Origin of the sequence: Lactiplantibacillus xiangfangensis (assembly GCF_001438845.1) — a bacterium.
GTDB classification, from domain to species: domain Bacteria; phylum Bacillota; class Bacilli; order Lactobacillales; family Lactobacillaceae; genus Lactiplantibacillus; species Lactiplantibacillus xiangfangensis.
In genome coordinates, this window is record NZ_JQCL01000080.1 from 162073 (window position 1) to 392758 (window position 230686).

Annotated in this window: 212 protein-coding genes, 1 other RNA gene, 2 pseudogenes and 1 riboswitch; of the genes and pseudogenes, 72 read left to right on the forward strand and 143 right to left on the reverse strand. The window is 45.3% G+C overall.

Features of this window, described 5'->3' with window-relative positions; genetic code table 11:
• Positions 1-2946, forward strand: a 2946-nt coding sequence (locus IV64_RS09940; RefSeq protein WP_237757327.1) for a bacterial Ig-like domain-containing protein, incomplete at its 5' end; no start/stop codon positions are given.
• A 245-nt stretch (positions 2947-3191) separates the two neighbouring features.
• Complete coding sequence (locus IV64_RS09945) at positions 3192-3461, forward strand: type II toxin-antitoxin system Phd/YefM family antitoxin (protein WP_057707091.1); 270 nt, start codon at positions 3192-3194, stop codon at positions 3459-3461.
• A 54-nt stretch (positions 3462-3515) separates the two neighbouring features.
• Here IV64_RS09945 and IV64_RS09950 read toward each other — a convergent pair whose 3' ends face one another.
• Both IV64_RS09950 and recU read right to left on the reverse strand, forming a co-directional pair.
• A complete protein-coding gene (locus IV64_RS09950; protein ID WP_057707092.1) occupies positions 3516-5819 on the reverse strand; it encodes a PBP1A family penicillin-binding protein in 2304 nt (767 codons plus the stop codon).
• A gap of 11 nt (positions 5820-5830) precedes the next feature.
• A complete protein-coding gene (gene recU, locus IV64_RS09955) occupies positions 5831-6454 on the reverse strand; it encodes a Holliday junction resolvase RecU (protein ID WP_057707093.1) in 624 nt (207 codons plus the stop codon).
• Between the two features lie 267 nt (positions 6455-6721).
• Here recU and IV64_RS09960 point away from each other — a divergent pair, with 267 nt between their 5' ends.
• From IV64_RS09960 to IV64_RS09985, 7 genes are all read left to right on the forward strand, one after another.
• On the forward strand, positions 6722-7291 hold the full coding sequence (locus IV64_RS09960; RefSeq protein ID WP_057707094.1) for an SLOG family protein: 570 nt from the start codon (positions 6722-6724) through the stop codon (positions 7289-7291).
• A 74-nt stretch (positions 7292-7365) separates the two neighbouring features.
• Entirely contained in the window at positions 7366-7707 is a 342-nt protein-coding gene (gene gpsB, locus IV64_RS09965) for a cell division regulator GpsB (protein ID WP_057707095.1), read from the forward strand.
• Between the two features lie 16 nt (positions 7708-7723).
• An RNA gene (gene rnpB / locus IV64_RS14175) (RNase P RNA component class B) lies at positions 7724-8100 on the forward strand.
• A 175-nt stretch (positions 8101-8275) separates the two neighbouring features.
• Positions 8276-9424, forward strand: a complete 1149-nt coding sequence (locus IV64_RS09970; RefSeq protein ID WP_057707096.1) for a THUMP domain-containing class I SAM-dependent RNA methyltransferase — start codon at positions 8276-8278, stop codon at positions 9422-9424.
• Between the two features lie 408 nt (positions 9425-9832).
• Positions 9833-10678: an aldo/keto reductase family protein gene (locus IV64_RS09975; protein WP_057707097.1), complete on the forward strand. Its 846-nt coding sequence runs from the start codon at positions 9833-9835 to the stop codon at positions 10676-10678.
• Between the two features lie 177 nt (positions 10679-10855).
• Positions 10856-11608 (forward strand): hypothetical protein, encoded by a 753-nt coding sequence (locus tag IV64_RS09980; RefSeq protein ID WP_057707098.1) that lies wholly within the window; start codon positions 10856-10858, stop codon positions 11606-11608.
• Positions 11608-12285, forward strand: a complete 678-nt coding sequence (locus IV64_RS09985; protein ID WP_237757328.1) for an ATP-binding cassette domain-containing protein — start codon at positions 11608-11610, stop codon at positions 12283-12285. Before IV64_RS09980 ends, IV64_RS09985 begins: the two co-directional genes overlap by 1 nt.
• A 61-nt stretch (positions 12286-12346) precedes the next feature.
• Here the strand turns inward: IV64_RS09985 and IV64_RS09990 are convergent, their stop codons facing one another.
• The 4 genes from IV64_RS09990 to IV64_RS10005 form a co-directional block, all read right to left on the reverse strand.
• On the reverse strand, positions 12347-13183 hold the full coding sequence (locus tag IV64_RS09990) for a MerR family transcriptional regulator (protein ID WP_057707100.1): 837 nt from the start codon (positions 13181-13183) through the stop codon (positions 12347-12349).
• 193 nt (positions 13184-13376) lie between these two features.
• A complete protein-coding gene (locus tag IV64_RS09995; RefSeq protein ID WP_057707101.1) occupies positions 13377-14543 on the reverse strand; it encodes an MFS transporter in 1167 nt (388 codons plus the stop codon).
• Between the two features lie 75 nt (positions 14544-14618).
• Positions 14619-16046, reverse strand: a complete 1428-nt coding sequence (locus IV64_RS10000; RefSeq protein ID WP_057707102.1) for a carboxylesterase family protein — start codon at positions 16044-16046, stop codon at positions 14619-14621.
• A gap of 150 nt (positions 16047-16196) precedes the next feature.
• A complete protein-coding gene (locus IV64_RS10005) occupies positions 16197-16751 on the reverse strand; it encodes a TetR/AcrR family transcriptional regulator (protein WP_057707103.1) in 555 nt (184 codons plus the stop codon).
• A 93-nt stretch (positions 16752-16844) separates the two neighbouring features.
• Here IV64_RS10005 and IV64_RS10010 point away from each other — a divergent pair, with 93 nt between their 5' ends.
• Positions 16845-18539 (forward strand): MFS transporter, encoded by a 1695-nt coding sequence (locus IV64_RS10010; RefSeq protein ID WP_057707104.1) that lies wholly within the window; start codon positions 16845-16847, stop codon positions 18537-18539.
• Positions 18540-18682: 143 nt separating this feature from the next.
• Here IV64_RS10010 and IV64_RS10015 read toward each other — a convergent pair whose 3' ends face one another.
• The gene (locus IV64_RS10015) at positions 18683-19759 is read right to left on the reverse strand and encodes an acyltransferase (protein WP_057707105.1); all 1077 of its coding nucleotides are present in this window, start codon (positions 19757-19759) and stop codon (positions 18683-18685) included.
• Positions 19760-19774: 15 nt separating this feature from the next.
• Entirely contained in the window at positions 19775-20527 is a 753-nt protein-coding gene (locus IV64_RS10020) for an alpha/beta fold hydrolase (RefSeq protein WP_057707106.1), read from the reverse strand.
• Positions 20528-20800: 273 nt separating this feature from the next.
• On the opposite strand from IV64_RS10020, the gene IV64_RS10025 reads away from it, so the two are divergent.
• Positions 20801-22117, forward strand: coding sequence for a GH25 family lysozyme (locus tag IV64_RS10025; protein ID WP_057707107.1), 1317 nt, complete (start codon positions 20801-20803; stop codon positions 22115-22117).
• Positions 22118-22666: 549 nt separating this feature from the next.
• A complete protein-coding gene (locus tag IV64_RS10030; protein WP_057707108.1) occupies positions 22667-27643 on the forward strand; it encodes a bacterial Ig-like domain-containing protein in 4977 nt (1658 codons plus the stop codon).
• Between the two features lie 231 nt (positions 27644-27874).
• Here the strand turns inward: IV64_RS10030 and IV64_RS10035 are convergent, their stop codons facing one another.
• Positions 27875-28963 (reverse strand): hypothetical protein, encoded by a 1089-nt coding sequence (locus IV64_RS10035; RefSeq protein WP_057707109.1) that lies wholly within the window; start codon positions 28961-28963, stop codon positions 27875-27877.
• Positions 28964-29453: 490 nt separating this feature from the next.
• Here IV64_RS10035 and IV64_RS10040 point away from each other — a divergent pair, with 490 nt between their 5' ends.
• On the forward strand, positions 29454-31094 hold the full coding sequence (locus tag IV64_RS10040) for a GH25 family lysozyme (protein WP_057707110.1): 1641 nt from the start codon (positions 29454-29456) through the stop codon (positions 31092-31094).
• Positions 31095-31272: 178 nt separating this feature from the next.
• A complete protein-coding gene (locus tag IV64_RS10045; protein ID WP_057707111.1) occupies positions 31273-32379 on the forward strand; it encodes an NAD(P)/FAD-dependent oxidoreductase in 1107 nt (368 codons plus the stop codon).
• Here the strand turns inward: IV64_RS10045 and IV64_RS10050 are convergent.
• Complete coding sequence (locus IV64_RS10050; RefSeq protein WP_057707112.1) at positions 32376-32762, reverse strand: ribonuclease HI family protein; 387 nt, start codon at positions 32760-32762, stop codon at positions 32376-32378. The two genes, IV64_RS10045 and IV64_RS10050, sit on opposite strands and share 4 nt — an antisense overlap.
• Before the next feature lie 35 nt (positions 32763-32797).
• Here IV64_RS10050 and IV64_RS10055 point away from each other — a divergent pair, with 35 nt between their 5' ends.
• The 8 genes from IV64_RS10055 (at position 32798) to IV64_RS10090 (ending at position 42061) form a co-directional block, all read left to right on the forward strand.
• Positions 32798-33187 carry an EbsA family protein gene (locus tag IV64_RS10055; protein WP_057707113.1) on the forward strand — a complete coding sequence of 130 codons (390 nt, stop codon included), beginning with the start codon at positions 32798-32800 and terminating at the stop codon, positions 33185-33187.
• Between the two features lie 94 nt (positions 33188-33281).
• Positions 33282-34937 (forward strand): formate--tetrahydrofolate ligase, encoded by a 1656-nt coding sequence (locus IV64_RS10060; protein WP_057707114.1) that lies wholly within the window; start codon positions 33282-33284, stop codon positions 34935-34937.
• Positions 34938-35546: 609 nt separating this feature from the next.
• Positions 35547-35996 carry a signal peptidase II gene (gene lspA, locus IV64_RS10065; protein ID WP_057707115.1) on the forward strand — a complete coding sequence of 150 codons (450 nt, stop codon included), beginning with the start codon at positions 35547-35549 and terminating at the stop codon, positions 35994-35996.
• A complete protein-coding gene (locus IV64_RS10070; RefSeq protein ID WP_083491638.1) occupies positions 35977-36933 on the forward strand; it encodes an RluA family pseudouridine synthase in 957 nt (318 codons plus the stop codon). Before lspA ends, IV64_RS10070 begins: the two co-directional genes overlap by 20 nt.
• Positions 36934-37091: 158 nt before the next feature.
• Positions 37092-37616 carry a bifunctional pyr operon transcriptional regulator/uracil phosphoribosyltransferase PyrR gene (gene pyrR, locus IV64_RS10075; protein ID WP_057707116.1) on the forward strand — a complete coding sequence of 175 codons (525 nt, stop codon included), beginning with the start codon at positions 37092-37094 and terminating at the stop codon, positions 37614-37616.
• Between the two features lie 36 nt (positions 37617-37652).
• Positions 37653-38735 carry a carbamoyl phosphate synthase small subunit gene (locus IV64_RS10080; protein ID WP_057707117.1) on the forward strand — a complete coding sequence of 361 codons (1083 nt, stop codon included), beginning with the start codon at positions 37653-37655 and terminating at the stop codon, positions 38733-38735.
• The gene (locus tag IV64_RS10085; protein ID WP_057707118.1) at positions 38732-41293 is read left to right on the forward strand and encodes an ATP-binding protein; all 2562 of its coding nucleotides are present in this window, start codon (positions 38732-38734) and stop codon (positions 41291-41293) included. Before IV64_RS10080 ends, IV64_RS10085 begins: the two co-directional genes overlap by 4 nt.
• Before the next feature lie 174 nt (positions 41294-41467).
• Positions 41468-42061, forward strand: a complete 594-nt coding sequence (locus IV64_RS10090) for a histidine phosphatase family protein (RefSeq protein WP_057707119.1) — start codon at positions 41468-41470, stop codon at positions 42059-42061.
• 88 nt (positions 42062-42149) lie between these two features.
• On the opposite strand, the gene IV64_RS10095 is transcribed toward IV64_RS10090, so the two are convergent.
• Both IV64_RS10095 and IV64_RS10100 read right to left on the reverse strand, forming a co-directional pair.
• Positions 42150-42542: an iron chaperone gene (locus tag IV64_RS10095; RefSeq protein WP_057707120.1), complete on the reverse strand. Its 393-nt coding sequence runs from the start codon at positions 42540-42542 to the stop codon at positions 42150-42152.
• A gap of 221 nt (positions 42543-42763) precedes the next feature.
• Complete coding sequence (locus IV64_RS10100; protein WP_057707121.1) at positions 42764-43030, reverse strand: hypothetical protein; 267 nt, start codon at positions 43028-43030, stop codon at positions 42764-42766.
• A gap of 210 nt (positions 43031-43240) precedes the next feature.
• On the opposite strand from IV64_RS10100, the gene IV64_RS10105 reads away from it, so the two are divergent.
• On the forward strand, positions 43241-43825 hold the full coding sequence (locus tag IV64_RS10105; protein ID WP_057707122.1) for a TetR/AcrR family transcriptional regulator: 585 nt from the start codon (positions 43241-43243) through the stop codon (positions 43823-43825).
• 42 nt (positions 43826-43867) lie between these two features.
• Here the strand turns inward: IV64_RS10105 and IV64_RS10110 are convergent, their stop codons facing one another.
• From IV64_RS10110 to IV64_RS10120, 3 genes are read right to left on the reverse strand one after another with little or no spacing between them, the layout of a single operon-like run.
• A complete protein-coding gene (locus tag IV64_RS10110) occupies positions 43868-44521 on the reverse strand; it encodes a chloramphenicol acetyltransferase (protein ID WP_057707123.1) in 654 nt (217 codons plus the stop codon).
• A 2-nt stretch (positions 44522-44523) separates the two neighbouring features.
• Positions 44524-44895, reverse strand: coding sequence for a GIY-YIG nuclease family protein (locus IV64_RS10115; RefSeq protein ID WP_057707124.1), 372 nt, complete (start codon positions 44893-44895; stop codon positions 44524-44526).
• 2 nt (positions 44896-44897) lie between these two features.
• Positions 44898-45623 (reverse strand): DUF2087 domain-containing protein, encoded by a 726-nt coding sequence (locus tag IV64_RS10120; RefSeq protein WP_057707125.1) that lies wholly within the window; start codon positions 45621-45623, stop codon positions 44898-44900.
• 329 nt (positions 45624-45952) lie between these two features.
• Here IV64_RS10120 and IV64_RS10125 point away from each other — a divergent pair, with 329 nt between their 5' ends.
• The 6 genes from IV64_RS10125 (at position 45953) to IV64_RS10150 (ending at position 50578) form a co-directional block, all read left to right on the forward strand.
• Positions 45953-46459 carry an NUDIX domain-containing protein gene (locus tag IV64_RS10125; protein WP_057707126.1) on the forward strand — a complete coding sequence of 169 codons (507 nt, stop codon included), beginning with the start codon at positions 45953-45955 and terminating at the stop codon, positions 46457-46459.
• Positions 46460-46626: 167 nt separating this feature from the next.
• A complete protein-coding gene (locus IV64_RS10130) occupies positions 46627-47007 on the forward strand; it encodes a GntR family transcriptional regulator (protein ID WP_057707127.1) in 381 nt (126 codons plus the stop codon).
• A complete protein-coding gene (locus tag IV64_RS10135) occupies positions 46997-47890 on the forward strand; it encodes an ATP-binding cassette domain-containing protein (protein ID WP_057707128.1) in 894 nt (297 codons plus the stop codon). The genes IV64_RS10130 and IV64_RS10135 overlap by 11 nt, the downstream gene beginning before the upstream one ends.
• On the forward strand, positions 47891-48961 hold the full coding sequence (locus IV64_RS10140; protein ID WP_057707129.1) for a hypothetical protein: 1071 nt from the start codon (positions 47891-47893) through the stop codon (positions 48959-48961).
• Positions 48951-50027, forward strand: a complete 1077-nt coding sequence (locus IV64_RS10145; RefSeq protein WP_057707130.1) for a hypothetical protein — start codon at positions 48951-48953, stop codon at positions 50025-50027. The genes IV64_RS10140 and IV64_RS10145 overlap by 11 nt, the downstream gene beginning before the upstream one ends.
• Positions 50028-50239: 212 nt before the next feature.
• Positions 50240-50578, forward strand: coding sequence for a hypothetical protein (locus IV64_RS10150; RefSeq protein ID WP_057707131.1), 339 nt, complete (start codon positions 50240-50242; stop codon positions 50576-50578).
• Positions 50579-51170: 592 nt separating this feature from the next.
• Here the strand turns inward: IV64_RS10150 and IV64_RS10155 are convergent.
• Complete coding sequence (locus IV64_RS10155; RefSeq protein ID WP_057707335.1) at positions 51171-52877, reverse strand: NFACT RNA binding domain-containing protein; 1707 nt, start codon at positions 52875-52877, stop codon at positions 51171-51173.
• Between the two features lie 257 nt (positions 52878-53134).
• On the opposite strand from IV64_RS10155, the gene IV64_RS10160 reads away from it, so the two are divergent.
• From IV64_RS10160 to IV64_RS10205, 10 genes are all read left to right on the forward strand, one after another.
• Entirely contained in the window at positions 53135-53557 is a 423-nt protein-coding gene (locus IV64_RS10160; RefSeq protein WP_057707132.1) for a MarR family winged helix-turn-helix transcriptional regulator, read from the forward strand.
• A 93-nt stretch (positions 53558-53650) separates the two neighbouring features.
• On the forward strand, positions 53651-54520 hold the full coding sequence (locus IV64_RS10165) for a DegV family protein (protein ID WP_057707133.1): 870 nt from the start codon (positions 53651-53653) through the stop codon (positions 54518-54520).
• Positions 54520-54954: a GNAT family N-acetyltransferase gene (locus IV64_RS10170; protein WP_057707134.1), complete on the forward strand. Its 435-nt coding sequence runs from the start codon at positions 54520-54522 to the stop codon at positions 54952-54954. The genes IV64_RS10165 and IV64_RS10170 overlap by 1 nt, the downstream gene beginning before the upstream one ends.
• A gap of 153 nt (positions 54955-55107) precedes the next feature.
• A complete protein-coding gene (locus IV64_RS10175; RefSeq protein ID WP_057707135.1) occupies positions 55108-55845 on the forward strand; it encodes a DUF975 family protein in 738 nt (245 codons plus the stop codon).
• A 135-nt stretch (positions 55846-55980) separates the two neighbouring features.
• Positions 55981-56679: a hypothetical protein gene (locus tag IV64_RS10180; RefSeq protein WP_057707136.1), complete on the forward strand. Its 699-nt coding sequence runs from the start codon at positions 55981-55983 to the stop codon at positions 56677-56679.
• 75 nt (positions 56680-56754) lie between these two features.
• On the forward strand, positions 56755-57042 hold the full coding sequence (locus IV64_RS10185) for an RNA-binding protein (RefSeq protein WP_057707137.1): 288 nt from the start codon (positions 56755-56757) through the stop codon (positions 57040-57042).
• A gap of 74 nt (positions 57043-57116) precedes the next feature.
• The gene (locus tag IV64_RS10190) at positions 57117-57902 is read left to right on the forward strand and encodes a DUF4931 domain-containing protein (protein WP_057707138.1); all 786 of its coding nucleotides are present in this window, start codon (positions 57117-57119) and stop codon (positions 57900-57902) included.
• A gap of 91 nt (positions 57903-57993) precedes the next feature.
• Positions 57994-58326: a hypothetical protein gene (locus IV64_RS10195; protein ID WP_057707139.1), complete on the forward strand. Its 333-nt coding sequence runs from the start codon at positions 57994-57996 to the stop codon at positions 58324-58326.
• A gap of 25 nt (positions 58327-58351) precedes the next feature.
• Positions 58352-58660, forward strand: coding sequence for a DUF960 family protein (locus IV64_RS10200; RefSeq protein ID WP_057707140.1), 309 nt, complete (start codon positions 58352-58354; stop codon positions 58658-58660).
• Positions 58661-58939: 279 nt separating this feature from the next.
• Entirely contained in the window at positions 58940-59677 is a 738-nt protein-coding gene (locus tag IV64_RS10205) for a DUF1003 domain-containing protein (RefSeq protein ID WP_057707141.1), read from the forward strand.
• A gap of 1 nt (position 59678) precedes the next feature.
• On the opposite strand, the gene IV64_RS10210 is transcribed toward IV64_RS10205, so the two are convergent.
• Positions 59679-60536, reverse strand: coding sequence for a DUF368 domain-containing protein (locus IV64_RS10210; protein WP_057707142.1), 858 nt, complete (start codon positions 60534-60536; stop codon positions 59679-59681).
• 222 nt (positions 60537-60758) lie between these two features.
• Here IV64_RS10210 and IV64_RS10215 point away from each other — a divergent pair, with 222 nt between their 5' ends.
• Together IV64_RS10215 and IV64_RS10220 are read left to right on the forward strand one after the other, a co-directional pair.
• A complete protein-coding gene (locus tag IV64_RS10215) occupies positions 60759-62117 on the forward strand; it encodes an amino acid permease (protein WP_057707143.1) in 1359 nt (452 codons plus the stop codon).
• A gap of 163 nt (positions 62118-62280) precedes the next feature.
• Entirely contained in the window at positions 62281-63759 is a 1479-nt protein-coding gene (locus IV64_RS10220; protein ID WP_057707144.1) for a multicopper oxidase family protein, read from the forward strand.
• An 82-nt stretch (positions 63760-63841) separates the two neighbouring features.
• On the opposite strand, the gene IV64_RS10225 is transcribed toward IV64_RS10220, so the two are convergent.
• Positions 63842-64189, reverse strand: a complete 348-nt coding sequence (locus IV64_RS10225; RefSeq protein WP_057707145.1) for a hypothetical protein — start codon at positions 64187-64189, stop codon at positions 63842-63844.
• A 285-nt stretch (positions 64190-64474) separates the two neighbouring features.
• Between IV64_RS10225 and IV64_RS10230 the strand changes: the two genes are divergently transcribed.
• Both IV64_RS10230 and IV64_RS10235 read left to right on the forward strand, forming a co-directional pair.
• Positions 64475-65113, forward strand: a complete 639-nt coding sequence (locus IV64_RS10230; protein WP_057707146.1) for an AAA family ATPase — start codon at positions 64475-64477, stop codon at positions 65111-65113.
• Positions 65114-65187: 74 nt separating this feature from the next.
• On the forward strand, positions 65188-65742 hold the full coding sequence (locus IV64_RS10235) for a hypothetical protein (protein WP_057707147.1): 555 nt from the start codon (positions 65188-65190) through the stop codon (positions 65740-65742).
• A gap of 92 nt (positions 65743-65834) precedes the next feature.
• Here IV64_RS10235 and IV64_RS10240 read toward each other — a convergent pair whose 3' ends face one another.
• The 3 genes from IV64_RS10240 to IV64_RS10250 all read right to left on the reverse strand — a co-directional run bounded on the left by IV64_RS10240 (position 65835) and on the right by IV64_RS10250 (position 69163).
• Positions 65835-67427 carry an L-lactate permease gene (locus IV64_RS10240; protein WP_057707148.1) on the reverse strand — a complete coding sequence of 531 codons (1593 nt, stop codon included), beginning with the start codon at positions 67425-67427 and terminating at the stop codon, positions 65835-65837.
• 28 nt (positions 67428-67455) lie between these two features.
• Positions 67456-68802: a hypothetical protein gene (locus IV64_RS10245; RefSeq protein WP_057707149.1), complete on the reverse strand. Its 1347-nt coding sequence runs from the start codon at positions 68800-68802 to the stop codon at positions 67456-67458.
• 166 nt (positions 68803-68968) lie between these two features.
• Positions 68969-69163, reverse strand: a complete 195-nt coding sequence (locus tag IV64_RS10250) for a hypothetical protein (RefSeq protein ID WP_057707150.1) — start codon at positions 69161-69163, stop codon at positions 68969-68971.
• A 491-nt stretch (positions 69164-69654) separates the two neighbouring features.
• Here IV64_RS10250 and IV64_RS10255 point away from each other — a divergent pair, with 491 nt between their 5' ends.
• Entirely contained in the window at positions 69655-70176 is a 522-nt protein-coding gene (locus IV64_RS10255) for a GNAT family N-acetyltransferase (protein ID WP_057707151.1), read from the forward strand.
• Between the two features lie 61 nt (positions 70177-70237).
• Here the strand turns inward: IV64_RS10255 and IV64_RS10260 are convergent, their stop codons facing one another.
• Positions 70238-70687, reverse strand: coding sequence for a hypothetical protein (locus IV64_RS10260; protein ID WP_057707152.1), 450 nt, complete (start codon positions 70685-70687; stop codon positions 70238-70240).
• Positions 70688-70902: 215 nt separating this feature from the next.
• Between IV64_RS10260 and IV64_RS10265 the strand changes: the two genes are divergently transcribed.
• The 5 genes from IV64_RS10265 to IV64_RS10285 all read left to right on the forward strand — a co-directional run bounded on the left by IV64_RS10265 (position 70903) and on the right by IV64_RS10285 (position 75512).
• Positions 70903-72201: a glycosyltransferase family 2 protein gene (locus IV64_RS10265; protein WP_057707153.1), complete on the forward strand. Its 1299-nt coding sequence runs from the start codon at positions 70903-70905 to the stop codon at positions 72199-72201.
• A 13-nt stretch (positions 72202-72214) separates the two neighbouring features.
• Entirely contained in the window at positions 72215-73765 is a 1551-nt protein-coding gene (locus tag IV64_RS10270; RefSeq protein WP_057707154.1) for a glycosyltransferase family 39 protein, read from the forward strand.
• Positions 73766-74143: 378 nt separating this feature from the next.
• Positions 74144-74488: a hypothetical protein gene (locus IV64_RS10275; RefSeq protein ID WP_057707155.1), complete on the forward strand. Its 345-nt coding sequence runs from the start codon at positions 74144-74146 to the stop codon at positions 74486-74488.
• A 38-nt stretch (positions 74489-74526) separates the two neighbouring features.
• Positions 74527-75084 (forward strand): helix-turn-helix domain-containing protein, encoded by a 558-nt coding sequence (locus IV64_RS10280; RefSeq protein ID WP_057707156.1) that lies wholly within the window; start codon positions 74527-74529, stop codon positions 75082-75084.
• Positions 75084-75512 carry a protein-export chaperone SecB gene (locus IV64_RS10285; protein WP_057707157.1) on the forward strand — a complete coding sequence of 143 codons (429 nt, stop codon included), beginning with the start codon at positions 75084-75086 and terminating at the stop codon, positions 75510-75512. Before IV64_RS10280 ends, IV64_RS10285 begins: the two co-directional genes overlap by 1 nt.
• Positions 75513-75679: 167 nt before the next feature.
• Here the strand turns inward: IV64_RS10285 and IV64_RS10290 are convergent, their stop codons facing one another.
• The 7 genes from IV64_RS10290 to IV64_RS10320 all read right to left on the reverse strand — a co-directional run bounded on the left by IV64_RS10290 (position 75680) and on the right by IV64_RS10320 (position 80641).
• Entirely contained in the window at positions 75680-76234 is a 555-nt protein-coding gene (locus IV64_RS10290; protein WP_057707158.1) for an SAV1803-related protein, read from the reverse strand.
• Positions 76224-76745, reverse strand: coding sequence for an isochorismatase family protein (locus IV64_RS10295; RefSeq protein ID WP_057707159.1), 522 nt, complete (start codon positions 76743-76745; stop codon positions 76224-76226). Before IV64_RS10295 ends, IV64_RS10290 begins: the two co-directional genes overlap by 11 nt.
• A gap of 278 nt (positions 76746-77023) precedes the next feature.
• A complete protein-coding gene (locus tag IV64_RS14690) occupies positions 77024-77266 on the reverse strand; it encodes a hypothetical protein (RefSeq protein WP_057707160.1) in 243 nt (80 codons plus the stop codon).
• 14 nt (positions 77267-77280) lie between these two features.
• A complete protein-coding gene (locus tag IV64_RS10305) occupies positions 77281-77931 on the reverse strand; it encodes an alcohol dehydrogenase catalytic domain-containing protein (RefSeq protein WP_057707161.1) in 651 nt (216 codons plus the stop codon).
• A gap of 155 nt (positions 77932-78086) precedes the next feature.
• On the reverse strand, positions 78087-78905 hold the full coding sequence (locus IV64_RS10310) for a helix-turn-helix domain-containing protein (RefSeq protein WP_057707162.1): 819 nt from the start codon (positions 78903-78905) through the stop codon (positions 78087-78089).
• A 152-nt stretch (positions 78906-79057) separates the two neighbouring features.
• Entirely contained in the window at positions 79058-80098 is a 1041-nt protein-coding gene (locus IV64_RS10315) for a zinc-binding dehydrogenase (protein ID WP_057707163.1), read from the reverse strand.
• 183 nt (positions 80099-80281) lie between these two features.
• Entirely contained in the window at positions 80282-80641 is a 360-nt protein-coding gene (locus tag IV64_RS10320) for an iron chaperone (protein ID WP_057707164.1), read from the reverse strand.
• Between the two features lie 291 nt (positions 80642-80932).
• Between IV64_RS10320 and IV64_RS10325 the strand changes: the two genes are divergently transcribed.
• The 6 genes and pseudogenes from IV64_RS10325 (at position 80933) to IV64_RS10350 (ending at position 85740) form a co-directional block, all read left to right on the forward strand.
• Positions 80933-81559: a flavodoxin gene (locus IV64_RS10325; protein ID WP_057707165.1), complete on the forward strand. Its 627-nt coding sequence runs from the start codon at positions 80933-80935 to the stop codon at positions 81557-81559.
• 24 nt (positions 81560-81583) lie between these two features.
• Complete coding sequence (locus tag IV64_RS10330) at positions 81584-82150, forward strand: DapH/DapD/GlmU-related protein (protein ID WP_237757330.1); 567 nt, start codon at positions 81584-81586, stop codon at positions 82148-82150.
• Positions 82151-82333: 183 nt separating this feature from the next.
• Positions 82334-83045: pseudogene (locus IV64_RS10335) on the forward strand (NAD(P)H-binding protein).
• Between the two features lie 153 nt (positions 83046-83198).
• A pseudogene (locus IV64_RS10340) lies at positions 83199-83465 on the forward strand (aldo/keto reductase); the annotation flags it as partial.
• 1004 nt (positions 83466-84469) lie between these two features.
• On the forward strand, positions 84470-85327 hold the full coding sequence (locus tag IV64_RS10345; RefSeq protein WP_057707167.1) for a phage integrase N-terminal SAM-like domain-containing protein: 858 nt from the start codon (positions 84470-84472) through the stop codon (positions 85325-85327).
• 212 nt (positions 85328-85539) lie between these two features.
• A complete protein-coding gene (locus IV64_RS10350) occupies positions 85540-85740 on the forward strand; it encodes a YozE family protein (RefSeq protein WP_057707168.1) in 201 nt (66 codons plus the stop codon).
• A gap of 59 nt (positions 85741-85799) precedes the next feature.
• Here the strand turns inward: IV64_RS10350 and msrA (IV64_RS10355) are convergent, their stop codons facing one another.
• The 6 genes from msrA (IV64_RS10355) to parE all read right to left on the reverse strand — a co-directional run bounded on the left by msrA (IV64_RS10355) (position 85800) and on the right by parE (position 93491).
• The gene (gene msrA / locus IV64_RS10355) at positions 85800-86318 is read right to left on the reverse strand and encodes a peptide-methionine (S)-S-oxide reductase MsrA (protein ID WP_057707169.1); all 519 of its coding nucleotides are present in this window, start codon (positions 86316-86318) and stop codon (positions 85800-85802) included.
• Positions 86319-86765, reverse strand: coding sequence for a peptide-methionine (R)-S-oxide reductase MsrB (gene msrB / locus IV64_RS10360; RefSeq protein ID WP_057707170.1), 447 nt, complete (start codon positions 86763-86765; stop codon positions 86319-86321).
• 131 nt (positions 86766-86896) lie between these two features.
• Positions 86897-87826 carry a manganese-dependent inorganic pyrophosphatase gene (locus IV64_RS10365; RefSeq protein ID WP_057707171.1) on the reverse strand — a complete coding sequence of 310 codons (930 nt, stop codon included), beginning with the start codon at positions 87824-87826 and terminating at the stop codon, positions 86897-86899.
• A 22-nt stretch (positions 87827-87848) separates the two neighbouring features.
• Complete coding sequence (locus IV64_RS10370; RefSeq protein WP_057707172.1) at positions 87849-88808, reverse strand: LysR family transcriptional regulator; 960 nt, start codon at positions 88806-88808, stop codon at positions 87849-87851.
• A gap of 212 nt (positions 88809-89020) precedes the next feature.
• Positions 89021-91471 carry a DNA topoisomerase IV subunit A gene (gene parC / locus IV64_RS10375; protein ID WP_083491640.1) on the reverse strand — a complete coding sequence of 817 codons (2451 nt, stop codon included), beginning with the start codon at positions 91469-91471 and terminating at the stop codon, positions 89021-89023.
• Between the two features lie 13 nt (positions 91472-91484).
• On the reverse strand, positions 91485-93491 hold the full coding sequence (gene parE / locus IV64_RS10380; RefSeq protein ID WP_057707173.1) for a DNA topoisomerase IV subunit B: 2007 nt from the start codon (positions 93489-93491) through the stop codon (positions 91485-91487).
• A 371-nt stretch (positions 93492-93862) separates the two neighbouring features.
• Here parE and plsY point away from each other — a divergent pair, with 371 nt between their 5' ends.
• Positions 93863-94483 (forward strand): glycerol-3-phosphate 1-O-acyltransferase PlsY, encoded by a 621-nt coding sequence (gene plsY, locus IV64_RS10385; protein WP_083491653.1) that lies wholly within the window; start codon positions 93863-93865, stop codon positions 94481-94483.
• Positions 94484-94669: 186 nt separating this feature from the next.
• On the opposite strand, the gene IV64_RS10390 is transcribed toward plsY, so the two are convergent.
• The 11 genes from IV64_RS10390 to IV64_RS10440 all read right to left on the reverse strand — a co-directional run bounded on the left by IV64_RS10390 (position 94670) and on the right by IV64_RS10440 (position 107390).
• Positions 94670-95548 carry an aldose 1-epimerase family protein gene (locus tag IV64_RS10390; protein WP_057707174.1) on the reverse strand — a complete coding sequence of 293 codons (879 nt, stop codon included), beginning with the start codon at positions 95546-95548 and terminating at the stop codon, positions 94670-94672.
• A 26-nt stretch (positions 95549-95574) separates the two neighbouring features.
• The gene (hslU, locus tag IV64_RS10395) at positions 95575-96993 is read right to left on the reverse strand and encodes an ATP-dependent protease ATPase subunit HslU (RefSeq protein ID WP_057707175.1); all 1419 of its coding nucleotides are present in this window, start codon (positions 96991-96993) and stop codon (positions 95575-95577) included.
• A 16-nt stretch (positions 96994-97009) separates the two neighbouring features.
• A complete protein-coding gene (hslV, locus tag IV64_RS10400; protein WP_057707176.1) occupies positions 97010-97552 on the reverse strand; it encodes an HslVU peptidase proteolytic subunit in 543 nt (180 codons plus the stop codon).
• Positions 97553-97569: 17 nt separating this feature from the next.
• Positions 97570-98481 carry a tyrosine recombinase XerC gene (xerC, locus tag IV64_RS10405; RefSeq protein WP_057707177.1) on the reverse strand — a complete coding sequence of 304 codons (912 nt, stop codon included), beginning with the start codon at positions 98479-98481 and terminating at the stop codon, positions 97570-97572.
• Between the two features lie 68 nt (positions 98482-98549).
• Positions 98550-99887 (reverse strand): methylenetetrahydrofolate--tRNA-(uracil(54)-C(5))-methyltransferase (FADH(2)-oxidizing) TrmFO, encoded by a 1338-nt coding sequence (gene trmFO / locus IV64_RS10410; RefSeq protein ID WP_057707178.1) that lies wholly within the window; start codon positions 99885-99887, stop codon positions 98550-98552.
• Between the two features lie 344 nt (positions 99888-100231).
• A complete protein-coding gene (gene topA, locus IV64_RS10415) occupies positions 100232-102388 on the reverse strand; it encodes a type I DNA topoisomerase (protein ID WP_057707179.1) in 2157 nt (718 codons plus the stop codon).
• An 88-nt stretch (positions 102389-102476) separates the two neighbouring features.
• The gene (gene dprA / locus IV64_RS10420) at positions 102477-103343 is read right to left on the reverse strand and encodes a DNA-processing protein DprA (protein ID WP_057707180.1); all 867 of its coding nucleotides are present in this window, start codon (positions 103341-103343) and stop codon (positions 102477-102479) included.
• A gap of 32 nt (positions 103344-103375) precedes the next feature.
• Complete coding sequence (locus IV64_RS10425) at positions 103376-104143, reverse strand: ribonuclease HII (protein WP_057707181.1); 768 nt, start codon at positions 104141-104143, stop codon at positions 103376-103378.
• On the reverse strand, positions 104136-104990 hold the full coding sequence (gene ylqF, locus IV64_RS10430) for a ribosome biogenesis GTPase YlqF (protein ID WP_057707182.1): 855 nt from the start codon (positions 104988-104990) through the stop codon (positions 104136-104138). The genes IV64_RS10425 and ylqF overlap by 8 nt, the downstream gene beginning before the upstream one ends.
• A 292-nt stretch (positions 104991-105282) precedes the next feature.
• Entirely contained in the window at positions 105283-105963 is a 681-nt protein-coding gene (locus tag IV64_RS10435) for a DUF4811 domain-containing protein (protein ID WP_057707183.1), read from the reverse strand.
• The gene (locus tag IV64_RS10440; protein WP_464426541.1) at positions 105963-107390 is read right to left on the reverse strand and encodes a DHA2 family efflux MFS transporter permease subunit; all 1428 of its coding nucleotides are present in this window, start codon (positions 107388-107390) and stop codon (positions 105963-105965) included. Before IV64_RS10440 ends, IV64_RS10435 begins: the two co-directional genes overlap by 1 nt.
• A gap of 88 nt (positions 107391-107478) precedes the next feature.
• On the opposite strand from IV64_RS10440, the gene IV64_RS10445 reads away from it, so the two are divergent.
• On the forward strand, positions 107479-108069 hold the full coding sequence (locus IV64_RS10445; protein WP_057707184.1) for a TetR/AcrR family transcriptional regulator: 591 nt from the start codon (positions 107479-107481) through the stop codon (positions 108067-108069).
• A gap of 211 nt (positions 108070-108280) precedes the next feature.
• Here the strand turns inward: IV64_RS10445 and IV64_RS10450 are convergent, their stop codons facing one another.
• The 35 genes from IV64_RS10450 to dnaE form a co-directional block, all read right to left on the reverse strand.
• Entirely contained in the window at positions 108281-109624 is a 1344-nt protein-coding gene (locus IV64_RS10450) for an MFS transporter (RefSeq protein ID WP_057707185.1), read from the reverse strand.
• 140 nt (positions 109625-109764) lie between these two features.
• On the reverse strand, positions 109765-110049 hold the full coding sequence (locus tag IV64_RS10455; RefSeq protein ID WP_057707186.1) for an ArsR/SmtB family transcription factor: 285 nt from the start codon (positions 110047-110049) through the stop codon (positions 109765-109767).
• A 58-nt stretch (positions 110050-110107) separates the two neighbouring features.
• Positions 110108-110782: a type 1 glutamine amidotransferase domain-containing protein gene (locus IV64_RS10460; protein ID WP_057707187.1), complete on the reverse strand. Its 675-nt coding sequence runs from the start codon at positions 110780-110782 to the stop codon at positions 110108-110110.
• Between the two features lie 282 nt (positions 110783-111064).
• Positions 111065-112570 carry a S41 family peptidase gene (locus tag IV64_RS10465; protein WP_057707188.1) on the reverse strand — a complete coding sequence of 502 codons (1506 nt, stop codon included), beginning with the start codon at positions 112568-112570 and terminating at the stop codon, positions 111065-111067.
• Positions 112571-112600: 30 nt separating this feature from the next.
• Entirely contained in the window at positions 112601-112822 is a 222-nt protein-coding gene (locus IV64_RS10470; RefSeq protein WP_057707189.1) for a YozE family protein, read from the reverse strand.
• 197 nt (positions 112823-113019) lie between these two features.
• On the reverse strand, positions 113020-114168 hold the full coding sequence (locus tag IV64_RS10475; protein ID WP_083491641.1) for an RNA-guided endonuclease InsQ/TnpB family protein: 1149 nt from the start codon (positions 114166-114168) through the stop codon (positions 113020-113022).
• 310 nt (positions 114169-114478) lie between these two features.
• Entirely contained in the window at positions 114479-115129 is a 651-nt protein-coding gene (locus IV64_RS10480) for a YpmS family protein (RefSeq protein WP_057707191.1), read from the reverse strand.
• Positions 115130-115141: 12 nt separating this feature from the next.
• Positions 115142-116083 carry an SGNH/GDSL hydrolase family protein gene (locus IV64_RS10485; protein ID WP_057707192.1) on the reverse strand — a complete coding sequence of 314 codons (942 nt, stop codon included), beginning with the start codon at positions 116081-116083 and terminating at the stop codon, positions 115142-115144.
• A gap of 352 nt (positions 116084-116435) precedes the next feature.
• The gene (locus tag IV64_RS10490) at positions 116436-117287 is read right to left on the reverse strand and encodes a DegV family protein (protein ID WP_057707193.1); all 852 of its coding nucleotides are present in this window, start codon (positions 117285-117287) and stop codon (positions 116436-116438) included.
• 105 nt (positions 117288-117392) lie between these two features.
• Positions 117393-117881: a dihydrofolate reductase gene (locus tag IV64_RS10495; protein ID WP_057707194.1), complete on the reverse strand. Its 489-nt coding sequence runs from the start codon at positions 117879-117881 to the stop codon at positions 117393-117395.
• A gap of 83 nt (positions 117882-117964) precedes the next feature.
• Positions 117965-118915, reverse strand: a complete 951-nt coding sequence (locus IV64_RS10500) for a thymidylate synthase (protein ID WP_057707195.1) — start codon at positions 118913-118915, stop codon at positions 117965-117967.
• Positions 118916-118929: 14 nt separating this feature from the next.
• The gene (locus tag IV64_RS10505) at positions 118930-120831 is read right to left on the reverse strand and encodes an ABC-F family ATP-binding cassette domain-containing protein (RefSeq protein WP_057707196.1); all 1902 of its coding nucleotides are present in this window, start codon (positions 120829-120831) and stop codon (positions 118930-118932) included.
• Between the two features lie 181 nt (positions 120832-121012).
• Entirely contained in the window at positions 121013-121480 is a 468-nt protein-coding gene (locus IV64_RS10510) for a hypothetical protein (RefSeq protein ID WP_057707197.1), read from the reverse strand.
• A 56-nt stretch (positions 121481-121536) separates the two neighbouring features.
• On the reverse strand, positions 121537-122760 hold the full coding sequence (locus tag IV64_RS10515; protein ID WP_057707198.1) for a CCA tRNA nucleotidyltransferase: 1224 nt from the start codon (positions 122758-122760) through the stop codon (positions 121537-121539).
• Complete coding sequence (gene dapB / locus IV64_RS10520; RefSeq protein WP_057707199.1) at positions 122757-123542, reverse strand: 4-hydroxy-tetrahydrodipicolinate reductase; 786 nt, start codon at positions 123540-123542, stop codon at positions 122757-122759. Before dapB ends, IV64_RS10515 begins: the two co-directional genes overlap by 4 nt.
• A 302-nt stretch (positions 123543-123844) precedes the next feature.
• A complete protein-coding gene (locus IV64_RS10525; protein ID WP_057707200.1) occupies positions 123845-124651 on the reverse strand; it encodes a Cof-type HAD-IIB family hydrolase in 807 nt (268 codons plus the stop codon).
• A gap of 58 nt (positions 124652-124709) precedes the next feature.
• Positions 124710-125978, reverse strand: a complete 1269-nt coding sequence (locus tag IV64_RS10530) for a tetratricopeptide repeat protein (protein WP_057707201.1) — start codon at positions 125976-125978, stop codon at positions 124710-124712.
• A gap of 181 nt (positions 125979-126159) precedes the next feature.
• Positions 126160-126435, reverse strand: coding sequence for an HU family DNA-binding protein (locus IV64_RS10535; protein WP_003640587.1), 276 nt, complete (start codon positions 126433-126435; stop codon positions 126160-126162).
• A 254-nt stretch (positions 126436-126689) separates the two neighbouring features.
• Complete coding sequence (der, locus tag IV64_RS10540; RefSeq protein WP_057707202.1) at positions 126690-128000, reverse strand: ribosome biogenesis GTPase Der; 1311 nt, start codon at positions 127998-128000, stop codon at positions 126690-126692.
• 89 nt (positions 128001-128089) lie between these two features.
• On the reverse strand, positions 128090-129385 hold the full coding sequence (gene rpsA, locus IV64_RS10545; protein ID WP_057707203.1) for a 30S ribosomal protein S1: 1296 nt from the start codon (positions 129383-129385) through the stop codon (positions 128090-128092).
• An 89-nt stretch (positions 129386-129474) separates the two neighbouring features.
• Positions 129475-130158: a (d)CMP kinase gene (cmk, locus tag IV64_RS10550; RefSeq protein ID WP_057707204.1), complete on the reverse strand. Its 684-nt coding sequence runs from the start codon at positions 130156-130158 to the stop codon at positions 129475-129477.
• A gap of 33 nt (positions 130159-130191) precedes the next feature.
• The gene (locus tag IV64_RS10555; protein ID WP_057707205.1) at positions 130192-130806 is read right to left on the reverse strand and encodes a LysM peptidoglycan-binding domain-containing protein; all 615 of its coding nucleotides are present in this window, start codon (positions 130804-130806) and stop codon (positions 130192-130194) included.
• A 61-nt stretch (positions 130807-130867) separates the two neighbouring features.
• The gene (locus IV64_RS10560; RefSeq protein ID WP_057707206.1) at positions 130868-132307 is read right to left on the reverse strand and encodes a RecQ family ATP-dependent DNA helicase; all 1440 of its coding nucleotides are present in this window, start codon (positions 132305-132307) and stop codon (positions 130868-130870) included.
• Positions 132294-133334 carry a YpbB family protein gene (locus IV64_RS10565; RefSeq protein WP_057707207.1) on the reverse strand — a complete coding sequence of 347 codons (1041 nt, stop codon included), beginning with the start codon at positions 133332-133334 and terminating at the stop codon, positions 132294-132296. The genes IV64_RS10560 and IV64_RS10565 overlap by 14 nt, the downstream gene beginning before the upstream one ends.
• A 126-nt stretch (positions 133335-133460) precedes the next feature.
• Positions 133461-134045, reverse strand: coding sequence for an ECF transporter S component (locus tag IV64_RS10570; RefSeq protein WP_057707208.1), 585 nt, complete (start codon positions 134043-134045; stop codon positions 133461-133463).
• A gap of 121 nt (positions 134046-134166) precedes the next feature.
• Positions 134167-134289: riboswitch (FMN riboswitch) on the reverse strand.
• Positions 134290-134344: 55 nt separating this feature from the next.
• Positions 134345-135061: a pseudouridine synthase gene (locus IV64_RS10575; RefSeq protein WP_057707209.1), complete on the reverse strand. Its 717-nt coding sequence runs from the start codon at positions 135059-135061 to the stop codon at positions 134345-134347.
• The gene (scpB, locus tag IV64_RS10580) at positions 135061-135669 is read right to left on the reverse strand and encodes an SMC-Scp complex subunit ScpB (RefSeq protein ID WP_057707210.1); all 609 of its coding nucleotides are present in this window, start codon (positions 135667-135669) and stop codon (positions 135061-135063) included. The genes IV64_RS10575 and scpB overlap by 1 nt, the downstream gene beginning before the upstream one ends.
• Entirely contained in the window at positions 135656-136423 is a 768-nt protein-coding gene (locus IV64_RS10585; protein ID WP_057707211.1) for a segregation and condensation protein A, read from the reverse strand. The genes scpB and IV64_RS10585 overlap by 14 nt, the downstream gene beginning before the upstream one ends.
• Entirely contained in the window at positions 136389-136772 is a 384-nt protein-coding gene (locus tag IV64_RS10590; protein WP_057707212.1) for a hypothetical protein, read from the reverse strand. The genes IV64_RS10585 and IV64_RS10590 overlap by 35 nt, the downstream gene beginning before the upstream one ends.
• A gap of 14 nt (positions 136773-136786) precedes the next feature.
• The gene (xerD, locus tag IV64_RS10595) at positions 136787-137677 is read right to left on the reverse strand and encodes a site-specific tyrosine recombinase XerD (RefSeq protein WP_057707340.1); all 891 of its coding nucleotides are present in this window, start codon (positions 137675-137677) and stop codon (positions 136787-136789) included.
• Positions 137678-137684: 7 nt separating this feature from the next.
• Positions 137685-138572 carry a CvfB family protein gene (locus tag IV64_RS10600; RefSeq protein WP_057707213.1) on the reverse strand — a complete coding sequence of 296 codons (888 nt, stop codon included), beginning with the start codon at positions 138570-138572 and terminating at the stop codon, positions 137685-137687.
• Between the two features lie 18 nt (positions 138573-138590).
• Entirely contained in the window at positions 138591-139049 is a 459-nt protein-coding gene (locus IV64_RS10605; RefSeq protein ID WP_057707214.1) for a DUF441 domain-containing protein, read from the reverse strand.
• 168 nt (positions 139050-139217) lie between these two features.
• On the reverse strand, positions 139218-140978 hold the full coding sequence (pyk, locus tag IV64_RS10610; protein ID WP_057707215.1) for a pyruvate kinase: 1761 nt from the start codon (positions 140976-140978) through the stop codon (positions 139218-139220).
• An 88-nt stretch (positions 140979-141066) separates the two neighbouring features.
• On the reverse strand, positions 141067-142029 hold the full coding sequence (gene pfkA / locus IV64_RS10615) for a 6-phosphofructokinase (protein ID WP_057707216.1): 963 nt from the start codon (positions 142027-142029) through the stop codon (positions 141067-141069).
• 113 nt (positions 142030-142142) lie between these two features.
• Positions 142143-145493 (reverse strand): DNA polymerase III subunit alpha, encoded by a 3351-nt coding sequence (gene dnaE / locus IV64_RS10620; protein ID WP_057707217.1) that lies wholly within the window; start codon positions 145491-145493, stop codon positions 142143-142145.
• A 133-nt stretch (positions 145494-145626) separates the two neighbouring features.
• Between dnaE and IV64_RS10625 the strand changes: the two genes are divergently transcribed.
• Complete coding sequence (locus IV64_RS10625; RefSeq protein ID WP_057707218.1) at positions 145627-145827, forward strand: YjzD family protein; 201 nt, start codon at positions 145627-145629, stop codon at positions 145825-145827.
• A 107-nt stretch (positions 145828-145934) separates the two neighbouring features.
• Here IV64_RS10625 and clpB read toward each other — a convergent pair whose 3' ends face one another.
• From clpB to IV64_RS10645, 4 genes are all read right to left on the reverse strand, one after another.
• Entirely contained in the window at positions 145935-148541 is a 2607-nt protein-coding gene (clpB, locus tag IV64_RS10630; RefSeq protein ID WP_057707219.1) for an ATP-dependent chaperone ClpB, read from the reverse strand.
• Positions 148542-148656: 115 nt separating this feature from the next.
• Positions 148657-149895 (reverse strand): peptidase T, encoded by a 1239-nt coding sequence (gene pepT / locus IV64_RS10635; protein WP_057707220.1) that lies wholly within the window; start codon positions 149893-149895, stop codon positions 148657-148659.
• Positions 149896-149934: 39 nt separating this feature from the next.
• Entirely contained in the window at positions 149935-150960 is a 1026-nt protein-coding gene (locus IV64_RS10640) for a Nif3-like dinuclear metal center hexameric protein (RefSeq protein WP_057707221.1), read from the reverse strand.
• The gene (locus IV64_RS10645; protein WP_057707222.1) at positions 150947-151654 is read right to left on the reverse strand and encodes a tRNA (adenine(22)-N(1))-methyltransferase; all 708 of its coding nucleotides are present in this window, start codon (positions 151652-151654) and stop codon (positions 150947-150949) included. Before IV64_RS10645 ends, IV64_RS10640 begins: the two co-directional genes overlap by 14 nt.
• Before the next feature lie 289 nt (positions 151655-151943).
• Here IV64_RS10645 and IV64_RS10650 point away from each other — a divergent pair, with 289 nt between their 5' ends.
• The 3 genes from IV64_RS10650 to IV64_RS10660 all read left to right on the forward strand — a co-directional run bounded on the left by IV64_RS10650 (position 151944) and on the right by IV64_RS10660 (position 155502).
• Complete coding sequence (locus IV64_RS10650; protein ID WP_057707223.1) at positions 151944-152804, forward strand: helix-turn-helix domain-containing protein; 861 nt, start codon at positions 151944-151946, stop codon at positions 152802-152804.
• A 243-nt stretch (positions 152805-153047) separates the two neighbouring features.
• Complete coding sequence (locus tag IV64_RS10655) at positions 153048-153719, forward strand: TetR/AcrR family transcriptional regulator (protein ID WP_057707224.1); 672 nt, start codon at positions 153048-153050, stop codon at positions 153717-153719.
• Between the two features lie 100 nt (positions 153720-153819).
• The gene (locus IV64_RS10660; protein WP_057707225.1) at positions 153820-155502 is read left to right on the forward strand and encodes a YhgE/Pip domain-containing protein; all 1683 of its coding nucleotides are present in this window, start codon (positions 153820-153822) and stop codon (positions 155500-155502) included.
• Between the two features lie 116 nt (positions 155503-155618).
• On the opposite strand, the gene IV64_RS10665 is transcribed toward IV64_RS10660, so the two are convergent.
• Both IV64_RS10665 and IV64_RS10670 read right to left on the reverse strand, forming a co-directional pair.
• Complete coding sequence (locus IV64_RS10665; protein WP_057707226.1) at positions 155619-156269, reverse strand: TetR/AcrR family transcriptional regulator; 651 nt, start codon at positions 156267-156269, stop codon at positions 155619-155621.
• Complete coding sequence (locus IV64_RS10670; RefSeq protein ID WP_057707227.1) at positions 156269-157786, reverse strand: YhgE/Pip family protein; 1518 nt, start codon at positions 157784-157786, stop codon at positions 156269-156271. Before IV64_RS10670 ends, IV64_RS10665 begins: the two co-directional genes overlap by 1 nt.
• Before the next feature lie 338 nt (positions 157787-158124).
• Here IV64_RS10670 and IV64_RS10675 point away from each other — a divergent pair, with 338 nt between their 5' ends.
• Positions 158125-158751, forward strand: a complete 627-nt coding sequence (locus tag IV64_RS10675) for an RpiB/LacA/LacB family sugar-phosphate isomerase (protein WP_057707228.1) — start codon at positions 158125-158127, stop codon at positions 158749-158751.
• Positions 158752-158764: 13 nt separating this feature from the next.
• Here the strand turns inward: IV64_RS10675 and IV64_RS10680 are convergent, their stop codons facing one another.
• The 16 genes from IV64_RS10680 to rpsU form a co-directional block, all read right to left on the reverse strand.
• The gene (locus tag IV64_RS10680; protein WP_057707229.1) at positions 158765-159928 is read right to left on the reverse strand and encodes an MFS transporter; all 1164 of its coding nucleotides are present in this window, start codon (positions 159926-159928) and stop codon (positions 158765-158767) included.
• Between the two features lie 613 nt (positions 159929-160541).
• The gene (locus IV64_RS10685) at positions 160542-161048 is read right to left on the reverse strand and encodes a hypothetical protein (protein WP_057707230.1); all 507 of its coding nucleotides are present in this window, start codon (positions 161046-161048) and stop codon (positions 160542-160544) included.
• A 30-nt stretch (positions 161049-161078) separates the two neighbouring features.
• Positions 161079-163010: an AAA family ATPase gene (locus tag IV64_RS10690; RefSeq protein ID WP_057707231.1), complete on the reverse strand. Its 1932-nt coding sequence runs from the start codon at positions 163008-163010 to the stop codon at positions 161079-161081.
• Positions 163011-163307: 297 nt separating this feature from the next.
• Entirely contained in the window at positions 163308-163877 is a 570-nt protein-coding gene (locus IV64_RS10695) for a tyrosine-type recombinase/integrase (protein ID WP_057707232.1), read from the reverse strand.
• 142 nt (positions 163878-164019) lie between these two features.
• Complete coding sequence (locus tag IV64_RS10700; protein ID WP_057707233.1) at positions 164020-164415, reverse strand: MarR family winged helix-turn-helix transcriptional regulator; 396 nt, start codon at positions 164413-164415, stop codon at positions 164020-164022.
• 551 nt (positions 164416-164966) lie between these two features.
• Positions 164967-166073: an RNA polymerase sigma factor RpoD gene (gene rpoD, locus IV64_RS10705; protein WP_057707234.1), complete on the reverse strand. Its 1107-nt coding sequence runs from the start codon at positions 166071-166073 to the stop codon at positions 164967-164969.
• Positions 166074-166084: 11 nt separating this feature from the next.
• Positions 166085-167953, reverse strand: coding sequence for a DNA primase (gene dnaG / locus IV64_RS10710; RefSeq protein WP_057707341.1), 1869 nt, complete (start codon positions 167951-167953; stop codon positions 166085-166087).
• Positions 167954-168211: 258 nt separating this feature from the next.
• Positions 168212-170296: a glycine--tRNA ligase subunit beta gene (gene glyS, locus IV64_RS10715; RefSeq protein ID WP_057707235.1), complete on the reverse strand. Its 2085-nt coding sequence runs from the start codon at positions 170294-170296 to the stop codon at positions 168212-168214.
• On the reverse strand, positions 170296-171195 hold the full coding sequence (gene glyQ / locus IV64_RS10720; protein ID WP_057707236.1) for a glycine--tRNA ligase subunit alpha: 900 nt from the start codon (positions 171193-171195) through the stop codon (positions 170296-170298). The genes glyS and glyQ overlap by 1 nt, the downstream gene beginning before the upstream one ends.
• A 285-nt stretch (positions 171196-171480) precedes the next feature.
• Complete coding sequence (gene recO / locus IV64_RS10725) at positions 171481-172251, reverse strand: DNA repair protein RecO (protein WP_157061147.1); 771 nt, start codon at positions 172249-172251, stop codon at positions 171481-171483.
• Positions 172252-172281: 30 nt separating this feature from the next.
• A complete protein-coding gene (era, locus tag IV64_RS10730; protein ID WP_057707238.1) occupies positions 172282-173190 on the reverse strand; it encodes a GTPase Era in 909 nt (302 codons plus the stop codon).
• 13 nt (positions 173191-173203) lie between these two features.
• Positions 173204-173617 (reverse strand): diacylglycerol kinase family protein, encoded by a 414-nt coding sequence (locus tag IV64_RS10735; protein ID WP_057707239.1) that lies wholly within the window; start codon positions 173615-173617, stop codon positions 173204-173206.
• A complete protein-coding gene (ybeY, locus tag IV64_RS10740; RefSeq protein ID WP_057707240.1) occupies positions 173601-174080 on the reverse strand; it encodes an rRNA maturation RNase YbeY in 480 nt (159 codons plus the stop codon). Before ybeY ends, IV64_RS10735 begins: the two co-directional genes overlap by 17 nt.
• Positions 174081-174091: 11 nt before the next feature.
• Positions 174092-175063 carry a PhoH family protein gene (locus IV64_RS10745; protein ID WP_057707241.1) on the reverse strand — a complete coding sequence of 324 codons (972 nt, stop codon included), beginning with the start codon at positions 175061-175063 and terminating at the stop codon, positions 174092-174094.
• A 197-nt stretch (positions 175064-175260) separates the two neighbouring features.
• Complete coding sequence (locus tag IV64_RS10750) at positions 175261-175704, reverse strand: GatB/YqeY domain-containing protein (protein WP_057707242.1); 444 nt, start codon at positions 175702-175704, stop codon at positions 175261-175263.
• Positions 175705-175751: 47 nt separating this feature from the next.
• Positions 175752-175940, reverse strand: a complete 189-nt coding sequence (gene rpsU, locus IV64_RS10755; RefSeq protein WP_003638914.1) for a 30S ribosomal protein S21 — start codon at positions 175938-175940, stop codon at positions 175752-175754.
• Between the two features lie 230 nt (positions 175941-176170).
• Here rpsU and IV64_RS10760 point away from each other — a divergent pair, with 230 nt between their 5' ends.
• Positions 176171-176986: a pyruvate, water dikinase regulatory protein gene (locus IV64_RS10760; RefSeq protein WP_057707243.1), complete on the forward strand. Its 816-nt coding sequence runs from the start codon at positions 176171-176173 to the stop codon at positions 176984-176986.
• A gap of 147 nt (positions 176987-177133) precedes the next feature.
• Here the strand turns inward: IV64_RS10760 and IV64_RS10765 are convergent, their stop codons facing one another.
• From IV64_RS10765 to hisS, 10 genes are all read right to left on the reverse strand, one after another.
• Entirely contained in the window at positions 177134-177733 is a 600-nt protein-coding gene (locus tag IV64_RS10765; RefSeq protein WP_057707244.1) for an NAD(P)H-binding protein, read from the reverse strand.
• A gap of 66 nt (positions 177734-177799) precedes the next feature.
• Positions 177800-178162, reverse strand: a complete 363-nt coding sequence (locus IV64_RS10770) for a nuclear transport factor 2 family protein (RefSeq protein ID WP_057707245.1) — start codon at positions 178160-178162, stop codon at positions 177800-177802.
• Positions 178163-178230: 68 nt separating this feature from the next.
• Entirely contained in the window at positions 178231-179568 is a 1338-nt protein-coding gene (locus IV64_RS10775) for an MFS transporter (protein ID WP_057707246.1), read from the reverse strand.
• Positions 179569-180133: 565 nt separating this feature from the next.
• Positions 180134-181030: a deoxyribonuclease IV gene (locus tag IV64_RS10780; RefSeq protein WP_057707247.1), complete on the reverse strand. Its 897-nt coding sequence runs from the start codon at positions 181028-181030 to the stop codon at positions 180134-180136.
• 145 nt (positions 181031-181175) lie between these two features.
• Positions 181176-181994, reverse strand: a complete 819-nt coding sequence (locus IV64_RS10785) for an ABC transporter permease (RefSeq protein ID WP_057707248.1) — start codon at positions 181992-181994, stop codon at positions 181176-181178.
• A gap of 40 nt (positions 181995-182034) precedes the next feature.
• Positions 182035-183180 (reverse strand): CDP-glycerol glycerophosphotransferase family protein, encoded by a 1146-nt coding sequence (locus tag IV64_RS10790; protein ID WP_057707249.1) that lies wholly within the window; start codon positions 183178-183180, stop codon positions 182035-182037.
• Between the two features lie 196 nt (positions 183181-183376).
• Positions 183377-184252: a YitT family protein gene (locus tag IV64_RS10795; RefSeq protein ID WP_057707250.1), complete on the reverse strand. Its 876-nt coding sequence runs from the start codon at positions 184250-184252 to the stop codon at positions 183377-183379.
• Between the two features lie 118 nt (positions 184253-184370).
• On the reverse strand, positions 184371-184901 hold the full coding sequence (msrA, locus tag IV64_RS10800; protein WP_057707251.1) for a peptide-methionine (S)-S-oxide reductase MsrA: 531 nt from the start codon (positions 184899-184901) through the stop codon (positions 184371-184373).
• A 92-nt stretch (positions 184902-184993) separates the two neighbouring features.
• Complete coding sequence (aspS, locus tag IV64_RS10805; RefSeq protein ID WP_057707252.1) at positions 184994-186787, reverse strand: aspartate--tRNA ligase; 1794 nt, start codon at positions 186785-186787, stop codon at positions 184994-184996.
• 13 nt (positions 186788-186800) lie between these two features.
• A complete protein-coding gene (hisS, locus tag IV64_RS10810) occupies positions 186801-188084 on the reverse strand; it encodes a histidine--tRNA ligase (protein WP_057707253.1) in 1284 nt (427 codons plus the stop codon).
• A 388-nt stretch (positions 188085-188472) separates the two neighbouring features.
• On the opposite strand from hisS, the gene IV64_RS10815 reads away from it, so the two are divergent.
• Both IV64_RS10815 and IV64_RS10820 read left to right on the forward strand, forming a co-directional pair.
• Positions 188473-189321 (forward strand): N-acetylmuramoyl-L-alanine amidase family protein, encoded by an 849-nt coding sequence (locus IV64_RS10815; RefSeq protein WP_057707254.1) that lies wholly within the window; start codon positions 188473-188475, stop codon positions 189319-189321.
• Positions 189322-189976: 655 nt separating this feature from the next.
• Positions 189977-190819 carry a fructosamine kinase family protein gene (locus IV64_RS10820; RefSeq protein WP_057707255.1) on the forward strand — a complete coding sequence of 281 codons (843 nt, stop codon included), beginning with the start codon at positions 189977-189979 and terminating at the stop codon, positions 190817-190819.
• An 8-nt stretch (positions 190820-190827) separates the two neighbouring features.
• Here IV64_RS10820 and IV64_RS10825 read toward each other — a convergent pair whose 3' ends face one another.
• The 7 genes from IV64_RS10825 to IV64_RS10855 form a co-directional block, all read right to left on the reverse strand.
• Positions 190828-191451, reverse strand: coding sequence for an HAD family hydrolase (locus IV64_RS10825; RefSeq protein WP_057707256.1), 624 nt, complete (start codon positions 191449-191451; stop codon positions 190828-190830).
• 72 nt (positions 191452-191523) lie between these two features.
• Positions 191524-191970 carry a D-aminoacyl-tRNA deacylase gene (gene dtd / locus IV64_RS10830; protein WP_057707257.1) on the reverse strand — a complete coding sequence of 149 codons (447 nt, stop codon included), beginning with the start codon at positions 191968-191970 and terminating at the stop codon, positions 191524-191526.
• Positions 191971-191981: 11 nt separating this feature from the next.
• A complete protein-coding gene (locus IV64_RS10835) occupies positions 191982-194246 on the reverse strand; it encodes a RelA/SpoT family protein (RefSeq protein WP_057707258.1) in 2265 nt (754 codons plus the stop codon).
• 87 nt (positions 194247-194333) lie between these two features.
• Entirely contained in the window at positions 194334-194663 is a 330-nt protein-coding gene (locus IV64_RS10840) for a hypothetical protein (protein ID WP_057707259.1), read from the reverse strand.
• Positions 194664-194733: 70 nt separating this feature from the next.
• The gene (locus tag IV64_RS10845; protein ID WP_057707260.1) at positions 194734-195486 is read right to left on the reverse strand and encodes a 16S rRNA (uracil(1498)-N(3))-methyltransferase; all 753 of its coding nucleotides are present in this window, start codon (positions 195484-195486) and stop codon (positions 194734-194736) included.
• Positions 195487-195498: 12 nt separating this feature from the next.
• Entirely contained in the window at positions 195499-196449 is a 951-nt protein-coding gene (gene prmA, locus IV64_RS10850; protein WP_057707261.1) for a 50S ribosomal protein L11 methyltransferase, read from the reverse strand.
• Between the two features lie 205 nt (positions 196450-196654).
• Positions 196655-196939 carry a hypothetical protein gene (locus tag IV64_RS10855; protein ID WP_057707262.1) on the reverse strand — a complete coding sequence of 95 codons (285 nt, stop codon included), beginning with the start codon at positions 196937-196939 and terminating at the stop codon, positions 196655-196657.
• Positions 196940-197189: 250 nt separating this feature from the next.
• On the opposite strand from IV64_RS10855, the gene IV64_RS10860 reads away from it, so the two are divergent.
• The 7 genes from IV64_RS10860 (at position 197190) to IV64_RS10890 (ending at position 202914) form a co-directional block, all read left to right on the forward strand.
• Complete coding sequence (locus IV64_RS10860) at positions 197190-197480, forward strand: hypothetical protein (protein ID WP_057707263.1); 291 nt, start codon at positions 197190-197192, stop codon at positions 197478-197480.
• 141 nt (positions 197481-197621) lie between these two features.
• Positions 197622-197819, forward strand: coding sequence for a hypothetical protein (locus IV64_RS10865; protein WP_057707264.1), 198 nt, complete (start codon positions 197622-197624; stop codon positions 197817-197819).
• 255 nt (positions 197820-198074) lie between these two features.
• Complete coding sequence (locus tag IV64_RS10870; RefSeq protein WP_057707265.1) at positions 198075-199091, forward strand: glycosyltransferase family 2 protein; 1017 nt, start codon at positions 198075-198077, stop codon at positions 199089-199091.
• Between the two features lie 48 nt (positions 199092-199139).
• A complete protein-coding gene (locus IV64_RS10875) occupies positions 199140-201476 on the forward strand; it encodes an HAD-IC family P-type ATPase (protein WP_237757337.1) in 2337 nt (778 codons plus the stop codon).
• 94 nt (positions 201477-201570) lie between these two features.
• Positions 201571-202032, forward strand: coding sequence for a hypothetical protein (locus IV64_RS10880; protein ID WP_057707267.1), 462 nt, complete (start codon positions 201571-201573; stop codon positions 202030-202032).
• Between the two features lie 307 nt (positions 202033-202339).
• A complete protein-coding gene (locus IV64_RS10885) occupies positions 202340-202546 on the forward strand; it encodes a hypothetical protein (protein WP_057707268.1) in 207 nt (68 codons plus the stop codon).
• 131 nt (positions 202547-202677) lie between these two features.
• Positions 202678-202914 carry a hypothetical protein gene (locus IV64_RS10890; RefSeq protein WP_057707269.1) on the forward strand — a complete coding sequence of 79 codons (237 nt, stop codon included), beginning with the start codon at positions 202678-202680 and terminating at the stop codon, positions 202912-202914.
• A gap of 179 nt (positions 202915-203093) precedes the next feature.
• Here the strand turns inward: IV64_RS10890 and lepA are convergent, their stop codons facing one another.
• The 23 genes from lepA to IV64_RS11005 form a co-directional block, all read right to left on the reverse strand.
• Positions 203094-204929, reverse strand: a complete 1836-nt coding sequence (lepA, locus tag IV64_RS10895) for a translation elongation factor 4 (protein ID WP_057707270.1) — start codon at positions 204927-204929, stop codon at positions 203094-203096.
• Between the two features lie 123 nt (positions 204930-205052).
• Positions 205053-206339, reverse strand: coding sequence for a D-alanyl-lipoteichoic acid biosynthesis protein DltD (dltD, locus tag IV64_RS10900; protein WP_057707271.1), 1287 nt, complete (start codon positions 206337-206339; stop codon positions 205053-205055).
• Complete coding sequence (dltC, locus tag IV64_RS10905; RefSeq protein WP_057707272.1) at positions 206336-206572, reverse strand: D-alanine--poly(phosphoribitol) ligase subunit DltC; 237 nt, start codon at positions 206570-206572, stop codon at positions 206336-206338. The genes dltD and dltC overlap by 4 nt, the downstream gene beginning before the upstream one ends.
• Positions 206573-206597: 25 nt before the next feature.
• A complete protein-coding gene (gene dltB, locus IV64_RS10910; protein WP_057707273.1) occupies positions 206598-207812 on the reverse strand; it encodes a D-alanyl-lipoteichoic acid biosynthesis protein DltB in 1215 nt (404 codons plus the stop codon).
• Positions 207809-209335 carry a D-alanine--poly(phosphoribitol) ligase subunit DltA gene (gene dltA, locus IV64_RS10915; protein ID WP_057707274.1) on the reverse strand — a complete coding sequence of 509 codons (1527 nt, stop codon included), beginning with the start codon at positions 209333-209335 and terminating at the stop codon, positions 207809-207811. Before dltA ends, dltB begins: the two co-directional genes overlap by 4 nt.
• A gap of 40 nt (positions 209336-209375) precedes the next feature.
• Positions 209376-209525 (reverse strand): teichoic acid D-Ala incorporation-associated protein DltX, encoded by a 150-nt coding sequence (locus tag IV64_RS10920; protein WP_003640708.1) that lies wholly within the window; start codon positions 209523-209525, stop codon positions 209376-209378.
• 36 nt (positions 209526-209561) lie between these two features.
• On the reverse strand, positions 209562-210734 hold the full coding sequence (locus tag IV64_RS10925) for a serine hydrolase domain-containing protein (protein WP_057707275.1): 1173 nt from the start codon (positions 210732-210734) through the stop codon (positions 209562-209564).
• Positions 210735-211181: 447 nt separating this feature from the next.
• The gene (dnaJ, locus tag IV64_RS10930; protein ID WP_057707276.1) at positions 211182-212327 is read right to left on the reverse strand and encodes a molecular chaperone DnaJ; all 1146 of its coding nucleotides are present in this window, start codon (positions 212325-212327) and stop codon (positions 211182-211184) included.
• A gap of 101 nt (positions 212328-212428) precedes the next feature.
• The gene (gene dnaK, locus IV64_RS10935) at positions 212429-214297 is read right to left on the reverse strand and encodes a molecular chaperone DnaK (RefSeq protein WP_057707277.1); all 1869 of its coding nucleotides are present in this window, start codon (positions 214295-214297) and stop codon (positions 212429-212431) included.
• A 43-nt stretch (positions 214298-214340) separates the two neighbouring features.
• Positions 214341-214949 carry a nucleotide exchange factor GrpE gene (grpE, locus tag IV64_RS10940; RefSeq protein ID WP_083491647.1) on the reverse strand — a complete coding sequence of 203 codons (609 nt, stop codon included), beginning with the start codon at positions 214947-214949 and terminating at the stop codon, positions 214341-214343.
• A gap of 11 nt (positions 214950-214960) precedes the next feature.
• The gene (gene hrcA, locus IV64_RS10945; RefSeq protein WP_057707279.1) at positions 214961-216004 is read right to left on the reverse strand and encodes a heat-inducible transcriptional repressor HrcA; all 1044 of its coding nucleotides are present in this window, start codon (positions 216002-216004) and stop codon (positions 214961-214963) included.
• A 400-nt stretch (positions 216005-216404) separates the two neighbouring features.
• Entirely contained in the window at positions 216405-217118 is a 714-nt protein-coding gene (gene budA / locus IV64_RS10950) for an acetolactate decarboxylase (RefSeq protein ID WP_057707280.1), read from the reverse strand.
• Positions 217118-218125 carry a riboflavin biosynthesis protein RibF gene (gene ribF, locus IV64_RS10955; RefSeq protein ID WP_057707281.1) on the reverse strand — a complete coding sequence of 336 codons (1008 nt, stop codon included), beginning with the start codon at positions 218123-218125 and terminating at the stop codon, positions 217118-217120. Before ribF ends, budA begins: the two co-directional genes overlap by 1 nt.
• Positions 218126-218139: 14 nt before the next feature.
• Positions 218140-219063 carry a tRNA pseudouridine(55) synthase TruB gene (gene truB, locus IV64_RS10960; protein ID WP_057707282.1) on the reverse strand — a complete coding sequence of 308 codons (924 nt, stop codon included), beginning with the start codon at positions 219061-219063 and terminating at the stop codon, positions 218140-218142.
• A gap of 98 nt (positions 219064-219161) precedes the next feature.
• The gene (locus IV64_RS10965; protein WP_057707283.1) at positions 219162-219593 is read right to left on the reverse strand and encodes an Rrf2 family transcriptional regulator; all 432 of its coding nucleotides are present in this window, start codon (positions 219591-219593) and stop codon (positions 219162-219164) included.
• An 81-nt stretch (positions 219594-219674) separates the two neighbouring features.
• A complete protein-coding gene (locus tag IV64_RS10970) occupies positions 219675-220535 on the reverse strand; it encodes an NAD(P)H-binding protein (RefSeq protein WP_057707284.1) in 861 nt (286 codons plus the stop codon).
• 162 nt (positions 220536-220697) lie between these two features.
• Positions 220698-221051 (reverse strand): 30S ribosome-binding factor RbfA, encoded by a 354-nt coding sequence (rbfA, locus tag IV64_RS10975; protein WP_057707285.1) that lies wholly within the window; start codon positions 221049-221051, stop codon positions 220698-220700.
• Between the two features lie 25 nt (positions 221052-221076).
• Positions 221077-223713 carry a translation initiation factor IF-2 gene (infB, locus tag IV64_RS10980; protein WP_057707286.1) on the reverse strand — a complete coding sequence of 879 codons (2637 nt, stop codon included), beginning with the start codon at positions 223711-223713 and terminating at the stop codon, positions 221077-221079.
• Positions 223714-223727: 14 nt separating this feature from the next.
• A complete protein-coding gene (locus tag IV64_RS10985) occupies positions 223728-224033 on the reverse strand; it encodes a L7Ae/L30e/S12e/Gadd45 family ribosomal protein (protein WP_057707287.1) in 306 nt (101 codons plus the stop codon).
• A complete protein-coding gene (gene rnpM, locus IV64_RS10990; RefSeq protein ID WP_057707288.1) occupies positions 224023-224322 on the reverse strand; it encodes an RNase P modulator RnpM in 300 nt (99 codons plus the stop codon). The genes IV64_RS10985 and rnpM overlap by 11 nt, the downstream gene beginning before the upstream one ends.
• A gap of 31 nt (positions 224323-224353) precedes the next feature.
• Positions 224354-225562, reverse strand: coding sequence for a transcription termination factor NusA (nusA, locus tag IV64_RS10995; protein ID WP_057707289.1), 1209 nt, complete (start codon positions 225560-225562; stop codon positions 224354-224356).
• Between the two features lie 20 nt (positions 225563-225582).
• Positions 225583-226059, reverse strand: coding sequence for a ribosome maturation factor RimP (gene rimP / locus IV64_RS11000; protein WP_057707290.1), 477 nt, complete (start codon positions 226057-226059; stop codon positions 225583-225585).
• Positions 226060-226319: 260 nt separating this feature from the next.
• Positions 226320-230639 carry a PolC-type DNA polymerase III gene (locus IV64_RS11005; protein ID WP_057707291.1) on the reverse strand — a complete coding sequence of 1440 codons (4320 nt, stop codon included), beginning with the start codon at positions 230637-230639 and terminating at the stop codon, positions 226320-226322.
• Positions 230640-230686: the final 47 nt, after the last annotated feature.

Consider the following 230686-nt stretch of genomic DNA (forward strand, 5'->3'; position numbering starts at 1 on the left):
ACAAAGCTCACCACATTGGACACGAGTGGTTGGGGTCTTGGCAATTTGCAAAATGCCTACGCGATGTTTAATGGGGATCAAGCATTGGTCATGTTAGATACCAGTCATTGGAATCTGAGTAACGTGACGCAATCTCATTTTATGTTTGCTAATGATGTTAGTTTGACTAACCTAGATACATCGCAGTGGGGGCTCGGAAAAGATACCAACACGCAGGAAATGTTTGCCGGTGATGTGGCACTAACAACGTTGGGGCAAACTAATTGGGATTTGAATCAAGTTACGGATGCTAGTGACATGTTTAATAATGACCCTCTTTTGGCCAGCTTGAATACGAAGGATTGGGCGATTAATGGTCCCATCAACGTGACTAAGATGTTTACCTGTGATACAAGTTTAAAGACCCTTGATTTATCAAACTGGGATTTGAGTTCGGCGACGGCAATTACAGATATGTTACTTGGTACACCAACTTTACAAGAACTGAAATTAGGTTCCAAAGTGGCATTTTTAACGAGTGACCAAAGTGCGGTAATTGGCGATGCGCCGTTAAATGATACTTACACTGGTAAGTGGATCAATACGACGGGACAAACGTTCACGGCAGCCGAATTGATGCAACTATACAACGATACGTCTACGGCGGTAGCGGATACTTACGTTTGGCAAAAGGATCAGACAAACGTTACTGTGCGTGATTCCGTGGTTGACCAGAGTGGCCAAAACACTTGGAGCGCTGCGGATAATTTTGACAGCGCAACGGATGCTAACGGACTTTCTGTGACAGTTACTGATAGTACCGTTACTGGGCAAGTCGATACCACGATTCCGGGGACCTATCAGGTGACTTACAGCATTTTAAATGCGGCTGGAAACGTCGTTAAGGCTATTGCAACCGTCAAAGTGGTTGCTAGTCAGGTTTCAGTGGCTGCCCATGATACGACGGTGATGCAGGGTCAAGCTTGGCAAGTTGCGGATACTTTTGATTCAGCCACTGATTTTGAGGGCCAGCCGGTTGATTTTAGTCAGGTAGTGGTAACCGGTGCGGACCAAGTTGAAACTAAGACACCGGGAACGTATGATGTGACCTATCGTTATACTGATAGCCGAGGCAATGTCGCAACTAAGATTATTATGGTCACGGTAACGCCTAGTCAGGTGGCCGTAACGGCTAAAAACATGACGGTAATGCAGGGTCAAACGTGGCAGGCTGCGGATGCTTTCGTTAACGCCAGTGATGCCACTGGTCAATCGGTCGCGTTAAGTGCTGTAAAAGTCACTGGAGCGGTTGACACGCAGACGCCGGGACAATATCAGGTCATCTATCGTTACACGGACGCTTATGGGAACCAAGCTAGTCAAGTTGCAACGATTACGGTTGAAAAGTCGGCCGTCGCAATTGCGGCAAACGACGTCACGGTGATGCAAGGTCAACCATGGACGTCCGCTGAATCCTTTGTGAGTGCGACAGATGCTAATGGTGATCCGGTTGACCTTTCAGCGGTGACGGTCACGGGTGCGGATGCCGTTGATACTAAGACGGCTGGTCGCTATCCGGTGACTTACAGTTATATGGATAAGTATGGTAATCAAGCTAGCAAAGTTGTCACGGTGGTCGTTAAAAAGTCGGCCGTTGCAATTGAAGCTAACGGGATGACAATTATGCAAAACCAGTCATGGACACCCGCTGACGCATTTGTTAGTGCGAACGATGCCAATGGTCAGCCCGTTGCGTTTAGCCAGGTCACGGTAGTCGGTGCGAACCGAGTAGCAATCCAGACACCGGGAAGTTATGAACTGACTTATCGTTACACAGATGCTTACGGCAATACTGCCAGCAAGAACGTTGTGCTCACGGTTAAAGCCAGTCAAGTGGCTGTGGTTGCAAACGATACTAGCCTCATGCAAGGTCAGTCCTGGGCAGCGGCCGATAGCTTTGTGAGCGCGACGGATGCGCAGGGGCAGTTAGTTCAGTTGAACAAGGTCGTTGTCAGTGGTGAAAAGCAAGTCACTACGACCGTTCCTGGTGTTTACCGGGTCACTTATCGCAACACGGATATTTACGGTAACGTGGCTACTAAGACGATTACAGTTACGATTAAAGCTAGTCAGGTTGCAATCGATGCGAAGAACGTGACGTTGACACAAGGCCAAGCTTGGACGCCTGCTGATAGTTTTGTGAGTGCTCATACTGCTGACGGTCAGACGTTAGACTTTAAACAAGTTAGTGTTCTGGGTGCCGACCAAGTCAATGTCAAGGTGCCCGGGACTTACGCGGTTACTTATCGAGCGACTGACAGCTATGGTAATTCGGTGCAAAAGACCATTCTTGTTACCGTCAAAGCCAGTCAATTAGGACTAACTGTTAAAAATATGACGGTCAAGCAAGGTACGGCTTGGACGGCTGCTGACGCGTTGGTCAGTGCAACCGATGCAGCTGGTCAGGCAGTTGGGTTAACACAGCTCAAAGTGATAGGAACGGTTGACACATCTAAAGTAGGCAGCTACCCCGTACGTTATCAGAATACGGATATTTACAGTAATCAGATTGAGCGGACCGCGATGATCACGGTGACGCCGACTAGCCTTAACCATAGTGCAAGTAAACCGAATAAGTCCCAACCAATTGTTGAACCAGGTCAAGCGGCGGTGGTGAAATCCGCCAAAACACCGACTAGATCAAACCGGTCAATCAGTACTCGGACCAATGCTAAGCAGAATTCAGTTGAGACGGATCAAGCGGCCGTCATTGCTAAAGTGGAAACGACTAAGCAGCCTACGAGTAAACTGGGAGAAACTCATTCAAAAGCACACGCTAAGGCGGCTAAAGCAACTAGTCTGCCACAGACTGGTGAAAGTTCAGCAAATGGTGCGGCTGCTTTAGGGGCGCTAGCAATCAGTTTTACCGGGTTGCTAAGTTTCTTCAACAAGAAACGGCGGAATTAAAAAGTAAGACTACGTTTAGCTAAGACTTAAAAAAGGTAGTTCCGAGAAATCATTTGAGTTCTCGGAACTACCTTTTTTATGCCCGTCAGCCTAACCTTGAGGGCTTTTAGAAAAATACCAAATCGAGCCGAGATTTTAGTGGAACGACTGAGTGACTGGGGAGACATTCCACTTGACTAATGTACGTAATAAAGCACAATTTGAGTATATCAAGTACGAATTTAAGTACATTGGAGGCGCAGATTATGGAAGCAACGACTTTTAGTGATTTTCGGAAAGAACTCAAGAGCTACATGGATAAGGCCACTGATGACTTTGAGCCGGTGACGATTACTCGCAAAAATCGCCGAAATGCGGTTTTAATTTCGGAAGCGGAATATAACAATCTGGTAGAAAACCAATATATTCTCAGTAACCCAGCAAACTTAGCATGGTTGCAGCAGTCATTGGATCAGGCTAAGCATGGGAAAATGGAACAGCATGAATTGGTGGAGCCAGTCGATGGCAATGAATAATGTGGTAATAAAAAAATGGCGGCTTGCAATTTGCAAGTCGTCATTTTGGGCTCATTAGTTATTTTCTTGGTGATCATTGTTGGTGTCAGTAGCGGGTTTCTCAGCTGAACTAGATTCCGAAGAGGCTTCTGAGCTAGAAGATTCTTCGTGGCTGCTTTCCGCACTACTGCTTTCTTCAGAAGACGATTCTTTTGAAGATTCCTCAGAGGATGATTCCTTTGAAGATTCAGAGGATGATTCTTCGTGACTACTGCTACTTTCTTTTTCAGCCGAACTAGAAACGGCTGATGAGCTAACGTTGTTCTTGCTGGACGTTCCTGAAGCGGCCTCCGAGTTCGAGAAGAGGTGACCGACAACGTAAAGTTCTTCGATGCCGTTCTTCTTAACCGTCCCAACGGAACTAGGTTTGCTCCAGTCAGAGTTAGGTGAGTGTTCCTGCAAGTAAGTCATCATTTCACGGTAAATATCTTGTGAAATTTTCGACGTCGTGTTGTCAATATAGTTGACCTTTGAGAAGTCACCAGGAGTATCATAACCCGTCCAAACACTGACGGAATAGTTCTTAGTGTAACCAGCCATCCAAGAATCGGGTTCAGCGTCTGACGGCACCTTATCCTTATACTTATCTTCATAATTACTTGTCCCGGTCTTACCAGCTTGATAAACGCCGCCGATCTTAGCCGTGGTCCCAGTCCCAGTGGCGCTGTTAATCACGCCCTTGAGCATGTCAGTAATAATATAAGCGGTCGATTGTTTCATGACCCGGATCCCAGTACTATCGAAATTGGTCGTCTTGTTATCTGGTGTAACGATCTTGTTAATGTAGTACGGCTTATGGTAAGTCCCGCCGTTAGCAAAAGCGGCGTACGCGCCGGCAACTTGCAGGGATGAAACCTCAGCCCCAATCGCGTTAGAGTAAACGACGTGGTCCAAGCCCATCCCTAAACTGTTGGCGAATTCCTTAGCACGTGTCACACCGACGGCTTCGAGGGTCCGAACGGCTGGAATATTCCGTGATTGGACGAGGGCTTGACGCATGGTCATGTTGCCCAAGTGCCGGTTATCAAAGTCATTGACCGTAATGTCAGTACCGGGGTACTTGTATTTCGTATCAGCGACGGTCTTGTACGTTGGCCAGCTATCATATTCGATTGCAGGACCGTAATCCAAGATTGGTTTCATCGTTGAAGCGTTCGAGCGGTCTTTTTGGACGGCGCGGTTCAACCCGTAGGTCACGTCCGTATGTTTCCGACCACCAATCATTGCGGAAATTTTCCCGGTATACGAATCAACCACGGAAACCCCTAATTGGAAACGGTTGTTGGGGTAGTTGACGTATTTAGAAGTGTTCGCAATGTCAAACAAACGCTGTTGGGCGTTCATGTTCAAGTTGGTGTAGACCTTAAGGTTATCGGTTGCAGGATCGTAACCTTTTTTGACTAGGTCCTTTTTAACTTCCGTGATATAGGCATCGGCGACCTTGCTCTTATATTCCTGAGCGGCCAGTGACTTTTGCCCCGCGGATGAAAGGCCAGACTTAATGTTAACGTTCATTGCAGCCGTTTCTTGTTCCTTAGTAATGGCTTTGTTGTCGTACATTGCTTGTAGGACCAAGTCACGCCGACTTTTAGCGTAAGCGGGGTAGGCGGTTGGATCGTAGTAAGTTGGGGATTGTGGCATCCCAGCAAGCAGGGCTAATTGACTCAAGTTGAGGTCTTTTAGTGACTTGTTGTAGTAATACTGTGCCGCAGTTCCCATCCCGTAGACGCCGTTACCCATGTAGACCTTGTTGACGTAAAATTCCAAAATCTGGGATTTGCTGAAATGTTTTTCAACGTTTAAGGCTAACCAAGCTTCCTGCGCTTTGACCCTTAGATTTCGGTCGGAAGTTTTGGTTGAAAAGACTGACAATTTAACGAGTTGCATCGTCAGCGTACTCCCACCTTGCATACCGAGGGAACTCCCTTTTAGGTTTCCGAGGGCGGCCCCTAAGATCCGGGTGTAATCGACCCCCTTATGCTTATAGAAACGCCGGTCTTCAATGGAAACGACCGCGCTCTTGAGCGTATCGGGGATTTGATTAGATTTAACGTATTTGCGACTGTTAGCGCCCAGGTCAACGATTAACTTACCGTTTGAATCGTAAAGGCGGGTCGAAGGTTCCCCCTGCATTTTAGCTTCGGAAATTGACGGTGAGGTTTGAGCGTAATAAAAGAACAACCCGACCCCTGATAAGATGCCAATCACAAACAGTGCTAATAACGTCAAAATTATCCGCCGAAACCAATGCTTCTTCGGTGGTTGGGTTTGGTTCTTATTGCGAGCCACCCGTGAGTTTTGTTCATTGTTACCTGCCATGATGTTCTCCTTTAATGACTTGATGAGTCTTCATCAATGATGTTATCAATCGCATCCAAGTAAGGAATGAGGGGATTGATATGGTACTTCAGCTCCGCGGCCTGCTGCTCAATGTCCGTGAGTGGAATTGATTTGCGACCCCCGTCTTGCTGGTGATCCCAATAAGTAAACAGGTCAGTTGCTTTCAATAGAAATAGGCGATCCAAACTAGCAAAACGGATGATAACAAAACAAATTCCGCCCTGGTGTAAACACTGGCGCATGTGTTCAATTTGGTGCTCATGAAAGTTTTTGAGTGGAAAGGCCGTTTTGCTTTTCGTCTCCTTAGCTTCAAAATCTAAGTACTTACCGCGGTAAACCCCGTTGTAGTCGGTCGTGGAAGCGTGTTTGAAGTACGCTTCTTTAATAACGGCGGCGCTACGGTTGGGGTAGTCAACTTTGACGATTTGAATCGGGGTTGGCTTCTTATGAATAACTGCGATTTCATGTTCTAGATAGTAAGTATTGCTATCATTGATTTCTTCTTCTAAACTCATTCCCCGGTCGCCAAAGTTTGTATTGGCAAACTTGGAAGGTTTTGATTTTGAATGGCTAGGTTGGCGATAGACTTTACCGTTTGGATAGCGAATCGTCACATTAATCAACCTCCTAATAATGTAATATTTTACCATTATTAGGCTTAATGTGAAACCAATCAAACGTAGCGCGGCGTTTAAGGGCCGGGCAACGCGCACAAAAAGTGACGAATTAAGGTTTCTGGGGATGCGATCACGGAATTTGTAAGGCGAACTCACAGTTGATTAGAGGGAAAGGCGGGGGGCAATCGCTAAACTGGTCGGCGCGTTCTTTGTGCGGTAAAATTGATATCATAAGATATGGTAAAGATGGAAAGGGGTCTGGTTATGAGTCGGTTATGGCTGAGCGGGTATCGCAGATACGAATTAAATGTGTTTGGTGATCAAGATGATAAACTCAAAGTGATTAAATATGCATTGACGAATTACCTAACGACCCAGATTGAAGATGGCGTGGACTGGCTAATTACGGGCGGTCAGCTGGGAATTGAACAGTGGAGCGCCGAAGTTGGACTAGAATTAAAAAAAACGTATCCCGAGTTAAAAGTAGCCATGATGTTACCGTATGGTGAATTTGGGGGGCGGTGGAATGAAAATAACCAGGCGAAGTTGCAAGCTTTATTGTCGCGGGTTGATTTTCACGCGCCAGTTAGTAAGCAAACTTATGAAAACCCCCAACAATTAAAAAATTACCAAGATTTCATGGTTACCCATACCGATGCGGCCGCATTGGTGTATGATCCTGATAACCCCGGAAAACCATCGTACGATTATGATTTGATTCGGTCATACGGAGAGGCGCATCCGTATCCAATTACACTAATTGATTTCGACTGGTTACAGGAAAGTGCCAATGAATATGCAGAAAAGCAGAATAATGGTTTTAATTTTGAATAAAGTCTGCTACAATGTTTTAAGTAATGCGGATGCTTAGTAGGCATTGCGCGAATAACAATGAGGTGTTTTTAAATATGGCTAAACGTAATTTTACTCCCAAAGACATCCTTCAAAAAGAATTCAAACCAAAAATGCGGGGTTATGATCCTGCTGACGTGGATGGGTTCTTAGATAATGTCATTAAGGACTATGAGTCATTTACTAAAGATAACCAACAACTTTCAGATGAAAACGAACGGTTACGTGCCAAGGTCGACGAGTTGACGAAACAAGTTGCCGTTGGTGCGTCCACACCATCTTCACAACCGGCAAGTACGGTAACGAATATGGATATTCTGAAACGTTTATCTAACTTGGAACGCCATGTTTTCGGTGCACAATTAGATAATAATCAAAATGAATCACACCGTCTTTAAGGCGTGATTCAGTGTAAATCCTGGGTAATCGCGGCCGGCTTATGTCGGCTGAGGAAGGTCCATGCCCGCACAAGCTGCGATGCTTGTAGTGTCCGTGCTCGGCTATAAACCGGGGGATTGATGCTCGTCATCAATTACGGCGACAAAAACGGCTAAGGCGTAAGCTATGCCCGAGTATGTCTGAAAAGTGCCACAGTGACGATAACTAGTTGGAAACGACTAGTTTGGAACGCGGTAAACCCCACGAGCGGGAAACCCAAACTACGGTAGGGGAGCCTCACACACTGGAATTGAACAAAGTGTGAGGGGAGATTAATAATCTTGAGATAGATGATTACCGCCATACTGACTGTCGTCTGTGCTTCAGTATGGTACAAAACGTGGCCTACAGGGATTTACATGTTGACAGAGGGCTAGGACAAAAGTTCGCTTTTGTCCTAGTTTTTTTGTATGGTCATTTAACAAACGACCCGTAGCGCTATCGCTTAGCGAAATATGCTAAACTAGGTAGGGTAGTTTTTAACAGAATTAGCTAAATAGAAATTATGAGGAATGCAGGAGGATTTTTATGCAAGAATTTAAATTAATCGCGACCGCTGCGAGTGGGATTGAAGCTTTGGTAGGTCGGGAATTACGCGACTTAGGATATCATACGCAGGTTGAAAACAGCCGGGTGCGCTTTGATGGGACCATCAAGGATATTTTACGGACCAACTTATGGTTACGGACCGCTGATCGGATCAAGATTATTGTGGGTGAATTTGACGCCTACACGTTTGATGAATTATTTGAAAAAACGCTCGCTTTACCTTGGGACCAGTTGCTACCAATGGACGCAGAATTCCCAGTTGAAGGCAAGTCGCGTAATTCTAAGTTACACAGTGTGCCAGATGTACAGTCAATCGTAAAAAAAGCAATCGTTAACCAACTCGCATCGACGTATCACCGGAACGGCCATTTACCAGAAACTGGTGCGTTGTTCCCACTAGAAGTGGCTATCAATAAGGACCACGTCTTATTGACATTAGACACTACTGGTTCCAGTTTATTCAAACGGGGCTACCGGGTTGAAAAGGGTGGCGCACCGTTGAAGGAAAACATGGCCGCGGCCTTAGTCATGTTAGCTAAGTGGTATCCAGACAACCCGTTCATTGACCCCGTATGTGGATCAGGAACGATTCCGATTGAAGCGGCGTTATTAGCGCGCAACATTGCCCCTGGGTTTAACCGGGCCTTTGCCTGTGAAAAGTGGGACTGGGTTCCTGCCGGTTTAAGTCAGGAATTACGGGATGAAGCGGATAGCCAAGCCGACTATGATACCGAATTGGATATTAGTGGTTACGATATTGATGGGAAAATGATCGATATCGCAAAACTAAACGCCAGTGAAGCCGGCTTGTTACACGATATCAACTTCAAGCAGTTAGCGGTAAAAGACTTTACGACTGATAAAATCAACGGGGTCATCATTGCCAATCCACCTTACGGGGAACGGTTGAGCGACCGGGACAGTGTCCGGATCTTATACCGTCAAATGGGTCAGGTCTACGCTAAGTTGCCAAGTTGGAGTAAGTATATTTTGACGAGTGACTTGGAATTTGAAGATTACTATGGTCAAAAAGCGACTAAACGTCGTAAGTTATATAATGGGGCACTGCGGACCGATTACTTCCAGTACTGGGGTAAACGGATTCGGCCAGCGCGAACTGAAAACTAGATATGATCAAAGCGGCTTGCGATTGCAGGTCGCTTTTTTGACTCGAAATTAAGTCCGGTCGTCGCTGATAACATGCGGTCGTGGGACCGGGTTAAGCCTGTGGAGCGGTCTTAACCCTCGCCCGGGACACTCACAAGGTACGCAAGTGTCCCGGACCGTCCGTGGTGTAAAAGCGGCAAAAAAACGCCGCTTCAACGCCACCTTCACGGCAGATGTTATCAGTACCAACCTCCGAGTATCCGATAGAAATAACAAGTAGTACAACCATTTTTAGTGGAGCTGTGTAGGCAAAGCTTAGTGGTGATCTAAAAGATCTGATGGAAATTTAAAACTTCCGAACAAAATGATTGCCTTCTAGTAGGGCGAAGGGCCTAAAGTAATGTCATAAACAATTCGGGAGGCAATTTGATGACAACTATTACGGATACTTTTAAGTTAAACAACGATGTATTGATGCCTAAAGTTGGTTTTGGGACTTGGCAGACGCGTCCCGGTAAGGAAACTTACGACGCCGTTAGCAACGCCTTAAAAGCTGGTTATCGCTTTATTGATACGGCCAAGGCTTATCAGAATGAAAAGAGTGTTGGGGAAGCGTTACGCGACGCCAACGTTAACCGCGAAGACGTTTTTGTCCAAACTAAGTTACCTGGTGAAACGAAGACCTATGACCAAACGATGGCCGATTTTGAGAGTAGTTTAAGCGCGTTAGACTTGGACTACGTCGACTCATACATCATTCACGCCCCGTGGCCATGGAACCAGATGGGTGCGAACTATGATACTCAAAACCGCGATGTTTGGCGGGCAATGCAGGATGTTTATAATAGTGGTCGGGCAAAGGCCATTGGGGTCTCGAACTTCAATTCCCACGACCTCGAAAATTTGTTGACGTGGGATGGCTTAACCGTCAAACCAGCCGTTGATCAAATTCAATATTACGTGGGCCATACACAATCTTCAATCGTTAAGACGGCGGAAGCTGCGGGCATTGTCGTCCAAGCGTATTCACCACTAGCGACGGGTGGTCTGTTATCCGACCCAACGTTGGAACGGTTAGCGGACAAGTACCAAGTTAGTTTGCCACAGTTAGCCTTACGCTTCATTATTCAAAATGGGGTCGCACCGCTACCAAAGGCCCGGGCAATGGCGCACGTGGAAGCTAATACGGAGTTGGATTTTGAAATTAGTAGTGAAGATATGACGTACATGAATCAATTGAGTGACGACCACGGTTGGCATCCAGTTGGTGACTAAAATTGAATTATTTCTTGAAACCGGGTTGCTAAGGCGCCCGGTTTTTTGCTTTCGTTAATGTGGCTAGTTAGTAAAATGTTGGGTGATTCATGGAACGTTGACTTTTGGACGGGTGCGTCATTACAATTAAAAAAACATTAAACTATAATGAAACTAGTTCTCATTAGGAGGCGCCAGATGCGTAAATATATCGTTCAAGTGTGCCTATATACCCGTTATTTTTGGCAGGTGGCACTCGATAACCTAGGGATGTTGTTATACACCGTCGTGTTACCACTCGTCTTTTTAGTATTGAATTTAAAGTCGGCCTTTTTTAAACCACTATCGATGCAGCAATTTATTGGCACGGTCATGCCCTTTATCGCTTGGATTATCTTTTCAAATGTTTTGATGGTGATTGCAGACGTGGCGATGCTTCGTGAGCAGGGCTATTTAAAACAATACGTCTCGTTAGTTGTGAATCCGAGTGTCTTTCTGGTCAGCAAGATGCTCGTTAGCGGAGGCTTACTGGTGGTCATTTTAGGGCTGGTCGGCGCGGTTAGTGGAATCGTCTTTCACTTGCCGATCTTCGGGATTGTTTGGCGGTTGTGGGCTGTCCTATTATTAGTGGCGTTACCAGTACTTGGTTACTGCCTGCCCATTTTGAGTTTACCCATTCGTTACAAGTCATTAAACGCGGTGGTCAACACGCTCATGATTGTTGTGATGATTGGTTCCGCAGCTATTGAAAATAGTACGCACTTGGCCGTCACGACGGTTTGGTTGAACATGCTGAGTCCCATCTACTTAGTCATGAATACGTTTAACCTGCTGACAACGGCGCAGTGGGGTGCCTTTTGGCCGGCTTACGTTGCCACGTTAGTTGTGATGGGACTAATTGGGACCTATAGCTATCGGCACTTGCGTTTGTTGCCAACGGAGGGGTTATAATGCAAATTAGACAGTTGAAGTATACTTTTCCTAAAGCGCAGCAGCCCTTTTTTGACGGTTTAAACTTTGATTTAGTAGCCCACCAGGTGAACTTTCTAATTGGTCAAAACGGTGCCGGTAAAACGACACTAGCAGACATCTTATTGGGATTGCGTCCGGCGCAAGGTGAGATTACACCCCAAGGGTCTTCAATTTACTTAAATCAAAAATTACCGATGCTTGCGGCGACTCGCGTTTGTGACGTTGCACAGTTGGTATTGGGCGTTGCTACGGGGCAATTACGGCTATCATTGACCGATTTAGCGGAGCGGGCGGATGCGCCAACGGTGGCGTTTTTAACCCCGTTGTGGCACCGCCATTACGGTGACTTGTCGGGTGGCGAACGGAAATTAGTACAATTATTATTATTTTTGCAAGTTGACCGGGACTTAGTTGTTTTGGACGAACCGACGGCATTTGTGGACCGGCAACACGTCGCCACCTTATTTACCGTCATACGCGAACATCCACAACGGACTTACTTGCTGATTACCCATGACGTGCGCGATGTCACGGCGTTCAAACAGTGTCAGGTATTGTGGTTAGCGGACCGCCAGATTAAAGCGACGTGGACGGCAGAACAGTTTGCGGACCACGCCAACGATTCAGAATTTTTACAAGCGTTTAAAACGATTTAATAATTTCATGACTAAAAATGCCACCAAGTTGCGGTGGCATTTTTGATTGACTTGATAACATTTAATTTGGTGATATCAACGTATTATCGACCGAATTGAGAATTGTAAAATCAAGCCAAATATATTTAGAAAAGCCATTTTCCATAAGGGGTTCACCAGAATTGATTTGCCACAAATAGTCCTCGGTTTTTAAGTGCTGTTGGTGACAGAACGTCTGTAGCAGCTCTAAACCGTGATGGATGCCGGTAGTCGTGTTATCGACCAAAACACAGGCATAGTTAGCAGCATCTTTTTTTAGAACCGGGATCATTCGCTTATGTTTAACACTACCCACTTCTTTGATGATCCTAAAAGAAGCGCCATCATAGTCATGTGGGCGATCAATTGATAAGTTGGTTAAACAGCCAGCTTTGGTCGTATCCATAATTGATAATGTATCTAATTGTTTATAAAATTCAGCAAAAAGTTGTGCAACTTCTGCTTCGGTACAATTAACAGCTTGGCGTGAACACCAAAAAGTAATCGGGGGGCGTTGCCTAACGACTGGCTTATAAAGTACTTCGTTATCGAGGCTAGCTTGCTTTTCAAGCTTTTTTTCAAGCACTTGTTGAATGCGAACGAATTCGGTAATCTTTTTAGTGACTTTGTTTTGAGCATTGAGCAAATATGAAGTTTGAATTGTTTGTGACTGGCTTTTAATCGCTTTAATTTCAGATAACGATAGGTTTAAGCTACGGAGACCAAGTATAAATAGTAGGTCGTATAGTTGACTATAATCGTAGTAACGATAGCCAGTGCTAGCCGTATACTTGGGCTTAAAAATGTTTTTTTGATCATAAAAAATTAATGCTCGTCGAGTTGTATTTGCGAGTTCTGCCATTTCACTTATCTTAAGCATCTAAGTCCCCCTGGTTAACTATAAATATACTTTTACCATAGCATAGTTATTAATTTGAACAAACGGAAAACTCATTGTGAAACTAGTTGAATGAGACTCGGTGCTTTAGCAAACAAAAAATCCGTTGCTATAGATTGAGGTCAAGATAGCAGCGGACTTTTAATGTTTCAAGGACACCAATAATAACATCGCTTTAATTGTACTGTACTGCAGCATTGAGTTTACGGCGATTACATAAATAGAGAATCGTGGTTAAAGGCACGATAATTAACATTACTGGGTAAAAGAATTTGAGTGGAAAAATAGTGGGTAAGATTCCGCCAATGATGGGGCCAAGTGACATGCCAATATCGCTTCCCAGATAATAAGTGGCGTTAGCGAGCCCCTGTTCTTCTAGGGGCGCTAATAAGAGGGAAGTCGATTGGGAAACAGAAACCATCACCCCAAAACCGACGGCCATTAATCCAGCTGCCAGGATCATCTCAAAGTTGTTTTGCATGATTGTTAGTAGGAGGATGTAACCAATCGTCGCAAGTATGCAGATAGAAAACCAAATGCCAAATGAAATCGTATCAAAATAATTTTTTAACAAAATCCGAATCACGATCAAAACCAGTGAGTAACATAAAAAGAATAAGCTGACGGTAATATTCAAATGACGTTCTTGAACGTACATCACAATATCAGCTTGGGTCACGAAGTAGGGAATGGACAATAATGAAAAGATGACGGCTACTGGTAAGGCATCGCGTTGAATAATCTTAAAGTGTTGGCCGTCTAATTTAACTGAAGGTCGTGCCCGGTTATGGATTAACTGGATGACAAGGACCATGGCCACGGCGCTCAGGGCCGCCAGCATGATAATGAATTTATATCCTAGAAGTTGATAGATACTGATAGCTAGGGCGGGGGCAATTGCCATGGCCAGCGCGTTTAATAGGCCGTAATACCCCATTGCTGCACCAAGCCGCTGTCGTGGGACTAAGAAGGCCATCCAGGTTGCGAGACAAACGGTACATAGGACGAATCCCAAACCATTGATGATTCTGAAAGTTAATAGCCAAGGGGCGTTGAAAGCAAAGAGGTAGCCCAAATCACTAACTGCACATAGACTACCGCCAATCAGTGATAAGCGATACTTAGAAATTCGGTCGGTTAGATTACCAGCAAATGGTCTTAATAACATTGAAGTAATACTCATAACGCCCACAATGATGCCGGCAAAAGTACTATTGATTCCTAAATTACGGGCGTAGCCATTCATTAATGGGTTGACCGCTTGAATACTAAATTGGTAAAAAAAGGTTGCTAACATAACGCAAACAATATCTTTTGAAAAAAATGAAGACTGCTTTGTCAAAATTTAATCCGCTCCTTTGAACACAATTTAGCCAAATAAAAAAGGTGTTTATAACCACCTTTTTTAAAATCCGAATTATGGACGAGCAATGCCTTTAAATAGCTGTAAAACCGTTTTGGCATGTTCATTTCCGTTGTAAGGTCGCTGACCAATATCCTTGATCATTAATTGGTCCGTCTTCGTTGGTGACCATAACTTTTCATACTGATTAGTCGCAAAGTTAAGTAACGTTTGACTAATAAAGTTATCACGAGCGAGTTGCTCTTGACTAGCGTCAGGTGCAGCTTGGCCGACAATCCCGTACATATCAGTGCCATGGTAGGCAGGCGAGCCTTCAGCTGGACCAACACTTAGTTGATAAACGCGTCCGCCAGCTTGGGCATGATCGTGCGCTTCCCGAATAGCCGGTAAGGTGAAATTATAATCGGTAAAGAAACGGGTTCTGACATCGAGCGGTGACGCTTTGCCAGCACCACAATGTAAAGCGATGGCTTCGGCCTGTTTGCGTGGAATATGGCAATCATAAACCATTTCATCGATGACGGCCTCGATCGTTTTGGGATCAACATTATCTGGAATATTAGCTGCATACCAGCTTGCTTCGGCCGTTGTTGAAGTGATGATTAAATCAACATCTTTATGTTCGCCGCTTTTAATCACATCAGCAGGGTTAGCTTTCAAGACGCCATTTGGTAAAAATTCATCTTCAACAATACCGATTGAAATGGTATTTAGATTACCACGTTTCAAAACGTCAGTTGGTAAAACTTGATTGACCGCAGCCATCAGTGATTTGGCGTCAACCGTCAATAACTCTTCTGGTGACGTCAGTTCTAGTGTTTTTAAAACTTTAGCTGCTAATTCTTCAGCCCACCATGCTGGGATGTAACGGGCGGCGTAGCCAGAAAATGCGGCTAATCTGTTATATAAGCCGTCAGCTTCAGGTACGGCTAAAAGCGTTAACAGTGAAAATGATCCGGCACTATGGCCTGTAAGTGTCACTTGGTCGGCGTCACCGCCAAATGACCCAATGTATTGGTGAATCCACTTTAAAGCTAGGACCATATCTTGTAATCCTAAGTTACTGGCATCTTTAAATTGCCCACCGTATTGGGACAATTCCAGCCAACCAAGCGGTCCTAGGCGGTAGTTAATGGAAACCCCAATCACCTTGCCGCTAGCAACTAAGCCGGATAAATCTGACGTGTCTTGGGAATTGGCGCCATAAGTCCAACCACCACCATGGATATAAACAACCACGGGTAGTTTTCCTTGAACATGCTCTGGCGCCCAGATATTAAGGTTTAAGCAATCTTCGCTTTCACCTTTATCAGAATTTAAAAAGGCTGGATCTGTTAATTGAACGGATGCTGGTCCGCTTTGACGATAGTCATGGTTAGATTCAAACGGGACGAGTTGTGCTTTTTGGAACCGGCGAGCAGTACCGTAAGGGATTCCGAGCCATTCTTGAACGTCGTTAAATTTTTTATTAGGATGTGACATTTTAAATTCCTTCTTCCGTATTTTTTGAGGTTACTTAATTCAATGTGCTTACATTCTAAACTGTGACCTAACGTTACAGTCAAGCATAATGTCATACTAAAAATGCCACCAATTTACGGTGGCATTTTTTAGTGATTAAGCTGTTCTGAATTAGGACTGATGGTTGTATCGGTAGCGTGCTAAGTGGCTGATTTGTTGGCCTAAGTATGCGGGTGGCTCGACCATGCCGCGCTGTAGCCAACTGACCGCTACATTAACGACGGCGCCGGAGAAAAATTCGACGTAGTAAGGTTCACTAAAGAGCGCCATGCTACCCGAATAATGAATGCGGTCATGTTTGATAAACAGGATAAAAACAGTCTGAAACGTTTGAACCAAAACGTCGTACTTATCATTTTCGATCAACAGACGGTTGGTCGCCGCTTCCTGTTTAGTTAGTTCAAAGTAGTGGGTCATTAAATCAGTCAGACTGATTTTAGACTGGTTAGGTAGGTGGCGTAGGTAGTGTAACATGTAGTCTTCTTGAAAGGCGCCAATAATTTGGTCAAAGTTTGCGTAATTGCGGTAAAAATAAGTTCGTGAAACGTGTGCGCGCTGACATAATTCGGTAATGGAGATACTGGCCAGTGGTTTTTGGGTCATCAGTTGCAATAATGCTTGGTAGATGGCAACTAAGTTTTGGTGTTTGCGCTCTTGAGGACTCATCCGGTCACAACCTTTCCTTTTCTGTAACCTAAGTATTTATTTGCTTGGTGGATGCCCCCTATACTGGGTCACACAGATAGGGGGAGTTTAAAAATGGAAAAATCAACTAAGATCGTCATGACAATGGCGTTGGGGACGTTCCTATGTATGCTGGATACGACGGTGATGAACATTGCGTTGCCCGCGATGCAAACCGGATTAGCAACTAGTTTGGAACAGTTATCCTGGGCGTTAAATATTTATACCATATTATTTGCAAGTTTGACCATTCCTTTAGGCCGGTTAGCGGATATTTATGGGCGTACGCGACTGTATTTACTTGGCTTGGGGTTGTTTCTAGTGGGTTCCTTATTTTCAGGATTAGCCACTGAAGTGAGCTGGCTAATCGTTGGACGGGGTATTCAAAGCTTAGGCGCTGCCATTGTTTTTCCGGCCAGCATGACCATTGGCATTCAAAGCGTGACGACGGCTAAACGAACGGGTGCTATCGCCATCTTAGGAACGACTCAGGGGCTGGCCGCTGCACTTGGCCCCACGATTGGGGGTGCCGTCACCCAGTTTTTTGGCTGGCGGGGCATCTTCTTGATCAACGTCCCCTTGATTTTACTAGTGTTAGGGCTATCTTGGCGATTATTAGATCGTAAGGCCAGTCGTGCGGGAACCGAAAAGTTGGATTGGGCGGGTAGCTTGCTATCGATGCTGGCCCTATTCAGCTTAACGTTGCTGTTGGTCAAAGGGAGCGACTGGGGATGGACGAGCCCCATTATTATTGGATTAGGTGCAGTCAGTCTGCTGGCGCTAGGAAGCTTCATTTGGACCGAAGCCCACGTGACGCAACCCATGATGCCCCTGGCACTGTTCCACGACCGCCAATTTACGGGTGCAGCGCTAGTGACGGTGATTTCCGGGGTATTCATGGTAGCCTTACTGGTTCTAATGCCCAGCTTTTTTACTAAGGTTCAAGGAAAAACGGAACTTATGGCAGCCCTAATGATCTCACCCGCCTCGATGATGATTTTTCTTTTTTCGCCCCTTAGCGGTTTTATCCTAGCTAAGGTTGGGCCCCGGTTAGTCGTTTGCAGTGGAATCTTAGCTATTATTGCGGGTTACGTTGGGCTAAGCTGGTTAAATCCTAACCACTACTGGCAAATCTTAATTGTCCTGATGCTAGTTGGTGCGGGTTACGGCATCATTATTGGTCCCATCACCGTCTTGGCAGCGGGGGATTTTACGGGAAAACTCCTGACAGCGTCACAAAGTGTGATCGGTGTTTTTCGCCAAATTGGAACGTCACTGGCGGTTGCGATTTTTGTGTCCGCGTTGTCAGCGAACTTAGTCACGGCTAAGCAGCACGTTTTGCGGACTGCACAGTCAGATGTCGCGGCGCTTTCAGTCTCAGATAAAGCGAAACAAGATACGCTAGCGGCAATCAAAACGCATCTAAAGACTGAGAACGTCCAGACAACGTCGCAGCGGTTCATCACACCCGCTAAGACCCAACAATTGATTCGGCAAAACTATTTGGCTATATTGAAGCAGCACCGGCTACAACAAGCTCCGCGAGCGGTTCGCAAAACGGTTTATGAGCAAGTTCACCGCCAAGTTACGCGGATGGTGGCAGCTGACAACCAGCAAATTGCTGGGGTGGTCGCCAAAGTCAAAGTGACAACGAAGGACGCCTTGACCCAAGCGTTCATGCGTCCTTACCGGGTCGCAATGCCCGTTACTTTGACCATGCTATTAGGATTGGGTTGTTTTAAACGGCGGCGAGACTATCAACGGGACTAACGTGAGTTGCTAGTAGTTTAAACTGGTTTGGTTCGGTCAGGGGCAATTGTCCCTTGGTTGGGCGGATGACTTGTCAAATTATAACTGGTTACAAAACAGGCGCACCCGTGATTTGCCAGGGATGCGCCTGTTCATTTTGTTGATCAAAATAACTGGACTAAGCGGTGTAACCCGTAAGCACTGGCAAAGGAACAGCCCCAGGTCACGAGGTAGCAACTGACAATCACCGGCAGGGGTGCCACGGATAACCAGCGGCCACCGAGTGCCCAGATGAGTTGCAGCCAAAAAATGTTGGCGAGATAGGCCCGGTAAGCGTAAATCGCTAACCAGTGAATGACGGGAACGCTACGGGCGTGCCGGTGGATTTGATTGTTCGCCAAGCTAACAACCAAACCGATGGTGACAAGGTCGTAGCCAATCATGGCAGGCTGAATGTATGAGGTAATGTTCAAGTGGATCGGCAGTCCCGCGTAAATCAGCATTGCAGTGGTCAAGCCAAATAGGACGCACCAGCTTAGCCGAAGCAACCATCGATGGCAAGCTAATTTATGCGCTAAGGGTTTAGAAAAACGGGCCACTAAGGTGCCTAAAATTGCGTAGCCCATGAAGCTCAGGTTGAACCGGTCGAATAAATACCAGGACCGTTGATGCGGACCGTGCCAAACCGTTACGTCGTAGAACGTGACCCAGAGTGCGCAGCCAATCAGCGTCATCAACAGGATCAGTTTGACCCGGTCGGGGTTGGTGGCGATACGTGCTAACCACCAAAAGAGCGGCATTAGCAAGATGAACTGTAACATCATCGTGTTGTACCACAGGTGTGGCGCGGCGTTACCGTTGACGAATTGCCAGGCAAACGTTTTGACACTATGAAAGGGAGTGCCTTGCTGTAGCTGGGGCATTCCTAGCAGGTAAATTGTCGTCCAAAAAAGAGACGGTATGAACAGGGCCGACCATTGCCGTTTTAAATAGTGGGGATAGGCGCTTAGCTGGCTAGGATAAGTTGTCCGGGTCGTTGTAAAGAGAATGCCAAAGATAAACGCGGGGGCGGTAAATTTAACCGCATTATAGCTGAGGCCGATGATCCACTGATCAGTTGTGCTAAATGGCTGTTTTAAAGCCAAAGTTAGGACTGACTGGAGAATGACGGCCGTACAAGCCGCAACCTTTAAGTAGTCCCCAATATCGGCGGATTCAGTTTTAGTGGTGCTGGTTGCCAAAGTTTACACCGGTTTCTAATTAAGATAATAGTCAAAAAAGTTTGCAATTTTAGTCATTAGGGGAATTTTGACGAGGTGTTTGGCCTGGTATCCCGTAATAAAAGCAACTTGGTTGGCGTAGGGCTCGTGGTGGACGCGGTCAAAGAAGTCGCGGGATTGTGCATAAGGGATCCGTTCGTCGTCGGTGCCGTGCCAAAATAAGACGGGGCGATGCGCAATCGTTTCTGGGTGTAAGTTTAAATCGAAATTATCGATCCAGCTGGTCAGGGCCACCATGTCCGTTGGTAAATAGACGTGGGACTTAGCAGCGTAGTCACGCACAAGTTGCGCGTAAGCGTTTAGGTTGGGTGTCCCCATGATAATGGTGGCGGCCTTGATTTCGGGATGGCAGGTCAGGAGCGCACCGGTCGTCATACCACCCATGGAGTAGCCGCCGACGCCAATTTGGTCGTTTAAAATCAGGCCACGTTTGCGGTACGTCTGGATGATGAGGTCAAATTCGGCTAAGTTACCTTGAATACTGTTCCAGAAAGTGAAGGATGGCAGGCTACTGACTGGTTCCATGCGGTCCCCATGATTCATGGCATCGGGTAACACGACGCGAAGGTGCCGGTTAGCCAATTTACGGGCTTGCGTTAAGACCAAGTCTTTTTGCGACCGCCAGCCGTGGTAAAAAACGACTAGTGGTAAAGGTTGGGTCAGAAGCTGGTCATCAACGACTTCAATGATTGGAATGTCTTGTAAGGATTGTTTTTTTACACTAATCATAATATGGGCTCACTTTATTACTTATTTAATAAATACTGTGACAGATTTTGGACTAAAAAACAAATCGTTAGCCTGATTAGACGGGCATAGGGATGCCTTGGCTTTTAGTGAACCAGATGAGATTTAAGACTTTCTTTACAATTTAAAGGCGTCAATGTAAAGAGATTGTAAAGCGAATGACATCAGTTTGAGAACCTTTTAAACGTTTTTACCGTTAAAATTAATAATAGATATTATTTTACATATAAATTGTTTTATGGGAAGGCGAATGGGTTGAAATTATTTAAAAAGTGGCGACTTGCGTTACTCACAATTGGGAGTTGCGTAGGGTTAATGGTAGCAGTGCAGGCGCAAGCTGCGGTTCCAGATATTTCTGAATGGCAGGGACAGTTGAGCAGTACCCAAGTCCAGAGTTTAAAGAATCAGGCTAACTTTGTGATTAACCGGGTTCAGTATGGTAGTGGTTATGAAGATATTCATCACGTTAATAATGAAAATTTATACGTCCGGTACGGGGTACCGTTCGGGTCGTATGACTTTGCAACCTTTACTTCAGCAAGCGGTGCGGTCCAAGAAGCGAAAGACTTTTATAACCGTGCCAACAAGAACACGCGTTTTTACGTGTTGGATTTTGAAACGACTTCGATGAGCAGTTCGGCAACCAACGCCGCGGTCAAAGCGTGGTATGACGAAATGCGCAAGTTGACTAATAAGCACTTGATCTTCTACTCTTATCAGTCATTTGCGACGAGTTATGCTAATACGGCACGCCAGAGTTTTGACGCGCAGTGGATCGCCAACTACTCGTCACGGCCAACGATTCCGTTCTCACTATGGCAGTATTCAAGTAGTTATTACCTCTCATCATTAAACCAATACGTTGATAACAACCTCTTTGATCAGGCAACGGTTACGACTTACCATCCGTTGAGCTGGTGGTTGAATGAGAACACTACGAAGTACGCTTATAGTAGTTATGGTGCTGGTCAACACGTTTACTTGCATAAGGGTGCGACGAACTACTACGGTGGTGCTGGCATTCCAAGCAACGTTAAGCAGAAGTATTACAAGATTGGCGCGGTGCAAAAGGTCACGACGAGTTCTTCGAAACAAATCGTTTACTTGAAGGGCTTGGATAAGTGGGTACTGGCACAGGATGTAACTGGTTACTGGGTTGGTCAACATGGGAGTTACACGTTACGCAAGAAAAGTAAACTTTACAGTGACATTAATTTGAAGCACGCAACCGGTACGGTGATGCCAAAGGGTGCGACGTACGCCGGGACATTGGTCAAAGACGGAAATTATTACCGGATTCGATTAAACGGTGGTTACATTACGGGTAAGATTTCTAAGACGAACCATGCTTATTACGAATCGGTGCCATCAAGTAAAAAGATCATCCCTAAGAAGAACGTCTACACTTACCGTAAACATTCCTTCAAGAAGGCGGATCGGGTTGCTCGTCATAAGAAGGGGAAGGCCATTAAGACCGTTGCCGTTTACAAGCGGTCAACGGGGTCACGTTATTACATGACGAATAAAGGGAACTTCTTTACGGCGAATAAGGCTTACGTGAAAACAAAATAGAACTTTTTTATAGCGCTGGTTAGCCTCACGATTTGCAATTGTTAATCGTGAGGCTAACCAGTTTTTTTACTTATGAATTACAGTGAGAAGTCGGATTAATGAACGGTATAGTTGTTTTGAGCAACTATACCGTTTAAATGCTGAAGAATCGAAAGCGTTTTGTTCGGTAAGTAACGTTTCATACAATGTTTTATCGAATCCTTGATGGACGGGTGGTTTGTATTAGTTGATTTATCTAAACTGCTTTAGTTACGGGAAAATAGGCGGCTTTACTACGGTAAATATGATTATTTTTATTATCGATATATAACTAATTAGGATTGAATTGGACTAGTTTATTGTGGTAAGTTATAAATAGAAAAGGGGCTCATCTATTGACAAACGTAATTAAATTTATCAATAGATGAGTAACAATGTGGCTATATGGGGTTAACTGCACTTTTGACTGTCGGCGGAGTAATGAATTGCATGGAAATTAATTTATTTAGATGCAATTATTTATGTTTATTCAGTGGGTAGGCTATGTTTAGAAAATGGGGGAGTAAGTTTATGAGACAAGTTCAAAATGAGAAACACTATTATAAAATGTATAAAAAAGGGCGTTTTTGGATTTTTGCAGGAATTGCGGTTGCAACTATTAATATGGGGGCTTTAACGAGTCAGGCAGATGCCGTAACTGCTGTTAAAGAAACGTCGTCGACCAGTACTAACAGTGAAAGTGAAATTAGTCAGTCACAGGTCGTCCTAAGACAACCCGACTCAAGTGTCGTAAACAGCGGCTCGGATTCCAGTACTAGTGCGACTAACACTGATACGGCAGTCACTCAAGCTAAGTCGAGCACAGCAACGGGTGAACAAGACCAAAATGAAACCGTTGTCAAAAGTGGCGGCAGCGCAAATCAAACCGTTAGTTCATCGCGTCATTCGCAAGCTGAATCGTCTTCGGATAGTCAAGCGAGTTCTGAACAGTCAAAGACTAATGAAATCGTTAACGGGACCAAAGAAACTGTTGCAAGTAGTGACGAGCAATCTGTTACTGAAACGCCGATAACACCAGCCACTACGCCTGATATTACAGATGAAGCACCAAAAAATACACCAAAATCTAGTCCAGCAACTTTAGTTGAGAGCGAAGCTGCCTCTAAAGAAAGTATTATCTCAGTTAATACAATTGGAACTGTTGATTCAGTGTCTGATCCTGATATTGAGGCACAACTGACGAAGCATCAGAGCGTCACTAAACTAAATCTATTGACGAGTAACGTATTCGGAGCGGCTGCTGTTCAGGAAAATAAGTTATCGCGAGCTAGTCTAATGAAGGCAGCGGATGTGACGGTATTGGCATCAGGTACCTGGGGGACGAGTCCGTGGAAAGTGACCAGTGATGGTTTGTTGACGATTGGTTCCGGCACTTTTGGTACTGATTCTATGGCACCGTGGGAAGGCAATAATTATTTGCCAGATATGACAAGAGTTCGCGCTGTGATTAGTAAGGTCGTCATCGATAAGAACGTCGTTGCAGGACACTATCTGAGCTATCTTTTCTTTAAGAAGAATACAGATCCTGGCTACGTTCCCTTAACCGAAATTGATGGGCTAGAAAATATAGATGTTTCGCACGCAACGGAAATGTATGGTGTGTTTTCAGGTGACCAGGTTTCGGACCTTTCAGGGATTAAGGATTGGGATACTAGCAACGTCACTGAAATGTCAGCAATGTTTTCGTCTAATCCAATAACTGATAGTAGCAAGTTACCAGTAGGCAATTGGAACGTTGGCAAAGTTCAATCATTTAATAGTATGTTTAGCAATATGCCGATAAAGTCTTTAGATTTGAGTCATTGGAATGTTGGGGCTGATGGTCAAAAAATAACGTTTGGTGGGATGTTTTTAGTTGATCCACAGCTGAAGTCTTTGAATATTTCCGGCTGGAATATGAGCAATGCAACTCAATTTGCAAATCTATTCTCAAATAATACGGCGCTATCGTCACTAACGGTGAGTGAGCAGACCCGTTTCGGAACGGATTCTGATTTACCAAGCGTGCCAACTGCTGAGAAAACTTGGCAAAGTACGACTGGCGGCGATAAGTATACCAGTGCTGAATTGATGTCCTTATACAGTAACACCAGTAGCAATATTCCGACTGGAACGATAACTTATGTGTGGGAACCAGCTTCAAAGTCCAATTTCGAAGTGGGTCCAATTACGGTAATTGCCGGACCGAAAAGTACTTGGTCTGCTAAGGACAATGTTACTAGTTTAGTAGATGGTGAAGGTAAAAAAGTAGATTTATCATCAGCCAATATCAATAATCTGGTTAAAGTTGTGAGCGTTAATGGAAATCAGTACAATGACACAGTCAATGTCAGGACAACGGGCCAAAACGATCAGGTTGTTAATGCGGTGGTTTTGGCCTACACGGATAGCTACGGTGCGGTACGTCAGGAGACAACGACAGTCACTGTGGTGAAGTCGCAAGCGAGATTAGTTGGTCAAAACGTCTCAGTTAACATGGGGCCGAAACCAAATTGGCAAGTTAGTGATGCGGTCGATCGGACGGCCTCACTAAATGCAGTGGGTGACACGCTGCCCGATGCGGAGGTTGCAACTGTGACGGCTACCGGGCTTGATTTAACCAAAGCGGGTGCCCAAAAGGTGACGCTAACTTACGTTGATCAATATGGTAATACCGTTTCTACAACCGTAACTGTGACGATGGTTGCTAGCCAGGCAGATTTTAAATCACGCGATGTCACAATTGTTGCTGGTGATCTGGCGAAGTGGTCATGGCAAGACAGTGTTGCCAGTGCCACTGATTTTGCTGGTGTGCCGGTTGCGACAGATGCGCTAGCTAAATTATCAATTGTGGCGGATAAACAGCCAGATTTGCAAACGCCTGGTGATTATCCGATTACCTTGACCTACACGGATAGTGATGGCAACGTGGTGACACATATTGTACAAGTCAAAGTAGTTGAAAATAAGGCGACAATTCAGACGCAGCCTATCCAAATAATTGCTGGTCCAAGTGCGCAAGTTGATTTGAAAGCGGCGCTTACAAAATTAACTGCGGTGGATGGTACTGATGTTGCCTTCGAAAATGCTAAGTTGACCACAAACACTGATCAATTAGATTTAAATACAGTTGGCAAGCAAACGGCGATGGTCACCTATCAGGATGAGGCAGGCTATGTGCACACAGCTGAGATTGAAATTACGCTTGTTCCGTCTAAAGCGGCCTTAACAAGTAAAAATTCGACAATTTTCATTGGTCCTAAAACACCAGCGTGGACTGCTGCAATGAATTTAACGAGTGCTAAAGATAGTGACGGTCATGATTTGGCTATTGATGCGGTAACAGTTGATGGAAACGTCGATATCAAGACGGCTGGTGATTACTCAGTTAATTACAGTTACACAGACAGTGCTGGTAACGTTAAAGAGGTGACCGCGGTAGTAACAGTAAAGGCTAGCGCAGCCGGTGTAGTGGCAAAAAATACCGACTTAATTGCAGGCCCGAATACAAAATGGGCAGCAACGGATAATTTTGTTAGTGCGACAGACGCCAGGGGTGAAAAAGTTGAGTTTAATGACGTCAAAGTCACTGGTGAAGTCGATGCAAGTAAGACCGGCGATTATTCAATCACTTATAGTTATACGGATAGTGCTGGTAATGTTAAGCAGGCGACTGCGGTAGTAACAGTAAAGGCTAGCGTAGCCGGTGTAGTGGCAAAAAATACCGACTTAATTGTGGGACCAAACACGAAATGGACAGCGACGGATAATTTTGTCAGCGCGACAGATGCCAAGGGTGAAAAAGTTGAGTTTAATGACGTCAAAGTCACTGGTGAAGTCGATGCAAGTAAGGCCGGCGATTATCCAATCACTTATAGCTATATAGATAGTGCTGGTAATACCGTGAGTCAAACCGTGACGATTGCGATTAAGGCAACCCAAGCTACGATCAAGGCGACCGATGCGACCGTGATTGCAGGTCCAGGGGCTGTGTGGACCCCGGAAACTAATTTTGTCAGTGCGCAGGACGCCACCGGTCAAAAATTAACGTTTGATCAAGTCAAAGTTGCTGGCGCTGTCGATTTGCATACCCCAGGCCATTACGCAGTCACTTATCAATACACTGATGTGGCGGGTAATTTGATTACAGCGCCAATTATGGTTAAAGTCGTCGCTACTCAAGCGACGTTGAAGGTCAAGGATACTGCGGTGATTGCGGGCAAAGGGACGTGGACACCAGCTGACAACTTTGTTAGTGCGACGGATGCTGCCGGAGAATCGTTAACGGTTGATCAAATCAAAGTTGACGGTCAGGTTGATCTACAAACACCAGGAACTTATCAAGTGACCTATCGTTACCTTGATAGTGCGCGCAATCAACAGACTCAGACAGTCACTATTGACGTTGCCAAGACGCGGTCTGGTTTGGTCGTCAAAGATAGTCAGTTAGTCGCTGGCCCCAAAACAGATTGGCAACCGGCAGATAACTTTGTAAGTGCAACGGATGCAATCGGTAAACCGCTTAATGTCACCGATTTAAAAGTAACCGGGAGTGTTGATCCAACTAAGCCCGGTGATTATAAAGTGACGTATACGTACACGGATGCCTATGGGAATGAAGTAGCCAAAACGATTACTGTCAGTGTGATTGCGAGCCAACTTAGTTTGGACGCGAAAAATGCGCCAATTATTGCTGGGCCTGAGTCGACTTGGAACGCCAAAGACAACTTTGTGAATGCGACGGATGCGGCTGGTAAGACTATCAGCTTAGCTGACGTAACAGTAACGGGTACGGTTAATCCCAACCAAGCCGGTGATTACAAGGTCACATACACGTATACGGATGCGTTTGGCAACGAAGTTACACAAACAATTACCGTTAAAGTCGTTACGAGCCAAGTCGCTTTAAAAGTTAAGGACAGTCAGCTTAAAGTTGGTGCCAAGTGGCAGGCATCGGATAATTTAGTTCTGGCAACGAATGCCACGGGACAAGCACTGACTGTTGATGATCTGATCGTCACGGGAATGGTTGAAACGGCCCAAGCTGGGGCTTACAAAGTGACGTATCAGTACACCGATGCTGCTGGCAATGTGGCGACCGCGACGGCTATGATCACGGTCACGGCAGATGCTGAGCAGCCAGGCAGTGGTGATCAAGTTAACGCTGGCGACGAAAACAACGGGAATAATAATGGTGACAGTGGTTTAATCAATGAAAATAACGGAAATAATAATGGTGACGGTGATTTGATCAACGAAGGCAATGGTAATGGTCATCAGATTGATGGCGGATACCCGCTTAACTTGAGCAATAGTGGTCGTCAAACTAGTGTGGCTGGTGACCGGATTGTCAGCAGTCAACCGAGTTTGAAGCAGCCAACGACAACGCGTAAGTCAACCAGATCATTGCCACAAGCCAATGAAAAGCAGACCGCATCGTGGGTAGCTTTGGCGGGTGTTGGGTTAATGGCGATGCTTGCTACGGTTGGTTATCGCCGGAAACATTAGTTGGCAGTTAACTGAATGATAAAAAATTAGCTCTGATGCATGGAGTTAGCAGTTTCTTTTCTTTCTGGCTCAGCGCCGTAAGAGTAGCAGGGCTCGTTATGCATAAGCTTAAAAAGGTAGTTCTGAGCAATCATGTGATTGCTCAGAACTACCTTTTTTGATGCGATCCGGGAATTTTGTTCCGGACTCTTACCCAGTGTTTTAATACCGTCGTTATGGTTGAAAGCTTACTTAGCCGAAATAATAGTAAGACCCGACGATGGCAATCCAGAGCGTCACCCAGGCAATACCGGCGCAAAGGTTGAGATAATACAAGTGATAATGAAACTGCTTGAACCGCTCGTTGTCATGTACCGTGAATGGTAATGCGTCAGTTTTTAACTGTTGTAAGTAGTGGTAACGTTTAGTTGGCCAAAGTGCGCCGATTGTTTCGAGAATAATTAACGTGATTAAAGCAAAGACAGCTGCCGGAAAAACGGCGGATGAATCGGTCGCAAAGCTTGGTGCAATGATATTTGTGTACAGTGTCCAGATGGCCATCAGAGTAAAAATGTAGGCGACCGACCGGGCAATTGTAACCGACAAAAGTGATTTTTTTAATTTGGGCTGTTGTTTCAGCAATTCCCGGTTGGCACGGTAATTTAACGTCCAAAATTTAGCCGATTGTCCGGGCTTAGCGGTCACATAACGGGTTTGGTAAAGGTACGGGAATTGAATTAAGAAAGTTATCAATGCCGTAATTGGAATCGCCGCAATCGCTATAATAACAAGGTATTCAATTACCAGAATTGGCGCGGTACTGGTACTGATTGCGCGACTGACCCACGCAATGAGAATGAATAAATCTAAGAAGATAATACTCCCGATACTTTGGCGCCGGTAACGTTTAAATTCTTTGGCAGTGCTCAGCTGGAACTCGGGATGACTGTCGGTGTGCCGGGCCCAATAATGATAACTTTGCGAAGGCCACATCAACGCAGGAATGAGTAACAGTAACCCACCACTGATTAGCAGAATCGTACTAGTAATGGCTGTTCCAGTTGGAAAAATCAGTAATGTTAACTTGGTTTCCAATTGAACAGTGCTGATCAAAATCAAGACAAGCCCAACGATCCAAGCAAGCTGGGTGAAACCAAACAGGGCCCGTAATTTTGGTGACTGCTGAGTCAGCTGCTGACGCGCACGGTGTTGCAACTGTAGCTGATCTTTAATTCCCAGAGATTTAACGGGTTGGAGATAGGGATGCTGCAAGTTACGGTAACCTAGCCAAAGTGCAAGTGCTAATAATAAGACTAGGAGAATGAGAACAGTAATTAACATAAACAGTAAGTCCTTTAAAAAATTATAGTCGAGCTTAGTTTTAAGTGTAAAACTAAATTATGTGCAAAATGTGACGATAGTTGCAATATTATCATTTTGGTGGCTTGCTGTTAAGGCGTAGATAACTAATGAATTGGGATGTAATAAGCATTTTAATTAATTCGATGGCAAGTCATTATGACTGTAAACTTAGGTGGTAAGGCAAAAAAGCGGACGAGTTACGGGCCTTAATTACTTTTTGTAATCTTTTTGTAACTGCTAATATTAGTTAATTTATGTTAAATTATTAGTAAGAAATATTCAAAGGGTTGTCATAAATTTAGCAGCAGTTGCTAGTTTTTTTAAAGTTTACATAGATAAGACAATTACGGGTGGTAGCAAAACGCTGTCAGCCGTTAGTTTTACGGGGAAATTTTGAAGCTACCGGTGTTGGGCTCGTTGGATTTTTTAAGGTTAAATAATATTCTTAATTTTGAAAGGTGAATTGAATGTGGGATTAAAAAAAGGATGGGGATTAGCGCTAGCAACTTTGGGCTTTGGTTTGACGATGGGTGTGACCACGCAAGCACAAGCCGCAAAGCCAATACCAGATATTTCTGAATGGCAAGGCCGATTGACAGGGACACAGGTTCACAGTATGAAATCGCAAGTGAACTTTGTTATCAACCGGGTTCAGTACGGCTACAACTATGAAGATAATCATCATAGAAATAATGAAAGTTTATACGTGAAATACGGGGTGCCATTTGGTTCGTATGATTTTGCAACGTTTAAGAGTGCGGCGGGCGCAAGGGCCGAAGCACAACGTTTCTATCAACGTTCAAATAAGAAAACCCGTTTCTACATTTTAGACTTTGAAACGACTTCAATGGGGAGTTCAGCGGCGAACGCGGCGGTTAAAGCTTGGTACCAAGAAATGCGGAAACTGACGAAGAAACACTTGATTTTCTATTCTTATCAGTCGTTTGCAACTACCTATGCTAACTCGTCACGGCAGGCGTTCGATGCGCAGTGGATCGCCAACTATTCTCAACGGCCAACGGTGCCATTTTCATTGTGGCAATACACGAGTACTTATTACTTGTCGTCCTTGAATCAACGGGTCGATAACAGCTTGTATGATAAGGCGACCGTTAGCCAGTACCATTCATTAAATTGGTGGTTAAACAAGAAAAAGAAGAAGACGACTACTAAGACGACAGCGGTTAAGGCAGCAACACCTGCCAAGGCAGCGGCTAAGCCAGTAGTTAAACCAGCAGTTCAAGCTAAGCCAGCGCCAGCCAAGGTCAAGTATTCTTATAGCAAGTATAAAGTTGGTCAACGGGCTTACCTTCGTCCGGCCGCGACCCACTACTACGGTGGCGAAGCCATTCCTGCTGACAAGCGAAAGCAACCGTATACGATCAAAGCGGTGAAGGCCGTTACGACGTCCCGTTCAAAACAAATCGTTTACGTGGCTGGATTGAACAAATGGGTCTTAGCCCAAGACGTCACTGGCTTTTGGCGGAGTAAGAGTACCGGTAAGTTTAGAGTCAAGGTCACTATGAACGTCTATCGTGATGCGAAGATGACCCAAAAGACCGGTGCCAAAGTGCTTAAAGGTAAGAAAGTCACGGGTCACGTTGTCCGCGCTGGTAATTATTATCGGATCAAGATGGATAAGGGCGGTTACATTTCAGCCAAAGCGCGGAACACGAGTTTCAAAAAGGTGAAGTACGCTTTCAGCAGTTACAAGGCCGGACAAAATGCTTACATTGCATCGAAAGCCAAGACTTATTACGGTGGGGCTGTGATTCCGGCGTCAGCCAAGCTGAAACCTTATAAGATTACCAAGACCAAGACTAAGGTGACGAGTCGTTCACGTAAAATTGTCTACGTTCGTCATTTGAAACACTGGGTCCGGACACAGGACATGATTGGTTATTGGAAGAAGGGTTCCAAAGGCACGTTTAAGGTTCGAAGCAAGGCTAACGTTTACAAGAAGTCGACTTTGAAGCATAAAGTGCGTCACCTGACTAAGAATAGCCGAATCAGTGGTAAGGTCATCAAGAAGGGCCATTTATACCGGGTTAAACTCAGCAGTGGTGGTTACGTGACCGCTAAAGTTAGTGTCATTAGTAAAGTAAAATAAACGCTGTTTAATCGTTATAACTAAAGCATCCCGCTTAGAAATCTTTGGATTTTTAAGTGGGATGCTTTAGTTTGGTCTCAACCGATCGTTAGTTTTTCAAGGGACGCATCGGTTATGTGACGAAACGGTTGGCCGGATATGCTAAAATAGAGGCAGAATGGTTGTGGAGGTCACGATTATGCAAAAACAAGTAACGATTATTGGAAGTGGGATTGTGGGAGCCGTCACTGCTTACTACTTGAGTGCGGACCCGACGTTAAGTGTCACCCTTTATGATGAAGGAATTGGCCAGGCAACGAAAAACGCCGCGGGGATTATTTTCCCGTGGCTGTCAAAGCGTCGTAACAAACGTTGGTACCAGCTTGCTAAAGCGGGTGCCGCGCTATATCCAGAAATTGTTGCGGATACCCAAATGGGCTATTCCGTTTACCAGCAAGCTGGTACGGTTGTCACACGGGAAAATCCGGATGATTTGCAGGCCTTGTACGACCTCGCACTTGAACGCCGTAAGACTGCGCCACAGATGGGCAACGTTGAAAAGCTGAGTGCCGCGGAAGTGCAGGATAAGATTCCGTTACTGACGGCGCCACAACCCGGTGTGTTCGTCAGCGGTGGTGCGCGGGTCGACGGTGATAAGTTTGCCCATAACCTGCTCAAATACGCTGAAAAACGCAACTTGGTGCGGCACAAGGGCAAGGTTCGGTTAGGCGATCAGGGCCAGTTATTGACGGTCAATGGTCAGCAAGCTTACGATACTTTGATTTTGGCCGTTGGTGCGTGGTTAAAGCCGCTATTACTACCAATGAAAATTGTCGCGGACGTTCGACCTCAAAAAGGACAGCTGATTGAAATGCAGCTGCCTGAAACGTGGGGGGATGACGTGCCGGTCCTCATGCCTGAAGGTGAACGTGACTTTATTCCGTTCACGCGCAATAAGCTCGTGGTAGGGGCGACCCATGAAAATGATCAGGGTTACGACTTACAAGCTTCCGACCTCGTAGAAAATGACTTATTTGCAAGCGGCTATAAACTTGACAGTCGGTTACGTAAGGACCAGATCACGCAGGTCAAAGTGGGGACCCGTGCGTATACGAGGGACTTCGCACCGTTCTTTGGCCCGTTGCCAGATAATCCCCACATTTTAGTTGCTAGTGGACTGGGGTCTTCTGGACTGACGACCGGTCCGATGATTGGTAAATTGTTGGCTGATTACGTTCGCACAGGCAAGCATGATTGGGATAACTACCAGCTACCAGTTGAAAACTACCTCACACCCGCAGATTAGTTTTTGAGGTGTAACCCTTGCTGGGCTAACTGGTGGGCACCGTGGTTCTCACTTTCAGCGATCCACTGAGTGACGACCACTTGGCACTGGTCCTGTAGGTGTAGTAAGGTAGCTAGTTCGACTGCAAAGTGTTTGCTATAGGCTTTATCAACACTTTCGGCAACCACTTGGCTGTCGGTGTAAAAGAAGACGACTTGGTCAGGACCATAAGAATCTAATAATATTTTAAAGCCAGCAATCGCGGCTAAAAATTCCGCGGTATGATTATCACTGTCTGGCAAAACCTGCTTGTACTGGTGTTGCTGACCTTGATCAATTAATAGAATGCCCGCGGCACTCTGGTTAGTTTGCGGCGTCGTGGCTGCATCTGTATATAATTGCAATGATTATCGCTCCATCTTGAAAGGAATTTATTAACGTGAATAATGCGAAACATACTTTTAAGTATCAACCAAATTGGGCGTCAAGTCTAATTGTTTGGTCTTGGACATTACTAATTGGCATGGCCGGCCTAATTTATTGGCTCGAAGTCATGAAGTTTAAATGGTCCTTTGTTGTGATTGGGCTCATCTTTATTGCGGTGGTGGCTGTTCAGTTGAGCTTACGCCGGGTCTCCATTGACCGTAATTTATTGATTTTTAGTACCGTTTTTAATCGCTCCTGGCTAGTGATTCCCCGTGATCAGCTGGAATTAATTGCGCCAGTTCGTGGGGGCATCAAGGTTCAGATCGATGGCAACGCGTATCAATTTTTAATGCGGAAAAAGGCCCGGACGGCGTTGATTGAACTCGCCCAAGAAGCTAAATAGCCGAACTAACTAAGGCTAATATTTATTAATTGTTCCTATTTTTAGATTATTCGGTATAATGAGAGTCAGATTATGATTAAAAGGGGCGGAATTGATGAAAGACATTGAAATCGCACAACAAGTGACACCCGAACCAATTACTGAGATTGCAGCGAAGGCCGGTTTAACGGCTGACCAAATTGACCAGTACGGGAGTGCCAAAGCTAAATTAAAACTACCGTTACCAGTGAAGGATACGAAACGTAAGTTGATCTTGGTTACGTCAATCAACCCAACGCCCGCTGGTGAGGGTAAGTCGACCGTCACGATTGGCTTAGGGGACGCGCTGACTAAGATTGGCAAGTCAACTATTATTGCCTTACGAGAACCATCCTTAGGCCCTGTCATGGGGATGAAGGGTGGCGCCACTGGTGGTGGCTACTCGCAAGTGATTCCAATGGAAGATATTAACTTGCACTTTACGGGTGACATGCACGCCTTAACCGCAGCTAATAATACGTTGGCGGCGTTGATTGATAACCACATCCAGCAAGGCAACGAACTGAATATTGATGAACGGCGTATTCAATGGAAACGTGCGCTTGATATTAATGACCGTGCATTACGGCACACCATCATCGGGTTAGGCGGCCCTACGTCAGGGGTGCCGCGTGAAGATGGTTTTGATATCACGGTGGCCAGTGAACTGATGGCCATTTTGTGCTTATCCGAAAATATTGCCGATTTAAAGCGCCGGATTAATCGCATCGTGATTGGTTATACGCGTGATCGCAAACCGGTCACCGTAGCAGACTTAAAAGTTGGTGGCGCCATTGCGTTACTATTAAAAGATGCGTTACGGCCAAACTTAGTTCAAACGTTGGCCCACACGCCGGCGTTCGTTCACGGTGGCCCGTTTGCCAACATTGCTCACGGGTGTAACAGTGTTTTAGCAACCCAAGCTGGGCTAAACTTAGCCGACTACACGGTGACTGAAGCTGGTTTCGGTGCCGATTTAGGCGGACAAAAGTTCATGGATATTAACGTTCCAGCTGTGGGTCAGGCACCGAACGCCGTTGTGATCGTCGCAACGATTCGGGCTTTGAAGATGCACGGTGGCGTTGCCTTAAAGGAATTAGGTACTGAAAACGTGCCAGCACTAAAGAATGGTTTGGCTAACTTAGGTCACCACGTCGCAGCTATGCAACGGTATGGCGTGCCCGTCGTGGTTGCCATCAACCAATTTACGGCCGATACCGAAAATGAAATTCAAACGGTCAAGGATTACTGCGCTAACCTCGGTGTTGAAGCCGTCTTAGCCGATGTCTGGGGTCAAGGTGGTGCCGGTGCAACTGACCTTGCACAAACTGTTGTTAAGCTTTGTGATCAGCCGAGTGAATTCAAGTCAATTTACAACGCTGACGATGATTTGGAAACGAAGATCCAAGCCATTGTAACGAAGACTTATGGTGGCGCCAAGGTTGAATACTCAGGCAAGGCTAAGCGTCAGTTAAAGGCGTTTGCGCAACGGGGCTGGGACAAGTTACCAGTCTGCATGGCAAAGACCCAATATTCGCTGAGTGACAATCCAAAGTTATTGGGCGCCCCTAAGGACTTTACGATTAATGTGCGTGAATTCGTGCCGAAGTTAGGTGCTGGATTCGTTGTTGCTTTGACAGGAAATGTCTTGACGATGCCAGGTCTACCTAAACATCCAGCTGCCTTAGACATGGATATTTCAGACGACGGTAAAATTTCTGGCTTATTCTAAAACTAATGAAGTCTATCAAAAAAGGTCGGTCTGCGTACCGGCTTTTTTGGTTGCTTATAAATTAGCCGCTTCGGTGGGTAGAACCGGTGTGCTATGGGGATGGTCCCAGCCAAAGTACTGTCTGTGACCTCAATTCAAAGCCGATAGCTCACGTCTTTAAATTGCCCCGCAATATTAACCGACCGAGAAACGCCGGCTAATATTGCCGACACAGCACACCAATTCTACCCACCTTCGCTAAATAGTGCTTTTTATTGTGATAAGTCTAATTTTATTGGATCATCGGAGGCCGTCACTGATAGCATCGATCGTGATGGTGGCGTTGAGGTGGTGGTTTTCCACCTTTACACCACGGACGGTCCGGGACACTTGCGGGCTTTGCAAGGGTTCCGGGCGAGGGGCAAGACCGTTTATCAGGCTTGACCCGGTCCCACGACCGCATGTTATCAGTGACGACCGGATTTAATCATAAGCCAATCGATTTGATTTTGCTTTTCAATCGACACTTACTTTTAAAAGAAAGATAGCGTTTCGTAGGAGTTCTGCCACGCATGGGTACTTTCTTTTGGTATAATTGAACAAAGTTTAGCGGAATGTGAGGATCAGCGTATGTGGATTTATTGGGTATTAATGTTTGTACTGGTCATCGTTGACCAGGTAATTAAGTCAGCCATCGTGGGCCATATTGCACTAGGCGCAAGTATTAGTATTGTGCCGGGCTTACTGTCTTTGACGAACTTACATAATAGCGGTGCCGCTTGGAGTATCTTACAGGGAAAGATGAGTTTCTTTTACCTGATTTCAGTCGTCGCACTAGGTGTGATGGTGTATTTGCTATGGCGGCTTCGGCAGCGTCGTTTGTATGAATTCGGGATTGTCCTCATGATTGCCGGGACTTTAGGCAACTTCATTGACCGGATTCGTATCGGTTACGTGGTGGACATGTTCCAATTAGACTTTATCAATTTTCCAATCTTTAACTTTGCGGACCTATGCTTAACGGTAGGCGTTGTTTTGATTTTGATTGGTGTTTTGCGGGATGATAGTTTTGACAAATAAGGTACGGGATGCGGCTGATTTAACGACCGCACAACAACAGTTTACGATTACAGATCAGAGCGGGCGCCTGGATAAAGTTTTAGCGGGACTACAGACGATTTGGACGCGGTCGCAAGTGGATAAATTAATTAAGACGGACCAAGTGACGGTTAATGGTCAGCTGCAGGCTAGTAAGTATAAGGTCAAAGCGGGTGATCAGATTACGGTGGCCGAACAAGTGGTTCAGTCAACGGAAATTGAACCCGAAGATATTCCACTTGACGTGGTGTACGAGGACGATGACGTGCTCGTCGTCAATAAGCCTCAGGGAATGGTTGTCCATCCCGCACCCGGGCATCCGGACCACACGCTAGTCAACGCGTTACTTTTCCATAGTCCGTTATCGACCATCAACGGCGAGTTTCGGCCGGGAATCGTTCACCGGATCGATAAGGATACATCTGGGTTACTGATGGTCGCAAAAAATGATCACGCGCACCGCTCACTAGCGGCACAATTAAAGGCCAAGACGAATCTCCGGGAGTACGTTGCCCTCGTCCACGGTGTGATCAAGGAAGATACGGGAACGGTCAACGCACCACTAGGTCGCTCACCAAAGGATCGCAAGAAGCAGGCCATTGTCGCTACCGGTCGTCCGGCGGTAACACATTTCAAGGTCTTAAAGCGGTATCAGCACTACACGTTGATCAGTTGTCGCTTGGAAACGGGCCGTACCCACCAAATTCGGGTACATTTGCAGTCAATTGGGCACCCGTTAGTGGGCGATCCGCTGTACGGGCCTAAAAAGACGATCAAGGGTAAGGGGCAGTTTTTACACGCCCGCTTGTTAGGGTTCAAGCATCCGGTCACCGGGGAGCAGCTTACCTTTGAAGCACCGTTGCCACCGATTTTTAAAGCAACGCTTGACCGGCTTGACAAAACCGACTTGAATCATTAATCTAACAGTAATGAGAGTCCTTTAATCCGGCCCTGCGAGACTGAAAGGCAAAACTGTTAACAATAACTTTTCGTCGACGGTCGGGACATTGTGTCCGGCCGTCTTTCTTTGTAATGTTGGTGACTCGAATGTAGGCCATAAATACTTGGGAGGCAATTATGCAAAAAGAAGTTGTTGATTCCATGGCGATGAAGCGTGCGCTCACACGGATTACGTATGAAATCATTGAGCAAAATAAAGGGATTCGTGACATCGTCCTAGTTGGTATTAAAACTCGCGGCGTCTATGTCGCACAACGCATTGCGGCTCGGTTGCAGCAATTAGAAGGTGCAACGATTCCGGTTGGTGAATTGGATATTACGGCGTTTCGGGATGACCATCCACAAGATATCGCGAGCGCGCCAAGCGATTATCAGTTGACGTTTAGCGTTGCGGATAAACGGGTCATCTTAGTGGATGATGTTTTATTTACTGGCCGAACGATTCGGGCCGCACTAGACGCACTGATGGGTGGCGGTCGGCCGCAGAGTATCGCACTCGCAGTCTTGGTCGATCGGGGCCACCGCGAATTGCCGATTCGGGCGGATTTCATTGGAAAAAACATTCCAACGGCCCGACAAGAACGAATCAAGGTATCCGTGACTGAAGTCGATGGTCACGACGGTGTTGAAATTATCAACTAAGTTTTAATTAAGTCAAACAAATGAGAAGGGATCGCAATGGCAGACCGCTATTTGATTCTTGAAGACGGCAGTGCCTACCTCGGTGAAGGCTTTGGCTCACCAGCGGTTTCAACTGGTGAAATCGTATTTAATACGAGTATGACGGGCTATCAAGAAATTATTACCAATCAAATTTATCATAACCAAATTATTGCTTTCACCCAACCTACCATCGGCAGTTACGGTATCAATCATGACAGCTACGAATCGATTTTGCCGACTGTCAAAGGGGTCGTTGTTCGTGATGTGGCTAGTATTTCAACTAACCGGCAACGGCGCTGGTCGTTGGACCAATACTTGAAACAGCAAAATATTCCGGGTATCAGTCATATTGACACCCGCCACTTGGCGAAACAGCTACGTGCCAGTGGGCCAATGAAGGCCAGTATTGTTGATGTGGCGGACGCGCACGCTTTTGACCAATTAGGGGCGACCGTTCTAACAAACCAACAAGTTGCTGCGGTTGCAACACCAAAACCATTTCCTAACCCGGGAACGGGCTTGAACGTCGTGGTCGTTGACTTTGGGCTTAAGCACGGTATTTTACGGGAACTCAGTAAACGGGCCTGCAACGTTACCGTGTTGCCCTATACCGCAACAACGGAAGAAATTATTAATTTAGATCCGGACGGGGTCATTTTGTCGACTGGTCCGGGGAAACCCCAAGATTTACCGGACAGTGTTTTAACGATGATTCAAAACATCCAAAACCGGATTCCGTTATTTGCGATTGGTTTAGGTCACGAACTCTTTGCGATGGCGAACGGGGCTTCGATTATGAAGTTGTCACCAGAACATCACGGGGCCAATCATCCCATTCGTGAAGTGATTACGAACCAAATCATTTACGCGTCACAGGGACAAGGATTTGCGGTTGATCCCGCAACGATTGATCGCAACAAGCTCATCACGACGTTTGTCGATTTGATTGATGGGACGATTCAGGGCTTACGTTTTCGTGACTTTCCGGCGTTCTCCGTTCAATTTTTCCCGGACGGGGCACCGGGTCCGACCGAAGTCCGCGATATCTTTGATGAATTTGTTGAATCAATGCAGCAAGCAAGGGGGCCAATTTGGTGAATAATCAAGCGTTACAAAAGGTCCTCATCATCGGTGCTGGCCATAACGACATTGGGCGCGAAGGGCAACACGATGCGGCTGTGACCCAAATGGGATCGGCGATTCGTAAACTAGGGATTGCCGTAGTTTTAGTTGATAACAACGCTTACTCGGTTGCGGCTGAAAATAATTTTGCGGATAAGGTCTACATTGAACCTTTGACGGTCGCTGCGTTGTCACGGGTGATTGAAACTGAACAACCGGACGCCCTAATTCCATCATTAGGTGGGATTCAATCGGTCAATCTGATTCAAGGACTAATTCGCAACAACGTGCTAAAAAATAATCAGGTACGGCTTTTGCAGTGGGACCAAGATACGGTCGACATGATTGTCAACCCGGCACTCATGAGTAACCGACTCAAAGCAATCGGTGAACCCGTGATTGCCTCGCAAGTTGTGGCTAGTGAACCGGAAGCCTTTGCGGTCGTCCGCAAAGTTGGTTTTCCAGTCATTGTGAAGTCGGTGGCGCCCCGAATTGAGGCCAGTCGCCAACTGTGTGAAGACGAAGACGATTTAGAGCGAGCGCTCAAGATGGGGTTCAAGGTCTCCGCTACGAAGCAGTGTATTGTGGAACAAAGTATTGTTGGTTATAAGGAACTGGAATTTGTGGCCGTTCGGGATCAGAAAGATACGGCCCTACTAATCAGCGGGATGGAAAATTTTGATCCGGTCGGGATTCATTCGGCGGATTCAATCGTGTTTGCGCCGACGCAAACCATCACGGATCAGGAGTATCAGCAATTCCGGACCGCAACGTTAAAAATTATGCGAAATCTACGCATTGTCGGTAGTTGCCACGTGCAATTTGCATTGGACCCGACGACGCAAAATTACTACGTTATTAAAGTGACGCCGTACTTTGACCGTACGATGGCCTTAACCGCCCGTGCCACGGGTTACCCACTGGCCCGGGTTGTTGCGAACCTAATCGTTGGCATTAGTTTAGCGGAAGTTAAGTTGCCAAGTAATTACCGTAAGCAGACGGCTTTAATTGAACCCGTGCTCGACCACATTGTCTGCCGGATCCCGGTTTGGCCGTTTAACGTCTTGAAAAAGGTCAGCCATCAACTCGACACGGTGACGGAATCAACTGGTTCCGTCATTGGGATTGGACGGTCGACGGAGGAAGCCTTGCTAAAAGGGCTCCGTTCGACAGATGAATCGCGTTACCACGTGATTGCAAATCAGCCACAAAATTACTCAGAAGGTGAGTTGATTCAACGGTTGATTCATCCCCAAGCTGGGCGCATGTTAATTTTGCTGGAAGCATTGAACCGGGGTTACCAGATTGATGAACTGTCAGAATTAACAAAGATTGACGCGTTTTATTTCTACAAATTGCGGCACATTATCGAAATCGAGCAAGCGTTGCGTGACCGACCATTTGACGTGCACGCGTTAGGCCGGGCCAAGTACTTTGGGTTTACCGACGAAGACGCAGCAGATGCTTGGCATAGTGACGTCGCCAAGGTTCGGCAGTTTGCCTTAGAAAATGAGATTCACGCGACCTTTAAAGAAGTCGAACCCACGGCTGGTGAGTTTACTGAGCAGACGAACACCTACTATTCAACTTATGAATTTGATAACGAAAGCCAGCAACAATCGGGGCGGCGCGTTGTCGTTATTGGGACGGGTGCAAACCGGATTGGGACCAACCATGGGAACGATTATTTAGTGTCGCAACTGCTGTTTTATTTAAAAAAGGCGGATTACGAACCGATTTTAATTAATGCAAATCCGAACAGTGTGTCGATGACCCCGCAACTGGCGTCTAAACGGTACATTGAACCGAAGCAGCATTCAGATATTTTGAATATTTTAGCAATTGAAAAACCACTATTGATTTTTACCACGTACCACGATTACCGGTTGGGGCAAGAATTGCAGAAGGCCGGTCACCAAGTGATTCAAATCAATAACGATTTGCCACGCGAGCAGATTAAGACCAATGATTCGCCAGCGGTAGAAGTGATTACGGATGGTGTTGACGTGAGCGTCTTTGGCATCAGTGAAATTATTGCGGGTAACAATTTACGGTCAAACGTCCGCGGGTCGATTGCGGTCTTTCCAGTTCGGGATAAGGCTGAAAACCAAGCTATCAAAGCGCTCAACGAGGAAGTTAAGAAGCGTGTCTTGGCATTCGGTATTCCCGGGCTATACACGGTTCGCTTGGCTATCGCTGATGGACAGCTCCAATTAGCAACGGTCGAGCCGATGAGTATTGCAACCATGGCGTTGATCAGTAAGGCAAGTGGTTCGAGCGTGACCCGCTTGCTACTGCACGTTAAATTGGGCGAAGCGCTCAGCAAAGTGATGTACGATTACCCGGACGTAAATCAACCGGGGCCCGTCTACGTTCAAGCGAATACGTTCCCGTATAATCAACTTCAGATTTATGACGAAGATGAAGTGACGGGAGAACCTGGGCACGCGACTGGGACCGTGATTGCACATGGTCAAACGTTAAAAGACGCGCTAGTCGCACTGAACGCGGGTAACGAGGATACTGATTTTTAAATTTTAGGTGTGGGACAAAAGCTCTTTTGGCTAAAATGATAGAAATAACCATTCAGAAAACGATAGTTCTGAATGGTTATTTTAGTCTTGAGGCAAAAGCTTAACTTTTCAATGACAGCGATTACAGCTGTGCTATGATTAATAGTGAAGTTTAATATAAAGGTTGGGATTCTTTTGACAAAAACATTGTATTTAATGCGTCACGGTCAGACACTGTTTAACCGATTACATCGGATTCAAGGGGCGAGTGATTCTCCGTTGACTGAACAGGGGATTGCGGACGCAAAGCGGGTTGGCGACTATTTTAAGCGCCACGCCATCAAGTTCGACCATGCGTATTGCTCCACACAAGAACGGGCTAGCGATACGCTAGAACTTGTGACGGACCAGCCGTACGAACGGTTAAAAGGAATCAAAGAATGGGAGTTTGGGGTTTTTGAAGGTGAAAGTGAAGTTTTAAATCCAAAGCCTGATCCCGAACGCCAAAGTCATGGCGATTTCTTTTTGCAGTACGGTGGCGAAAATGATTTTCAAGTACAGGACCGCGTCGTTAAAACGCTGACGGCAATTATGGAACGACCGGATAATCAGCAAGTGCTCGCTGTTAGTCACGGGGGCGCTAGTTTTATGTTTTTGCGGCGCTGGCTATCAATGGATGAGATTAAACGTCGCCAGATTCGTTTTGAAAATTGTGCGGTGTTCAAGTTTAGCTATGATGACGGTAAATTCATGTTTGAATCCGTCCATAATCTAGATGACCCCGAGTAACTAAGCTAAATTAAAATTATGTAAACTAGAATGTAAAAAGTCAAGATTCTCGCAGACAATTAGTTTGTGAGCAGTCCTGACTTTTTGGTTACCGCCAAAATGAAGTGGTTTCCATTTTAGTGGTGATATTAAATTGGATGGCTGTTTTGAGCAAGTCGTAATTAACTGGTTCATCGAATTTGATCTGCCAGAGCATTTTAGTCGTCTTGTCCCCGGCAGCGGTAATGCGTTCATTAAATTGGTCAAGGGTGTATTTTTCGAGCGCCACGTTGAAATGGTCCTTGGCGATGCTAAACCCGATAATAAACGTTTCGTGAGCTGTAAACATTGGCTGGTTCCAAGCGAGTCTGGGAGCGAGTTCCGGGAATGTTTGGCTAACCCAATTAAGGACGGCAGTGAGCGTCTCTTGATGGGGAGTATCAGTTATTTTGGTTAAGTAAGGCTTAAAGGCAGCGAGCTGAGGATCTAACGTAATTGCCATGGTAAACTCCTTTGGTTAATTAGTAGTTTGTTTGGTTTTAGTTTAGAGATTTCTATAGTTTGGCGCAAGAAAAACCCCCTGATACCCACACAGATCAGGAGGAAAAGAACTTACTGGCGATACGTGAGGTGCCACTCTTAGATTCAGTCCTACAAAAAACCGTCTGCCAGGGGAAGTGCTGGTAGGCGGTTTAATTGATTGGCGGAAAATGCTTGGGTAATTTAAGCGGCTGGGTGTGTTAATTTACGGTAACCAAAGTAGAACTGAACAATGGCTAAAATAATGTTGACCCAGTTTAAGACTTGGAACCAAGTGCTTAATCCAGCAACGGGGGTGGCACCGTAAAATGCCCAGAATCCCCAGATAACGGCAACAACGTTAATCCAGGCAAACGTCTTTTGCAAGGATTGATTGTCTAATGCGAACCACATCCAAATGACGTTAACGACAAACCATACAGCTAAAATCCAAAAACTCCAAGTAAACATATTGATTACCTCTAATCAACTTATATTTTGAAAGGGCTATGTTTTCCTTTCAACGCTTATAGAATAAGGCTTTTAGACACAATTGAACACCGTCAAAATGTTGGTGTGTGTACGTTTTCGGACATTTGAGCGGGTGAGTGTTCGAAAACCAACGCTTTTTTGAAAATTGCGTGGTAAGATGGAATTATATTGACGAGGGAGTTTAGCGGGATGGCAAAAGATGTTCGCAAAATTAAAACTGAACGTGATCTACAAAATGCGTTTTTATCACTATTAACAACGAAGGGGTTTCGACAGCTAACCGTCGCGGATATTTGTCAGGCTTCGTTGACGAGTCGTTCGACTTTTTACGCGCATTACCTAGATAAGTACGATTTGTTGGAGCAGATGGTCGCACATTACACTGCAATGTTTGCGCAACGCGTCAGTGTGCGTTTTCAGCAAATTATTGCGGGGCAAATTGACGACTTATTGCACAGCTTATTAGCGGACATGGCGGAAAATCGACAGACGCTTCAGGTTTTGTTCACCGTGCACGAGCCAGATGCAGATCTCAAGGCGAATTTTTACCAGTTACTTTATCGGCAATGGGAAACTTTTATCAAGAGTCAACCAGTGACACATCCGGTACCGGTGGATTTGATTGCCAGTATGGGAAGTAACGTTCAAATGACTCTGATTGAATGGATCATTGAGCACGGAGAAAATAGCTTAGATGGTGTGGCGGAAGCGGTCAATACCATCCGTAAAGCAATCTTAATTCAGATTAAGGCGCCGGATGACCAGCTTAGCTAAACTAAAAAATGCGTTGAATCTTTTTTTGATTCAACGCATTTTTTAGTTTAAATAAGTTTGTGGTGCGTTCAGTAGTGTTTGCAGTTCGTTAAAAAAGGTACTGACATGGTAACCATCCGCGGTAGCGTGATTGATGGTCAAGCTCAGCGGCATGGTTGTGTGTTCATGTTCACTTTTGAATTGTCCCGCCTGAAAGATGGGGAAAAAGGTGGTTAGGGGTTTAAATGGCAATGGCGTATAACTTGAAAAGTTAACCCACGGCAAGCTTCCGATGTTAACCAGATTAGCTGATTGGGGTGCTTTTGGCATGGGCCCCGGTTGTTGACCGTACTGTTGAAGGTCAGCTAGATAGTGCTGATAAAAGACCGTAAAGTCTTCATCATAAGCGGTCCACAAATTAGAAATTGAGTGGTCAGCGTGGATGACCGTATACGATGGGTGTAAAACGTCAAATGTCACCAGTTGTTCGTCGATATAACCGATACGCATTTCAGGATGGTTAGTCAGTAACCGGCTGATCAGGTAAAGGTAGACCGCGTTGAATTTGACGTGATTAGTGCGGGTCCAGGCTAAGGTAGCGGTGATACCTAAATCGACGGTCAGTGAAAAGCCGGTGGGATTCATCTTGGTAAAGTAATAAAAGTATTGTTGGCGGGGCCAATTTTGTTGGTCAATCACCGTGTAATGGTTATTCATGTTCAGTTTTCCTCCCAATCCTTGGGACGCTGGTTATAGCCGTTGTCGTCAAAAGGGTGTAATTTGTGTAGCCACTTGTCTTTAAGATTCTTTAACGTAGCGCGCATATTAGTCACGTCGGCAGTTTCGGCTTTCCAAAGAACGCTGTAAGTGAAATTATCAGCGCCTTGTTCGTTCCAGTCTGCCTGTAGTGGCGTGTTGCGATAGAAGTTCTTGTTCAGGTTTAGTTGGTAAAACTGCCAACGGTTATGCAGGTTAGGGACAACGTCGATAAAGCGTTTGTGTGTGAGGTTGTTTTCAATTTGAATCACCCCATAAAAGGTCGGTGCCATTTTATAGGCTTTCTGTAATTGTTTTTTGCGTTCTGTTTCCATGATTATTCCTTTCCAGTTGTGCGCCAGTATTCATGACCGTCTGCGGTTCGCGTTAAGAAGCCATAATCGACAAGGTAGCGGCGGACGGTGACAAAGTCAAAATAAATTGGTTTAAGTAATTGGTTAATCGCAGATTCTGAAAAATGTTGATTAGTTGGGACTTCTTCGATGATTCGAGTCAGGACCGTTAAGATGACCTTCTGCTTTTTAGGCCAACGCTTAAGTCGTAACGGCTGGTGTTCAAAGTCAAAGTAGTGTTGCAGGGTCGAGGCAGCTTCATCTTCGGTAATCATAAAGCGGTCGTCAACGGGTCCCGTTTGTGTAGGAACGTCAATTAAGGGACTTTCCTGATTGGCAGCTTGATCAAAGACGGCGTCATAAATGGCAAGGTAGAGTCGGGCCTGCTTAGCTTTTTCACGGAAGGTAAACTTCTGGTGACGAATCGTAGCGGCGGCCACCTGTAGTTGTTTAGCTAAATCTTGATCCTTAATCCCCGTTGAAAATGCAGTCAGTAAGTCCTGCTGTTTAGTAGTGAGTGTATTGTAACGACTATCTGTGTGAATCAGTTGGGCTAAGTTGCCACCGTGAACAAGTGTTAAATGATCAACAAGTTCTTTTTCAGGCGTCCCGGTTGCCCAGTGAGCCTGGCAGTAATTACATTGTAAGCCATCCAAAGTAGGGTGCCAGCCCTGTCTTAGGTCGGCTAAGGTTAAGTTGTTGAGTTCCATTAGATGACCTCCAGTAGATAATAGTATAATTCTGTTTACTGTATTTGTAAACAGAATTGTTTAAATAAAGTTTACTATTTTAATAAACGCATGGGTGACACTAGTGTTTATTGATTGTGTAAACATATGTTTAGCGATTAGAAAGGCTGCGAATCATTGATCAATACGGTTTAATTAAAGGAATCTTGGCCTTATACTATGTACCGGTACTCTAACTTAGAATACGGGAATAAGGCTAAATGCGTTTTTTGAAACTTTTGAAGTTACAGAATTTTTGAAGGATGATTTTCAAAATATGCAGGTTAAATCAAATTTTTGGAGGCGGCAAAATGGAAGCAGTGTCCTATCATCGTGCGTTTGGTGTGTATGGCATTATTGGTAGTTTGCAGCAAGGATTGGTAGTTACAAAAAAATTTGGCGGCCCCTATACGAATCGCTATGATTTACCAGGGGGGAGCTTAGAAGACGGTGAGCCGTTAACGGTAGCGATTGGCAGAGAAATTCAAGAAGAGACCGGGCTACAAGCAGTCCAGATAATTCAATTGGGCGCGACGAGTTTTCGTTACCCGTGGGATTTTGAGCAGTGGCATTTTAATCAACATATTACGATTTTTTATCGAGTGAGCCAAACAATGGGAACGTTGGCGCCAGCCGTTCCAAATTTTGACGGTCAGGATTCACATGGGGCTGTTCAGCTACCCTTAGCACAGCTTACCTTGGCAAATGCGTCGCCCTTAGTTTTAAAAGCAAAACAGTATTTATTGAATGGTGAACACTTCGATCCGACCGATACCACTTACGCAACTTGGGACGTGTTGACACGTCCAGTCTATTGAAACGATTTATAACGAAATAAATTCAAATTACCGAAAAAAGGATCAACGGTGGCCCAGTGAAGTTGGGTTGCTAGTTGATTTTTTATTTTGGTTGCAATTATTTAAAATTGATGATAGTGTACTAGTTGAAATAGAACACTTAATACACACTGAAATGAGGTGTCAAAATGGCTTTTGCGACGTCCGGAGCGCCTTACTATGAACAATTATTGATGCAGATTAAGCAGCAGATCGTTCAGGGGACTTTGCAACCAGGGGACAAATTACCATCAATTCGGTCGATGGCGACAACCATGCACCTGAATCCGAATACGGTCAGTAAAACGTATCAATTGTTGGAGAGTCAACACGCAGTTTATACCATTAAAGGACGGGGGACCTTTGTGAATACACCGACGAAAACAACGCTTAACCCAATTGCGGTAGCGGAAGTTCAAACTAAATTTGAGACCATCTTAACGGAAGCACAATTTTTAGGTATTACGGAACAACAAATCCAAGACTGGGTTGTGAAGGCCTATCAGGGGGGCAAATCAGATGAGCATTAAAGTTAGTGGATTAAGTAAAACGATTAATCAGCAGCCCATCCTGACTGACATTAGTTTTGACTGGCCTGCAACCCGCATCATTGGGTTAGTTGGGCGCAACGGCGCGGGAAAAACAACGTTGTTTCGTACCATGGCAGATCATTATCGCCCTGATGCTGGGATGATGACGATCGACGGACAAGATGTCAATCAACATCCGGCTGCTCGTCAAAAGCTATTTTATATTGATACGCAAAATAATTTCTTTGGCAATCAGACGCTTGGTCAAATTGCGACGCAGTACGCTATTGGTTATGCAAACTTTGACACGAGCCGGTTTGATCATCTTTTGAAGACTGAACGGTTAACCTTGAAAAGTCATTACCGACAATTATCTAAGGGGCAGCGAATGCTGAGCCAAATTTTGTTAGCTTTAGCGAGTGATGCTCCCTACGTTATTTTGGATGAACCTTTTGACGGTTTGGACATTCTCGTGCGTGAGCGGATCGTCGCCCTGATCGTAAGCGCCGCCGCTGACCGGCAGATTAGTTTTTTGATTTCATCGCACAACCTAGACGAACTGGACGGCTTATGCGAGCAGGCCTTGTTTTTAAAGAATCAACACTTGGTTGCCAACTACGACTTAGAAACATTAAGGCAGCGCGCCCGAAAGTTGCAATTGGTCTTTAAAACTAAGACGGTCCCAGCGGTGATCAAAGACCATGGTCAACTGATTAACGTTTATGGTCGGGTATTAGAAGTTTACTTTGATGACTATACGGATGCGCTGGATGCTGAGCTAAGAGCTGCTGACCCAGTTATGATGACGGACTGTCCGTTGACAATTACCGATGTTTTCCGGGTGAAACTGGGTGATTCCCGGAACCTTTTAGGTGGTGAGTAAATGACTTATAGACAAGTACACCGCTTGTGGTGGTCACAAAGTTGGCGGTGGGTCATCGGGTTAATGGCGGTGCTTATCGTGATTGGCATGGGCGCCGCAGTTAAAACGACTCAGGGTCATCAACAGGGCCTGCAACAAACGTCCCGGATGAAAGTTGATCAAGCTTCCGATTACCGTAAACATCCTGAGAACTATCAACTTCATGGTCATCAGGTCACCTTAGCTGAATATAATACTGAACAGTATCAGTTTTTTAGTAAGGATCAATTCAAAGTCCATGATTATGAAGTTCGAATCGGTGTAACTGGAAATAATTGGTATTACCTGATTATGATGATTGCGGGGTTAGTGTTCGCCTTTTGGGGACGACGGACACACTACGCTGAGTTCATGTTGGGGCTAGGTGCGACCCGTAATCAGTTGTTTCTCGTTCAGTTAGGGCAGACCTTGGCGTTGATCCTCACGGTTGCGGTGGCACAGTTAAGCTACTGGGGATGGATTATTGCCGTGATACCAGCAAAATATCAAGCTTACCGTAATCTGGCCGTCCTCTTTGGGAGCAACGTTGCCATTGTGACGATTAGCTTTGGGGTATTGGTGCTCGGTTGGTTCGTTGGCTTGCTGAATAATCGGTTTTGGTTAGCAGCCATTTTGAGTGGGCTAGCGTGGCGATTTTTGGAGGGCGTCGGCAGTGAATCCGGCTACGCTATGTTGCTTTTTGGAAATGATGTGCTTCCCGTAGGCTTCTGGTTTTATGCGCATTACTACGTGGCAAGTAGTTTGGTGTTAGGACTTGCGGTACTAGTTTGTGGTGCAATTTGGCAATTACAACGGACTTGGAGTGCTGAGTCGACACCGTTTAGTGGTGAAACGTTGTTTAGAAAGGTTGGCTTGATTGGTGTCATCACAGTTGCTGGTGGGGCCATACTAGGAGATATCTTTTTACAACCGTTTATACCAGGGGTGTTACCATGGTTTGAGATTCTAGGGATGGCGATTTTACTGGTGGTCCTATTATTGGGCTTAACTGTTCAGAAGCAGCGATTAAAGGGGGTGCAACATGGCGCATAAAACGTTACGCCGGTTAGTTTGGCGTCAGCACTGGTCAATATTATTACTGATTTTGATTGGACTAGTGGGTAGTGCTGCGGTTCAGAGTCTGTACGGCGGTCAAGCTTGGCACACGCAAAGCAATCCCCGGCTGATTGACAGTCAGGTGCAGTATCGTCGTAAACATCATGATTATGTTGACCCAGTTGGTAAGCGCTATTCGTCAAAACAAGCCTTCTTAAAAGATTATCAGGAACGACAATTACAAGTTTATCGTCAGCAGCCCACTAAAAAGACCAAAACGATTCGTGGTAACTTTGGCACACAGATTAATCAATATTACTTTGTGATCGGAATTTTGGCCGGAACCGTGATGATTTGGTATGCACGCCGACGCTACTTGAATGAATTTTTACAAACGTTAGGGTATCGTCGTTCTGAAATTTATCGGCAACAATGGCTACAATATGGGCTTACGGTGGTTAGTGGTGTTGTTATGGGGAGTTTAGTCAACCTCGCTATTTTGCGGTCACAGATTCCCGCCGCTTACTTTACTTATTTTAAGTGGCAAGCTTGGTTGCAGGACTTAATGGGGGATGCCGTGGTTGCACTCTGTGTCTTTGCAATCGCTAGTTTGGCAACCGTGGTCATTAATAATGTGATTGTGGCAGGGGCGTTGACGCTTTCCCTATATTTATATTGGTGGATGCCGCAGAGTGTTTGGGAAAACGCAACGACAGCGATTGCCGCTAATTATTTGTCACGGCACTGGGGGTTGGGCTGTGTTCTAGCAGTCCTGATCATCGGAATCACTTGGGGGCTTGCGCAGTGGCTAGTTTCAGGTTATTCCGCGGAGCAGCGGTCCCAGTTTGTCGTTCATCGCAGTTTGCGGTTAATCTTGCTACTGATTATGAGTGTTCCTTTAGGGGTTATCTTAAGTCGGATTTTTCGGGGCTTTATTCTGAGCAATACCAGTTGGCCTAGTCTGATATTGGGCTGGATTTTAGGCCTAGTCGTCTTAAGTGTTTGGATTTATCGTCCGAAGTGGAGTCGACGGTTATGGGAACTGATGGGCCAGCTAAGATAGCCTTTGTATTGAATAATTGAACTGAACCTTCTCAGCCAACGGACTTAGTTGCTTGGGAAGGCTTTTTAGTAATGCACGTTAAAATGTGCGACTACGGCAAAATGGTTCGACTGTCATTTCGGTCCGGGTGTACAATCAAGATAGTTAGAATAAACTTAATCAACACGGCTAACGTTATCATGTGGCATTGAGTCGTGCAATGGGGTGATAAAATGGCAGAATCAGAACTGAACAACTTGATTATTGCGGCTTTCGAACAAGTAACGGCGCCTAAGTATCATGATGTTAGGATCCAGTTAGCGAAGGCTTCCCAGGAGCTGACTAATGGCACGGATGAAATCAAGGTTATGGTTGGGGTACGCCGGGAACTCTTGCAAGCCGATTTGTCGTTGACGATCAAAAACCGGATTACCGGGTTGCCAGTGGCTTATCAGAAGCTGTTTAACTATGTTGCACCACGGTTGAAAAAAGTGGATGCCCAGGTCATTGACCGATATACGCACTACGGTTTTATTCCAATGAAACTGGGGAGTACCGTTAAGTATTCGTAAAGTAAGTTGAAATGACACTTAATTGATGTTTAGGATTAAATATCAAAAAGGACAAGTTTGTTTTGATGATTGTTAAAAATTCTATCAACTAATCGATTCGTAGCAATGAATCAGTTAATTCAGATTTGAATTACTCTGGCGTATCCTGTTGTTGATAGTTTCTGGTTTTAAGACGGTTGCACTGCTTTCAGCGGTAGCTGCCGTCTTTTATATTAGTGAGAACTTATGATGAAAAATGATGATTGGGTCCATACTTTTTATTTTCTGAAATATATTTGACTTATTTTGATTTCGTGATGAAACGCAAAAATATTGCAATATTATATGCTAATTTTTAGCATAATGTCTGAACATGAGTGAATTACACCATAATTATATGTTTGAAAATAGCATACGTTTAAGAGTTTTTTCGGCCTGGAAAGGCAGTGAGATAATGGACACTGCCTATTTGTACCATGGAACAGCTCTTGATAAGGCAGAATTAATTTTTCGCTCAATGTCTTTTCAAAAAACAAAAAGCGTCGGTTCAGCAATCACGTCCTCATTAGGGATGATGATTGTTGAACCGACGCTTTTGAAATTTACGTCAGCTTTACTTCTTTGGTGTTAATTGTTCGACGATATCTGCGTTAGGTGAGACGTACAGGGTCTTTTGACCTTCGTAGATCACAAAGCCTGGTTTAGCCCCGTTTGGCTTACGAATCCGACGAACCTGCACGTAATCCACAGGCACGGTCGCTGAATCGCGCGCCTTGGAGAAATACGCGGCCAGGTTAGCAGCCTCATTCAAGGTTTGTTCACTAGGATCATCAGAGTGGATGATGACGTGGGACCCCGGAATCTTCTGCGTATGCAACCAGTAATCGGTCTTGTGCGCCGTTTTTAACGTTAACTGATCATTTTGACGGTTGTTTTTACCGACTGAAATTTCAGTTCCATCGCTAGCAACAAATTCTTGCGGCTGACTTGGTTTGCGGGAACTACGCTGTTTCTTCTTAGTCTTGCGTTGTTTGAGGTAGCCTTGCTGGGTCAACTCTTCACGAATTTCAGCAATGTCTGCGGGGGTGGCTAGTTCGATCTGCGTTTGGATGTTATCTAAGTAGTCGATTTCCGCTTGGGTCAACTTAATCTGTTCACCCACGTAAATAACCGCGTTTTTTTGCTTCTGATAACGTGAGAAGTATTTTTGCGCGTTACGTGAAGGTGAAAGTTGATTGGACAACTGAATCTTTAACGGTTGGTTATCGTGATAATAGTCAGGCAGAGAAATCTCGGTCATCCCACGTTTGACTTCGTGTAAATAAGTCGTCAAGATTTCACCTTTAAGCCGTAACTCGTCGGCTTGTTTGGTGTTTGCCAAAGTTTGTTGCAACTTCTTCATCTTATTGCGGTTTTTCTTGAGGTCGTTACGAACAACTCGAATCAAGTTGCCCGCCTGTTGTTGGACCCGTTCACGTTGCGCGGCGTCAGCGTAATAGAAGTCAAGTAGGTGGCTCAGTGAATCAAATTCGCGGTGTTGGTCGCCAAAGTGGTCGAACCGCCCAGCGGCAAACATCGTTTTACGATTTGACAAAGTCAGCAAGGTCGCTTGGGGATGATCAAACTGGTCTAAGAAAGCCTGGTAGTGTTGGCCCAAATCACCCGGCTGGTGTAGGTCAGCAGCCAATTGTTGTGCACTGTCACGGCCTAAGCCTTGGTAGTGCTGTTGTAACTGTTTAGCCAGGACGTCTTCATTTGGATACTGTTTGACGAGGTCCAAGTAGTCGGTATTCGGTTTAAACGGATCAAGCTTATCCTGCTTCGGGGGTTCGATATACGTTGCACCTGGCAATAGCAGCCGGTAACGGTTTTGGTCAGCACCGACGTGTTTAACGACGTCGAGAATCCGACTCGTTTTTTGATCAATTAAAATGACGTTACTGTGACGCGCCATAATCTCAATAATTAAGGATAGCTGTTCGGCGTCGCCCAATTCATTCCGGGTCGTAATCGTCAGTTGAACGACCCGGTCGTTAGCTGGTTGTTGAATATCGGTGATGATGGCGCCTTGTAAATACTTCCGCATCATCATAGCGAAGTTCGTTGGTACTGCCGGATTAATATAGGGAATTTCGGTCACTTGAATCCGAGGGTACGTTGGATCCGCGGATAGGAGTAGTGGCCAGTTCTTTCGGTTCGCCCGGACAGTTAAAATCAACTCGTTTTGGTACGGCTGGTTGATTTTAGCAATCCGACCGTTTAATAAGTTTTGGCGTAATTCGGTGACCATGGCGTGGGTAAATAATCCATCAAAAGACATGTGATCACTCGCTTTCATCTAAAGTTTCGTTCATAACTGCGTTAATCGCAGTCAACCGCCTAGTATTATACCGTTTTCGGCGGGGTTAAAACAAGTTCCCTGTCCGCTAGTTGGCGGGAATTAGCAAGGTCACTTTAAAATCAATGCTATATGCAAAAACTAGTTTAACAATATTTTTGCATAAAACTGGTCGCACCGGTTTAGTAGATATTGTATAATACATAGGAATTAGTTTTTTAGGAGGATGGATAATCATTATGAAATCAAGTTTAGCCGCACTAGCTGCAACTGCGAAGCAGCAAACCACGATGTTAAAACAAATCACCAAAGCGCAGGGCGTGACGGTCGCAGAATGGCAGCTCTTGTTACAACTGCAGGCTGGGTATAATACGCAGGAAAAGTTAGCGACCGTGATGCAATTAGACACATCGACGTTAAGTCGTCAGCTCGCCAGTTTAGTGAAGAAAGAACGGCTAAGTAAGGAAGCCGTTGGTCGCGATCGGCGCCAATTGATCTATTCGGTTACGCCAGCGGGAACCACTGCGGTCGAGGCTATTAACGCTGCCTATGAAGAATATGAAGCCGCCGTCTTTGATAAGTGGCCTCAAGATGAACAAAACTTATTACGAATCTTATTGAATCGATTAAATAAATCCGTTGACCGCACCTTAGAAGCCTAAACTAATGACCGAAGAGTTTGGAAGGTAGTGTCTCAATTAATTTTATGCTATGATGATGAATATTACTTTAAAGATGAGAAGTAGGTGTATGTCATGAAGATTGCTGTTGTTACTGACAGCACCAGCTATTTGACACCGCAAGAGGTCGCCGATAACGATATTCACGTTGTGCCGATCCCGGTGATTATAGATGGGAAAGTGTATCAAGAAGGCGTCGATATTACGACGGCGGATTTTTATGCCAATATGAAATCATTTAAATCATTTCCAAGTACGTCCCAGCCACCCGTGGGAGAAATGATTGAATTTTATAACCGGCTCGGAGACGAAGGTTACGATGCTGTGATCAGTATTCATCTGGCTAGCACCATTTCCGGTTTTTATAATAGTTTGATGAATATGCGGGAGATGGTCGACCACATTAAATTAGTGCCGTATGATTCACAGATTACGGTGCGCTTAATGGGATACTTAGCCTTAGAGGCCGCTCGGATGGCAAAGGCTGGCAACAGTGTCGAGGAAATCTTGGCACGGCTGGATGATTTACGGGCGTCCATGGGCGAATACTTTATCGTGGATGACTTGCAAAACTTAGTCCGGGGTGGTCGGTTATCAAACGCCTCCGCATTTATCGGGAGCGTCTTACGAATCAAACCGTTACTAACTTTTGATGAAAAACACGAAATCGTTGCCTTCGAAAAAGTGCGTTCTACTAAAAAAGCCTTGGCGCGCGTGGAGCACCTGTTTGCGGAAGCCCAGGCTAAGGTGGATTACCCGTTGCGTGCGATTATCGTGCAAGGGAATAACCTCGAAGCAGCGCAAGCTTGGAAGGCCAAGTTGCAAAAACAATACCCTGACATGCCAATTGATTTGACCTACTTTGGGCCGGTTATTGGCGCCCATCTAGGTGATAAGTCATTAGCCTTAGCTTGGCTGAAAGACATTGACAAGGCGTATAAATAATGAAAATTATTTTTTCTAACGAATCACCTAACCGGGCGGCGGCCTACGCACTGCGGCAAGCCGTTTTTGTTGAGGAACGCGGGATTCCCGCTGACGTCGAATTTGACGACAAGGATACCGATGAACGCCTCTACGCCGTTTTATATTTACAGCCGGACTTACCAGTAGTCACGTTGCGATTGGAACCACAAGCAAAACACGTGATGCGCTTTGGCCGGGTCTGTACCCGTAAAGCGTATCGGGGTCAGGGACTCGGAAAAGTGTTACTGACGGCTGCTGAACGGTGGGCGGTCGAACACGGTGCTACTCAAGGGAAAATTGATGGTGAATTGAGTGCCCAGCCCTTTTATGAACGTTGCGGTTACCACGTCACGGCGGGACCGTTTGAAGAAGACGGTGCGACGGTCGTGGTCATGAATAAATCATTAGTATAATTTTGACGTTAAGAGCTATTATTAAAAGCGGTCGTTTTCCAGTAGACAATCTGGAAAATGACCGCTTTGTTGATGAGTAAGGATTGACTAACGTCTCTGATTCAGGGAAAATAAAGGGTGAACGTTTAAATAATAATAGTTGAGGAGCTTTTAATGAAAACAAGAGCCGAGTTAAAGAGCGAAGTCAAGCAATTATTCAAGGGCCGGTGGAAAGACGCAATTTTACTTTGCATCGTGGTCAGTTTGTTATCGATTTTTACAATATTAACGAATTATTCAGGTCAAGCACAAAAGTGGCAAGGTAAGAATACGATGGCCGATGGGGCAGTCAACCAAGCGTTACATTTGACGGCTTTTGATATTGGCATGTTAATCACGGTATTACTAGTTATCGTTTTAGTGCAAGCAATCTTTGCACTGATCGTCAATATTTTCAAAGTCGGAACTAGCTATTCGATGCTCGATTGGGTGCGCAACCCCGAACGTGAGATTCACCCCGTTAGTGATTCGACAATTGGGTTTACTAAGAAGTACGCTTGGCCAATTATTGGGCTGGCCATTCTTCGGGGAATCTTTGTTTTTCTATGGTCATTGTTACTGATTGTCCCTGGAATCGTTAAGGCTTACGCCTATTCACAGAGTTACTACGTGTACAAGGATATGCTTGCGGCAACGCCGGAAGGTCAACCGAAACCCCGTTTTCGGGATGCCATTACGCGGAGCCGGCAGTTGATGGTCGGTCACAAGTGGCAATTATTCGTTTTACAGTTGAGCTTTATTGGTTGGGCAATTCTGAGTGGAATCACCATGGGAATTGGCCAGTTATGGTTAGTCCCTTACACGTACGGAACGTTTGCTAATTATTATGACAATCTGACTCAAAACGCTTAATAGACCCCGGACCCGCAGGCATTTGCCCAGCGGGTCTTTTACCGCAAATTATTGACTGATTCTCCCGGATGGACCGGGACAAGCGTGGTAAAATATGGTAAACTGGCGAAAGCAAGAAAGGAAGTGCGATAGTTAATGCCTGAACAAGAACCGACGCGGATGTCACGTTTAAAAGCGCGGCAGGATGCGACTAACAATAAGCGGGGACGGGGATCTGGTCCAAAAGACCCGAAGAAACCGCAAATGCCTAAGTCGCCGAAAAAGAAACGTCACGTTTCGTTATGGTTATTGGCTTTAATCGTGGTTGCTCTAGGTGGGTCGATTATTTACTTCGTCAAGGCGTCAACCAGCCAAGACCTCGTAGAAACGACGTCGTCATCTAGCAACAGCAAAGCGCGTAAAAGTTCATCAGCTAAGTCTTTAAGCTCGTCCAAGAAGAAAAAGGCCAAACATTCGTCTAGTGAGACAACGACGGACAGTGATGGTGATACGACGGACACAAGTAGTACGGATACGGCAACGTCATCTGATGGGACGACAACGGCTCAGCGTCCGGCAACGAATCATCCAGCCACTAGTACGCCAGCCCCAAGTCATTCAACGACGACAGCTCACGCCGCTGCTAGCAGCAGTCATCACACTGAAGCTGCTAGTTCTTCTAGCGCAAGCAGTCACAGTTCGAGTGCGGCTAGTTCTTCGAGTGCGGCCAATAACAGCAGTGCCCAGAAGTTTAGTAATTTGAAGGATGCCCAGAATTACGGTCAATCCAACAAAGGAAACTATAAAGTAACGACTGATAAAAACGGGTCGTATACAACGACGATGGGTGATTAAGGACTGAAAATTTTTAGACCGTTAGTGCTGATTTTCGGTATAATGATGTTAAACCAGTGAATCGGAGTGATGGAAGTGGATCGCAATGTGGAAGTTAAATATCCCGCAATCTTTCGAGATGAGGGGACGTATTGGGATGTTCGTTTTCCGGATGTTCCAGCGGCCCAAACTTTTGGCGCCAGTGTCCAAGTTGCCGCGGACAATGCTGCTAATGCGTTAGCCATTGCTCTTTTTGAACAATCACGGCCGGCAGCGTCTAATCCACAATATTGGCGGCTGGCCTCGACAGAGTTTGTCGTTTGGATCACGATGGCCAATGTTCAATTTGGTCCGGGTGAAGACACACCGGAACCAATGAATTAGCCCGTTTTACGCAGAGTTTGGGGTGTTTCCCCAAACTCTATTTTTATGTTCAAATTGAAAGGAATTGATTAGATATGCAAGCACATCCCCTAATTTTTGATACTAACATTGCTAAAGATAAACCGGAAAATATTCGTCATACGAGTAATGCTTGTCCATTTTGTGATCCAAGCACGTTGACCGATATTTTTGCACAAGAGGACGACCGAATTTGGTTAGGCAATAAGTTTCCAACGCTTCAGGCGACGTGGCAGACGATCGTGATTGAAACGGCGGACCATAACGGGGACATTGCGACGTATCCCGTGGATCAAAACCGAAAGATTTTTGCATTTGCCTTACAGCACTGGCAGGAAGCCCTGACTAGTGGCCGTTACGAATCCGTCTTACTGTATAAAAACTTTGGCCCCCATTCAGGTGGGAGTTTACGGCACCCACACATGCAAATTGTTGGGTTAGACGACGTTGATGGTTACGGCAATATCGTGCCAGCCAACTTATCTGGTTACCCGGTAATTAGTAACGGGGACTTACGGGTAACGGTTTCAGACCAACCCGTCATGGGCTTTGTCGAATTTAACGTGGCAACGACGTGGGAAGACTCGGCAAGAATGGCCGATGCCGTGCAAACGGTGGTTCGGTACTGCTTGGATGACTTTTTCAAGGGGCGCTGCGATAGCTATAATTTGTTCTTTTACCCAGTCGGTGACCGGGTCGTCTGCAAGGTGATCCCACTATTTAACGTTTCACCTTACTACATCGGCTACCGCCTGTCACAGGCAGATACACCTGAGCGGATGCGTGAGATTGCAGCGGAGGTTCGTCAAAAATTCATGACGGAACAGCCGGATTTGAAGTAGCTAAAGCTGATTTAAACGGGCATTATGTTATCATATTAAGTAAGAGATAGTTATACTTAATAATTAAAAGTAATGAGTGGAGGAATGTAGCGTGCAGAATTTAATTCCAGGCGATATGTTAGAAGTTAATCAAAAACTAAAGTGGGAATTAGATACCGGGATGACGGCGGATGAGAGCAGCGTCATTAACGATGCGGTACTTGCTGGAACTCAGTATTTTGTTGACGAAGCCCTTGAAGGCAGTTATTGGACGGTCAAATGGGATGCCAAACATCAAAATATTGATGTTTATGGCACCACGGGCGACGTTGTTGGTCAAATTAAACCAACTTTAGAAACGCTTGAAGCGGATTTTCGAAAAGACTCACAGGGCTTGTTTATTCGCATTGAAAAAGAAGTTGCCGTCGTGGTCCGTGATAACTAAGTGATTTAACAATGAGGTGATTGCGATGTTTGACGCCGCAGCAGAACGTTATGCGACCTTGGGGCTAGCTTCCAAGCTCCCTGGGACCGTCATCGATGAAATTTGGCACATTATTGACGCTGATTTACAAGGGATGGTTGACTTACCGCAAGTATTACAGTTTGCATTGGTTAGTCGCTCCGGGCACGTCACGGCCGTTTTTGATGATCGTCACGATTCGATTTTTGAATTTGATTTACCAGAAACCTACCACCGAAGTTTTCCGGAGACCATTGCCGTGTTAGATGATGGTCAGTACCAAACGATGATGTTAATGGATGAATTGTCCGTATAACGAGTAAGAGTGTCTTAAAAGGCGGTAAGCTTGTGAGCATTAACGTGGAACCAGTGAGTATTCCTGGGTTTGGAATAGTCGCTGGTTCCGGGTTAAGCGGAGCAAATTGCCTTTTAGGACACGTTTCGACCATAATAGTAGAAAAGAGCCGTTCAGAAAATTTCTGAACGGCTCTTTGAGTGTTTTTTTATGCCAGATGATTTTAGCAGCTATGCGATGGCTTTCTAGGCCCGTAATTGCCGACTCGTTGTATACTTACGGCAAAGGAGTGTGAAAGCAATGTCTAAAACAGCCATCTGCATCGTCGACCAACAACGTTATGACCTCGTCGATGGAATGCAACTATCCGAATTAGAACCACAATTGCAAGCAGCCATTACGGCCGATTATCCGCGTGCCCACGCGCACAGTTTTATTTGTAGTGAACACTTGGTCCATTACCGTTTAGCTAAAATGGATAAGATGATTACGAATGATTACCTAGAAAACGATAAGGTGAATCAGCACTTGTCCAAAATTTTAGCTAAGAACAGTTACCAAGTCGTCGACGTTCACGATGAATTAGAAAATTCACTGACGCTTGGTCAACGAGTGGCGGATGGGGTCGCCCGTTTTGGTGGGAGCTGGGCTTTCATCGGGTCATTTATCGCGGTGATGATCGTTTGGATGCTGATCAACGTGGTACCCATCTTTGGGCATCATTTTGACCCGTACCCCTTCATCTTATTAAACCTCTTTTTGAGTATGGTTGCGGCGATTCAAGCTCCGCTGATCATGATGAGCCAAAATCGGGCTGCTGAATACGACCGCTTGGAAGCGCGCAATGATTTCCGGGTCAACGCGAAGTCCGAAGAAGAGATTCGGGTCTTACACTCGAAGGTCGACCATTTGATTCAACAAGACGAACCCAACATGCTGGAAATTCAAAAAATGCAGACCCAGATGCTGGGTGAAATTCAAGCACAAGTTAACGAATTGCGCCGGTTACAGCCTAAACGACGGCGTAATCAAATGTAGGTTATTTGTACTTGGATTCTAGCGTACTCATCCAGTAGCCTAATGCCGTCCCTAAAATAAGGGCAAGGGCACTGAACAGGTAAGTACTAAGGGTCGCGTTGGCGTAAGAGATACTTTCCGCCGCGTAGGGATTTGGGATTAAGATCAGCAGGGTACTGGCGGTCACGATACCTAAGATGAAGTGGTAGACCCGGGAATGAAACCGAATCAACAGGTGATCCATCAGCTTAGAGAAAAGGACCATTGCCAGAACGCCACCGAGTGCAATCGGTAAGTAGACGCCAAGAATATCCAGTTTCTTAAAACCAGTGAGCATCGGGGTAAATAAGCCTAAAATTAACAGTAAGTTTGAGGGACTTAGTCCGGGAACAAGGATGCCTAACGCGATCAAAGCGCCAGCAACGATGAATCCGCCAAAGTTGGCTGGAAGGGTCCCGAAAAGTTCACTCATGAAGTAGAGTAGTCCGCTGCTGATGAGGAAGGTCCCACCAAACCACAAGTAGTCGACAGAGTCGCGGGGACCGTGGCTACCCGCCGTCTTCATTAGCGCGGGTAAGGTCCCAACGATGGCACCAGCAAAGCCCCATAACACGATGACTTGGGCGTGCGCGAGCAGGTACTCGAGTGGCGCTGATAGCAACGCAATTCCGACGATTCCACCTAAGCCGACCGGGACAAAGTACCAGAAGTCCCGCTTGAAGTTTTGGCGGAAATGGGCCATGAATCCGAGTAACCGTTCGTAAATTCCTAAAATGGCGGCCAGGACACCGCCAGAGACACCTGGTAAAATAAATCCGAGGGCGATGATGACACCCTTGAAAAAGCGGTGCCAGAAAGTATCGTTTGATTGACGTTGCATTATTTAAAGCTCCTTTTAATTGGAAAAGCAAGTTTTATTAAAGTATCTTACGATACCAAATCCACTAAGAAAACGCAATCAATACTCCTGATTGCGTTTTCTTATACGGGTTGACGCTTGCTCATAAAACTGATTTAGCCTAAAATGTACTAATATGAAAAAACATGAAAATTTATGAACATGATTAGGTGTAAGTTCATAACTAAGGAAAGTTGAGGCTATATGGAAAATCAGCAGCTCGCTCGCAAGTTGAAACGACGCCACGTGCAGATGATTGCTTTAGGTGGTGCAATTGGTACGGGCTTATTTCTCGGTTCAGGTGCGGCCATTAGACAGGCCGGGCCATCAATTTTATTGGCGTACGCAATCGGTGGATTCTTTTGCTACCTCATGATGCGCGCCTTGGGGGAATTACTCCTCTCCAATACAAAACTGCATTCTTTCTTGGAATTTATCAATTTATATTTAGGTAAGAAGTTTGAATTTGCCATTGGTTGGACTTACTGGTTATGCTGGATCAGTCTAGCCATGGCCGATTTAACGGCTAGTGGGATCTATATTCGCTACTGGTTCCCTTGGATTCCACAGTGGGTAACGCCGTTAGTCATCATCTTGATTCTACTAGTCTTTAATCTGCTATCCGTGAGTGCCTTTGGGGAACTAGAATACTGGTTCTCCATGATTAAAGTCGTGGCGATCATTGCTTTGATCGTTACCGGGGCGATTCTGATTGGATCATCCGCACACGTCGGGGGTCAAACTGTGTCGGTGACGAACTTGGTTTCACACGGCGGGTTCTTCCCTAAGGGGTTAAGCGGTTTTCTAACGTCGTTTTCACTAGTGATTTTCGCCTTTACCGGAATTGAAATGGTTGGGATTACCGCTGGGGAAGCTGAGAACCCGGAGAAGGAATTACCACGGGCCATCAATAGTTTGCCCATTCGGATTTCATTTTTCTACGTGGGAGCCTTGTTCGTCATCATGTCAATCTATCCGTGGGACCAAATTACGACGAGCCAATCGCCGTTTGTGCAAGTCTTCAGCGACATTGGCATCAAAGCGGCGGCCAGCATCATTAACTTTGTCGTTTTGACGGCAGCCTTATCCGCATGTAACAGCGCCATTTTCAGTACGAGTCGGACGCTATTTACGTTAGCGCACGGCCACAACGCACCAAAGTGGATGGGAAAGGTCAATCGCTATAACGTTCCTGCCCGTGCACTTGGTTTTTCATCGTTGATCTTACTAGTGATCGTTGTCTTAAATTACGTGATTCCTAGTACGGTTTTTACGCTGATCTCAAACGTTGCGACGACCAACTTCATCATTGTCTGGTGCTCGTTACTAGTTTGTCACTACGTTTATAAGAAGACCCAGGACAGTAGTAAGAATCCGTTCAAATTACCGTTGTTCCCGTTATCTAACGTGGTAACGCTGGTCTTTTTCTTAGCCGTAACGGTGGTCTTATGTTTTGACACCGTTAACCGGTGGGCCGTGATTGGATCCGTCTTATGGTTCGTCGTGTTACTCGTTATCGAGTCCGGGATGCGCCGTCACCAACAAATTTCTAAAGATAATTAATTAAGAAAAGCGGCTGTGACTTTTGTCATGGGCGTTTTTTTGTGGCCGGATGTTGCATTTTTACCAAGCGCATCTTTTTGATAAAAATGGCTTATGCTTGTAATTTATAAATCTATCGTTTACAATTGTAATCAAAATAATGAGATGACGGGGGACCGGGTGAATGCAAGCAAAAACGTGGGGTTGGTTAGGGGTGCTAGGCATTGGGTTATTAGGATTAGGCTACGTTTACGGACAGCGTTCGTGGTCGCCGATGGGTGGGATGATGGGCGGTCGCCATGGTGGTAACGGCATGATGATGTCTAAGACGGTTTCCGACGTTGCCACGTCGCAAACAACAACTGCGGCGCACCCGTTAGCTTTACCAAAACGGCTAAAGCCAACGCAGGCAACTAAAACGAAAGTCAGTTACACGTTGACTGCACAGACGAGTCAAATGGCGTTTAAACCGGGAACTAAGACTAAAACACTGGGGTACAACGGTAACTATTTAGGCCCCGTGTTACAAGTTCGCCGGGGCCAAACGCTCCAAATTAAAACACGCAACCAGTTAACGCGTCCAACGACGTTTCACTGGCACGGCGCGATCGTCCCCGGTAAAGATGATGGTGGGCCGCACCAAGTGGTTGCTCCGGGACAGAGTAAGACCGTTGCTTTTAAGATTCAACAGCCCGCGGCGACATTATGGTATCATCCACACGCAATGGGCAGTACGGCTAAACAAGTGTACCAGGGGCTAGCTGGTTTGATCTACGTCCGCGATAAGCAAAGTGACCAGCTACACTTACCGGACAAGTACGGCGTCAACGACTTTCCGGTTGTGATTCAAGACCGGAGCTTTACTAAAAATAATCAGTTTGATTACGACGCAGCTTACAACAGTGACGGGACAAAGGGGAATACGTTACTAATCAATGGCACCTTTAACCCGTATATCAGGGTCACGACTAAATTGGTTCGATTGCGATTCGTCAATGGGTCGAATGCCCGTAATTATCAATTAAAGCTGTCCAATGGCCAAGCAATGCAGCAAATCGCCACGGACGGTGGCCTATTAAGCAAGCCGGTTGCGGTCAAGACGCTCAAACTATCGCCTGGTGAACGTGGTGAGGTCATCATTGATGCGGCAAAGTTTAAAGCGGGACAACCGGTGACGGTCAAAAATGGCCAGCAAGTCGTCTTAACGCTACGATCAGCCCAAAAGAAAGTTAGTGACGGCCAGTTACCGGCGAACCTCCTCTCAGTCCCAACTGTCAATACAACCAATGCGCAACATCAAACGTTAGCATTTAACGGTATGGGGACCATGGTCAGTATCAATCATCAGCAGTATTCGAAAGATCGCATTGATTTAACCGCGCAGCAAGATCGGCCACAAGTCTGGACCTTGAAAAATACTGGCACGATGATGGGCGGGATGATTCACCCGTTTCATTTGCACGGTGTTCAATTTAGAATTTTGAGTATTAACGGGCAGGCCCCGCCAGCTAATTTACAAGGGTTGAAGGATACCGTTGCGTTAGATCCGGATAGTACGGTTAAGATTGCATTTAACTTTAAAGACCGGGGAATCTATATGTATCACTGTCATAACTTGGAACATGAAGAAAATGGGATGATGGGGCAAATCAAGGTCAGTTAATTAGTGTCAATCAATGCAAAAAACAACCATCAGGTCAGATTTGACTTGATGGTTGTTTTGTCTTCCAGATCTAAAGTGCCAATTATTTCGTTTGTGGCGTTGATTTAAGCTGTTTTTCTACGGCCTGAGTGTTTTTCATTAGGACCGCTTCATCACTGAGTGCCATAATTCGGTGGTGGGTGAGTAGGTCGTTAGTGAGTGCCTGGTAGACGAGCGGCGCGACGACCCAGCAAGTTTGCGTGTCGTATTCGGGCGCCGTGAGTAAGTCGTAACCGACGCTGTCATCGACGTAAACTTGAAAGCCAATACCAAGGCGAGCTTGAAGCCGTTTAGCATAGCGATGGTAAAGGGCCTGGTTAGCGGCGGGATCACTAGTTGGGCCAACGATACGATCGCCCAACTGGAGACTAGGAACTAAACGAACTTGCACGGCAAAACGCCTCCTTTACGTTGAATTACTTAATCTTATTTTAAGCCACTCGCAGTAATTTTGCAGGAAAAATAGTTAAAATTAAAATGAACTGATTAGCGAATAGCCGTTAATTGGTTGGCTTTTCAGGATTTCTATCAATAATGATAGGTGGTGTGGGTACTTGATATTTAATGTTAAGCATGATCAACAGCAATCCAAGTACGATCCGTTTGCAATCTAAGCACGCGTATTATACGCGCAAAAATGATATAATCACTTTATATAATACGGGGAGCGATGTAGATGCCTTGGAATTCGAAGAAGGGCATGCAGTCCGAGCAATCATTGGGAGAATGGTTTACACCAAGCCTGCCAGCAGTAAATAATTACGTTGATCGTGGAACTTTAGACAAAAAAATCTTTCGTGAATTTGCGCAAAAAGGTCGGCAAGTTTTGGTGTACGGTCCAACTAGTGCAGGCAAGACAAGCATGGTGCTAGATAATTTAGCTCGTTTAAACCACCAGTATCAGACCAATTATGTTCGTGTAACGATGACCAATTCAACAACTACTGAATCCTTTATTGCCGACGTAGCCAATCAGTTAAACTTAGAACGTGATGTGCAAGTGACTGAGCCCGCTGAAAATGGTGAAAGTATCAAGGGAGAATTCGGTCTTCGAAGATTGCTGAAAATTTCTGGTGAGTTACAAGATAAAGTTTCAAAACAAGTCACTACTGAACATTATAGTGGGACTGATGATTTTTCGATATTGGAAGACGTATTGTTTAGAACTAATACTGTGCTGATTGTGGATGATATGGAAAATCTTACAGATAATGCGCAATCATTACGGATACGATTGGCAGAAATTGCAAAAAATATGTCGGATGATGCTGTCAATTACTCAACTTCATATGCAAAATTGTTTTTGTCGGTATAGCAGAAACAGCGGAGCAACTGTGGAATGACGTTCAATCGTTAAAAAGTAGACTAGCGACTATCAAGGTTCCTTATTTGAATCAAGATGAGAGTAGTGCCATTCTTGAAAACGGTTGGCATCACTCTTCGCTTATTAGTTCACGTGAACAAGTTGAACGAGCTACTTATATATCGAGTGGTATTGGTAAAGTGGTTCATGAAATTGGTCAGAAAACGGGATATGCGGCTATTGATGACGAGACACTAAAAATTCAAGATAAACATATTAATACTGCGATTAGTGACATTTTAGATGTCAATGAGTTGGATTACGAATCTATTTTAGAGAATGCAAAGAATCGTAACAAAACAAAAACACGTGTAAGAAATTATGTTTTATATGTAATGGCAAATAGTGGTGAAATGAGCATGACTAGTCAGGAAGTCCTTCAAGCAGTTAACAAACTACGTCAAGATACTAATTTAAAGATTAGTTCGATTAGTCCAGCCTTGTCAAAGCTAAAATCAATGGATGTACTTGCACAAGAGACCAGAAATAAATGGCACTACTCTGATCCAATGTTTAAGGCCTATGTCCGAGAACATCGAGCAGAGTTGCTTGATACGGTGAATTGGAGTAATGAACAATAGGACCGTACTATTTGTAGACTAAAAAATATCCGTTGATGATAATCAGGACAAATCTTGATTACTGTCAACGGATATTTTAGTATACATTTGAGTTATAACAACTGACTTAAAACTAATCCCGCGATCCCAACTAGGGCTGCGTAGGCAAGTCCGGGTAAGATCGTCTTACGGAGGATTGTGCCTTCTTCACCGCTTAAGCCGACGACGGAACTGACGGCCACGATGTTGTGAACACAGATCATGTTACCGGCCGCTGCCCCGATGAGTTGTGCGGCTAAGACTAGGTTAGGGTTCAAGTGGGCATTCGTTGCGATATCCCCTTGAATCTGAGCGAAAGTTAAGGTCGAGACGGTCGTACTACCAGTGACAAATGCCCCCAGCTGGCCTAAGAACGGTGCCATGAAGATCCAGATCCCCGCGAGGTAAGTGGCAACGAACTTTGCAATGTACATCGGCATGCTTGGCAGGTCGGCTTGATTCAAGCCGGAGTTGGTAAAGACTTGGACCATGACTAGGGTGACGGCTAAGGCTAACGCGGTGCCACCCATTGAACTGACGACCTTTTTAGCTGTCGGAAACAGTGGCTTGAATGATTGGGCCTGAACGAGTAGCCCGATAATTGCCGCTAAGACGAGGACCGTTCCGGGAGAATAGAGAAACTCCCAATCCGAGTTGATACTGGTGAAGCCAAGAATGTGGCGCCATGAGAAGTTGGCGTAGGCCGTCATTAACTTTTGGAGGCCACTGAAAACACGACTTGCGAGTAGTAGTACTACGACTAGTAAGTAAGGAAACCAAGCTTTAAGCAGTGACATCTTTTTAGGGGTGCCAGTCGCGGTCGGCTGATAGTTAGCAACTTGCCACGGCTGGGTTTGAACCCGTTTTGGAAGCAACCACCGCTGCCGGATACTGAGAATGGCAATGACTAAGGTTCCGAGTGGTGCAATGATGGACACAAATTCGTAACCGATTAACCAGGCACTAAGTAGCGCAATACTACTGTAAATCAGGCCAATCACGAGCGCCCAAGGCAGGACTTCCACCCACTGTTTGAAGCGGTTCTTTTTGGGGCCAAACCACAAGATCAAAATTAGAATCAAGATAGCTGGCATGAGGGCACCGACAAATAGATCGAGTTGCGTGACGTGTAGCCCAATCAGATTCAACGTACTCGTTTTTTCAGTCACGTTACTGAGTCCAACGGTCAGTGGCGTTCCAACGGCCCCAAACGCCGCGGGAGTCGAATCCGCAACGAGCGCCAAGATAACGGCCGCTAATGGTGAAAAGCCCAAAGCAATGAGCAACGGTGCGGTGACCATGGCGGGGGTACCGAAACCAGAGACCCCTTCGATTAAACCGCCAAATAGGAAAGCGACTAGAATAGTTTGGAGCCGCATATCAGCTGATAGAGCTTGAAACCCCTGATTGATCCGGTCAATGGCCCCCGTTGCGCGTAGGCAATTGAGCATTAATAAAGCCCCAAATAGAATCCATAAGATGGGCAGCGACTTATGCAGGGCTTGTAACACTGACGCGCTCAGTACGGCTGGCGACATGTGCCAAAAGAAGTAGCCAGTAATAATGACGACAACGGCACTGATACTCATGCCCTTTGTTGCGGGTAAGTTAAACCCGCCGAGCAAGATCAATGGTAATAGGATGGCTGCAGCAGCAACGATAATCATGAACGATGCACTCCTTTCGAACGGCTCGTTAAGCGGCGAGGTCCTTAGACGCTTGTTGGTGTTGACCATACAAGTTGATGAGGGTAATGACCAGAGAAATTCCGACTAGTGGCCACGCCATTCCCATCTGATAGCTTGATTTAAGGGCCGGGTTACTAGGATTGAAAAAGGCCATTAGTTTAAGGTGGTTAACCGCACTAACGGTGACCAATAATCCAAAGAAGCAGAGTTGGCAAAGTAACCCGCCGTAAGTTGAGAACCGGTACTTATGAATGATGGCTAAGTCGGGGTCGCTTTTTTCGGCGGCGTATACACTGTCGTTAATGGCCGGGTTCTCAAAACCGATGGCCATGGCAATTAGTAGTAGGCCCACAGCGTATAAAGCGGGAATCGTCGTCAAAGCCAGTAAGTGACCTAGGATCAAGCCGCCGTTGGCAAGTTGTGTCGCACGTTGCTTATTGGGAGCGATGGCCAGGTAAAGTGGTCGCCCACCTTCAAAGCCAAGCAGGTATAGGGCAAAGACTAAGTACATGCCCTTAGTGCCAAACATAAAGTAACCGAAGAAACTATTAAATAATAAAACGAAACTGAGTAAGAAGCCCCGGTTAAGGATGCGGACCTTGTTTGCTGGCATGAATTTCCAGTCCGCTGCCAGTTCGATGTTTAGTAAGATAATGGCAATCACAATGATACCTAGAACGTATGGTAAGGCAATGGTCAGACTAATCTTTCGTAACAGCGTCAGTAAGGCAATGGCTGCAAAGAAGGCGATAAAAATGACCACCCGCCATATCTTAACTGGGTGGGCCTGTCCCGCGGCATGTTCATCGTAAAACGCCAAGGAGAACTGGTTCAATAGGTGACCAGCGGGGATGGCAATCACGAAGAGTATGGCCAGGAGTACGAAGGCCAAGCGGTACTGAAGGTCGAGCCAAAAATCGAGGCCAAATAAAAGACCCAAGCCAAGAAAAATCAGCCAGTACATCTGTTTGAGCTTGAAATCGGTACTTTGACTCAAATGGAGCTTAATGGTTAGGTAGTAGGGCCAGATATTGGCGGAAGTGTAGCCTAGACACAGAGCGCCGATAATCACCGCAATCAGGTTACTGGTGATGCTGAAGAGCAAGCTACCGAATATGCCAAGCCATAAACAGATCAGCAGGTAGTTGCTCGCTTTTAAACCTAGATGCTTGGTTCCAAACACGCTGGCAGCGCGCGCGACGTAAAAGACAATAATCGCAACTAAATAATTCACGCTGTGCGTCTGCTGGTATTTAAATAAAATTAATACGTATGGTAGGATGATCCCAATATTTGCTAAAAAGTTGAGGGTCGCAACCGAAAAATCCAAACCAAAGTTCCGTAATCTACTCAATAATCTCACACACCATTCCACAAATTTACACACTATCAGTATAGCAATTTGTAAGGGCAAATGCTGACAAAGTGAGCCTTCTCCGTCTAAGAATCGGTTGTGAACTACGACAAAAAACAGCTAACACGTTTTGATGGCTTCGGCGTGCTAGCTGTAAGTGATTAGGTTAGTGGGTTGTTTCTGAATTATCAGACCAACCGTGAGTCACAAAATCAGTATAAATGGGCTGGAAGTAATCCTGTTTTAGTTGCTGGATCAACGCTTCACGTTCATCAGTGGGGAGCAACAGTAAGTTACGTTGTTGCTTTTGCCAAACGAAAGCTTCGGCGCCAAATGAACGAACCTTGTACCAGTTTGCCATGACGCGGGAAGGGACGTGCTCAAAATCAGTGTCGCCGGTCGCTTTGACGTAAGCGGCATTATCCCAGTCGGTCGTTACTACTTGTTGATAGTCGATGATAGAATCCTCCGGTGGTTAAGTTAAGATAATTTATTGTAGCATCATTGGGCGAGTAATTGCTAATGATTATGGGATGAAGGATGTCGTAGTGTTAAAAATAGTGTGAAAGTAACTGGTATCGTGAATGGAAAGTGGTAAGCTTAAAAAATGGAAAATACAGGGGATGGACTAGTCGGTGGATGTCAGATGGTGGTAGTTGTAATTTCTTACTTTAACTAATAAATTTCAACATCAAAACCTAGCCCACCAGCTTATCCCATGCGCCTACATAAAACAAAACCTTTTACGGAGAAATCGTGCATTTTAACTCCTACTTATTTATAATAAAAGTTATGTTCTAACTAGAAAGAACGATTTTTAACAAACACAGCATTAACGTAAGGGGCTTGAGAATGGAAACAACAACACGTCAATTAACTACTGATGATGTACAAACATTACAACAAATCAGCATTGAAACTTATACGGATACTTTTGAAGCTCAAAATACGGCCGCTAATATGCGCGCGTTTCTCGAATCGGCTTATAATCTACCAAAATTAACAGCGGAACTTGCCAATCCGAACTCACGGTTTTACTTTGTCGAACACGATCACCAACCCATGGGGTACCTTAAACTTAACGTTGAAGATGCTCAGTCGGAGAAAATGGGGCACGACACCTTAGAAATTGAACGGATCTATATTCGACCAGCTTTCAAGCACCAAGGTTTGGGAAGTGCCTTTATTAAACAGGCGATTGACTTAGCCAAGCAAGCTCATAAAACTAAAATTTGGTTGGGTGTTTGGGAACATAACGAACCCGCTAAGGCATTTTATGCCAAGTGGGGCTTTAAGCAATTTAGTTCACACACCTTTGTCATGGGTGACGACCCCCAGACGGATTTACTGATGATCAAATCGCTGGACGACTAGCTAACTTAAAAAGCCGTAACTCGATAAAATTCCAGTCAATTTTATTGAGTTACGGCTTTTTTTAGTGGCGTCTCGGTTTCGTAGTGTGGTGATTCAATACGACTTGATCGATGATGTAGGCCAATAGTTGAAGGCCACAAAAAAGGGTCCAAAGCTGCCAACTCCAACTGATCCAAGGCGCAAAGCTGAATAAGGACAACAAAACGAACCAGTTCATGCCAAATAACCACCAGAGCCAAGTTGTTTTTGGTGAAAAAATCCATTGATGCGTTGCAGGAATAAATAGATTACCGGGTAAGGCCCGAAATACCAAAATGAGCGCGGGCATAACGGCGCTTTCAACCATGGCGATTTTGAGATTACTGTTTGAATGGATATTCAACATATCAGGGGTCCAACCAAAGTGGACGGGTACCGTGGTCACTAATAAGCCTTGCAAAAGAAATACGATTAATGGTTGTAAAACTAGAAGTCCTAATAATAGCAGGGTGATTTTTTTAATGTTCCCCATCTTCTTCCCACATCAATTTATCCTTATTTTAACCGTTGGTATCCAAATCAAACCATCATGTTTGTGTAAAATTGGCGTAAATATTAGTAAAAGCTAGCGATTTGATAAGTTCACTATGCTTTCACCGCAAGGATAATGGGAATTGAATTGTGCACACTGTATAATTGTTCATTATCAGAAGCGAAACTGATGGTACTTTACTTGGGGGCTTGTCCATGAATATTTTCGTAAAGGTAGCAGTTGGAATTTCTGGGGTCTTTTATCTGTATTTTTTGATGAACATTATTTTGGTCAATCACTATCGGGAACCGACGGAAAAGTATACTAAGGGGCAGCAACCTTACAAGCTATTCTTGGTGATCCCAGTTTTAAATGAAGAACACGTTATTACACGTACTATCGACCGATTATCGGCCGAGCTGTCCCAGTTACCAAAATCTATTCAGGCACAGATTGTTGCGGTTGATGATAATTCTGGTGATCACAGCTTACTCGCGTTAACCAGTTCGAAGTCACCGTATTTGCAAGTCTTACACCGGGCCGGCAATGATGAATTAGGTAAGGGGGCCGTTTTAAACACCGCCGTCGACTATATTTATCATACGTTGGCCGTAAACTTTGACCCAACAAAAACGATTATTGGGGTCTTTGACGCCGACGCTTTTATGACTCAACCAGATTTGGCACACGCCGTTGCACGCTTCGAACACGATTCAGAGTTAACAATGCTGCAGACGGGCGTTGGCATTTATAACCGGGGAACCTGGCTAACCCAAATGCAAAATTTTGAGTTTATGGGTGTCAATAACGCGACGCAACAACTTCGGAATCGTCTGGGACAAGGAATTGCTTCTGGTAATGGCCAGTTTGTCCGCCTTGACCTTGCCCGCAAAAATCCGTGGGGCAACAGTTTACTGGAAGACTTGGAGTTTACGATTCGGACCTGGCTCATTGGGGGCAAAACCGGGTTTGACCACACCTTAGTCGTTCAACAGGAGGGCGTGGAGAAAGTCTTGCCGTTCTTTCAACAACGAGTTCGCTGGTGCCAAGGATCACTCCAATGTATGCACTACTTGCCAGCGCTTTGGCGATCACGCCACGCGAATCGATTTCAAAAGGTGGATACGGCGGTGTGGATCATGATGCCTTTTACTGGTTGTATCACACCCGTAGCGGGCATTGTCGCGTTAATTGTCCTAATGAACCGGACTTTAGCTGATTTGCAATTCGGCTGGCACCACTTAGCCATCATTGCAATTATTGCCATAACGCTAATTGTATGCGTTTTATCCGCTAATATTTATCTGCGTAATTACGCCAGTGTCCACCAGAAAATCAAGGTCGCACCCGCACTTTTACAAAGTCTCAGTTTTCAGGGTTATTTATTGATTGTCAGTTTAACACCGTATTTTGCAGTTTACCGGCAAATTCGGGGCTACACCAACTGGACGAAAACGAAACACGGGCTCGCAAAAGCACGTCCAGTTTATGCGAAACTGAATGATTCATACTAGTGGGGGGATTCAAATGCTAAAAAAGGGGATCGTCAAAGCAACGCAGGCATTTACCTTAGTGGTTGCGGGTTTCCTCCTAGTGTGGATGTTAGCGGCAAGTTGGTTTGTGGAATGGGACTCGTCACTTAAACTAACTACCGGCGTAATCATCAGTAGTTCACTCATGGTGATCGCCATACTCGCACTTGTTATTGGCGGAAGCTACTGGCTGACTAAAAAGAACACGAGTTGGCTCATCGGCAGCTTTGTCGGATTGACTCTATTGAAATTACCATTGGTTGCGTGGCTGCCAATTAAACCAACTTCGGATTTCTGGAACTATCACACGCTGGCTGCATTTAACGCACAGGGGTTAACTTGGCACCACCTGTTGGAACGGGGCGACCTCGGCAACTACGTTATTTTCCCGCACGCCTTAAACATTGCTAACTTTTTTAGTTTCAGCGTAGCCTTGGCGGGTAACAACTTTTTTGTTAGCCAGCTCATTAATATCAGTTGTACTTTTATTGATATGTTACTCATATACTGGCTAGTGTCCCGCTGGCTTTCCCGGCGACTTGGAATCGTGGCCAGTTTGATTTTCTACTGTATTCCGGCTTATTGGATTTACAGTACCTTGTTAAACGGTGCCGAACCGTTCTTTGTGACCTGCGTTTTGATTACAATGCTTACCCTAACTAAGGCGTTTGCGCCACTTCCAACGGCAACGACCAACGATCAGTGGATCAATTTGATATTTGCCTGGGTGGCAACCGTGGCCGCCAATATGGTACGTCCCATCATGGCTGTTTGGCTAATCGCACTCGTCATTTTCACGATTATTCTCATGTTACAGTCCGTTGAACCCCTAAGGCAACATAGTAAGCAACTCTTGATCTATTTTGCCGCTACGTTAATTTTTCTGATTAGCTCAACGGGAATCTATAGTTGGCTATACGGCTTTCAAGTGGCACCCAATAATGTCGCGGTGGGGTATAGTCTCGCAACCGGGACTAGTGCTAAGACTAAGGGCACGTATAATCCGCACATCGCTAAACAGGTCGCCAAAGAACTCAAGGTTGATCCAAACTTGGAAACGTCCTATCCGCGGATTGCTAAAACGATGGCGAGTGATATTCAGGATAATCTAACCGAATTGCAGGGACGTGCGGTACCATTCATGAATCAAAAGATGCAGGGCTTAATGAGTGAGGACTACGGCTATAATTGGGTGCTCTACGATTTAAGTTCCGCAAAGGCTAACCGCAAAAAAAACAAAGCGTGGTATCAGGGGCGCGCATTCCTAACCATCACGTCGTACAGTTACTTTCAGGCAATGCTCATGGTTGCCATTGTAAGTGTCCTGCTTGGGTTATGGCTGTTATTTAAAACGAGTTATTTAAATAACTATTACTTTTACAGTGCGCTGCTTCTGGATGGTTTTACAATCAGTTCACTATTTCTGGAAGTTCAGGGGCGCTACCACGTGATTATTTACTTGCCAATCATCTTCATCATCATCTGTGGGGTTGCCGTGGGCCTACAACTAGTTTATAAGTCATGGCATACTAAACAGGTCGCATGATTTGTTTCATTCATGAAGAATCTGAATCGTTTTTTCCAATCAGCAATGCAGCATTAAATTTAACGTCGGTTGTATTGGAAAAGGGAGATACCCCGTGTTTACAAATGAAAGTTGATCTCGTGAAATTTCCCTAAGCAAAAATTTATTGGCCGTAGCTACAATTGAGCAAAGCGATACCGGAATCAGCGAATATCAATTAATAAATAGTCAAAAGGTCCAAGCAAATCATCCGTGACATAATTTGCTTGGACCTTTTTAGACATTAAACCACTTTCTAATTTAATTGATCATCCGCCACAAGGCAACATGTTTCCTACGGGAAACATGTTGTGATAAACTTGTTATAAGTGAAATAATCCGATTGTGAGTTGATTTTGGATGTCTCGAGAGGAAGAAGTCAAAGCGATTGTTGTTTTGATAAAATCTAACAAAAATAATTGGAAAATCAGTCATCGTGCGAAGAATTATTCAGCGGCAGTAACGTTAGGTATTGATTTAGATGAAATTTTAGATGAAATATATCAAAAAATCACATGGCGCAATTTTGTTGCTGGTCCAATGGCAGACAATCATCATCCAAGAATTCCGGGAGATATTTGGCTCTTTGGTATGGACATAGAAAATACTGAGTGCTATTTAAAATTTCAAATTAAAAGTGGCAATATAATATTTTGGATTTCAACACATCCTGCTGAGCACCCGTTAAATTATCCCTTTAAATAACAGAATATTTTAACTTTGCATTCTTGGAGGTGCTAATTATGATAAAAAAAATTTTTTATAATGAAGAATTAAATACCACTGGCGAATATTTAGAAGTATGGAAATATGAGACTATACGGGTCAAAGACATCTCTGACTTGATTGTCCATAATCATTACTGGAAAGATTCCCAAGGAGAACTTTGGTTAGATTTTGATGATCCAAATGAGAATTTTAGAAGGTCCTTTAATGCTTACAGAAAGCGAAAAGGGTTCATGCAACCAAATGAGATAAAAAAGTTACGAGAAGATTTGCATTTAAGTCAACGTGTTTTCTCTGAACGCTTAGGTATTAGCTATGCAAAAGTATCACAGATTGAGAATAATAAACGAGTTCAAACACTATCACAGGAAATTTCCTTCAGAAAAGCACAACAGGACTATGAAAGACAGGGTTTTTTAACCTCATATAATTCTTCCGAAAGTGATAGTGCTAAATTAACTAGCATTCTGACTGAAACGAAATATATAGATACGGCTAAATATTTCTATACGACTAGTAATGAATCAAAAGCTACAATGTTTAAAGCTCAAGTGTTTGTTGGAGGTGTTGCATAATGGCAGTTTTAGAATTCAAAAGCTATTCAGTTAACGAGTTAAGTTATAAAAAGAATCCATTATATCAAGAAAATAGCCAAAATATTAGTATAGATCCAAAAGTTGAAGTTAAGAATACACTGAAACAGGAAAAAATTATAGTGACCGTTAATGTGCATATTGGTTCGCAGTCGGACAAACAAACTCCTTTTATGGTAACTGCAAGCATCAGCGGAGAATTTATATATCATGAAAACGAAGATCATAATCAAATTGGTGTTGATACTTTAATCAAGAAAAATGCCGTTGCCATTCTTTATCCTTATGTACGATCCCTAGTATCAAATATAACCACTGCATCAAATCAATTTCCAGCACTTATTTTACCTACTATAAATGTTACACAGGTACTTGATGAAAACGGTAAGAGTCAAGAGGTTGCTGACTAACATTTAAATACAGATGAATTGTTGGTATTGTGTAGTCTGTGGAAAATCATTTAATAATGTGTTTAATATATCTTCTGTTACTACCAAAAAACATCCTTGTCACTATTAGCAATTTAGTGGCAAAGATGTTTTTTTGATGTAACGCTGAGAAAGCGATACCGCTTTCGTTACGATTTGTTAATTGTCGCCAGCGGACCAGCGTTCAAGTGTTCAAATATCGTCAACGCCTCCGATTTAGAAAGTAAAGAAGCGCCATAGCAACGATGACGCCAGTTTTTCTGGGGGATTTTGCTGTCAACATACCACGCCCAAACGTCTTTTGATAAATACTCACGGTAGCCGTGATACCCAAACTGGCCACCGGTCTCCGCCGCAATTAGCGCATGTAAAATCAGATGTTCAACTTCATCCGCGTAAACAAGGTATTTGCTACGCTGATAAGTAAACGGGTACTGGTTTTGCTTGATAGTCACCGCATCGGACATGTTACTGAACTGATTTTCAGCAACGTGGTGGGTGCATAAGCCATCCCGGGTCCGGCTGTAATTTCCGCGCTGTAAACGCAAAACTTTTCCCGCTAAGAATTGTTCGTAGGAAGCTTGCACGAAATAGTCATCTTTGACAAGACCGTGACGGGCTCTCAGTTGGGCGACGGCTTCATCGTAAGGTAGTTCAATCAAAGCTAGGTAGTGCTGAAAACGCTGGGTTTGATCAATTGTCATTGGAAGTCTCGGTAATCAGCGGCGTGTTTAAGTCAACGAATTCCGCAAACCGATGTTCCCAAATTTGTTGATGATGCCGTTTTATCTGGGTGGCCGTCAAAAAGTCACTGTCAATCGTCGTGATTCCTTCAATGAGTAATGTTATTTTAAAACCTAGGTGATAAGCCACCCGAATCGTAGTATCCACACAAAACTCAACTTGCGCGCCACAAATTTCGATTGAATTCAAATGGTTCATTTTGAGAAAAGATTCCAATCCCGTTTGATAAAATGCATCGGGACGAGTTTTATTATAGAAAGTATCCGTACCTTGAACGTGTAACTCAGGAAATAACTGCCAACTTTCACTCGATACTACCATCCCCGGTTCGGTATGCTGAATGAAGATGATGGGGTGGTTTGCTTCGCGATACTGGTCAATTCGTTGATTGATCGTTGCAATCACGTGCTCACGCTGATCAAGGTCAGTAAGTGCACGTTGCATATCAATGATAATCAGGGCTTGTGCCATTCTGTCACACTTTCTCATCATATCGATGAATGTTATTAAACCGTTTAAGTATAAACAGCCTGGTTTTTGTTATACTAGTTTCCCTTAGAATTGTCAAAGCGCCAACTATGCGATCGCTCATTTAATAAATCGATGCCGCCTGACTAACCAGTAGCCAATCCCAACAAGAATACAAATTAAGATGATCCGCACGATTCCAAGTGTCAGCCAAAGGGTAATCCAGGTTTGTAGAAGCTGTGTTAAATTTAAGTTTTCCAATATTACGTCCTCATTCCATTCTAGCGATAACTTAATAAAATCCGGCCGTGTGAATGTTTATCCTGTAGTTCGTGCTGCGCGGATTTGACTACGGTAAACGGGAAAGTATTCTGAATAACTGCCTGTAACGTTCCCTGAGCAAGCTGATCTAAGAGCCAACGGTAGTCTTGCAGTCGAATCCGGCCGTTAACAAAGGTAAAAGATTGCCCAGCGCTTGGGACGTAGTCTGGATTCGCTAATGACCAAATTGCTGTGGGCCCCATCTGTGAGAGCTGATCTAGTAGTTGGCTTGACCCAGCCAAATCAATGATTTTAGTGGCAGGGGGAACTCAGTTAATTGTTGTTGTAACGGTTCGTCATAAGCCAACGTCTGATCAGCACCTAAGCTTGCTAATAAGCGCTGTTCACTAGAGTGGCTCATTGCGATTAACCTAACACCCATTTGGTGTAAAAGCTGTAACAAGTAGGTGCCCACGCTACCACTGGCGCCAGTTATCAAAATCACGTCGTCTTTAGTAGCCCGGCTCGCTCTGACGGCCATCAATGCCGCGTCGGCACCCCCAATCAAAGTTGTAGCCGCTGCCAAAGAGACGTTTTTAGGGACTGAAAATAGGGGGAGTGCAGAAACTAGCGTCGTTTGATGGCTGCCTTTAAGACTGAAGCCAATCACCCGTTGACCTAATAAGGCTTTCTTACGTAGTTGGCCAACTTCAGTCACAACCCCGCCGAAACCATAGCCAATCACCATGGGTAAGTGCACTGGCCGCTGTGATTTCAACGTACCAGTTTCCGTCAATAAGTCGTACGGCATCACCGGCGTGTAGTGGGTCGCAACTTTCACAGCTAGTGGGATCAAAGTTGGTTCCGGCTTCGTCATAATTTGAAGCGCATCAATGCCGTTATAATTTCTCTGAACGATTGCTTTCATTTTGGCGCCTCCTGACATCCCACTGAAGCATTTGCTGACAGGGTGGGGCATTGAACTGACTTGAAAAAATGAGTAAACATAAAAAAGGCCTCCCTTTACTTGGTGGCCTTACTTTAATGGAAAAGATGTGGTTAAGAAAATCAGTATGCTGATATTTAAAATTGTTTCGGAACTGGTTCGTGAAATAAGTCGGTCAAAAAGCGCTGCTTTTGCTGCGCATCTGCTGCCACTTGCGGTTGTACTTGCTGAATGGCAATTTCTGCAAGTAGCCGGTAACAATTTGCGAGCATATAGTGGGACTGATGAGCCGTAATCGCGGTGATGGTTGCTAATAAATGTTGTCTGGCTAATGCTGGTTCACTCAGTAGGTATCTCATCAGGGCGTTCAGATACCAGATCACGTTATGGTTTTCATCATAAGGTAGATGCTTTAAATCGCTTAATCCCTGATCCATCAGTTTCACGGCCGTTTGCCGGCGTCCGCACTTCGCATTAACAAGCGCTAACGTGGTTATAGCTAGGCAGGCCAGCGTTGTCATCCCAGACTCCGCAGTCATACTGAGTGCAAGTTTTAAGCTTTGTTGAGCGGCGTCTAAATCAGACCCAATTTGAATTTGAGTCACTGCCAAATAATAATAGTAAGCCTGAGTTTGGCTGGAGGTGCTGACGTGCTCGAGGGTCGTTGATGCTAACAATAAACGTTGCAGTTCTTGGTACCGATGTTGATTACATAACTGTTGCATGCGTGCGTTGATTGCGGCGTCTTCATTAATATCAAAATCATGCGCTAAACTAATGGTAGCTAGTGAGATCTTTAAACGTTCACATAAGGCTAACAGTAGCTTAGCATTAGGAACGTAGCGGTCATTTTCAATCGCCGACAACATGGATTGCGCGCAGAGCCCATCTGCAACTTGTTTCTGGGTTAGCCGTTGTTGTTTACGGCTTCGTTGTAAAGTGGTCCCAAGTGACATTCGTGTACACCTTCCTTTAAGCTTACTTGTGACGTAAACATCATTTCAACTAGATTAACATTGCCTTCAGTCGATGTTCAACAACTTACGATCAAAAAAAATAAGCCCTTAACGCAATTTACGCTAAGGGCTCAGTACTTATATTAAAGTAATTATTCGACAACAATCAATGATTTGATAGCTTCACGGTTCGTCATGGCTTGGTAGGCGTCATTAATTTCTTCTAAACTGAACTGTTTAGTGAAGACTTTGCCAGGATGAATTTCACCATCTAATACGGCTTTTAACAACACTTGTTTATCATAAGTGGTCACTGAAGCGGGACCGCCCGCAATAATAGTGTTGTTATAAAATGAAGCCGTCATATCCATTTTAGGTTCGTGTGGTAAACCAACGCGACCAACAATGGCGCCGGGACGGGCAACGTTCATCGCCGTTTCGTTTGATAACTCGGTACCGACACATTCAAGTACGGCATCCGCACCAGCGTTATTGGTCAATTCTTTAACGCGTTGAATCCCATCGTCACCACGTTCGGCGACAATGTCGGTTGCACCAAATTCTAAGGCTAACTTTTGACGATCTTCATGGCGACTCATTGCAATGATCCGTTTAGCACCACGCATTTTAGTAGCAATCACACCACATAAGCCAACGGCACCATCACCAACCACGACAACGGTATCACCAGTTTTAACGTTTGCTACACGGGCAGCGTGGTAACCAGTTGCCATGACGTCGGCTAAACTCAGCAGGGAGTTCAACATGGCATCGCTGTAATCGCTAGGCTTGCCAGGGACTTTAACCAGTGCCCACTCACCGTGTTGGAAACGAATGTATTCTGCTTGGACGCCATTACTAAAGTTATCTTGATGATTTTGGCAGTCGCCGTCAAACCCAGCTAAGCAAGCTGCGCAATGTCCGCAACCATGGGTAAAGGGTGCAATCACAAAGTCGCCTGGAACCACAGTGGTAATTGCTGAACCCACCGATTCAACAATCCCAATGGCTTCGTGGCCAGCATTTTCGGAATGTTCAGCCTTAGGTTCAAGGCCCCGGTAAGACCATAAATCAGAACCACAAACACAGGTACGAACAACGTGAATAATAACGTCGTCTGCAGCTTGAATTGTTGGCTTCTCAATTTCTTCTAGCGCAACTTGACCAGGTTTCATAAATACCGTACTTTTCATTAATTAGCCACTCTCTTCTATATTAATAAATTGATTATTGACCTAACAAAACTAGTATAGATAGTTCATCATCAAATTACCAATACTTATCTTGAATAAAAAATTATCCATAAAACCTAATCTAAAATTATTGGCAACAAAAAAAGCGTGTCGCCAGAATTGTTCCAGTAACACGCGACTGCTTTACGATTCTTCTAAGTGAAATTTTTTAATCACTTCTTGTTTTCGAAACTCAGTGATTCGACGCACTAGGTCTAGCGGTAGTGGTTGGTCCAAGGGTAGCTGAATGGCGCCCTTACTAGTCTTATAGGGTGTCAATTCAGATTGAAAAGCCGTTACACCACTCGGAGTTGGGTATAAACCAATATGATGTTTATACCAGGCAAAGTGAATCACATTTTCATGCCAGTAAAAGGTCGGCATTTGATATTTCATTTGTTCTTCGGCATCCGGTAAAACAGCCAAAATAGTCGCACGAAGATCGGTCAATTGCAATTGGACCGCGGCGGGTGCGGTCTGAATGTAACTTTCAATCGGAGTCATGAGTAAGCCTCTATTCGTAATTTTTAACCAGTTCAGCAGCTGGCATCACCTGTAATTGTATCCGCTTTCTAGCCACTTGTCACGAGTTCAAATTGAAGGCTTTAAGAATGGACCGGTTTTGAGAAACATTGTAAATATTCCTATTGAAGAGCTTGGTAATTTTACAAGATATACGTATTTGCTATATCAAGACATTCAATATAGGTATTTTACATTACTATGTTCTCGCATTATGATAATTTCAACGCTTTAAGGCAAGCGACATTTACATGTGAGAAGGGAAATTTTAAAATGCGAAAATTGAGTTTAATCCTCATTGGACTAGGTGCTGTTATTATTGTCGGAATTTTGTTGATTACCCATATCAACACCGAAAAAATTTCAGGCACCACCACCAATCAAGCGGTGGCAACTACCCAAAGTAACAATAAACGGTCCGACGGTAAGTCGATTGTTATTTATATGACCCACACCGGAAATACTGAGGCGGTCGCTAAGGCCATTCAAAAACAAGTTGGTGCTGACATTTATCATCTACAAACTAAGGAAAAGTACCCAACCAGTTATCAAAAAATGCTGAAGGTTGCACGTTCTGAACAGAATCGGAATGCACAACCACAGTTAGCTGGAAAACTGCCAAATCTAAAAGGGTATCAATACATTTTCTTGGGTTATCCAATATGGTTAGATAAAAATCCGATGGCCATCAATACTTTTCTTAATCATTACCCAAGCTTCAAAGGTAAAACAATTTTGCCATTTACGACTAGCGGTAGTAGTGGTTTAGGATCAAGCCTAACGGAATTGAAGCAGCATGCGAAACAAGCAAACTTCAGATCAGGACTTGGGATTACCGATGATAAGTTAAGTGACACAACCCAGCTAGTGAAGTCTTGGCTGGCAAAAAATCAGTTTTAAAACGACAAATTGGAGGGAATAAAGGTGGAATCAGTTCTTAAAAAAGCACTGGCTGGTGAGGTAATTGACTTCCAAGCGCCGGAATATGAAGTTGTTCCCAAAATTGCGAATGAAAACTCAAGAATTTTAGCTGAATTGAATGGACAATATCACACTGATGCGACAATCGTTAAACTGATGAGTCAAATCACGCGTCAAAATGTCTCCGTAACCAATACCATCATGCCACCATTTAATACGGACTTTGGCGCACACACTTACTTAGGTAAAGATATCTTTATTAATCGCAATGCGATGTTTGTTGATCTTGGCGGCATTTATATTGGTGACCAGGCTTTGATTGGACCAAACGTGACGTTGGTTTCAGTAAATCACATGGAAAATCCCGAATCGCGACGCAATTTAAAATGTGCCGCTGTGCATATTGGCAAGGGTGCCTGGTTGGGTGCTAATGTAACCGTGTTGCCTGGTGTCACGATTGGGAATCATGCCATCATTGGCGCCGGTGCCATCGTAACCAAGGACGTTCCTGCAAATATGGTTGCAGTTGGCACACCAGCGAAAGTCATTCGTAAAATAAAAAGCGAATAGCTTGTAAAAAAAGTGGGACTGCGAATCAATCCAAGTATATGTAAAATACGTATACATTTGTATTTTAGATAGGTATTAGACATTTTATACTTGAGAAGTTAGGCTTATCCATGTTATCAAGGTAGTCTCGAAATCGCTCATTTTGAGACTATTCTCAGATTAGAGAGGAAGTTTTTTTTAAAAATGAAAAAAGTTCTGATTATTGGTGCCAATGGTGGGACTGCACGTATTCTGACTGACCGGTTGTTAGATGAAACGACGGACCAACTGGTTTTATTTTTACGAAAAGCCGATCGATTAGCCAAATATGAAAGTAATCCACGCGTGACGTTGGTTGACGGTAACGTTTTGGACACTGAAGCATTACGATTAGCCATGAAAGACGTTGATATTGTTTATTCAAACGTCGGTGGCGCTGATTTAGGCCAACAAACACAAAGTATCCTGACTGCGATGCATGAAGCGAAACAAACGCGTTTAATCTTTATTAGTGCACTGGGTGCTCACCATGAAGTACCTGGCAAGTTTGGGGAATGGAATGAGCAAGCCATTGCGGCATTCCTACCTGGATTCCGTGAATCGGCTAAACTATTGGCCAACTCAGTGTACACAACATCTGAATCGGCTAAACTATTGGCCAATTCAGATGTTGTGTACACTGAATTACGGCCAGCCTAGTTGACGAATCAAGCTGAAATTGATTACGAAACCACCGGTGTTGATGAACCATTCAAGGGCACGGAAGTATCACGGGCTAGTGTTGCTGATTACGCCTTTAAACTAATCAAACATCCAGACTTAGCGGAGTGCTAGTGTTGGTCTAAACAAACCCAATACTGATGGTGATAAACCAATCCCAAGCATACGTTATGCGTATAGTAGCATGCTAATTTAGTGTTTTTCAAACGTTCCATATCGCCTTATGATGTAAACATTCAATTAAAGCACAAACGAAACATTATTTTGAAGGGGGCGTGTACGATGAATTTAAACAAGCACTTAGAATCAACGGAAAATCACTCACAAATTGATGGTCAACCAATCAAGATTTACCAATGAAACCTTATCTAAGATTGCAGAAGCCCATGGTAAAGGCGTTGGTCAAGTCGTTTTGCGTTGGCTCTATCAACGAGGCGTCGTCTCATTAGCAAAATCTGTTCATAAGAATCGAATGGAAGAAAATATCAATATCTTTGATTTTGAGTTATCAGATGCTGAAATGGTTCAGATTTCAGACCTTGATATGAAAGAATCTGCGTTTTTTGACCACCGTGATCCTAAAATGGTTGAAACCTTGGGCGGTCGCCAAAACTAATCAAAATTGAGCACTAATTAAGCAGATATAAGTTTGTAGTTAAAAACTTATATCTGCTTTTTTGCTTTATTTAGACAATTCAGCAAACGCCCAGCGAAAAAATGCTTTAAATAACTTTGCTAGTATAGCTAATGTGTGTCGGTTTTTCATAAACCAGTCAATTAGTCGATGAATTGTTAGACGTTTATAAAATGAGCCATCAAGATGCTTGTAACTAAAGAAATCATTAATTAACGATGATTAGAATACGTTTTTCAAATTTCCAAGCAGCTAATCTAAAATCCTGACTTATTTGAGATTACTTTTTGATATTTAAGCTCAGTGATTGCAATGTTTTTGATGACTTAAAATTAAGAAGATGTGATCTAGCGTCATAAACTACTAAAAAGACACGAGATTAGCAGTGTCGTGCAAATTAAGCCCAAATCCTGAGAGGGGTGTTTTTTTAGATATTCTAGTTTACATAATATATATTATACGAAGTAGAAGCGAAAAGTAAAATCCTCCCCCACGACCTAAATAAGTCCCCTCGGGCCAAAAATTTAAACATTGGCTTCAACGTCCTTGAATTTTGTTTCGGTTTCACTGATTAGTTCTAGTACTCATAAGCTAAAAAACTAAATTCAGAATTTTTAGGATCTAGAGATATTTTGTCAGCAACTATAAAATCATTTTGTGATTGTTTAAATTCGCTGCAGCCGTAAAATCATATGGATTAATAGCTACCAGACAATTTGAACCGTCAGCTTTAGATTTTGACTTCAATATGTGATTTGTCCGCTATTTGCTGGTCAGATAGCTTGAACTTCAATTCATTCGTGCCATCCAATTATATCGGTTTTATTGTGCTTGATTCTGGTGATGTTTAATGATCACTTATCTGTCTAACAATTGAACGTGTGCTTAGAATACGCCTCACAGCATCTACCTAATGGTTTGTTTTTTGGTTATTTTTGTGTTTTAGTTAAAGTAACAGATTATAACTAGAAAGGAAGCGTTCGCCCATGCCACTCCAATTTCCATACGAACAAAGTTTTGTTCAACAACTTGAAGCCGCTGGCAAACAGCAAACCACGATTGAACAATACCGATTAACGCTTGCTGACTTTTTCAATTATGAGCAACACTTTAATCCAACCTTTGCTCAAGACCAACTACTCGCTGATCTGACTGAAAACGATATTCAGGCTTATTTAGAAATGCTGCGTCAGCAACGTCAGTTTAAAACTTCCACGTTGAACAAGGCACTTTCTAATTTAAACGGCTATTTTAGCTATCTCTTTGAACATCGGATTATTACGACGTTACCAACGTTTAGCATCAAAGGTAAACCACTGACTAACGATCAGGACGCGTTACACTGGCCCGAGCAGTTATCCGAGTTACTGGCTAATGATGATCTCCACGTCTACACACGGGCATTCTTGCTGTTTACTTGCAAAGGATTTACCGCCCAAGAAATGCTTGCTTCAAATTTTAGCTCACAACTCAAACGTATCACATTCAGCAGAAGCGAACAAGTGTTCTTAGAAAAATTAACCGTTTTTTTACAACCACTTCAAACTAACGGCGCACGCGGCTACTTCTTAAAAATCCGGCAACGTGGCCAAGATCCACACTTGACACTGGCCGCGCTGCATAAGTATTTAGCGGGCGACAGCCAACGAATTGGCTTGCCGCTCAAACCAGTTACGCTACGCCAAAGCTTCATGCTGTGGTACTTGGACCAGCACCGTACGGACGCCCTTGAAAGTATCATGCACGTGCTTCGATTAGACGAAACGAGTTTAGCCTATTATCAAAACTTGCTCCGTAGACAAGATTTACGCGCGTTACAGGCAAAACGGGGATCGTCCCGATAAAAATAATAACCAGGGTTCATAATGAAAATAGCTGTTATTAAAACATTAAGCTTACATTGTTACAAAAACTTAACGATACTTTACAAACGAATCACAGCCTTTACAGTTGATTTGCTGCTTAGTTAAGAAGCTTTAACCCCCCTGTACAACGGGGCTTTGAGCCGTTAAACTAGGTTTATATTGTTACTTAAGTTTTTGAAAGGATGACTCTGATGACATTTTACCGCTGGCTTGAACCATTTATAGAACAACGTGGCCCGTTTGCTTCGGCAGCTCGTTACGCCCATTCCGATTTTGATTTTCCATTGACTAGTAATGTCCATGAATTGTCCGATTATATTACTTATTTGAATACTCGTGATTCAGTCAAGGAATCATTTTATTCCGCTTTGGATGCTTACCAGGCGGCCTAACTCAAAATTAAAAAGATCCAGTAGCTTACGTTTGTAGGCTACTGGATCTTTTTCTATCACTATGATTGCCAGTTTTCCTTAATGAACGTCTGACGACCACCCATCTCTTCAATCTGATAACGCCACGGATTACGACGATAAAAGTCTTGGTGCTCCGGCTCTGCCGGGTAAAACGGCTTTACAGCTTCGATTTTAGTGACAATTGGCATTGTGAAGCGTTCACTTGCTGCTAACGCCCGTTTCGAGGCTTCAGCAACTTGACGTTGTTCGGGACTATTAACAAAGATGACGGGCCGGTAACTATCACCACGGTCTTGGAACTGTCCAGACGCATCGGTTGGATCCGTTTGCCGCCAATAAATTTCAACGAGCTGCGCATAACTAATCACTGCGGAATCAAAGGTAATTTCCACCGCTTCAGTATGCCCAGTGGTGTGACTTGCAACCTGTTCATACGTTGGGTTGGGGACCGTCCCACCCGTATATCCCGAGATCACTTTTTCAATACCGGGTTGCTGGTCAAACGGCTTGACCATGCACCAAAAACACCCGCCTGCAAAAATAGCCGTATCCGTCATCTAATCACTCTCCGATTCTGAAAATAAGCTGACGTACTGCCCGTAGCCCGCTGCTTTTAATTGTACTGCCGGAATAAACTTTAGCGCAGCTGAATTAATACAATAACGGAGGCCGCCCTGGTCTTGCGGACCGTCCGGGAAAACGTGGCCTAAATGTGATTGTGCCTGACTAAGCACCTCGGTACGATGCATACCAAACGAATGGTCCTGATGCTCATGTAACTGAGACTGGGCAATTGGCCGTGTAAAGGATGGCCACCCACACCCAGCGTCGTATTTGTCTAATGAACTAAATAACGGTTCGCCACTGACAACGTCGACATATATACCAGCTTGATCGAAGTTATCATATTCCCCACTAAAAGGTCGCTCCGTGGCGGCTTCTTGAGTGACTGCATACTGTTCGGCCGTTAATCGTTGCCGTAAGTCGTTATCTTTTTCGCTCATTCAATCAAGTCCTTTTAATTATATAAGTTGTGTACAATCTAATTAACGTATACTATACGCTTCTATCCAATAATTGCAAAAAAGAAGCTCCCACATTGCTGTGAGAACTTCTCAAAAAAGGAATTTTAAATTTAAGCGTTAAAAGCGTCAGTCAATGGTGGTACGACTTGCTTCTTACGTGAAACGACACCTGGTAAGCTTAAGCGGTTATTAGCCAGCTTCTTACCAAAGGCCTTTTCAACAGGTTCCGTTGGGGCCCCAACGACTAATAATTCAGAGTCGCTGTTTAAGATGTTCGTTGCTAAGATCAAGAACAAATCATAACCTTCAGTTTTGTTTTCGTCCTTAGCAGCAGCTTCAAGTGCAGCTTGGCGCTTGAAGACGTCGTCTAAGTCCACCGTGTTGATTTGAGCAACCCGAACCGTTGAGCCGTTCATTTCGAAAGACTTAGCGTCCGCATCGATCAATTCTTTTTCAGACTTGCTATCAATGTTAGTCCCAGCTTTAAGCATTGCTAAACCATAAGTTTCGTAGTCTACGTCAGCAATCTTAGCCAAATCCTTAACAACGGCAACGTCAGTTGGTGTTGTGGTTGGTGACTTCAATAATAAGGTGTCAGAAATGATGGCTGAAAGCATCAAACCAGCTAACTTAGCAGGAATTTCAACCTTATTTTCTTTGAACAACTTGTAAACCACGGTGCTAACACAGCCAAGTGGTTCTGCCCGGTAAAATAATGGTTGAGTCGTTTCGAAGCCAGCAATCCGGTGATGATCAACCACGTGAGTGACCGTAACATCAGCAATATCGCTAACACTTTGTTGTGGTTCGTTATGGTCGACTAACATTACCTTATCAACTTCAGGGGCTGCCTTAGTGATGACCCGTAATGCTGGTTCGTCAAAGTGGTTCAAAACATACTTAGTTTCTTCGTTTGGTTCGCCCAAAGCAACTGGTTCGGTGTCCGCACCCAACTTATTTTCTAAATATGAAAAGGCCTTGGCCGCCACGATTGCGTCGGTGTCAGGATTTTGATGTCCAAAAACTAATTCCTTACTCATTAGCACAAAACTCCTTTAAAAACTATTTTTGATTAATCTTTTGTAACCGTGAAATATAATCGTCTGACCGGAGATAATTATCAAACTCATCCAAGAAATTCTTGATTCGTGGAATTTGATCCTTATCTTTACGGAAAACGAAGTTCAAATCAAACTTGATAGCTGGTTCAAACGAAACCGTATGAAGCTTGTCAACGGCTGGATTAGCTACCATGAATGAATTTGGTAATGCGGTATTGGTCTCAGTAGCGGCCACAAACCGATAAATTTGTTGTGGCGTCGTAAACCGGGCAACCGCAGTTGGTAAATCTGCCATTTGGTTCTTATATGATTCTTTAATCACTTGATCCAAATAGTAGTTTTCTGGATACATCGCCCAAGGTTCGCTGATTGTATCCTTGAACTTGATTCGTTTCTTTTTAGCCTGTTTAGGATCGCCAGAAATAAACAATAGTTCGTCTTGGATGATTTTCTTAGACTGGTATGGTTTCCAGTTTTTGATGCTTTCATCCGGAAGATACATGACAGCTAGGTCAATACGATTATTTTCCAAACGTTCCCAAATCTCTTTACGCGTTAACATATGGAACGAGATAATAACGTTGGGGTTGGCCTCGTAATACTTAATGGCAAAATCTTCAAACACGTGATCTTCAATTGAAGCCAAGACACCAATATTGATAGCCCCTTGGGTCGCACTAGTTGTTTGCTGAATTTCGTCCGTTGCCTTATTTAAAACGTCGTAAATGCTGTGGGTCGCATTTAACATGGTGTAGCCCGCATCGGATAAGCGTAATTTTTTCCCTACTGAATAGAAAAGTGGCGCACCGACTGTACGTTCCAATTTCTTAATTTGTTGGGTCAACGCCGGCTGTGTAATCCCTAAAATCTGGGCAGCCTGCGTATAATTCATAGTTTCAGCTAATTGCAAGAAATATGTTAAAGTCTTGGATGAAAAAATACTTTCTTGAGTTGTCTTCATGAATTTTACCTAATCCTTTCGTCTTATCATCATCTTATGATATCTATAATATTATACAAGATTAGATTTTAAAGCAAGCGCTTGTTATCGGTAAATAAACCTTAACTAATTATTACATGATAAAACATCCAACTTTATCTTACCGCTAAGGCCCAAATCCTTGCAAGCAATCGCATCGCTTAACGACACCACGCCTCATTATAACGCCACATTTACACCGTTAACGGCACTGGATGCAACTGCATCGTTACTGGTGTTCCTTCCGTATCCGTATCCACAACGAACGAGCCGTTTGAATACCGGGCACTGACTGGGTGATCATCACTCAAAATTGAATGATGTTTCCCACGGTCAGTCAGAACATCTAGGGCCACACCCGTCGCTGTTCCGTCTAATAAGACGTAATCAGCGATTCGGTGTGGGTTACTCTTCAGCTCACGTAAAACTTGAACCCCACGACGGGCCCGACTTGTGACTGGAATATCTGCGACCTTCATCTTTTTAAACGAGCCACGTTGTGTGATCAAAGCGACGAGGTCTTGTTCGTTTGCAATGCTTGCGCGAACGATTAAGTCATCACGCAAGTCCATCGACTTAACCCCGACTGCTTTGGCCCCAATTGTTGGGACCTCGCTTAAATCATAACGCAAACCGTAACCGTGCTGCGTCATCAAGACTAAGGTCCCGGTTGGTGCACTTGGCAAGTACTTGACGGTCACCACTTCGGACACATCCGTTTTCAGCTTCATGAACTGACTTGCCCGGGTCTTGTAGGTCCGTCCCGGAACGTAGTCGGCAAAAGCCGTTTGCTTGACGTAGCCATCGTTTGTCGCTACTAGGAACTTACCGGTTTCTTTAAGCGTCGCAAAGTTAAAGACCCACGTAATCCGTTCATTATCTGCTAAACCGATTGTCTGTGAGATGTGTTCCCCCGTGTCTTTCCACTTAGCGTCCGAAATTTCATAAACCGGCCGGTAAATCAAGTGACCCAGGTTGGTGAACATCATCAAATGATCCAGCGTATTATTTTTCGCCAAATAAATTGGGAAATCTTCATCCTTTAGCCCGTTGTCATCCGCATCAGACGCCGAGTACGACCGCAGACTAGTCCGCTTGATATACCCATCGTGACTAATCATGACGACCACGTCTTCTTGTGGAATCACAACTTCCGTCTTGACCTTCAATTCTTGAATCTCATCTTGAATTTCCGTCAAACGTTTCGTCGGGTAAGCCTTTTGAACGGCTTTTAATTCTTTACGCAAGACCTTGTCCAACTCTTTAGGTTCTGCCAAAATCTTGTGATAACTCGCAATGGCATCAGCTAATTCGGTGGCTTCCTTTTCAAGCTGCGTCACGTCGGTATTTGTCAATCGATACAATTGCATCGTAACGATGGCTTCGGCCTGTGGTTCAGTAAAGTCAAATTGGGTCACTAAGTTTTGCTTAGCGTCCTTCTTATCCTTGCTACCCCGAATCGTCTTGATCACTTGATCTAAGATCGACATGGCCTTGATCAGCCCTTGGACAATGTGCTGACGGTCCGCCGCCTTCTTCAAGTTAAACTGGGTCCGGCGAGTAATTACGTCGCGTTGATGTTCCAAATACGCCGTAACAATTGTCTTTAAGCCAACGTGTTCTGGCCGTTGGTGATAAATTGCCACCATATTAAAATTATACGTAATTTGGAGGTCAGTATTTTTAAAGAGGTACGTTAAAATTCCTTCGGCGTTAACGTCACGCTTCAGTTCAATCACGATTGATAATCCTTTACGGTCACTTTCGTCACGAACTTCAGCGATCCCTTCGATCTTCTTCATGATCCGAATTTCGTCCATCTTTTTGACCAATTGTGCTTTATTCACTTCGTAAGGAATCTCTGACACTTCAATCTGTGACTTATTCCCCTTGATTGGCACAATTTTAGTCCGTGAACGAACGACAATGCGACCACGACCGGTCTCATACGCTTGCTTAATTCCTGATAACCCTTGAATAATACCGCCCGTCGGAAAGTCAGGACCTTTTACAAAGTCCATCAAGTCTTCCAAGCTAGCTTTAGGATGATTCATCAAGAAAAGAATTGCATCGATGACTTCGGTCAGATTATGCGGCGGAATTTCCGTTGCGTAACCCGCAGAAATCCCAGTGGCCCCGTTAACTAATAAGTTCGGGAACCGGGCCGGTAAGACCGTTGGTTCATATTCAGTATCATCAAAGTTTAAAACCATATCGACAGTCTGCTTGTCGATATCTTGCAACATTTCACCCGCAATTTTACTCAACCGCGCTTCGGTATACCGCATTGCGGCCGCCGGATCACCATCCATCGACCCGTTGTTACCGTGCATTTCAATCAACGGTTCCCGGAGCTTCCAGTCCTGACTTAATCGGACCATCGCTTCGTAAATCGAAGAGTCCCCATGGGGATGAAAATTACCCATGACGTTCCCAACTGATTTAGCCGACTTCCGAAAGGCCTTATCATACGTATTACCGTCTTGATTCATCGCGTACAGGATTCGCCGTTGCACGGGTTTCAACCCGTCACGAATATCCGGTAACGCCCGCTCTTGAATGATGTACTTAGAGTAACGACCAAAGCGATCGCCCATGACATCTTCAAGCGTTAATTCCTGAATTTTTGGTTGTTCATTTGCCAATTTGCGACCCCCTTTAATGTTTCAACTGTTGGGCTAACTCTTCATCAGCCTGTTCGTGCGCAGAAGAAACCGCCTCGTTATCTAACAGCGAACCGTCTTCATCAAGGTTAAAGTGAACGTTACTTTCGATCCATTTCCGGCGCGGTTCCACTTTATCACCCATCAGCGTTGTGACCCGCTTTTCAGCTAGGGCAGCATCATCGATCCGTACACGGACCAACGTCCGCTTTTCAGGATCCATGGTCGTTTCCCACAGCTGTTCGGCGTTCATTTCACCTAAACCTTTGTACCGTTGTAGCGAATAACCTTTTCCAAACGTCTTCGTTCGTAAGGCTAACTCTTCATCGGTCCAAGCGTATTCAGTCCGCACTTGTTTTCCTTGCTTCTTCTGTAACCGGTATAACGGTGGCAAGGCAATGTAAATCTTACCCGCGTCGATCATCGGTCGCATGTATTTATAGAAGAAGGTCAGCAACAAAATCTGAATATGGGCACCATCGGTATCGGCATCGGTCATGATGATAACTTTGTCGTAATTACTCGACTTAATATCAAACTCTGGTCCGACACCAGCACCAATCGTGTAGATCATCGTGTTGATTTCTTCATTTTTAACAATGTCAGGTAACTTAGCCTTCTCAGTGTTCAAGACTTTCCCACGTAAGGGTAGGATGGCCTGAAACTTCCGGTCACGCCCCTGCTTAGCTGAGCCACCGGCAGAATCCCCTTCGACTAGGAAGAGTTCATTACGCTTAGCGTTTTTCGATTGTGCTGGCGTTAGCTTTCCTGACAATAATCGTTCTTGCTTATGACGTTTCTTACCGTTACGGCTTTCGTCGCGCGCTTTACGGGCGGCTTCACGCGCTTGCCGGGCCTTCGTAGACTTACGAATCAGCATTTGCGCAAACTCACCATTTTCCATTAAGAAAAATTGAAGCTGCTCACTAACCACGTTATCAACGATTGTCCGGGCTTCCGGTGTCCCTAATTTTTCCTTAGTTTGACCTTCAAACTGTAGTAGGTTTTCAGGAACCCGCAGTGAAATCACAGCGGACAATCCTTCACGTACATCGGAGCCTTCAAGGTTTTTATCTTTATCCTTTAACAAGCCGATCTTCCGTGCATATTCATTGAACGCTTTAGTCCAGGCACTACGGAAACCGACTTCATGGGTCCCACCATCTGGCGTCCGCACGTTGTTAACAAACGAAAGTAAGTTTTCGGAGTAGCCGTCATTATATTGTGCGGCCACTTCAACTTCCACGCCTTCCTTCGTGCCGTCAAAGAACATGACGTCACCTAACGTGTCTTTATCTTCGTTTAAATAGCCAACAAAGGCCTTAATACCGTCTTCGTAATGAAACTCGAGTTCCTGTTCCTGATTTTCGCGTTCGTCCGTCAACGTGATTTTAACGCCCCGTAGTAGGAAGGCTGATTCACGTAGTCGTTCCGCTAACGTTTGGAAGTTATAAACCGTCGTTGTAAAAATACTAGCATCGGGCTTAAACGTTAATGTCGTTCCAGTCGGTTTGTTGGTCTTACCCTTTTTCTCAAGCGTACCAACGGGATGACCACCGTTCTTAAAATGTTCAACGTAGCGGTAGCCGTCACGGATGATGGTCACCGTCAGTTCAGTGGACAGCGCGTTAACAACACTGGCACCAACCCCGTGCAACCCACCGGACGTCTTATAGCCGCCCTGACCAAACTTACCGCCGGCATGGAGAATCGTTAAAATAACTTCAGGGGTTGGAATCCCAGAAGCGTGCATTCCGACCGGCATTCCACGACCATGATCGACGACGGTGATACTATTGTCCGCGTGAATGATCACGTTAATTTCTTTACCGTAACCGGCTAACGCTTCGTCAACCGCGTTATCAACGATTTCATATACTAAGTGATGGAGTCCGCGGGCGTCCGTTGAGCCGATATACATACCCGGGCGTTTCCGAACGGCTTCTAATCCTTCAAGGACTTGGATCGAAGAATCATCGTATTGCTGGGTTTTCTTTGCCATTCTCACAACTCCTTAAAATTTTGTTTTTTTATGATGTTTACACCTATTAGTCTGATTGGCTTGATTTAACAGCCTTGACACCGCTAACTAAAGCTATGCAAATTTGATTATAGCACAGGAAACTAATTTTTCAGCGCTTTTTTTAGTTTTAAACGTGGCTCAGGCGGATTTTAAGCCACACTTCAGCCAAAATTTAACTAAATTTAAAAATTAAATCCTCAAAACCAGTCTCACTAATTAGCGAATGTATGTTCGCTTTATTGTAGTTAGTTTGACCCTAGTTTGTCAACCAGAAACTTTTTAACCCCCTAACCAGTAAAGCATGCTAAAATATTGAAGTGATTCTATTGCAGGAGGAATTTATTTTGATTTTGAAAATTGCAATCATGCTGATCGTGGCCTACCTTATTGGCGCGATTCCTTCAGGTGTCATCATTGGCAAGCTTTTCTTTCATACTGATATTCGCCAGATTGGTAGTGGTAACATTGGCACGACCAACACGTACCGCGTTCTCGGACCAGTTGCGGGGACCGTCGTCATGACAATGGATATCTTAAAGGGAACCATCGCTGCTTTACAGCCAACCCTTTTGTTCCACCTAGATAATCGTTACACGTTACTGATTGGACTTGCCGCAATTCTAGGCCATACCTTTTCCATCTATATCGGGTTTAAAGGTGGCAAGGCAGTTGCAACGAGTGCCGGCATCCTACTCGCCTATAACTGGCAATTCTTTTTAATTGCGAGTGCAATCATGCTGACACTGGTCTATATCACCAGCATGGTCAGCGTCGCCAGTATGACGTCGTTTCCAATCGTCACGTTGATTGCGATTTTCTATTACCGCGACCCACTATTGTCGGTTGTCGCATTAGTTTTGACTATCTTCATCTTCTACCGTCACCGTAGCAACATTGCCCGGATCAAAAACGGGACCGAATCATTGGTCCATTTCGGTCTTGCTTGGCGGCGCCAACAGGCTAAAAAGTAAACTTTAAATACCACTTTCTTAATTGAAGGTGGTCTTTTTGGACCCAGTGTGGGTAAACTGGTTGTGGGTTATGAATTGTTTTTTTGTTGTTAGTTAAAGTAACATGTTACAAATTCACTTGCTTACACCTACTTTTATACCTAAAAACCGTCTAACCACTTATGATTAGACGGTTTTTGCATTTATTTAGAAGAACTTGATTTCATAATGCGCGTTGAATGTCTGGTTGGCTGCCAATTGGTTGATTCCCATCTTGTGGCGTAACTGCCCATCCGCGTTCACGTTGTCCGCAATGCCCCACCATGGTTCGAGGCAAACAAACGGTGCATCCCCAGGATATGGCGACCAGGTTCCCACGTAAGGCGCATCTTCAATCGTCATCGCAACCCCGTGGTCGTCTAAGTCTGAGCTCAGCATCAACGTCGTTTCTTGTCGTCCTAAGTCTAAGATGACCGCGTCGTCTTTAAAGAAATCCCGAGTCAGTGGTAACGGCTTTGTAAAGTCGATGTCATCCGCGTTGTCCGCATCGTTTAACGGTGCCTGTAAAGGAATATGCGGATAAACCTTCTTCGGTGCCACCGTCAACGTATAGTTCTCTAAACGGCCGGCAGGGTCCGCTAACGGCACGTTAAACGCTGGGTGCCCACCTACTGAGAAGAGTAGCTCTTGGTTAGCTGGATTATGCACTTCGTAACCGACCGTTAACTCGTGATCATTTAACGTGTAAATAAGGCGTAAACGGAAAGCAAACGGGAACATCTTACGCGTTTCCGCGCTATCCGTTAATTCCAAGGTCGCACTGGTTGCCGTGTGAGCAACGACCGTAAAGTCGTTATCCCGCGCAAAACCATGTTGACCCATGTGATAAGGTTGACCGGCTACCGTGAACTGGTCATCCTTTAAACGCCCGACAATCGGGAATAGGACCGGCGCATGCCGTCCCCAGTACTTTGGATCAGCCTGCCACATATATTCAATCCCATCCGCCGACTTAACACTGCTGAGTTCTGCCCCGGCTTCGTTAATCTTGACGGTGAGGTAATCATTCTTTAGTTCAACTGTCATTAGTTCAAAACGCCCCCTAGTTTAAATTATAAGATGTAACGACTTAGATCCTTGTCTTCAGCAATGTTACCAATGCGGTCATTGACGTAGTTTTCAGTAATCGTAACTTCGCCCATTTCCATATCGGGGCCTTCATAAAGTAATTCTTCCAATAATTTTTCTAAGACCGTGTGTAAGCGCCGTGCCCCGATGTTTTGGGTCTCGTGATTGACCTTATAAGCAATGCCAGCAATCGCTTCGATGGCTTCGATCGTAAAGGTTACTTTAATGTTATCCGTCCCAATTAAGGCGATGTATTGCTTAATTAACGCGTTCTTTGGTTCCGTTAAAATTTTGACGAAGTCGTCCTTACTCAAGTCGTCCAATTCAACGCGAATTGGGAAACGTCCTTGTAATTCAGCAATCAGATCACTTGGTTTACTTTCCGCAAACGCACCGGAAGCAATAAAGAGAATGTGATCCGTATTGATTGGTCCGTATTTGGTTGAAATTTGAGAACCTTCAACGATTGGTAAAATATCGCGTTGGACCCCTTCACGAGAAACTTCCCCAGAATTTTGTTGTCCACCAGCCGTGATCTTATCAATTTCATCAATAAAGATAATCCCAGTGTTTTCTGCCCGAACAATGGCATCGTGGTAAATATCCGCACTGTTGACCAATTTTTCGGATTCTTCTTTGACCAAAATTTCACGCGCTTCAGCAACCGGCATCGTCCGCTTGATCCGCTTCTTTGGCATGATTGACCCTAAGGTATCACCAAGGTCAATGCCCATTTGGCCCAGCATGTTATTATTGCCGGCAGCAGCTTGTTGCGGATCATCCATTTCAATAGTCACGTCCGAGTTTTCTAACTGACCGTTTTTAAGTTGATCAGCAACTGACAAACGCTGGTTGCGAACTTCATCCGTTACTTCTTCGTTGTTATTGTCATCCGCATTAGGCATTTGACCATTTTGCATCTGACTGAACATGTTCATCATGTTCTGGAAGTCATTCCCATTCCGGTTGTTTTGCTTCTTTTCAGCCGGTACCAGCAATTTGACTAACCGTTTATCAGCTGCGGCAACGGCGCGTGAACGAACGTCCGAGTACGCCGACTGTTTTTCCATTTCAATCGAAACGTCAACCAAGTCACGAACCATGGATTCAACGTCGCGACCCACGTAACCAACTTCGGTAAACTTCGTGGCTTCGACCTTAACGAACGGTGCCTTGACGATTTTTGCCAACCGACGGGCAATTTCAGTTTTCCCAACCCCGGTCGGTCCAATCATCAGCATGTTCTTAGGCGTAATTTCATCCTGCATATCTTGTGATAATTCCATCCGCCGGTAACGGTTACGTAAAGCAATCGCCACGGCTTTTTTGGCGGAATTTTGACCAATCACGTAGCTGTCTAAAGCAGCTACGATCTGTTTAGGCGTTTTATTGATTTCTTCCATCAGAATTCTCCTTTGATTATAAGGCTTCGGAAATAACGTTATGGTTGGTGAAGATATCGATGTCACCAGCAATGTTAATGGCGGCTTCAGCAATTTCTTGCGCGCTCATATCTTGGGCATGCAACTGCATCCCGCGTGCTGCGGCTAAGGCAAAGTTACCGCCAGAACCGATTGCCAAGACGTCGTTATCGGGACTAATGACTTCACCACTCCCGGAGACCAAAAACATTTCATCCTTATCCATCACAATCAGTAACGCCTCTAGTTTTTGTAAGGCTTGATCGCCACGCCATTCCTGGGCAAGTTCGACCGCAGCCCGTTGCAAGTTACCCGAATATTCGTTGAGTTTCTTTTCAAAACGGTCTTCGAGGTTGAATGCGTCCGCGACACTTCCGGCAAAACCCACGACAACTTGGTCGTTATAGATCCGACGAACCTTGTGCGCAGTCCCTTTCATGACGACCTTTTCACCCATCGTTACCTGACCGTCTCCGGCCATTGCATTGTGCCCGTTTTGACGAACGGCACAAATCGTAGTTGCTTCAAATTTTACTGGCATAGTCAATCTCCTTTACATTACTTCCGCGTTGCCCGCGGGAAAAAGTTGCGATAATCCTGTTGTAAGTGCTCCTTAGTGACGTGCGCATAAATCTGCGTCGTGGACAGACTGGTATGACCCAGTAGTTCCTGGACAGTCCGCAAATCGGCGCCATTGTTCAGCATCTGCGTCGCAAACGTGTGCCGCAACATATGGGGGTGAATGTCCGCGGTCAAACTGCTCTTCTTCACAATTTGATTTAAGACGTATTCAACGCCCCCGCCGGTAATGGCTCCGCCGTGACGGTTAATAAAGACCGTCGTGTGTTGCTGGCCATACTTCGCCATCACAGGCGTTCGGCAGACCTCATAATAGTGTTTCAGCGCACTGGCCGCATAACGCCCAAACGGCACGTAACGCTCCTTGTCACCTTTCCCACGAATCAACATCATTTTCATTTCAAAATCGACATCGGCAAGCTGTAAATCAACACACTCACTGAGTCGGATACCCGTTCCGTATAGGACTTCCAGCAGGGCCGCATTCCGCGCACCCATCACCGTATCATCCGCATACACCGTCTGAAATAAAACGTCGAGCTCCTTTTGGTAAAAGAAGCGTGGTAAGCGGGCGGCGTGTTTCTTTAACTGAACATATACAAACGGGTTCACCTTCGCCAAGTCATTTTTAACGAGAAAGTTATAAAACGACCGTAAGCTAGACACCTTCCTAGCGATTGAATTGCGCGTCAGGTGTCGATCATATAGATGGCTTAAGTAAACGTTCACATCCAGGTGGTCAATTTCAGTATACGCTTTCGCACCGCCGTTTGCCGTTAAGAAATCATTAAAAGCTTGGATGTCTTCCCGGTAAGCCGCGGCGGTTTCGTCTGAATATTGCCTTTCAACCCGAATGTACTTTAAAAAAAGGGCTAAATAGTCTGTCTCCATACAAAAAACCTCCATACGTTGCTACTTTAGCAAAGTATGGAGGAAAACACAATTATGTGCCTTGTAAGTTAGTTTTCGCTGGTCACGGTCTTCGTCAACGCCGTATTTCTAAACGTTTCGAGGTCGGCCAACGCGCGCTCAGAAATGGCGGTGTTACGTTCACGCTTATCGCGGATCCGCTGTTTCAATTTCGGCACGATTCCAAAGTTCGCGTTCATGGGTTGGAAGTGGCTCGCACTCGTATGGGTAATGTAATGGGCCATTGCACCCATCATGGTATCCGTTGGGAAAACAACGGGGTCTAACCCGAGTGCCAACCGGGCCGCGTTGGTCCCCGCAACGATCCCGCTGGCTGCACTTTCGATATAGCCTTCAACCCCGGTCATCTGGCCCGCAAAGAAGAGGTCTGGCCGCTGCTTAGTCTGGTACGTTGGTTCTAATAATTTTGGCGATTTCATGAAGGTATTGCGGTGCATGACCCCGTAACGCACGAATTCGACGTTTTCAAGTCCAGGAATCATGGAGAAGACCCGCTTTTGTTCGCCCCACTTTAAATGGGTCTGGAAGCCAACGATGTTGTAGAGGTCGCCCGCCGCGTCATCTTGACGCAATTGGACAACGGCAAATGGTTGCTTACCCGTCTTTGGATCTTCCAACCCAACCGGCTTAAGCGGACCAAATAGCATCGTCTGACGGCCGCGTTGAGCCATCACTTCGATGGGCATACAACCTTCAAAGACGTCTGAATTTTCAAAATCGTGTGATTCGGCCATTTCAGCGTGAATCAACGCGTCGTAAAAGGCGTCAAATTCTTCTTCGGTCATCGGACAATTCAGGTAGGCCGCTTCGCCACGGTCATAACGTGACTTCAGGTAAACCTTGTCCATGTCGATCGAGTCCTTCGTTAAAATTGGTGCAGCCGCGTCAAAGAAGTGTAAATCATCTTCCTCGTTAAACGCCTGAATCGACTTTGCTAGTGACAACGCAGTCAGCGGACCAGTGGCCACTACGGTGATGCCTTCAGGTAAACTCGTCATTTCTTCATTAATAACTTCCACGTTGTTGAGGCCGGTAATGGCTTCGGTGATTTCCGCCGAGAACGTGTCTCGGTCTACGGCTAAGGCGCCACCGGCAGGAACGGCGTGGTGTTCAGCCGCCTGCATCACGATTGAATCCATTTGGCGCATTTCGGCCTTAAGCAAACCGGCCGCGTTTGCGAGCTGGTTTGCCCGCAATGAATTCGTACAAACTAATTCTGCAAATTGACTCGTATGGTGCGCCGGAGTCATTTTGCTAGGGCGCATTTCGTATAAACGAACGTTTACACCCATATTTGCGATTTGCCATGCGGCTTCGGAGCCCGCGAGCCCCGCACCGATGACGTTTACGGTTGGTATTGATGCCATCCAGAATTCCTCTTTTCTTATAAAACACATACCGTTGATAGTATTGTGGTAATCATACCGGAGATAGCCCCATAATACAAACCAGCCACTCGTTATTTCACCAATGGACGGGGAAAATTAATCCCGTCAGCACTAAGCTCACTTCTCAGCATAACCGAACGTTACATTCCCAAGCACCGGGCTGACCCCCGTATATTTTGGCAATCAGTCACTTTTACCTTAATATTATTATTTTGATAGTCAGTTAATGTCCGGAAATCACACCTAAGCCAGCCTCTAAATGACAAACTAAGCAAAAAGACCAGGCATCCCCGTTGGGGTGACCTGGTCTTTTATTAATTTGATTATTTTTGCACGTTTTCGGAGTAATCGCCGTTTGGACACAGCACTTGCTTGCCACCCTTGACCTTCTTTTCGACCAAGTAATGACCATCCTTCGGGCAATCCCGACCGATCGGCTTATCCCAGGAAACAAAGTCACATTCAGGGAAGCGTGAACAACCGTAAAAGATCCGGTTCTTCTTGGATTTCCGTTCAATGACTTGGCCCTTCTTACATTGCGGACAAACGACGCCAATCTCTTTAACGATTGGTTTCGTATTCCGACAATCAGGGAAGCGCGAGCAGGCGTAAAACTTACCGTAACGGCCCATCTTGATGACCATTGGGGCCCCACAGAGATCACAGTTGAAGCCTGCCAATTCGTCCTTGATCTGGATCTTTTCCATTCCAGCTTCAGCCTTCTCAACTTCCTTTGAGAATGGCTTGTAGAACGAATCCACAACCTCGACCCAGTTTTCCTTACCCTCTTCAGTTGAATCCAACTGTTCTTCCAGAGTAGCGGTAAAACCGACGTTCACGACGTCCGGGAAATATTCCTGGATAATCCCGTTGACGATCTCACCCAATTCAGTTGGGATAAACCGGCGTGATTCCAACTTAACGTAGTACCGCCGCTGAATCGTATCTAGCGTTGGGGCATACGTTGATGGCCGACCAACCCCGTTTTCTTCCAACGCCTTGATCAAGTTGGCTTCGGAATAACGTGCCGGTGGCTGCGTAAAGTGTTGTTGCGGATCAGTCTTGCTCAACTTAACGACGTCGCCTTCATTTAAATCGGGCAAGACGTTGTTCTTTTCAGTCTTGTCGTAGATCTTCGTGAACCCGGCAAACTTGGTCTTCGACCCGTTAGCACGGAACTGAACGTCATTTTGGTCGATGGTCACAGCCATCGTATCCAAGACTTCCGGTGTCATCTGACTCGCAACGAACCGTGACCAGATCAACTGGTATAACCGGAATTGGTCACGATTCAAGTAATCCTTGATGCTGGCTGGTGTCCGGAAAACGGACGATGGCCGGATGGCTTCATGGGCATCCTGCGCGCCTTCTGGCAACTTACCCTTGACCGGTTTCGTTGCGGCGTATTCGGCCCCGTATTCCTTATGCAGGAATTGGGATGCTTCGTGCTTCGCAATCGATGAAATCCGCGTCGAGTCGGTCCGCATATAGGTAATTAGCCCGACGTTGCCGTCCTTACCAACGTTGATCCCTTCATAGAGCTGTTGGGCCGCCATCATGGTCTTCCGTGTTCGGAAGTTCAGCTTACGGTTAGCATCTTGTTGCATCGTTGACGTGGTGAATGGCGGTGCTGGGAAACGTTTACGTTCCTTTTTGACCACTTTCGTAATGTCAAAATCACCAGCGCGGTCTAGCTGCTTCAATACTTTTTGCACGGCAGCGTTGTCGTCTAGCGGCATCTTTTTACCGTGCGTCCCGTAGAAATTGGCCATGAACTTGCTTCGGCCCTTTTTGAACTCACTTTCGATCGTCCAATATTCCTGCGGCTTAAACGCCTTAATTTCATTTTCACGCTGAATGATCAGATCCAACGCAATGGATTGAACCCGTCCAGCGGATAAACCCTTTTTAACCTTTTTCCATAACAAAGGACTAATCGAATAACCAACTAACCGGTCTAAAATTCGCCGAGCTTGTTGAGCATCCACTAAGTCCATGTCAATCGAACGGGGTTCTTTAAACGCATTTTTGACCGTATCTTTGGTAATTTCGTTAAAGACGACCCGGTTCTTATCTTTGGGGTCTAATCCTAATAAGTAGGATAGGTGCCAAGCGATGGCTTCCCCTTCACGGTCAGGGTCAGATGCGAGGTAGACGGCTTTTGCCTTTTTGGCTTCTTTCCGTAACCCCTTAATAACGTCACCCTTACCACGAATTGAAATATAGTGGGGTTCGTAGTCATTGTCCACGTCGACACCCATTTTACTTTTTGGTAAATCCCGAATGTGTCCAAGACTAGCGACGACTTTGTAAGAACGCCCGAGATACTTCTCGATCGTTTTTGCTTTTGATGGTGATTCCACAATCACTAATTTTTTAGCGGTCGATCTGGTTTTTCGTTTAGTTGTTGTCTTTGTTGCTTTCTTAGCCGGGGCCTTACGTTTTGCCGCCGGCTTTGCATTGGTTGTACTAGCAGCCACTAGATCAGCTCCTTACACTTTTGATTATAATTATTATGGTTCATGTTCTGACAAATCCATGTAATCATATTTCAAAAGTTTCAGCTTGTCAAATTATCGGTAAAAACTCTTCTACTATATGTTGTGAATTTAACACGGGTTTGGCGCCCGCAGCGATCAATTGGTTGCATCCCACGGACAGTGGCGCGTCGATTGGCCCCGGGACCGCGAGCACGTTGCGACCATTCTGTAGCGCCAAGTTGGCGGTAATTAAACTTCCGGAATGTTCCCGGGCTTCAATGACCACTAGCGTCTGACAGAGCCCCGCGATGATTCGATTTCGTTCTGGAAAATGGTAGCGGGCCGGTTTCGCGCCTAGCGGGTACTCACTAATTAGTAAGCCTACCTTGCTAACCCGTCCCTGTAGCTGGCGATTAACCCGCGGATACGCCTGATCTAGCCCCGTTCCGATAACAGCAATCGTTGGCAAGCCACAATCTAAAGCCGTCTGGTGGGCACACCCATCCGTCCCAGCTGCTAAACCGCTGACCACGGTTAACTGTTCCGTCACTAACGGGGTTAAGAGTTGGGTCACACAACGGGCGGCGTAGGGGGTTGCCCGCCGTGCCCCGACCACCGCAAGTTTACGACCAGCCAATAGTTCCCGGTGGCCCTTTAGAAATAGGACCAGTGGTGGCTTAAAACTGGCTAACAGCTCAAGCGGATAATCCGCATCCACGATGGTCAGGGTATCCAACACGCCGTGCTTTTCAACGCGGCGCGCAAAGGATTCGCTCATCCAGTCCGACATAAAAATCGTCATCTGATGCTCGCTTAAGTGGGCCACGGCCCCCAAAAGGCCCGCATCCGTAATCACCACGTGTTCGTGCACGCAATGTTTGAGAATGCGGGTCATTGCCTGGTAACCTAAACCGTGGACCAGGGTCAATCGAATTAATAGGCTGCGTAATTGCATCTGCTCACTCCCTTTATTAGGAAGATTCGCAATTAACGTCGTGCTGCGTCTCGAACTGGTGAAAATGAGTGGCGATGAATTGGGGTCACACCTAATTGCTGTAATCCAGCTAAGTGCTTCGCCGTGCCGTAACCCATATTATCCGCAAAATCATAACCGGGATAGACTTGATCATAGGTTTCCATTAAATGGTCCCGTGCGACCTTCGCCACAATGCTGGCCGCTGAAATGCTGGCACTCTTCGCATCCCCCTTGATGAGGCGGGTTTGTTCAATTGGCACCGGAATCTGCATGGCATCTACTAGTAAGCGGGTTGGCCGAACCGTTAAATTATTCACGGCCTGCGCCATGGCGACGCGGGTCGCTTCATAAATGTTTAACTGGTCGATCTGCTGCGAGCTTGCAACGCCTAAGCTGACGGCAACGGCTTCCTCTAAGATTTTTGGAAATAGTTCCGCCCGTTTTTTAGCGGTCAGCTGCTTTGAATCGTTCACTTCTAACAGGTCAAAGTCTTGCGGAATTACCACGGCCGCCGTAACGACCGGCCCCGCCAACGGGCCGCGACCAACTTCATCAATGCCAGCAACGTATTGCCCCCCCTTAGCCCAAAATTCCCGTTCTAAGTGCATATGTTGCTTGAAGCGGGCTAATAAGGCAGCGTGCTTGGCTTGTTGTTTTTCAAAACGTTGGTAAGCCTGTTGAACGCCTTTTCGGGCATCAGCCTGGGCCAGCGCAAGAATCTCAGCAGTCGGCTCATCCGCCAGTAACCGCTTAAAGTCGGCGATCGTATACTCAGGCATCGGCGCTAGCTCCCGTCAAATCGAGGGTAAACCGTCCCAGCCGGCCCTTACGAATATCTAATAAGAACGCGACACAGAACCGTTCCCAATCTTCACGCATTCCGGCGTTCTTAGTCATTACTAATAATAATTCTGGGTTATCCATCTCTAATTGGTCACTCGTTAACTTATACCGTTCCATCAGACGCTTGGCATAGTGGTGCTTAAAGAAGTCTAGCGCGTACAGCGCAACGTCATCGTTTGGATAAATATTTTCTTTGATGGCACCGGTAACGGCTAACTTAGTCCCCACAACTTGGTCCTCAAACTTTGGCCAGAGAATCCCCGGCGTATCGAGTAACTCCAGCTTGTTGGACGCCTTCAGCCACTGTTGTCCCTTCGTCACACCGGGACGGTCACCGACCTTGGCGATTTTCTTATTCACGATGTGGTTTAACAGCGTTGATTTACCAACGTTAGGAATCCCCACACAGACCGCACGAATCGGCCGGTTAGTAATGCCGCGAGCTTCAATGTTTGCTAGTTTATCTGCCAACATCGTGGTGGCCGCCTGTGTGATTTGCTTAGCCGTGACGTTATTACGGGAATCGACCGCGATCGCCGTCTGTCCCTGGGCTTCATAGTGGGCGACCCAGTCAGCCGTCTTTTGTGGATCAGCTAAATCTTTTTTCGTCATGATCAACAGGTGGGGCTTTTGTTGAATCACTTTTTCAATTTCCGGATTACGTGACGCTACGGGAATCCGAGCGTCAACCAATTCAAACACAATGTCCACTAAGTGCAAGTTGTCTTGAATCTGGTGGATGGCCTTGGCCATGTGCCCGGGATACCATTGGATATTTGCCATAGTTAATAATTCCTCTCATATTGGGCGCTCATCCGCCCCAGTTTCTCAAAATAAATTTATTATCCGTTACTATTTCATTCGTAAAGTTTCCATAGACTATTTCATTTTACCATTTTGACCGCCACCTATGATAGTGGCATTACTGCTAGAACGCGAATTATTCATCTGCACGGTTATTTTACTGTCATATTTATTCGTAGCCATCATAAAAACCGGTCGCCGACGTTACTCAGGCAAACCGGTTGATTTAATCAGGCAAGCGCCCTACAGTCTGCGGGAAACTCGTCAGTAATTACTTCATCTTCATAATGAGTTGTTGAACGGCCAAGTATTCAGCCCGCTGGACCAACTTTGTTTTTTGCGTCATTAATTGTGGGTGCGCCCGCATCTGCTTAGCGACTTGTTGACTGACGGTTACGCGTAATTCACGCTGGGTGCGCTTTTGTTTGAGCTGCCGTCCTAGTTGCGTCAATTGACCCTTCGTTAAGACTTGCCACGTCTTTGGCAAATGATAAGTCACCGTTTGTCGTTGTAACTGCCCGTCATTAGTAACGCCCACAAACCACCACTTCAAAATAGAATTCTGATAATGATAGCGCCAAACTTGGCTAGTTTTAGTTGCGGTGTTCGTTGTGGCCGTTCGCATGACCCGTACTTGCTTCTGGCGGTTGAGTATCAGCTGCGTACGCTGCGTTTTCGGTTGGCGCGTGGCGTATGCGGTATACTGCGTTTTGCCCTTTTTAAGCGTTTCGGTCACTAAAATTGAATTGCCCTTGATCTGCGTGATTGGCGCAATTTTAGTCGTCGCTGTTCGAGCCTGCAACACCGTGCCAAAATGCGTCTGCGTCTCTAATAACACCAATCCCTGACACACAAATAGGCCAATCAGCGCTAAGGTGCCCCATAAATGGCGGTTAGTCACTAACAAGTACCCCGCTAAAAGCCCTAACAGTCCCATAACTAGTAATAGCATTACGCAGCCTCCTTAGTTTTAACGCTTAAAAATAGGGCCGGGATAATGGCAACGGCCGTACCCACTGCAATCCACATAAACGCGTGCGCGTACGCTTGGGTCATCATGGCCGTCGTCGCAACGTCATTACCTTCATAACTTGCAATCACAGCCGCTAAAATGGCGGTCGCAATCGAGCCCCCAATATTTTGAGCCATCCGCGTCGTGACCGTTGCTTCAGGAATGAGCGCCGGCGCCAAACCCGTATAACTATCACTCATGATGGGAATCGTCACGCCACTGCGACTAAGCCCCATTAAGAAGAGCATCGTTAAAATCAACCAATCCGGTGTTGTTTTGGAAAAATAAGCAAACGGGATGGTCGTCGCGGTAGCAACGACTAGTGAAATAACGACGACCCACTTAGCCCCGTAGGCATCCGTGAGCTTGCCAACTTGGGTCCGGGTAACCAACATCCCGGCCCCCAACGCAATTAAGTAAACGCCGGTCATAATGACACTTAGATGTCGAATGTTTTGTAAAAATAACGGCAACGCAAACATCGCCCCGTTGACCATCAAACCCGACATGAACAACAGTCCCGTTGAAGCCGAAAAGTGACCGTTATTGAATAGCTTCAACGGTAATAACGCACGCTCAGGTCGTTTGGCTGCGTAGACGATGTACAACAATAAGCAATCCACGCCTAATAATCCTGGTCCTAGGACCGTTAACTGGCCAAAGATATCGTTCTGACTGAAATTAGTCACGGCAACGATCAAGCCTGAAAATAGCCCAACGATCAGGACAAATCCAATCCAATCAAACGGCTTACGCGCCCCTTCTTGCGGAGCAAAAGTCGGCAAGTTTTGTATCACTAGAAATAGCGCCACTAACACTACTGGAATATTAATATAAAATAACCAGTGCCAACTCCAGAACTTAATTAATGCGCCACCAACCGTGGGCCCTAAAATTGGAGCAAAGACGATTGGCAACCCGACGACCGCCATGAGCTGCCCTAAATTTTGTCCCTGCGCCATTCGTAACATCAAGGTCGTTGCTAATGGAATGATGACGCCCGCTGCGGCACCTTGGATGATCCGGCCAATCAGTAATGTTGGCACGTTATTTGCAATCCCGGACATGACTGATCCAATCAAAAAGATGATTTGGGCAATGACTATCAGTCGCTTGCCGGACATTTGATCCACCAACCAGCCGGCTAGCGGAACCGCTAACCCTAGCGCCAAAACGTACGCGGACGTTACCCACTGAATCGTATTGACAGTTGCGTTTAAATCTTTCAGAATAGTATTGATACCAATGTTTGTCATGGTGGTATCGAGCATGGGCGCCATCATGACTAGAATCATGATCAACGCGGCCTTCATATCCATGTGACCGGTGTTTGCCACCGGTTCAGTTTGTTTTAAATCAGTTTTCACTTTGCATCTCTCCTTTAGGGTACTCGAGGTACCTTAAAAGGAATAATACACGCTTTTTTCAAAAAGACAAGGGATTGGTGACGAAAAAATGGCACAGACACATCGTAAACGGGGCCCCGAACTGGAAGCGGCCATCTTAGACGCGACGTTGGTCGTCTTACAAACTAACGGTTACGACCAAATGACCATGGCTGAAATTGCGACCGCGGCTCAAACGAATAAAAACGCAATTTATCGCCGTTGGGATACTAAGTTAGCCGTCGTGACCACCGCGGTTCAGCGCTATTTTAAGCAGCATCCCACCATCATTAATCGCGAAATTCCGGATACTGGGTCATTCCGAGAAGATTTGATTGTGTTGATGACGCGCCCGTTACCCGCGATTCAATTCGTCGGCATCCACAACTTAAAATCAATTGCGCTCGCAACGCTACCAAACGCTTCTAGTATTAAATTTGACTTTATGAACGACAATTATTTTCAACGATTTTTAACGGAAATCTTGCAACACGCTGAAAAACGGGGAGAGTTAAAGACCCCGCCCGACCAACTTCCGGCAGCGGCCAAGGGACAACCCACGTTGCTGTTACTTTCCTACATTTTAAGCGAACGGCCCTACGACGAAGCCGCCGTTGTGACCCTCGTTGATGATATTTTATTACCCGTCTTGACCCATTAATCCAAAGGGCCGCGCACCATTAGACGAACGAATCTAATGGTGTGCGACCCTTTTTTCTATCAACCCGTTATTTTTTCGCTTAACAAACAAAATTTAAAAATAGTCACCCTTTCGACCGGTTTCATCGTCCTATGTACCGGTATGCCGAGCTATTTAACCCATTTGAATCACCACGGTCGCTAATGAATCAAGTTTATGATTTAACTGTCAGCTAACGCGACCAGACCATTCCAAGTAACGATAGTCCCGCCGTCACAATCATCGTGACTTGAAAACCACTCGCAAACGATTGGCCTGATAACTGGTAAAAGCTCACGACGGCGATCGCGGTTCCTAACGCCCCACCCAGTAAGCGAAAGACGTTATAAATCCCCGCGGCTTTGCCAATGGCCAGGTGCGGTACCGACCCAATAACGGCTTTTTGTAGGGCCGGCCCCGCCATGGATAACCCGACGCCCGCTAACATTAGTGGTAAGACTATCCACGCGTACGGTTTTTGCACAAAGCCCGCAATGAACAGGTAGCCGATGCCTTGAAACAGTAACCCTAATGTGGCAATCCGCTGTTCACCAAACCGATCGACCGCTTGGCCCGCAAACGGCGCCACGACAACCAACGTCCCCGTCCAAGGCAATAGTTCTAAGCCCGCGGTCAACGCGGTCGCACCTTGACGCGTCTGCAAATATTGGGGTAAGAAGAAAACGACCCCGTACATCGACCCGTAAAGACAAGCCGTAGCTAGGTTACCGCCCGTAAACCTTTTTTCGCGGAAAAAGGTCAGGGGAATCATCGGCGCCGCTTCGTGAGCTTGACGATAAATAAACCAGCCCCCACCAGCCAGACTGATTAGTCCAATCAATAACGGCCACTTGAGTTGGTCGAGTCCCGAGCCACTGGTGGTCGCTGACAACGCCCAAATCAGCCCCGTTGACACACCAACCATCAACCCATTATCGATCAGATTAACCGGCTCGCTTTGACCATGACTCTCTGGTAAGTAACGGCCGGATAAGCAAATTGCTAGTAACCCGATCGGCACGTTGATCCAAAAAATCCACTGCCAAGTAAACTGAGCGACAATCAGACCTCCCAGTGAAGGCCCAACGATCAATGCTAAGCCACCGATACCACTCCAAATCCCCAACGCCCGGCCACGCTGACTAGCCGGTAACGTATGGGTCAGGATTGCCATTGACATGGGTGTCATGACGGAGGCCCCCAGACCTTCAACGACACGTGCCAAGATGAGGCCGTTGATGTTAGTAGCTAGCGCACAAAACACGGATCCCAGCGTAAAGACTAATAGCCCCAAAATATAAATTCGCCGCCGACCCCACCGTTCACCCAAAATTACACCAACTAGTAGCACCGCCGCAATGGTGATATTGTATGCGTTTAAGGCCCATTGGAGCGACCTGACCGAAATTTGAAACTCCGTTCGAATTGCCGTTGAAGCCGTTGTCACGATCATGGCGTCCATCATCGCCATGAAAAAGCCCAGCGACGTCAGTGCCAGAACCCATTTAGACCGGTTAGGGTCACTTGCAATTGCCATTTTAAATTCCCCCTAGTGTCAAATATAGTTCAAATATCTTTGAACTATATAACCATATCATTCCAGTCATTCACTGACAAGCTTCAACCTAAAAAAGAGTAGCCCTAAATTGGGCTACTCTTTGCTGGTCTATTGTGCAATCAGTTTTGCCAGAAATGGGTTAGATAACGGTCAAAAGTCGACTGGTCTAACGCCACGTATTTTTCACGGGCCTCTTTACGGGCGGTGATCAAACCGGCCGCCTGCAAAATTTTAAAGTGATACGACCCCGAAGTCTTACCGATGTGCATGGCACGATCCACCTCACCACAAGAAACTTCGTGGTCAAGCTGATTCAAGTAACGAATAATTTCTAATCGCGTCGGGTCCGCCAACGCTTTAAAAATTTTGACTTGCGCTTCAATTGTCTCAGTTTGTTTTGTCATACTTCTTATCCTACTAAAATTAGCCGTTTAAGCAAGTCTTTACGACTTGATATTAAGGTTACAGTTCATTCAGTAACAGTTTGGCAACTGCCCGTACGGAAAATGGATTTTGCCCCGTCAATAACCGACCATCTTTAACCGCGTACTCGCTGTAAAAACGCTTCTTCATAAAATGCGCGCCGTGAGCTTCGGCGACTTGCTGATTCAAAAATGGGACGACCGCCTTCTTCCCAGCAATTCTTTCTTCAGCCGTCGTAAAACCGGTAATCCGCTTACCCGCAATCAGGTACCGTCCCTGCGCGTCTTTTAAATTCAACAACCCGGCAATTCCGTGACACACCGAGCTAATGTAGCCGCCGTTATCATAGATTGCCATGGCTATCCGTTGCAAGTTAGGGTCATTCGGAAAATCCCACATGACCCCGTGACCGCCCGTGTAGTAAATAGCAGCATAATCACTGGGGGTTACTTGATCTGGTCGCAACGTATCCTTCAACGCCCGTTCAATAAAATCAGAATCCTCATAAACGCGCATAATAGCCTCGTCCGTATACTTCATACTTCGCGGGTCTAGTGGAACGAACCCGCCCTTAGGACTCACGTAATCAACCGCGATTCCTGCCTGATTCATTTCATCCACAAACTCAGCCGCTTCGCCTAACCACAAACCAGTCGGGTCCGTTGTTCCTTGATAGCGCGTCACGTTCGTTTCAACCAACAATACTTTTTTCATTATTTGCTCATCGCTCCAATCTCTTCTACAGTGGCATCAAATATGTGCCGTAACCGTTCTAGCATCGTCATATCCTGCACGAGGAAATTACCTTGTAGCAGACAATTTTAATTCGTCACAATCGACCATACTAGCTCTCTGTTCAATATTTTAAACTATCCGATGCCTTAGTAGTCAACCAAAGTCCCTTGGAAATTCAGCCTCTAAAACGGCACATCAAAAAAGCACCCCCAATCACCTCTCATACTAAGAGTTGATCAAGGATACTTCAATTTTTGAAGCCTAATTGGTTTTACTAATCAGCTCCATGGCCGCGTCGTACGCTTTGTCATTGTCACTAATTTTAGTTGCGAGTTCCGTTTCAATCTTGGCTAACGTCTGCTTGTCGACTTTGCCAGTAGCTGTCAGCTTAGCGTGTTTCTGATAAGCCTTGACCGCCGTCGTCGTTGAAGGCCCAAAGTAGCCGTTTGCACTGCCCTTAAAGTAACCTAACGCTTTCAAGTATTGCTGGAACGTCTTGACGTTCGGGTTAACTTTATCGGCGGCTAAGTCGCTCAACTTGCTGACAATCGTCAAACTAGCGTAGCTTGGTTCGTCTGCCTTAACGTCAGGAGTTAAGCCCTTCTTGTTGATCCAAGTGCCATTCGGTGTTAACCATTTAGCAACCGTGATCTTCATTTCGGTCTTATCGCTAAAGGAAGTGACCGTCTGAACGGTTCCCTTACCGTAAGACTTAGAACCAACGAGTTTCACGCCAGCGGACTGGTGCAAGGCTGCGGAGAAAATCTCAGCGGCTGAAGCACTCCCACCGTCAATCAGTACGGTCGTCGGTTTCGTTTCCTTAAAACCACCGTCGTACTTCTTGCCAGCAACGTACTTTTCAGCGGAACCATCACGTTCTTGAACTTGCATAATGGTCTTGCCGTCCTTGATAAAGATGGACGCCATCTTCAACGCCGCCGTCATCAAACCACCAGGGTTGCCCCGCATATCAATGACCAGCTTCTTAGCGCCCTTCTTATCGAGAGCCTTTAACGCCGTCTTAAATTCCTTAGCGGTATCCGTCGAGAAGGTCGAAACGGTAATGTACCCGATCTTCTTTTTGCCACCGACAATTTTATAATTAACGGTCGTCACAGGAATCTTCGCCCGTTTCAACGTGACGTCAAAATTGGACGTGCCCCGCTGAATCGTCAGCTTAACCTTGGTGCCAACCTTGCCACGCATCATGTTCACGGCTTCGGTCAGCGTCTTACCAGCAACCGACTTACCGTCGACCGCTTTAATCACGTCTTTCGGCTTTAAGCCAGCCTTTTTCGCTGGTGTCTTAGCGATTGGTGAAATGATCTGAACGTAACTCCCAGATTTTTGGACCTGAGCGCCGATTCCAGAAAACGAGCTGTCAATCGTGTCGTTCAAGCTCTCCGTCTCACTCTTATCCATATATTCAGAGAACTTGTCGCCAAGCGAATTGACCATCCCGTTAATCGCACCGTTAGCCAATTTATTCGCATTGACTGGTTGGTAATAGTTTTCACTGATGGTCGAATACACTGACTGGATCTTCTTCATGGCCTGATTGGTCTGTTGCATGCTGCTCAGTTGTTGATTAACGATCCGCCCAATGAACCAATACGTGCCGCCAACCCCAATTGCGAGTGCGGCCACGACTGAAATGATATAAGTCCATAGACCCACGCGCCGTTTTTGACGGGGGGCCTTCTTTTTGATATGCGAATTAGTTGGTTTCTTCTCCGCGTCCGTGTGCTGCTTTGGTTCCTCTGGCATACCGAACTTCCTCTTTCCTACGAATTAAGCTTAGGCTTCGCTAGCTAAATAGGCCTGCCACGCTTCGTCAAAAATCGTCATCGTTGGCAAGTAGCCCGCATTGAGTTCCAAGTACTGCGAAACTTCGTGAAAGTCCTGACTTTGCTTCGGAAACGACTGATCGAAAAACGCGTTGTTGGCAAATTCAGCTACCGATGCGGTACTGTCTGGATTGCGTTGCGTCATTAAATATTGATAAAACGTTTTATGCATGGTGCCTGCTATGCAAAATATGGAGAAATGTTAAAAATCATTGCTGATCTCTACATTTAGAAAGGTTACATATTTCCTTTCCTTATCTTTGCTTGCTACCGTTATGTCGCCGGTATTCCGATATTCCGCTTGGGAGTAATCACATTGACCAACTATGACAGCTTAAGGACTTAGCCAGCCCCGTTTAGCTTTTATTTTTAGATTAAATCTAGTAAATTAGCAACGGCATTTTCATCACGGTCTAGTATTGCGCCACAGCCATAACAAACATATTCATTATGCTTAGTCTGATGTGATGCATTACCTTGTAAAGTGATTTTGTCGCTCCCAGATTTGATACGGCCACATTTTGAACACCACTGCGTTGAAGGGTATTGGCTATCCGCAAGTATCAGCTCTTTATCGTACCACTTACACTTATAGCTTAACGTTTGTCGAAAGTAACCAAACATTGACCGCTGTAAGCCTTTAGAAGCAACGTGGCTCATCTGCATAACTTTGACGGACAAGTCTTCAATTACGATTTTGTCGTAATCATTAACAAGTTTCGTCGTAAATTTTTGCATGATGTCGTGTTGGATATTGGCAACTTTGCAATAATCACGCTGCAATTTGGCTCTCATTACACCATAATTATTACTTTTAGTTGCCTTTTTCCTATTCACAACTCGTTTATGAGCTAATTGCTTTTGGTAAAATTTAATCCGCTGATACAACTTACGCAACCGCTTTGGCAACGTATCAATAATGCCATCCGTGTAATTCAAATGGCCAACATTTACATCAACAGCTGACCTATCACCAGTTTTTGGCTTGGTATCAAGTTCAACTTCAAAGGGAAGACTAGCCCAGTATTTCCCATTTTCACGATAAATACTGGCCACCTTCAGCACACCTGACAAATCAGTATGCTTACTAATCGTGATGTCATACCAATCTCTGGTGCCACGTGGCTTGTCCAATCGAAGCTTACCAGCAACAATTTTAGCTCGGTCAGTTTTAAAGCCTTGCCGGGCAGCCTTTTTCGACTTAAATGTTGGTTTGCCCCAGTCAGGTTGCGCTTTATCAAAAAAATTCTTCCAAGCATTTCCCAAATCAGTAATCGCTAACTGCAAGGTACGTGCTGATAACTCGTACTGCCAATCAGCTTTATTCGCAACTAATTCATTCCGAACTGAGTAAAAACTGGGACCGGGACTATTGGAATCAAGTGTATATAAATCATACATGTCGTTCCAAGTAGCCAGCCCCTCGTTCCAGCAGTATCGCCGATAATCACAAAGGCTATCGAGCACTTTTTTCATATGACGGTTGGGATAAATTCTTACTTTTTGTGTTCGAATCATCAGCATCGCCCCCACCAAATCAGTTTCATTTTCAGCTTATAATCACACTTCTCATTATAATTTAGGCTGTTGCCAATGTCAGTGATTTGACCATCAAGAATGGTTACCTTGATCTAAATAACACTACTTTTATTTGAAAAACGCGTATTGAAAGTTTTTACTTTTTACAGTGTGCAAACCATGATGCTATATCGCTAGATTTAATCATTACCAAGCTCGCCACCTCCATATTTACTTTCTATGGGGAGCTTAGAATTCTTTTCTACATAGTTCTATACTTCTCTATATTTTAGTAATGAGTAACCTCCTCTTAATTACTGCTACTTGGAATGTGCATTTCAAATTTGAACCGGTTATTCTTCAAGTCGACTTGATCGACGCTGTAGCGAACGTCGTGCTTACCGACTAGCTTGTTCAAATATAAATTAATGGTCTTGGTTTTCGCACTCAGCTTGACCCAACTTGGAATCTTGTAATTATTATTAATGTAATTGATCACAAAACTGATTGGGATCGACATCGTTCCCACGGATAACTTCGTCGCCTTCAGCGAAATGTTCCCATCGTCAATGACACTTGGTTGCATCGTGATGACAAACGACACGTTTTGCCCTAGAACCTTGGTAATCCCAAGTAAGTAGGCTGCGTCTTCACGAACGACAAAGCGGTACTTCATGTCCTGACCCTTTTGGAGGTCTGCTAAGTAGTAGCTCGCTAAGGCGTTTAGTTGTTGCCGGTTCATTTCAATCGGCACACTAGCTGCGTCGGTACGACTCGTCTTCGTGATAGTCGTTGCTTCGTCCGACGAGCGTAGCATTTGCGTACCCATGTAAGCGCCCGTCCCAACAACTAGCGCAATCAAAATGATGGCGACCCATTTCCAAGGGTTAAACGGTCCCTTTTGTTTCGGCGTTTTAACCCGGGGTGTCGCGGTTGCTTTACTACGTTGTGCTTCCCGCATGACATAACCTCCTTATTTCTTTAATAACCAGCTATTATGTGCCAGCATCGTTTGATAGAGCTTATTTGTAAAGATTCGGTAACCCTTTTTGTTAGGGTGGAAATTATCACTCTTAGAAATCAAATTGTTCGTCTTGCTTTCAGCTGACAAGGCGTTCGTAATGGCCGCGGTACTAGCCAAACTCGTTAACGTCGTATCGGAAGCGGCCTTTTTAAGCTTATTAATTTCCGCCGCGGTCTTGTACTGCCCGTGTGACATGGTCGTATTGATATCCATGAAATAGGCGTGGTTATACTGGCTGACCGTCGTCTTAGTCTGGTCGTTCCACTGACGGACGTATTGATCAATTGAGGTGACATTTGGAAAGTTCACATAAACTGGATTATAGATGCTAAAAACAAATAGTGACGCGGATTTATTCAAACTTTGTAATTTATTAAACAACGTCGTCAGTTTTTTCGCATAGACCGTTTGGGCTTTCGCCACGGTCGCATTGTTTTTCGATGTATTGTTAGACGTAATGGAGCCTTCAAGCGTCTGCAACAAGTCGTTCCCACCAACCGTGACCGTGATCACATCGGCGTGAGCAATTTTTTGTTGTAACGTTTTGGACTTATTGATACGTGCTAAAATCTGATCACTACGGTCGCCAGACTTACCGGCGTTGGTCGTGGCCACTTTCAAGTGCTGCTTACTAGTTAAGGTCTGCTTGATCTGACCCACGTAGCCGCCCTCAGCTTCATCACCGACCCCTTCAGTCAACGAATCACCGACCGCAACGAGTTGAATCGAGCGTTTGTGTGGCGTTTTCTGCCTGGCCGTTTTACTCGTCTTATTAGTTGGCGACTTGGCCGTAGATTGGGGGTGCATTAAATAGTTGACCCCGAAAAAGACGGCTCCGGCCAACACCGCAACGATTAGGACGACTTTTACGGTTTCCCAAATTTTTGACATTGGCAAAACCCCTCTCAATTGAAATTTTCAGATTTTTATTAAATATTTACACGACATACATTAAAGTAATACTGGTCTCTACATCGCTTCGCCTAAACAAATTAATATTTAGCCGCAGGGTGAGCATGATGAACCTGCTGTGTGAGTGGTGTTAAAACGGTGCTTTTCCGTTTTTTACAGCACCGACGTCTTGAAAGACGTGAACTTTCGGCTTTCAAGCGAGGACCAAGACGGGCCTCAGGCTTGGACCGGTCGCCACAGCAGGTGAAATCATGCTCAACCGGAGGCGGGTAAGTAAATCCACTTTAACTGATAAGAAAAAGGGGCGCTACTTGGCGTCCCCCATGTTTTTTTAAGCTGGTGTTTGCGTGTGGTATTCCACGGCAAAGGCCCCGGGGCCACCATGCGTTGCAATGATTGGCACCGTCGGTTGGACACTGACTTTGAGGCTTGGTAACGCAGCCTGCAAGCGGGCTTTATATTCTTCAACCCGTTCAGTTGCGCCTACGTGCGAAATCGCGACTTCAACCACGTTAGGTGTGGCGATAATGTCGTCGAGCACTTTGTCAAAGAATTTATTGATTGCTTTAACGCCCCGGCCCTTCATCTTCACGTCTAGGTCCCCGTTGTCGACTTCAAGGGCAATCTTGACGTTCAATAAGGTACTGATGGCACCGGTCAAACGACTGATCCGTCCACCGGCTACTAAGTTATTTAAAGTCATCACACCCATGAACAACTTGGTGTGTTCTTGAGTCAGATGCACAGCGTCGATGACGGCTTGTTTATCCGCCCCAGCCTGTGCGAGTTTTGCGGCCGTCACAACTTGAAATGACATTGCCCGGTCCGTTGTTTTAGCGTCAATCACCGTGACGTCGGTTTTTGAAATTGACGCTGCTTGTTCAGCCGTGTGAACCGTTCCCGAAATTGCTTCGAGCATGTTGATGCAGACGACACTACTACCATCCGCACCCAACTTATCAAAAGTTTCAATAAACGTTCCTAATGCTGGTTGACTCGTCTTTGGCAACGATTTAGCAGTTGCCATCTTGCTAATGAACTCTTCACGCGTGATCGTTTCGTCTTCCACGTAAATAGTGCCATCGATCATGACGGTTAACGGAATCACGGTAATATCGTACTTTTGAACCTCTTCGTCCGTTAAATTTGCCGAAGAATCGGTCACAATCTTGATTTTCGTCATACTTTGCCACGCTTTCTTATGGTTGTAAAGGTTCTCCAACCGTTTCAATAAATTAATGCTTTTAGTATAGCAGAAATAACCATTAGTTTCACTGTTCGAACCGAATTAACGCCGGCTAAAGTTGTCAAAACTGAACGGGTATCGATTTTTTTCATCAACGGCGCCAACCACGTGCTCATCTAAGCGCCACTGCTGATAATCGACCGCCGGCATCCACGTATCGCCGGTAAAAGCATGCGCAATTTGCGTGCGGTATAAGCGCTGTGCAATTGGCAAGACGGTTTCAAAAACATTGGCCCCGCCAATCACAAAGAGTAACGCTTGGGGGTGCTGAGCATCCAATGCTTGTAGTTCTTCTAAGCTAGCTAGTTGGTGGACGCCTGCCGGCAAAGCTAGCGTTTGGCGTGATAACACCCAGTTTGTCCGGTTAGGCAGTGGCCGCTTAAAGCCAGCAAAGGTTTTTCGTCCCATAACCACGTCGTGACCCGTCGTTAACGTCTTGAAGTGGTGCATGTCCGCTGGTAAGTGCCACGGCAACTGACCGTCCGCTCCGATTAACCCATTTTGGTCCTCAGCCCAGATTAGTGCAATCATTGTGTTCCTCCTCGTTAAGCAACCGATAAAACCGGTTGCCGGTTGCGATTATTTGCTTCAAATGATTTAGTTAGCCAGTTACCTTAAATTGCAACCGGTGCCTTAATTGCAGGCGCCGGATCATACCCCGTTAGCTTAATATCACTCATTTGATAGTCAAAAATACTGTCATGAGCACCACTAAGCACTAATTGAGGCGCCGGTTTTGGTTGCCGCTGCAGTTGTTCTTTGATCTGTGAAACGTGGTTCGTGTAAATGTGGGCATCCCCCAGCGTATGCACGAACGTCCCAACTTGTAAGCCACATTCTTTTGCGATCAAGTTCGTCAACAACGCATAACTCGCAATGTTGAACGGTACGCCCAAGAAGACATCCCCCGAACGTTGGTACAACTGACAAGACAGTTTACCGTCAGCAACGTAAAACTGGAACAACGTATGACACGGTGGCAACGCCATGCTAGGCACATCTTCCGGATTCCAAGCGGAGACGATCAACCGGCGTGAATCCGGCGTTTTTTTGATCATATCGATGACGTTAGCAATCTGATCAATCGTTTCGCCGTTCCGGGTCTGCCAGTGACGCCACTGCGCCCCGTAGACGTCGCCTAAATTGCCGAACTTAGCCGCAAAGTCGTCGTCGTTTAAAATCCGGTCGTCAAATGCTTGCATCGTGGCTTTATAAACGGGCGCAAAGTCCGCATCATCCAACCGCCGGTGCTCAAAATTCGTCATATCCGGGCCACTGTACGCTGGTGAACTGACCCAGTTTTTAAAGGCCCATTCATCCCAGATGTGATTATGATGCTGTAACAAGTACTGAATATTAGTATCGCCATGTAAGAACCATAATAACTCGCTTTTGATCAAACCAAATGGCACTTTCTTCGTCGTCAGTAACGGGAACCCTTTCGATAAGTCAAACCGCATTTGGTAACCAAAAATACTGTAAGTCCCGGTCCCAGTACGGTCATCCTTGTAGGTACCGTGATCTAAAATCGTTTGGGCCAGTTGTAAATAGCTATCTTCTAACATACGTACGACTCCCTTCAGGCTTCGGCGAACTGGCTGAGATAATCCCAGCGGTCCATCTTAGTATCAATTTCCTGCTCAGTTTTAGTCAATTCCTTTTGTAAGTCAGCCAACTTACCATAATCACTCGCGTTGTCTGCCATTGACTGTTCAATCTCAGACTTATGGCCATCCAGCTTTTCAATCACGCCTTCAATTTTTTCGTACTCTAATTGTTCGGCGTAAGTCAGTTTAACTTTTTCCTTAGGCTTAGCATCCGCCTTTTCATCGGTCTTGACTGCCGATTTCGTTTTAGTCGCGGTTGCGACCTGATTTTCCGCCTGCTTTTGCTCCTTTAAGTAACTAGAGAAACGCCCAGCGTAGCGTTCAATCTGACCATGGCCATCAAAAATCAACAGTTTAGTGCCAACCTTATCCAAGAAGTACCGGTCATGAGAAACGGTAATAACGGTCCCCGCAAAATCACTCAGGTAATTTTCTAGCACCGTCAACGTCCCAATGTCTAGATCGTTCGTAGGTTCGTCTAATAACAAGACGTTAGGCTGTTGCATCAAGAGCTTTAGTAAGTAGAGTCGGCGTTGTTCACCACCCGACAATTTACGAATCAAAGTCCCGTGCATTGAACGCGGAAAGAGAAATTCTTCAAGTAGCTCAGTCACAGAAACGTGTTCGCCCTGCTTATTGAGCACCGTTTCACCGACGTCTTGCAAGTAGTTGATGATCCGCTTATCACCCGGAATCGGTTCCGTCTGTTGCGTATAGTAAGCCATCTTAACGGTCTCACCAATGGTCACCGTTCCCGAATCTAAAGGCAGCCGACCCGCAATCACGTTCAACAGGCTGGACTTACCAGCCCCGTTGATCCCCGTAATTCCAATGCGGTCGTTTGCCTGGATCAGCATTGAAAAGTCATTCAGGATCGATTGCCCATCAAACGCTAAGCTGGCGTCCTTTAATTCAATGACCTTTTTACCTAAACGCTGTTGGCCCAATGAAATATCAACGTTGCCGTCAACTTGTAACGTATTCAAATTATCTTTTAAATCGTTAAAACGGTTGATCCGCCCCTGTTGTTTCGTACTCCGGGCCGGTGCCCCCGCACGCATCCACGCGAGTTCCTTTTTATAGAGCTGTTGTTGTTTATGTTCAGCGGTCACGTCACGTGACACCCGTTCAGCCTTAGCTTGCACGAAGTCTTGATAGTTCCCCGTGTACTTATAAAGTTCACCAAATGACAATTCAAACATTTGGTTCGCCACTTGGTCTAAGAAGTAACGATCATGGGTCACGACGATTAACGCGCCCTTATAGGACGACAAATACGACTCCAACCATTCAATTGAATCAAAATCTAAATGGTTAGTCGGTTCATCCAACAATAACAAATCGGGCGCTTGGATCAATACTTGTGCGAGCCCGACCCGCTTTTGTTGCCCACCGGACATTTGTTTAACGACCTGCGTTAAATCCGTGATGTGCAACTGCGTTAAAATCGTTTTAACGTCGCTTTCAGCCGTCCACGCATCTTCTTGGTTCATCCGGTCTTCAGCGTCAACGTAAGCTTGCTGGGTCGCCGGGTCTTCCGGTGCCTTCGCGTAAGCAGCCAACGTCTGTTCATAGTGTCGAATCGTCCGGAAAATCTTTTGACTTCCGGCTAGCACGGCGTCGATCACCGTTAAGTCTTGATTTAACTCCGGCTTTTGCTTTAAATAGCCGATTGTATAATTTTTAGGTTTAACTAATTCGCCTGCTTCTGGCGCCGTAACGCCAGCCAAAACGTCCAGTAAATTCGTCTTACCAGATCCATTCACACCAATAACACCGATCCGGTCATGTTCATTCACGATAAACGAAATATCTTGAAATAACGTCTTCTCACCATAAGTTCGGGTCAGATGTTCTGCTCTTAAAGTTTGCATATTCTACGATCCACCCTTTTTAATCATTAAATTCTATCTTAGCTAGAAATGCGCAAAAACTCAACCGCCAATGCTCAGCTAACGGTCAGATGTTTCATCAGAAGCATAAAAAATGATGTTTCAGAAATGAGCTGATTTCTGAAACATCATTGATAAGTTTGCTGACAAACTCAGTTAAATTTTATTGGTTAGGTTCCGTATATTGACCACCGTAGATGTCAACGACGGTGCGGTCAGAATCAACGACTAAGTGTAACTTGCCATCGTTAGAAATTGAACTGGTTTGATAAACGTTATCAATACCGTCAACGTCCTTAGGCTTAAATGGCAGGTAGATTTGTTCGGTTGGACGTTCATCGCCGAACAAAATATCAATTTTTTCAATGTCTTGATAATGAGTGACCCGTTCAAACATCCCGCTCGTTACGGATGAAAGTTGCGTCGTATTAGGATCCACTGCATCTGCATCCGGTGTAAATTCCGCTTTGAAGGACTTGCAAGGATGAATGATCGTCATCTCGCCACCCTTAATGCGCCCATAACTAGTTGTAACCCGACCGATCCACAAATCGGAGATGTCTTGGTGATGAACTTCCCAAGTGTCACCATTGCGGAAATAAAATTTCAGTGCTTCTAATGCCTGCTTCATTTCAATCACCTCATTGAATTAGTTTCACTATAATCGTAACAGATTAATAGAAAATATCAATTGTTTTTTGAATCCGCTACCATCCGCGCAAAGTCAAGCAATAACGTCGATTCATTTTTAACTTTTCCAGTGATTACTGCGTCCAAACAAGCAGCTAAAACCCGCCCCATTGCTGGCCCCGGTGTGACCAATTGGCGCTTCAATAAGTCACCGCCATTAATGGCCAATTCGTGTTTATTATGAATCGGCAACGCCGCGTACGCCGCATCCAAGTGCGATTGTGGCTGACCAAAGCCCAGAATCGTTGCGACCTGATTGGCAGTTGTCAGCGCTGCTAAGCCAACGTCGAAACATTCACGACTAGTGAGCTGTCCAGCACATTTCAACGCACTCAGCGCCCTTACAGCAGCCGTCACGTGGTCAATCAACTCATTACTCGTCTTCCAAGCCTTCAATAACTGCCGGACGTTTGCTGGTTGGGGCGCTTGGCGCAACCAGGCTAACAACGTCCAGACACTCTCAACCGTCGGCAATTGCCAGGCTGGCAACGCCACCAGCTGCTCTAACGCTGGCTTTTGGTCAGCCATTAACGGCATGTAGCGGTAAAGTTCCGTTGCGAGTAGCGCCTGTAACCCCCGCACCGGCTTTTGACCGGTCAACAGTTTCTCCCATTCGACCCGCGTTCGCTCAACGGCGATCTTACTCAGTAAAGCGGCGTTGTCCGTGATTGCTTGCAGGGTCGCCGGTTCAATATCAAAGTCTAACTGACTGGCGAACCGTACTGCGCGCATCATTCGCAGCGCATCTTCATGGAACCGATCCTCCGCCACGCCAACTGCCCGCAAGACGCCCGCTTTCAAATCAGCGAGGCCGTCAAACAAGTCGATGACCTCACCATTAGGCTTCATCGCCAGCGCGTTGATGGTAAAGTCTCGCCGTTTGAGGTCTTCTTTTAACGACCGGACAAAGGTTACGGTATCGGGACGCCGAAAATCTTGGTAACCGGATTCGGTCCGAAACGTGGTCGTTTCATAGCCATTTCCGTGATCTAAAATCATGACCGTTCCGTGTTCGATCCCGGTATCAACCGTGCGTTTGAACAAGCCCTTCACTTCGGCTGGAAACGCACTCGTCGCAATATCGACATCGTGTAGCGGCTTACCCAGGATCGTATCCCGAACACAGCCCCCAACAAAATACGCTTCGTAACCCGCGGCCTCAATCGTATCAAGAACCGGCTTAGCTGCTTGAAACTCTGCCGGTAATTGGGTCAAAATCATAGTAAGTTCTCCAGGCCAACGAAGAGTTCGTGGTACTGGTTAACCTTTTCAACAGCGACCTTGACACCGGTCATAAATGAAATCCGGTCAAAGGAGTCTTGGCGAATCGTTAACCCTTCACCAGGGCCGCCAAACATAACTTCTTCATGGGCAACTAACCCTGGTAACCGAACCGCGTGAATCCGCATGCCTTCGTATTCAGCACCCCGGGCACCGGGAATGGTTTCAGTGGCATCTGGATTACCTTGTTGCTTAGGTTGACGTACTTCGGCAATCTTCTTGGCCGTACTGATAGCAGTCCCACTAGGTGAATCAATTTTATCGTCGTGGTGCATTTCAATGATTTCAACATCTGGGAAGTACTTGGCCGCCTGTTGTGCAAATTGCATCAACAAGACTGCGCTGATCCCGAAGTTGGGCGCAATTAAGCCCCCAACTTTTTTCTCTTTTGCTAATGCTTGTAAGTCTTTGACTTGTTCGTCGGTCATCCCGGTCGTCCCGATAACGGGTGAAATACCGTGATTTAACGCAAACTTAGCGTTTTCATAAACTGCCGTTGGAATCGTAAAGTCGATCCATACGGTGGCATCCGTCTTGATTAGGTTTAGATCGTGAAACGCAGGAACGTCTTGACCCTTGAAACGGTCGTCTTCACCTAAATTTTGTTCTTGACTACGCGCATCGAAAACGCCCACCAATTCAAAATCTGGGTTGTCGATGACCATTTGTGCAGCGGTGCTGCCCATCCGACCTTTATAGCCGGCCACAATTACTTTTATCAAAATAATTCCTCCTCAAGGTTAAACTAATTATATTTTAGCAGACAATCTACGGTTACGGCAGATTAATCCCTTTCGCAACAAAAAATAAGAGTGGGCCAAACGGCAGTTAGTGTGTGAGCATTAACGTGAAATCAGCGATTATTCCTGGGTTTGGAATGGTCGCTGATTTCGGGTTAAGCGGAACAAACTGCCATTTGGCGCACGTTTCGACAATAGTAATAGGAAAAGCCAACCAGAAAATTTTCTGATTGGCTTTTTGAGTTTTGTCTCAAACTCACTTTTTTATGTTCATTAGCCATTAACTACGCGTCCGTCAACAGACCATCAATGATTGCTAACACGCCATCATGATTATTGTCACGGGGCGTCTCGTAAGTTGCCACTTGCTTGACGGGAGCAATGGCATTTTTCATAGCGTAACTGTAATCCGCTTCACGCAACATTTCAAGGTCATTACCGTTATCGCCAAACGCCGCCGTCTCACTAGGCGTCACTTGCCAGTGTGCTTGTAAATAGGCCAATCCGGCCGCTTTATGCACGTGCGGCGGAATGACATCTAACCCGTTGCCACCACTGACCGTTGCGCGCAATCGTTTATCAAAGTGCCGATTGATCGCCGCGGCGTGCACGTTAGCATCCGCATCCGGCCAACTAAAATTCACTTTATAAACGTGGTCGTTAACCGTTGTTAAGTCATCAACAACGTGTAAATTACTTAAAAAATACCGCATCAACGGATTGTCATCTTGCGGCCGAACGTAAGCACCCTGCTTACCTGAAACTGAGATCTGTACCCCAGCCATAGCCGGTGTCGTCGCGACGAAGGTCAACAATTCCCGAAATAAATCTAAGTCAATCAGACTTTCATGCAACGTCTGACCATGGTTATCCATCACGAGTCCGCCGTTTTCTGCCACGTAGGTCAACTCGCCGTCAATTCCGGCAAAGACGTCGATACAATGTTGGAGCTGATTACCACTCGCAACGACAAAGTGCTGCCCCTGACGATTCATTTGGTCCAATTGAAGTTGGAACCGATCGCGGTCAAACTGATGGTCATCCCGCAAAAACGTGCCGTCAAGATCAGTTGCAATAATTTTAACTTTCAAGAATTTGACCCCCTAAGAATGTATAAGCCTATTTTACCAAACTAGAAAGGGGTTTCAACTAGTAGCCCTGGTCCTCGTAATCTTCAAGCATGGCCACCATTTCACCATCATCTGGTTCAATGGCCAAGTAGTTCCGCAAAGCGGCGACCGTTTCCGTGAGCATGCCAGCTTCCCTAAAGAAGTAAATCGCTGGCTTTAAGAAGTCGACGTTGTGTTCAAAGAACGGGTACGCAGCTAAGTAATTATCCCGGGCTTCCTTGAAGTGGTCCAAGTGGTCGTCTGAGACCGCCAAGTTCCAATAAAATTGCGGGTCAAACTCATTACTCTGCAAGTATTGGTCCAACAAGTTGACGTTATCTTGATAGCGCTCTTGTTGAACTAACAAATTGGAAAGTTCCAAGACCGTGGTCAAATTATCCGGGTCAATGCTTAACCCTTCGCGCAAATACTTCTCAGCGAGGTCCTGAGCGTCCAATTTAAGGGCTAACCGTGCCGTCCGCAAGTAAAGCTGCTCATTATACTGGTCGACAGCCAAACCTTCCTGTAGCGTCAACAACGCGTGATCTAGTTGATGCAGCTTTTCTTGTGCTTCAGCTAAGTACGGGTAAACGGACGCATACTGCGAATCCTGTTCCTGCAATTTTTTGAAAACGTCAATGGCCTTGCGCGGTTCGTCGAGTTGTAAGTACGTAAAGCCCAGTTCAAATTGGCTATCTGGTGTCAACTTCGCCGGTTTGATCTGTTCCAAGTACCCGACGGCTTGTTCAAAGCGCCCAGCTTCAGCGTAGGACACCCCAATTCGTTCAACTAAGTTAACTTTAGAAATTTCAAGTTGTCCCTTTTTAATCAGGTCCAAATAGAAATTAATCGCCTTATTATAGTTACGAATTAAGAAGTAAAATTCAGCTAGCGCAAATTCAACGATTGGTTCGTCCGAATCAATGCGGTAAGCCTCCAACAGTTTTTGTTCACTCACTTCAAACAGTTCCTGCGTTTGATACAGGTCCGCTTCAACGAGCAGTGCTTGAACGTAAGCCGGTGAGTCGGGTTTAACTTGGTGTAAATAATCCAAGGCTAGGTCCGTATCACCTTCATCGATGGCAATATCGGCTAATCCCGTTTTCAAATCATCTTCATTGGGATACTTTTTTAATAGTTTTTGATAAGTACGAGCGGATTGCTTTAAAAATCCGAGTCCGTAAAGTTCTTCGGCCAAACTAAACAACGTGTCGTCATCATCTTTGCGTAATGCCCAGGCAAAGTGTTTCTTGGCCGTTTCAAGTTGCCCATTTGACAAGGCGGCAAGCATTTTTTCTGAGTAAGACATGGTACACCCCTTAAGAATGACTCAGGCCACCACGTATTCGTGGGCCCAAGTTTAAGTTAGTATGACTGCACACCGATTTATGTCGCCGTGCGATTCGACTAATAAGCATAACGCAAAACAGTACAAAAAAGCCAGTATAACGATTGCTATACTGACTTAAAAAGTTTGCACTTTATGAAAATTATTTAACTGCATCCTTCAAAGCTTTCCCTGGTTTAAATGCAGGTACTTTGCTTGCTGGAATTTGGATTTCGTCACCAGTTTGTGGGTTACGGCCCTTACGAGCAGCACGTTCACGTACTTCGAAGTTACCAAATCCGATCAGTTGAACTTTTTCACCCTTTGCAAGAGTGTCTTGGATTGATGCAAAAACTGCATCTACTGCAGCAGTTGCGTCTTTCTTAGTTAAGTTAGTTGCAGCAGCAACGTTGTTAACTAATTCAGCCTTGTTTGCCATGTTTGAATTCACCTCCCCTTTACAGAGTGAAGATGTAGAAGTCTTTTTTTAAATGACGTACATCCAGATGATCATTTTTGAGTGGTCCAAAAATGAGAGAAACGATGACAAGCATCATTTCTTCATCAAAGATAGCATAGGAATGCTGTAATAGCAAGCTTTTTTAGACCTTTTGCATAAAATATCGGAATCGAGTAATAATTATTTACAACCCCAATTGATTGTGCTAGAATGCTGGTTTTACAGGCTTCCGGCTACTTTCGACGCCGTTCGATCATGTGGATCGGTGTTCCGGTAAAATCGAACGCGTTCCGAATCTGATTTTCTAAAAAGCGTTCGTACGAAAAGTGCATCATATCAGGGTCATTGACGAACACCACGAAGGTTGGTGGCTGAATGGCCACTTGAGTCGCATAGTAAACCCGTAAGCGTTTCCCGTTATCACTTGGTGTCGGATTCATTGCAATCGCGTCCATGATGACATCATTTAAGACGGAAGACTGGATGCGACGCATGTGGTTTGTATTAACTTGCTTGATCAATTCAGGCAACTGTTCCAAACGTTGCGTCGTCTTCGCAGACACGAAGATAATCGGTGCGTAGGCCAAATAAACGAATTGATCCCGAATGTAGGCTTCAAATTCCTTCATCGTGTGGTTATCTTTTTTGACCAAGTCCCACTTATTGACCACGATGATAATCGCCTTACCCGCTTCGTGAGCGTAACCAGCGACCCGTTTATCTTGCTCGCGAATGCCTTCTTCACCGTTAATCACGAACAGGGCGACGTCACTGTTGTCAATGGCCTTTAAAGCCCGCATAACACTGTAACGCTCGGTGTTTTCGTAGACCTTACCCTTTTTACGAATTCCGGCCGTATCGACCATGACAAAGCGGTCACCAGCTTCATCGGTAAACTTCGTATCAATGGCATCACGGGTCGTCCCCGCCACGTCTGAGACGATGACCCGGTCTTCACCTAACAGCGCGTTGACAATTGAAGATTTTCCAACGTTAGGCCGACCAATCAAACTAAAACGAATCGTTCCAGGCTCATCTTCGCCACTTTTTTCAGGGAAGTTTTTGACGACGGCATCTAGCAAGTCACCCAGACCTAAACCGTGTGACCCAGACAACGGGTATGGATCACCGAATCCGAGTGAATAGAAATCATAAATTTCTGAGCGTAATTCAGGATTATCGACCTTATTGACCCCTAAAACGACCGGCTTATCTGACCGGTATAGGATTTGGGCAACGTGCTCATCCGCATCGGTCACCCCACCTTTGACACTGACCAAATAAATGATCACGTCAGCTTCATCAATCGCAATTTCGGCTTGTTCCGTAATTTGCTTAATGAACGGGGCGTCTTCAATGTCGATCCCCCCGGTGTCAATTAAGCTGAACGACTGTCCAAGCCACTCGCTATTCGCATAGATGCGGTCACGAGTAACCCCCGGCGTATCTTCAACGATTGAAATCCGGTCACCGGCAATCCGGTTAAAAATAGTCGATTTCCCAACGTTCGGGCGCCCGACAATGGCGACAACTGGTTTTGCCATCTAAATTCCTCCTTTGCCTAAATAATTCATAATCATAAAAAAATATCCTTCAAGGCAAGCTTGAAGGGTATTTTTTACTCAATCAATGATTAGTTTTCATCATTGTTGTTTCCAGCATTCTTCAATTCGTTACCGATCAAATCGCCTAAAGTGAAACCACTTTGTTCTTCTGGGGCGTTCGCCGTTGAACGTTCGCTAGCAGTCCGGTTGTCGCGACTATTGTTGTTACGACGACGGTTGTTGTTACGACGTTCTGGTTGAGCGGCTTCTTCTTCGCCTTCAGCAGCTTGTGGCTTTTCTTCCAAAGCTTTGATGGATAAAGCTAAGCGCTTTTCGTCAGGACGAACATCTAAGACCTTAACCTTGATTTCTTGACCAACCTTTAAAACGTCGTTTGGCGTTGCAATGTGTTGGTGTGAAATTTGAGAAATGTGAACTAAACCTTCAACGCCAGGGAAGACTTCAACGAAGGCCCCAAAGCTAGTCAAACGTTTAACTTTCCCATCAAGAACGGCACCTTGTGGCGCTTTTTCTTCAATCCCGTCCCAAGGTTCTGGTAAGGTTGCTTTGATGGATAATGAAACCCGTTCGCGGTCTGCGTCAACGGATAAAATCTTAACCGTAACTTCTTGACCAACCTTCAATACGTCAGCAGGCTTTTCAACCCGTTCGTATGAAATTTCAGAAACGTGAACCAACCCGTCGATACCGCCAAGGTCAACAAAGGCCCCGAAGTTAGTCAAACGAGCAACTTTACCTTCAACCGTTTCGCCAGCTTGTAAAGTCTTCAAAGCTTCTTCACGTTGTGCTTCGCGTTGCTTTTCGACAACGGCACGGTGTGATAAGATCAAACGGTTTTCGCTAGGTTCAATTTCAATAATCTTAAGTTCAAGTTCTTGGCCTTTGTAGGCGTTTAAATCTTCAACGTAATGATCATCAATCATTGAGGCAGGGATGAAGCCACGAACGCCAGCGTCAACGACTAACCCACCCTTAACAACTTGTGTTACCGGAGCTTTAATCGTATGACCTGCTTCGTATTCTTTTTCAACATCGTCCCAAACTTTGCGAGCTTCTAACCGACGATGTGACAGTAAATAACTGCCGTTTTCTTTGTCGCTGCCAATCCGAGAAATGACAACCAAGTCTAAGACGTCACCAACTTTAGCGACTTCGTTGACATCTTCGACCCGTTGTGTTGAGAGTTCCTTCAAAGGAACGACCCCTTCAACACCGGTACCTTGGATCCCAACAATAACTTGCTTGTCGTCATCAATTGCTAAGACTTCACCCTTAACAACGTCACCGACGTTAACTTCTTCAACGCTATTTAAAGCGTCTAAAAGTTCATTTTTCTCATTTTGACTGTTTTCGTTTTCACTCATGCAAATTTCCTCCTGTCAACAATAACTCTAACCTATATCATAGCCGAAAAAGCAATGAAAAGCCAGCTAAAAGCATTAACTTAATGCAATTAGATTGTTGAACTTTGTTTTTTTATAATTTCAGCGATCGTTGTGACCACTTCTTCGATGGACATTGGTGTCGTATCGACCAGTACGGCATCCGCCGCCTGCGTCAATGGTGAAACCTTACGGGTCGAGTCTTTATGGTCCCGCAATTCAATTTCAGCCTGTAATTGGGCTAAGGGGGTTTCAATTCCTTTTTTGATGTTTTCTGCGTATCGGCGTTTTGCACGCTCCGCTGCAGAAGCCACCAAGAAGATCTTGACTTCAGCATGTGGCAGTACCGTCGTGCCAATGTCACGACCGTCCATAACGATCCCGCCAGCATCAGCCATTTCCCGTTGCTGATCCGTCAAAATAGTTCGTACCTTTGGCAAAGCGGCAATCGTCGACACGTTATTCGTCACGTCCGGTTGTCGAATCGCTTGGGTGATATCCTGCGTGTTAGCAAAAACTAACTGATCAGGTTCGCCCGGCTTAAAGCTAATCTTTAACGACTGCATCGACGCAATGACCGCCGCTTCGTCCGTCAGGCTGACATCGTGTTGCATCGCCCACAACGTCACGGCTCGGTACATTGCACCGGTGTCGACATAAATATAGCCAAACCGTTTGGCAACCAGCTTGGCCACGGTACTTTTACCAGCCGAAGCTGGCCCATCGATGGCTACTTGAAGTGCTTGTTCAGCCATTAACTATACCCTCACTATCCAAAATTCGTGCTTTTAACGGACACGTAACCGTTGGCCCGCCGAAATGGTGGCTCCTGAGGATAAGCCATTTAATTCAAGTAACTTATCCACGGAAATCCCCGCATTCGTCGCGACCCGGTAGACACCTTGACCAGCTTCTACCGTGACGTACTTACCGCCCGCTGAAGAACTACTGCTGCTTGCACTGGAACTACTCTTAGTACTCGCAGAATCTTCAGAGTCGGATTTAGCAGCGGCCTTACTAGCGGCTTTGGAACTCGCTAGGGCGATGCTACTACTCTTGGCAGCAGCCTTTTTCTTGGCTGCCGTTTCGGAGGCACTCTTTTTACTAGTAGCGCTCGATTTATCAGCGACTTTTGTCGAAGATTTCTTCGAACTAGAACTAGCAACTTGTTCGGTCTGTTGCGGATTATTGAGCGAATTTTTCTTCACCAAAAAATAACCAATTGGTGCTAAGGCGAGCAACAAAATTAAAACCACTAAAATGGTGGTTAACGTTGAATTACTACTATCTTGCTTGCGTTTTTGAGTTCGCGATAAATTGCCCGAGTCATCCCGATCGTCTTCAAAAGTTTTATCCCAGGGCTTATCTGCCTGAGGCTTATCATTATCATTTTTTTGACTCATAGGGTGTTCCTCCTCAAAAAACTTTCAACCAATATTGTAACATAACCCTTAATCGATTTCTTTAAGAATTTGGTAAAAACAGCCGGGCTAAGGCTTTTTCCCAGTCCGATGCTTGTGAAGTTACAGCGGCCACCGTTCGAATCAGCCCCAGGGTTTCAAGCGGGAACGGTTCCCCGTCTAACTGGCAACAAGCAGCATCGTGTGCCGGTGCGACTTCATCAAAGTAACTTAACATCACCGCACGTCGACAAGTCGTGCTCGTGACGTACCTCAACAGCTCTCGCAGTTCCCGTTCCTTAGCCTCAGTCCGGGTGGCAAATAACACCGTCACTTCAGCAACCGTCGCGTGGTGTTGCCAGTAATATTGTAACACCTGACTCACCTCATCGGTCGGTTCCTGTCGGCGGATAAAGCGCTGGTAATCTTGTTCAATTTCATTGGGCGTTGCCGCGGTTAGTTCATTTAAATTACGGACAAGGGCTTCATCCCCAGGAACGTATAAAATCACCGCCAATGATGGTTGACCATCCCGACCGGCACGACCGATTTCTTGAACGTAATCCGCTAGCGTGGTGGGTAGATGGTAATGGATCACCATGCGAATGTCCGCTTTATTGATGCCCATACCAAAGGCCGACGTCGCACAAATCACGTCTAGGTCACCAGCCATAAACTGCTGCTGAATCTTGAAACGGTCCTCCGTCGATAGCCCGGCATGGTACGCCGCGACCCGCAAACCAGTTTGATCGCGTAGCCACTCCGCAATTAGGTCCGTTTGCCGTTTGGAACTGAAATAGACGATGACCGGCCCCGCAACCGTCGTCACTAATTGCTGTAACCGCACGCGTTTAGCCGCCTCATCACTGAGACTAGCAACCGCTAAATAAATGTTTGGCCGGTTGACTGAATGTAAGATTTGGTGCGCGTCTGGCACCCGTAATTGCCGGAGAATGTCTTGACGAACGCGCTTGGTCGCCGTCGCGGTGAGCATCAACGTTCGGGGTTGACCTAAATCGGCACGCAACGCCCCTAACGACCGGTAATCCGGGCGAAAATCAGGACCCCACGTTGAAATACAGTGCACTTCATCCACGACAAATAGGGCGAGTGGAACTAGCTTTAACGCGGTCATCACGGCATCCTGACTCAGCATTTCGGGTGAGATAAATAAGTATTTAATGGATTGAAGGTGATTCAATAAATGTTGTCGCGCCCCAAAGTCTAGTTGGGACGTCAATGCGGCGACCCGCTTTTCACCCTGATAATTCAACCGCGCAACTTGGTCTTGCATTAATGAAATCAAAGGTGAAACAACAACGACCAATCCGGGCACCACGCTCCCAACTAGTTGGTAAATCAACGACTTCCCGGTCCCAGTCGGTAAAACGGCAAGCACGTCTTGCCCAGCTAATAATTGCTGAATAACTTCTAGTTGGCCCGCGCGAAAGTGATCAAACCCGTACTTTTGCTTTAGTAAGTCGTGTAATTCATCCTCGTTCATGTTGACACCTCATAATCTGAAAGAGCCGGAAATAAAAGAAATCCAATTGCGGCATCACTGCTTGGACCTGCGCAAATTGCCAACTTGTTAATACTGGCTGGTGAGTAAAAATCGTCGTTAATTGTTGACTGACCGTTTTCGTCAGCAACCGATCAAAGGGAAAATCCGGCGTTAAAATTGCGACTTCTAGTAAATGTTCGCGTACTGTACTGAGTTTCAGATGGCGCCGGTTAGAAATCATTTCCAAGTCACCAGCTTGCAAGAAGTCTTGAAAGGTCCGTTGTGCACTACTACTAACTGGTGAAGCTTTGACTAAGGGGGCTAAGAGCGCCCACAGGGGGTCCGTTTGGTGCTGTCCCAGCCAGATGATCCAGCGACACGTTAAGTCCCTGCGGATGACCAACATTTCGACTGGTGACCGCTTAAAAGTAGTTGCGAGTTGCGCATCCGTTTGCCCCGGAAACTGATAGCCGGTCAGACTCTGGACAAAGATCTGTGCCAATTCATCGGGTAAGCTTGCTAAAAAGGCTTGTAACCCTTCGTAAATGGTCTGACCCAACGTGGGACCGTGAAAGCGCCGAAACCATGCCTTGACGATGGCTTGAACACCAGGGTCAGTCGTTACCGGATAGTACCGGTTCTCACGGTGAGCCGCCTCAGATACGACCTGCAGTGCCAACTGACTTAAGGCCGCAAAGCGACGGACGTCAGTTGTTTGAAAGACGTGCATGGCAACGGGCTGGTAGCGTAAAGCCCGCTGCGTCTGTTGCCGTGTCGCTCCCTGTGCGGTTAACTGGTAATACCCGGGTGACGGACTAACGAGGTCCCCAGCACGCTCTAGTTGCGCCGCCGTCGCAATAAATTTTTCCAGCGGAACCCCGTGCCAGCTATCTAACTGGTCTAAGCAACCATATGTCAGTCCAGCAAATAGTGTCGACACGGTTCGGCGTCCCCGTAACACGTTAAAAATCCCTTTGGCCCGCCGTGGTTGGGTCGCAAATAAAAATAAGACATAGTCTGAAAACAAACCGACGCCCTCCTCTCGATTCTATTAGCATAGCACGCCCCGCCATAATGGACCAACTAACACAAAAAGCACCCACTCCTCAACGATAACTCCGTGAAAAGTGGGCACCCGCATTAACTTTTTTGATTAAACCCGACTTGTTAATTGATTATGATTACCGAGCCACTTGGCCAACCGTTGGTAAACTAGTCCGAAGACCGTTCCAACCAGAACACCTTTGATCAAGTTGAACGGTACCACCACAAACAAAACAAACTTGCTTAATGATAATTGGAGATTGAAGCCCATGACCTGTAAATAAAACGGCAATACAAACGTTAAGTTAGCCGTCGACTCGACCACGGTCAAGACAATCGTTGCTATTCCTACTGCCAATGGTAACCGGTACTTAGGGTTACCTTTGTAGTAGCGCAAGACAACTGCAAAGACAATGATCAAGCTAGCAGAACCTAAGAAGCTTGCTAATGAACCGATTAGATCATAAATGGCAAACCCCATCGTCGCAGAATGAATCACTAACTTTAGCACCGTGATGGTGAACGCACCACCGACCCCGTAAAGTAATAACCCAATCAAAATCGGAATATCCGAGAAATCAATCTTCATCCACGATGCCGCGGGAAGAATCGGAAACTCCAGTAACATCAATACATATGCACACGCGCCGAGTAAGGCAATGCCCACTAGTCGGCGTAACGTCGTTTGTTCCATAACGCACCCTCCTATGGGTCATCTTCAATTGAACCCCATTGTCATATCTAAGTAAAAAGACCGCACGAATAACATTTACTGTCATCCGGGCGGTCTTACTTGCAAGTTTATGGCAAATAAGCTCGATCTTCTTTATACCAGACTTTAACTGTCGACTTTGGAATTACACCAAATCACTATGCCACTGCATAGGTCGCGGGTTTTTACCGCCGGTCGGGAATTACACCCTGCCCTGAAGATGAACCAAATATTTATTTTTACATTTATATTTTAAGCGCAAAGTTATTAAAATGCAAGCGCTATCTTTCACCTTTTAGCTTACTAATTTCAATTGGCTTCAATTTCCGGTACTCACCTGGTTGCAAGCTCTGCAAATCTAGAACGCCGTACCGCTCGCGCTTTAGCTTCGTTACGGGATGCCCGATCGCCGCCAGCATATTCTTCACTTGGTGGTTATGGCCTTCATGAATCGTCAATTGGACCAAAGCATTATTTTTTTTATGATCGCTATCTAACAAGTTAGACTTCGCTGGTGCGGTCATCCGACCTTCAATTTCAACACCTAACCGGAGTTGTTTTAAGTCGGCGTTCGTCGGCACCCCTTCGACCTTTGCTAAGTATGTCTTTTTAACTTCATACTTAGGGTGGGTCAAGCGGTTAGCTAAGTCACCATCATTAGTCATGATCAATAAACCCGACGTGTCGTAATCTAAACGGCCCACTGGATAGATTCGTTCAGGGACGTCCTTAAAGAAGTCCATCACCGTTTTACGGCCCTTTTCATCGTGGACAGTCGTAACGACTCCCCGTGGCTTGTAAAACAAATAATAGACTAGGCTTTCCGCGTTCAACGGAAGCCCCTTCACTTCAACGTGGTCACTTGGTTCCACTTTAACCCCAAGCGTGGTCACAGTCTTTCCATTAACTTTGACGTATCCGGAAGTGATCAACACTTCGGATTTACGTCGGGAAGCAACACCCGCTTCCGCCATTACTTTTTGTAAACGTTCTGCCATTAGTTTTCCTCTCGATCTTGGTCATCACCCTGCAATTTATCTTGAAACGCATTGAGAAACAGGTCCGTTTCCGGTGCTGGATTTTCAGCATCGCTCAGGGCGTCCAAATCAATTGTAGGTAAGTCGTCTAGTGTCTTTAAGCCAAAGTAATCTAAAAATAATTCAGTCGTTCCGTACAAAATCGGTCGTCCGGGTTCGCTTAAGCGTCCCGTTTCGGTGACTAACTGTCGTAAAACGAGCTTCTGAATCGTTGAACCACTTTGAACCCCCCGAATCTCATCAATTTCAATCCGGGTCAGTGGTTGCCGGTACGCAATAATTGCGAGTACTTCCAGTGAGGCCTGTGACAGGCTCGTCGACAACGGTGCTTCAAAGTACCGTTTCAACACTGGTGCAACCGCGGCCTTCGTTGCCAAGCGGTAAGTATTCTCAGTCGACAGCACCATCAGTGCACAGTCGGGGTCCTGGTCATACTTGGTCGCTAGGTTGGTCAACATCGTGGTAATAGCCGGCTTAGCAAAGCTCGTGGCGTGTTCAATCTCCGCCACGGTGATTCCTTCATCACCAGCTACAAACAGTAGCCCTTCAATTTGTTCAATGTTCGTCATGCTGTTGTTCTTCCCGCCTTAAAGTTAAATGAATCGGTCCCAATTGATCACGCTGCGTCAACTTGATCTGCGCTTGTTTCGTTAATTCGAGAACGGCCATAAAAGTTGTCACCAACATTTCATCGCTGGCCGTCACCGTAAACAAATCTGCAAACACCATCCCTGTCCGGTGCCGCTGCAACTGAGTTTTGATCTGAGTCATCCGAACGTCGATATTCACACTCTCAGCCACGACCGTTTTAGTCAGTGGTCGTGCCCGGCGTCTTTTCTCGACTAACTGCCGAAATGCAGCCTGCAGATCATCGACCGTAATTCCGGCCGTGAGCTTAGGCGTACTCAAATCACTAGGCACTAGCATCGCTTCGCGTGTGAAATGTTGATGGCGCGCTTGTTCCTTGACCCGTAATTCGCCAGCAGCTTCCTGATAGACTTTATAAGCCAACAGTTCTGCCACTAAGGAATCACGAGGGTCATCTTCAGCTGCATCCTCGTCATCATCCGGCTCTGGTTGTGGCAACAAGTAACGACTCTTAATCGTCATCAAAGTTGCTGCCATGACCAGATAATCACCCGCAATGTCTAATTTTAACGCCTGCATTGAGTGCAAGTAATCTAGGTACTGCTGGGTAATGTCAGCGATGGGGATATCATAAATATCCATTTTGTTCTGCCGAATCAAATGTAACAGTAGATCAAGGGGACCTTCAAATTCAGAAATTTTAATGGTGATTGGTTGTTGTTGATTGTTTGTCACGATTTCGCTCCCATTCGCCAATAATTGACGCCATGTCTAAGGTTCCCATGACCCGCTTTTGCGGGTACAGCGCTGCTAGTTCATCCAACATCTGTTGTTGATTGTCGGCCGTCCGTTCTTCTGGTGACAGCGAGTCGTGGTGAACTAAAACAAAATCAGGACCAACTTCGATACCAACGATCCCGCTAAAGTCACCGTCGGCTTGCCGCCACAACAAGAGCTGATGATTATCAGTGGCAAGGTACCACTGCATCTCGGTCTGCAAGTGCGCTAGGTCTTTGAAATCAGGAATAAACGATAACAATCCCATCGCTACTTTCTCATAATCTTTTCGATATTTAACTAGCAACGTGGCCCTCCTTACTAAGCACGCGGATGGTATTTATTATAGACTTCCGCAAGTCGTTTTTTCGTAATGTGCGTATAAATCTGGGTCGTGGAAATATCCGCGTGTCCTAAAAGTTCCTGGACGACCCGTAGATCCGCACCATTTTCCAAAATGTGAGTTGCAAACGAGTGGCGCAACGTATGGGGCGTGACGTTTTTTTCAATTCCAGCGGCTTTAACTTCCGCTTTTAAATTTTTCCAAACGCCCTGCCGCGTGAGTTGCCCACCGTGATTATTTAAAAACAAGTACGTATTGCGACGCTTAGGTGAGGCAAGTTTCGGACGGGCAGTCTTTAAGTAACGCTCCACAAAATCAATGGCAACGTCACCAATCGGGATAATCCGTTCCTTGTCGCCCTTCCCAATCGTTTGAATCAGTCCTAAGTCTAAATGCAAATCGTCAAGTTTCAAGTTAATGGTCTCGCTGACCCGCAATCCAGTCGCGTACATCACTTCTAAGATCGTCCGATCGCGTAATCCCAACGGCTTGTCCAGCTTAGGAACGGCCAGCAGTCGCTCCACTTCATGGGGTGATAGCACCTGTGGCAAATGTTGAGCGCGCTTAGGGGTATCGATCTTAATCATGGGATCACTGTCAACTTGGTGTAGCTGCGCCAAATACTGAAAAAACTTACGCAGACTAGAGACACTGTGGATAATCGTATTCCGTGATTTACCCCCATCGTCTAGAAATTGCAAGTAATTCAGTAAAACGTAGCGGTCGACATCGTTATAATCAGTAATCTTTTGGGTCATCAAATATTGGCTAAATTCCGTTAAATCTTGAGAATAGCTCTTAATACTATTCGTTACAAGGCCGCGCTCAACACGCAAAAAATGCAGGTAATCAGCAAGCTGGTCCTGCATTCGTTGCTCAATCTTCGGCTTGCTCATCGGTTGGTTCCACCAACTTGATTTCGCCAGGTTCCTGACTGATCAAGCGTTGTTTTAATAAATTACCGACGGCCCGCTTGAATTGGGACTTGCTGATACCAAAGTACGTCCGGATATCTTCCGGATCACTCTTATCCCAAAATGGTAACTTATGGTCCGCTTGATGTTGGAGTGCGGCCAACAACATCTGTGCATCATCACCAATTTCTTCGTATCCCCGTGGTTTAAGCGACAAGTTCAGTTCGCCATCACGTAAATAGCCGATGACGCGGGCCTTCATATGTTGGCCCAAGCGTGGTTCTTGATCCCGTTCTGACGGGTGGACGAAGCCTAAGTGGTTATCATCAGTAATAACCGTTGTCCCAACAATTTTCAACCGTAAAACGGTCACTTCAGTATCCGAATTTTTGACTTGTTCTTTATTATACGGCGTCGCCAATGCTTGGAAGTCCGTCATTTCAGCTAAGGTTCCCCAAAGCCGGTCTTTATTATCACGTGTTAATTTAATGTAAAGCCGGTCATCCTTTTTTGGCCATAAACGACTGATCGTTGGGAGTTCATCCAACGAAACCACTAAGTCTTTGTTAGGTAACCCAACATCAACGAATACGCCCAAATCATGGCGTGTCCGGACAACGGTCCCCCAGACAAAATGGTCAAACGAGATTTCTGGCACGTGGCGCGTCATTTGATGCCGGTGATCTTCATTCTCATAAACAAAGCCTTCGTAAGAACCACCAATGTGTAATGGCTTTTCCGGTTCATCCTTATCGACCCACAACGTTTGACCATTGGCCTGTACAAAGTACGCGTCATCATTTTCATCGGTCACCTTTGCAGTAACCACCATTCCCATAATACTGTCCATTAATTTTGCTCCTTTAACCTACTGTAAACTAAGATGTAGGACTTGAATAATGCAATAAGTAATTCCGGCCGCAATAATTGGGCCGGCGGCGATGCCCTTTAATAAGACAACCCCCATAATCGTTCCAAACACGAGGGCCACCGTAATCTCCGGCGTCGCTGACAAGAGACCGACCCCGTGAAAAGACAGGACCGATACCAGGACACCACACGCGACCGCGATCCAACCGACCGGCGATTTAAACGCGTGCAACAAATCCCGAAACCCAATCTGACCGGTCGCAATTGGAATCAAGATGGCAACGGTAATAACCGTTACACCCCAATTAATCCCTTTTTGACCGATCGTGGTTAAAAGTTTATTCGTATTCGGAATTAACTTGATCAGCAAAACCACTCCGGTCGCAATTTGTAACGACTGATTTTTTCCTAACCAGGCGACGACCAAAATTGCTAATAAAAATAACCAACTTTCCATACGACACCTCACGTGATATTTATTGTAACTGAAAACGCCCCGAATTACGAGGATTCACGGCAATTAACCGTTAAAAGTCCCAACCCAAAGCTAAGAGCTTGGCTACAGCTATGTAAATAAAAAGCCGTCGCAAAGCGACGACTTTTCGAAATCAAATTAAATTTGATCTTAAAGGGCGTTTGAAGCACCGCGGTAAACAATCCCACGACGTGAATCAACGGTGATCAATTGACCATCGGCAATCACAGTAGTGGCATCCTTAACACCAACGATAACAGGAATACCCATTGAGATACCAACAACGGCAGCGTGTGAAGTTAAACCACCATTTTCAACAACTAAAGCGCTAGACTTTTCGATTGCTGGTAAGTAGTCTTTGTCGGTAGTCTTAGTAACTAAGACGCCGCCTTCAACAGCCTTGTCGATAGCTTCTTGTGCTGACGTTGCGATTACGGCTTTACCGATAACCGTTTCATCACCAACACCTTGACCATCAGCTAACTTAGAACCAATTAATTGGATCTTCATGATGTTAGTCGTACCGCGTTCGCCAACTGGCACACCGGCAGTAATCAAGATTAAGTCGCCTTCCTTGGCAAAGCCAAGTTCAACGGCTTTAGAAGCAGCTAAATCAAACATGTCATCAGTGGTTTCTGGTTTGTCAGCCACGATTGGTTGAACACCCCAGTTAACCATTAAGCCACGTTGAGTCCGTTCGTCAAAAGTGATTGCCAAGATATCAGCATTAGGACGGTACTTCGAAATCATCTTAGCAGTGTAGCCAGATTCAGTCGCAGCAACAATCGTCTTGATGTTTAAGTTCTTAGCAGCACGGGCAATCGCAATACCGATTGTTTCCGTAACACTCGTCTTGTCGAAACGGTTTAATTGTAACGTTCCGTTTTCAGCCAAAGTGTTTTCAGCCTTTTCGTCGATCTTAGCCATCATGGCAACAGATTCAACAGGGTAAAGACCGTTAGCACTTTCACCAGAAAGCATCGTTGCGTCAGTACCGTCAAAGACAGCGTTGGCAACGTCAGATGCTTCGGCACGAGTAGGACGTGGGTTTTCTTGCATTGAGTCTAACATTTGGGTAGCAGTAATAACTGGCATACCTAAAGCGTTACACTTCTTGATCAAGCTCTTTTGTACCAAAGGCACATTTTCAGCTGGAATTTCAACACCCATGTCACCACGAGCAACCATCAAACCATCACAAACCTTAAGAATTTCATCGACATTGTCGATACCTTCTTGAGATTCGATCTTAGGGAAGATTTGAACGTGTTCCATGTGCTTTTCTTCAAGTAATTCACGGATGTCTAAGACATCTTGTGGCTTACGAACGAATGAAGCAGCAATGTAGTTGATTTCATGATCCAAACCAAAACGAATATCGTCTGAGTCTTTTTCAGTAATCCCAGGTAAGTTGATAGAAACGCCAGGAGCGTTAGTACCCTTACGTGAGCCCAAGACGCCGGCATTTTGAACAGTCGTAACTAATTCGCGATGTGCATCGTCTTTTTCGTCAATCTTCATGTCTAATAAACCATCATCGAAGAGGACATGACCGCCAACATGAACATCGTCATAAAGGCCATCATAGGTAACGGCAATTTTTTCCTTGGTTGATTCAAGTGAATCGTCCATGGAAATACGTACCTTATCACCGATCTTGTATTCAGACTTACCGTCTTTTTGAACGGTCGTCCGAATTTCAGCACCCTTGGTATCAAGCATGATACCAACAGTCTTACCTGTAATTTTTTCTGCTTCGTGGACCTTGTTTAAACGATCCAAATGTTCTGCATGATCTCCATGTGAGAAGTTAAAGCGGAAAATATTTGCGCCGGCTTCGATCAATTTAACAATAGTGTCAGTATCGGTGCTGGCAGGACCAAGTGTTGAAACAATCTTGGTTTTCTTCATAAGAAAAATCTCTCCCTTGAAAGTTTTTTATAAAAAGACATTAACGTCATTTTTATCAAAGTTTAGTAATAAAGCGGTTAGCACTGATTTAGTGGAATGAAAGTTCTTCGTTCAACTTGCTAAGTGATAATTCCGCTTTATGTTTAGAATCGAATAGGTCTAGGATGTCATGGCTAACTAATTGGTTATCTTGAATCCCAACTGCTAAACCACCCTTACCGCTAAGTAAGAGTTCAACAGCGTAAGCACCCATCTTGCTTGCCAAGACACGGTCCTTAGCCGTTGGACGACCACCACGTTGCATATGACCAATGGTGTTGGCACGAGCATCAAAGTCACCATATTGTGATAACTTTTCGACGAATTCGTCGGCGCTCATAACCCCTTCAGCCAAGACAACGATGTTGCAACGATGACCATTTGCACGGTTGTGCTTAATCTTGTTTGCGATAGTTTCCATATCCCAATCAAGTTCTGGGATCACGATTGCATCGGCACCGGCAGAAACACCAGCCCACATTGCAACGTCACCAGCGCCACGACCCATAACTTCCACAACGAAAGTCCGGTCATGACTGTGAGCCGTATCATAAATGCGATCAAGTGCTTCAACGTCGGTATTAACGGCCGTATCAAAACCAATCGTGAAATCAGTAAATGGAATATCGTTGTCGATTGTTCCGGGAAGACCAATCGTGTTGTAGCCGTGTTCAGTTAAGCGTAAGGCACCATGGTAAGAGCCATCGCCACCAATAACGACTAAGGCATCGATACCGAATCGCTTCAGTTGTTCGATTCCTTTTAATTGACCTTCTACATGAGCAAACTCAGGATAACGTGCGGAATATAACAAGGTCCCACCTTGGTTGACCACACCGTCAACATCTGCTGCTTCAATTTTATGAATGTCACCAGCAACCAACCCAGCAAAGCCGTAGTTGATGCCGTATGCTTCTAACCCTTCGGCCATTGCTTTACGAGCAACGGAGCGAACGGCCGCATTCATACCAGGAGCGTCGCCGCCACTGGTTAAAATACCAATGCGTTTCATTTTTTCACCTCAGGCAATAAATTGAGTTCGTAACTCCATAAGTGATTCTAACACTTTTAAAACTGATTGTCTGTTATTTTCGCAAATTAAATCATGGTGAAAACGCCGTCAAATCAAGGGGTTACGTTCTTCATCACCACATTATCGCGACCTAATAACGTTGTAAGCGCTCCAAATAATTCTGCATTTTCACTGACCCAATACTGTGAATTTAGTTCAACCGTTCGGTGAGCACTGACCGAGTAGATTAAAACGGGGTTCGGTCCCGGTGACCGCCGTAACAGCCTCAAAATTTGCTTTTGAACGGTCGCGTCATCCTGGTTAGGCTGTAAGCGTAAGAAGAGTTGGCCCGTTGGTTTTGGAAACTGATCCGCCAATTGCCAATTATCCACGATGACTTGTAACCCACGCTGCTGCTCGACCTTCCCACTGATCAACACGATGCTTTCCGTCTGCAATTGATCCTGCAGCCGTTGGTACGTATTCGGAAAGATCGTCAAATCAATCTCACCGGACAAGTCACTGCCCGTGGCAAACGCCATCGGCTGCCCCCGCTTCGTCCGAATCGTTCGAATCTTCGTAATATAGACCAAAAGTTTGACCCGTTGCTCATTAGTGAGCGTACTTATCAAACTCGTTCGCTGCTGTTGCGCCAGCCACTGATAAGTTTCTACCGGATGACCAGACACATAAGCGCCCAGGTATTCAGCTTCCTTAGCTAACCGTTCGCCTAACGGCAATTCCGGTTGCTTTTTGATCTTTGGCGCCAACGACGCAAACAAGCTCATACTGTTACCAGCCAATTCTGCACTCGACATCAACTCCGGTACACCGGTTAATAACTCTGCCCGGTTGAGCCCAAAGTGGTCAAATGCGCCGGCATAAATCAACGCCGTCATCAAGTCGTCCTTCAACCACTTAGATTCAATTCGTTGCATGAATTGCTGCAAGTTTTTAAACGGTCCGTTCGCTTTCCGTTCGCCAATGACACTTTGAATAAAGTCACGCCGCAAGCCCTTGATCGAGCTCAAGCCGAAAATAATCTGTTTGCCGTTCCAATCAAAATACTGCCCACTCCGATTAATATCGGGTGGTACGATGGCGACGTGGTGTTGCTTGGCTTCGGCCAAATACTGTTTGAGTTTCGTGCCGTTACCCATCACCGAGTTCATTAACGACGTAAAGAACGCCCCCGGAAAATGAACTTTCAGGTAAGCCAACTCAAACGCCATCTTACTATAAGCTACCGCATGTGAGCGATTAAATCCATAATTTGCGAATTGCTCAATATATTGGTAGACCTGCGTTGCCACGTCTGGACCAAACCCGTTAGCCTGGGCGCCAGCAATAAACTTCTGCCGCATTTCATCGATCACAGCCCGTTTTTTCTTACTCATCGCCCGCCGCAACAAGTCGGCTTCACCTAACGTAAAGCCCCCCATAACAGCGGCAACTTGCATGACTTGTTCTTGATAAACCAAGATACCGTAAGTTGGGCCTAAGATTGGCGCTAACTCCTCGGCCGGATAACTGACGGCTTCACGCCCCTGCTTGCGGGCAATAAAGTGGTCAATATTTTCCATTGGGCCCGGCCGGTAAAGTGCATTTACGGCCGCCACCAGTTCGAAATTATCGGGATGCAATTTACGTAAGACGTTGCGAATCCCGCCCGATTCAAATTGGAAAACACCCGTCGTGTCGCCAGCCTGAAAGAGTTTTAACGTTTCTGGATCGTTTAAGTCAATTTTAGTAATCGCTAACGGTTGCCCCGTCTGACGCTGAACGTAATGTAGCGCACTGGCCATTAGCGATAAGTTCCGCAGTCCCAGAAAGTCCATCTTCAATAGGCCGACTGCTTCCACGGTATCCTTAGTATATTGCGTCATCATCATCGTCTCACTACCAGCTTGTAGTGGAACGATCGTGATTAACGGTTGCTGACTAAGGACCACCCCGGCAGCATGGGTTGAGTAATGCCGGGGCAAGCCTTCTATTCGTTGCGCCGTCTCAAACAACAGCCGATTCTTGGAAGAATCAGCCACCATATTTTGCAATCGCTGTGAGCCTTGATAGGCTTGTTGCAACGTGATGTGTAATTGATTGGGGATGGCGGCGCTCCAATCGCTCATTTCAAAAGTCGATAACCCAAAGACCCGCCCAACGTCACGCAGAGCTTGCTTGGCAGCCAAGGTTCCAAAAGTGATAATTTGGGCGACCCGATCATGCCCGTACTTATCATGGACATACGCTAATACTTGTTCACGCCGGTTATCTGGAATATCCAAATCGATATCGGGCATGTTGGCTCGTTTAGCGTTTAAAAACCGTTCAAATAATAGGTTGTATTGTAATGGATCGACATCCGTAATTTTTAAAACGTAAGCCACTAGTGACCCCGCCGCTGACCCCCGCCCCGGGCCCGTCGTAATGTCTGACTGGTGGGCGAAGTTCATCACGTCCCAAACAATCAAAAAGTAGTCATCAAACCCCATCTGGTCGATCACTTTTAACTCCCGTTCAAGACGATCATGGTACGGTTGTGGATCAATCGTTGCCGCCATCGCTGCCAGTCGTTCTTGCAATCCGGCCGCACACAGTTGCCGCAAGTATTGGTTAGCAGGCTGCTGATTAGGCGTCGGGTACGTCGGCAGTTGTGGTTGTTGAAAAACTAACTCAACGTGACACGCCGCCGCAATTTCGCCAGTCGCATTAACGGCCGCCGTTAGCGACAATTCATCGTAATCCCTGACCACCGTTTCAGCTGGCCGTAAATAGTGGGCCCCGGCAATGCCTTGTAACTGTTCGGGTTGTTCAATCTGCTGGCCCCGGTCAATCGCGCGCAGTACCGAAACCGCAAAGTAGTCGGTCGCCTGAACGTAATCCACTGGATCTAAAGCAACGATTGGTAGCTCGTTTTGGTCAGCGAACGCCACCACCGTCGTCCGCATTGCGGGTGCTTGGTCTAACGACACCCCTAAGTAGAAGCTCTGGGGATCAACTGCCGTTCGCAACTGTTTTACCCAGTCTGCAACTTGCTCACGGGCATCCTGCATCAGTAGCGCCGTTAATTCGCTATCCTTAGCCGGCGTCATCACGATCAAATGGTGCAAATAAGGTAATACTGCCGTTAAACTTAGCGGCTGGTCACTAGGGGCCGTTTGTTTCATCGTTGAAAGCTGCATCAACGTTTGATACCCCGCTAAGTCTTTCGCCAAGACAACTAAGCTAAACGTTTGGTCGGTCAACTGACTACCCGTTAAGTTCAGCGTAATTCCTAAAATCGGGGTAATCTCAGCTTTGCGACACGCATTATAGAAATCAACGATGCCATACATGACATCGATGTCCGTTAGTGCTAGTGCGGGGTAGCCTTGCTGCTTAGCGGTCTGAACTAATTCATCAATCGTACTCGTACTTTGCAATAAGCTAAACGTACTCATTACTTGTAAAGGAACATACTGCATCGTTGCCGACTCCTTTCCTGTTTTTCATACTTAGTTTCATTATAGCAAACAGTTGTTCTTTACGGCAGTTATAAGCTAATTGGTTTTTCAAAGTGGTTGTGCTAAAATAGCTTTCATTGGGAGGTGTCGGAAGATGATGAAACAACTTACAATTATCGTTTGGGCGGTCTTGTTTGGGGAAGTTATCGGTTATATCGGTGGTGCCCTCGAAACCTTGACTTGGAACCCTGGTCAAATCGGGGTCATTTCAGCCGTCTTTGCGCTGATCGTTGTCAACGGAATCACCATAATTACTAACAATTCCCTACCCGTTAAAGGTTCTGAAAAAAAGTAATCAAATCATAAAAAAACTCGTGGTTATCAATTTTCGATAACCACGAGTTTTTTTGTTGCTACTAAAGACTCGAACTCAGTCTCCCGTCAAGAGCGATTCGATTACGCTTACTTTGATTTCGTATTCGGCTGGTTTTCAAAGACTAAGTGGTCGTCCATCAAATTAATTTCAACCGTCGTGTCAGGCGCGACCCGCCCCGCAATAATTTCTTTAGCGAGTGGCGTTTCAACATGATTCGTGATAAACCGCCGCAATGGCCGGGCACCGTATGCTGGTTTGTAGCCCTGTTGTGCGATCCACTTTTTAGCGGGCTCCGAAATTTTCAACGTAATGTCACGATCTTGCAGTCGCGCGGATAACCGTGCAATCAACTTAACCACGATTTGTTCAATCGCATCCAATTGTAGTGGCGTAAACATAATGATGTCGTCGATTCGGTTTAAAAATTCAGGCTTAAAGCGACTTTGCACGAGCTGCATCACTTGGTCATGCGCCGAGGCGGATAACTGTCCCTGATCGTCAACACCAGCTAATAGCTGCTGTGACCCTAAGTTAGACGTCATAATCAAAATCGTGTTCTTAAAATCAACCGTGCGACCTTGACCATCCGTTAAACGCCCGTCATCTAAGACTTGTAACAAAATATTAAAGACATCGGGATGCGCTTTTTCGATTTCATCAAACAACACGATGGAATATGGATTACGGCGAACCGCTTCCGTCAACTGGCCACCTTCTTCGTAACCAATGTACCCGGGAGCAGCCCCGACTAGCCGAGAAACGGATTCTTTTTCCATATATTCACTCATATCGATACGGACCATGTGATCATCCGCGTCAAATAGGTTTTCCGCTAAGGCCTTTGCCAGTTCGGTCTTCCCAACCCCGGTCGGCCCGAGGAACATGAATGACCCTAACGGCCGGTTGGGATCTTGTAAGCCGGCCCGTGACCGCAACACGGCATCAGAAACGGCGTTCACCGCGGCATCTTGCCCAACAACCCGTTCGTGTAGGTGGTCCGCTAAGTGTAAGAGTTTTTCCCGTTCACCCGCAACCAACTTATTAACTGGAATCCCGGTCATCCGCGAAACGACGTTAGCAACCTGATCAGGCGTAACAGATTCTTCAACTAACCAGTCTTCATGGTGGTCGTTAGCTTCCATTGCTTTTAGCTCGGAGACCAGCTTAGGAATCGTGCCGTGTTGTAACTTAGCGGCCGTTTCCAAGTCGTACTTATTTTCCGCTGTTTCCAGGTCGTGTTTCGCTTTGTCTAAGGCAGCCTTTTTATCGCTCAATGCTTGTAGGCTCTTCTTTTCACTGGCCCAACGTTCTGCCAACGTCCGCTGCTTCTCCTTAGCGCTAGCTAATTCCTTTTGCAAATCAGCTAACCGCTTCACGGAGGCATCGTCCGTTTCCTTCTTAAGCGCGGCTTCTTCCACTTCCAAACGCATCAACAGCCGGTTGACTTGATCCAATTCCGTTGGGTTGGAATTCATTTCGACCCGAATTTCAGCGGAAGCTTCATCAATTAAATCCAATGCTTTATCTGGTAAAAAGTGGTCCGTAATGTAACGATCTGATAACTTAGCAGCCGCTACCAACGCATTATCGTGAATCCGGACGCCGTGATGAATTTCAAACCGTTCCTTTAATCCCCGTAAAATACTAATGGTATCTTCGACGGAAGGTTCTGCAACGAGGACCTTTTGGAACCGCCGTTCAAGGGCCTTATCCTTCTCTAAATATTGCCGGTATTCATCCAAGGTCGTCGCACCAATTAAATGGAGCTCACCTCTGGCCAGCATCGGCTTCAACAAGTTACCGGCATCCATGCTGCCTTCCGATTTACCAGCACCCACAATATTATGGATTTCATCAATGAACATGATGATCTGACCATCAGCCTTTTTAATTTCCTTTAAGACGGCCTTCAGACGCTCTTCAAACTCACCACGATACTTGGCACCGGCAATTAATGATCCCATGTCGAGGGAAAACAGTGTCTTATCTTTCAAATTGTCCGGAACATCCCCGCGAACAATCCGCTGGGCAAGGCCTTCAACAATCGCCGTCTTCCCAACACCGGGTTCCCCAATCAAGACCGGGTTGTTTTTCGTCTTACGTGACAAAATTCGAATCACGTCTAAGATTTCTTCATCCCGACCGATCACTGGGTCCTGATTACCTTTACGTGCTTGTTTAACTAAATCCACCCCGTATTTTTCAAGGGCTTGATACTGGTCTTCCTGATTACGTGATGTGACCCGTTGTCCACCACGAATTCGGTCAACTGCGTTTTTGACTTGTCCAGCTGTAATTCCGGACTGGTTTAAATACTTGGTTAGTTGGTCACCAGTCTGATCCATCAACGCCAGCGCAATCGTGTCAGTGGCTAAAAAGTCATCACCTAAAGACTTACGTTTGGCTTCAGCCGTTTGCATCAAAGTTGCCAAGCTACTACTAAAGCTTTGGCCGTACTGAACGTTACCCCCGCTGACAACACTAATATCATCCAGCTCCCGGTCCAGCTCGACTTGTAATTTGTCGAGATCGACACCCGCTTCACTGAATATCTGGCGCACCAGTTCACCTGGCTGGGTCAAAAACTTAAATAGGTGCGGAATCCCAATCTCTTGGTGCCGCCGCGTCTGTGCAATTTGTTGGGCTTGGGTTAAAGCCTGTTGTAAACTTTCCGTTAATTGTTCTGGATTCATAAATCATACCTCCTCAAATTAGGTTAGCAAAAAGGCAGCTATATCAGCTGCCAATTTAGTCTGACCTTTATTGACGATTAGATTATATAGCTAATGGTCAAAGAAGGTCAAGGATTTAGTTTTGATTGTAATTATCCGTAACGATTTGAAGCACAACGTCAACGGCTTGCGCCATCACTTGTTCTGAAACGTATTCAAACCGGCCGTGCATGTTCTCGCCACCGGCAAACAAGTTCGGTGTTGGTAACCCCATAAATGAAATCTTAGAACCATCAGTCCCACCACGAACAGGGAAAATCAATGGCTTGATGTTCAACTTCAACATGGCTTGCTTAGCCAATTCAACAACGGCCATGTCTTTTTCGATGATTTCGCGCATGTTGTAGTACTGGTCCTTAACGTTGACCTGAACGTACTCGCCACCGTGAGCCAAGTTAATTTGATCACCATCCGCTACGATCAACCGTTTGCGGGCTTCGAATTTGGCCCGATCGTGGTCACGAATAATGTAGGTCAATTTGGCGCCGTCAACCGTTCCGTCTAACGCTAATAAGTGGAAGAAACCTTCCCGCCCATCCGTTTTTTCAGGAACATCGTGTGCTGGTAAGCCGTCTTGGAATTCAACGGCTAACTGTAACGCATTAACCATGACGTCCTTAGCGGAACCAGGATGCACGTTGACCCCTTTGATCGTAATTTCGGCCTGAGCAGCGTTGAACGTTTCGTATTCCAGCTGACCGAGTGGCCCACCATCAACCGTATAAGCGTAATCAGCTGCGAATGCTGGCACGTTAAAGTGGTCAGCCCCGGTTCCGATTTCTTCGTCAGGACCAAAGCCCATTCGAATCTTGCCGTGTTTGATTTCTGGATGAGCTAATAAATATTCAGCGGCGCTAATAATTTCAGCAACACCGGACTTATCATCTGAACCTAATAAGGTGTTCCCATCAGTGGTAATCAACGTGTGACCCTTATAATTTCTGAGATTTGGAAAGACTTTAGGATCCAAATGGTACTCGCTGTCACCCAATTGAATGACTGACTGGCCATCGTAATCTTCAACAATTTGTGGATTAATGTTCTCTGAATTAAAATCAGCCGTATCGATATGTGAAATAAAGCCTAAGGTCTTCACAGCTTTATCGCTGTTAGCTGGTAAAGTCGCAAAGACGTACGCACTTTGCGCATCCTGTTCAACGTCACTTAATCCGATGGCCTTTAACTTGTCCATCAGTTGGTTTAAAAAGGCCGTCTCCCGTGGTGATGAAGGTACCGTCGTCGAACTTTCGTCAGAACGACTATTGATTTTAACGAAACTCAAAAAATCTGAAATTAGATTAGGATATTTTGCCATCGTACAAACTTCCTTTCAAAATTACAAAAATTGTCATTATTAGATGAAAGTAAACGGATCAGTATTTAACTTTGAGGCAACAATTTCAACTTGCCAGTTTGATTCCGCCTGCCATTTTTTAAAGCATTCGGTCAAATGAGTCTTGCAAATACTTTCGATGTGGTGACCTGGGTCGACCACCGTTAACCCAGCGGCCAACATGTCATGGGCTGTATGGTAATAAACATCCCCGGTCACGTAAGCTTGGGCTCCCGCTTTAATGGCATCTTGATAAAACTTTCCGCCATCACCACCGAGGACTGCCACCCGTTTAATTTCTTGCTGGGGCTGCTGACAAACTAAGCGTAAACCGGATACGTTAAAGACCGTCTTGCAGTGTTTAGCAAAGGCTTCCGCCGTCATTGGGGTTGGTAAATCGCCAACCCGCCCCATACTATACTGGTGGCCACCCGTCAGTAGTGGTTCAATCTGATAATCCCAACTCGTTGCTGGAACAAAGTGGTTGATACCAGCCACTGCGGGGGTAACCCGGTCAGCCATTAAATCAACGGTAAATTGTTCACCCGAGTTAAAGGCGTACCGGTTGAGTTTGGCTTGCCAAGTATCCGTTAAATACTCTTGCACGGCTTCTACTTGGTCCGTTGGAACCGTCACGGTCATTTTGACCGCCTTTTCAACGTAGCCTGGTACCAGGCCACTGACGTTTTGTAAGCCTAACGCGTCAGCTAACCAATCGTTCATCCCACCATCGGCACTATCCAAATTTGTATGGGCCGCATAAACCAAGATGTGATGCGCCGCAATCTCGGCGTACATCGCTTTTTGGGGGTCCTGATAATCTAAGTTATTAGCCGGTCGAAACATTACCGGATGGTGGGCAAAAATCATATCTGCCCCAATCTCAATGGCTTCTTTGACCACTTCTGGACGGACATCTAAGGTCACTAACACCTTATGAATGGCCTGTTTAGGATCACCAATCTGTAACCCACTAGGATCACGATCCCACTTCAACTTCAAAGGTGCAAACTGTTCAAAACGACTAATTAACTCATTTGCCAACATCCGCTAAGACTCCCTTAATTAAATTAATTTTGGCATGCGCCGCGGTCAAATGTGCCGCGGGCGCGACTTTAGCTTGTTGCATTTGTGTTACTGCTCGTTCGGTCCGCTGCAGTTCCCGTTGCCACTTTTTAACAAATACCGTGGAACGTTCCGCTAACAAATACGGCCCAAATAATAATTCTGCTTCAGAATAATGGAACGGGTCGTCCGTCTTATCCGCACAAATTACCTCATAAGTGTGATTGTCTTCAGATAAAATACGTTCGGCCGTAATTTTAAAGTGGTTGGTAACCAGCCACTCGCGAACCGTGGCTTCACCAACATTAGGCTCTAAAACTAAGCGTGTAACTCCAGCTAACCGCGCTGGATTAGCTTCTAAGATATGCCGGATTAGGGGACCACCCATACCGGCGATGGTCACCGTATCGATTCGATCCTGTGGTTCAATCGCTGCCAATCCATCCGCCAAGCGGGCCTCAAGGTGTTCCTCTAAACCTAACTTGCGAATCTCATGACGCGCATTCTCAAACGGTCCTTTAACGACTTCGCCAGCCACGCCCCAGCTAATCCGCTGATTTAAAGCTAAGTTGGCTGGCAGGTACGCGTGATCGGAACCGATATCGGCCACCCGCGCGCCCGGTTTCACAAACGAACCGACCGTGGCTAATCGTTGTGACAATTGTTTAGCATCCACACACATAACCCCTTTTTCAACAACATTTAAGTAAGTTTAACTAATCACATTTTAACATGCTTCACTCAAGAAACGGCTTTCAACCTCAAAAAAATCAGGGAACTTTATCACCTAATAATGTCGATCCTCGAAACCAGTTTAAGCGTAAAAATATCGGTTAGTCATTTATTAAGCGCTTGGTTAAAAGTACCTGTAAAGAAATAACATTATGACCCTTTTCGTAACTGAACTATGTAAGGGGTCGTTACGGACCACCGCCATTAAAGTGATTACAAAGGAGCGCTCAATTATGATTCAGTCTCAACTAAAGACAATTCTGGATGCCCGGACCATCTCAAACGACGAATTTGCGACAATGACTGGTATTGACACACACACAATCGTCAAGTTAATCTCTGGTCGGGCTAAGAGTATCAGCTTTAACCACTTGAACCGCATTACGCGTACCCTGAATATCGACTTAAATGATCTCTTTTTGGTCACTCCCGACCTCGAATTAGAAGTGACGCTTCAAACAATTGACGAAGCCACTAAACTTTTTAGTGGGACCTTACGCTTCATTGACCACGATCAGCATTGTGTCACAGCGTTGCCACTCACCGGACAATATCAACAGTCCGGCCCCCTGTTCACTTTTACAATTAACGACGCTTACGACGAGGCCCTTGAAGCTGATGGGATTGCGGAACGTTTAACCGACTTACAGCCCTTTCCCGTGATGACAGCGACCAAACAGCACCTCTTAGATTTACTCTCACAATACCCCGAACAACAAGCGTGGTTTGAGCCCGAAGGTATGCCACTAAGTCCTAACCCTACGGATACGGAATTAGAGCGCTACTTACAGGTAGGTAATCTCATCGCACGGACCCAGTACGAAAAGTTGCACCGGTTATTGGAACCCCTGGTTATGAATTTTCTGGCCGCCCTGTACCACGACTTTCCCAAATTTCTGGGCAACCCGCAAGACATCACCGTCCCGTGGGGTGTGCCCGACACGTTCCACATCTTCAACTTTGTCTTGGCCGAGAGTCCCACATCACTGGCCAATAATGGCATTACCAAGCGTCAAGAACAGGTCCGCCAGCAGCACGCCTTTCCCGTTAGTTATACGAGTCTAGATGTCATCAGTTATTTCTCTAACGACTAGTTATTGTATTACACAATTATTAGTTTTTCATCGGCTCAGCCCTCATTAAAACCGCCACGCTACTCGAGCATTCTCACAGCTAATGATGCCTTTACAATAGCCGTTCAATTAAGTGACGAGTTCACTTAATTGAACGGCTATTTTCATCCGGGCTTAGTTAGGAAACTAGCCTTAGCAAGAATGAATGGTTCATTCTAAAACTGACTGATGCTATACTCGCTTCATTCCATGGAGGTGATCAGATTGGATTTACACGAAAAGTTAACGCGCGTTATCACGAGCGCTAAAATTTTATTCATTGTTCCTGGTTATGCTGAAACTAAAATGACTGACATTGCCGCACATGCTAACCTGGCCGTTGGAACGCTTTATAGTTTATTTCGAAGTAAAGATGACTTGTTGAAATTTGTATTTGCGAGTACCCTCGATTCGATGATTATCGATCATGTCCAGACCTTACCTGTGATCCCGCTTTCTGATGACGAGCTTGTCACGCACACCGCTGAAATCTACCAGCAAGCAACACACCAATTACATAAGTTGACGACGAATTATTCAACTGATGCACGATTTTCCGCAATGTTGGACTACCTGTTTGCCAACTTTCACCAATATGGTGCCTATTTTCTAATCCTCGAGCGTAATCCACAAATGAGTCCAGCCTTATTAAAACTATATAAACATTATCGACAGCAGCTGTACACAGACGTTGCCCAATTGTTAGCCACCTTAGTTGCCTCTGATGAGGTCCGTTACCTCAGTCATCCAGAAAACGACGCGTTATTGATTATTGACCAAATCTTCTGGTGGTCTGCCCACAAACAATACGACTCTTTTGACCACCAGACCAACCATTTTGATCAACAACAGATGAAAAATTGCGTTATTCAGCAACTAACGGCTAGTTATACCTGAAATAGCTAGTTGAGTCTTTAAAAAAGCGGTCAACGGACCGTTTTTCTTTAATCAGTCTACTGAATGAATCATTCATTATAAAAGTATGGGGGCATTAATGATGTTTTTAGATGAATGGAAATACGTTTTTCGTACCAAGGGGTTATTGCGAATTATTCTTGGGATTTTACTGATTCCAACCTTTTACGCCGTCATCTTTCTCGCTTCATTATGGAATCCTTATAGTAATGTGAAACACTTGCCCGTCGGTATCGTCAACAACGACGCAAGGGTTGTCAACCACCAGACGAGCTACTCACTCGGAAAAGCCTTAACCAACCGCCTAACCCGAACCGACAGCGCAGATTTCAAAACCATCAATCAGACGCGTGCTAATCACGATCTTAAAACCGGCAAGCTCTATATGGTCATTACAATTCCCAAAAGTTTTTCCAAACAGGCCACCCAATTAGGCCAGCATAAGTTCAAAAACATCGATTTAAACTATCACACTAATGCAGGCTTTAGTTTCATTGCGATGAAGATGTCGACGACAATCGCTGAAAGTGTCCAAAAATCTGTCAATCAACAGTTAACCACGGCCTACTTACAAGTAATGGCCCAGACACTCACCAATACTGGGAAGCAATTAACAACGGCTGACCAAGCCCTGACGCAAACAAATGCCGGACTCAAGCAAACTACTAGCGACGAAAACCAGCTTGCAACTGCAGATCAAACGCTTAGTAACCATGAAGCTGAGATTCAAAACGGGCTCACACGATTAGCCACTGGAACGACAAAATTAACTACTGGGCTCAAACAGATTACGCAAAATAATCAGCAGCTCGCACAAATTTTGACAACATCAACTCAAAAAAACTCAATCACAGCCACCAAGCAGGCCGTACAAAAACTACTGACTACAAACACAGCCATTGCCCAACAGGCCATTGCTGGTAATAATCAGAATCTTGCTGCCATTCAATCTCTCAATCAAGGCGTTTCAAAACTAAGTACGGGTGCAGCAAGTCTCACTGGCGATACGACCAAATTAGCTCAGGGTACCAATTTGATCCATCAAGCCAACACAAAAATTGCCACTGGTCTTAAAGCTGGCGGGCAACAACTGATTGCTGCTGGTCAAGACACCACGCACCAAGTAAAAAACATTGTCAGCCCCATAAAGCTCACTCATACGGACACCACACACGTTAAAAACAATGGGACCGGTATGACGCCTTACTTAATGTCGGTCGCTTTATTTGTCGGTTGTATTACTTTTAATATTATTTACGACATGTTTACACCCCATCGGCGGCCTAAAAATGCCTTTGATTGGTGGGGCGAAAAGATTCCCTTCTTCTTAACCTTTACACTGGCCGCCGCAACCATTATGTTCTTAATGTTACTGCTCATTAATCGGCTCACACCATTACAACCAATTAGGACGTGGCTATTTGCGATCCTGACCATGTGGGCCTTTGGGAGTATCGTGACATTTTTCAATCTGATTATGGGAAAAACCGGGGCCTGGCTCATGCTGATCTTTATGATCATCCAATTAGGGGGTTCGGCTGGAACCTATCCCATCCAATTATCAAATTACTTTTTCCAAGTCATTCACCCCTACTTGCCAATGAGTATTTCAATTGATGCTTTTAGAAGTACCCTCTCAATCGGCAACAGCATCCTATCGGAGACAATCATTTTCGGCACAGTGATTCTTATTTTCAACTTACTGATGCTGATTACCTTTTCGTTAAATATGAAAAAAGTCACGACTTTTCCGTATGACAACTGAGAGATTACAGTCATAATTATGATTCAATTTAAAAACTGGTGTTAATGGCAAACCCATCAGCACCAGTTTTTATATGCTAAAATATCAGAATCATGTCCATGACACAGCAGTAACGATTACTTATTCAAGCTTGGTTTCATTTTCATTGTGTCCGGCGTTACCTGCGCAGAACCGGTCAGAATTGTTGCCAAATCAAGTGGTGATAATAAGCGACTATGCAAAAAAGTAGCATACGCGGCTGTTGGCGAAACCATCGGCATCTGATTTAACCAATAGTTCAAAATTGTTACAACATTTTCGACAATTAAGGCCCTAGCCAACTGTGGTGGTACTTGCAAGCTTTCCGCCTGATTATTTGATATCGAAATTGGTGAACCAATTACCAGCTGTTCACCAATTAAGTGGCGCATTTTAGTTAATAACGCAGTCTCTGGACAATTGACCAACGTTCGAATACTACGGCGGTGCTGATAAATGAACATCATCATCACATAGAATGCATCAACATCTGACTTAGCAGATAATTCGGTGAGATCTGGCTTGGGATACTTTTCAAAAATAGCCGTCATCGCATTAATTAACTGGTCTTCATATTGGTCCAACAAATCATACTTATCCAGGTAGTACCGATAAAAAGTTCCGCGTGAAATCTTGGCTGCTCGTAAAATATCAGCCACCGTTACTGTTTTAAATGCTTTATCTTGAATTAATTTCAGTAGGGCCGCGGCAATTCGCTGCTTAGTCTCCTGCTGATGTGCACTAATCATTACTTCTTCACCGCCCTTACAAAATCCTCACCATCTAAAAAGCCAAATTTATTTGTTTGAATATTGATGGCAAACTTCAAAGCAATTAGTCCACTTGCCACTACTAGAATTGCCATCATGATCAAACTATCCATTTGAATCGAACCCCCTAATGAAATTGCATGCCGCAACCCATCGATCAGATAAGTCATTGGCAAATACGGATTTAAACGACTTGCAAACGAGCTCGTGAGTTGAACCGGATATAAACCAGCAGAGGCCGATAACTGCAATACCAAGACAATCGTGATTAGCCAAGTACCAAATCCGCCCAACAAAATCCGCAGACCAAAGATAATTGCTAAAAAAGTCAATGAACCCAGTAATAACAGACTAAATAATTGTAAATTTGTTTTTGCTTGTAATCCAATTATCGTGTGTAAAACAATAAAGAGCCCGCTTGATTGTAATAGCCCCACTAAACCAACTATCGAAAATTTAGCGCCCCACCAAGTCCACCAATGACGTGGTCGTATGGTCGGTGTATATGCGTCAAACATTGTGCCCACTGCAATGCCACCAACAAACAATCCAATTGCAATCGCAAATGGCGCCATCCCCGTACCATTATTTGGTACCTTCGCCTCATCGGTCGTGATTGCTTGAACTGGACTGGCAAGAATCGCTGCATTATGAGAACTATCACGAATTGTGCTTAACTTTTCAGCACTCATCAACAATGTTTGCGCTTCAGCCTGGTTACCATTCTTTAGTTTTGTCAATCCTTGACCCATTGCTTGCGTTCCAGCCGTCAATGCTTGAGTCCCAGTACTAAGCTTTGTCAGACCAGTTTTTATCGGCAACGTTGCCGAACTAGTTGGCAACTGGTCTTGAAATTGATTCAATCCAGCAAATAATTTCTGTGTACTCTGTGATAACTCATTGACACCGGTTTGTAACTGAACATCACCTTTAGCTAAGGCTTGACTACCGGTCCCGGCAGTTCTGAGACCATCTTTAACATTGTGAACCGTTCCAAGCAAAATACTGGCATACATTTTAGTCACTTGAGTCGCAACCTTTGCTTGAATGGCATTAGCAGCACCAGTCGTCATTTTTGAAACAATAAAGTTACGACCAGAACTGATTCGATAATGTAATTGTAACTGGTGGGGCTGATTGCTTAGTAACGTGGTTGCATTTTTAGAAAAATCACTTGGAATCGTAACAATCATATAGTACTGACCCGTTGCCAACCCTGCCTCAGCATGTTTTTTTGAAACCTGATGATAAGCTAAAGAATCTGAACGTTTCAACGATTTGACCAAATTATGGCCAATTTGAATCGTCTTACCGTGATATCGACGAGTCTTGTCTTGGTTCACTACCGCAACTGGAATATCCGCCATTTTCCCATAAGTATTCCACATAGACGATAAATACAACCAGCAATAAATTGCCGGAATTAAAGCAATCATTACTAGTACTAAAATCATGCCATAATCATGACTGAGCTTTTTCCATTCTGCTTTAAACATTTTTATCACTCCCCAAAATGATCCTTGAACAACTTGTTCAAAAATCAGTTTAAAGAGCCTGAAACACATTAACAAGAAACAAAATAGTGATAGTTGTATATTTTTACCGCAATATTTATTGCTAAAGACAGCCTTACCAATAATTACACCAATAAGCAGGTCATATTTAAGAACTATCACCCCAATAGTTTCATTATCACAATGAATGCCCATTTACCGCAATAACACACTTTTTGTTTAGTCAGTATCCGAATTCAGCTTAAATATTTGGTGTAAGCCTCTAATCCACGCTGTGATAGCGTTACAATCATTTTAATAAATGAAAGGATGTGCTAACTTTGAAAATTGCCATAATTCAAGCAACCACACAAATTGATAAAAATAAATTATTGTTTCAAACCACCCAACAAGCCGCTGGAGATGAAAATCAAGTCATTAACTTTGGCGTTTTTGATAAGGATCCACAACTATCTTATGTCCAGGTCTCACTGCTAGTTGGGTTACTACTGAATACTAAGGCAGTTGACTATGTCATTACTGGCTGTAGTTCCGGCAACGGTATGGCGATTGCTTGTAATAGTTTTCCCAACGTCATCTGCGGATATTTACCCACACCCAGTGATGCCTACTTATTTGGCCGTATTAATCATGGTAACTGTGCCTCTCTGCCGCTAGGTCTAAACTTCGGCTGGGCTGGTGAGTTAAACCTTCAATTCACATTGGAAAAGCTCTTTGATGGTCCAATGAATACTGGCTATCCACAGGCAGATTCTAAACGTAAGGAACACGATGCGATGATGTTGCAAAATATTAAGCAGTACGCTCAAACCAATATATTCGATATTATTAGACACATTGATTATGATTTTATGGCACCCATCTACCAAAAACATGATATTTTCGACTATATCTTTAAGCACGGTACTGCAAAACAACAACTCCAACAGCTAAAAAAATTGTACTAACTGTTAAACACCGCTAGTTATTAAGAAACTTACTTCTAAAAATAAATCCAATAACAATAATAACTTCAAACACTATCCCAACTATAGTAAACACGCCTGAGCCAAATATATTCGCCAACCACGCAGCTCCTAGAGTTCCAACGACCGTACTGGCATCCGTAATGGCTAAAACTTTCGCCATTGTGGTGCTCATTTGACCAATGGCCACTTCGCGTTGAATTTTTGAAAAGAACTGGACATTAAACATGCCCCTGATCAATCCCAGCAAAAGCATCCCAACCATCATGCTGAGGATGTATGGATACAATAGTAGTAAACTAACTGGCAATAATAAGCTTAGTACGCTCAATTTGGTTCCAGGTAACGCACTTAAAACGATTGGTGCAAGCAGGATACCTACAGCTTCAAACGTCAGTAACAAGCTTAAAAGCCAATTGTTTTTTAAGACAACCAGTGAGAGCCATGGCACCAACACTGCAACTAGCGCATCGACAAAGCAACCAATGGCAGCAAGTATTAAGTTGTACTTAATACCCTTCTCAACATGGATTGCATAGCCATCTTGTAGCTTACATATATCACTACTTGAGACTCTTTTTCTTTGTAATTTAAAATCAAAAATAACCGATAACAGAAAAAGTAGTCCAATTATAAAAATAATGAACTTTGGATCAATAACGACCAATAATCCAGTGACTAAAATGGATGACGTGATGATTGATAGCTGACGGACTTGCGTTTGAATACTATTTATCTTTCTGATTTCATTATTAACAAACAGTTCTGGAATTATAGTTTTATTACTGAGCTTATAAAAAACACCAATTGATTTATTTAACACGGAAACAATAACTAAAAGTGTGACCATTTGTACCGATAGTGCCATTAACCCATAAGTGAAAATAAACAAGATTCCCGTCAAAAGATCCGTCACCGCCATCACGACTTTTGCGTTTAAAGCTTTAACGACCCTACCAGCTATTAAATTCAATGCAATGGCTGGTAACATCGTTATTGTTAAAACTTTACTGAGTAATTCAGGCGAGCCGGTCTCTTTTATCATCATCCAAGAAACTAAGTAGGAAAAACCGTAAAAGCAAAAGAAAGTAATTGTCATACTAGCAATGTACGGTCCCTGATTATTCAATTTTCTAGCCGGTGCTATATCTTTATCCATCTTGTTATTCACCCAACGTTTCGTACCAATATTTTGAAATTTGCTTACCCATTCAACCAATACTATTAATATAGCTATAGGACGTAAACGAACGCGTAACTTAAAGTAAATAGGATGTATAGATCTCGTAAATCCTATTTTCGTAAAAAATATCCAAGTCCGTAGCGACACTTATACAGGCCAAAATCAGTTTCTTTAGCCTTTCTATATACAATTCTTCAACTGACTAATGCTTGTTACATACAATTGACATATTTTACATCAGGGTATGATACGATAATGGCACATCACTTTAAGACTTAAAATATTTCTCATGCAAACCGATCAACTCAAAAGGAGTAACTAATCATGCCTGAAATTAATATTGGCGCCACCGCTAAGCTTCCCGCACCCTAAACCGGTGTCCCTGGCATCGTCATTTTTTTATGCCACCAAGGACCAGTATCTAGTTCGAATTGGCGTCAGCCAGCAATTCTATTTTCAAGCGACCGACTTGAGTGCTTGGAGTACCAAATAAAAAGTGCACCGTTAAAAAAGCTAGCCCAGTCTCTGATTGTCTAACGACTCAGAACTGGGCTAGCTCTTTTATTAAAATAAAACCTTATTAAATCAATTACTCGAAATCTTTGGCATCACCAATAACCATATCCTTTTCACGGCACTTCTTTAACATCAGTGGCCCCGCAATTGGTGATAGCACACCGGCAATAATCACACCACCAATAAGCGTTGCGATTATGCGACCAATAACTGACCAAAAACCGCCAAAGTACCACATCCCATTTAGTAACCGGCCAACAAAACTCTCGCGGTACCAATACAGTGAAAATGGATAAAAGTACGCGCTAATTCCCGTTAATAAAACTTGGATGATGAAAATAACCGATACTGAAGCCGATTGTTCAAACCCATTATTACTCATAATTCCCCCGAATAAAATGGCTGAAATAATTAGGCCGTACAATAGCCATACAACCGGGATCACAATTACCAGGTGAAATAATTTACGTTTGCGATAATCCGGATGTAAGTACGCTGATGCTTTTAACTTGCCCCCCGCAGTACTAGTCGTATGACGTTTTTGCTTTGGTGGTTTAACATAGTGCCGTTGTTCTGACATGTTTTTTACTCCTTTTTGAACAGTTACAATTTATAACTTAGCTGCATTTAAATCCTGTGCCGTAATCAACGATAAATCGGCTTGCTCGTTGCCCGCAATTCGAACGGCCATTTTTCTGACTAGCCGTTCGTTCAAATTTCGAATCCAACGCCCGTTGCTGTGGTCATCAGACTGCTCAAAATTATGGTGTACCAGTTCAGTATAAGCCGCTTCATCCACGCGATACTTCTTCTTTTTGAGATCCAATAACCCGATTTGGACCAGTTCATCCTGGGTGTAATCTTCAAAATTAAAGCTATTGGGAATCCGACTCTTAAGTCCTTCGTTCATTTGTAAGAATTTTTCCATACTATCCGTATAGCCGGCAAAGATGATGACGATGTCACTTCGATGATCTTCCATAAACTTCAAGATTTCATCAATCGCTTCGGAACCAAAATCATTTTTGCCACCACTTGCTAACGTGTACGCTTCATCGACGAATAGGACGCCTCCAAGTGCTGATTCTAGCACCTCACGCGTTTTAACCGCCGTTTGACCAACGTATTGGCCGACTAAATCAAATCTGGATACTTCGATGAATTTTTGATTGGCAATAATTTTCTTTTCGTATAACACTTTGCCAAGAATTCTAGCGACCGTCGTTTTCCCCGTCCCAGGATTACCTAGAAATAGTGAATGTAACGTCATCGCTGAATCACTTAGACCCTTGTCCTTACGCTTCTTATTCATCTCAGCAATGGCGATGAATTCATTGACTTCGTCTTTGACATTCTTAATACCAATCATGTTGTTTAATTGCTCATAAGCCGTCAAATCGCCAAAATAAGTGATTTTACCCTTCGTTGAAGCTGGCACATAGTTATTGTTTTCATCAACTAAAAAGGCCTGTTTCTCTTGGTCGTATTGGTTATGACCTACGACGCCCACTTTAAAACTAACGTTTCGTTCCAGCTTGATATTCGGGTTAGTGAGGATACCGAAGTTGATTCGGTCCGCTTTAATCGAAGAATTACTAGACATAAATAAATTAATTGTTCCATTCTTCTTACCAACAATAAAGAAGCGCTTGGCCGATATCGTTGACTTTTTCTCAGCTATTAAGCTTTCTTGAATGAAAGTCTCATCGATGGTCACAGTTGAACTTGTGACTTTCATTGAGTCAATAGACCCATTAATAAGTGTCACTTTTCCGTTGACAACTGAAAGTCCTTGACTAACCTTGGGCTGAACAATCAGACTGTTCTTAAAAGTTAGCTGAGAATCAAACATGTACACACGAGAAAAGTACTCTTTAGGTGTGCTTAAGCTACCACTAATTGTTGAAGATACGAGTGTAATCTGACTATTTTTTTCGCTATAAATAGCATGCGCAGTCTCGCAATTGATGGTCGAATGCTGACAAGTTACCTTCGCATTTATTGCCTTCACTCCTACATGAATAACAGAATTCACCAAGTCTAAACTTGCATCTGAAACATAAACTGGATTTCCATTATCTTGTGTTTCGACATCAATTTGAACCCGATTGAACTTTGCGTGCGACTTACCATCAATGTAAACAATTGGATACATCTCTCCGCTCTCAACCGCAGAACGAATATAGACGTTGTCAGCGATTAAGGTACTGCCTTTTTTCACGCTAATATTGTTACTTTTATCGATATTCTTTTGGATACAAACATCCTTTAACGTGACCTGAGCACCATCAGTAACAAAGATTCCATCAAGAGTATTAGTAAAGTTCCGCCCCCCCTGATCATTCACAGTCACGTGTCCCTGAATCGTAATGTTTTTACTGATAGCAGTCGGCTTATTTTCTTGTCCATTGATGGGACAAAAGCCCTCTTCAATTTCAATCACATCACCGTCTTCAGCCGCCTCCAGCGCGTCGTTGAAATCCCAAGTAGATTGCCGACTGAAAAGGGTTCGTTTCTTTTCCCCAACTAAGTAATAATTCATTACCGCTACCACTCCTTTTAAGTGTCTTGACCTATGTTTTAAAGTCTAAAAAACCGCGCCATAAATCTATTGCATTTAATTCACAGCATCAGTGTGCAATTTTTGATTAGTCGCACCGATTTTAACTAAACCACTACCATTCATCATTTACATGACTAAATAATTAATGGCAGCATTAGTATCTTCATTATACACAAAATTCCTTTTGCTAAACCGTTCCTAATAAAATATCTCATTATCAAGCATCAAAAAAAGCGGACCCGAAATCAACTTTCAGATCCGTTATTTGACTAATCGTTACTCATTATCTGGATAAATTCCTAAGGCAAAGTTAGTAAGTTGGCGCTCGATATTGTCGCGTTCAATCCCAATGTAGCGTTTGGTCACTTGTTCGCTGGAATGATTAAAAATCATCATTAATCCCGCAATATCATGCGTCTGTTGATAATAATGATAGCCAAAGGTTTTTCGTAGTGTGTGGGTGCCAATATCATTGCGATCTAAAAACTGACTGGCCGTTTGAAACGCACGGTAAACGCCATTGACGGTAATTGCTTCGCTCCCACGACCACTTGGAAACAGTGGCGCCATGTCATCACGATAACGCGTATACTTAAAAAGTTCTCCCCGTAAATTTTTAAGAAACAGCCACCGCTTCTTGCCAGTCTTCTGTTCAATAATCATCGTTCGATCCTTATTACGAACTTGACCCACTTTTAACTTTAAAATATCACTCATTCTTAGACCAGTGTTGATACCGAGTAACACAATCATTCGGTTACGTTGGCCGTGTTGTGTTCGGGCGACGGCCCACAGAAAATCATCAATTTCCTGTTTAGTGCGTAAAGGTTCTACATTATAGCGCATTCCATTTTTCCCTCAACAATCAATTCAAGCATTTAAATAGTTCTATATTCAATTGTACTCGTTATAATTGAATACAACCGTTATTTTATTCATTATAAAAATTAACCGCCACGGAATCACCCGTGCCGGTCGTCGTTATAAATTATAAGTTCTTATTCAAATGACTTAAGTGCTCGGTAAAGGATTGCGTCGTCGGCGTATCTAACGTTGTAATCAACCCCTGCTTAATCTCTGCGACCCGCTGAATACCAGCGTCCGTCAGTGCCAAGTTTCGTAAACGCCGGTCGGGTAAACTAGGTTCACTTTGAATCCACCCATCATGTGTGAGTGCACCAATCGACTGCGCTAACGACCCTTTTGAAATATCCAGCGACTGCGCAACCTTTCCGATTGGCTGATTAGGATATACAGAAACATATAATAATATCCGCAATTCATTCAAACTAAGTCCCGTTTGAGCAGACCAACTAGACGTTAAGCGTTTAAGCAACCGTTCTAAACGCATCACATCTAAAACATAATCAAAAACATCTTCCACAATTGATTCCTCCTTGATCAATTCAAAACCCAAGCCAAAACAAAACCAGTCATCCGGTTCGCACGATTTTTAAAAAATTCATGCGAAGTGATTGCCGTCATCATTGGATTTGTCCCGATAATTAATTAAAGCTCGTAGTCACATAAGTTAAATAAAATCAGTTGTACCAGTTAGTTATTCGCATAACTTTTTTAAGAAGATTGCGAATTGATGACCTAAATCAATAGTTTATTGAACTAACCAACTTAGTTACAATTTTTATTATTACATAATTCCAATGTTTCTACAAACGGTCGCTTAGCTCATAATTGGCCTTTGGTTCCGCCTTCATTGTTAAATTTAGGTCGCCGCTAATCACAGATAAGTTATCCTCAAATAAGCATTACACCAGTCATAGCACGCGCGTGATTCCCTTGTGCTCAACTTTATTGGGCCAATTACAAAGCCTCCATTTTGAATCCATCTAGTCCCAATTTAATTAAAATATTTATTATTGATAATCAAAAAGGCCCCAATTCGTAAGTGAATTGAGACCCTTTTTGAGCACTAAACTATTCTAAGAAATCTTTTAATTGTTTACTACGTGATGGGTGCCGTAACTTCCGTAAAGCCTTGGCTTCGATTTGACGAATCCGTTCACGGGTGACACCGAAGACTTTTCCGACTTCTTCCAAGGTACGTGTCCGACCATCATCTAGTCCGAAACGTAACCGCAAAACGTTTTCCTCACGGTCAGTCAGCGTGTCAAGCACACCTTCCAACTGTTCCTTGAGCAATTCGTAAGCTGCCGCGTCAGCAGGTGAAGTGGCATCTTGATCTTCAATGAAATCACCCAAATGTGAATCGTCCTCTTCACCAATTGGCGTTTCCAAGGAAACGGGTTCTTGTGCAATCTTCAAGATTTCACGAACTTTTTCCGTTGGCATATCCATTTCGGCCCCAATTTCTTCAGGAGTAGGTTCGCGTCCTAAGTCTTGAAGTAACTGACGTTGAATCCGGATCAACTTGTTAATCGTTTCAACCATGTGAACCGGAATCCGAATCGTCCGTGCTTGGTCAGCAATCGCACGCGTAATCGCCTGACGAATCCACCAAGTGGCGTAAGTTGAGAACTTGAACCCCTTGCGATAATCAAACTTCTCAACGGCCTTCATTAGCCCCATGTTACCTTCTTGAATCAAGTCCAAGAATTGCATCCCACGGCCAACGTACCGCTTAGCGATAGAAACAACTAACCGTAAGTTAGCTTCTGCTAATTCCTGCTTAGCTGATTCATCACCTTGTTCGATCCGCAAAGCCAACGCAACTTCTTCGTCAGCTGTTAACAGGTCAACGCGACCAATTTCCTTCAAGTACATCCGAACAGGGTCGTTGATCTTAATCCCCGACGAAGAACCAGCAGAACTTAATTCCTTCTTGCTGACCTTTTTGACACTCTTAACGGCCCGCACATCTGGTTCGCCCTTTTCGTCAACAACACTGATCCCAGCGTCTTCAACCTTTTGCAGTAATTTATCAATCCCACTGGCATCTAATTTGTAAGGCGCCGCAATCTTATCTGATAGTTCGTCATACTTAATACTACCAGTCTTCTTGTAATCCTTAATTAATGCTTTAACGGCTTTATCGTACGCTGCCGTTGCTTTTGATTTTGCCATGTAGTAGCCTCCTAAAAATTGTCAGCTTGCTGTACTTGCTGTTGTTTCCGGTATAACTCAATCAATGCCAAGGTCAATTGTTGCACCAAATCGTGATTTCCAATCTGCTTGGCCGCCGTTAATTCGGCTTTTTTACCATTAATTTGTTCAACGAGCGGTTGTTGATTCATAATGACATTCACTAAATCAGCCACTTCTTCTTTTGACGACTCACTCGCAATATCCATGAATTCCAAGCTAGTTAAGACTGGCTGTAGACTAGTATCCGCCATAAAGTCAGTAAAATTAGCAAGGTCAAACTGATTATGTGTCTTAAAGTACGCTTCCGCGTACACCAGAATCTGTTGGTACGGATCATGTACGAAGTGGAAACCAGCGACCGCCATGACGCGTAACCACACGTCGTGATCATGTAACAAGCGGTATAGCAAAAGCCGTTCAGCCTTTTCAACCCGACTTAGCGGGCCGCTGTTACTCGTCTCACCGGTCACCGCAATTGGCGGTGGCGTCATCGGTGCTGGCGCGGGGGGTGGTGATTGCCGTGATGATTGCTGGACCGACTGCTGGCCAATCAGCGACCGTAACTGCTGTTTTAAGTCGTCCTTATCTAAACCAAACTCTTGAACCAATTGGTTTAGATAGAGATCTTGTTCCACACTCGAAGACAGCTTCGTTAATTGTTGCAAGACAGCCCCAAGATACGTCAACTGATCCTGCGTATTTTGCAAGTTTAAGTCGTGACGTAAATACGTCATTTCAAAAGCCGTTGGCGTCTGCTTACCATCCGCAAACACCCGCACGAACTTTTCTTGCCCAGCGTTCCGCAGATATTCGTCCGGGTCCATCCCGTCCGGCATCTGAATCACGCTCAGGTTTAAACGACTGTTGTCGCCCAATAACTTAAGGGCCCGATCTGTCGCCTTTTGTCCCGGCACATCACTGTCATAACAAATCGTAAGCTGGTCAGTCACCCGCTCCAACATGTAAATCTGCTCGTTAGTCAAGCTCGTCCCCATGGAAGCAACGCCGTTTTGAATTCCTGCTCGGTAAGCCGCAATCACGTCCATAAAACCTTCAAATAAAACGACGGCTTTACGCTGACGAATTGCGCCGCGCGCTAAATCAAAATTAAAAAGCACGTCACGCTTGTTAAACAGCTTCGTTTCAGGACTATTCAAATACTTGGGCTCATTTGGTGACTTCGTTAGAATCCGGCCAGAAAATGCAATGACCCGTCCACTGGCATCCTTGATAGGAAAGAGCACTCGATCGACAAAGCGATCCCGCAACTTTCCCTCCTGATTCTCAATGAACAAGCCCGATTGCCGTAAAAGCTGGTAATCGATATCGTGTTCCTTAAAGAAATCTAGTAATAATTGATTCTTAGGAGCATACCCAATACCGAAAGTTGCAATGGTTTGATCATCTAAACCACGTTGGTGAAGATAATCCAGTGCGGGTTCTCCCAACTCAGTGTTAACCAAAATATGCTGATACATCTTTGCACTATCGGCATACAGCTTCAGTAAATCTGCCTGTTGCTGATCTTTGGGCGCACTGACTTGTGCCTGCGCCGTATAACTGGCTGGCAACTCAATGTGTCCAAAATCTGCCACCTTTGCGACGGCCTCGGGAAAGGATAAATTCTCTAGGTCCATAATGAACGAAAAGACGTTACCTCCCCGGCCGCAACTAAAACAGTGAAAAATTTGTTTTTGTTCATTAACCGAAAAAGAAGGGGTTCGTTCTTCATGAAATGGGCACAAACCAAAAAGGTTTTTACCGGCTTTCTTAAGTTGCACATACTGCCCGATAAAATCCGCAATGTTCACTGCGGAACGAACCTGATCAACCTTATCTTCAGGAATTCGATTGGCCACTTTGCCACCCCATTTCTTACTAAAGTCCGACAAAACAACCAAACAATTCGTAACAATCAAAAGCCGCACCACTTCAACCGGGATGCGACTATTAACGTGCGAACTTTTACAGAATATATAATACCACAAGCTTGACAGCAGTGCAACAATAAGTCTCACTTATTAGACATTCCTGTCAAGTCTGTCTAATCACACAAAAAAAGGAAGTCCCACGGATGACTTTCCCTGAGACTTCCTACTATTATACAAGCTTAATCTTTATTTAACGACTAATTGGTTCAGGTCGCCCATCACGTTAACCATCTTTGCAATGATCAACAACTGCTTGATGTGGTTGTTACGAACCGCTTCATCTTTGCTCATGACCATCGTTTGTTCAAAGTAATCGACAATCAATGGCCGCAAACCTGCTAAAGCTTTAAAGCGATCTTCCATCGCCATATCCGCAGTGACTGTCTTTTGAACCTCAGCAACGGCATCGTAGAGGTGTTGTTCCGCATCATTTTCAAACAAGCTTGGGTCAACCGTCAAGTCTTCGACGCTTAAGTCTGCCTTAGCCGTAATCCGCAATAAGCGGGTGAAAGCTTCAATGGTATCCTTAAACTTCGGATCATTCTGGTGCGCATTTAAGACGTCGGCCGCCTTAAACATCTCCCGAATATCTTGACGACTCCCCTTAACGACCGTATCCACAATATCATAACGAAGCTTCTGGTTACTGAACCATTGCTTGACCCGGTCCGTTAAGAATGCCGTAACCGGCGTCGTTTGTTTGGCAAAGTCTAAGCTGTAAGTGGCGTCGTGAGCTTCCAATTCTTTTTGAATGGCTGCTTCAAATTGACGAATTGGAAAGTCCCAACCTTGGTCACGCACGATCCGTACGATCCCAAAGGCCTGGCGACGTAAAGCAAACGGATCGTTGGAACCACTTGGTGTCAAACCAACCGCAAAGAAACTGCTGATTGAATCGATTTTATCCGCAACGGCTAAAACGGCCCCAACCTTTGATTGTGGTAACGCACCGTCCGCACTGATTGGCATGTAGTGTTCACGAATTGCCTGGCCAACTGCTGGGTTTTCACCCTTCAGTTCAGCGTACTTTTCGCCCATAACCCCTTGCAATTCTGGGAATTCACCAACCATCCCCGTAACAAGGTCAAACTTATAGATTTGTGCTGCGCGGTGCAACTGGTTCTTTTCGGCCTCTGATAGACCAAATTGATCAGCTAAGTAGCCACTGATATACATGACCCGTTGCATCTTTTCGTACATCGTCCCAATCTTGTCATGGAAACTAACCTTTTTAAGCCGTTCAACGTATTCCTGAATAGAATGTTGTTGATCTTCGTGGAAGAAGAAGGCGGCGTCTTCCAAACGAGCCGTTAAGACTTTTTGATTCCCACGAGCAACGTTTTCTAAGTGATCACTATTTCCGTTACGAACCGAAACAAAGTGTGGCAATAAGTTGTCTTGTTCATCCGTCACGTAGAAGAACCGTTGGTGGTCACGCATTGATGTGATCAATACTTCGTCTGGAATCGTCAGGTACTTCGTATCGAAGTCACCGGCAAAGGCCGTTGGGTATTCAACTAAGTTATTAACTTCTTCTAGTAAGTCTTCGTTAACCTTAATTTGCCAGTCGTGTTCTTCGGCCAAAGCTGCAATTTGTTTGCGAATCGTCGCTTTACGCTTATCAGCGTCAGCAACAACAAAGACGCTTGCTAAATCGGCTTCGTAGTCCGTTGCGTTCTTAATTTCAACATCGTGGCCTAAGAAACGGTGACCGCGACTAGTCCGCCCCGCCTTGACATCTAAAATCTGGATTGGCACGATTTCATCATCAAGTAATGAAACTAACCACCGAACTGGCCGAATGTACTTAAAGCTATACGTTGACCACTTCATCATGGTTGGGAAGTTCATCTTAGTGATGACGTCCTTAATGCCGGCAGCTAAGACTTCTTTGGCCGTCTTACCAGCTGTAAACGTTTGAACGAAGACGTATGGGGTCCCCTTAACGTCTTTAAAGACGATATCATCAGTTGACGCGCCTTGGCCCTTTGAAAAACCAATGGCCGCCTTAGTCCAGTTGCCATCCGCATCCTGCGCAATTTTCTTGGCAGGACCACGAACTTCTTTTTTGACGTCTGCTTGTTTGTCATCTAAACCGCTAACTTCAACGGTCAACCGCCGGGGTGTCGAAAACAGTTTAATGGCGTCAAAACTTAAGCGTTCGTCCTTTAAGAACTTCGCCATTCGCTCTTTAAGTTGTAACACACTCGGTGTAACGACGTGCGCCGGCATTTCTTCCAAACCGATTTCAAGTAAATAAGTTTTAGCCATTATTTCGTCTCCTCCTGTGCATGTTTTAATAATGGGAAGCCCCGCTTTTCACGTTGCGCAACGAATTCCTTAGCAATCGACTTCGCCATGTTCCGAATCCGGTCTAAGTAACCGGCCCGTTCCGTAACGGAAACCATCCCACGTGCATCCATCAAGTTAAAGGTATGGCTACACTTCAAGCAATAGTCGTAAGCTGGGTGGACCAAACCGTTCTTGATTTGACGTTTAGCTTCCTTTTCATATTCATCAAACAGCATTAATAGTAGGTCTTCGTTGCTGTCTTCAAAGGCATACTTGGAGTTTTCAAATTCAGGTTCCAAGAAGATATCGCCGTACTTAACACCGTCGCCCCATTCGAGGTCAAAAACGGAGTTAACATCTTGAATGTATGAGGATAGGCGTTCCAAGCCGTACGTAATTTCGGAAGTGACTGGGTCAACTTCTAAACCACCGACTTGTTGGAAGTAAGTGAATTGGCTGATTTCCATTCCGTCTAACCAAACTTCCCAACCAACACCGGCACAACCCATGGATGGGTTTTCCCAGTTATCTTCTACGAATCGAATATCATGTTCTAAGGGGTTGATCCCTAATTTTTCCAAGCTTTGTAAGTACAAGTCTTGAATGTTTTCAGGCGATGGCTTCATCACAACTTGGAATTGATGATGTTGGTATAACCGGTTTGGATTTTCACCATAGCGTCCATCGGCTGGTCGCCGTGATGGTTCAACGTAAGCTGCGTTCCAAGGTTCTGGTCCAATTGCCCGTAAGAAAGTGTACGGACTCATCGTCCCAGCACCCTTCTCAGTATCGTAAGACTGCATCAACATGCAACCTTGGTCTGACCAAAACTTTTGCAAAGTCAAAATGATCTCTTGCACTGATAATTTTTTGCTCATGGTTTTCCTCCCAAAATTAGTGACTGAATGGTTAAAGCCACAAAAAAAGTCCCCTGCCGTTTCAAAAAACGACATAGGGACGATTGATTTCGCGGTTCCACCCTACTTCTGAGTAACCTCAGCAGCTTGATTAATGTTTACAAAGCTCCGAGAGCGCCAATCAATTAGTCCAACTGGTCACTTTTCACCGGCGTGACCTCACTGTAAGTTCCAACTAATTCACTTTCTCTCATCAACACTTAACTATTCAGTTCTCCATAATCATAGCCGATGACGTAGGCTTTGTCAATCTTCATCACGCGGTTTGAGCGGCTGATACCAGCTACCCATTTGATCAATAAACCGCTTGGACTTTAGCCGCAATCCAACTGAATTATTATAAATTTCATCTAGAATTCGCCGCAACTCAGCCGCAGTATTCGGCTTCACCTTGATCGAGTGAACTTTCGCCAAATCCAAGACTGAAAATTGTCGCAAATAGAAAATTGCTGCCTGGCTAGCACGTAACCGGTGCGGGTCTAAGTGCCAGTGCTGCTGGCAGAGCAACCCGCCGTAACTTTCCGAAAAATCAAACGGTAAGTCGGTCCGACCACAAACCGTACACCCGCGAAGTTCCGGTGCAACCCCAAACGCGCCAAGCATTTGGATTTCGACAACGTTAGCAACTAACGCGGGGGCGACGTTTTGGTCGATCAACTGTAACGCACTAGTTAGTTGTTGATACCACCGACCCACCGGCTGATTATCCGGGTAAGCAACGTCTAATAAGTTCATGACGTAGGTTGCGTAGGCGTTTAACGCAATATCTTGACTAATATTTTCAAAATACTGAACAGATTTAACGCTGTTAATGAACGACAGCCCGTCACGTAGGTCACCAACGTATTCACCCATGGTAAACGGCAGTAACTCCGCGGCCATTTTGAATCCCCGTCGCCGGGCACCCCGAATGAAAAACATCTTCTTACCGTATTCCGCGGTCAAAAACTTGATCAACATATCGCGTTCCCGGTAGTCACGCCGAAACAGTAGAATACCGTTAAAGTTGGTAATCATTTGTTGGGCCATTTACTCACCTGCTACTTATTAATAATCGTCAGACCGGTAACCATAGCTGGCTAGTAAGTCTTGCCGATCCTTCCAGTTTTCCTGTACTTTGACCCACAGTTCTAGGTAGACCTTGTCACCAAGTAGGTGCTCAATATCCTTACGAGCCATTGAACCGATTCGTTTCAGCATACTACCACCCTTACCGATGATAATCCCCTTCTGCGAAGACCGTTCAATAATGATCGTGGCTTGGACGTGGATCTTTTCTTCATCTTGGCGCTTGATCGAGTCAATGACGACTGCTGTTGAATGCGGAACTTCCTGCCGCGTCAATTCCAAGACCTTTTCGCGAATCAATTCAGAAATAATAAACCGTTCTGGGTGATCCGTAATCTGATCTGATGGGTAGTATTGCGGTCCTTCCGGTAACCGTTCTTTTAGCGTTTCAACCAATTCATCGACGTTATTTCCTTCTAATGCGGAAATTGGATAAACGTCTTTCCAAGGTAACGCATCCTTATACTGATCCATGATCTCTAACAAGTGGTCAGGATGGACCTGATCAATCTTATTGATAACTAAGTAAATTGGTTTCTTAACGTTTTTCAACCGGTCGATGATGAAGTTATCACCCGCACCGCGGCGTTCATCCGCGTTGATCATAAACATCACCGCGTCAACTTCGCCAAGCGTTGACAAGGCTGACTTAACCATAAAGTCACCTAGCCGACTGTGTGGCTTGTGAATCCCAGGTGTATCAATAAAGACCATCTGAGTATCACTCGTCGTATAGATTCCTTGAATTCGGTTACGCGTCGTTTGCGCCTTGTCAGACATAATGGCCACTTTTTGACCAACGATTCGATTTAATAGTGTTGATTTACCGACATTGGGACGACCAATAATCGCCACGAAGCCGGAATGAAATGCAGTATTTTCTGCCATAAAATTTTCCTTTCTACAACCATGCCATTACTAGTGGCCAGAGTTTGGGAACAAATAGAATTAGACCAACGATCACCGCAAAAGCCGCCGCAAAAACAACCGCACCAGCTGCGATGTCTTTCACCTTTTTAGCTAACGGCTGGTAGTGCGGTCCCGTGATTAAGTCACAAATATTTTCAGCGATAGTGTTATTGATCTCACATAACATCACCATAAAAATTGCCAGGGATAACCAAAGCCACTGATTTGCGTCTAGGCCGACCCACCAACCGCAAAGCAACGCAATTGCGCCTAACACTAAGTGCGTTCGCATATTGCGTTCCTCAACAACAACCGTCTTAAGCCCGTTCCAGGCATGTAACCACGATTGCCAAAATGAATGGTTTTTACCGACTTGTAGCCGGTCAGGTCTATTTTTTGAGGCCATAAGCATCCAGAATTTGCCGTTGCAGACCGAACATTTCGGTTTCATCTGCCGGCTTTAAATGGTCATACCCATTCAAATGAAGAAAACCATGCACCACTAAATAACCGAGTTCCCGGGCTTGCGAATGGTCGAGAAAGGCCGCCTGTTCAGCAACCTTATCGACCGAGATCATAATGTCCCCCAAATTCAATGGGAGTTCCGCAGCTAATTCCGGATCCATGATGATTGGATCGTCATCTTCGTCGTCACTCATTGCAAAACTAATGACGTCGGTTGGACGGTCGACCCCCCGGTACTGTTCGTTAATTTTTTGAATGGCATCGTTATTCATCAACGTCACCGATACCTCGGTGTCATCTTTTAATTTCAACGTCTGACCCGCAAGATCAATCAAATCCCGAACGAGTTTTAATTGTTCAGGCGTCGCACCTTGCGTTGTTTGATCATATAATTCTAAATCCATAATTCCTCCGTTTACTTTTGTTCCACCTTATCGTAAGCCGTAATAATTTTGGCTACAACTGGATTTCTAACCACGTCATCCGCCGTAAACTTAACGAATGAAACGTTACTAATACCGCCTAAGATGCGTTCAGCTTGAATCAAACCGCTAGTCGTATTACGCGGCAAATCAATTTGTGAAATATCACCGTTAACAATCATCTTGGCGCCAAACCCTAACCGGGTCAAAAACATTTTCATTTGCGCATTCGTCGTATTTTGAGCTTCGTCCAAAATCACGAAGGCGTGATCCAACGTCCGACCACGCATGTAAGCCAATGGTGCAATTTCAATCACACCGCGGTCCATCAACCGTTGGGTGTGTTCGGCTCCGTAGATGTCATAAAGCGCATCGTAAATTGGCCGTAAGTACGGATCAACTTTTTCTTTTAAATCACCAGGTAAAAAGCCCAAGCTTTCACCAGCCTCAACTGCTGGACGGGTCAAGATCAACTTTTCCACGTCACCGCGTTTTAAGGCAGCAATCGCCATTACCACGGCTAAGTACGTCTTACCAGTCCCAGCAGGGCCAATCCCAAAGGTAATGTCACTCTTATCAACGGCTTGAACATACTGCCGCTGACCAAAGTTCTTTACCCGAATCGGACGACCCCGGTTATCTTTAATCAAGGTCTCCGAATACAAGTCCTTAAAATAGTCCAAAGTACCCCGGTTAACCATCTTAATGGCGCTAATCACATCGGGTGCCCCAATTTGGATGCCTTGCTTAATCAAACTAGTTAAATTATCTAAGACTGCTTGCGTATTATGAACGGCCGCTTCATCATCACCGCTGATCGTCATTTGGTCACCGAACACGTGTAAATTAACGTGTAGGCCATCTTCTAGAAGGGCTAAGTGCGCATCTTCTGGGCCTAACAGTGCAACTGACTGTACTGGATCAGCAATTAGAAATTTTTGTTCATATTTTGAGTTTTCGGTCAAAAACGTGAACCCCTTTATAAACAGATTTAGTTGCCATTATCACTAATGGTACCCGTTAGCATAACCACGCCGTTTAAACGGGTATTTGTTAACTAATCATAGCATAAAAATGCACCACCTACCAGCACGACCGCCCGCCTGTCAATCCCAATTAACGGGACACAAAAAGCCGAGGAATCACTTCCCCGGCTTAACCGTTAATTCAATAATGATTTAACTGTTTGGTTGATCAGTTTGCCATCAGCCTTGCCTTTCAGCTTAGGCATGACTGCGCCCATCACCTTACCGAAGTCCCCTTTACCGGTTGCTCCGATTTGTTGAATGGCATCAGCCACCACTTGACGAACTTCTTCGTCCGACAATTGTTTAGGCATGTACTTCTCAACGATTGCAATTTCAGCTTTAACACCGTCAACTAAATCTTGACGATTAGCACTCTCGAATTCGCTTAATGATTCACGCCGTTGTTTCAGTTCGCGTGAAATCACGCTAACCTCTTCTTCGGCCGTTAAATCGCGACCCACGTTGATCTTTTCATTCATCAACGCAGCCTTGAGCATCCGCAAAACACTTAGGCTTTGCTTGTCGCGTGCCTTCATCGCAGCTTTAAGATCACCATTGAGTTCATCTGTAAGACTCATTGGTTGCCCTCCTCATCGCAAGTTAAACTTAGTAGTCACCTACTAAATTACTTGAAACGACGACGGTTCTTGCGCTTACGAGCTGCTTCAGACTTTAACTTCTTCTTCACACTTGGTTTTTCGTAGAATTCCCGTTTGCGGTATTCTTGTAAAGTACCACTTTTTGAAACGGTACGTTTAAAGCGACGAAGAGCATCATCAAGAGATTCGTTTTTACGAACGACTGTTTTTGCCATGTTAAATTCCCTCCCTCCGAGCTTAAAAAGTAACCGTCAAATTATGCATACTTACATAACGCAACTGTTCTAGTAAATTATACATAAATCAAAATAGGGCGTCAACAAAAGTTTTAGAATTCTGACAAATAATCGTTAATAAGTCTATTAATTCGGACAGTAAATCGTTTTCATAAGCCCGGCGCTATGCTACACTGAAGACATTATCGAACCGAAATGAGGTTAATTTTATGTCAGAAATTAAAATTTATATTATCTCCGATTCCGTCGGTGAAACGGCCCATGGTGTCGCTCAGGCTGCTGCCGCACAATTTTCCGAGTACGAAATCCGTTATCAACGCTTTCCGTTTGTTCGGACAAAATCCTTATTGCAGACCGTTTTGGTCCAAGCTGAAAAAAATCACGCGGCGATTTTTCATACCTTTGTTGACCGGAACCTTAGCCAAACCGTCAATCAATTCTGTGAATCCCATTCGTTACCATACTACGACGTGATGACCCCCGCATTGGATACTTTCTCAGGAATCACCCACGTCCAACCATCAAACCACCCTGGGACGGTGCACGCGTTAAACACGAATTACTTTGATCGAATCAACGCCATTGAATTCGCCGTCACCTATGATGATGGTAAGAATCCCACTGGCTTTTTAGAAGCCGATGTCGTCTTATTAGGAGTCTCACGGACGTCCAAGACTCCATTATCATTGTACTTAGCAAACCGCAACTTAAAAGTGGCCAACTTGCCACTAGTTCCTAAGGCCCAGATTCCTGACGAGATTTGGAAAGTTGATCCTAAAAAGATCTTTGGTCTAACCAACGATCCTGAAAAGCTCAACACGATTCGGCGGCAACGGATGGTTCAATACGGCCTAGACCCCGACACCATGTATTCCAACACGGATAAGATCAAAGCCGAATTGGCTTATGCCGATAATATCTTCAAGAAAATTGGTTGCTTAGTCATTAACGTGGCCAACAAATCAATCGAAGAGACCGCGACCCTCATTACAGAAAGCCTCGGCAATTCGGACGCGGACCAATAACAATTTAAACTATCACTCAAAGTGGTCTGAAAAAATTCAGGCCGCTTTTTTGCTAGCCAAATATTAAAAACGTTCGTCTAGCTTACCAACTAAGCCATACCGCAAAAAAGTGCGCTGATCCTGCTTACGTCAACGCACTTACATTCCTTATTCCGGCCGGTTAATCCCGACACTCGCTTTAAGATAGTCGTCGTCATCCGCGGCGTGCATCACTAAGTCAGCAATGGCTCGGCGTGAGACGTTATGCCCGCCAAACGGTTCACCCTTTTGCGTCACTTCATAATCGTCGCCGCCGTTGTCAAACCAGCCTGGCCGCACAATCGTATAGTCTAAGTCAGACGCCTCGATAACGTCCGCAGCCGCCCGGTAACCACGCAACATCGGGTTGCTAGCCACGTTACCATCCGCCCCTAAGTAAGCCGGAATTTCATTGTAAATTCCCATGGAAGTAATGAAGATCAGTCGCTTTACTTGGGATTGATGCATCGCTGCAATAATGCTTTCCGCCATCGCCTTTAAATTGCCACTCAATGCGGCAAAAACGACATCTTGCCCAGCCATCGCAGCTGCTAATTGGTCAACATTGGTGACATCACCTTGAATCACCGTTTCCCGATCCTGCTGAGCGTTAATGCGATTCGTGTGACGCGCAAATAAAGTTAATTGATCCGCACTATTTGCCAAAAAATAGTCGCGTGTCGTTGAACCAACGGAACCAGTCGCTCCAATAATTAAAATATTTTTCATTTTTTTGTCCTTCTTCTTTAAAGTTAGTTTTATTTCTAATCTTTCGTATCAAAATGAACCTGTCTTCTAATACGTTGTCACAACCGCGGCGGTAATCTGTAATTGACCCGCCAACCGTTGAATCGACATGACCGTTTTCAGCGGCCAAGCATGCCGGGTACTTCCATGGATCGAAGCCGTCACCCGGTTTTCACCAGTAACTTGCCAACCATCACTCAGCTTATCAACGGTGACGTGCTCTTCTTGTGAGTCAAAGTAAGCCATCTGACCTTGTTTGATTTCGCCAAGCCATTCCGCTCGTGGCTGAACGTAGCCAGTCATGTGCGTCAGTGTAAATTGTGGGGCTAACAGTTGGTCGAGTTGTTCAACGTCGTCTGCCGCTAGTGCCATATTATAGTTTCGATATACCTTAATTAATTCATTTTCCATTATAATCACCCGCATTCATTATCAACATACGCTTACCCTACTACCTTGCAGTTACATTAAGGCAAGGATTATTTTCTTTCCCCCGGAACAATTAAGAAAATTGCGGCCAACAAAGCCAAGAGCAATAATCCTGATCCGGTTAAAATGGCGTTTCTAAAACCAAGTACCGAATTATTAGTCATATTCTGAACCGCAACTAAAATCGACAAGCCCACTGAGCCACCAATTTGGTGCATCACGTTGACCACGCCAGAAGCCGCCCCAGCATCGGCCCCCTGAGTATGCGCAACACCAGCTGCGGTGAACGGGCTAAGTGCTAAGCCTTGGCCAACCCCAATAACGACCATCGGCAACGCAATTCCCACCCAGTAGCCAATGCTCGGCGCAAAGAAGCTCAGCCAGAACATCCCTAACAATGTCAGACCAATTCCAGTCACCAGTAAACCACCGTTCCCCCATTTAGCCGTCAAGCGCGCGACTTGCAACGCCACAATGAAGTTCACAATGGTTAACGGGAAGAAGGCAACGCCCGCCATCAAAGCGCTAAAACCTAATTGATTTTGCATCAATTGCGGCGTAATGAACCAAAAGCCCAACATCGCGCCCAAATACAGGAACCGGCCGAGATACGCTCCAACCCGTTCACGGTCTGCAAACAATCGTAACGGCATAATTGGTTGCGCCGTTTTCCATTCCTGATAAATGAACCCCGTTAACATCACAACGGCTAAAACTAAGGCTGGCAGCTTCGCCCAAGTCCCAACAATACTATAAACTAGGGCGCTCATCCCAATAAGCGACGTAATCGTACCAACCCAGTCGAGTTTGCCATCAGCTTGACCATGGTCGGCCTTCAAATGACGAATCGCCAAGTAAAGCATCCAAATACTGATGGGCACGTTGATGAAAAAGCCGACCCGCCAAGTTAGTAAACTAGCAAAAATGCCACCAATTACTAAACTCACACTAGCACCAATCCCCGCCATTGCACCATAATAAGCAATCGCGCGAACCCGGGCCGGGCCCTCATAAGTATCCATTAAAATAGCCAGCGTTGTGGGTGCTAAAATGGCTGAACCAATCCCCTGAAAAGCACGGGCGGCAATAATCATCGGGGCGTTGAACGCTAACCCCACGATCAGGGAACCTAGCCCAAAGATAACCAAGCCAATTTCAAAAACTCGGCGGCGACCAAACAAGTCCCCAGCGCGACCGCCAAGCAGCAGGAACCCACCGAAGGTCAACGAATACGCACTGCTGACCCAGGACAGGGTCTGCTGGTTCAGTCGCAATTCCTGGGCGATTTTCACCGTCACCGTAAAGATAATCGAATTATCCAGCAAAATCATAAAGTAGCTAAATAGAATAATTAATAGAATCCAGTCAAAACGTTTGTTTTTTGTCATGTCATGCTCCTTGTCTTTAAGTGAATAAGTGCAGTTTAGCCCCTTGAAGCTACTGCAAGGCAAGGAAAAATTTGAAGCTTTTTTCAAATTAATTTAATAATCATTTTTTAAGCTGTCACCGTCACTACGCGGGCTAACAGTGAGGCCATACAAAAAACGCTCTGACCTCGTTTAGCCAGAACGTCTATTTAACTTGCTTTTAACATTATCATGCCTAAAAATTGAAAGGCCTTAAATTACCGTTTATCCGCTTCGTCGAGTAGGATTGGTACCTGTGAAGGAATGTTTCCGGCCACACTACGATTGAGAACATCGACTCCGCTCAAATCCACCCATTATATCACTGTGCAATCAAAGGTTGTCACTGATGGCATCGGTCGTGAAGGTGGCCTTTGACCGGTGAATTTTTCCGGTCTTAGACCACGGACGGTCCGGGACAATTGCGATTTTTGCAATCGTTCCGGGCGAGGGGCAAGACGCTTCTCAGGCTTGACCCGGTCCCACGACCGCATGTCATCAGTGACGACCGGATCAGATGACAAATCAACTTGACTACTAGTATGTTTTACCGCTCATTTTCAACGTCATCAAGTAAGTTTTTATTGAATTGACCAGCCCGTAGCATGGCAATTTCATACTTATAAGGAGCGTGTTGGTGCTTCTTGTCCTCGCCAACGTACGGCGTTTCCAAAATTTTACTAATATTATCTAGTTGTGGGTGGTGACAAACGTAGTTCAAGGCGTCAAAGCCAATGGTCCCCATTCCAATATTCGTATGGCGGTCCTTATGGGCGCCCTGGGGATTCTTGGAATCGTTCAAATGAACAACCTTTAAGCGGTCCAGCCCAATCACGTGATCAAACTCATTTAAGACCCCGTCAAAATCATTTTTAATGTCATAGCCCGCATCACTCGTATGACACGTATCAAACGTTACCGACAGTTTTTCATTGTACGTGACCCCGTCGATCATGGCTGCAATTTCTTCAAACGTCCGGCCAACTTCAGTCCCTTTGCCCGCCATCGTTTCAATGGCAATTTGAATCTTTTGATCAGGGCGAATCACTTCATTTAAGCCCTTCACGATTTGGGCAATGGCAACGTCGGCACCCGCACCAACGTGAGCGCCGGGATGCAAGGTTAATTGGGTCGCCCCAACCGCTTCAGCCCGCTCGATTTCATGATACAAGAAGTCCGTTGCAAACTCAAAATACCCGGGCTTGGTCGTATTACCAAGGTTCACAATGTACGGCGCGTGAACCACAATCTGTTGCAAATCATTGGCCGCGATAACCGGTTGCGCCGCGGCAATGTTTAATTCATCGATTGGTTTCCGGCGCGTATTTTGCGGTGCGCCCGTATAAATCATAAAGGTGTTCGCTCCGTAACTGGCCGCTTCTTCCGCGGAACCCAGCAACATCTTTGGTGCTTTCATTGATACGTGTGATCCAAGTCGTAACATAACATCCCATCCTTCACTTATGATTAAAATTGCACTGGTCTAATTGCCAAATCAACCCGGTACCCAACTAAATAGTACGCCTATTTCATTATACAAAAAAATGGTTACTTCGGCATTACCCGACGCAACCATTATATTTTTAAAATTAAATCATATCGACGAAACGGGAACGGAACTTGTAGTGCAGGTGCGACCCAACTAACAAGAAGAAGAGCACGACGCCCCAGAAAATCAGGGTTAAAATCGGCTGACTCCACATGTAACTGTCTGACCCTTGGTGGAACATCGAGTTCCGAAATCCGTTGATCACGTAGAAGAACGGGTTTAACTGTAAGATTCGGACAAATGGCGCTGGAAAACCAGTTGTTTGGAAGTTGAACAAAACACCTGACAAGTAGAACAGCATCCGCATTAAGGATTGCAATAAGATTTGCCAATCCCGGACTAACACGGAAACGGTTGAATTAAAGATGCTAAGCGCAAACATCAGCGCCATCATACAAATGAAGTAGTAGATCCATTGCAACCACTGCACAGCTGGGTAAACGCCGTTAAAGAAGCCCAGTGCAATTGAAAACACCAGCATCGTCCAGAAGGAGTTTAAATTACCAATAATCCGAATCGAAGGTAATACCGAAACCGGAAACTTCATTTTAGACACCATGTTGACTCGCTGGTAGATACTCTTAGAACCGTCCAAGATTGCCCGGTTCATGAAGAACCAAGGGGTAATCCCAATAACCATCCACATTAAATAGGACACACCATCAAGATTACTACCTTTTTTAAAGCCACCACTAAAGACGATCCAGTAAATCCCGATTTGAATTAACGGGTATAAATATTCCCAGGCCAATCCCAAGTAATGGTTTTGATAGCTAGCTTGATCTTCATAGTTGGAGATCCGCCAAATGATGCCCCAATTCTGGAATTGTTCCTTAATAATTGATACGACCTCTTTCAAGGCACTGACACTCCCTATCTTTCATTGTGACATAACTAGTTTATTTTGGATAAAAGTAAGCTAAAGTCCGCTCAGTCGCGTGACCGTCATTATACGTGTTCCACAGCTGATTAAACGCTGCGACCCGCGGTGCTACGGCGGGTGCTGCTAACTCGTCATTCAGCGCAGCCATCGTTGTCACCATCGGTCCCGGCGCCCAGGCTTTGAAATCCGCCTGCAGCCCGACCGCTTGATTGAAACTTTGCCAGTCAAAAACATAGAATACCATTTTCTGGCAATTTGGCAAGAGCGCATAGTCAAAAATAACGGACGAATAGTCACTAATTAACGTATTGGTGACCGTTAACAACTCATCGGTGCTAAATTCTGGCACCGCCGTTATCAGGTCCGGATATTGTGCCCGTAACGCCGCTGCTTGCTCAGCTAAGTGCGGGTGTAACTTCACGACCAGCCGTTGATTAGGTGCCAAGTGAAGGTACTTAAAATCCGTTGGCAAGTCAAATCGGACCCCCGCCCGATAAGTTGGGGCGTACAAGATCAACTCACAGCCCTTCAATTCAGGGTGCTGCTCATAAATTGCTGTTCGGGTGGCCGCAATCCACCCAGTTTGTCGGTAACGGTCTGAGCGTGGATAACCCAACGTTTGCATTCGGCTCACTGGTACGTGATAACTGTCCGCAAAAACTTGGCCCATTTTATCAGAACCAACGACAAAGTCCGTAATGTGATTATAAACGGCTTGAAAACGACGCTGATCACTGGCCGACCGTTCAGAAGTTTGCGGGTCACCCCAACCAAACGCCTTGACGGCCCCGCCAGCGTGCCATAGTTGAATCACCCGCTGATGACGGTGCCGGTAGACTCCCGCCGTAAAAGCGTAGTAGTTATCGACGTACAAGTCCGCTGCGCGCGTCAACACTGGAATGCCAGTAAATATGAACCCCAGTGAATCATGAAAAGCCTTCGTTGCGATGCCATCCCTTACAAGCTTGACCGCGCCCGACTGCGCAGACGGCAAATAGTAAACCGTCAACCGATTGTCCACCCGTTTATTCAGTTGTCGAATAAAATCAAGGTTATCCGCGAAACTCATTAAATAAATGACGTGGTTCGATGTCTTAAAGTGCGCTAACCACGAAACAATTCTAATTAGCCAGACATAGATTTCTTTTTTCAAACCGGCCACCCTTTCACACTGTCAAATCCAACAATTGATTATATCATATTTTACTTTTGCAACCGTTCTAAACATGAATTACTTTATCGTTGTTTAATAATTAATTTACATTTGATAAATTTAATTGTTATACCCAAAAATAACGGGACCGTAGCCTTCTGCTACTAGTCCCGTTATTAATAATATCTCAATTAATTGCAATGCTCTATGGTTTAGGCTCGTAAAAGTGACCCAAAATCTTAACCGTATCCGAAATGCTGACAAAGGCGTGTGGATCTGACTCTGCCATTGCAGCCTTCAATTCCGGCATCTCATAACGCGTAATCACTGTAAAAAGAATCGTCTTATCGTCATGTTGGTAAGCACCCTCAGCATTATGCACAATGGTCACCCCACGGCGAATCCGGTTCTGCACGCTATCGATCACCGTCTTCGGTCGACTCGTAATGATCATCACCTGCATTTTCTGCTGGCGCGTATAAGTCATATCAATGACCCGACCGTTCACAAAGAGGCCCAAGGCGGAATAAAACGCGTATGGCCAGCCATAAACGAATCCGGCCGCCACGATAATGATTGAATTAAACGCCATATTAATGGTCCCAATACTGCGGCCCGTCTTCCGGCGCAAGACGATCCCGATAATATCCAGTCCACCGGTCGAAATGCCATTTTTAAGTGCGGTCCCGGTCCCAAAACCGTTCACGGCACCCCCGAAAATCGCACAGATGATTGGGTCATGTGTCAAACCAACTGGCGCGATCACCTTAATCATAATACTAGACAAGGCAACGGCTAAAAACGTATACATCGTAAACCGATGACCGATTGAACGCCACGCGATAATAAACATTGGCACGTTTAACAGGAACAACAGTGCCGCGGTTGACAGTTCAAATGGTAAGAATTTGGACATTAAACTATTAAACAGTTGGGCTAAACCGGTAATCCCGGATGAATAAATGTGCCCTGGTGTCCAAAAGTAATTCATTGCGATAGACACTAGGATGGCGTAGATGAAGGCCGTTGACGCCTTGACCACGTCACGATGATGCTTGGATAACTGCTGAAAATCATCCATGAATTGAGTACTCCTTTACGTTTTTGCTTTCGCTATTGTAACACGCTTAACCGCTAACTGACGCGGTTTTACAATTTTCTACCAGAAGTCTCACAGTTCTCAGCAAATCCACATCTTATTAATCAACCTTCGGCGTTGCCGCCCACTTTTTAGCCACAAAGTCAGCCCGACCACCCGCTTCTTGTTCAGCAAAGACGACCGGATTATTTTTATAAAACTGTTGATGTTCCGCTTCGGCCGGATAAAACGGTCCCGCGTCTTCAATGGTCGTCACGATTGGCTGTTCAAAGCGCTCACTCGCTTGCAACGCTGCTTTTGAGGCTTCAGCAACCTGACGTTGGGCCGGACTGTTAACAAAGATGACCGGACGATAGTTATCACCCCGGTCTTGAAATTGACCCATCGCATCGGTTGGGTCAGTCTGATGCCAATAAATCTCGACCAATTGCGCGTAACTGATTACTTCAGGGTCAAACGTAATTTTAACCGCTTCAGTATGGCCCGTCGTGTGCGCCTTTACTTGCTGATAAGTGGGGTTCTCCGTGTGGCCGCCAGTATAACCCGAAACGACCCGCTCAATCCCAGCTAGCTGATCGAACGGCTTCACCATGCACCAGAAGCACCCGCCCGCAAAAATCGCTGTTTCCATTAAGATTCCTCCAATTAAGTTTTAATATAAATTTAACACTAACCAAAAAGAACGTCCAATCGCTGGATTGGACGTTCTTTCGTTGAAATAACTTAGTCTTGAGTCTCTTCGTCTGGTTGTTTCGTAATCAGAAGATCCAAGTCGGCCAATTGTTGGTCGGAAACCGTTGCCGGTGCGTTCGTCATCGGTTCGGAAGCCTTGGAGTTCTTAGGGAAGGCAATCACTTCACGAATGTTGTCATTACCAGATAACAACATTGCGAAACGGTCTAACCCGATTGCTAAACCGCCATGCGGTGGAAAGCCCATGTCTAAAGCATCTAGTAAGAAACCAAACTGTTCTTGTGCACGTTCCTTAGTGAAGTTAAGCGCCTTGAACATCTTCTCTTGCAATTCACGGGTATGGATCCGGATTGACCCACCACCTAATTCGTAACCGTTCAGGATGATGTCGTAAGACTGTGCGTGTGCTTTATGAGGATCTTCACCTTTGTTTAAGTAGTGAACATCTTCTTCATTTGGCATCGTGAATGGATGGTGCGCTGGTACCCAACGTTCGATCCCTTCATCGTATTCAAAGAGTGGCCAGTCAACGACCCATAAGTAGGCGTATTGATTTTCGTCAATCAAGTCTAATTCCTTGGCAATGGCTTTCCGCAAGTAACCAAGGGTGTCCGCAACGACTTTGAACTTGTCCGCAGCGAATAGCAACAAGTCACCCGCTTTAGCTTCGGCCGCCGTCGTAATGGCTTCAAAGTCGCCATCATTCTTAAAGAATTTTGCGACCGGACCACTAAAGCCGTCTTCGGTAACTTTCATCCAGGCTAAGCCCTTTGCACCAAAGCGCTTTACGTATTCCGTGTAGGCATCGATCTGTTTACGGGAGTACTTGTCAGCACCACCTGGTACAGCGATGGCTTTAACTTGGCCACCAGCCTCGAGGGCGCTGTCAAAGACCTTAAAGCCAGCGTTCTTAACGGCATCCGCCATGTCCTTTAATTCCATCCCGAAACGAATGTCAGGTTTTTCAGAACCAAAGCGGTCCATGGATTCTTGCCACGTGATCCGTTTGAATGGTGCCTTAATGTCAATCCCCTTAACGTCTTTCATGACTTTTTGGATTAACCCTTCCGTATACGACTGAATTTCTTCGGCCGTCAAGAAGGACGTTTCCATATCAATCTGCGTAAATTCAGGTTGACGGTCTCCACGTAAGTCTTCATCACGAAAACAACGGGCAATCTGGTAGTAACGGTCGAAACCGGCACCCATTAATAACTGCTTAAAGAGTTGTGGTGATTGTGGTAACGCGTAGAAGTGACCTTGGTAGATCCGTGATGGTACTAAGTAGTCCCGGGCCCCTTCTGGTGTTGATTTTGTCAAAAATGGCGTTTCAATATCGTAAAATTCGTTATCGTCAAAGTAACGGTGCGCTGCCTTAGTGATTCCATTACGAATCTTCAAGCCGCGTTGCATTTCAGGCCGACGTAAGTCTAAGTAACGGTACTTCAACCGTAATTCGTCTGAAACGTTGATGTTATCTTGAATGTAAAATGGTGGGGTTTTGGCCTTGTTTAAGATTTTAGCCGAGTGGATTTCAACTTCCACCTTACCAGTCTTCATCCGATCATTGATTGCATCGGCGTTTCGGTCAACCACTTTTCCTTGAACTTCAATCACGTATTCGCTACGTAATTGATCCGCAACGTCCAAGGCGTCCTGTGAAAATTCTTGACTAAAAACTAATTGGACGATGCCTTCACGGTCCCGTAAATCAATAAAGATCAGGCTCCCAAGGTCCCGGCGTTTTTGTACCCAGCCTTGTAAAGTGACTTCTTGACCTAAATAATCTTCATTAACTAGGCCCGCATAAGTCGTTCTTTTCATTAAAAATTCCTCCTTATTTGCTAGTTAAAATTTGATCAACATGGTTAAAAATATCGGCCATGGCAACTTGGCGTTCTTCACCAGTTGCCATTTCCTTCATATTTACGACTTGATCAGCCATTTCGGTTTCACCAACCGTCATCGTATAGCGCGCATTCAAACGGTCAGCACTCTTGAATTGTGCTTTCGGTTTACGATCCAAGTAATCCCGTTCAGCCGTAAAACCGGCTCCCCGGACAGCTTGAACCAACTTAAGGGTCGTGGCACTAGCGGTTTCACCAATCCCAACAACGTAAACGTCCAACGAATCATCCGTTGGGACGGTGACGTTTTCAGCGTCCATCAAGACCAATAGCCGTTCAACCCCAAGACCAAACCCGACACCGGATACTTCGGGGCCACCGAGTTCTTTAACTAACCCATTGTAACGGCCACCGGCACAAATCGTCGTGTAGCCTTGACCAAGTGACTTCGAGTTCGTCATGATTTCAAAAATCGTGTGGTTATAATAATCCAGCCCACGCACCATCGTCGCGTCAACTTCATAAGGAATATCCAAAGCTTCCAAGTAAGCCTTCGCTTGGTCAAAGTGGTCCTTAGCTTCTGGCGTTAAGTAATCCAGAATTGAAGGCGCATCCGCCACAAACTTCTGGTCTTCTGGCGCCTTACTATCTAAGACTCGCAATGGGTTCTTGTGTAACCGTTCCTTAGAATCATCACTCAATTCTTCAAAGTGTGGTTCCAAGTAATCGATCAGTGCTTGCCGGTAATCATCCCGCGTTTGCTGATCACCCAACGTATTGATGGCCAGTTTTAAATCGTTCAGGCCAAACTTTTTAAGTAGGTTATAACCCATCGCAATGACTTCAACGTCTAACGCGGCACTTTCACTCCCAAAAGCTTCCACACCTAATTGGTGAAATTCACGGAGCCGACCTGATTGGGGCCGTTCGTAACGGAACATTGGTCCCATGTAGTAAACCTTATAAGGTTTTAAAACTTGTGGACCGTATAATTTATTTTCCACGAAAGCCCGGACAACGCCAGCCGTACCTTCTGGCCGGAGCGTCACGTGCCGGTCGCCCTTGTCGTGAAAATCGTACATTTCCTTAGTCACGATATCGGACGTGTCACCAGCCGAACGTGAGAAAACTTCAAAGTTTTCAAACATTGGCGTGCGAATTTCTTTAAATTGATAGGTCTTAAATAAGTCGCGAGCCGTTTGTTCAACGTACTGCCACTTTTCACTATCACCGGGTAAAATATCTGCGGTGCCCTTTGGCCGTTGGTATCTCATTAGTTACTTCCTCCTTCTAATCAAATCGACAAAAAAAACGCCCCTGAATATAATCAAGGGCGCTTTTAGCGCGGTACCACCTTTATGAGTACTATCTGATAACGTCTGTAATCACAGGCGGAACGTTCCGTTCACCTCAAAAGCGTCTCCTCATTGCTCGCAATCCGGAATTCTCAGCACTACCGGTCTCTGGTTAACGCGTTGCACAATGCTCTTACTTTCTCTGCGGTCGATTTATTAACTTACGATTAAAACTACACGAAAACCGCCGAAATGTCAACTGATGCTCGTAAAATAATGGCAATTACCGCCGAAAAATCATTTTTTTGGTATACTGGGTAAAGTATTCTGAAGAACGCAATTACTAAATTTAGTTGGTGACCTATTCATGCAAGTGTTAAAAAAATTTTGGCGCCAAATAACTGTTTCGGTGGTCTTCATCGGACTCGTGGTTGGCTTCGTTGTCCTACTCGCCACGAACAATACCGCCACGGTGAACATCGCAAACGTTAATATTCGCCAAGGTCCCGGAATGAGCTACGCCATTGCGGACGCGACAACCAAAGGGACCAAAGTTCACATTATTAAGCGCAAAAACAACTGGCTATATGTTCGTTACGCGGATCATAAGTTTGGTTGGATTGCCAGCTGGCTCGTCAACGAACACAATACCCAATTAACGCGGACGACTAAAATTTCCGAAGCCACCATCGTGCTTGATCCAGGTCACGGGGGTTCCGATTCCGGTGCACTCTCCAGTCAGGGAAAGATGGAAAAGACGTATACGCTGCGCGTCGCTAAGGTCGTTGCTAAACGGTTACGGGCTGCGGGCGCTCACGTTGTCATGACACGTGACAGTGATGAATACGTCGGTTTAAGTGCCCGGCCCGCAATTGCCAATAAGCTCCATGCGGACGCCTTTATCAGTTTCCACTTTGACAGTTCGCCCGAAAAGGACCAGGCTTCTGGTATTACAACTTACTATTACCATAAGGCAACTTCATTGACACTCGCTAACGATCTCAGTAAGAACGCCTCGACGTTACCGATTCAAAGTAAGGGCGTTGACTTCGGGGACTTCCTAGTCATTCGCGACAACTCGGTCCCCGCCGTCCTCATGGAATTAGGCTATATCAATGATAAGTCAGACTTTAAGACGATCAGCTCTAGCCAATACCCTAACGAGGTGGCCCACGCCGTGTATGCTGGTCTCACGACTTATTTTGCCAATCAATGATTTTTCTCATAGTAGCCAAAAAAACACCCCGGAAATTTAAATATTTCCGAGGTGTTTTTTGGTCTTTAAAGCTGAATATTTAAAGGTTAAAAAGCAAAAATGATTACTAATTAACTGATATAGCAACGTTAGCACCAATAAAATTGGTTAAGTTTCCCGCTTCCGGTCATCCATGATTTCATCTGCCATAGCGACCGGTTCAAGCCAAAAAGCGGTCATGAACCTCACTTGAGAGCCGAAAAACCGCGTCTCTCAAGATGTCGGTGGTGTAAACCGGAAAATCACCGGTTAACGCCACATTCACGGCAGATTCATCATGGACAACCTTCAGCTATGTTGCAGGTGCTGACAAACTTAACCGGTTTGTTTTAAAGCAATCTTAGCGTAGCCGGCAGAATCAGTGGGCCATGTCGGCACTGTTAGCTAGCGCTTTTTTGCTAGGTTACAGTGCGGGGCGACTTGAAAGACTCGTCCTTTGGGCTTTCAAGCGAGGCGGAAGACCGTTCTTTGTCTGCAGCCGACCCCACGGCCCACTGATTCTGCCAGCGAAGCGCCGAAGAAAGTAAAAAATTATCATCAATCCAACTATTGCTATGCTAAAATTAGTCGCAACGCCTGGTTTTCGTGTTACAACAATCTAAAGGGGGGTATTTAAATGTCATTATCAACAGCTTGGTTAGCGCAATTACCGTTAACTAATATTAAAACTGTCACACCCGTCAGCGGTGGTGATATTAACGCCGCTTACGCCGTTCAAACGGATCAGACCCGTTACTTTCTTAAGGTCCAACCCCAGCGTGGCGCAGCCTTTTTCAGTCACGAAGTCACGGGCTTAAAAAAACTGGCAGCTGTCGTAACCACACCTAGGGTAATTGCCACTGGGACCATCAACGGTGACGGCTACCTCTTACTAAGCTGGTTAACGAGTGGTCACGGCAGTCAATTTGACCTTGGACGGGCCGTGGCACGGGTGCATCAACATCACGCCCCCCGTTTCGGTTTGGACCACGATTTTACAATCGGTAAAATTCCAAAATATAATCAGTGGCAAACGAACTGGGCGACTTTTTATACGCAACAACGACTTGATGTATTAGTCAAGTTGGCGAAAGAACAAGGTTTATGGTCAACTAATCGTGACGACCACTATCAGCGTCTCCGGCAACAACTGCTAGTAGAAAGGCACATGCAGACCGTGCAACCAAGTCTGCTGCATGGCGATCTGTGGTCAGGCAACTATTTATTTACGGCTACTGGTACCCCGGCCTTAATCGATCCCGACATTTTTTATGGTGACCGCGAAATGGACCTTGCAATGACGACGATCTTTGGCGGCTTTGACGACGACTTTTATGCCGGTTACCAACAAGTTTACCCGTTTGCACCCGGTTTTGAGGAACGGCTGCCACAGTATCAGCTCTATTATTTATTAGCGCATCTCAACTTATTTGGCGAGACGTACGGCCCCGCCGTCGACCGAATTTTACAGCGTTACTAACCAGTAGCTTACTTCACGTATGGTAATAGTGCGGTTAAGCTAGCAACCTGGACTTCTGGCTGACTAGTGACATCAATCAAGTGGTCTAAATCAAACAAGTAACCCGCGATACCAGCATTATGACCCGCCTCAATGTCTAAATTACGGTCGCCGACCATCACGGCCGTTGTCCGGTCAACGTGGTGCTTATCGAGTAAATAGTTTAATGCCGCTGGGTCCGGCTTTCGTGGAAAGGGCTGCGCCGCCGTGACTGCATCAGTAAAGTACGTCGCTAACCCCGCACGTTGTAAATACCGTTGCGCACTCTGGTCACGGTGCGTCATTAAATAATTATGACCGCCCACCTCTTGGACCCGTTGTAAAACTGCCTTAGCACCATCAAACGCGGCCGGGGCCACTTGGAGCATCGGTTCATACTTTTGATAACCCGTTTTGAGTTCGGCTTGGTCCCAACCAAACCGGGTTGCAATCTCGGCTTGGGCGTAACCCACCGAGTGCTGCCGCATCATCGTATAGACTTCCTGCCGATCAACCGTCCCGCCTAGATTAGTGACGGCCCGTTGAAAACCGGCGACCATCGCCGGGTACGTGTCCAAGAGTGTCCCGTCTAAGTCCCATAAAAATTCTCGCATTTTAAACGCCTCCAAATTTAATTGTCATAACCAAAAAGCTGAAAACTCAATTACGAGCTTTCAGCTTTTAACTTACTTTTGTTCTGTATCGTACACGATCGTCACCGGTCCATCGTTAACCAATTGAACCTGCATATCGGCCCCAAACTCACCGGTCGCAACTGACACACCACTTTCAGCTAACTGCTGATTAAATGTATCGTACAACTGACTAGCCACATGCGGATCACCCGCATCCGTAAAACTAGGCCGATTGCCATGCCGCGTGTCGGCGTAGAGCGTAAATTGCGAAATTGACAAAATCGCACCACCGACTTGCTGGACGTTCAAATTCATTCTGCCGGCCTCATCACTAAAGACCCGCAAATTGATAATCTTGTGTACCAAATAATCAATCTCAGCCTGACCATCACCATCTTTAAAACCGACTAACAATACCAACCCGTGATCGATTTGACCCCGCATTTGGCCGTCAATGGTGACCGTGGCCTGCTGACTACGTTGTACTACGACGCGCATCGTTAGTCCTCCTAAGATAGTTTCCGTTCAACGACGTACAAGTCTTGAACGTTCTTCAAGCTATCAATAATCCGTTGTAAGTGCTCCAAGTTACGAACCCCCAACGAAACACTGATAATCACCATCTTGTTATGGTCAACTTTCCCATTAACGTTAGTCAAAAACTTCGTATTGTTATTGATGACCTTCAAGACGTCATTTAACATCCCGTTCCGGTTATAACCCTGAATTTCTAGGTCAGAATTATAATTAGTACGGTCGCCCTCAACGTCTTCCCATTGCACATCAATGAGCCGTTCGCCTTGCGCTTCAGCACTTCGAACGTTCGGACATTCGACCCGGTGGACGGAGACGCCCCGGCCCTTAGTGATGTAACCAACGATCTCATCACCCGGGATTGGTGAACAACAATGACTCAAGCGAACCAACAAATTATCGACACCTTGAATAATGACCCCACCAGATGATGAAACTTTTTGGCGTTTCTTGTCTTTTTTATCATGATCTTCTGATTTTTCTTTGGTTTTCTTCTTCGGCGACTGTTCAGTTGGTTCAGCTAAAATCGCTTCTTCACGTTCACGTTGCCGATCGGCTTCACGTTGCTTCCGAACGTCACTCGTTAAGCGATTAGCAATCCCAACCGGCTGTATGTCACCAAAACCCAACGCAGCGAATAAGTCATCCTCGCCGGCATAGTGCATCTTCTTAGCGACGGCATCGAGTTTGTCTTTAGTCATGATTGTCTTAGGATTAAATTCGAATTCACGTAACTGCTTTTCTAGCAATTCGTGTCCAGTGACAATGTTTTCTTCCCGATCAGCGTTCCGGAAAAACTGTTTGATCTTATTGCGTGCACGGCGGGTGTAAACGAGTTTCTGCCAGTCACGACTTGGCCCCGTCGAACTCGTTGACGTCAAAATGTCGACAATGTCGCCGTTTTTAATCTGGTAATCCAGCGGCACGATTTTTCCGTTGACCTTAGCGCCCGTCGTATGGTTACCGACTTCGGTATGAATAGAGTAAGCCATGTCAAGCGGGCCGGCGCCCTTTGGCAATTCGGTCACGTCACCCTTAGGGGTAAACGCGTAGACCCGGTCACTAAAGAGGTCACCCTTAACACCTTCCATGAAGTCCGCGGCGTCTTTACTTTCATCCTGTAACTCAATAATCTCTTTGACTAAGTTCAGCTTATTGCCAGATTGAGTGGCTTGAACTTCATCACGCTTACCTTCTTTGTAAGCCCAATGCGCAGCAACCCCATATTCAGCGACTCGGTGCATTTCAAACGTCCGAATCTGGATTTCCAGGGGTTTCCCCTCGGGGCCCACAACGGTCGTGTGTAGGGACTGGTACATGTTGGCCTTAGGCATCGCAATGTAGTCTTTAAACCGACCAGGCATTGGTTTCCACTGGGTATGGATAGCACCCAAAACGGCATAACAATCCTTAATGGAGTCAACCACGACCCGAATCGCTAATAAGTCATACATTTGACTAAACTGCTTATGCTTATCACGCATCTTCTTATAAATCGAATAGATATGCTTTGGACGGCCATAGATTTCCGCATCCGGTAATTCTAAATCCGTCAAAGCTTCTTTAATATCTTGAATCGCGATTTCAATGTACTTTTCACGATCTTCACGCCGCGAGTTCATCAAGTGGACGATTCGGTAATACTGTTGTGGATTTAAATACCGCAACGAAATATCTTCCAGTTCCCACTTGATCGTACTAATCCCTAAACGATCAGCAATTGGGGCGTAAATTTCCAACGTTTCATTTGCAATTCGACGCTGCTTATCCGGGCGCAAATGCTGCAATGTCCGCATATTATGCAACCGGTCCGCCAATTTAACGATCATGACCCGAATATCTTTGGACATCGCTAGCAACAGTTTACGGTGGTTCTCAGCTAACTGTTCCTTATTGGACTTGTACCGAATCTTACCCAGTTTCGTCACACCATCCACGATGACCGCGACGTCTTTACCGAATAATTCTTCGACATCTCCGAGCGTCACACCGGTATCTTCAACGACATCGTGTAAAAAGCCAGACGCAACGGTCTCCGGATCCATTTTTAACTCGGCTAGGATTCCTGCGACCTGAATCGGATGCATAATATAAGGTTCACTGGACTGACGGTACTGGTCACGGTGAACATAGGTTGCAAAATCGCACGCCCGCTTTACGAGCGCCACGTGATCTTCATTCATATAATCTTGAACCATATTAAGGACGTCTTGAGCCGTCCAAGTAGGTTGTTTTGGCATTCATATCACCACGACTTCCACAGAATTATAATTGCATAAAAGGCACGTCAGTTATTCACCCAACGTGCCTTAGTGACCGGTTTTACACTAATCTTCGCGAGGTGCGGTCAACCCGTATGCTAAGTAAGAGATGCCTAGATCGACTAATGCCAAGTAATAGACATAGGTTGGAAAAAATAGGTACAACCCGACAAAACAGAAGACTGGAAATAGCCATACTAGCCATCCCGTCCGTACGGATTTACGAATCAACCAACCAACGACTGCCGCTAAGACGAAGTCCATCACGAATAACAGCCACACGATCTGATGAAAGCGACTGACACCCACAAGCTTCAATCCCCACGGTAATACCACCCCAACGACAAACGCAATGAGCCAATACTGACCACTGTATTTAAGAAACTTCTCCGTCAAACTTACTCCCTCACTTACGCTTAATTGCTAAATGACTATGATTATTTATTGTACACCACCAGCCGTTAAATTACACTAGTTCGCACCAAAAAGAAACGCTACTTAACAAGTAGAGTGGCGCGGTTTCAGCCCGCATGATCCGTGGTCCCAAACCGACTGCCGTTACGCCAGCAGCCTGTATTTGACTGACTTCATCCGGCGTCAAGCCGCCTTCCGGACCAAAGATTGCCAGCAAGCGTTGTGGTGGCGTCATTTGTTTTAACGTTTGAACTAACTGACTGCTTTCACCCTGCTTGGCTGATTCTTCCCAAGCAACGACGCCAGCATCGTACGGCACGTTCGTGAGCAACTGCGCAAGGCTAGCTTCGTAACTAACCGTTGGAATCATCGTGCGGTGCGACTGTTCCGCCGCACCCTGGGCAATTTTAGCTAGCCGAGCTAATTTGCGTTCACGTTTGCTAGCTGCCCACTTCGCAACCGCCCACTGGCTATCAAAGAAGACAAAGGCACTCGCGCCTAGCTCGGTCCCACGCTGGACGATCTGCTCCGGCTTATCACCCTTGGATAACCCGCACGCAATCGTGACTGGCAAGGGCAATTCAACTTGGGGCTGCTGATTACTGACGACCTGCGCCGTCGCTTCACGGCCATCCGTCACAACTAGCTTAGCCACTAGCACGGCATGGTCGACCGTCACGAATTCGGCGGCATCTCCGGGTTGCGCGCGCATCACTTTGACCCAGTGCTTGACGCTATCCGTCGGCACAGCAAACGTCTGCCCAACGGTCGTCGTCACGGGTTCATTTAAAAAGTATCGTTGCATTGTACGCCCTCACTAATCTTCATCAGTTGGCAAGTACGCTACGATACTGTGCCAATCGCCCATTTGAGTATGCTGGGTAATTTTAAACCCAGCCGCTAAAATGGCGTCCATGACCGTCTGGAACTTGTCATCAATGATCCCCGACGTAATGAAGTAACCACCACGTTTTAAGTTAGCTTTGGCTTGTGGCACAAGTGGAATGATAATTTCTGCCAAGATGTTGGCCACAATAATGTCAGCTTGGGTATGAATTCCTTTTAACAAGTCGTTTGCTGCAACTTTAATGTCCTTAGCAACCGGGTTCAAATCTAAGTTGGCCTGTGCGGAACGAACGGCCACGTCATCCAAATCGTAAGCTTCCACGTCGCCAACGCCCATTGCTTTGGCCGCGATGCTTAAAACGCCCGAACCGGTCCCCACATCAATCATGTGTTCACCGCCGTTGATGACCGTTTCCAATCCTTGAAGTGATAACTTAGTGGTCGGGTGTGTCCCCGTCCCAAAGGCCATCCCGGGATCTAGTTTGATGACTTCTTCGCCAGGTTGGGTTGCCGTGTAGCTTTCCCAGCTAGGAACGATGGTTAAATACCGTGTGACCCGTACTGGATGGTAATACTTTTTCCAAGCCGTTGCCCAGTTTTCATCTGAAATGGCGGCCATACTGACCGTACCAGGTTCGGGATCCAAGCCGTAATCAGCTAACTTGGCAACCCGTTGCTTAATGGTTGGTAAGATTTCCGGGACAAAGACCGTTTCTGGAAAATACGCTGAGATTTCGGCACCGCTCGTAATGTGTGGAATCGTATCCAAATCAATGATTTCACCGTAACGGTCAGGCTTCAAGTTTTGATAATCTAAGGCATCGTCGATCTTGACACCACTAGCACCAGCCTCCATTAAGATGTTAGAAACAGCTTCCACAGCCGCGTTCGAGGTACTAACTGTAACTTCAGTCCACTTCATTTAAATTCCTCCATTAATACTGATTAACGATTCACAAGGCTTCCGTTCGCGCACCCGCAACTAACCAACGGGATGCGCCGCATGCTTAGCCATTATATAATAAGCGTCATGAGCATTTCAATTCAAACCAGACGCGGGCCGAACCAAACAAAAAGCTGACCCAATCTTCAGATCAGGTCAGCTCCCTAGACGCTTATTAGAAAACCTATTCGAGCGTCCGTTTTGTTAAATGTTTATTTAAATACTTGACCATATCCGCTTCGTGCTTAAAAATTCGTGGGTGTTTCTGCTTATGCAATCGCACCGCAATCTCATTGATTTTGACGCGACCTGTCCAAGTATGACTATACTTCACGACCACGCGATTATTTCGATGGTCTTTACCGAATTTCAACACGTAAACGCTGTCTGGCACCATCAGCGGTCGGATATATGTTTTATCGTATTCATAATGCTGCGATCGCAGAAACTGTTTCGTGCGTTTTAACATGTCGGTGATCTCTCCTTCACAACGTGAAATTGATTGAATAATAAATTAATTCTTTTCGAACGTTTTATTGATATCTGAATGATATTATAACAGATTTTAAACGACTATTGTACCAATTTGCCACCGGTTTCGCAACAAACCATTATTAATTCTTGAATATTTACTAAAAAGACACCACCCTTAGCGACGGCTACTAGATGTATGGTAAAATAACGACAACGTATTAGGTTAATACTCAGGGGGAAGCAACATGATTTTAATTGAAAAGATCTACCGGCACGGCCACGACGAACTAACCAGTGTCGACCAAATTGAGAAGTTTCAGACTAACGACGGCTACGTTACACCTAACCGCGTTTTAGCGCGTGAAATCGGCGCTGATCGTGAAAACTGTTTTTACAAAAACGAAGAAGGCAAGCGTAAAAAAGTGCTTGCAAATAAGGATGACGCCGGCGTCTGGCACTTACAGACGATTGGGACTAGCGACCCTACTGCCGACGGTTTACTCAAGCTTCCGCACATGGACCACGTGTGGGGCTAATACCATTCAATTGCTTTACGGCCGGATCAGATCTGATTCGGCTGTTTTTTCATTTTCAGAAGCGTTTCGCAAATTTGTTTAACAGGCCATCGCGTCTCTTCAACTGGTTTTGTGTCATAATGAGCTGCGGGGGGCTTTAAATTGCTAAACTATATTACACAAGCACTAGATCAAAAATTAGGCGTCACACTCCACCTATCAACGGGCCAATCATTGGATATTCGCACCGTTAAATCCACGAGTGCCACTACGATTGAATGTGAATCATCTAGTAGTTCTTCCTTATACTTGGTCCGACTAGATGCCATTATTTTTGTTGAAACTAATCGAATTATCTAAAAATTAAGTGTTTGACTCACTTAATTATTGCAAAATGATGATGGGCCTGGGGGACGTTGCCTCAGCTCATCATTTTTTGTCCCTATTTTATCCACTTTACCTTTACAATCTTACGATTCGAAAGTATTTATCATTGTTTAATGCTATTCATACGTAATTTCATATATAATGAAAAAGGCGTCCTGACGCATTTTATTCAAATACATTAACTTAACAAACGATTTTTTATTATTGAACACAGAGAGGAAATTAGCTATGAAGTACCTAACGTTTGCCATTCCGAGCTACAATTCTGAGGACTATCTTCAACGCTGCGTTGACTCATTACTCAAGGGTGGCGACGGGGTCGAAATCTTAATTGTTGATGATGGGTCAACGGATCACTCCCCCGCCATCGCCGACGATTATGCGGCCAAATACCCCAACATTGTCAAAGCGATTCATCAAAAAAACGCCGGCCACGGTGGCGCCGTTAACAACGGGTTAGCCCACGCAACCGGGAAATACTTTAAGGTAGTCGATTCTGACGATTGGTTGGACGAAAAAGCTCTGAAGTCAGTTCTCGCTCACATTAAAGACTGGGATAAGCATGGTCAAAACGTCGACATGTTGGTCTGCAATTACGTTTACGAAAATCATTATCAACATAAGAGCTTCGTCGTTAATTACCGCCACGTCTTTCCCAACGACCAAATTTGCGGATGGGACGACACGAAGCGCTTTGGCGTCACCCAATACTTAATCATGCACTCACTGATCTTTAAAACCGCAATTTTACGACGGAGTGGGGTTAAACTACCTGAACATACCTTCTACGTTGACAACCTGTTTGCTGATCAGCCGTTACCGCTGGTCCACAAGATTTGCTACTTAGATTTAGACCTCTACCGCTACTTTATCGGTCGTGCCGATCAATCAATTAACGAAGACGTTATGATTAGCCGCATCGACCAACAAATTCGCGTGACTAAGTTAGTTGCGGATTGTACGCAACATAACGACAATCCGTCATCAAAGTTACGGACGTACCTCGACCGGAGTGTTTCGGTCATGTTGGCCGTCTCATCCGTTCACCTGCTTCTGATGGGAACGGACGAAGCCCTCGCCAAACGGCACGCCATGTGGCAATACGTTAAAACAGTCGACAAACATCTTTACTGGCGTTTACGCCTGCACTCAGTCAGTGCTTGGACCTATTTACCAACCAGACTGGGGCGTTTTCTGACTGTCACGGGCTACCGGGCCTCACGCTTACTGGTCAAATTCCAATAAGCTGAGCGGCTAATCGGACTTAACTCGGAGGTGTCAAATACATTGGAAGTGAATTCTCAGCGGCCAATCACGGGGTTAACTACGGCCGAGGTCCAGGCACGGATCGATCGTGGTCAGGTCAACCGGTACAATAGCCCCGAGACCCCGACGACCGCTGCAATTATTAAACGGAGCCTATTTAGCTGGATCAACTTCTTTTACTTGATCGTCGCAATTGGCTTAATCGGTGTTCACGCCTACACTAACCTACTGTACTTAGTGATCATTAGTATTAACTTGGTCATTAATATTCACCAAGAACTCCACGCTAAAAAGTTGATTGACGATTTATCGATTCTTTCAAATAAGACCACCGTCGTTTTACGCGACGCTAAGTTCAGTGACATTCAATTCACGGACGTGGTTTTAGATGACGTCATTCAACTCACTGCTGGTAATCAAATTATTGCGGACGCAACGGTCCTATCCGGTGCCGTCGAAGTCAACGAATCCCTGCTGACAGGTGAAGCTGATCCCATCGTTAAACATCCTGGGGACGACCTATTATCCGGAAGCTTCGTCGTTAGCGGCAAAGCCCTCACCCAGGCCACTAAAGTTGGTAAGGATAGCTTTGCAGCCGGAATTTCAATTGCCGCTCAAAAAAGTGACGGGGTCGCTTCAGAAATTATGCGGACCATGCGTAAAATCATCCGGCTTACGAGCTACTTGGTCTTTCCAATTGGCATCCTGCTGATTCTCGAAGCTTTGTTTCTGCGTGACCAGACTACTACTTACACGGTGGTCAGTACCGCAACCGCCTTATTAGGGATTTTGCCGATGGGGATGGAACTGCTGATCAGCGTCTCGTTTATTTCTGGTCAGGTCCTATTATCCCAACGCAAAGTCTTAGTTCAAAACTTGTATTCACTGGAAAATCTTGCCCGTACCGACATTGTTTGTTTGGACAAGACTGGAACGATCACTGAAGGCAAAATCTCCGTTCAATCAATGAACACCGTTGACTCACAGCCGCTACCCTTTGATTTAAAAACGGGTATCCGGGCCTTTTTAAACGCGACGGAGGATAACAATGCGACCTTTACGGCCCTACAAAACTATTTTGGCCACGCTGCGGATGCACAGCTGACGGTGACGGCAACCACCCCGTTCTCGTCCGAACGGAAATGGAGCTCAGTTACTTTTGATGGGCAAGGCACGTTGATCTTCGGCGCCCCGGAAGTCTTAGTGGCACACCACTTGGATCAGCTCCCCACCGTTGTGGCTGACGCTGAACAAGCGGGTAAACGAGTCCTCTGCATGGCGTACAGCACGACCACACCGGCTAATAACCAGTTACCGGCTAACCAAATTGTGGCGGCCGTCATCCTCGAAGACGTGATTCGTCAAGACGTGGCGAACACTTTTGCCTACTTTGACAGTGAAAACATTGCAGTTAAAATCATTTCAGGTGACAATCCGATTGCGGTGTCCCAAATTGCCAAGCAAGCTGGCATTCAGCAATACCAAGACTACGTCGACATGTCACAAATCACGACCCAGTCAGAACTTGAAGCTGTCGCTACTCGGTACGCGATTTTTGGTCGGGCAACCCCGGCTCAGAAAAAGCAGCTAATTCAAGCCATGCAGTCACAAGGCCATAAGGTGACAATGGTCGGTGACGGGGTCAACGACGTTTTAGCCTTGAAGGAAGCCGCCGGTAGTATCGCAATGAACAGTGGTAGTTCCGCGGCCAAACACGTCGCCCAAGTCGTCTTACTCGACTCGAACTTCAAAGTGTTACCACACATCATTAAAGAAGGTCGCCGCGTGATCAATAACTTGACCCGGGTCGGCAGTATCTTCTTTGTGAAATGTTTATACTCAATTGCGCTGTCAATTTTCTGTTTGCTGATTAACATGCCGTTTCCATTTTTACCGATTCAAATTTCAATGATTGATGCCCTAGTCGAAGGCTACCCGACGTTCTTCCTTCAATTTGAGGTCAACAATCAGAAACTCGGTAACCGTTCAATCATGTGGGCCTTAAAACGGGCCATTAACTTCGCCATTATGATTACCGTTGGCATCATCGTGACCTATGGCATCGCTCAGTGGCAAGGAATTGGCACCGGTCAAACGACTAGCCTGATGTTCTTCTACACGGGTTGGGTCACGCTGTACGCGTTAGCCAAGGCCTGCTACCCATTCAACGCCTTTCGCACCGTACTGTTGGGGTCATCCGTAATTGCCTTTTTCGGTGGCTCCCTGCTCCTGCAAAACATCATCAGTCTCCAATTGACGTCGCTTCCAAACTTCTTTTGGACCATGGGCGTCACCTTCCTTGCTAGTCAGCTCTTCTACTGGCTGCTCCGCGGGTTAAAGCCGTGGTTACCATGGATGAAATAAATCACCTTAAAAACCCATTCAGGCGCCCTGCTTGAATGGGTTTTTGATATAATTATAGAGTTACATTTATAATTTGTTTTATTGGAGGAGCCTCATGAAAAAACGTTTTTTAGCAATTTTTCTGTTAGTTGCAACGTTAGGGTTAACGTTGTCCGTGGGAACGACAACGGCTAATGCTAAGCGTCACCACTACACGACCGTGCCGACTTCATTGCGGGGACATTGGTATCACTATAATAGTCGTCGGCATAAGTACGACCAAGTTAAGGCAACCAAGTATCACTTCTATACTAAGAGTGCGACTAGTTCCCACTGGTACAAGGTATCGGGAAAGAAGTTCCCACGGTACGCTTACGGCCATTCTGAACTGGGCGTCAAAAAGTATCACGGCAATTACATCGTGGGCAAGTACGCCACGGATGGCGGTCCTCTTTGGAAAAAGGTGACGCGTCACCACCACGCTTCTTTACGGGCAAGCCGGCCCGCAACCATGGAAGACGAAGGTGCCCCAACGAAGTACTACTTCAAGACTAAGGCACTGGCTAAGCGGTTCTAAAACCACTCTGGTGAAGATCATTATTTAGAGCAAAAGAAGTCTACCCGACTGAAATTTACAGGTGGACTTCTTTTACTTTTTTAGACTTAATTATATTTATCGGCCCCAAATACACATCTAAATATTATAATAGTTATATAAATAAATTCATTGACTTTTTCCACGTACTTATCACGTCAAACGAAAGGAAAATTAGGATGACTCATATTATTTCAATTAGTGCATTATGTGTTGCTATCATTGGCCTAATATTTTCCATTTACAGCTTTTTACAAGAAATCAGATTAATCAAATAGGAGATCTTAATATGGCTGAATACACTGAAGCAAAGAAACGTGCCAATAAAAAATGGGACGCGAAAAACAAGGAACGCACACAATATATTAATCGGCGTTCCGTAGCCCGTAACTTCATTAAAAAAATGGCCACAGCAGATGACCTGGCCGAACTAACTAACCTAATTGCTGAAAGATCAAAATCACTGGCTTTAGACGATGAAGACACTTCAAAATAATAAAAGCCAGAAAATGTGTTAGCTAAAATGTCCTTTCCAGTATCAACGACAGTGCTAACTTTTTCATGCCAAGCTTCCATCACTACCACCTCCGTTCTTTATGCGATAATCAATTTAAGGAGATGATAATTTTGAACCAATTAACCGCTAATGATATTGACAAGGCATTTAGCTCTGCCTTGGAAAGAACAGCTAAAGATTCAAATCTTCAAAGTAAATTCGCTGAACATATTGCAAAAGCAACTTCCCATAGTTCCTCACTTAATGACAATCAGATTCAGGAAATCACGGAGATTGCGCTCGTTGTTTCTGCAACCCAAACCCGACTTGTTAAAGAAGCGCTTAAAGAAATTCTTTTAAATCATTGAGATAAACTTCTGAAATTTCAGAAGTAGCTGCATTTAAAATTTTCTTACTTTCACGCCCAAGGCTACCTTAAATAGCTTTGAGCGTTTTTTAAACAAAAACTATGTCCATTTTGCCAACATTACAGTTTCAATGTTGGCAAATCGCCCAAATAAAAAAGCTCCGCATCAGCGGAACCTTTCTATGACGGGTTTTCTTCCTCGTCAGTTTTCAAAACTGCCATGAACGCTTCCTGCGGGATTTCTACCCGGCCGACAGCCTTCATTCGTTTCTTACCCGCTTTTTGCTTTTCAAGTAACTTCATCCGACGAGTTCGGTCACCACCGTATAAGTGGGCCGTAACGTCTTTCCGGTAAGCCTTGATGTTCGTCCGGGCAATGACCTTAGAACCAATCGTCGCCTGAACTGGAATTTCAAAGTTTTGCCGTGGAATAATCGTCTTCAACTTCGAAGCGATTTCCCGACCACGCGCCGGCGCAAAGTCCCGGTGCGCAATGAAACTCAACGCATCAACTTGATCACCGTTCAACAAGATATCAATTTTGACCAAATCACTCGCACGGTATTCGTCAATGTCGTAATCAAGGGAAGCATATCCCCGCGTATTGGACTTCAACTTATCGAAGAAATCAAAGATAATTTCGGATAACGGAATGTAGTACACCACGTTAACCCGGTTATTATCCAAGTATTCCATCGTATCGAACTCACCCCGCTTACGTTGGGCTAATTCCATGACGGCCCCAACGTATTCATTTGGCACCATGATCTGTGCCTTGACGTAAGGTTCCCGAATCTCTTTAATTGACGACGCTTCCGGCATTTCAGCTGGGTTTTCGACGTCCTTTTCAGTCCCATCAGTCATCAAAACGTGGTACGTTACTGATGGTGCGGTCGTAATCAAGTCTAAGTTGAATTCACGTTCCAGCCGTTCTTGAACGACGTCCATGTGCAATAACCCTAAGAAACCACACCGGAACCCAAACCCTAACGCCTGTGACGATTCGGCTTCAAATTCCAACGCCGCATCGTTTAACTTCAACTTTTCTAGTGCTTCACGTAAATCGGTAAACTTCGCATTATCGGTTGGATAAATCCCAGCGTAAACCATTGGGTGCATTTCGCGGTAACCTTCCAATGCCTTTTCAGCTGGGCGTGCGGCGTTGGTCACCGTATCACCCACCCGGGTATCCTGAATGTCCTTGATGCTAGCTGTGATGTAACCAACATCACCGGCCATTAAGAAATCCCGTGGTAATGGTTTAGGCGAGTTAACCCCGACTTCGGTTACTTCGTACTCACTACCACTATTCATCAACCGAATGCGGTCACCGGGACGAACAATCCCTTCGTGCACCCGGATACTCAAGACAACCCCACGGTAATCATCGTACACTGAATCAAAGACTAACGCCTTTAATGGTGCCTCAATATCACCCTGTGGTGCTGGAACCTTTTTCACGATTTGTTCGAGGAGATCTTCAATCCCGATTCCGGCCTTAGCAGAGGTCAGTACAGCGTCCTCTGCGTCGATGCCAATATCGTCTTCAATCTCTTTACGGACCTTTTCAGGTTCCGCAGATGGCAAGTCGATCTTATTGATTACCGGAACGATTTCCAAGTCATCATCAATCGCCAAGTAGACGTTTGCTAATGTCTGGGCTTCAACCCCTTGGGCCGCATCCACAACCAATACGGCGCCTTCACAAGCTGCTAAGCTCCGCGAAACTTCGTACGTGAAATCAACGTGTCCCGGGGTATCGATCAAGTGAAAAATATACGTTTCACCATCTTTAGCGTGGTAGTGTAGTTCCACCGCGTTTAACTTGATGGTAATCCCACGTTCTCGTTCTAGATCCATTGAATCCAGTACCTGATCCTGCATTTCTCGTTTCGAAATGGTATCCGTTAATTCAAGAATCCGATCCGCCAATGTTGATTTACCATGGTCAATATGGGCGACGATTGAAAAATTCCGGATGTGCTTTTGTCGATCCTGCATTGTCGCTTTATCCATTGATTTTCCTACTTTCTTCCTAATTCCTAATCCTTACAATTATACCAACTAAAGCAAGTAATCTCAATTTATCCGCAAAACTCAAAATCGCACTAACCAATTGGCTAGTGCGATTTGTCATCACTATTTTGTTTCAAACGTGCCCAACTCATCCGGATCCAACTGTTGCCACTTGTTCGAATAGAAGTCGTCGTTGATTTTATATTTTGGCTTTTGGGTGTTGTTCTTGCTTAAGAACGGATTGACCTTTTGATCAACCGCTAACCAACCCCGCCAACCTAAGTGAATTGTATCGGTCATGAAGTAATCCTCGTTACCGTCTTGGGTCAAATCAACAATGTTATTGAACCCTTGGCTGGTTAACTGGTAACGAATCTTCTGATCGAATTTTGCAATCATGTCCATCGACAAACCAGTGTAATCCGACCACCGTTGGTTAATTGGTGGAATAATGAATAACACGTTGGTGTGTGTCTGGGCAAATTGATTCAAGACTAACTGGAAGTCAGCAAATTCTGGCGACTTGGTATAGTTCAAGTGCGTTTGGGACCCCTTCAAGCGTTTATAGTTACGCTTCAGCTTGGTCTTCCAGAACCGGTTGCTGATTTCTAAGCTATTAGAAGTTGTTTGAGCCTTCCCAATTTTACCAGCTAACGTATCTAATTTATTGAAATCGTAAGTTGCTGGTAACTGTTTGGCCTGCTGATTGACGGTATTCAAGTTCTTACCGGCAATCCCAAAGCGGGAGAAGAATTCATCTTCACTACCCAGCACCCGCGCCTTGTAGTTCACGTAAGCCATCTGCGCACTGGTTGGTTTAAACCCAGCGGCGACCCGCGCTAACGCACCTGCTAACACCTTATCGGAAGAACCGGATGGCATCTGTAACAAGCGTTTTGCCGCGTAGCGATCCATCTCAGTATTCTTTTCCGTCTGGAGCCAGTCAATGGTTTGTAGTGGTGAGTAGTAGTAAGCAAAAGCATCTTTCGCAGTACCTTGTGGAACGAACCACTGTGGCGAAATTACGAAGACGGCCTTCTTATTTGTAATCTGCTTCTTAACCGATTGCATCACGAAGTACTGGGTCAAAGATTGAGTTCCCCGTGCACCCAACAAGAACGGGCGGTAATCACGGTGATACTTCTCTGCCAATACGGATGGATGCATCGGGTCAAACCGAGACCATTCAGATGAACCGAAGAACGGCACATAGCCATCCCCCAACGCTTGGCGCTTAATTTGTCGGCCCTTTAAAACGTTGGCTGACAAAGACACCGCTGCGCTACGTTCAGTATCTTTAGAAACGTGGTTTAATCCAAATGAGAATGGTGAAAGCAGAACGGCCAATAATAAGATTGCCGCCAAAATAATTGGCCCAAAAATCTTAAAAAGGCGTTTGGAAACACTCATTGCATACTCTCGACCTTAGCAACAATTTTAGCCGGTGTGTCCCATTCTGACCGTTCGAATTCTGAGACCGGCACTTCAATTCCTAATTGGTTTTGTAATTCCAATAAGAGTTGAACTGAACCCATTGAATCAAGGATACCTTCGTCAAACAAGTTCGTGTCCATGTTACCAGACACGTCTTCACCAGTTAAATCTTGTAAAATTGATAAGACCGTTGCTTTTGTATCATCCATAATAAATTACTCCCTTAAATTAAATTTATGGCCGAGCTGTGAAGAATAACGTGTTCAGGAATCCTGAGAAAATCAGGAAACTGAAACAAACCACGTTAAACGTCAGGAAAATCGCAAAGTATTCCGTAAACTTGTTGGACGGAATCTGCGCCTGATGCTTCTTCTTGTAACGTAGCCAAGCATCGTTGACGACCATTGCCAGACCATGGAACAGCCCATAAACGATGTAGTACCACGTTTCCCCATGCCAGAACCCCATAATCAGCATGTTGATGACATAACAAACGTTGGCTGTCGTAATCCGACTCTTGAAGACCTTATGCTTCATGAAGAAGAAAACTAACCGCATGTAGATAAAGTCACGGAACCAAAATGACAGCGTCATGTGCCAACGATTCCAGAAGTCTTTGATGTTCTTGGACTTGAAAGGTTGGTTAAAGTTCATTGGTGTTTCCACACCCATCAAGTAACTGATCCCGACGGCAAACAAACTGTAACCAGCGAAGTCAAAGAACAAGTCCATACTGTAGACGTACATGACACCGACAAGCGCCCACGAAATACCGTGTGCTTGTAACGCGGCGTGTTCAACAACGGGTAACATCCGGGTCCCAAAAATGTAAGCCAGGATAAACTTGTAAAGGAAGCCTAAGAAAATGTAACGGACCCCTTTTTCAACTAATCCTAAGTACTTACTCCGGGTCGGTACACTATCATAATCCTTAACAAACCGCCGATAACGGTCGATTGGACCAGATGAGATGGTTGGGAAGAACAGTAAGAACTGCCCAAACAAGACCGGATGGAACTCTTTAATCACGCCATCACGCGTTTCCATGATGGTTTGAACCACTTTAAAGGTTAAATAAGAAATTCCCAAGAAACCAATGATCGAACTAGCACCGTGACTGACCGCCGGCGTAATTTTAACAGCCGCTAACGGTGCAATCGCCAAAATAACACTAACCACAAAGATCCAACCTTTATTGGGTGAATCCGGTCGCTGACGATACTTGGAATACAGCCACACCAGTGCAATCTGGTAAATCAGGTAACAAATTAACGCAATCCCGGTATGCCATTTGACACCACCGAACGTTAATAGTAAGAAAATGAATGAAATGATCGATTCGTAAACGTGCGAACGCCGCCCGTAAAGCAGACCAATCATTAACGGTAGCAACGCAATAAAGAGCAATACAAAGTACGTTGGGTTACCGTATGGGTCAAAAGACATCATTCTGGATTAACCTCTTTAATGATCGACTTGACATCAATTTTACCGTTAGGCGTTAATGGCAAGCTCTCTTTATAAACGAACCGTTGGGGAATCATGTATTCCATCATCATTCCTTGAAGGTCCTTTTTAATCGCCGTTGTCAACGCGAAGTCCGTTTCAAAATCATTTGACTTCGGCACAACGTAGGCAATCATCTGTGTGACTTTATGCTCTTTATTATATTTTGGTACCGCAACGGCTTGTTTAATGTGTTGCTGTTGCCCTAAGAAGTGGTCAACTTCTTCCAATTCGATTCGGTAACCGTGCATCTTGATTTGGAAATCGACCCGGCCCCGGTAACGGAACAACCCGTCTGCGTCCATCGTCCCGATATCACCGGAATGGTAAGCGCGTTGACCATCTAAACTGAAGAACGCTTTTTCAGTCTTTTCAGGATTATGCAAGTAACCCTTGGAAACGCTAGGACCAGAAATGATTAATTCACCCTCCGTACCGTTAGGAACTTCGTGACCGTCTTCATCAACAATCATCATTTTGGTATCAGCTTTAGCGTAACCAATTGGTAACCGGTCAAACTTAGCTAACGCATCGTCCGTGACTTCAATTTGGGTCACCGCAACACACGTTTCAGTTGGGCCATAGGTGTTGAAAATCCGCGCAGCTGGGAAACGTTTCTTTAACGTTGCCGCGGTCTTGTGCGTCAATTCTTCACCACAGAACAAGAAGTGCGTCAAGCTTGGTAAGTGTTCAGCATCAAACTTGGGTTCTAACAAACAGATATCCATGAATGATGGTGTTGAGACCCAAACATTGATTGGCAGCGTTGGTAAAGCCGCAAATAATTGCTTAAAGTCATCGGTAACGGCCTTTGGTAACGCGTAGAGCGTCCCGCCCATTGCAAGGGTTGGGTAAAGGTCCATCACGGATAAATCAAAAGAATACGGTGGTTGTGACAGTGAGTTTGGTTGCTTTGGTAGACCAAAATCATCACTGAGCATCCAGTTAACGTAACTTAATAAGTTATCGTGACTAATTTCAACCCCTTTAGGCTTACCAGTGGTCCCGGAAGTAAAGATAATGTAGTAATCATCGTCTCCCTCGGCCGCATGATCAGCCTGATAATCAACGGTCGTCTTGAAAATGGCGTCCAATTGATCTGGCGTAATCACTGGCGTCGTGCCGACACCAGTTGGTAAATCAACAACGGCAATGGCCGCTGCTGGCTTAGCAATTTCATTGATCATCGTCAACCGTTCGTTAGGCGAATGGGTGTCAATCGGGATATAGGCCCGACCAGACTTAACCACACCTAAGAAGGTGGCAATCATTTCAAAGGTTTGCCCACCAAAGACAATAATTGGTGCTTTGGCTGGTAAATCTAAGGTGTCTAAATGCGCTGCTAGTGCGTCTGAATAAGCTTTTAATTCAGCATACGTGTGCTGTACGCCTTGGACGTCATACACCACTTTAGTGGGTTGCGTCCGTGCGTAATCATCGATTGTTTTGATGACATCTTTAATCATTAGTAATTTCCCCCAAACAATAAATTAACGCGTCCACTTACTAGAATTCATTGTAAATGAACTTGGCCTGGTTGATCCCACTGTACCCGTATAGGTAAACCAAAGCCAGCATGACAGCAAAATAAAATACTGTTAGCGCAATGAATTGAACCACCGGACGTTGAAACCAGCTTTTCAATTTTGCGAACATGCCTTCACCTCCTCAAATTATTCATCCCAATGGCGTTTATAAATCACCAATCATTAATTCACTAAATATTTTGTTGGCGGCAAATTCGATACTAGCCGAGCGACGCCGGTAATTGCTAAGTAGCACCACGCCACTGCGACCATCCGCCGAAACGTGGACGTCGGACTCATAACCGTAACCTAATCCGTGTGACCGAATCCCGTTACTGATGTTATAGACTCCACCGCCATATTCGCCAGTTGCGGTCCGCGTATGCAGAATCGCAACGTTAGCCTTCTTGATCAATTTGCCCTTTAAAATTGCACTTTCAACCTTGAATAGGTCGCCAGTCGACATATAAATTTGACCAGTACCAAGTTCATCATGCATTTGGGCCTTCGTCTCATGCACTTGGTGTTTATACTTAGGGACGATCTGCTTAGCCGACGCTTTGTACCCCGTCGTCGCATTAATTCCCATCCCGTTGACCACAAAGCCGGTGTGTTTCAGTCCCAGCTTATGAATAATCTGCTTATTAATAAAGTGTTGGTAAGATTGACCGGACACCTTGCGAATAATCCCAGCGAGTAAGACGTAGTTCGCCGCGGAATAATTGAAGATACCGACCTTCTGCTTACGATAAACCATGTGATCTAAAACGTAATTGACCGTTTGTGCTTCGGATAACGGCTTTTTAGATCCTTTTTTTAACCAGTAGCCGGTTGTCATATCTAACATCTGACGAATCGTCGTATCCCGACCATACTTGATGGTTGGGTAATACTTCGTTACCGGATCACTTAACTTCATCTTTCCCGCCTGAACCAGTTGCATAATGCCCACCGCGGTAATTGACTTTTGAATCGACAAGATTTGGTACTTAGAAGCTGGCGTATTCTTGACTGCCATTGCTTGATCAGCGTACCCAAATCCCTTTTGGTAAATCACCTGATCATTTTTGATCACCAGTGCCGTCCCAACAAAGTGACTCAGTTTCAGTGTCTTAGTAATTTGTTTTTTCGGCGACTTCGTATTCAAAAACGTTGTCCGGTTAACTTTACGACTCAGTTGCGAATTTTTCTTCGCAACTGCTTTGGCCGTTTTTTTCTTTTTACGTTGAATTTGCTCGGTCTTTACGGTACGTGCTTGGTGTCGAACAAACCACGTTCCGGCACCACCAAGCACTAACAGCCCAAGAACGATTACGATTAATCCTTTATTTGACTTCAAATTATTAACTTCCCCACTAGTCTAATTTATCACGGACTCTTTTTGATCCGCGTATAGCTTCACTGCGAGTACGCTAAGTTCAAGGATAATTCTAACAATCATCCTAGCAAATTCACAACTCCCATTCGAAAAGGATAAAAACCCTGCACGTCCGTTTTAATCACTGACATTATTGTAACGATTTTGTAACATAACCGTTAAACCATCCCCCACAAAGATTAGCTTTTCCTTTACCTCCTTGATTAATTCTAGCACTGGACCGCGTCCCAATTACAGCAGAACGAAACGGTTTGTCCCAAATCAAGCACTCTGAAAGGTTAGTTAATAAACGGTAACGACCACTTTCAGGTCCACACAACAAAAGGGGCCATTCAGCCGATTGGTGTCGGTTGGACGGTCCCTTTGATCAAATTTCATTTGTACAGTGCTGAAAAGGTTAAGAAAGCCTTAAACACCACGTAACTTATCGAAAAGTGAGCTCTTCCCATTACCAGCAACGGTTTTACCACTGGCTTTAGCAAAAGTCTTCAAAGCTTCTTTTTGTCCCTTATTCAGATGGGTCGGTGTTTCAATCGTGACGGTTACCCGCTCATCACCATTACCGTTACCACGTAATCGCGGTGCACCCTTTCCACGTAAGCGGAAAGTCGTGCCCGTTTGGGTACCGGCTGGAATCTTGAGTTTGACATCACCGTGCACGGTCTTGACCTCAACTTCGTCACCTAACGCAGCTTGCACAAAGTCGATTGGTAACTTGAAGTAGATCGTTGCGCCATCCCGTTCGAAGTCCTTGCTAGGCTCAACTCGGAAAATAATGAACAAGTCCCCGTAAGGACCCCCATTAGCCCCAGCTTCACCCTGGTTTTGAAGACGCATCTGCTGGCCTTCTTCAACCCCAGCGGGAACGGTAACCTTAATGGAATGACTCTGTTCAGTATGACCAGAACCACCACAGGTTGCACATTTTTCTTTGATTTCTTTCCCAGTCCCATGACAAACGTCACAAACTTGCTGACTCATCATGCGACCAAGGGGTGTATTCGTTTGAACTTGAATATACCCGCTCCCGTGACACTTAGAACACGTTACTGGTGAAGTCCCTGGCTTAGCACCAGAGCCACCACAAGTTTCACATTGTTCTTCACGGTTATAGGTAATATTAGTCTTCTTACCAAAGATGGCATCTTCGAATTCTAACGTCATCTCATATTGTAAGTCGCGTCCTTGTTGCGGCGCAGTCGGGTTAGGACGTCGGCCACCGCCGCCTCCGCCACCAAAAAACTGACTGAAGATGTCGTCGAAGCCACCGCCGCCGCCAAAACCACCAAAGTCTTGACCGCCAAAGCCGCCAGCGCCACCACCGAAACCTTGCTGCCCGCCAGCGGATCCAAATTGATCGTACTGGCTCCGTTTTTGCGGATCACCTAACGTTTCATACGCTTCATTGACAGCTTTAAACTTTTCTTCTGCACCGGGTTCGTGGTTCAAATCAGGATGATACTTCTTCGAAAGCTTGCGGTAAGCCTTTTTGATTTCATCCTGACTGGCGTCTTTTTCAACACCCAGAACCTTATATAAGTCTTGTTCTGCCATCGTAACCTCCTAATGATCCCTTTAAAGTCTCATTAATATTAGCATATTTAAAACAAAAAGGCCAAGACCGCGCGGCCCTGGCCTTTTTTGTTTACTCGGTATTACTTCTTATCCTTATCTTTATCTAAGTCTTCGAAGTCACCGTCAACCGTATTGTCATCGTCACTCTTACCTTGATCAGCAGCACCAGTAGCCTTGCCGTCAGCGCCAGCTTTTGCGCCTTCAGCTTGTTGGGTCTGTTGATAAAGTTTAACTGACAAGTCTTGCACGATCTTGTTCAAGTCGTCCTTCTTGGCCTTCATTTCGTCAACGTTGTTGTCATCTTGGGCCTTCTTCAAAGCGTCACGGGCATCTTGGGCCTTCTTGACTTCTTCATCAGAAACCTTACCCTTGAGTTCCTTCAACGTCTTGTCGGTTGTGAAGATCAATTGGTCAACTTCGTTCTTCAAGTCAACTTCTTCTTTACGCTTCTTGTCGGCGTCTTCGTTTTCTTTAGCTTCCTTGACCATTTGATCAATTTCATCGTCAGAAAGACCCGATGAACTCTTGATGGTAATCTTTTGTTCTTTGTTCGTGCCCATATCCTTAGCAGAAACGTTCACGATACCGTTCTTATCAATATCGAACTTAACTTCGATTTGAGGAACCCCACGGGGTGCAGCTGGAATGTCCGTTAATTGGAAACGACCCAGCGTCTTATTATCAGCAGCCATTGGACGTTCACCTTGTAAGACGTGAATATCTACGGCAGGTTGATTGTCCGCAGCAGTACTGAAGACTTGGGACTTGCTCGTTGGAATCGTCGTGTTCCGATCGATCAACTTAGTGAAGACCCCACCCATGGTTTCAATCCCAAGGGAAAGTGGCGTAACGTCAAGTAAAACAACGTCCTTAACGTCACCAGTAATGACACCACCTTGAACGGCAGCCCCTAAAGCAACGGCTTCGTCAGGGTTAATGGAGTGGTTTGATTCTTTGCCAGTCCACTTTTCAACGGCATCTTGAACAGCTGGAATCCGAGTAGACCCACCGTTTAAGATCACAACGTCCAAATCACTAGCAGATAACTTAGCATCCTTCAACGCGTTTTCAACAGGAATCCGAGTCTTTTCAACTAAGTCAGCCGTTAATTCATTAAACTTGGCACGAGTTAACGTGGTTTCCAAATGTAATGGGCCGTTTGCACCGGCAGAAATAAATGGCAAACTGATTTGAGCTTCAGAAACACCTGAAAGGTCCTTCTTAGCTTTTTCAGCAGCATCCTTTAACCGTTGTAAGGCCATCTTGTCTTGGGATAAGTCGACCCCGTTGTCAGCCTTGAAGCCAGCAACTAACCAGTCGATAATCTTTTGGTCAAAGTCATCACCACCAAGTTGCGTATCACCATTGGTTGATAATACTTCGAAGACACCGTCGCCTAATTCAAGGATGGAAACATCAAAGGTCCCACCACCAAGGTCATAGACTAAGATCTTTTCATCTTTGTCGGTTTTATCCAAACCATAAGCCAATGCAGCGGCAGTTGGTTCGTTGATAATCCGTTCAATGTTTAAGCCGGCAATCTTACCAGCATCCTTGGTTGCTTGCCGTTGTGCATCGTTAAAGTATGCTGGAACGGTTACAACAGCCTTTTCAACCGTGTCACCCAAGTAGTCTTCAGCAAAGCCCTTGATGTATTGTAAAATCATCGCGGAAATTTGTTGTGGCGTGTAATCCTTGCCATCAACGTTTACTTTGTAGCCCGCTTCACCCATGTGACGCTTAATTGATGAAACCGTGTTAGGGTTAGTGATTGCTTGCCGTTTGGCAACTTCACCAACTTGAGTTTCGCCATCTTTAAACGCAACGACTGATGGGACCGTCCGGCCACCTTCAGGAGTTGTGATAATTTTAGGTTCATTACCTTCGAGAACGGCAACTGCAGAGTTCGTCGTCCCGAGGTCAATACCGATAATTTTATTACTTGCCATAAATCAACAAACCTCTTTTTAATTTATTTTTATTTTTAATCATTTATTGTGCGACAACGACCATCGCTGCACGGAGCGTTCGGTCGTTGAAAAGGTAACCCTTTTGTAAGACTTGAACAACCGTATCAGCTGGATGATCCTTGTCAGCAGGTACTGTCTGAACAGCTTGGTGAATGTTTGGATCAAACTTCTCACCATCAGCCGGTACTTCGGTAACACTGTGTTTCTTCAAAGCGTCTTGTAAATGGCCATAGACCATTTCAACGCCCTTCTTCAACTGTTGTGCTGCCTCGTCGTCTGCCTGCGTCGATAATGCCCGTTCCAAGTTATCCAAAACGGGTAAAACATCTTTAGCTAACGATTGACCGTCATACTTGATCATTGCGGCTTGTTCCTTCTTGTTGCGGTTTTGCATATTCACAATTTCCGCTTGGGCACGAAGTAACTGGTCATCTTTTTGATCAAGCTGATCTTTCAAGCTTTGGATCTGTTCATCGCGTGGATCTTTGGCCGACTGTTTGTCCGCTGCACCTGCTGTTTCACTGGCAGTCGAAGTCGCAGCTTGACTAGCTTCACTAGTCGTACTGGTGGCCGTTGAAGTTGTATCTTCAGCTGCTTCAGCACTCTTTGTTTCTTTAGCCAATGCTTTCATCTCCCTGTCCGTCACTCATCAAAGTACCGGTAATAATCTAATAATTTGCGGGCAAGCTCCTGTTGGAACGCACCCATCAGTCCAATCATCCGCGAATACGGCATCGCTGTCGGACCCAAGATGGCAATCATCCCTTTACCGTGCTGATCAACGTCGTACGTCGCAGTAATTAAACTGTAATCCTTCAACAAATCGTTGGTGATCTCATTACCGATACGAACCTGAATGTGTTGACCAGGTGGCCCAATCACATTCGCTAAGTTGTCCGTTTGGTCAAGCAACGAGTACAATGACTGCAATTCTCGCGGATTCTGCTGGTTCGTATAGTTGAAAAGATTCAACTTACCACCAACGTAGAACCGTTCAGAGGCTGCCTTGGACAATACACTGCCAAAAATATCTAAGAACCCCTTAGGATCTTGCAAGTACTTCGCAAGCTTCAGCGGGATTTCCTTTTGCAATTTTCGCAGGACGTCTTGTAACGGCAGGCCAATCAATTGATCATCGATAAACCGAACAACGGGTTCGAGCTCATCACCAGATAAATCATTGGGAATCGTAAACGTCTGATTTTCAACGTCACCGTTATTTGTCACCAGGATTGCCATCACTTGATGGTTTCCAAGCGGCACGAGACGGAACCCACTCAACCGACTATCTTTTAACTCTGGTCGTAGCGTAAACGTCGTGTAACTAGTCAATTGTGACAAGATGTCGGCAGATTGCGCAACAATTTCGTCGATCTTATGGAATTCGCCACCCAACGAATGCTGGATGACTTTCAAATCTTGGCCGTCAACCTTTTCTGGTTTCAAAATATGGTCAACGTAGTACCGATACCCTTTAATAGATGGAATCCGACCTGATGATAGGTGCGTCTTAACGATCAACCCAAGGTCTTCAAGTCGTGCCATCTCATTACGGATGGTTGCGGAGCTGACCTTTACTGGCAACTCTTGCACCAGCGACTTGGATCCAACGGGATTACCGCCTTCGGTATAGTCACGAACAATGGCCTTTAAAATCAGGCTTTGTCGTTCAGTTAACGTGATCATCACCTCTTTTTAGCACTCTGTTAAGTTAAGTGCTAACACAGTTACTAATATAACAACCCTTCAGGCGAAAGTCAAGGAAGGGCAAAGTATTTTTTATATCCGTTGCCAACTACTTGAATCAGGTCTCAATCCCTTGCTAAACGGTGGTCTAGCCATGGTGATTTTGAAACAAGATTTAGCAAAACCAGCTGATACTTGGCACCTTTACCATGACCTTTTCCCTTTCACAACGTCTATATTAGCACTCTTATTATTAGAGTGCTAATAATAAACGCAAATCGTGCTAATTTTTTTACTCAAAACCGAAATTAAGCCAAATTAAAATAACAGTTCAGAAATCTGTTGAGTAAAATTTCTGAACCGTTATTTTTATACTACATATAGTCAAAAGGTCGTTTGCTTAACGTTCTGCCTTGTTAATGGCGTGGTCAATTGTTTCGTTATCAAATTCTTCTTGCAAGTAGGCCTCGTTATCAATTGGCAAATGAACTTGAAAATCAGCAAAATGCTGAATCTTCAATTCGGCTTGCTCAATTTCAAAACCTAATAAATGACCGCCTAATTGATGGTCCTGACTCAAAAAGTGTAAGTGGAACCCACCAACCGTGGCACCTTGAAAGAGCTGTGGCGCGTAATAGCCGACAATGGTCCCCTGAACGTGTTCACCACTAAATTCAGGCTGGGTCGCTGTTGCTTGAACCAACGTCTTATAAGGCGGCTGCTGTCTAGGTGCTACCCGCGTCTTAATGGTTTTAAACGTACCGTCGATCCGGATTGCAGCGAAAACGTTTCTTAACCGGTAATCACGGACAACTTGGGTCTCAAAGTCCGCCTGGTTCGTCGCTTCAATTGGCGCACTGATATCAGGCTTTTCAAAGTGGACCGATGCAAACGGTAAAGTCTCATCCGCCGCAATTTCTCGTACCTGACCATCCTCACGTGCTTGGTAGGCATGACCGTTGATGATAATTACTTCCCCGTTCAAACCATCAAGCGTCCCAATCCCAGTATCTCCATGGGTCAGCAATTCGCCGGCCGTAATCGTTCCGTCGAACAAACCGGGAACTAGCAATCCTAAAGTACCATGTTGAAAGATTTTATCCGTCGCTGCCATTATGCTTCCTCCGTTTTTGATTGCTTTTGTTGCTGCACCGCCGTTAACCGGGGCGTCACTACAAATGGGTGCGCCACGTAATAGTCACGCGTCTCCTGTTCGTCACGCTTCAACTGGTCGACCAATTCATCGGCGCTAGCAAACTTAACTTCCCCGCGCATCCGGTGTGCCCAGCGAACTGTCACCGTCTGGCCATAAATATCACCACTAAAATTAAGTAAGTTGATTTCAACCGTGATGGGCCGGTCATCGCCAAACGTCACGTTGCGCCCAACGGATGCCATGCCCATGACCCACTGATCGCCTACTTGGACCATCGTGACGTACGTCCCAATACCTGGTACCCGGGCATTGCTCCCGTGGGCAACGTTAGCCGTTGGAAAACCGAGGGTCCGGCCCCGAGCTTCCCCGTGAACCACTTCACCAGCCGTTTCGTACTGGTAACCGAGCAAGTCATTGGCTAAGTCAATGTCCCCCGCATCCAACGCCTTTCGAATCCGCGTTGAACTAATTTTTTGATCATCAAAAACCGCTTTTGGCACCTCGATGATGTCAAACCGGCCCTGCGCGTATTCACCCAAGTGTTGCATATTTGCAACATTCTTAGGGCCATACGTGTAGTCAAAACCGGCGACCACCGTCTGGACATGTAAGCCCACAATCAGTTGGTCAACAAACGTTTGGGGTGGTAACGCCCCAACGACACGGTCAAAGTGCAACACATAAAGGATATCAACGCCCATTTCGGCCATTAACGTCGCTTTTTGATCCACTGTTGTCAAATACCGCACGTGTTGCGGATCCGCATTTCCAAAGACGACGGACGGGTGTTGATCAAACGTCATCACGGCCAGTTGCGCCCGCTTTGCACGTGCTGCTCTTCTAGCAGTCGCGACGACTTGTTGATGGCCCTGGTGTACCCCGTCAAAAAAGCCAAGGGCAAGTACGCTTGGACCAGCGGGGATTTGATTGAAATCCACCGGGTACTGTAAATTAATCACTTGCATGAAAAAAGGACTCCTTAATTGACCGCAAACATTTTAAACGGCTTGTACCGCTGTTCATCTGGTCGATAACTATATAGACATTTTAGGCTGTCTTGATAAATCAACGCAACCATTGGGCTCGCATCTGGCGCTGTTATTTGTAAATCTTGCGCCGTCAGCCACACCCCGTTTTTCACTTTAGACCACAGCTCATCTTCAATGATGATCCGAGGATACTGACTGAGTGCCTTATCGATTGGTGATAGCAACTCGTCTTCCGTTCCTTCGGCGACCCGCTCAGCGATTTGTTCAAAGGTCACCGTTTCGTCCAGCGTAAAGCCACCACTCTTCAGACGCGTCAGATCACTCATGACGGCTGGGACGCCTAAAGCTTTCCCAGCGTCAACGGCGAGCGTCCGCACATAGGTCCCCTTGCTACAAGCGACCGTAAAGTAGATGGTCTGGGTCTGCTTTTCCGCATCGTACGTTGCTGGTTGCCGTTGTTCAAAACTCGTGATGGTAATGTGGCGAACGGGCCGTTCCACGGTTTCACCATGACGTGCGTAATCGTAGAGCCGCCGACCGTTGACCTTCACCGCTGAAAACATGGGTGGGATCTGGGTCAGTTCACCGGTCATCTGCTGGAGCACGGCGTCGATCTGTTCAGTCGTAAACGGCGTTGTAATGGCTTTACGGTCAATCTCATCACCATCAAGATCCTCGGTCGTCGTTGCGAATCCAAGGGTAATGCTTCCTTGATATTGTTTTCCTGAAGCCACTAAGAACTGCACGGCCTTGGTAGCGTTGCCAATACAAATTGGTAAAACACCATCGACATTAGGATCCAAGGTACCCGAATGACCAACCTTACGCGTTTGGTATAATTTTCTGATTTTAGCCACGCAGTCAAAACTAGTTAGACCACGAGGCTTATATAGCGGTAAAATTCCGTTTGGCATAATTTTGACTGCTCCTCATTTTAAAATAACTTTTCTCAGTATACCACACTGCGAAAACGCACAAAAAGCCATCACCGTAAATGATGACAGCTTTCTGACTAACTAATTTGCGCCCGCCGAGTCTGAATACCTTCAATCACATCAGCCAACGTTTGGTGCGCCATTTCTGCTTCCGCTGCGGCCTGAATCCGGTCGTAAAGACTATCCAACGTTTGCTGAATGTTGGCACCAACCGGACAGTCCATGTTCGTCCGTGGGTCTACGTGTAACAGATCATGATTAGTTTCAACGGCTTTAAAGACGTCTTGTACGGTAATTTCATCGGCAGGTTTAGCTAACCGTGGGCGGGCCGATCCAGTTTGACTGATCAACAATCCCGCACGTTTCAAATCGGCCATTAGTCGCCGAACAACGCTAGCATTGGCTTCAATACTAGCTGCAATATCATTACTAGTGATCTTTTGATCATCAATAATTGCAACGTACGCCAAAACGTGAATGGCATCGCTCAATTTATAAGAATACTTCATGCAACTAGCCCCCCTTGTATACCATACCATCTTAATCTTTATTCATTGTACCCGAAGATGCCGTTGACAGCTAATCATAAGTTACCGCGCTAAGATTTCCTTAATTGCCGTTTCGATTGGGGTTAATGGGTGGCCCAAGACCGTTGCTAAGTCGTCAGAGCTGACATTTAGTTCATTATCGGCCATCATCGTTTGCATACCACCTAGCACTGACGCCAAGTTAGCATCCATGCCACCAGCAATCAGGGCTTGTTGATACTCAGCAGGACTCACTGCTTTGAACTGGAAGTCGTCGCGTCCCGTTGCCCGCTTGATTGCTTGGGCTAAGTCCGCGTAAGAGCGTGGTTGCCCACCAAATTCGTAGACCGCCTTTGGATCTGCCAACAATAGGACCTTAGCCGCAGCAACGGCGTATTCCCGTTCCAATGCAAAGCTGATTTTGCCATCGCCAGCTGCGTAAATGGCATCTTTTCCAGCGGCACCAGCTTGTAAGTAAGACGTTTCATTTTCCAAGTACCAAGCGTTACGCAAGAATGAGTAGGCCATCCCACTATCCTTGATCAGCTTCTCAGTAAAAACATGATCCGTGGATAACGCAGACTTGGCCGTATCCGCTTTGGCAAAACTCGTATACGCAATGTAACCAACGCCAGCTGCCTTGGCAGCCGTAACGACGTTTTGATGCTGCTGTTCCCGTGAAACGGCGCCACCTGGTACCGAAGAAATAAATAGGAAGCGGTCGACCCCGGCCAGTGCCTGTTCTAAGGCAGGTTCATCCGTGTAATCGGCTTGGCGAACCGTGATCGTGGTTGGGAGAACTTTTGCTGCTTTTTCAGGGTTCCGAACAATTGCAATGACGTCGGACGGTGCGACCGTCTTCAAAAGTTCTTTGATGACGATTTGACCAAAATGACCAGTTGCTGCTGAAATTGCGTATTTCATAATTAAATGTCTTCTTTCTTTTAAACCGTTATTTGTTGTTTTATTAAGCACAGGTATTATCATAACCAGTTGTTACTTTATTGTCAACAGTTAAGTCTGCCAACTGCCACTAGAATCTAAAAAAAGCCGCCACGAAATTCGTGGCGGCTTAAGATCATCAGGCTAATCCTGACGTTTTAAATTATTGATTAGTTCGTCGATTCGACTCCCATATTGAACAGAATGGTCCCGTTCAAAAATGAGTTCTGGTGTTTTATAGATGCTCAGCCGGGAACCTAATTCACTCCGAATTAGGCCCTTTGCCTTTTCCAGGCCAGCTGCCGTCTTTTCACCATCCGACGCTTTGTCAGATAAAATACTGTAGTAAATGGTGGCTTGCTGTAAATCACCCGTTACGGTCACACCAGTAATGGTGAGTCCCGCAACCCGGGGATCACGGACACGCTTTAACAAAATATCATCGACTTCGCGTTGAATTTCTTGTTCTAGCCGACCAACTCGATAATGTTGTGCCATCTAGTTTACCTCCCAATTAAGGTGCTTATTCAATCGGAACTTCCTTCATGACATAAGCTTCAATTACATCGTTCACTTTAATGTCGTTGTAGTCTTCAATCCGTAATCCAAGTTCAAAGCCTTGTTTAACTTCTTTAACGTCATCCTTGAAACGACGTAGACTAGCTAACTTACCATCGTAGATAACGACGCCGTCACGGATAACCCGAACACCAGATTCGCGGTGGATGACACCATCAGTGACCATCCCACCACCGATCGTACCAATCTTCGAAACCTTGTAGATTTCACGAATTTCGGCTTGACCAGTAATCTTTTCTTCGTATTTAGGTTCAAGCATCCCCTTCATCGCGCTTTCGATTTCATCGATTGCGTTGTAGATGACTTGATGCAAACGAATGTCCACGTCATCAGTGTCAGCTTGTGACTTAGCCTGTGGCGTCGGTCGAACGTTAAACCCGATGATAATGGCATTACTTGCTTCTGCCAAGGCAACATCACTTTCGTTAATGGCCCCAACGGCAGTATGGATAATGTTAACCCGAACGCCCTTAACTTCGATCTTACGTAAACTCCCAGCTAACGCTTCAACGGAACCTTGAACGTCGGCCTTGATGATAACGTCGACTTCCTTCAATTCACCCTGTTTCATTGAATCAAACAGGTTATCAAGCGTCACGTGGTTCGTCTGTTTCCGTTCATCCATTAAGGCTTGCTTAGCACGTTGTTCACCAGCATCACGAGCGGTCTTTTCGTCGTCAAAGACTACGAACCGATCCCCAGCATCTGGCACATCACTTAACCCAGTAATTTCAATTGGGGTTGATGGAACGGCTTCCTTAATTCGTTTTCCATGATCATTAGTCATGGTCCGAACTTTACCGTAAGTATTCCCAACAACAATTGGGTCACCAACGTGCATCGTTCCTTGTTGAACTAACAAGGTTGCCGTTGAACCCTTACCACGATCCAAACTAGCTTCCAGGACAGACCCAGCAGCGTTTTGCTTAGGGTTAGCCTTTAATTCCAGCACTTCGGCTTGTAATAGGATCATATCCAATAATTCATCTAAGTTCTTACCAAACTTAGCCGAAATCTGGACGAAGATCGTATCGCCACCCCAGTCTTCAGGAATTAAACCGTATTCGGTTAATTGTTCCATCACATGGTTCGGGTTAGCACCTGGCTTATCAATCTTGTTAACAGCGACGATAATTGGTACCTTAGCCGCCTTCGCATGGTTGATAGCTTCGATTGTTTGTGGCATCACACCGTCATCAGCCGCAACAACTAACACGGTAATATCAGTGATATCAGCACCACGCGCCCGCATTTCAGTGAAGGCCGCATGTCCTGGTGTATCCAAGAAAGTAATCGTCTTGCCATCGTGCTTAACTTGGTAAGCACCGATTGCTTGCGTGATCCCACCGGCTTCGCCCGCAGTTACGTGCGTATGACGTAACTTATCAAGCAGCGTCGTCTTACCATGGTCAACGTGACCCATGACGGTAACAACTGGTGCCCGGGTTTCCAAGTTTTCAGTGTTCTTGTTTTCATCATCGAAAAACTTATCCAAGTCGGTAACGTCAACTTGAACCTTTTCTTGGGCATCGATACCATAATCAGCCGCTAAGACTTCAATGGTTTCTTTATCCAATGATTGGTTTTGGTTAACAGCAACGCCTAACATGAACAACTTCTTGATAATTTCAGCTGGTTCACGGTGCAAAATCTTACCCAGATCCTGCGCGTTCATACCAACCGTGTAAACCAACGTTTCTGGTAACGGCTTATCCTTACGAACAGAAACGGGCTTGTTGCTAACTTGGCGAATCCGTTGGTTCTTATTGTTACGACCACGATTATTGCGGTTATTACGCCGACGATTATTGTTGTTACCACGGTAACGACTACCGCCACCGTTGTTATTGTTGCTGCCTAAACCGCCACCAAACCGGCCGCTTCCGTTACGTGAACTGTTCGTTGTCGAACTGCTCCGGTTATTACTGTTACCGTTGCTTGAACGATTTTGTGAACTATTCGAACGGTTTTGACCATTGTTAGAATGGTTCTGACTGTTGTTGGACCGATTTTGACCATTGTTGGAATGGTTCTGGCTATTATTAGACCGATTTTGGCCATTGTTTGACCGATTCTGACTGTTGTTAGAACGGTTCTGGCTGTTATTGGACCGGTTGCTGTTATTACTATTTGGTCGGCTCGTATTGCTACTCCGGTTTGTGTTGTTACTAGTACTCCGGGTGCTATTGGTCGTCCGGCTACTACCGTTACTAGAACGATTCGTATTGTTGGAACGACTTTGACTATTGTTCGACCGACTCTGATTATTGTTATTATTACGATTATTATTCAAAGAATCACCACTCTGTTGATGACGCGAGTTGGATTGCTGCTGATTAGCAGTTCGTGTCACAGTTTTCGCTGCGCTAGGCGCAACGCGGCCAGTGTTACTAGCCGTTGTAGCTTTAGGATTAGGATGGGTGGCGCCCGAAGTAGCACCCTTTAATTGGCTTGCTTCGGTGTCACCGAGTGTCGACATATGATTTTTGACGGAGAATCCCAACTGTTGCGCTTGCGCGATCAACTGTTTACTCGGGACGTTGAGCTCCTTCGCTAATTCATAAATTCGCTTTTTCCCCATATCTTCACCCTCCTTTACTTTGTCATGATCGCGACCATTTTTCTGGCGAATCCCCGATCGGTAATTGCAATTACCGTCCGTTGATTGCCTGATGCGGCACTTAATTCCGCTTTAGTAAAGGTATCGATCACTGGAACATCATAAGATTGGGCCTTATCATGGAACTTCTTGGCAGTCGTGGGACCGGCATCACTCGCGATGAACACGAGTTTGGCCGATTGGTTACGGATTGCGGCCAAGGTCAGCCCTTCACCGGCAATCTGTTTTCTGGCACGCCGCGATAGGCCCAGCAGGTTTAAACAAGCTTGATTAGGCGTCATTACCGAAGAGTTCCTTTCGGGCTTGTTGATGATCAACGTAAGCCACTAACTCGTCGTAAAAGTCCGCGCCAACCTTAATTCCAAAGGCCTTATCAAAGGTCTTCTCTTTTTGGGCACGCTTGGCAACTTTCACGTCAAGGGCAATGTAGGCACCCCGTCCCGGCTTCTTACCGGTAGCGTCAACGGATACCTCATCTTGCTTGTTCTTAACAACCCGGACTAAGTCTTTCTTGGGATGCATCTCACCCGTTACGATGTCCTTGCGTAACGGCACTTTTCTTTTTTTCATATCCCAGACCTCCTTTAGTTACTTTGCTTACTTATTCGGCGTCATCTGCAGAAGTTGGTTCGTCTGCTTCAGACGTTGCTTCAGCATCAGCCACGTCACTATCAACGTCGTCGCTGACTTCTGAGTCCGTTGTTTCATCATCGACGGGGGCTTCATTTCCCGTTTCAGCTTGTGCGACGTTCTCAGGGTTTGCTTCCATTATATCAGATGCTTCGGTTTCAGATTTAATATCAATCTTAAAACCAGTCAATTTCGCAGCTAAACGCGCATTTTGTCCCCGCTTACCAATCGCTAATGATAATTGGTAATCTGGCACAACCACGGTACAACCGCGTTCGTTTTCAGGATCAAAGATAACATCCAAAACTTCAGCTGGGTTTAACGCGTTAGCGATAAAGACGGCCGTGTCATCAGTCCATTCCACGATGTCCATATTTTCGCCGTGTAATTCGTTAACGATCGTTTGGACCCGTTGTCCCTTAGGACCCACACAGGTTCCGACTGGGTCAACGTTAGGGTTATTTGAACGAACAGCTACCTTAGCACGGTCCCCAGCCTCACGAGCAATCGATACAATTTCAACGATGCCATCGAAGATTTCAGGAACTTCTTGTTCAAATAATCGTTTCAATAAGTCTGGTGCGGTCCGTGAGACAAATACTTGGGGTCCCTTAGTCGCATTTTCAACTTTAGAAACGTAAACCTTGATTTTGTCGTGAATTCGGTAAGTTTCACCGGGTAATTGGTCAGAACGACCCATAACCGCTTCAACTTTTCCTAAACTAACGTAAACAAACCGGTTATCTTGACGTTCAACTTCACCCGTGACGATTTCATTTTCGTACTGGCTGTATTCGTCATAGATGATGCCACGTTCCGCTTCACGAACCCGTTGCATAATAACTTGTTTAGCTGTTTGAGCTGCAATCCGACCGAAATTTTTAGGTGTGACTTCAAAACGAATGTCGTCGCCAATTTCGTAAGCCTTGTTAATGGCTAATGCATCTTGCAAACTAACTTCTAGACGGGAGTCAAAGACGTCTTCAACAACTTCTTTAACTGCATAAACATGAATATTACCCTTAACTTGATCAAAGTCAACTTCAACGTTTTGCGCTTGGCCATAGTTACGCTTGTAGGCAGAAACTAACGCTGCTTCCAAAGCATCGATAACAACTTCTTTTTTGATGCCTTTTTCTGATTCAAGGGTGTCTAAAGCCCCTAATAATTCCTTACTCATAAGTAAACTCCTTCATCAATTTAGAACTTCACCGCTAAGCGAGCTTGTGAGATCTGCTTCCGGTCAATCGTAACAGTCTTGTGACGCGTCTTATCCAAATAGTCCAACGTCAAGGTATCCGGGGTAACTTCTTTTAAGTCACCTTCGAACACTTTTTTACCGTCTTGTTTTTGATACAAGCCGATGTGGACGTACTTGCCGACAGCATTTTGATAGTCGGCTTCTTTTTTTAATGGCCGTTCCGCGCCAGGTGACGACACTTCTAAGAAGTAGGCTTGGGGGATTGGGTCCGGATCCATCGTATCTAACTTTTCACTTAATTCATCACTAACCATCGCACATTCTTCAATATTAATGCCGCCTGGTTTATCGATATAAATCCGCAGGTACCAGCTCTGGCCCTCCCGGACAAATTCTACATCAACGAGTTCAAATTGATGAGCAGTGACGATCGTATTTGCGATCGGCTGAATCGTCTCAACAACATTATTGCTCACGATTGCGCCTCCTATTCAGATTAGTCCAATAAAAAGAGTGAGCATCGCTGCTCACTCGTTAACGAGTTTTAAATTACACTCATATACTATCATAATTATGATGAAACCGCAACTCTACGCCGTTTATACGCAATATTTTAGCGACTATTGGGGCTTAAACACCACCCTGATACTGGCATTTTAATGAGAATTATCCGCAAAAAATTAGGCTTTTTTTATTTAATAAGCCCCTTTTAAGCCTTAAATAACCCGCATTCATGCTAGAACAACGACAATTGGTTTTCATCCGGTAAGTCACTTAAAACACCGTTTTCCGTCATAAAGTCGATTAACGTTTGAGAAACCTTGCCCCGTTTTGACAAGTCTTCCTTAGATAGGAACGGCTTGTCAGCCCGCGCCGCAACAATTTGCTTGGCAACGTTTAGCCCTAAGCCAGGCACTGCCCGGAACGGCGCAATCAATGTATCGCCGTCAATTAACCAGTCCGACGCATCCGACTTATAAAGATCAACCATCTTAAACTTAAAGCCCCGTTCCAACATTTCGTTTGCAAGCTCCAACACAGTCAAGAGGTTCTTTTCCTTAGCGGAAGCGTCCATCCCCTTGTCGGTAATCACTTTCATGGCGTCCTTGGTGGCGTCCTTACCATTGGCCATTGCAACCAGGTCAAAATCGTCGGCCCGAACGGAGAAGTAAGCAGAGTAGTAAACCAGTGGGAAGTAGACCTTGAAGTAAGCCACCCGCAGCGCCATTAAAATGTAAGCCGCAGCATGCGCCCGTGGGAACATGTACTTGATTTTCAAACACGACTCGATGTACCAGTCGGGCACGTCGGCATCCTTCATGGCCTGTTGCCACTCATCAGGAATCCCCCGGCCCTTCCGCACGTGTTCCATAATTTGGAAGGACATATCAGATTCCATTCCGTAGTGAATCAAGTCGGTCATGATGTTATCACGACACCCAATAACTTCAGCCAACGTAACCGTCCCGTCTTTAATCAGTTCTTCGGCGTTTCCTAACCACACGTCGGTACCATGGGAAAGTCCCGAAATTTGTAGCAGTTCGTTAAAGGTCGACGGGTGCGTTTCTTCCAACATTCCCCGGACGAACCGGGTCCCGAATTCAGGAATCCCAAGGGTCCCCGTCTTCGAGAAAATCTGGTCTTCCGTTACGCCTAAAACCTCAGGGCTCGAGAAAATCTTCATAACATTAGGATCAACCGGTGGGATACTTTCTGGCTTGATTCCCGATAAATCTTGCAACATCCGGATCATCGTCGGGTCATCATGCCCTAAAATATCGATCTTCAAAATGTTGTCATGAATCGAATGGAAATCAAAGTGGGTCGTTTGCCAAGCAGCCGATTGATCATCGGCTGGGTATTGGACCGGCGTAAAATCGTAAATGTCCATATAGTCAGGCACAACGATAATTCCGGCCGGATGTTGTCCGGTCGTCCGTTTAACGCCGGTCATTCCCTTAGCTAAACGGTCGATTTCAGCCGTTCGAATATTTTGTTCCGTATCCCGTTCGTAGCCTTTGACATAACCATACCCGGTCTTGTCAGCCACCGTTCCAATCGTCCCCGCACGGTACACGTTCTTTTCACCGAACAAGACTTTGGTGTAGTTATGGGCGATCGGTTGGTAGTCCCCAGAGAAGTTCAAATCAATATCGGGCACCTTATTCCCATAAAACCCTAAGAAAGTTTCGAAAGGAATGTTTTGACCATCCCGCACCATGTTCGTGCCACACTTAGGGCAGTCCTTTGGCGGTAAATCGTAACCCGAACCGAATTCATTATTTGTATAAAATTTTGAATACTGGCAATTTGGACACCGGTAATGGGGCGGCATCGGGTTAACTTCAGTAATCCCAGACAACGTTGCCACTATACTGGAACCAACGGACCCACGAGAACCAACTAAGTACCCGTCCTTATTACTCTTAAACACAAGGCGTTGAGCAATCAGGTAAATAACCGAGAACCCGTTGCCGATGATACTCTTTAACTCTTTATCCACCCGCGCCTGAACAATTTCTGGTAACGGATCGCCGTACCACGCGTGGGCCCGGTCCATCGTCAATTGCTTGATTTCGGCTTCGGCACCTTTCATTCGTGGCGTATATAACTTATCCTTCACGGGACGAACGTATTCGAACCGGTCCGCAATCGCTCTAGGCGTATCCACCACAATTTCATGGGCGGTCTCCTCGCCTAAGAACCGGAAATCATTCAGCATTTCATCGGTCGTCCGGAAGTGCGCGTCGGGCCACTCAGTCCGCTTACGTCCTAACGCGATCTTTGGTTGTGATTTAATCAATACTGTCCGGTAGATCTTGTCCTCTTTATTCAAGTAGTGGACGTCGCCAGTTGCAGCAACCGGAATATTGAGTTCGTGGCCTAAGTCAACCATGTTCTTAATAATTTCTTCTAAGTGCTTGTTATCTGCAATCAAGCCACTTTCAATCAAGTCAGCGTAGATACCCTTAGGTTGGACTTCCAAAAAGTCGTAGTAACTGGCCTTTTGTTTTGCTTCAGCCCGCCCCTTTTGCATCATCGCCGTGAAGACTTCACCGTTATGACAAGCAGAACCCACTAGAATGCCATCCCGATACTTATTCAAAACACTACGTGGTACCCGCGGCACGCCCGCAAAATACTGAACGTTGGATAGTGAGATGATTTTAAACAGGTTCTTTAACCCCGCTTGCGTCGTTGCGTACAGGGTCGCGTGGAATGGTCGGGCGTGTTTATACGCGCCGTTTTCACTCATGTGGTCATTTAACTGATTATGCCGTTGTACGCCGTAACGCTCCTCCGCATCCTTTAAAAAGATGTGATTCAAATGTCCCGTCGATTCCGCATCGTAGATCGCCCGGTGATGGTGTTCTAAGTTAACGTTGAATTTCTTAGACAGTGAGTCCAAAGTGTAGCGACGAAAATCCGGGTATAACCAGCGGGCTAACGTTAACGTATCAATGATTGGATTGGTAATAGCTTCCATGTGGTGCCGGGCGTAACCGGTATTCATGAAGCCCATATCAAACGTGACGTTATGCCCAACGATGATTGCGTCGCCGTAAAATTCACGAAACAGGCGGAAGACTTCTTCTTCTGATTTCGATCCCCGCACCATTTCATCGGTGATACTAGTCAAATTAGTGGTTTGCGCGGATAAATGGAACCCGGGATCAATAAATTCTTCGAACTGATCGATCACGTTTCCTTTTTCCATCTTCACCGCTGAAAGTTCGATGACCCGGTCATAAATCGCGGACAGTCCCGTCGTTTCAGTATCAAAGATCACGTACGTTGATTCTTTTAAGTCGTCCGGTGCATCGTTATAAGCAATCGGCACACCGTCGTCAACCATGTTGGCTTCAACGCCATATAAAATCTTGACGTGATTCTTTTCACCCGCGGCAAAAGCTTCGGGAAAGGCTTGGGCGCCAGAATGGTCGGTGATGGCAATCGCCGGCATCCCCCATTTCCCCGCTTGCTTGACGTAGTCGCTGACACTGTTCGTCGCGTCCATCGTACTCATGTTGGAATGCACGTGGAGTTCGACCCGCTTTTCGTCGGCTGGGGCCTTGTCCTGACGACTCGCATGGCTCGTCTCGTTAATATCGTAAGCGTTGATCGTCAAATCCCGCATGAAGCTATCTTCTTGTACGGAACCACGCACACGAACCCACATCCCGGTACTGAGCGCCGCGAACTGGGCCTCATCATCGGCATTACGGGAGAACTTCTTAACGACCATTGATGAACTGTAATCCGTAATTTTTAAAATTAACAGCTGTCGTTGTGAGCGTAACGTCCGGACTTCCATGTCAAAAACGTAACCTTCAACAATCACTGAACGTTCTTCTTCGGTAATTTGAACCAGCTGTTTAGCCGGTTCTTGCGGGTTAATCTGTTTTCCTAATTGAACTGGACCATCCACTGGCGCCGGTGCATCGGCTTGCTTAGCCCGCTTTTCATTCGCCTTTTTAATGGCTGCTTCCGCCTTTTGGGCCAACGCTTGATCCGATTTGGCCTTCTGGGCATGGAATTCTTGTATTTTAGCCTGCGACGCGGTTTCGTCAATCATCGTATGGATTGAAAACTTTGGAAAACCGAGTCGTTGATAGGTACTTTCAATTGGACCGAGGGCCTGATTGGTCAAAAAATTCTGAATGACTTCATTTTCGGCTAATAGGATGACCCGGCCATCGTCTAACGATGGCACGTTGCTATTGCAGAGCGACTGGACTAACGGAGAGGCAATTCCGCTATTTTGTACGATCCATTCCCAATAGTCGGCCAACGCCCGCGAATTGATTTCCTGGTCATCGGTTTGAACCGCCATGGTGACCTGGGCAATGTCTTTAAACGCCATCTGCAATTTATTTTGGAACGTCATAAATTGCGTATATGGCAATACGTGTTGGAAATGCAGGTGAAACTCCCAAACCTTGGACGCCTGATGAACCGTTAACTTCGTGACGGCTGCGTCTTCAAAATCTGGCCCCGTTGGCATCTCAATTTGTTCGAGGAGTTTCTCAAACATTTCTTGCTGATTTAAGCTCACACGTGCTCCTCCTTTGATTCAATACCTAACTAAAATCACCTAGTTTC

What these genes read in the sequence shown, in the direction of transcription:
- IV64_RS09945 (WP_057707091.1), top strand. Translation starts at nt 3,192, where the DNA reads ATGGAAGCAACGACTTTTAGTGATTTTCGGAAAGAACTCAAGAGCTAC.
- IV64_RS09950 (WP_057707092.1), bottom strand. Translation starts at nt 5,819, where the DNA reads ATGGCAGGTAACAATGAACAAAACTCACGGGTGGCTCGCAATAAGAAC.
- IV64_RS09960 (WP_057707094.1), top strand. Translation starts at nt 6,722, where the DNA reads ATGAGTCGGTTATGGCTGAGCGGGTATCGCAGATACGAATTAAATGTG.
- gpsB (WP_057707095.1), top strand. Translation starts at nt 7,366, where the DNA reads ATGGCTAAACGTAATTTTACTCCCAAAGACATCCTTCAAAAAGAATTC.
- IV64_RS09970 (WP_057707096.1), top strand. Translation starts at nt 8,276, where the DNA reads ATGCAAGAATTTAAATTAATCGCGACCGCTGCGAGTGGGATTGAAGCT.
- IV64_RS09975 (WP_057707097.1), top strand. Translation starts at nt 9,833, where the DNA reads ATGACAACTATTACGGATACTTTTAAGTTAAACAACGATGTATTGATG.
- IV64_RS09980 (WP_057707098.1), top strand. Translation starts at nt 10,856, where the DNA reads ATGCGTAAATATATCGTTCAAGTGTGCCTATATACCCGTTATTTTTGG.
- IV64_RS09985 (WP_237757328.1), top strand. Translation starts at nt 11,608, where the DNA reads ATGCAAATTAGACAGTTGAAGTATACTTTTCCTAAAGCGCAGCAGCCC.
- IV64_RS09990 (WP_057707100.1), bottom strand. Translation starts at nt 13,183, where the DNA reads ATGCTTAAGATAAGTGAAATGGCAGAACTCGCAAATACAACTCGACGA.
- IV64_RS10000 (WP_057707102.1), bottom strand. Translation starts at nt 16,046, where the DNA reads ATGTCACATCCTAATAAAAAATTTAACGACGTTCAAGAATGGCTCGGA.
- IV64_RS10005 (WP_057707103.1), bottom strand. Translation starts at nt 16,751, where the DNA reads ATGAGTCCTCAAGAGCGCAAACACCAAAACTTAGTTGCCATCTACCAA.
- IV64_RS10010 (WP_057707104.1), top strand. Translation starts at nt 16,845, where the DNA reads ATGGAAAAATCAACTAAGATCGTCATGACAATGGCGTTGGGGACGTTC.
- IV64_RS10020 (WP_057707106.1), bottom strand. Translation starts at nt 20,527, where the DNA reads ATGATTAGTGTAAAAAAACAATCCTTACAAGACATTCCAATCATTGAA.
- IV64_RS10030 (WP_057707108.1), top strand. Translation starts at nt 22,667, where the DNA reads ATGAGACAAGTTCAAAATGAGAAACACTATTATAAAATGTATAAAAAA.
- IV64_RS10035 (WP_057707109.1), bottom strand. Translation starts at nt 28,963, where the DNA reads ATGTTAATTACTGTTCTCATTCTCCTAGTCTTATTATTAGCACTTGCA.
- IV64_RS10045 (WP_057707111.1), top strand. Translation starts at nt 31,273, where the DNA reads ATGCAAAAACAAGTAACGATTATTGGAAGTGGGATTGTGGGAGCCGTC.
- IV64_RS10060 (WP_057707114.1), top strand. Translation starts at nt 33,282, where the DNA reads ATGAAAGACATTGAAATCGCACAACAAGTGACACCCGAACCAATTACT.
- lspA (WP_057707115.1), top strand. Translation starts at nt 35,547, where the DNA reads ATGTGGATTTATTGGGTATTAATGTTTGTACTGGTCATCGTTGACCAG.
- IV64_RS10070 (WP_083491638.1), top strand. Translation starts at nt 35,977, where the DNA reads ATGATAGTTTTGACAAATAAGGTACGGGATGCGGCTGATTTAACGACC.
- pyrR (WP_057707116.1), top strand. Translation starts at nt 37,092, where the DNA reads ATGCAAAAAGAAGTTGTTGATTCCATGGCGATGAAGCGTGCGCTCACA.
- IV64_RS10080 (WP_057707117.1), top strand. Translation starts at nt 37,653, where the DNA reads ATGGCAGACCGCTATTTGATTCTTGAAGACGGCAGTGCCTACCTCGGT.
- IV64_RS10095 (WP_057707120.1), bottom strand. Translation starts at nt 42,542, where the DNA reads ATGGCAATTACGTTAGATCCTCAGCTCGCTGCCTTTAAGCCTTACTTA.
- IV64_RS10100 (WP_057707121.1), bottom strand. Translation starts at nt 43,030, where the DNA reads ATGTTTACTTGGAGTTTTTGGATTTTAGCTGTATGGTTTGTCGTTAAC.
- IV64_RS10105 (WP_057707122.1), top strand. Translation starts at nt 43,241, where the DNA reads ATGGCAAAAGATGTTCGCAAAATTAAAACTGAACGTGATCTACAAAAT.
- IV64_RS10110 (WP_057707123.1), bottom strand. Translation starts at nt 44,521, where the DNA reads ATGAATAACCATTACACGGTGATTGACCAACAAAATTGGCCCCGCCAA.
- IV64_RS10115 (WP_057707124.1), bottom strand. Translation starts at nt 44,895, where the DNA reads ATGGAAACAGAACGCAAAAAACAATTACAGAAAGCCTATAAAATGGCA.
- IV64_RS10120 (WP_057707125.1), bottom strand. Translation starts at nt 45,623, where the DNA reads ATGGAACTCAACAACTTAACCTTAGCCGACCTAAGACAGGGCTGGCAC.
- IV64_RS10125 (WP_057707126.1), top strand. Translation starts at nt 45,953, where the DNA reads ATGGAAGCAGTGTCCTATCATCGTGCGTTTGGTGTGTATGGCATTATT.
- IV64_RS10130 (WP_057707127.1), top strand. Translation starts at nt 46,627, where the DNA reads ATGGCTTTTGCGACGTCCGGAGCGCCTTACTATGAACAATTATTGATG.
- IV64_RS10135 (WP_057707128.1), top strand. Translation starts at nt 46,997, where the DNA reads ATGAGCATTAAAGTTAGTGGATTAAGTAAAACGATTAATCAGCAGCCC.
- IV64_RS10140 (WP_057707129.1), top strand. Translation starts at nt 47,891, where the DNA reads ATGACTTATAGACAAGTACACCGCTTGTGGTGGTCACAAAGTTGGCGG.
- IV64_RS10145 (WP_057707130.1), top strand. Translation starts at nt 48,951, where the DNA reads ATGGCGCATAAAACGTTACGCCGGTTAGTTTGGCGTCAGCACTGGTCA.
- IV64_RS10150 (WP_057707131.1), top strand. Translation starts at nt 50,240, where the DNA reads ATGGCAGAATCAGAACTGAACAACTTGATTATTGCGGCTTTCGAACAA.
- IV64_RS10155 (WP_057707335.1), bottom strand. Translation starts at nt 52,877, where the DNA reads ATGTCTTTTGATGGATTATTTACCCACGCCATGGTCACCGAATTACGC.
- IV64_RS10160 (WP_057707132.1), top strand. Translation starts at nt 53,135, where the DNA reads ATGAAATCAAGTTTAGCCGCACTAGCTGCAACTGCGAAGCAGCAAACC.
- IV64_RS10165 (WP_057707133.1), top strand. Translation starts at nt 53,651, where the DNA reads ATGAAGATTGCTGTTGTTACTGACAGCACCAGCTATTTGACACCGCAA.
- IV64_RS10170 (WP_057707134.1), top strand. Translation starts at nt 54,520, where the DNA reads ATGAAAATTATTTTTTCTAACGAATCACCTAACCGGGCGGCGGCCTAC.
- IV64_RS10175 (WP_057707135.1), top strand. Translation starts at nt 55,108, where the DNA reads ATGAAAACAAGAGCCGAGTTAAAGAGCGAAGTCAAGCAATTATTCAAG.
- IV64_RS10180 (WP_057707136.1), top strand. Translation starts at nt 55,981, where the DNA reads ATGCCTGAACAAGAACCGACGCGGATGTCACGTTTAAAAGCGCGGCAG.
- IV64_RS10190 (WP_057707138.1), top strand. Translation starts at nt 57,117, where the DNA reads ATGCAAGCACATCCCCTAATTTTTGATACTAACATTGCTAAAGATAAA.
- IV64_RS10200 (WP_057707140.1), top strand. Translation starts at nt 58,352, where the DNA reads ATGTTTGACGCCGCAGCAGAACGTTATGCGACCTTGGGGCTAGCTTCC.
- IV64_RS10205 (WP_057707141.1), top strand. Translation starts at nt 58,940, where the DNA reads ATGTCTAAAACAGCCATCTGCATCGTCGACCAACAACGTTATGACCTC.
- IV64_RS10210 (WP_057707142.1), bottom strand. Translation starts at nt 60,536, where the DNA reads ATGCAACGTCAATCAAACGATACTTTCTGGCACCGCTTTTTCAAGGGT.
- IV64_RS10215 (WP_057707143.1), top strand. Translation starts at nt 60,759, where the DNA reads ATGGAAAATCAGCAGCTCGCTCGCAAGTTGAAACGACGCCACGTGCAG.
- IV64_RS10220 (WP_057707144.1), top strand. Translation starts at nt 62,281, where the DNA reads ATGCAAGCAAAAACGTGGGGTTGGTTAGGGGTGCTAGGCATTGGGTTA.
- IV64_RS10230 (WP_057707146.1), top strand. Translation starts at nt 64,475, where the DNA reads ATGCCTTGGAATTCGAAGAAGGGCATGCAGTCCGAGCAATCATTGGGA.
- IV64_RS10240 (WP_057707148.1), bottom strand. Translation starts at nt 67,427, where the DNA reads ATGATTATCGTTGCTGCTGCAGCCATCCTATTACCATTGATCTTGCTC.
- IV64_RS10250 (WP_057707150.1), bottom strand. Translation starts at nt 69,163, where the DNA reads ATGGCAAACTGGTACAAGGTTCGTTCATTTGGCGCCGAAGCTTTCGTT.
- IV64_RS10255 (WP_057707151.1), top strand. Translation starts at nt 69,655, where the DNA reads ATGGAAACAACAACACGTCAATTAACTACTGATGATGTACAAACATTA.
- IV64_RS10260 (WP_057707152.1), bottom strand. Translation starts at nt 70,687, where the DNA reads ATGGGGAACATTAAAAAAATCACCCTGCTATTATTAGGACTTCTAGTT.
- IV64_RS10265 (WP_057707153.1), top strand. Translation starts at nt 70,903, where the DNA reads ATGAATATTTTCGTAAAGGTAGCAGTTGGAATTTCTGGGGTCTTTTAT.
- IV64_RS10270 (WP_057707154.1), top strand. Translation starts at nt 72,215, where the DNA reads ATGCTAAAAAAGGGGATCGTCAAAGCAACGCAGGCATTTACCTTAGTG.
- IV64_RS10275 (WP_057707155.1), top strand. Translation starts at nt 74,144, where the DNA reads ATGTCTCGAGAGGAAGAAGTCAAAGCGATTGTTGTTTTGATAAAATCT.
- IV64_RS10280 (WP_057707156.1), top strand. Translation starts at nt 74,527, where the DNA reads ATGATAAAAAAAATTTTTTATAATGAAGAATTAAATACCACTGGCGAA.
- IV64_RS10285 (WP_057707157.1), top strand. Translation starts at nt 75,084, where the DNA reads ATGGCAGTTTTAGAATTCAAAAGCTATTCAGTTAACGAGTTAAGTTAT.
- IV64_RS10290 (WP_057707158.1), bottom strand. Translation starts at nt 76,234, where the DNA reads ATGACAATTGATCAAACCCAGCGTTTTCAGCACTACCTAGCTTTGATT.
- IV64_RS10295 (WP_057707159.1), bottom strand. Translation starts at nt 76,745, where the DNA reads ATGGCACAAGCCCTGATTATCATTGATATGCAACGTGCACTTACTGAC.
- IV64_RS14690 (WP_057707160.1), bottom strand. Translation starts at nt 77,266, where the DNA reads ATGGGGCCCACAGCAATTTGGTCATTAGCGAATCCAGACTACGTCCCA.
- IV64_RS10305 (WP_057707161.1), bottom strand. Translation starts at nt 77,931, where the DNA reads ATGAAAGCAATCGTTCAGAGAAATTATAACGGCATTGATGCGCTTCAA.
- IV64_RS10310 (WP_057707162.1), bottom strand. Translation starts at nt 78,905, where the DNA reads ATGTCACTTGGGACCACTTTACAACGAAGCCGTAAACAACAACGGCTA.
- IV64_RS10315 (WP_057707163.1), bottom strand. Translation starts at nt 80,098, where the DNA reads ATGAAAAGTACGGTATTTATGAAACCTGGTCAAGTTGCGCTAGAAGAA.
- IV64_RS10320 (WP_057707164.1), bottom strand. Translation starts at nt 80,641, where the DNA reads ATGACTCCGATTGAAAGTTACATTCAGACCGCACCCGCCGCGGTCCAA.
- IV64_RS10325 (WP_057707165.1), top strand. Translation starts at nt 80,933, where the DNA reads ATGCGAAAATTGAGTTTAATCCTCATTGGACTAGGTGCTGTTATTATT.
- IV64_RS10345 (WP_057707167.1), top strand. Translation starts at nt 84,470, where the DNA reads ATGCCACTCCAATTTCCATACGAACAAAGTTTTGTTCAACAACTTGAA.
- IV64_RS10350 (WP_057707168.1), top strand. Translation starts at nt 85,540, where the DNA reads ATGACATTTTACCGCTGGCTTGAACCATTTATAGAACAACGTGGCCCG.
- msrA (WP_057707169.1), bottom strand. Translation starts at nt 86,318, where the DNA reads ATGACGGATACGGCTATTTTTGCAGGCGGGTGTTTTTGGTGCATGGTC.
- msrB (WP_057707170.1), bottom strand. Translation starts at nt 86,765, where the DNA reads ATGAGCGAAAAAGATAACGACTTACGGCAACGATTAACGGCCGAACAG.
- IV64_RS10365 (WP_057707171.1), bottom strand. Translation starts at nt 87,826, where the DNA reads ATGAGTAAGGAATTAGTTTTTGGACATCAAAATCCTGACACCGACGCA.
- IV64_RS10370 (WP_057707172.1), bottom strand. Translation starts at nt 88,808, where the DNA reads ATGAAGACAACTCAAGAAAGTATTTTTTCATCCAAGACTTTAACATAT.
- parE (WP_057707173.1), bottom strand. Translation starts at nt 93,491, where the DNA reads ATGGCAAAGAAAACCCAGCAATACGATGATTCTTCGATCCAAGTCCTT.
- IV64_RS10390 (WP_057707174.1), bottom strand. Translation starts at nt 95,548, where the DNA reads ATGACAGTTGAACTAAAGAATGATTACCTCACCGTCAAGATTAACGAA.
- hslU (WP_057707175.1), bottom strand. Translation starts at nt 96,993, where the DNA reads ATGGAAGAAATCAATAAAACGCCTAAACAGATCGTAGCTGCTTTAGAC.
- hslV (WP_057707176.1), bottom strand. Translation starts at nt 97,552, where the DNA reads ATGCCAGTAAAATTTGAAGCAACTACGATTTGTGCCGTTCGTCAAAAC.
- xerC (WP_057707177.1), bottom strand. Translation starts at nt 98,481, where the DNA reads ATGGAGACAGACTATTTAGCCCTTTTTTTAAAGTACATTCGGGTTGAA.
- trmFO (WP_057707178.1), bottom strand. Translation starts at nt 99,887, where the DNA reads ATGGCATCAATACCAACCGTAAACGTCATCGGTGCGGGGCTCGCGGGC.
- dprA (WP_057707180.1), bottom strand. Translation starts at nt 103,343, where the DNA reads ATGCAATTACGCAGCCTATTAATTCGATTGACCCTGGTCCACGGTTTA.
- IV64_RS10425 (WP_057707181.1), bottom strand. Translation starts at nt 104,143, where the DNA reads ATGCCTGAGTATACGATCGCCGACTTTAAGCGGTTACTGGCGGATGAG.
- ylqF (WP_057707182.1), bottom strand. Translation starts at nt 104,990, where the DNA reads ATGGCAAATATCCAATGGTATCCCGGGCACATGGCCAAGGCCATCCAC.
- IV64_RS10435 (WP_057707183.1), bottom strand. Translation starts at nt 105,963, where the DNA reads ATGCTATTACTAGTTATGGGACTGTTAGGGCTTTTAGCGGGGTACTTG.
- IV64_RS10445 (WP_057707184.1), top strand. Translation starts at nt 107,479, where the DNA reads ATGGCACAGACACATCGTAAACGGGGCCCCGAACTGGAAGCGGCCATC.
- IV64_RS10450 (WP_057707185.1), bottom strand. Translation starts at nt 109,624, where the DNA reads ATGGCAATTGCAAGTGACCCTAACCGGTCTAAATGGGTTCTGGCACTG.
- IV64_RS10455 (WP_057707186.1), bottom strand. Translation starts at nt 110,049, where the DNA reads ATGACAAAACAAACTGAGACAATTGAAGCGCAAGTCAAAATTTTTAAA.
- IV64_RS10460 (WP_057707187.1), bottom strand. Translation starts at nt 110,782, where the DNA reads ATGAAAAAAGTATTGTTGGTTGAAACGAACGTGACGCGCTATCAAGGA.
- IV64_RS10465 (WP_057707188.1), bottom strand. Translation starts at nt 112,570, where the DNA reads ATGCCAGAGGAACCAAAGCAGCACACGGACGCGGAGAAGAAACCAACT.
- IV64_RS10470 (WP_057707189.1), bottom strand. Translation starts at nt 112,822, where the DNA reads ATGCATAAAACGTTTTATCAATATTTAATGACGCAACGCAATCCAGAC.
- IV64_RS10475 (WP_083491641.1), bottom strand. Translation starts at nt 114,168, where the DNA reads ATGATTCGAACACAAAAAGTAAGAATTTATCCCAACCGTCATATGAAA.
- IV64_RS10480 (WP_057707191.1), bottom strand. Translation starts at nt 115,129, where the DNA reads ATGCGGGAAGCACAACGTAGTAAAGCAACCGCGACACCCCGGGTTAAA.
- IV64_RS10485 (WP_057707192.1), bottom strand. Translation starts at nt 116,083, where the DNA reads ATGTCAAAAATTTGGGAAACCGTAAAAGTCGTCCTAATCGTTGCGGTG.
- IV64_RS10490 (WP_057707193.1), bottom strand. Translation starts at nt 117,287, where the DNA reads ATGACGAAAATCAAGATTGTGACCGATTCTTCGGCAAATTTAACGGAC.
- IV64_RS10495 (WP_057707194.1), bottom strand. Translation starts at nt 117,881, where the DNA reads ATGATTGCACTAATCTGGGCTGAGGACCAAAATGGGTTAATCGGAGCG.
- IV64_RS10500 (WP_057707195.1), bottom strand. Translation starts at nt 118,915, where the DNA reads ATGTTAGAAGATAGCTATTTACAACTGGCCCAAACGATTTTAGATCAC.
- IV64_RS10505 (WP_057707196.1), bottom strand. Translation starts at nt 120,831, where the DNA reads ATGCAAACTTTAAGAGCAGAACATCTGACCCGAACTTATGGTGAGAAG.
- IV64_RS10510 (WP_057707197.1), bottom strand. Translation starts at nt 121,480, where the DNA reads ATGAAGCAGGCATTAGAAGCACTGAAATTTTATTTCCGCAATGGTGAC.
- IV64_RS10515 (WP_057707198.1), bottom strand. Translation starts at nt 122,760, where the DNA reads ATGATTTTGACCCAATTACCGGCAGAGTTTCAAGCAGCTAAGCCGGTT.
- IV64_RS10530 (WP_057707201.1), bottom strand. Translation starts at nt 125,978, where the DNA reads ATGTCTTACTCAGAAAAAATGCTTGCCGCCTTGTCAAATGGGCAACTT.
- IV64_RS10535 (WP_003640587.1), bottom strand. Translation starts at nt 126,435, where the DNA reads ATGGCAAACAAGGCTGAATTAGTTAACAACGTTGCTGCTGCAACTAAC.
- der (WP_057707202.1), bottom strand. Translation starts at nt 128,000, where the DNA reads ATGGCAAAACCAGTTGTCGCCATTGTCGGGCGCCCGAACGTTGGGAAA.
- rpsA (WP_057707203.1), bottom strand. Translation starts at nt 129,385, where the DNA reads ATGAGTGAAAACGAAAACAGTCAAAATGAGAAAAATGAACTTTTAGAC.
- cmk (WP_057707204.1), bottom strand. Translation starts at nt 130,158, where the DNA reads ATGGCTGAACAAGCACTTCAAGTAGCCATCGATGGGCCAGCTTCGGCT.
- IV64_RS10555 (WP_057707205.1), bottom strand. Translation starts at nt 130,806, where the DNA reads ATGAGTCAAAAAAATGATAATGATAAGCCTCAGGCAGATAAGCCCTGG.
- IV64_RS10560 (WP_057707206.1), bottom strand. Translation starts at nt 132,307, where the DNA reads ATGAACGAGGATGAATTACACGACTTACTAAAGCAAAAGTACGGGTTT.
- IV64_RS10570 (WP_057707208.1), bottom strand. Translation starts at nt 134,045, where the DNA reads ATGGAACAAACGACGTTACGCCGACTAGTGGGCATTGCCTTACTCGGC.
- IV64_RS10575 (WP_057707209.1), bottom strand. Translation starts at nt 135,061, where the DNA reads ATGGCAGAACGTTTACAAAAAGTAATGGCGGAAGCGGGTGTTGCTTCC.
- scpB (WP_057707210.1), bottom strand. Translation starts at nt 135,669, where the DNA reads ATGACGAACATTGAACAAATTGAAGGGCTACTGTTTGTAGCTGGTGAT.
- xerD (WP_057707340.1), bottom strand. Translation starts at nt 137,677, where the DNA reads ATGCAGGACCAGCTTGCTGATTACCTGCATTTTTTGCGTGTTGAGCGC.
- IV64_RS10600 (WP_057707213.1), bottom strand. Translation starts at nt 138,572, where the DNA reads ATGGACAGTATTATGGGAATGGTGGTTACTGCAAAGGTGACCGATGAA.
- IV64_RS10605 (WP_057707214.1), bottom strand. Translation starts at nt 139,049, where the DNA reads ATGGAAAGTTGGTTATTTTTATTAGCAATTTTGGTCGTCGCCTGGTTA.
- pyk (WP_057707215.1), bottom strand. Translation starts at nt 140,978, where the DNA reads ATGAAGAAAACCAAGATTGTTTCAACACTTGGTCCTGCCAGCACCGAT.
- pfkA (WP_057707216.1), bottom strand. Translation starts at nt 142,029, where the DNA reads ATGAAACGCATTGGTATTTTAACCAGTGGCGGCGACGCTCCTGGTATG.
- dnaE (WP_057707217.1), bottom strand. Translation starts at nt 145,493, where the DNA reads ATGCAGTATGTTCCTTTACAAGTAATGAGTACGTTTAGCTTATTGCAA.
- IV64_RS10625 (WP_057707218.1), top strand. Translation starts at nt 145,627, where the DNA reads ATGATGAAACAACTTACAATTATCGTTTGGGCGGTCTTGTTTGGGGAA.
- clpB (WP_057707219.1), bottom strand. Translation starts at nt 148,541, where the DNA reads ATGAATCCAGAACAATTAACGGAAAGTTTACAACAGGCTTTAACCCAA.
- pepT (WP_057707220.1), bottom strand. Translation starts at nt 149,895, where the DNA reads ATGGCAAAATATCCTAATCTAATTTCAGATTTTTTGAGTTTCGTTAAA.
- IV64_RS10640 (WP_057707221.1), bottom strand. Translation starts at nt 150,960, where the DNA reads ATGTTGGCAAATGAGTTAATTAGTCGTTTTGAACAGTTTGCACCTTTG.
- IV64_RS10650 (WP_057707223.1), top strand. Translation starts at nt 151,944, where the DNA reads ATGATTCAGTCTCAACTAAAGACAATTCTGGATGCCCGGACCATCTCA.
- IV64_RS10660 (WP_057707225.1), top strand. Translation starts at nt 153,820, where the DNA reads ATGTTTTTAGATGAATGGAAATACGTTTTTCGTACCAAGGGGTTATTG.
- IV64_RS10665 (WP_057707226.1), bottom strand. Translation starts at nt 156,269, where the DNA reads ATGATTAGTGCACATCAGCAGGAGACTAAGCAGCGAATTGCCGCGGCC.
- IV64_RS10670 (WP_057707227.1), bottom strand. Translation starts at nt 157,786, where the DNA reads ATGTTTAAAGCAGAATGGAAAAAGCTCAGTCATGATTATGGCATGATT.
- IV64_RS10680 (WP_057707229.1), bottom strand. Translation starts at nt 159,928, where the DNA reads ATGGATAAAGATATAGCACCGGCTAGAAAATTGAATAATCAGGGACCG.
- IV64_RS10685 (WP_057707230.1), bottom strand. Translation starts at nt 161,048, where the DNA reads ATGTCAGAACAACGGCACTATGTTAAACCACCAAAGCAAAAACGTCAT.
- IV64_RS10690 (WP_057707231.1), bottom strand. Translation starts at nt 163,010, where the DNA reads ATGAATTATTACTTAGTTGGGGAAAAGAAACGAACCCTTTTCAGTCGG.
- IV64_RS10695 (WP_057707232.1), bottom strand. Translation starts at nt 163,877, where the DNA reads ATGCGCTATAATGTAGAACCTTTACGCACTAAACAGGAAATTGATGAT.
- rpoD (WP_057707234.1), bottom strand. Translation starts at nt 166,073, where the DNA reads ATGGCAAAATCAAAAGCAACGGCAGCGTACGATAAAGCCGTTAAAGCA.
- glyS (WP_057707235.1), bottom strand. Translation starts at nt 170,296, where the DNA reads ATGGCTAAAACTTATTTACTTGAAATCGGTTTGGAAGAAATGCCGGCG.
- glyQ (WP_057707236.1), bottom strand. Translation starts at nt 171,195, where the DNA reads ATGAGCAAAAAATTATCAGTGCAAGAGATCATTTTGACTTTGCAAAAG.
- recO (WP_157061147.1), bottom strand. Translation starts at nt 172,251, where the DNA reads ATGATTACCAACTTTAACGGTATTCTACTGTTTCGGCGTGACTACCGG.
- era (WP_057707238.1), bottom strand. Translation starts at nt 173,190, where the DNA reads ATGGCAGAAAATACTGCATTTCATTCCGGCTTCGTGGCGATTATTGGT.
- IV64_RS10735 (WP_057707239.1), bottom strand. Translation starts at nt 173,617, where the DNA reads ATGGCCTCAAAAAATAGACCTGACCGGCTACAAGTCGGTAAAAACCAT.
- ybeY (WP_057707240.1), bottom strand. Translation starts at nt 174,080, where the DNA reads ATGGATTTAGAATTATATGATCAAACAACGCAAGGTGCGACGCCTGAA.
- IV64_RS10750 (WP_057707242.1), bottom strand. Translation starts at nt 175,704, where the DNA reads ATGAGTCTTACAGATGAACTCAATGGTGATCTTAAAGCTGCGATGAAG.
- rpsU (WP_003638914.1), bottom strand. Translation starts at nt 175,940, where the DNA reads ATGGCAAAAACAGTCGTTCGTAAAAACGAATCTCTTGATGATGCTCTT.
- IV64_RS10760 (WP_057707243.1), top strand. Translation starts at nt 176,171, where the DNA reads ATGTCAGAAATTAAAATTTATATTATCTCCGATTCCGTCGGTGAAACG.
- IV64_RS10765 (WP_057707244.1), bottom strand. Translation starts at nt 177,733, where the DNA reads ATGAAAAATATTTTAATTATTGGAGCGACTGGTTCCGTTGGTTCAACG.
- IV64_RS10770 (WP_057707245.1), bottom strand. Translation starts at nt 178,162, where the DNA reads ATGGAAAATGAATTAATTAAGGTATATCGAAACTATAATATGGCACTA.
- IV64_RS10775 (WP_057707246.1), bottom strand. Translation starts at nt 179,568, where the DNA reads ATGACAAAAAACAAACGTTTTGACTGGATTCTATTAATTATTCTATTT.
- IV64_RS10780 (WP_057707247.1), bottom strand. Translation starts at nt 181,030, where the DNA reads ATGTTACGACTTGGATCACACGTATCAATGAAAGCACCAAAGATGTTG.
- IV64_RS10795 (WP_057707250.1), bottom strand. Translation starts at nt 184,252, where the DNA reads ATGGATGATTTTCAGCAGTTATCCAAGCATCATCGTGACGTGGTCAAG.
- msrA (WP_057707251.1), bottom strand. Translation starts at nt 184,901, where the DNA reads ATGGAAACAGCGATTTTTGCGGGCGGGTGCTTCTGGTGCATGGTGAAG.
- aspS (WP_057707252.1), bottom strand. Translation starts at nt 186,787, where the DNA reads ATGAAAAGAACGACTTATGCGGGCCTAGTTAATGAAGATTATTTAGGT.
- hisS (WP_057707253.1), bottom strand. Translation starts at nt 188,084, where the DNA reads ATGAGATACCAACGGCCAAAGGGCACCGCAGATATTTTACCCGGTGAT.
- IV64_RS10815 (WP_057707254.1), top strand. Translation starts at nt 188,473, where the DNA reads ATGCAAGTGTTAAAAAAATTTTGGCGCCAAATAACTGTTTCGGTGGTC.
- IV64_RS10820 (WP_057707255.1), top strand. Translation starts at nt 189,977, where the DNA reads ATGTCATTATCAACAGCTTGGTTAGCGCAATTACCGTTAACTAATATT.
- IV64_RS10825 (WP_057707256.1), bottom strand. Translation starts at nt 191,451, where the DNA reads ATGCGAGAATTTTTATGGGACTTAGACGGGACACTCTTGGACACGTAC.
- dtd (WP_057707257.1), bottom strand. Translation starts at nt 191,970, where the DNA reads ATGCGCGTCGTAGTACAACGTAGTCAGCAGGCCACGGTCACCATTGAC.
- IV64_RS10835 (WP_057707258.1), bottom strand. Translation starts at nt 194,246, where the DNA reads ATGCCAAAACAACCTACTTGGACGGCTCAAGACGTCCTTAATATGGTT.
- IV64_RS10845 (WP_057707260.1), bottom strand. Translation starts at nt 195,486, where the DNA reads ATGCAACGATACTTTTTAAATGAACCCGTGACGACGACCGTTGGGCAG.
- prmA (WP_057707261.1), bottom strand. Translation starts at nt 196,449, where the DNA reads ATGAAGTGGACTGAAGTTACAGTTAGTACCTCGAACGCGGCTGTGGAA.
- IV64_RS10855 (WP_057707262.1), bottom strand. Translation starts at nt 196,939, where the DNA reads ATGTTAAAACGCACGAAACAGTTTCTGCGATCGCAGCATTATGAATAC.
- IV64_RS10860 (WP_057707263.1), top strand. Translation starts at nt 197,190, where the DNA reads ATGATTTTAATTGAAAAGATCTACCGGCACGGCCACGACGAACTAACC.
- IV64_RS10870 (WP_057707265.1), top strand. Translation starts at nt 198,075, where the DNA reads ATGAAGTACCTAACGTTTGCCATTCCGAGCTACAATTCTGAGGACTAT.
- IV64_RS10880 (WP_057707267.1), top strand. Translation starts at nt 201,571, where the DNA reads ATGAAAAAACGTTTTTTAGCAATTTTTCTGTTAGTTGCAACGTTAGGG.
- IV64_RS10885 (WP_057707268.1), top strand. Translation starts at nt 202,340, where the DNA reads ATGGCTGAATACACTGAAGCAAAGAAACGTGCCAATAAAAAATGGGAC.
- lepA (WP_057707270.1), bottom strand. Translation starts at nt 204,929, where the DNA reads ATGGATAAAGCGACAATGCAGGATCGACAAAAGCACATCCGGAATTTT.
- dltD (WP_057707271.1), bottom strand. Translation starts at nt 206,339, where the DNA reads ATGAGTGTTTCCAAACGCCTTTTTAAGATTTTTGGGCCAATTATTTTG.
- dltC (WP_057707272.1), bottom strand. Translation starts at nt 206,572, where the DNA reads ATGGATGATACAAAAGCAACGGTCTTATCAATTTTACAAGATTTAACT.
- dltB (WP_057707273.1), bottom strand. Translation starts at nt 207,812, where the DNA reads ATGATGTCTTTTGACCCATACGGTAACCCAACGTACTTTGTATTGCTC.
- dltA (WP_057707274.1), bottom strand. Translation starts at nt 209,335, where the DNA reads ATGATTAAAGATGTCATCAAAACAATCGATGATTACGCACGGACGCAA.
- IV64_RS10920 (WP_003640708.1), bottom strand. Translation starts at nt 209,525, where the DNA reads ATGTTCGCAAAATTGAAAAGCTGGTTTCAACGTCCGGTGGTTCAATTC.
- dnaJ (WP_057707276.1), bottom strand. Translation starts at nt 212,327, where the DNA reads ATGGCAGAACAAGACTTATATAAGGTTCTGGGTGTTGAAAAAGACGCC.
- dnaK (WP_057707277.1), bottom strand. Translation starts at nt 214,297, where the DNA reads ATGGCAAGTAATAAAATTATCGGTATTGACCTCGGGACGACGAACTCT.
- grpE (WP_083491647.1), bottom strand. Translation starts at nt 214,949, where the DNA reads ATGAAAGCATTGGCTAAAGAAACAAAGAGTGCTGAAGCAGCTGAAGAT.
- hrcA (WP_057707279.1), bottom strand. Translation starts at nt 216,004, where the DNA reads ATGATCACGTTAACTGAACGACAAAGCCTGATTTTAAAGGCCATTGTT.
- budA (WP_057707280.1), bottom strand. Translation starts at nt 217,118, where the DNA reads ATGGCAGCGACGGATAAAATCTTTCAACATGGTACTTTAGGATTGCTA.
- ribF (WP_057707281.1), bottom strand. Translation starts at nt 218,125, where the DNA reads ATGCAAGTGATTAATTTACAGTACCCGGTGGATTTCAATCAAATCCCC.
- truB (WP_057707282.1), bottom strand. Translation starts at nt 219,063, where the DNA reads ATGCCAAACGGAATTTTACCGCTATATAAGCCTCGTGGTCTAACTAGT.
- IV64_RS10965 (WP_057707283.1), bottom strand. Translation starts at nt 219,593, where the DNA reads ATGAAGTATTCTTATAAATTGAGCGATGCCATTCACGTTTTGGCGTAC.
- IV64_RS10970 (WP_057707284.1), bottom strand. Translation starts at nt 220,535, where the DNA reads ATGAAATACGCAATTTCAGCAGCAACTGGTCATTTTGGTCAAATCGTC.
- rbfA (WP_057707285.1), bottom strand. Translation starts at nt 221,051, where the DNA reads ATGGCACAACATTATCGAGTTGGTCGGCTAGAACAAGAAATTCAACGC.
- infB (WP_057707286.1), bottom strand. Translation starts at nt 223,713, where the DNA reads ATGGGGAAAAAGCGAATTTATGAATTAGCGAAGGAGCTCAACGTCCCG.
- IV64_RS10985 (WP_057707287.1), bottom strand. Translation starts at nt 224,033, where the DNA reads ATGACGCCTAATCAAGCTTGTTTAAACCTGCTGGGCCTATCGCGGCGT.
- rnpM (WP_057707288.1), bottom strand. Translation starts at nt 224,322, where the DNA reads ATGAAAAAAAGAAAAGTGCCGTTACGCAAGGACATCGTAACGGGTGAG.
- nusA (WP_057707289.1), bottom strand. Translation starts at nt 225,562, where the DNA reads ATGAGTAAGGAATTATTAGGGGCTTTAGACACCCTTGAATCAGAAAAA.